We start from the raw sequence: 230,686 nt of genomic DNA, 5'->3' as shown, positions 1-230,686 counted from the left end.
TACAAGGATTCTGTATAGCTTGAAGACTCAATACTTGAAGTTTCGTTACTTGATGTTTCTGTAGTGGTCTCTTTCGATGTACTACAACCTACCCCTAATAACATGATTGGAAGTGCTAAATATATTAGTTTCTTTGCTTTCATTATATATACTCCTTTTTAAAAGTGTTGCAATTAATTAACATATGGAACCATAACATAAATTATATAAATAAGTTATCTCCTTTTTAAAAGTGTTACAATTAATTAAAATATAGAAGAAAAAAGACAAATTTATATTGTCGTCACCTTGTTGGCGTCAACCTCATGCGCCTAATGGCTACAAAAAACATCTACTTCGTCCCATTCGGTCAAGACGCACCAGAGAAAAAACCGAACTCAATGGTAGCTCGTATGGAGCTGCTGGAAGATACAGTATTAGAAGCACTGCAAGGGAAGCAATTGCAACCAGTTGTCGTAGAAAAATTCAGATATATGAATTAAAAAACGAAAAAAAACGGACAATTTTTGATGAAACCATCATTCTTACTGTAGAATATGATAAAATTAACGTTATTAAGATTAGAAGGGGTATTGTATACTCCTTCTGATTCTAAGTTATAGAAGGATTGGTATCTAGAAAGGGGCATAGTGATGGAAAAGCAAAAAACTTTTCATGTCGCTGTAGTTGGAGCAACCGGCGCAGTTGGTGAACAAATGTTAAACACTTTAGAGAAACGAGAATTTCCAATCGGAAAATTAACGTTACTTTCATCTAAACGATCTGCAGGTAAGAAACTTGTATTTAAAGGCGAAGAATTTACAGTTCAAGAGGCAACTCCTGAAAGTTTTGAAGGAGTAGATATCGCGCTATTTAGTGCTGGTGGATCTGTATCGAAACAATTAGCGCCAGAAGCAGCAAAACGCGGTGCGATTGTTGTTGATAATACAAGTGCATTCCGTATGACAGAAAACGTGCCACTTGTTGTACCTGAAGTAAATGAAAACGACTTAAAAGAACATAATGGAATTATTGCAAATCCAAACTGTTCTACAATTCAAATGGTAGTAGCTCTTGAGCCAGTTCGACAGCAATATGGTTTAAAACGAGTAATCGTTTCCACATACCAAGCTGTATCAGGTGCTGGTGCGGCAGCGATTGAAGAACTTCATGAACAATCACAAGCAATCTTAAATGGGGAAGAAGTTAAAGCGAATGTTTTACCTGTATCAGGTGACAAGAAGCATTTCCAAATCGCTTTTAATGCGATTCCGCAGATTGATAAATTCCAAGATAATGGATTTACATTTGAAGAAATGAAAATGATTAATGAAACGAAAAAAATTATGCATATGCCTGAACTAGAAGTAGCAGCAACATGTGTACGTTTACCAGTTGTATCAGGACACTCTGAGTCTGTTTACATCGAAGTAGAAAAAGAAGGCGTAACAGTAGAAGAATTAAAGAACTTACTTGCAAATGCGGAAGGTATTGTTCTGCAAGATAATCCAGAAGAGCAATTATATCCAATGCCGGCTACTGCAGTAGGTAAAAACGAAGTATTCGTTGGAAGAATCCGTAAAGATTTAAATAACGATAAAGGATTCCATCTTTGGGTCGTATCTGATAACTTATTAAAAGGCGCTGCATGGAATTCTGTTCAAATTGCAGAGCGCTTAGTAAAATTACAATTAGTGTAAACGGCTAAGAGAAGGTGCAAAATATGAAAATTATTGTTCAAAAATTTGGTGGCACATCCGTACGTGATGAAAATGGACGTAAGCATGCGCTTCATCATATAAAAAAATCGCTAGATGCGGGTTATAAAGTAGTTACTGTCGTATCTGCTATGGGCCGTAAAGGTGAACCATATGCTACTGATACTTTGTTAAGTCTTGTAAACCAAGAGGAATCTACTATTTCTAAACGTGAGCAAGATTTATTACTATCATGCGGAGAATTAATCTCAGCAATCGTTTTCTCTAACATGTTAAATGAGAACGGTATAAAAGCAGCAGCATTAAATGGTGCACAAGCTGGTTTTGTAACAAATGATGATTTTACGAATGCTAAGATTATTGAAATGAATTGTGATCGTATACATGAAGAGTTAGAAGATGTAGATGTAATCGTTGTGACAGGATTCCAAGGGCAAACGAAAAAAGGTGATACGACAACACTTGGACGCGGCGGTAGTGATACTTCAGCTTCAGCGTTAGGTGTTGCGCTTCATGCTGAATATATTGATATCTTCACAGATGTAGAAGGTGTTATGACTGCGGATCCTCGTATCGTAAAAGATGCACGTCACCTTCAAACTGTAACGTATAACGAAATTTGTAACATGGCATATCAAGGTGCAAAAGTCGTTCATCCACGTGCAGTTGAAATTGCGATGCATGCAAAAGTACCACTTCGTGTACGTTCTACGTATTCTGATAGTGAAGGTACGCTGATTTCAGCATCTGACGGTGCTACAAAAGGCCGTGATGTAGAAGAACGTCCTGTTACAGGTATCGCACATGTATCAAATGTAACGCAAATTAAAGTGCTTGCAAAAGAAACAGCATATGATTTGCAACAGCATGTGTTTAAAGAAATGGCAAACGAAGGAATCAGTGTCGATTTAATTAACATTTCACCTACTGGTGTAGCTTATACGGTGAGTGATAATGTATCGAATCGTGCAGTTGAATTATTAAAGAACCTTGGATACGAGCCAATTGTGACAGAGCATTGTGCAAAAGTATCTATTGTAGGAGCTGGAATGGCAGGATACCCAGGGGTTACTGCGAAAATCGTTACAGCTTTAGCGGAAAAAGGTATTCAAATCTTGCAATCAGCAGATAGTCATACGACAATTTGGGTTCTTGTAAAAGAAACTGATTTAGTGGAGGCTGTAAATGCATTACATAGTGCATTTGAGCTTTCAAAAGAAAAGCAACTGGAACAGTAAGGAGTGAGACCATGATAGATTTTGGGACAATTGCAACCGCGATGGTAACTCCGTTTGATATAAACGGGAATATCGATTTTGCAAAGACAACAAAATTGGTAAATTATTTAATTGATAACGGTACAACAGCAATCGTGGTAGGAGGAACGACAGGAGAATCTCCTACATTAACTTCAGAAGAAAAAGTAGCGTTATATCGCCATGTCGTATCTGTTGTCGATAAAAGGGTGCCCGTAATCGCTGGAACAGGTAGCAATAATACGCATGCTTCTATTGAATTAACTAAAAAGGCAACAGAAGTTGGTGTTGATGCAGTAATGCTAGTAGCGCCGTATTATAACAAGCCGAGTCAAGAAGGAATGTATCAGCATTTTAAAGCAATTGCTGAAAGCACGCCGCTTCCGGTTATGCTATATAACGTTCCAGGACGATCTATTGTACAAATCTCTGTTGATACAGTTGTTCGTTTATCAGAAATAGAAAACATTGTTGCGATTAAAGATGCAGGCGGCGATGTGTTGACAATGACAGCAATCATTGAAAAAACAGCGGACGACTTTGCAGTATACAGCGGTGATGACGGTTTAACTTTACCGGCTATGGCAGTTGGAGCGAAAGGTATCGTTTCTGTAGCATCTCATGTTATCGGAAATGAAATGCAAGAAATGATTGCAGCATTCCAAGCAGGAGAGTTCAAAAAGGCGCAAAAATTACATCAATTACTTGTCAGAGTAACAGATTCATTATTTATGGCGCCAAGCCCAACTCCAGTGAAAACAGCGTTACAAATGGTAGGATTAGATGTAGGTTCTGTACGTTTACCACTTCTTCCGTTAACAGAAGAAGAAAGAGTAACATTACAGTCTGTTATGCAATCTATTCCTCGTTAATAAAAAATGACCTAGTGTGAAGCTAGGTCATTTTTTATTGGCATGAAAATGTTTGCCTCTCCTTTCTCACGATTTCACTTGTGTTCTATTTCTTGTATCAGGTATAATATGGCTAAGTAGCTTAGTACGGGTATGCTTAGCAAAATTGGTAAAAATTATAATTTGGTTAAATTTTCATATCATATCGAATAAGATATTTGATTTATATAATGAAAGAGAGGTGAAACCTGGTTTAAAAAATAAACAAGGACATGATATCGCATAACGGTAAGGACATTCGTCTTGGACGGTGAATATATGGTGGTTGTAGAGTTTCCCCTGGTGTCTCTGCAATTTTAGTGAAATCAGTGTTTGCAAGATTTTTAAACCAGGCAACAACATGAAGAGAAAAGAGAATGAGTCTGTTAAAGTATTTGCTCTTGGTGGAGTAGGTGAAATCGGGAAAAACATGTACTGTGTTGAAATTGATTCTGAAATTTTTATTGTAGATGCAGGGTTAATGTTCCCAGGAGATGAAATGTTTGGAATTGATATCGTTATTCCTGATATTACATATTTAGTGGAAAATCAAGAGCGAGTAAAAGGTTTATTTATTACTCACGGTCATGAAGATCATATTGGTGGAATTGTTTACGTACTTCGTAAATTATCAATTCCAGTGTATGCAACGAAATTAACGGTAGGACTTATACAAGAAAAACTTGGCGAAGCGGGCATGTTAGGCCGTGTAGACTTAAAAACAATCGACGCCAATTCAACAGTAGAGTTTAATACTACAACAGTGTCATTCTTTGGAACGACACATAGTATTCCAGATTCTGTTGGTGTTTGTTTCCATACATCAAAAGGTGCTGTCGTATATACAGGAGACTTTAAATTTGATCAAACTCCAATTGGAAATAGTGGAGCAGACCTTGGGAAAATGGCGCAAATCGGAAATGAAGGCGTACTTTGCTTATTATCTGATAGTACAAATGCTGAGCGTCCAGGCTATACAGGTTCGGAAAAAGAAGTTGGCGTAGAGATTTCTAAAGTGTTCTACGGTGCAGAAGGTCGAATTATCGTTGCTTCATTTGCATCGAATGTACACCGTATTCAACAAGTGTTTGATGCGGCTGCTGAAACGGGCAGAAAAGTAGCAGTAGTGGGACGTAGTATGGTGAAAGTAGTAGATATTGCTAGACGTCTTGGTTATTTAGATGTTCCAGAGGGTATGGTTATTTCACTGCAAGAAGTAGATAACTTCCCAGAGAAAAAGGTAGCTATTTTGACAACAGGTAGTCAAGGTGAGCCGATGGCAGCCCTTTCTAGAATGGCGAAGCAAGCGCATAAACAAATTTCAATTCGTAAAGGTGATACTGTTATTATTGCGGCTTCTCCAATTCCAGGTAATGAAATTTCTGTATCGAAAATTATTGACTTATTATTTAGAGCTGGAGCGGAAGTTGTTTATTACGGTGAAAGAAAAGTTCACGTTTCAGGTCACGGTAGTCAAGAAGAATTAAAACTAATGTTAAATTTAATGAAACCGAAGTATTTTGTACCCGTACATGGTGAGTTCCGTATGCAAAAAGCACATGCATATTTAGCTGAAGATGTAGGTATTGCGAGAGAAAATATCTTTATCGTAGAAAAAGGCGATGTAATTGCTTTTGGTGACGATGAAGCAAACTTAGTTGGCAAAGTACAAGCTGGTAATGTATTAATTGATGGATTAGGTGTCGGTGACGTTGGTAATATCGTACTTCGAGATAGAAAGATGTTATCTCAAGATGGAATTTTAGTAGTTGTTGTAACACTTGGTAAAGATGAAAAGAAAATAATCTCTGGTCCAGAAATTATTTCACGTGGCTTTGTATATGTTCGTGAATCAGAAGCGTTAATTGACAGATCTACAGAGATTGTACGCATGATTGTTGAGCAGTCAATTAAAGAGTATTCGATTGAATGGTCTATGTTAAAACAAAATATTCGTGAATTATTAGGACAGTTCTTGTACGAAGAGACAAAGAGAAAACCTATGATTTTACCGATTATTATGGAAGTATAAAAAAGGTCACCTTTACGGGTGATCTTTTTTCTTTTTTAACTCCATCGAATGAAATTTATAACTTAAGAAATAATAGTGATATACGAGTGAAAGGGGATGCGATATGACAGAACGTGAGCGTAATACAAATGAAGAGAAAGAAGCTGAACCAAAAGAAACGGGGAAAGAAGCTTCGATAGTAGAGAAAATTCAACAACTTGGACAAACAAATGTACCACAAATGAATGAATCACGTATTCATTGTTTAACAATCGTTGGGCAAGTAGAAGGTCATGTTCAGTTGCCTCCGCAAAACAAAACAACAAAATATGAGCATATCATTCCTCAAATTGTCGCGATTGAACAAAATCCAAAAATTGAAGGGTTACTTTTAATATTGAACACAGTTGGAGGCGATGTTGAAGCTGGGCTAGCAATTTCTGAGATGGTAGCTTCCCTTTCAAAACCAACGGTATCTCTTGTTTTAGGCGGGGGGCATTCTATTGGTGTGCCAATCGCTGTCTCTACCGATTATTCATTTATTGCGGAAACTGCGACAATGACAATTCATCCAATTCGTTTAACAGGTCTTGTCATAGGTGTGCCACAAACATTTGAGTATTTGGATAAAATGCAAGAAAGGGTCATTCGATTTGTGACGAAGCATTCGAAAGTAACGGAAGATCGTTTTAAAGAGCTGATGTTTGCGAAGGGGAATTTAACGCGGGATATTGGAACGAACGTAATTGGTGGGGATGCAGTGAAATATGGTCTTATAGACGATGTTGGTGGTATTGGCAGTGCGCTACGAAAATTGAACGAATTAATAGATACACGTATGGATGGGCATGCAGAAGGGACAATGTTACAATGATTTTATATACAATTATGCCAGAGCAACTTGTGTATCCAGCCGATTATTCACAGTGTGAAAGCCAAAAAATTATAAATGTAAATGGTGTGGAATTAATGGTTTCTGAAGAGGAACATGGGTGTTATTCTGTTGTACGTGTATTAAGTACGAATCCGTTTGACTACTTAGATTATGAGCCTGGACAGAAAATAACCTTTTAGCAAAAAGAAGGATTTTGCTTAGAAGCTATGGTATAATATAAAAAACAAGACGGTTGAGCAGCCATGAGTAGGCTGCTTTCTTCTGTTTATTTAGCATTTTACAGGAAGTGTAAAAATAGAAGATATAAAGACCTGAAAAAATAGAGAAAACAGGTATATAAGTAGTGCTTTTTTAAAAGGAAGTTTTTCTTATATGCAGAACGTGAGGTGAAGAAATGGCAAAACAAAAGCAAAGAGGGACGAAGGCAAAAGCAAGACGTACGATAAAGCCAACTTTGTATTATGAAATCGTCGGTTTAACTCTTTTTGCACTTTCAATCATTACGATTTTACAGCTAGGTGTTGTAGGGAAATCGTTTGTGTTATTTTTTCGCTTCTTCTTTGGTGAGTGGTACATAATTGGTGTGTTAGGTGTAATAGCTTTATCGGTTTCATTTGTTATAAAACGTGGATGGCCGAACCTTTTAAATAAAAGGTTAATTGGATTTTATTTAATTGTATTGGCGATATTAATGTTTAGTCATATTACATTATTTAACCTACTTACGAAAGATGGAGCAGTGCAAAATACTTCTGTTATCGTGAGCACGAAAGATAACTTCTTTCTTGAAATGAAAAAGGGACCAGATAGTGTTCATTTAGGTGGTGGTATGTTTGGTGCGCTTATGTTCGCAACATGTTATTTCTTATTTGATGAAGTAGGAGCCTATATTATTGGAATTATATTAGTTATTCTTGGAATACTTTGTATAACCAATAAACATATTGGAGAAGTGTTAGCTCCGGTTGGTAGAATCCTTAGAAGTCAATTTGAAGTAATGCAAGGAGATTATAAAGATTGGAGATCCAAAAGAACCGCTGAACAAACAGAAAAGAAAAAAACAACAAGAAGCACAAGGCGTGAACGTGTTGTGGAGCGAGAAGAAGCTATTGAACCAGTAGAGGAGATAGAAATTGGACCGCCAATTATTTCAAACTTTACTGAGAATTATCCAGTAAGCGAAGAGATAGAAGAGCGCATAGAAGAAAATGATTTAATTACTTCACCGATTATTGAAGAGCCAGCTCCGTCTAAGCCAGTAGAGCAACCGCAAAAGAAACGTGGAGAAAAAATCGTTGAATCGTTAGAGGGTGAAACGCAAGCACCTCCTATGCAATTTTTAAATGTGGAAAATAAAGACTATAAGCTTCCTCCTCTTGATATATTGAAATTTCCGAAAAATAAACAAGTGACGAATGAAAATGCGGAGATTTATGAAAATGCTCGTAAATTAGAACGGACATTCCAAAGTTTTGGTGTGAAAGCGAAAGTAACCAAAGTACATAGAGGTCCGGCAGTTACGAAGTATGAAGTATATCCGGATATGGGAGTGAAGGTAAGTAAAATTGTTAGTTTAAGTGATGATTTAGCGCTTGCATTAGCGGCGAAAGATATTCGTATTGAAGCACCTATTCCCGGGAAATCAGCGGTAGGGATTGAGGTTCCGAATTCGGAAGTTTCTATGGTAACGCTTAGAGAAGTTCTAGATTCTAAGGCTAATAATCATCCGGAAGAAAAACTATTAATTGGTCTTGGACGAGACATTACAGGGGAAGCTGTATTGGCTCGTTTAAATAAAATGCCCCATTTACTAGTAGCTGGTGCGACTGGTAGTGGGAAAAGTGTATGTATTAACGGTATTATTGTTAGTATTTTAATGCGTGCAAAACCGCATGAAGTAAAATTAATGATGATTGATCCAAAAATGGTAGAGCTCAATGTATATAATGGTGTTCCGCACTTGTTAACACCAGTTGTAACTGATCCGAAAAAGGCGTCACAGGCTTTGAAAAAAGTTGTGAGTGAGATGGAGCGTCGTTACGAATTATTTGCTCATAGTGGCACGCGTAACATTGAAGGATATAATGATTATATTAAAGAGCACAACAGTCAATCAGAAGCAAAACAACCTGAATTACCTTATATTGTAGTAATTGTGGACGAGCTAGCAGACTTAATGATGGTCGCTTCTTCAGATGTAGAGGATGCAATTATGCGCTTAGCACAAATGGCACGTGCTGCTGGTATTCATTTAATTATCGCGACGCAACGTCCGTCAGTTGATGTTATTACCGGTGTTATTAAAGCAAATATTCCATCGCGTATTGCATTCGCTGTATCTTCTCAAACGGATTCGCGTACAATTCTTGACGGTGGTGGTGCAGAGAAGCTGCTAGGTCGAGGGGATATGCTGTTCATACCAATTGGTGCATCGAAGCCTGTGCGTGTACAAGGTGCATTTTTATCAGACGATGAAGTTGAAAGAGTTGTAGAATATGTTATTGGACAGCAAAAAGCACAATATCAAGAAGATATGATTCCGCAAGATGTTCCTGATGTAAAACAGGAAGTAGAAGATGAATTATATGATGAAGCAGTTCAACTTGTAGTGGAAATGCAAACGGCCTCTGTTTCTATGTTGCAACGTAGATTTAGAGTAGGTTATACGCGAGCTGCTCGTTTAATTGACGCAATGGAAATGAACGGTGTAGTAGGTCCTTATGAAGGTAGTAAACCGAGAGAAGTACTCATTAATGATGTGCAAGAAAAAAGTTCTTAAAAAAAGCCTAATTGTTTTTACAATTAGGCTTTTTTATATGCTATTTTTGTTATATACTATAGTCAGCACTAAAGAAAGGGCTTACATTTTGGTAGTATCTTTAGAATACGAATACTATGAGTATGATTTTTATAAATGTTCGATATTCGATGTAGAAAAATGTTAAATTTTGTTGACACGTATGGGAGCAAGTGGTAAGATTACTTCGAAAAGAATCACTGCCTCATATAATCTTGGAGATAAGGTCCATAAGTTTCTACCTAGCAACCATGAATTGCTGGACTATGAGGGGAAAAGTGTGTAACAAAGGATGTAAGAAATCTTTGTGCCGAACTTTTTCTCGATATGAGGAATGTTTATGGTACAAAGTTTTTTTTATGGAGTAAAGAGTGAAAATTTATTCTTGAAAAATTATTAATATTTATTCGACAATTGTACTTATTTGGAGTATTGAGTAATTTTCTATGTTGTAAGTTGAAAAAAGAGAAAAGAAGTCTTACATCAGAGGTCGAATAATTGAAATGCGGGGGAGTCTTATGTCAGTAAAATCCGATAGTCGTCATCTATATTTACGGGTGATAGATCACATTAAAGAAAAAATTAAAGATGGGGCTTACAAAGAAAGACAAAAGTTACCGTCAGAGTTTGATTTAGCGAAAGAACTTGGCGTAAGTAGAGCAACTTTAAGGGAAGCACTGCGTATTTTAGAGGAAGAAAATGTTGTTATTCGTAGACACGGTGTGGGGACATTTGTAAATGCGAAACCGTTGTTTTCTTCAGGAATTGAGCAACTTTCTAGTATTACAGATATGATTTCTAGTGTGGGGAAAACACCGGGAACAATCTTTTTATCATCATCTACAACAACTTTAACAGAAGAAGAAAAAGAGAAATTTAATTGTGAAGATGGATTTAATGCAGTAATGATTGAGCGTGTGCGTACAGCAGATGGAGAACCAGTTGTATATTGCGTTGATAAACTGGCAAAAGAGATTTTACCAGATTTAGCTGGATACAATGAGGAATCGTTGCTTACTGTTATACATAATAATACGCACAAACGTATTACGTACGCGGTTGCTCACATTGAGCCAATAGGTTATCATCCGAAAATTTCACCAATTTTAGAATGTGAACCTGAAACGGCGCTGCTAGTTTTAAAGCAAATGCATTATGATCAAAATGATGAACCAATCTTGTACTCTATCAATTACTTTAGAGCTGATAAGTTTAGCTTCCACGTATTAAGAAAGCGTATGTAGGCAAGTTCCATTTTAGGGAGGTGACAGCAAGAAGTTAGGGACGGCAGCGTAAGAATAAAGAGATATATTTATTATTTTAGGAGGGGTTTCTAGTATGAAGAAAAAAACAGGTCTATTATTATCGTTAACGTTAGCAGCAAGTACAGTTTTAGGTGCATGTGGTAATTCGGATAAAGCGGATAGCGACAAAAAAGGTGATAAAGAGTTTAAAGTTGGTATGGTTACAGACGTTGGGGGCGTTGATGATAAATCATTTAACCAATCAGCTTGGGAAGGTTTAACGAAATTTGGTAAAGAAAACGATTTAAAGAAAAATGAAGGATATCGTTACCTTCAATCAAGTAAAGATGCAGACTATATTCCAAACTTAACAAAATTTGCGAAAGATCACTATAACACAACATTTGGTATTGGATTTTTAATGCAAGACTCAATTGAAAAGGTTGCAAAACAATATCCGAAAGAGCAATTTGCAATTGTAGATACTGTTGTAAAAGAACCGAATGTAACAAGTATTACATTTAAAGATCATGAAGGTTCATTCTTAGTTGGTGCTGTAGCGGCAATGACAACAAAATCAAATAAAGTTGGTTTTATTGGTGGTGTGAAGAGCCCATTAATTACAAAGTTTGAATCAGGTTTTAAAGCGGGAGCGAAAGCAGTAAATCCAAATATCGAAATTGTAGCGCAATATGCAGATGCATTTGACAAACCAGAAAAAGGATCTGTATTAGCTTCAGCAATGTACGGTGGTGGAGTTGACGTAATTTATCATGCTTCAGGTGCGACTGGTAACGGTGTATTCACAGAAGCGAAAAACCGTAAGAAAAAAGGTGAAAATGTTTGGGTAATCGGTGTTGACCGTGACCAACATCAAGAAGGTATGCCTGAAAACGTAACATTAACTTCAATGGTAAAACGCGTTGATATTGCGGTAGAAAAAGTAGCACAAGAAGCGAAAGATGGTAAGTTAGAAGGCGGTAAAGTAGAAGAGTTTGGTTTAAAAGATGATGGTGTTGGTATCGCGAAATCAACTGACAATGTGAAAAAAGTAAACCCAGAAATCTTAACAAAAGTAGAAGAGTTTGAGAAGAAAATCACTGACGGTGAAATTAAAGTGCCTGCGACTGACGAAGAATATAAAGCATATGAAGCTTCTCTAAAGAAATAATAATAGAGAGATAGCAAAGGTTAGTTCTTAGAACTAACCTTTGTATATATAAAAATACCTTTAATAGACTGCAATTGGGGAGTGTTCCCTGCTAGAAGGAGGAACAAAATGGAATACGTAATTGAGATGAACAATATTACAAAAGTATTCCCAGGCATTGTAGCGAATGATGATATTACGCTGCAAGTAAAACAGGGAGAGATACACGCTTTACTTGGAGAAAATGGTGCAGGGAAATCAACGTTGATGAATGTACTGTTCGGTTTGTATCAACCAGAACAGGGCGAAATTAAAATTAAAGGAAACCCTGTGAAAATTACAAATCCGAATATAGCAAATGACCTTGGAATTGGGATGGTCCATCAACATTTTATGCTTGTTCATAATTTTACAGTTACAGAGAATATTATTCTTGGAAATGAGCCGAAGAAAAAAGGAAGAATTGCTGTTGAAGAGGCTGCGAAAGAAATTAAACAATTATCTGAACAGTACGGTTTAGCGGTTGATCCAAATGCAAAGATTGAAGATATTTCAGTTGGGATGCAGCAAAGGGTTGAAATATTAAAAACGCTTTATCGTGGCGCGGAGATTTTAATATTTGATGAACCAACTGCGGTGTTAACTCCTCAAGAAATTCATGAGTTGATTCAAATTATGAAAAAACTTGTACAAGAAGGAAAATCTATCATTCTTATTACACATAAGTTGAAAGAAATTATGGAAGTTTGCGACCGTTGCACAATTATTCGTAAAGGTAAAGGAATTGGTACAGTTGACGTTGCAGAAATGAATGAACATAAACTTGCAGAGTTAATGGTCGGACGTCAAGTGAATTTTAAAACAGAAAAAATAGAGGCTAAACCGAAAGAAGAGGTTCTATCTGTTTCGAATATTGTCGTTCGTGATGCACGCCAATTACCTGCTGTAAAAGGCCTTGACTTAACTGTTCGTGCAGGAGAAATCGTTGGTATTGCAGGGATTGATGGAAACGGACAAAGTGAATTAATAGAGGCAATTACTGGTTTACGAAAAGTTGAGTCAGGTTCTATTGCAATTAAAGGTAAAGAAATAACGAATTGGCCTGTTCGAAGAATTACAGAGGAAGGAATTGGTCATATTCCAGAAGATCGTCATAAACACGGCCTTGTGCTTGATTTCTCTGTTAGAGATAATATAGTTTTGCAAACGTACTATAAAAATCCGTTCTCAAAGAAAGGGATTTTAAACTTTAGTCAAATCACACAAAAAGCAAAAGCGCTTATTGAACAGTTTGATGTGCGTACACCCGGTGAACACACGTTAACTCGCGCACTATCTGGTGGAAACCAGCAAAAGGCAATTATCGCACGTGAAGTGGATCGTAATCCAGATTTATTAATTGCAGCACAGCCAACACGTGGTTTAGATGTAGGTGCGATTGAATTTATTCATAAAAAATTAATCGAGCAAAGAGATAAGGGGAAAGCAGTATTGCTTCTATCGCTAGAACTGGATGAAATTTTAAATGTAAGTGATCGAGTTGCAGTTATATATGAAGGGAAAATTGTAGCAATTGTTGATGCAAAAGAAACAAATGAACAACAGCTTGGTTTGTTGATGGCTGGCGGAACGGAGAAAGAGAAGGTGAATACAAATGGCTAAAAAATTTTTAACGGAGCGAACAATTAATATTTTAGTTCCTGTATTATCCGTTATTTTTGGTTTACTTGTTGGTGCCATTGTAATGTTGGTTAGTGGATATGATCCAATTGTTGGGTATGCAGCGCTTTGGGAAGGGATGGCTGGAAGTCCACAAGCAATTGGAGAAACATTACGTACGATGATTCCGCTTGTATTAGCAGGACTTTCTGTAGCATTTGCATTCCGTACAGGTCTTTTTAACATCGGAGTAGAAGGGCAGTTATTAGTCGGTTGGCTTGCTGCTGTTTGGTTTGGATATGCAGTATCATTACCGGCAATTTTACATATTCCGTTGTCAATTTTAGTAGCGGCAATAGCTGGTGGGCTATGGGGGTTTATCCCGGGATATTTGAAAGGAAAATTTAAAGTAAATGAAGTAATCGTAACGATTATGATGAATTATATTGCACTTTACGTGACGTATGATTTAATTAAGCGCTTTTTACATGAGGCGAATGAGAAGTCATATGATATAAAATCTAGTGCTTCTTTATCTTCTGAATGGTTATCTTCTTTAACAGATGGTTCTCGTTTGCACTGGGGAATTATCGTAGCGATATTAGTTGCAATTATTATGTGGTTCTTATTGGACAGAACGACATTAGGATACGAATTGAAATCTGTTGGATTCAATCAACATGCTTCTCAGTATGCGGGTATGAAAGTTTCTCGAAATGTTGTACTATCTATGACGATTGCAGGTGCATTTGCAGGGATTGGTGGTGCTATGGAAGGGCTTGGTACATTCCAAAACATGACGGCGATGTCTTCGTTTACTGGTATTGGATTTGATGGGATTGCGGTAGCGCTTCTAGGAGGAAATAATCCATTTGGCATATTATTATCAGCTTTACTGTTCGGTGGTTTGAAAAGTGCAGCCCCACAAATGAATTTTGAAGCAGATGTACCTTCTGAGTTAATTAACGTTATTATTGCATGTATTATTTTCTTTGTAGCGTGCAGTTATGTTTTACGTTGGGCACTTACACGTATGAGCAAGGAGGGGAAATAAATGAGCTTTTTAGATATTTTAGCCATTCTTGTGACGGGTACGTTATATACGGCAGCGCCACTTATTTTTACGGCGTTAGGTGGAGTGTTCAGTGAACGTTCTGGGGTTGTAAACATAGCGTTAGAAGGTTTGATGTTATTTGGTGCATTTACTGGTGTTGTTACAACGTTATTAATGGGGGATACGTGGGGAGCAATGACTCCTTGGATCGCGCTATTATTTGCAGCGATTGGTAGTGGGTTATTTGCACTTCTTCATGCAGTAGCATGCATTACATTCCGTGCGGATCAAGTAGTGAGCGGGGTAGCGATTAACTTCTTAGCTCTTGGTTTAACAGTGTTTGCGATTAAGAAAATCTTTGGCAAAGGACAAACTGATTTCATTCAATATCGTATTGAAAAAATCGATGTTCCGGGTCTTTCTGATATTCCGGTAATCGGAAAAATCTTTTTCTCAAATGTACCGTTAACATCATATATTGCCATTATTTTAGCGTTTGTCGTTTGGTATATTATTTATAAAACGCCATTCGGTCTTCGTTTACGTGCTGTTGGTGAACATCCAATGGCAGCGGATACGATGGGGATTAATGTATATAAAATGCGTTATATTGCAGTTTGTATATCTGGAATGTTTGCAGGGGTTGGTGGCGCGGTCTTCGCTATGTCGATCTCTGGTAACTTCTCAGGTGCTACAATTACGGGACAAGGTTTCTTAGCATTAGCAGCCATGATTTTTGGTAAATGGAATCCACTCGGTGCTCTTGGAGCGGCTCTGTTCTTCGGATTTGCCCAATCACTAGGAATAACAGGTGGTACAATTCCGGTACTAAAAGAAATTCCAAGTGTATTCTTAACGATATTACCATATGTATTCACAATATTAGCACTTGTTGGCTTTGTTGGTCGTTCGGAAGCGCCGAAAGCGTTAGGAACTCCTTATGAAAAAGGAAAACGATAAGAATTTTGTAAGCATAAAAAAGCTCGCACATTAGTGCGGGCTTTTTTACATAGAATATGTTTAATACGGGATTTTTCCATATTCCTTACATACTAAAGTTTTTAGAAAAGATTGTATGTAAGCATAATAAGGGAGAAAAGTTGATTTTATATTTCTAAAAACTGTATATTGAAGAGGAATATTCCTATATACGTAAAGGAGGGCTACAAATGAAACTAATGGAACAACAATTACATGAGTTAGGTGGTTTGCGCGTACATATTATTCCAACTGATAAATATAAAACGAATACGTTTGTATTTCGTTTTAAAGCACCTTTGAATGAGGAGACGGTGACAGAGCGTGCCCTATTGCCATATGTATTGCAAAGTGCGACAGAAAAACTACCTTCTGTAATTCGTCTTCGTCAATACTTAGAAGAATTATACGGATCTTCTTTGGGAGTAGATGTAAGCAAAAAAGGAGAAGATCACATCATCTCTATTTATGTAGACATTGCAAATGAAGTGTATTTACACGATGCGCCACCGTTATTTGAAAAAGCGCTTTCTATGTTATCGGATATTGTTTTACATCCAGCAACAGAGGGGAACAGCTTTCTACCTTCTATCGTAGAAAGTGAAAAGAGAGCGCTCTTGCAACGAATTGAAGCTACTTATGATGATAAAATGCGCTATGCAAACGAGCGATTAATCGAAGAAATGTGTAAAGTAGAACAATATCGTTTAAGTGCAAATGGAAAAAAAGAGAGTGTTTCTTCTATTACAAAGGAAAGTCTGTATCAATATTATCAAAAAGTATTAGCGGAAGATGAAATGGATCTTTATATTATTGGTGATATTTCAGAAAACGCAGTTGATCTTGTAAGTAAGTATTTTTCTGTTTCAGCGCGCCCTGTGAAAGAAAGAAATGTACTACTTCATAAGCGAAATAATGAAGAAAAAGAAGTTGTTGAAAAACAAGAATTAAAACAAAGTAAATTAAACATCGGCTATCGCACGTTTGTCACGTATAAAGATGAAGATTATTTTGCACTGCAATTGTTCAACGGCTTATTTGGAGGATTTTCTCACTCGAAATTATTTGTAAATGTCCGTGAAAAAAATAGTTTAGCGTACTATGCAGCATCGCGTTTTGAGAGTCATAAAGGCTTATTGTTTGTTATGTCAGGAATCGAAGCGAAAAATTATGAAAAAGCAGTTGAAATTATTAAAGAACAAATGCTGGCGATGCAAAACGGAGAGTTTTCTGAAGAAGAGATACATCAAACAAAAAGTGTCATTCAAAATCAAATATTAGAGGCGATTGATACGCCGCGCGGATTTGTGGAAATGCTGTATCATGGTATTATTTCAGATCGTACGCGTCCAGTTGAAGAATGGCTTACGGGTATTGAAAGTGTAACGAAAGAAGAGATTGTGAAAGTGGCAAAAAATATTGAGCTAGATACAATTTACTTTTTACATGGAACGGAGGGAGAATAAATGGAGAAGATTGTTTATGAGCAATTAAAAGAGACGCTCTATTATGAAAAACTTCCTAACGGATTAGATGTATATATTTTACCGAAGCAAGGATTTAATAAAACATTTGCAACGTTTACGACAAAATATGGTTCTATGGATAATACATTTGTACCATTAGGTAAAGAGGAAATGATTCGTGTACCTGATGGAATTGCTCATTTTCTTGAGCATAAATTATTTGAAAAAGAAGATCATGATGCTTTCCAATTGTTTAGTAAACAAGGAGCATCAGCGAACGCTTTCACATCTTTCACACGAACAGCTTACCTGTTTTCATGTACATCAAATGTAGAACGGAATTTAAATACATTGTTAAACTTCGTACAAGAGCCGTATTTCTCTGAAAAAACAGTTGAAAAAGAGAAGGGGATTATCGGGCAGGAAATTCAAATGTATCAAGATAATCCAGATTGGCGCTTATACTTTGGATTAATTGATAGCTTGTTTGTAAAGCATCCAATTAAAATTGATATTGCAGGAACAATCGAGTCTATTAGTAAGATTACGAAAGATCTATTATATGAATGCTACGAAACATTTTATCACCCGAGCAATATGTTATTATTTGTTGTTGGTGCAATTGATCCAGAGAAAACTATGGATTTAGTACGTGAAAATCAAGCAGAAAAAGATTATAAAAATCAGCCGGAAATTGTACGTTCATTTGAAGAAGAACCCAATGAAGTAAATGAAAAGAAGAAAATCATTTCGATGCCTGTCCAAACACCGAAATGTTTAGTGGGCATTAAAGCGACGAATTTAAAAGAAAAAGGAAAGGCTCTTTTAAAACAAGAGATCGCACTTACTTTACTTTTAGATTATTTATTTGGGAAAAGTTCTGTTCATTACGAAACATTATATAATGAAGGGCTTATTGATGATTCGTTCTCGTATGACTATACGGAAGAAAATAATTTTGGCTTTGCGATGGTTGGTGGCGATACGAAGCGTCCAGATGAATTGGCAGAGCGTTTGAAAGATATTTTATTAAAAACAAATTATGATCAATTAGATGAGTCGGCATTAGAGCGAGTGAAGAAAAAGAAAATTGGTGGTTTTTTACGCTCGTTGAATTCACCTGAATATATTGCAAATCAGTTTACGCGATATGCGTTTAATGAATCTAGCTTGTTTGATGCATTGACCGTATTAGAAGGGTTGACGATTCAAGACTTACAAGAAGTAGCGAAATTATTATTATCAGAAGAAACAATGAGCGTTTGTCAGGTGTTACCGAAAAAATAAAATTTAAAAGATACCCTCATCTTATTATTGAAAAATTGTAAGATGAGGGTATTATTTAGTTGTATGAAAATTGAACTTGTAGAGATAAGAGAGGGAATGTATGAAAAAGTATGCACTAGTAACTGGAGGGAGCGGAGGAATTGGCTCTGCTATTTCAAAACAATTAATTCAGGATGGATATACAGTATATGTTCATTATAATAACAGTGAAGAGAAGGTAACAGAGTTACAAAAGGAATGGGAGGAAGTAATCCCAGTAAAAGCGAATTTAGCCTCTAGTGATGGGGCAGAGCAATTGTGGGAACAAATTGAACATCCGATTGATGTTATCGTATACGCAGCTGGGAAGAGTATTTTTGGGCTTGTAACAGATATAACGAACGAGGAATTGGATTATATGGTTGAACTGCAAGTGAAGAGCGTCTATAAGCTACTATCAATGGCACTTCCACCTATGATTGGGCGAAGAAATGGTAATATTGTAATTGTTTCGTCTATATGGGGGCAAATAGGCGCTTCCTGTGAAGTACTATATTCAATGGTAAAGGGAGCCCAAAATTCATACGTAAAAGCTTTAGCGAAAGAGGTTTCGTTAAGTGGATTACGCGTAAATGCAGTAGCGCCAGGAGCAATTGAAACGGAAATGTTACGTGTCTTTTCTGAAGAAGATAAAATTGGAATCGCTGAAGAAATACCATTAGGTAGAATAGGTTTGCCAGAAGAGGTAGCAAAAACAGTGTCATTCCTCGTATCACCAGGATCATCTTACATAACAGGACAAATTATCGGAGTGAATGGCGGTTGGCATTGCTAAAAATTTCTTACATAAAAAATGAGAAATAGTACAAATTAAGCATGATTTGATTATTAAATAGTGAGGTGCTTAATTATGTCAGTATTAGATAATTTCGATCAGTGGAAGAGTTTCTTAGGAGACCGTTTAGAGCAAGCGCAAGGAAAAGGCTTAGATGGTGGTGCAGTAACAGATATGGCGTTTCGTGTTGGTGATTATCTTGCAAATGAAGTAGAAGGACGTAATGACCAAGAAAAATTATTAGCCGAGCTTTGGAAAGTTGCTGATGAACAGGAGCAACATACAATCGCAAATTTAATGGTTAAGTTTGTACAACATAAGTAAAAGTAGAGAGGAGATTCTCCTCTCTACTTTTTTTGTATAATAATTACGCGGGTTAGATTATACATTTAGCTTCCCTATTAAGGTGAAATCATATAATATAGTACGTAGGTGTAAAGTAAGCAAGGGGAGTGATCTTGGATGATTGAGTGGTATTTTGAATATGAAATACATAAAAACCGACCTGGCTTGCTTGGTGACGTTTCTTCGTTAATCGGTATGCTCGGCATTAATATTGTCACAATTAATGGTGTGGATAATGCACGACGTGGTCTACTCCTTATGTGTGATAATCAAGAGCAAATCTCTAGACTTGAATCAATTTTAAATACGATGGATAATATAACGGTAACGAAATATCGTCCGCCAAAGCTAAGAGATAAGCTAGCGGTTAGACATGGCAGGTATATACAACGGGATGCAGATGATAAGAAAACATTTCGATTTGTGCGTGATGAATTAGGATTACTTGTTGACTTTATGGCTGAGATAATGAAAAAAGAAGGTCATAAACTAATTGGGATACGAGGAATGCCTCGTGTTGGAAAAACAGAATCCATTGTTGCCGCAAGTGTTTGCGCAAATAAAAGATGGTTATTTGTATCATCTACTCTTATTAAGCAAACTGTTCGTAGTCAATTGATTGAAGATGAGTATAGCGATGACAATATTTTCATCCTAGATGGAATTGTGTCAACAAAGCGTGCAAATGAAAGACATTGGCAGCTTGTTCGTGAAATTATGAGATTGCCTGCAACAAAAGTTGTGGAGCATCCGGATGTATTTGTGAGTCAGTCAGAATACACATTGGATGATTTTGATTATATTATCGAGTTACGTAACGATTATGATGAAGAAATTCAATATAATTTAGTAGATGAAATTGAGCAAGGTACGCAAAATAATTTCTCTATGTTCGACTTTTAAAGAAATATTGAGGTGTTAGTAGTGACAGAATTAGGACAAAAGCTGAATGAAGCAAGAGAAGCGAAAGGCTTGTCTATTGATCAGCTGCATGAGATTACAAAAATTCAAAAACGCCATTTAATAGCGATTGAAGAAGGCAATTATGATGTATTGCCGGGAGCTTTTTATGCGCGTGCATTCATTAAACAATACGCAGATGCGGTTGGATTAAATGGAGAGGAACTGCTTGTAGAATATCAGAGTACGATTCCACAATCTGAAAAGCGTGAAGTCCCACAAGTATCAACTGGACAAAAAACACAAGAAACAATGCAAAAATCTTCATCATGGCCAATTGCAGATCATATGCCGAAAATTTTAGTGGCTCTGTTAGTAATCGCATGTGGAGTGGTAATTTGGTTTGTGTTTCAAGCGTTAACTGGAAAAGATGATGAGAAAGTTCCGAGTGCTCAAAGCGAGAAAATTGAAGTTAAAAAAGCGGAAAACTCTCCGTTAGATACGAAGAAAGAAGAAGCGAAAGCGGAAGAGCCGAAAAAAGAGGAACCAAAGAAAGAAGAGCCGAAAAAAGAAGAACCGAAAAAAGAAGAACCAAAGAAAGAGGAACAACCAGTACAACCAACTGGACAACAAGAGATAAAAGTAGTTGGGACAACTGGGAAGGAATCTACTTTGGAAATCCGTAATAATAAAACGTTAGAACTAGAAATTACAACAAAAGGCGCAAGTTACGTAGGTATTAAAAATGAGGCAGGAAATGATATCTTTAGTGGTACAATAGAGGAAGGCCAGACGCAAAAATATGATTTATCAACAGCGAAAGAGGTAAACCTTAATATAGGAAGTGCACCGAATGTTGAATTTAAATTGAATGGCCAAGTTGTTACATTCCCGTTGAATCCGGAAGAGAACTATCATCAAAAATTCTTGATTAAAAATCTAGGGATAGAACAACCTGCACAATAACAGTCATCGCTTCGATGACTTTTTTCAATGAACAAATGTTTTTGATATGATGGAGGAATAGCTGTGAATTTACCAAATAAAATTACAATATCTAGAATCTTCTTAATCCCAATTTTTATGGTAATTATGTTAGCACCCTTTAACTGGGGTTCATACACAATTGGTGATGTCGATTTACCAATTCAACATTTAGTAGGAGCACTTATCTTTATTGTTGCTTCAGCTACAGATTGGATTGATGGACATTACGCAAGAAAGTATAATCTTGTCACGAATTTAGGGAAATTTCTTGACCCGTTAGCGGATAAATTACTTGTTTCAGCGGCACTTATTACGTTAGTAGAGATGCAATATGTACCAGCTTGGATTGTTATCGTAATTATAAGCCGTGAGTTTGCAGTAACAGGTTTACGCCTTGTACTTGCGGGAACAGGAGAAGTAGTTGCGGCAAATCAGCTAGGGAAAATTAAGACTTGGACACAAATTATCGCGATTGCAGCATATTTATTACACGATGTCCCTTTAAATTTAATCCATATTCCAGTTGCTGATATCTTTATATGGATTGCATTATTCTTTACTGTTATTTCAGGATGGGATTATTTCTGGAAAAATAGAGCTGCTTTTGTAAACTCAAAATAGAAGTTTATGGGGGAATTGGGATGAATGCTGAGATTATTGCGGTTGGAACTGAATTGTTACTTGGACAAATTGCAAATACAAATGCCCAGTTTTTATCTGAAAAGTTAGCTTCAATTGGAATTAACGTGTACTACCATACTGTAGTTGGTGATAATAACAATCGATTACAAAAGGCAATTGAAGTTGCGGAAGAGCGTGCGGATATGCTCATTTTCACAGGTGGATTAGGGCCGACAAAAGATGATTTGACGAAAGAAACAATAGCGTCTAGCTTAGGGGAAAAGCTTGTATATGATGAAAAGGCATTAGCATCGATAAGTGATTATTTTAAGCGTACAGGTCGTGAGTTCACGGAGAATAATAAAAAACAGGCGCTCGTTTTGAATGGAGCAACTGTATTTGCGAACGATCACGGTATGGCGCCTGGTATGGGGTTAAATAAGAACGGAAAAGTTTATATTTTATTACCAGGACCACCAAAAGAAATGAAGCCGATGTATGTAAGTTATGTAGAGCCTTTTTTACGTACCTTTACAACAGGGGAAAACATTTATTCTCGTGTGCTTCGCTTCTTTGGGATCGGGGAGTCCCAATTAGAGGTGAAAGTCCAAGATTTAATTGATGGACAAACGAACCCGACAATTGCCCCACTCGCAAATGATGGGGAAGTGACACTACGTTTAACTGCCAAACATCAAAGTGCTGATGAAGCGGAGAAACTCATTCAGCATATGGAAGATTTGATTTTAGAAAGAGTAGGAGAATTTTTCTACGGATATGATCAAGAATTTCTGCATTATAAGGCAATAGAGTTATTGAAGAAAAAAGAATTAACTCTAGCTTGTGCTGAAAGTTTAACAGGTGGTCTCTTCGGTAATCAAGTAACAGAAAGTGCTGGTGTGTCTTCTGTGTTTAAAGGCGGTGTCATTTGTTATCATAATGATGTGAAGCAACATGTTTTACATGTGCCTGAAGAAGTGTTAAGTACTGATGGTGCAGTTAGTAAAGAGTGTGCTCGTTATCTTGCTGAAAATGTTAAAGGATTATTAAAAGCAGATATCGGAATTAGTTTCACTGGGGTAGCAGGACCGGACGCTTCAGAACATAAAGAGCCGGGAACGGTATTTGTTGGGTTGGCGATTAAGGATGAACGAACTATAGTCTTTCCTCTTAATTTAAGTGGAAGTCGTCAACAAATTAGGGAACGCTCAGTAAAATATGGATTTTATCATTTATATAAAAAGCTAGAAGAGATGTAAGTTTCTTCTAGCTTTTTTTAATGGTTAAATTTAGTTTTATTTAATGGAAAATAAAAAAATCGAATAAACGTTCGATTTTTGCTGGCAAATTGAATTGAAAATAGGTATAATAAGATTAGCAATTCAGTTAAGGAGGAATTTTGAATGAGTGATCGTCAAGCGGCGTTAGATATGGCGTTAAAACAAATAGAGAAGCAATTCGGTAAAGGTTCAATTATGAAATTAGGAGAACAAGCGGAACGTAGAATTTCTACAATTTCCAGCGGTTCTTTAGCACTTGATGTGGCACTAGGGGTAGGCGGATACCCACGCGGTCGTATTATTGAAATTTACGGACCTGAAAGTTCAGGTAAAACAACAGTTTCATTACACGCAATCGCAGAAGTACAGCGTCAAGGTGGACAAGCGGCGTTCATTGATGCGGAGCATGCAATGGATCCTGTATATGCACAAAAATTAGGTGTTAACATCGATGAGTTACTATTATCACAACCTGATACAGGGGAGCAAGGATTAGAAATTGCTGAAGCACTTGTACGCAGTGGTGCGGTTGATATTATCGTAATTGACTCTGTAGCAGCTCTTGTACCGAAAGCTGAGATCGAAGGAGACATGGGTGACTCACACGTAGGTTTACAAGCTCGTTTAATGTCACAAGCACTTCGTAAACTTTCAGGTGCAATCAACAAATCAAAAACAATCGCAATCTTTATTAACCAAATTCGTGAAAAAGTTGGGGTTATGTTCGGAAACCCAGAAACAACTCCAGGTGGTCGTGCGTTGAAATTCTATTCAACTGTTCGTCTTGAAGTACGTCGTGCGGAGCAATTAAAGCAAGGTAACGACATCGTTGGTAATAAAACGAAAGTAAAAGTAGTTAAGAATAAAGTAGCACCACCATTCCGTGTTGCTGAAGTTGATATTATGTACGGAGAAGGTATTTCAAGAGAAGGTGAAATCTTAGATATGGCGTCTGAACTTGATATCGTTCAAAAGAGTGGTGCTTGGTACTCTTATAATGAAGAGCGTTTAGGGCAAGGTCGTGAAAACTCGAAGCAATTCTTAAAAGAGAATACGGATTTAAGAGAGGAAATTGCCTTCTTTGTTCGTGATCATCACGGAATTGGTGAAGACTCTGGTGTGGAAGACACGGAAGATTTAAATCTTCAAGATTAAAAAATAAAAGACACGGGATCGTGTCTTTTATTTTTAATTATTATGAAAGCGTTGTATATCGTTGGAGAGAAAATATTTAATCTGCTTAAAAGGCTATGTGTAAAGAGGAATATATGCATGTTTTATATGAATAAACTGGAATTTACTAAGGTTTTCCAGGATAATATGCTGTCTGCTTTTTAAATTCATATATGAATTAGGGCTGAAGGTAAAGAAAGTAAAAGTAGACAACGCTTGACAATGAAAATTGCGATAGATACAATGAGAATGTATATTTTTTCTTATATACGAAACACTCTTCTCAAGAAGAGAAGTAATATTCGGAGTAAGACTTAAATCTTGCCGAAATAATAATATGACATTTTAATTGTGAAATGAAGAAAGTCCCTTAAAAAAGTGGGACGACGGTCTTTGCTGTATGTTGGTATTCAATGTACATGCCGACAGTCTTTTTTCATTCATAGCAAGGGGAGGTGAAATCATGAGTAGTACAGTTTGGATACTCATCTCCATTTTGCTTGCAACAGTCGGTGCAGTTGTTGGCTTTTTTGTTCGAAAGTCTATTGCTGAAGCGAAGATTAATGGTGCAGCTAATGAAGCGAAACGTATTCTAGACGAAGCGAATCGTGAGGCTGAAGCACTTAAGAAAGAAGCGCTTTTAGAAGCAAAGGATGAAATTCATACACTTCGTACAGAAGCTGAATTAGAAATTCGTGACCGTAGAAGCGAATTACAAAAACAAGAAAATCGTTTAATGCAAAAAGAAGAGAACCTTGATCGTAAAGACGAAACGCTCGATAAACGCGAGCTACAGTTAGAAAAGAAAGAGGATTCTCTTGTAGCGAGACAACAACAGATTGAAGAGTTGGAAAGCAAAGTGGGAGAGTTAGTTCAAAAGCAACAAACAGAATTAGAGCGCATTTCCAATCTGACACGCGAACAAGCGAAAGCAATTATTCTTGGTAAAGTAGAAAGTGAAGTTTCTCATGAAATTGCCGTAATGGTAAAAGAAAGTGAAGTTCGTGCGAAAGAAGAAGCGGATAAGAAAGCAAAAGAAATCTTATCTCTTGCAATGCAGAGATGTGCAGCTGATCATGTTGCTGAAACAACCGTTTCGGTTGTAAATCTTCCAAATGACGAAATGAAGGGACGTATTATCGGACGTGAAGGTCGTAATATTCGTACGTTAGAAACGTTAACAGGTATTGACCTTATTATTGATGATACACCAGAAGCGGTTATCCTTTCTGGATTCGACCCAATTCGTCGTGAAACAGCTCGTATCGCTCTTGATAAACTTGTACAGGACGGACGTATTCACCCAGCGCGTATTGAAGAGATGGTCGAAAAATCAAGACGTGAAGTGGACGAGTATATTCGCGAAGTCGGGGAGCAAACAACGTTTGAAGTGGGTGTTCACGGATTACATCCAGATTTAATTAAGATTTTAGGTCGTTTAAAATACCGTACAAGTTACGGTCAAAACGTCTTAAAACACTCTATGGAAGTTGCATATTTAACTGGACTTATGGCAGCGGAGCTTGGCGAGGATGAAAAACTAGCAAGACGTGCTGGTCTATTACATGATATCGGAAAAGCGATTGACCATGAAGTAGAAGGTAGCCACGTTGAAATTGGTGTCGAACTCGCAACGAAGTATAAAGAGCATCCGGTTGTAATAAACAGTATCGCATCTCACCATGGGGACACAGAACCAACTTCTATCATTGCAGTTTTAGTTGCAGCAGCAGATGCATTATCAGCTGCAAGACCAGGAGCTCGTAGTGAAACGCTTGAGAACTACATTCGTCGTCTTGAAAAGTTAGAAGAAATTTCAGAGTCTTATGAAGGCGTAGAAAAATCTTTCGCAATTCAAGCGGGACGTGAAGTTCGTATTCTGGTAAAACCAGATACAATCGATGACTTAGAAGCTCATCGTTTAGCTCGTGATATTCGAAAACGTATTGAAAATGAACTGGATTACCCAGGACATATTAAAGTAACTGTTATTCGTGAAACACGTGCAGTGGAATACGCAAAATAAAGTGGTGAAACACCACTTTATTTTTTTGTGTTGGAATTGGTTAAAATAAAGGAAATTAGCATACAAGTGAAACAAACTTATAATACATATATTGTAAGGGAATTACTTGAAGCTATAGTAATAAAAAATGTAGTACATAGGAAGGGTAAGACATATGAGAATATTATTCGTTGGGGATGTAGTAGGATCTCCTGGTAGAGGTATGATTCAACAATACGTACCGGCATTAAAGAAGAAATATACACCTACAGTAACCATTATTAATGGAGAAAATGCAGCAGGTGGACGTGGAATTACGGAAAAAATATATCGAAACTTTTTAGAATGCGGGGCACAAGCGGTTACACTTGGAAACCACGCTTGGGATAACCGTGAAGTATTTGAATTTATTGATGATGCAAAATATCTTGCAAGACCAGCTAACTTCCCAGAAGGAACTCCAGGAAAAGGGCTTATTTTTGTGAACTGTAATGGAACAGAAGTGGCAGTTATTAACTTACAAGGACGTACATTCCTTCCTCCAATTGATTGCCCATTCCGTAAAGTGGATGAATTAATTAACATTGCAAAAAAACGTACGAATATTATCTTTATTGATTTTCATGCGGAAACTACAAGTGAAAAACAAGCGTTAGGTTGGTATGTAGATGGTCGTGCTACAGCGGTAGTAGGTACACATACGCATGTTCCTACAGCAGATAATCGCATTTTACCAAGCGGAACGGCATACATTACAGATGTTGGTATGACAGGACCGTACGATGGAATTTTAGGTATGGACCGAGAAGCGGTATTGAAGAAGTTTTTAACAAACTTACCGGTACGATTTGAAGTGACAAATGGTAGAACACAATTAAGTGCGGTGCTAATTGATGTGGATCCTAATACAGGAAAAGCTAAAAAAATTGAGCGTATCTTAATTAATGATGATCAACCATTTTTTGAGTAATTTCTAGGTAAAAATTAGAAAAGTTATTATTTTTTAATTTTTTAGAAAAATTACAGAAATTTAGCAGGAATACGCGTCATTCCTCGTGAATATAAGTTAAAGTGAAATAATTGCTAATACTTTTTATAGAAACGAGGAGGAAACGCGGAATGGAAATATTAAAAGTTAAAGCAACGTCGGTCCCTAATTCTGTAGCTGGTGCACTTGCAGGTGTTATTCGCGAACGCGGAACAGCAGAAATTCAAGCCATTGGTGCAGGTGCATTGAACCAAGCGGTAAAGGCAGTAGCAATTGCAAGAGGATTTGTAGCGCCTAGTGGTTTGGACCTGATTTGTATCCCAGCGTTCACAGATATTATGATTGATGGGGAAGAGCGTACAGCAATAAAATTAATTGTAGAACCTCGTTAAGTTTAAACAACCTGTTTGCAGTATGCAAACAGGTTGTTTTTATAATGGAGGAATGGAAATGAAAATTTTTGATGCTCATTGTGATGTGCTCTTTCAGCTCTGGAGTGCAAAGGGAAAGAAAGACTTTCGAAATGATTCACAATTACATATTACTTTTGAACAATTAAAGAAAAGAAAAGGAAGTATACAATGTTTTGCTGTATATGTACCCGAAACAGTAGCATATGAAAAGCGTTTTGAAGCCGCATTACAAATGATAGATATTTTTTATAATGAAATTTTATCACTACCAGGTGTGAAGTTTATTCAAACGAAAGAAGATATAAACAGGTTAAAACAGGACGAGATTGGGGCGTTATTAACATTAGAAGGATGCGAAGCAATTGGAAAAGATACAATGAAATTACGGCTCTTTTATCGCCTAGGAGTGCGTTCCTTTGGACTGACATGGAACTATGCCAATTTATTAGCTGACGGTGCGCTAGAGACACGCGGGGCAGGTTTAACGACTTTTGGTCAACATGTTGTACAAGAACTGAATATGTTACATTTGTGGACCGACGTGTCTCATTTGAATGAAAGAAGCTTTTGGGATGTTATAGAAATTGCTACAAATCCAATTGCATCCCATTCAAACTGCTATAAACTTTGTCAGCATCCACGCAATTTAAATGATGAACAAATTAGAGCGCTCATAAAGAAAAATAGCATGATTGGTGTTACGTTTGTACCGCAATTTTTAACAAGTGAAAGACAGGCGCATATAACAGATATAGTAAGACATATCGAACATATCTGTTCATTAGGTGGAGAAGGAAATATAGGATTTGGTTCAGATTTCGATGGGATTTTGGAGACGGTTGTAGATGTATCAGTATATAGAGATTATGAAAATGTAATGAATGAGCTGTATAAGCACTATGCCGCATCTACTGTAGAGCGATTTTTATATGATAATTTTGTTGAATATATAAGTTTTTAATATTTGTTTTAAAAATTCAGAAAAATTAAAATAAATTCATTTGATATTATTGCTTTTTTTAAGACCTAATACTAGAATGAAAAACGAAATAGCTTTATACTAAAGATTCAGGGAAATCAGAAGAGGCATAATTTGCGTCCGTTGTAGTTTATTTGCATAAAAAATGCTAAACTATTACTGTAAAAAAATACACTACAATGAATGCAGCCAAAAGGGGTGTAGGAGATGATTAGTCAACTTTCATGGAAAGTTGGAGGCCAACAAGGTGAAGGAATTGAAAGTACAGGAGAAATTTTCTGTATTGCATTAAACCGATTAGGATATTACCTATACGGTTACCGCCACTTCTCATCACGTATTAAAGGCGGCCATACAAATAATAAAATTCGTGTAAGTACAACAGAAGTACGAGCGATCTCAGATGATTTAGATATTTTAATTGCTTTTGATCAAGAAACAATTGATTTTAATTTCCATGAACTACGTCCGGGTGGGATTGTAGTTGCGGATGCGAAATTTAATCCAACAATACCTGATAACACAGATGTAAATCTATATGTGATCCCGTTTACAGATATTGCCTCAGAATTAGGCACATCATTAATGAAAAACATGGTTGCAGTTGGGGCGTCAAGTGCGGTATTAGGATTAGATGAAACAGCTTATTTAGATGTTGTTGAAGAAATCTTTGGTCGTAAAGGAGAGCAAGTCGTTCAAAAGAATATGGACGCAATTAAACGCGGCTCTCAATATATGAAAGAATTGCTAGGTGAGAAGGTAAACATGATGCAGCTTGAAAAAGCTGATGGTCAGAAACGCATGTTTATGATTGGGAACGATGCAATCGCATTTGGTGCGGTAGCTGGTGGCGCTCGTTTTATGTCAGCATATCCAATCACACCTGCATCTGAAATTATGGAATACTTAATTAAAAAATTGCCGAAAGTTGGCGGAACAGTAATCCAAACTGAGGATGAAATCGCAGCTTGTACAATGGCAATCGGTGCAAACTATGCTGGTGTTCGTACATTAACAGCATCTGCTGGTCCTGGTCTTTCTTTAATGATGGAAGCGATTGGTTTAGCTGGTATTACAGAAACACCATTAGTAATTGTTGATACACAACGTGGTGGTCCGAGTACGGGATTACCAACGAAACAAGAGCAGTCTGATTTAATGGCGATGATTTACGGTACGCATGGTGAAATTCCAAAAATCGTAATGGCACCAAGTACAGTTGAAGAAGCTTTCTATGACATTGTAGAAGCATTTAACTTAGCTGAAGAATATCAAGTTCCTGTTATTTTCTTAACGGATTTACAACTTTCTTTAGGAAAACAAACTGTAGAACCACTTAAGTTAGATAAAGTGGAAATTCGCCGTGGTAAGCTTGATTTAGACATAGAATTACCAGAACGTGAAAATAAAGCATACTTCAAGCGTTATGAAGTAACAGAAGATGGCGTTTCACCACGTGTTTTACCTGGTATGAAAAATGGTATTCACCATGTTACAGGTGTAGAACATGATGAAACGGGTAAACCATCTGAATCAGCAATAAACCGTAAAGATCAAATGGACAAACGTTTCCGTAAAATGGAGAACTTGAAGTTTAATACCCCTGTTTATAAAAATGTTAAGCATGAAGAAGCAGACGTATTGCTTGTTGGATTTAACTCAACTCGTGGTGCGATCGAAGAAGCAATGGAACGTTTAGAACAAGAGGGTATGAAAGTAAATCATGCTCATGTGCGTTTAATTCATCCGTTCCCAACAGCTGAAATCGATCCACTTGTGAAAAATGCGAAGCGCGTTGTAGTTGTAGAAAACAATGCAACAGGTCAGCTTGCTAACATTATGAAAATGAATCTTGGTAACGGTGAGAAAATTTCTAGTCTTTTAAAATATGATGGAAACCCATTCTTGCCGAAAGAGATTTACAACGAATGCAAAAAAGGGGTTGTATTAAATGGCAACATTTAAGGACTTTCGTAACAGTGTAAAACCAAACTGGTGCCCAGGTTGCGGAGACTTCTCGGTGCAAGCTGCAATTCAACGTGCAGCAGCTAACGTTGGCTTAAACCCAGATGAACTTGCTGTTATTTCTGGTATTGGCTGTTCAGGCCGTATTTCAGGTTATATTAATTCATATGGTGTGCATAGTATTCATGGTCGTGCCCTTCCAATTGCACAAGGTGTGAAAATGGCAAATCGTGATTTAACAGTTATCGCATCAGGTGGTGACGGTGATGGATTTGCGATTGGTATGGGACATACAATCCATTCTATTCGTCGTAACATCGACATTACGTACATTGTAATGGATAACCAAATTTACGGATTAACAAAAGGGCAAACTTCACCACGTAGTGAAGCTGGATTTAAAACGAAAAGTACACCACAAGGTTCAATTGAACCGTCACTAAATGTTATGGAAATGGCTTTAACAGCTGGTGCAACATTTGTGGCGCAAAGCTTTTCAAGTGATTTAAAAGAATTAACACAAATTATTGAAGCTGGTATTAACCATAAAGGATTTTCATTAATTAATGTGTTCAGCCCATGTGTAACTTACAATAAAGTAAATACTTATGATTGGTTTAAAGAGAATTTAACAAAACTAAGTACAGTAGAGGGATATGATCCGTCTAATCGCATGATGGCTATGCAAACGTTAATGGAAAATAACGGATTAGTAACAGGTTTAATTTATCAAAATACAGCACAACCTTCATACCAAGAACTTGTAAAAGGCTACAGTGAGAAGCCTTTAGTACAATCTGATTTAAATATGGATCAGAAAATGTTTGATGAACTTGTTGCTGAATTTATGTAATATAAGAAGAGAAGGTTGCCATTTGGCAACCTTTTTTAATGAGTAAAAATATAAGGTAGTTATATTTACTTAGAAAATTCAGAATGGTAAAATAATATATAAATCGTTGTATGAAAATGGCAAGTTCATTGCTAATGAAATGCAAGATAAGACAGAGACTATTTTTTGTTAAAATTGGCGAAACGCTTCATACTATGGTAATGTTTATAGGGATAAAGCAATGTGCTTTTGAATAGGACAAAAAGAAATACGAAAAGGGAATGTCTATTTGTGTGGGGAAGACTTCATTCTTGTAGATGATTAGATTGATTACTCAAGTTTCAAAGGACAAGTTATCTCTCAAGCTATCTAACCATTTTTGAGGTGGGTCTAAGCGCATTTAGATGGACTATAGAGTGTGTATAGTTAAGGGTGAAAGGAGATTACCGATGAACGAGCAACAACGATTAGCAAGTCAACAAGCAAATTCCTCTACGAAAAAAGAAGAGAAAGATTATAGCAAATACTTTGAAAGTGTATATCAACCACCTTCCTTAAAGTTGGCGAAAAAGCGCGGGAAAGAAGAAGTTAAAATTGAACGGGATTTTGGCTTACCTGAAGAGTTTCGTAATTTTGGTGAGGGAAGAAAGTTTTATATTCGTACATACGGTTGTCAAATGAATGAGCATGATACTGAAGTAATGGCAGGTATTTTCACAGCACTTGGATATGAACCGACATTTTCAACTGAGGAAGCAGATGTCATTTTATTAAATACTTGTGCCATTCGTGAAAATGCCGAAAATAAAGTGTTTGGTGAACTAGGTCATTTAAAGTCACTAAAACGCAGAAATCCGGACCTTTTAATTGGTGTATGTGGTTGTATGTCTCAAGAGGAATCTGTTGTAAATAAAATTATGCAAAAAAATCAGCATGTAGATATGGTATTTGGCACGCATAATATTCATAGATTACCGTACATTCTGAAAGATGCAATGTTCTCGAAGGAGACGGTAGTTGAAGTGTGGTCAAAAGAAGGAGATGTAATTGAAAACCTTCCGAAAGTACGTCGTGGTGATATTAAAGCTTGGGTAAATATTATGTATGGCTGTGATAAGTTCTGTACGTATTGTATTGTACCGTATACACGCGGAAAAGAGCGAAGCAGACGTCCAGAAGATATTATCCAAGAGATTCGTCATTTAGCTGCGAGTGGTTATAAAGAAATTACGTTACTCGGACAGAACGTAAATGCATATGGTAAAGACTTTGAAGATTTTGAATACGGTCTCGGCGATTTAATGGACGAACTCCGTAAAGTTGATATTGCCCGTATTCGTTTCACAACGAGCCATCCACGTGATTTCGATGATCACTTAATTGAAGTGCTTGGAAAAGGTGGAAACCTAGTGGAACATATCCATTTGCCAGTTCAATCTGGAAGTACAGAGATGCTGAAAATTATGGCGCGTAAATATTCACGTGAGCATTATTTAGAGCTTGTAAAAAAAATTAAAGAAGCAATTCCAAACGCAGTATTAACAACTGATATTATCGTCGGTTTCCCAAATGAAACAGATGAACAATTTGAAGAAACGATGTCGTTATATCGTGAAGTAGGATTTGATACGGCCTTTACCTTTATTTATTCTCCGCGCGAAGGTACACCAGCTGCGAAAATGAAAGATAATGTACCAATGGAAGTGAAGAAAGAACGTCTTCAACGCCTAAATACACTAGTAAATACGTTGGCAATTGAAAAGAATAATCGTTATAAAGGTCAAATTGTAGAAGTGTTAGTTGATGGGGAAAGTAAAAATAACGCGGAAGTACTTGCCGGTTATACTCGTACGAATAAACTTGTAAACTTTGTTGCTCCAAAATCTTTGATTGGTCAGCTTGTGAAAGTAAAAGTAACGGATGCAAAAACTTGGTCTCTTAACGGAGAATTAGTTGAAGAGCCGATTGAGGTGGAATAATAGATGAAAGTATATACGAAAGATGAAATTGTTGAGCAAGCGAAAGAATTAGCAAAAATGATTTCTGAAACAGAAGAAGTTGATTTCTTTAAGCGAGCAGAGGCACAAATTCATAAAAATGAAAATGTAAAGCGCGCAATTGATGAAATTAAAGCACTTCAAAAACAAGCAGTAAACTTGCAACATTATGGGAAATGGGAAGCTTTGAAAAAAGTAGAAGCTGAAATTGATGCCTTGCAAGATAAGCTAGATAATATCCCAGTTGTCCAAGAATTTAAATCTTCACAAACATACGTAAACGACTTATTACAGTTAGTTGCTAGTACGATTTCTAACAACGTAACAGATGAAATATTAATTTCAACTGGTGGCGATGTATTGAAGGGTGAAACGGGAGCAGCAGTAGACAGTAAAAAAGGAAATTGTGGTTGTTAAAGAGATGTCATGTTGACATCTCTTTTTTTTAGTAGGTTAAACGTAAGTTCTTCTCAAAAAAAGAATGACACATTCCGCTATTGTCACGCATATGATTAAGTGAATAGTGATTGAGGAGGGTTACGAATGTCCGAATTTAGAGAGATTATTACAAAAGCAGTGGTTGGAAAAGGACGTAAGTATACAAAGTCAACGCATACATGTGAATCGAATAATGAGCCAACAAGTATTTTAGGGTGCTGGGTAATTAACCACTCGTACGAAGCAAGAAAGAATGGAAAGCATGTGGAAATTGAAGGTTTCTATGATGTGAACACTTGGTATTCATTTGATGGGAATACAAAGACTGAAGTTGTAACAGAACGTGTGAACTACACGGATGAAGTAAGTATTGGGTATCGTGATAAAAACTTTTCTGGTGACGATTTAGAAATTATTGCTCGTGTTATTCAGCCACCAAACTGTTTAGAAGCTCTTGTATCGCCAAATGGTAATAAAATTGTTGTAACTGTAGAACGTGAATTTGTAACGGAAGTAGTTGGCGAAACGAAAATTTGTGTAAGTGTAAATCCTGAAGGATGCGTGGAATCAGATGATGATTTCCAAATTGACGATGATGAGTTTGAAGAATTAGATCCGAACTTTATCGTTGATGCAGAAGAAGAGTAATAGAAAGCTAGGGAGAAGTTCTTCCTAGCTTTTTACTTTACATAAGTCACGCTTGAATAAACATGATTCCTTATGAAATGTGCTATAATGAGGACAGACTCCTGAAATAGGAGATATGGATGTCCGTGAAATGTGACATAAATGAATATAGATTATTCTGTAAGAATTATGGAGGAGAAGTATGACGCAATATACGCCTATGATACAGCAATATTTAAAGGTTAAGGCAGACTATCAAGATGCCTTTTTATTTTTTCGCTTAGGTGATTTTTATGAAATGTTCTTTGAAGATGCTGTTAAGGCAGCTCACGAACTTGAAATTACATTAACGAGCCGAGATGGTGGGAGTAGTGAGCGTATCCCGATGTGCGGTGTACCATACCATGCGGCTAAAAATTATATTGAACAACTTGTTGAAAAAGGATATAAAGTAGCTGTTTGTGAGCAAGTGGAAGATCCTAAAACGGCTAAAGGTGTAGTACGTCGTGAAGTAGTGCAATTAATTACGCCAGGAACGATGATGGAAGGGCGTACAATAGATGAGAAAGAGAATAATTTCTTAGCAGCATTAACACATTTTGAAGATGGATCGTATGCTTTAGCTTGTAATGATTTAACGACTGGACAAAATACAGTAACGTTATTGACAGGTTCAGTAGAAGATATTTTATTAGAAGTGTATGCAACTGGTTCAAAAGAAATTGTTGTAGATTCTACATTTTCAAAAGATGAATTAAATAAATTAACAGAAACATTAAAGATGACGATTTCGTATGAAGATACAACAACAATTCCTGAAGGATTAGAACACCTTGTGAAAAATGTTTCACAAGCAAAGTTAATTAAAGCAGTTGGGCGCTTATTTAACTATGTAATAAGAACGCAAAAACGTTCATTAGATCATTTACAACCAGTGGAAATTTATTATACGAATCAATTTATGAAAATTGATGTGCATTCAAAGCGCAATTTAGAACTGACAGAAACACTTCGAACGAAAGAAAAAACAGGATCCTTATTATGGCTATTAGATAAGACGAAAACAGCTATGGGTGGTCGTATGTTAAAACAGTGGATGGAACGTCCACTTATACAGAAAGAACGAATTGAAGAACGTTTAGAAATGGTTGAAACGTTTGTAAATGATTACTTCTTACGTGAAGATTTAAAAGAAAAGTTAAAAGAAGTATATGATTTAGAACGTTTAGCAGGGAAAGTTGCATTTGGTAATGTAAATGCACGAGACTTATTACAATTAAGACGTTCATTACTTCAAGTACCAGCTATTTTAGAAGCGATTAGTTTGTTAGATAATGCTTATGCATCAAGGTTAATTCAAGGTGCAGATCCATGTGAAAGCTTAACAGAGTTATTAGGAAGAAGTATTCAAGAAAACCCACCGCTTTCGATTAAAGATGGCGATATTATTAAAGACGGTTATAATGACAAGCTTGATCAATACCGCTACGTGAGCAAAAACGGAAAAACGTGGATTGCTGAGCTTGAAAAACGAGAACGTGATATTACAGGTATTAAATCGTTAAAAATTGGTTACAATCGTATTTTCGGTTATTACATTGAAGTAACGAAAGCCAATCTTGCGGCACTTCCAGAAGGACGCTATGAGCGTAAACAAACGCTTGCTAATGCTGAACGTTTCATTACAGATGAACTGAAAGAAAAAGAAACGTTAATTCTAGAAGCAGAAGAAAAAATTGTACAACTAGAATACGATTTATTTACAGCACTTCGTGAAGAAGTAAAAGTATTCATTCCGAAATTACAGCATTTAGCGAAAGTAATTAGTGAATTAGATGTACTGCAAAGTTTTGCGACGGTTAGTGAAGAAGAACAGTTTGTAAAACCGGTTTTAACAACGCAGCGCGAAATCTTTATTAAAGATGGTCGTCATCCGGTCGTTGAAAAAGTATTGAACGGGAAATTGTATGTACCAAATGATTGTATTATGCCAGAGAGTATGGATGTCTTTTTAATTACAGGACCGAACATGTCTGGTAAAAGTACGTATATGAGACAGTTAGCACTTGTAACGGTTATGTCACAAATCGGTTGTTTCGTACCAGCGACAGAGGCAGTATTGCCTGTATTTGACCAAATTTTTACGAGAATTGGTGCAGCAGATGATTTAATTTCAGGTCAAAGTACATTTATGGTCGAAATGTTAGAAGCGAAAAATGCCATTGCAAACGCATCAGAAAGAAGTTTAATTTTATTCGATGAAATTGGGCGCGGTACATCTACGTATGATGGTATGGCCCTTGCACAAGCAATCATTGAACATATTCATGACCAAATTGGTGCGAAAACATTATTCTCTACACATTATCATGAATTAACGGTGTTAGAAGAAAGTTTAGACCAACTGAAAAATGTACACGTTTCAGCAATTGAAGAGAACGGAAAAGTAGTATTCCTTCATAAAATTCAAGATGGTGCAGCAGATAAAAGTTACGGAATTCACGTTGCGCAACTCGCGGAGCTTCCAGATAGCTTAATCGCTCGCGCGAAAGAAGTGCTAGCGCAGCTAGAAGGACAAGAAGAAATCATTATTCCAAAGCGTGCAGAAGTGAAAGTACAAGAAGTTGCTCCTGAACCAGTAGTTATAAAAGAAGAACCGGTAGAAGTGCAAGAAGAGAAAGAAGTGACTGAAGAAGAATCACAACTATCTTTCTTTAGTGCAGAACAGTCTTCGAAAAAACAAGACAAGCCAGTGTTAGATGCAAAAGAAACGGCAGTACTTGCGCAAATTAAAAAAATTGATTTACTTGATATGACACCTTTAGAAGCGATGAACGAACTGTATCGCTTGCAGAAAAAGTTAAAGAAAGGATGAGTAAGTAGATGGGGAAAATTCGCAAACTCGATGACCAGCTCTCTAACTTAATTGCGGCAGGGGAAGTAGTAGAACGCCCTGCCTCAGTCGTAAAGGAACTTGTGGAAAATTCTATCGATGCGAATAGTACATCTATTGAAATCCACTTAGAAGAAGCTGGATTATCGAAAATTCGCATCATTGATAATGGAGATGGTATTGCCGAAGAAGATTGCGTCGTTGCATTTGAACGCCATGCGACGAGTAAAATTAAAGATGAAAACGATTTGTTCCGTATAAGAACGCTCGGATTCAGGGGCGAGGCATTGCCGAGTATCGCTTCAGTTAGTGAATTAGAATTAATCACGAGCACGGGTGATGCACCTGGTACACACCTTATTATTAAAGGTGGAGACATTATAAAACAAGAGAAAACAGCGAGCCGAAAAGGAACAGATATTACAGTACAAAACTTATTTTTTAATACACCAGCGCGTCTTAAATATATGAAAACCATTCATACAGAACTTGGGAATATTACAGATATCGTGTATCGTATTGCAATGTCACATCCAGAAGTATCGCTAAAACTGTTTCATAATGAAAAGAAATTGCTTCATACGTCAGGAAATGGTGATGTAAGACAAGTACTTGCAGCCATTTACAGCATTCAAGTTGCGAAGAAGCTTATTCCAATTGAAGCCGAGTCTTTAGACTTCACAATTAAAGGTTATGTAACATTACCAGAAGTAACGAGAGCATCTCGTAATTATATGTCAACGATTGTAAATGGCCGTTACGTTCGAAATTTCGTATTAATGAAAGCCATTCAGCAAGGATACCATACGTTACTGCCAGTTGGACGATATCCAATCGGCTTCTTATCGATTGAAATGGATCCAATGCTTGTTGATGTGAACGTACATCCAGCGAAATTAGAAGTTCGTTTTAGTAAAGAACAAGAATTGCTAAAGCTTATTGAAGAAACGTTGCAAGCAGCATTCAAAAAAATACAGCTCATTCCAGATGCAGGGGTAACAACGAAGAAAAAAGAAAAAGATGAAAGTGTGCAAGGACAGTTCCAGTTTGAGCATACGAAGCCGAAAGAACCACTGATGCCGGACATCATTTTACCGACTGGTATGGATGAAAAACAAGAAGAACCACTGGCTGTGAAACAGCCAACGCAACTGTGGCAACCACCGAAGCAAGAATGGCAACCACCACAGTCGCTCGTAAGAGAAGAACAAAGTTGGCAGCCATCTACTAAACCGGTAATGGAAGAACCGATTCGAGAAGAGAAATCGTGGGATAGTAATGAAGAGGATTTTGAACTAGAAGAATTGGAAGAAGAAGTTCAGGAAATAAAAGAGATTGAAATGAACGGTAATGACTTACCGCCGCTTTATCCAATTGGACAAATGCATGGAACATATATTTTCGCTCAAAATGATAAAGGTTTATATATGATTGACCAGCATGCCGCGCAGGAACGTATTAACTATGAATACTTCCGTGATAAAGTAGGACGGGTAGCGCAAGAAGTACAAGAACTACTTGTACCGTACCGTATTGACTTATCTCTTACTGAATTTTTACGTGTCGAAGAGCAGCTAGAAGAACTAAAAAAAGTCGGCCTATTTTTAGAACAATTCGGCCATCAATCCTTTATCGTCCGCTCGCATCCAGCCTGGTTTCCAAAAGGTCAAGAAACAGAAATTATCGACGAAATGATGGAGCAAGTTGTTAAACTAAAAAAAGTAGATATAAAAAAACTACGAGAAGAAGCAGCCATCATGATGAGCTGTAAAGCATCCATTAAAGCGAATCAATATTTAACGAACGATCAAATATTTGCTTTACTTGAAGAACTTCGTACAACAACAAATCCATATACATGCCCGCACGGAAGACCGATCCTTGTACATCATTCTACTTATGAGTTGGAGAAGATGTTTAAGAGGGTTATGTAGGGTACTGTCCAAAGGGAAAAAAGTCCGCTACTGAACATATAAAAGAGAGTGGACCATCTTGTACTATTGAGATTATAGTATATAAAAGGGGAAATATTGCGAAATTAATGCTTTAGTGCTTAATTATGTAAAAAAATAAAAGAGAAATCAAAGATGGTGTTTCTTTTAAGTTAACTGAATAATAAACCCTTCTTTGAAGAAGTTAGAACAATGTGTCGCTTTTATATAAAGCCATGGTGTTTATAAAAAAGACGCGATGTTTTGAATAAAGTCGCGACGTTTTGCCCCTTTGGATCTGTTTATCCAAAGGGGAGTTTTTATAGTGACAAGAAAATCTGAACTGAAAGGCGGATTAAGGAACCGTTGAGTAGCAATAAAGTTACTCAACAGGTATCATCTTACTGTTAACAAAATAATGTCAGGTTGACAGTGCTTCCATTTGAACAAATTTTCCTTTTCCTTACCAATCACGCCCTTTTTTAAAGTACTAGTATCAGTATGTCCAAGTTTACTAGATTTCCTGCACCAGAACCAAATAATTGACAATAAATTATCAAAGGGGCTATATTAGAATTAATTTCAAAAATTCAGTAATTTATTATAAGTAACAAGCCAAGAGGTGTTTTTTTATGGCAAGACTAAAAGATATTGCGGAATATGTAGGCGTTTCGATCGCTACTGTTTCGAGAGTCATTCAAAATGACAAAACACGAAATGTTAATCAGGAAACAAAGAATAAAATATGGAAGGCTGTGAAGGAGTTAGGATATGTCCCTAATCAGCATGCCCGAAATCTGGCGAATAATAGGCAGAAGAGAAGTCAAACAAGAACTATGAAAATTGGCTGGGTAGCCAGCCCAAGACAATCAGAAACAAACCCATATTTTGGTTGTATTTATACTGGTATTCGTGATATCTTGACGAAACATGATTACACGTTAATTACTATTACAAAGGATGAGATTGAAAACGAGGCGCTGCTGCTTAAGACAATCCATGACCTTGGTGTTGAAGGGCTTATTCTTATTGACAGGATTGAGGATAGCTTAATTGAGTATATTCAGCAAACGATTCCTCTTGTTGGATTAGACTTTTACTATACTGATAAGCACCTGACTATTGTCGATTACAATCGTGAGGTAGCAATTAAAACGGTCGTTCATCATTTAGTCGATCAAGGACATCGAGACATCGGATTTATCGGTGGAGGTGTTGGTGAAACCTTTGAAGATTTACATGCGGAACATCGATTCAAAGGGTATCAAGCTGCTATGGAAGAAGCAGGACTTGATATTTATCCGGATTGGGTCATCAATGCAAAGTGGGAAATGGAAAATAGTTACGAGGAAATGAAGCAGCTCATTAAAAGAGATCCGGCTTATTTGCCAACAGCCATGGTATGTGCTAGTGACGGGATGGCTATCCCTGCCATGAGGGCCGTGATTGAAAGTAATCTTAAAATTCCAGAAGACATCGCTTTCTTTGGTGTTGATAATATGGAAATGGGTAAATATTTTACGCCGCCGCTTTCAACAGTGGAAACTCCTAAGTACGAAATGGGAAAGATGGCAGCCAAAAACATCATGGAAATGGTGGAAGGGAAGATTACTCTTCCTATCAAGATGATTTTGCCATTTGAATTAGTCATTCGTGAATCATCATCAATAAAACGGAACTAATCGGTTCTTTTTATCAACACTCGGAAAACATTTGGATAAATACCGAAAAATTTCTAAGGAGACAACAAACGAATCATAATTAAGACTTCAGTGGGAGAAGAGCGTATTCACCATATGCTTTGCAATACCCCAATAAATTAATGATTGTTGGCGTACCAGAGCATTTTAAGCAATCTTGCTTATGCTCATCCTGCTTTTCAAAAGAGAATTAATATGAGGTTACGGAATACAAACCTTAACCTCAGTTTTTATTGTTTGTTAATTTCTCCACTCTATTACTTGGAGTATAAAACAAGTAATTAGATAATATGCTCAATAGACCCTAGGACTAACTGAAATTAGTTTAAGTTGATGGGTTGACAGAACGAAATACGAGTGTTATATTCTGATTAATCTAAAAATTCAATCTATAAATAAAATCCTTTATAACACTTTTGTACTAGCACCCGTTAACGACTCAAAGAAATGTGCTACTTCTACAAGACGAAAATTCCTCCCTCTTAGAAAACAAAAAAATCATAGAATATTTCTTAAATAGATTGAGATTGTGTCATTTGAATTAGACCTTCGTGAATGGTTGGATATAAAACGAACCAAAGCGGTTCTTTTTTAATCATCATTTGGAAAACGCTTTCCTTAAAAAGGGGGAATCAAAAAAATACTAGTATATTTTGGGAGGTGAATCCGAAATAGCACTCTTGTATCAGCGCCACGTTAACGACTTAAAGAAATGTACTACTTCTACAAAACGAAAATTCCTCCCTCTTAGAAAACAAAAAAATCGTAGAATATTTCTTAAATAGATCGAGATTGTGGCATTTGAATTAGACCTTCGTGAATGGTTGGATATAAAACGAACCAAAGCGGTTCTTTTTTAATCATCATTTGGAAAGCGTTTTCCTTAAAACGGGAAAAAATAAGTTTACCAGTATATTTGGGGAGGTGAATCTCAAGAGAGTTATTAATAAATTAAATTTTACTATAGGAGTGAACTACAAGTGGAAATGGTGAAAATTGGTATTATAGGTGCAGGACTTCGAAGTGGTATTGCAAAGTACTGGCATAATCCCAGTGGAAAAGTTTTAGAAGTCAGTCAAGCACTGAGTATAGATAGCTTTCAATTTGAAAAGGAGGAGATCCAATGCGAATGAAAACCCCTTTAATTATTACATCGATAGCATTAATGGCACTAACGGCATGTACAAACAATGTTGAAAACGTAGATAGTAAAGCAGATAAAAAGGCACTGACAAATCTTAATGAAAAATCAGCTATGCCTATTGTTAAAGAACCTATTACTCTTAAATTTTTTGCTGGAAGAACAGCTCAATCCGCAAAAGACTGGAATAATGTATTGATCTTTAATAAGTATGAAAAAATGACCAATGTCGATATTAAGTGGGAAATGGTGCCGGATACATCACTAGAAGAAAAGAGAAATCTTGCCTTAGTGGGTGGAAATTTACCTGATGCCTTTCACACCGCCTCATTTCCAGCGACAGAAATACTGAAATATGGAGAACAGGGTGTCTTTATTAAGCTCAATGATTTGATTGATAAATACGCACCGAATTTAAAGAAAATTATGAAAGAAAACCCAGAAGTGAAAAATGCCATCACTTTTCCAAATGGTAACATCTATTCGTTTCCAACCATTATTTCAGAGGACTTTACTTCCATGCTACTTGGACCACGTCCTTGGATAAATAAAGAATGGCTTGAGAAATTAGGAATGAAAATGCCTGAGACAATTGAAGAGTATTATGAATATCTCAAGGCGGTAAAGGAAAAAGATCCGAATGGTAATGGTAAAGCAGACGAGATTCCTTTTGGTAGTTACTCAATCGGTATGTTGACTAGATGGTTAAATGGTTCCTTTGGATTGGTAAATAGAGGCTATGCCTCACCGTTCGTAGATATGAATCCAAAAGAGAATAAATTACGTTTTATTCAGACTTCTAAGGAGTATAAAGAAATGCTCCAATATGTGCATAAATTATACAAAGAAGGGCTTATTGAGAAAAATATTTTCTCGAAGGATACGAGTCAATTCCTTGCCAATGCTACACAAGGTTTATACGGAAGTACTGTTTCACATAGTCCGAAAGAATTATTTGGTGCAGATAAATATACCGGCGGTTCGGCTTTGGAAGGTCCGTTTGGAGATAAATTAATTACAGGAAGAATTCCTTCAGTAGCAAGTATGGATGGATTTGTTATTACAAGTGCAAATAAAAATCCTGAAGCTACAGTCAAATGGATGGATTATTTCTATAGCGATGAAGGTTCAAAATTATTTTTAATGGGTGTTGAAGGGGAAACGTTCGAAAAAGCTCCAAACGGCGAACTTCGGTATTTGGATAAAATCACTCATAGTTCAGAAGGATTATCTTTTGAGCAAGAACTTGCAAAATATTTAACATGGCCTGGCGGCGGCTATCCAGGTATTGTAAAAGAAGAATTTTTTAAAGGACTTGAAAACGCACCTGACGCTAGAGAAGCGGCTAGGAAATTAGAACCTAATATAATAAAAGAAGTATGGCCACAATTTACTTATACTGTTGAAGAAAATAAGACGTTGACCACTGTTGGTGCTGATATTGAAAAGTATGTTACTGAAATGCGCGATAAATTTATTACAGGTGTTGTACCATTTTCAGAATGGGATAAATATGTAAAAACGATAGAAAAAATGGGCTTAAAAGATTATATGAAAGTAAAAGCAGAAGCTTTAAAGAGATATCAGAAAAATTAAACGACCCAATGAAAAAAACGTAACTAATTTTACAATGCTATTTATCTATTAAGTTCTTTAGGGAAACTATAAAATGGTTTCCCTAAAGAAACATTTACGAGGTAGGGGTGAGTCTGAAATGGATTTGAAAAGGAGTGAGGTTAGTACTTCTTTTACAACGAATAAAGGATTTAAATTAGTAAAAAAAGATATCTTAAAAAATTGGCAGCTTTATGTCTTTTTACTTCCAGCACTACTTTATTTTTTTATTTTCAATTATATTCCAATGTACGGAGTCCAAATTGCTTTTAAGGAATTTTATGCGAATCTAGGTATTTGGGGAAGTCCATGGGTGGGATTTGAACATTTCCAACGTTTCTTTGATTCTTATTATTTTTGGAGATTATTAAAAAATACTTTGATTCTTAGCTTCTATCAGCTCATCTTGTTCCCACTGCCAATCATTTTTGCTCTTGCTTTAAATGAAGTAAAGGATGGAGCCTTTAAAAAGTTTTCTCAGACGTTTACCTATGCTCCTCATTTTATTTCGGTTGTTGTACTTGTTGGGATGGTTTTTGCTTTTCTAGATCCAATAACTGGCTTGGTGAATATTGCTATAGAAAAGCTGGGAGGGGAACCAATATCATTTTTAACTAGTCCCGGATGGTTTCGTCATATTTATGTCTGGTCAGGCCAATGGCAGTCACTAGGATGGGGAACAATCATCTATTTAGCCGCATTAGCGGGAGTAAACCCAGAACTGCATGAAGCGGCTAAAGTAGACGGAGCTTCAAGATTTCAACGGATTATTCATATCAATATTCCGACCATTCTGCCTACTGTTGTTGTTTTATTTATATTAAATATTGGTAGTTTTATGGCCGTTGGATTTGAAAAAGTATTACTTCTACAAAATACATTAAATTCTGAAACATCAGATGTTATTCAAACATTTGTTTATAACACGGGGTTATTGCAAGGTCAATATAGTTTCGCATCAGCTATTGGCTTATTCGAATCAGTAATCAATATCATTCTTTTAGTTACGGTTAATCATATTGCAAGAAAAACTAGTGACAACAGTTTATGGTAAGGAGTGTCAGACTATGAAGAGGACTGGTTTATCTGATAGAGTCTTTAATATTATAAATAACATCTTTGTATCTATTATTGTTCTGATCATTTTATATCCCATCATTTTTGTGTTAAGTGCCTCTATAAGTGATCCATTAGCAGTTAGTTCGGGTAAAATGTGGCTTTGGCCAGTTGATATAACTTTTAAAGGGTTTAAAATGGTCTTTCAAAATGATGCGATTTGGCTGGGGTATCGTAATACCATCATATACACCGTGCTAGGAACATTACTTCATTTACTAGTTTTACTGCCTTGTTCCTATGCATTATCCAGGACAGAATTAAAAGGTAAAAAGATAATCTTGTGGTTTATTCTGTTCACGATGCTCTTTAACGGTGGTTTGGTTCCCACGTATTTAGTAGTTAAATCATTGGGGATGCTAAATACAGTGTGGGCAATGGTCATACCGGGTGTTGTTGGAGCGTGGTCTATTCTAGTGGCACGTACCTTTTTTCAACAAAATATACCAGTACAATTAGTTGAGGCATCAAAAATGGATGGAGCTTCTGATTTCACAATCTTTTGGCGAGTTGTACTTCCCCTATCCATACCAATCATTACTGTTATGGCGCTATTTCATGCTGTTGGATTATGGAATCAGTACTTTTCAGCATTAATTTATCTATCAGATGAAAAACTTTATCCATTACAATTGATCTTAAGAGAGATTCTTATTGTAAATGATGTTGGTAACGGTGGTGGAGAAGGGATGACTTCAGGACTCAGTGAAAACTTTATGGATCAAGTGAAAATTGCTGCGCAATTGAAATATGCAGTCATTATTGTTTCAGCTTTACCACTACTTATTATCTACCCATTTATTCAAAAGTATTTGATTAAAGGTATGTTAATAGGGTCTGTGAAGGAATAAACTAGTTTAACCAACTAACTACTACTATCTATATATGAATCTATCCTAGTAAGTGGAGGAATAGTTATGACGGGAATTACAAATGGAATCTATCGTGTATGTGAGTGGGTTTTTCGATTTGCCTATGTCAACTTATTATGGGCTGTGTTTACGTTAGTTGGATTGGGATTGTTTGGTTTCATGCCTGCCACAACCGCAATGTTTGCTGTTATAAGGAAATGGGTCCTGGGTGATAATGAAGTACCGATTTTTAGTACTTTTTGGGGATCCTATCGGAGGGAATTCGTTAAGGCAAATTTACTTGGAATAATATTATTTATTATTGGATATTTGATTACGATTGAATTTCAAATATTAATTAAAGCAACCGGCCCCTTTTATTATATTGCTAGATTTGGAGTAATTGCTCAATTCATTTTATATATCATGGTTTTAATGTACTTCTTTCCTGTTTTTGTCCATTTTAAAATTAAAATAGGATATTACTTTAATTTACCATTTATGATGTGCTTCTTATACCCGGTCTTAACAATGTTTTTACTCGTTACCATTTTTTTAATACATTATTTAACTTTTATAATAATGCCTGGATTAATCTTCTTTTTTGGAGGAAGTGTGACAGCCTTTTTGTTAATGTGGGGATCTTGTAAAGTATTTCCACATTTTCAAATTAAAAGTTCACAGGCAATTGAAATGTAAAGGGGGGGCTATTTTGCAAAGAGCTTATATTGACTTGATGATCCGAGAATGTAAAACAGTAATTGATGTGACGGATTTCGGGGCGGATCCTTCGGGTCAAACAGATAGTACCAAAGCCATTTGGGAGGCATTCGAATCAGCCAAGACGACCGAGGGGCAGGTAGTGATAGACTTTCCGATGGGGACCTATCAACTCCATAAAGGTACAGCACAAAAAAGAGTTTATCATACATCCAACACAAATAGTATCGAATACCCTGAAAAACATGTGGCTTTATTACTAGAAGCACAGAATCAAGTAATCGTAAATGGTAATGGTTCTCTATTTATGATACACGGTGATTGTATGGCCATTGCGGTCATACAATCGAAAGAAATCTATCTCCACAATTTTTCTTGGGACTTTGTAGATCCTACAACCATTGAGATGACAGTAGTTGACACTGGGGAATGGGAAGGTGGAGAATTTACCGATTTTTATATTCCCGCTTGCTTTCATTTTTCCATAAGTGAAAATGAAAATGATGTTATCTGGTACAGTGAAATTAATCCAATTAGTGGGGAACATTATTGGATCGATAAAAATCACAAGGATGCATGGACACTTGTCGCTTACCATCCAGATATAAACATCACAAGGCGATATTCACTTGACTTAGGGCCTTTCGCCTCGAATAGAGCGAAGGTTCTGCAAACTGGAAAATCAACGATTCGAGTTTTTTATGATAAAAAAAGACCATTTCTTCATAAAAAGGGCTTGGTATTTGAATTCTGTTCAACACCTAGAAGAGAAACAGCAGGCGCTTTTATTTGGGAAAGCGCAGATACAGTTGTTGATAAGGTAAATGTCCATTATATGCACGCATTTGGCTGGTTAACACAAATGTCGCATAATGTGTCCTATTACGATTGTACATTTAAAACAAGAGAAGAGAGTAACCGCTATACCTCTAGTTATGCCGATTTGATTCATGTGTCGGGTGCTAGTGGTCATATCCATATTGAAGGGTGTACGTTCAATCATGCTCACGATGACCCTATTAATGTTCACGGAACATTTACACAGGTCGAGAAAAAAATAGACAACTATACTTTATTACTTCGTTATATCCAAAGGCAGCAAGGTGGCTTTCCTCAATACTATTTAGGGGATGAAGTAGTATTTTATCTTAGAGAATCCTTAACTCACGGAAGGGATCAAGGAAGAAAGTATACAGTAGCAAATGTGGTGAATCCTGGTGAAAATAATACTGATCTAAGATCAATGATTGTTAAATTTGACCAACCTATTCCTTTTGAGCAATTAACAAATGATAGAGGAGAACCGCTATTTGTAGCTGAGAATGTTACCTATACACCATCGGTACATATTAAGAATAATCATTTTGAAACGATATCAACCAGAGGCATACTATGTACAACCAATAAAAAGATCATCATAGAACATAATACTTTCAAACATATGGCAATGGATTCTATCTATTTATCTAATGATTCCCAGTATTGGTATGAATCTGGCCCGATTTGTGACATGACTATCCGTTCGAATAAGTTCTATGTTATTAATCCGGGCAATGCTAACTGGCGAAATGCCGCAATACGCATAGATCCAATCACTCTAGGAGAAACGATGCCTCATTTTACAAATACTATTCACAGGAACATTAGAATTGAAGATAATGAATTTTTTATGGAACATGAGTCAGTATTAGCTGTAAATAGTGTGGATCAGCTTATCTTTACTAATAATAAAATTTTCAAGTACCAACCAAAAAGAGATAATACCCTTCATAGAACGGTAGTCGGGGAGAGAAAAAATTCAAATAGAATAACAAAAACATTTGAGTTTACTGCATGTAACAACGTCATCATTGAAAAAAATACCTTTGAAGAAGATTTTTATCCTGAACTATCATACTCTCAGATGCCTTTTACGAATATTCAAGTAACTGGAGTAGATAAATTAAACAAATATTAAATGAAAAGAACGGTTCTGGTACAAAAACTTAAGGACAATTTATAAAAATTCTTTTTTTATGGATATTTTAGTTTTAATGCAATCCTTCTGTGAATAAAAAAGGCACTGTATATCAGCACTTTTAAAAAGGAAAGTTTGATAGTAAACTCTCCTTTTTAAAGGGGATATGAGCTGAATAATAAGAATTAATACTTAAAACGTAACTATGCATGGTTAAAATGAAGAACTATAGGATTATTTATTTTTATTATTATTATTAATTTTTTCAGTATATAAAACTTGCTCTTTATAATGCTTTTTAATTGGAAAGTTATGTGTACCTGTGCCGTTCTTGAATTTTTTATCAATGGGGTTTGTTAGGGGAACTGTTGTAGTTTCAGTAAATTCATATGGATAATTTATTTTAGATTTATCTTCAAACATGAAAGTGCCTCCTTTTAGGATTTCCTGAATTCTTTACTATAACATGATATGCATATAGATTTTTTTTGGACTAGTTATTTATATAGGTTAGAACAATTTAATTGCATAACTACTGAAAAATTTTAAAGGAAAACAATTCGAGAAAGATATTGTATGAATAGCTGTTGATTACTATTGTTGTTTTTTAGTTGTTTTGATGTATGGGCATATAGTTTCATCTAACAACGAATATGTGAGTTTTTTGTTTGTCAGTGAAGGTAGAAACGCATATATATTCGTTATAAATTGTTTTTATAATATGATTTATATAGAGTTTTCCTGATAATATAATGTGGAATATTATAGTGTTATTAGGTTATTAGGAACATTTAATGCTGTTTCACAACTGAAAGGGAATTGAAAAAAAACTGAAACTTTTCTCATGAAAATTCAATCTTACTTGAAAAATGAAAGGAAAATGAAATTTTCCAAAAGATATTCTTTGTTAAGATAAAAAGCATACATAAAAAAAGTATTGACATATCTTAAAAGTGTGTTTTCAAGATATAGTGGGGGAAAAGATGAGATTAGAAAAACAATTAATAAAAAAGATGTATTATGAAACATTCCTAATGGAGAATGAGACACAACCACCTCTTCAAGTACTTGGAGAAGTTTACTTAAACGAAGAAAAAGATGAGGTTTCCGATGGATCTTATATTCGTTTTGCACAGGGTGAATATTATTACCATCATCAAGATTTTGAAGCAGCTATTTTTAAATGGGAGCAAGTTAGTAATGAACTAGCACCATGGGCACAAAAAAATATTGCGGATGCTTACTTTGAACTTAACCGACTATCAGTTGCTGAAAATGTATATACTTCCATTATTACTGATAACAAAATATTGATGACCGAAATTGGACTGCAATTACTTTCTCTTTACATCGAGCAAAACAATTTTGAAGCAGCTTTCGCTGTTATTAAAGAAGCAGTTTCTTTAAATCCCGATTATCCAAATGTCACAATAATTGCCCGTTCCTTCTATGAGGAACAGCAAGATTTTGATAGTGCAGTAGAGCTTGCTGTGAATGAGCTAATTCGAATAGAATCTTATCCGTGGTTCGAGGTTCTAAAAGGATATATTGATAAAGGATTTACTAAACATATTTCACCAGACTATTTTTATAAAGTATTAGTTACATTAAATAATGTAGATCAAGTGCAATTTACGCAAATGGTTTCATCACTTTGGAACAGTTATAAAAATGAACAAAATTACTTATTATGGCTTAACACAATAAACGAATTTTTCTTACATATCGAAATACATGCGTCCGATATATGGGACAAAATTTCTTCTCTTTATGAAGAAACGTACCTTGAATTAATTCAAGGTCAATATATGCTTAGACAATTGAATGATATCATTCCTAATCTGTTAACAAATTGGTTAAAGGTAGTTAATCCGTCTCAGGCTGTATTTCCATCTGCAGCTGTATTAGCATGGGATGAAATTTTCCCTTCCAAAATAGATTCAGTAAATATAGAACATGCGGAAAACTTACTGTTATATTCTATTAATCATGTGAATGGCTTAGAGGATAGTTTACATCTTTTTGAATCTATTACACAGTGGGCACAAAAGCATGATATAGAAATGGGTCACCGACTTAGATGGTTGGTGGGTGAGCTTGCAGATTTAAGAACAAATCGTATTTTAGTAACGGGAACTTCAGGAAACGGAAAAACTGCATTTATTAACTCTATATTAGGAGAGAATATATTAGAAAATTCAATCTCAAATGTAGTGGTTTTAAAAAATGATGCTCATACAGAAATTAATGCTATAACAGAATCGGCCATTACGACAACTGAAAATTTCTTTGAGTATCATGATATGATGTCTTTACACCGTCAAACATATAGAGATAGAGCATGTGTGGAGTTTAAATTACCATGTAGGTTTTTAAGTAAAAATAAACTTGCATTTGTAGTAACACCTGGCTTTAATAGGAATAACGACAAGAGAGATGAAATATTAGAATACTTAAATTCTGTAGATGAATTATTGTTCGTATTGAATGCGGATTCACCTTTTACTGACAAAGAACGTGACATTTTATTAAGTATTCAAGAACAAACACCAAATTTACAAATTCATTTCTTATTAAATAAAATCGATAACATTTATAGTGAAGCAGAAATAAAAAGGGTATTACATGATACGCAAGCGAGAATAAACGCATATTTCCCGTATGCGAGAATTTTCCCTTACTCTTCGTTATATACAAGTAGTCAACAACTAAATGATTTAACGGAGTTTATTCGTTTTAACTTTAACCATAAAAATATCGATGCAGAACGTACTGAAAAGCTATTATTTTTCATTCGAAAAACAATTACATATCTTTTGGATAAACGCGTTGAGAAGGAAAATAATTTAGTGGATTCTATTAATTGGAATGAAGATATGTTAGTTAAATTAAATGGTTGTATGAATAACCTTACTGCTTTTGAGAAAGAAAAAATTCATTTCATTACAGAATCATATCGTACAATGAAAGCTGAAATTACGAATGATCTTACTGAACATATTCCGAAGCTATTACAGAGCTGTTCGGATTTAATTAGTGAAGAAAGCGATTTCGGGCACATTGATGTTGAACTAAATAAAGCGATGAACGAAAGAGTGCACAAATATTTAGAGCAAACTGTATTACCTAATCTTGCGCGTTCTATGCAAAATTGGATTGCAACTTCTAATAATGAGCTCCTTCAAAGTCAATCCTACTTAGAGGAACTTAGTGAAGGACTTAATTCTTTATTTGGAGAAAATAGAATACAGTTAGAATGTGATTTTAAAGTGCTTGATGATTGGCGTAGAGATACTGATAGAATGACGACTGGAATACAAATGGAAGAGGTAAATATTTTACGCCGATTTACGCCAGCACAATTTTTACTGAAAAGTGCCGGGAAATTATTTGGGGTTCTTCCAAAGAATAGAGCTATGCTATATAACAAATATAAACAGTATTTAGAAAACGAAGATTATACTGAGGCGACGGCTTCTATTATGAAGAAATTTTTCTTGCAATTTGAGCTGTTTGAAAACACGCAAGAGCGGGATATTAATATGTTCTTTAGGAATCCATTTAGCTCCTTAAAACAAGCTGTAGAAAATACGCATTTAGAAATACAAGAAAAACAAGAGGTATTACATAAAATGAAATCAAATCCTGAAGTATATCAGGACTCAATAAAGCTCTTTGAATTGAGATTACGTCAATGCGAAGTAATCTTACATATAGGTGAGGATCATGCTTATACAGATTTAACTTTAGAAACAACTATAGAATAAACGTAAAACAACTCCAAAATGTACACTAAAAGTGGATTTTGGAGTTGTTTTTTGTTTACATTAATATAATATGTCATGTTTTTTATATAAATTATTTTTCAGTTTCTTTAATTTTAGTTTGTACTTCTCTGGTCTTAATTATATTAATTTCTGAGAAACGTAATAAATCGACTTCAATAATTTTGTCAGATAAGTATTTTCCAACATACAGGCCACTTGCCGCTGCTTGAGATAAGGAATGAGTGACGCCAGAACAATCTCCAACTAAAAATAGCCCACTTATACTTGTTTCAAAATGGTTATTGATTTTTATCGTAGGGGCATAGAACTTTCCATCAATTCCATATAACAAAGTATCTTGATCGATAGGTTCTTGTATAAATTGTTCTAAACGTAATAAAAATTGTTTGAGCCCTTCAATATATAATGGAGGGATTTCTTTATTCAAATCTCCATAATCTCCGTGCAGTGTAGGTTGTATACGATTATGCTTCATACTGTTTTCCGCTGTAGGTTGTTTCTTAATTAAGTCCTCTAAGCGCTGTATAACAATTCGATCGCGTCCTTGGTTAATGCCTTTAATAATTGAGCTTGCGTATACATTTGCTTCTTTGAGAGTTGGAAAATAGCATGGTATAAATAAAGTGAAATTTAAGTTGGAAGTGTCAGTTGCCCGCTCTCGAAAATTTTGACCGTCAGGCATAACTAAACCTTCTTCGTACTTTCGAATAATTCGTCCTTTTGGATTCATACAGTAAGTAGTTGCTGTAAAATTTTCGCCTTGATAAGAAAGTTTCGTTTCAAAAGTATCTTTTAATATCGAACGTAATTGATGTTCTTTCATTTCTACTCTAATACCTAAATCTACACGTGTTTGCTCTTGAGAAATATGTAGAGAAGTGCACATTTCTTTTAACCAATCTGCCCCAGAGCGCCCGGTTGCAAATACTAGTTGTTTAGAATGAACTGTTCCTTGATTTGTTTCTATTTTAAAATGATCTTTTTGTTTACTGATATATTGTACATCTATATGAAATTGGATATTTATTTTCGTAAGTAAAAATTCATAAAGCTGCTGAAAAATGTTACTAGAAAGTGCGGTGCCAAGATGTCTTACTTCCGTCGATAGCATTTGTAAACCACACGCTTCAGCTCTCTTAGTGAGATTCAGATTTTCTGTAGAATATTTTGAAACAGAACCTCCGCCAAACTGACATAGAATTTCATCTACTTCAGTCATGAGTTGCATAAAATGTTCTTTACCGACTTTTTGTTCAAGTTCGCCTCCAAATCCATTTGTATAATTAAATTTCCCCTCAGATTTTCCTAAACCACCAAAACCAAAATATTTATCACATGTGTAACAGTTACATGTTTGTCCTTGGTCTAAAGGACAATTTCGATGTTCTAGCGGTTTACCTTTATCAAGAATTAAAACCTTTTTGTTACTTTTAGCTAGTGAATAAGCCATAAAAATGCTACTTACTCCAGCACCGATAATTGTAACATCATACATATTCTTTCACCTGCTAACGAATAGTTTGTTTGTTATTTTCTTAGTGTATAACAAATTATGAAAGGGAGGAACTAGCTATATTGATAGAGAGGGAAAATGGGTTTGTTTTCGTAAAGTACGTAATATTCAAGGGAGTAGTCTTTAAGGAATTACTGACTCACATAATGAGCGAAGGTTTAGTTGCATGCATAAAGTGGATGAGCAAAAAAATACAAAAGTGGTTGGTCCGTTTTTGACAAACATCAATTATGATAAGAGAAGAAAGGTAGTATTTTATCGAAATTTTAAAAAGGAAGCTCTTTATGGAAATAGACTGGCCTTAGAGAGGTGAAAAGACAATGAGTTTTGCAATTTCACTAGTGGTTATTATTGTAATTGTATCGCTATTTGGGACCGTACTAGTTGCGCGAAATGTGGAGGAGAATTATGGTAAGTCTACAAAAAAGAATGTGAAAAATTTATCCGCTATTTATATTCTCCTTCTTTTTGTTCTACTGGTGGGGGTAACATGGTATGCGGTAGTGATTTGATAGTATTCAGTGGTTAGAAAGAGAACCGTTTTGGATACATCCATTTAAGGATAAGAAAATGTGACTGATTAATCCTGTTATTACAGTAAATACTGTTATAAGCGAAGGAAGAATCATTCGTTTTGAGAGGAGGGGACAGGGTGGAATGGAAACCAAATCGTGCAGATAAGACGCCAGTATATAAGCAAATCGCTGATTATATTGAAAGAGGTATTTCTTCGGGTGAATTTCCTTCTGATAGTAAGTTACCTTCTGAGCGCGTATTAGCAAAGGAATTACAAGTAAACCGGAGTACAATAGTAGCTGCGTATGAAGAATTAAAATCACTTGGAGTAGTAGAACGGCAAAAAGGAAGCGGGACAAGAGTGAACACAGATATATGGGGTGTTTCACATAAACGAATACCGAACTGGGGTAGGTACGTTGAGGATGGATCGTTCTTACCTAATGTCCCACTCGTTCAACAAATTCGAATAGAAACGCAAAAAGATGACTTAATTAATTTAGCGAGTGGTGAATTGTCACCTGAATTAATTCCAAGTGATAGGTTTCGAACGATTATGTCAGAGAAAACATTTATGGAAAATCTCGGTTATGACCATCCGCTTGGAAATGAAATGTTGAGAAAAACAATCGCAGAACATGTTAAGCAATATAAACAAATTGAAGCGGAGTCAAGCTCTATCCTTATTACATCAGGAGCACAGCAGGCACTTAATCTAATCGTGCAGTGCTTGTTAAAGCCTGGAGATGCAATTGCAATCGAGGATCCACCCTATTGTTTTTCACTTCCAATGTTTAAATCTGCCGGCTTAAAAATATTCCATTTACCTGTTGATCAGCACGGAATGAATCCAGATGACTTAATTGACTTGCATAAAAAACATCGCATACGCATGGTGTTTTTAAATCCAGATTATCAAAATCCGACTGGAACAGTGCTTTCATTAGCAAGGCGTAAAAGGATTTTAGAATTATCTTCTGAATATGGTATACCAATTGTAGAAGATGATCCGTATAGTTTAACGTCTTTTAATGGAGAAGTGAATCCGACATTAAAATCGATGGACCAAAATGGAAATGTTCTTTATATAAGTTCACTATCAAAAATTGTTGCATCAGGATTACGTATCGGCTGGGTAATTGGCCCTACGCGGGTAATAGAGCGTTTAGCAGATGCAAAGCAGCAAGTTGATTTTGGTCATAGCGTATTTACGCAGTGGGTAGCAAATCAATTTTTAGAATCAGAAGATTTCCATGCGCATATTACGATGCTTCGTGGACAATTGAAGCAAAGAAGAGATGTATTAATTGCAGAGCTTGAAGGCACATTGGGAGACCGAGTTGAATGTTTTGTTCCAGAGGGTGGAATACATGTATGGTGCAAGGTGCAAGGAACGTTTGATGAATACCACTTATTAGGTGAATCTATACGAAATGGTGTTGCATTTGTTCCGGGCAGTGTTTTAGGCTCTAAAAATGAATATATACGATTTACGTTTGGGAGAGCGAATATAGAACAAATCAAGCTTGGAATTACCCGGTTTGCTGACACGTTAAATGAGATTTCATAATATGGATGTGTGATAGTGAAATGAGGGAAAGAAATGAAGTACGTGACGCTTTTACTTCAAGTAGGCGTGCTATATGTATTTAGCTTAGTTGGTACGTGGATTCAGGGAATACTCCATCTATCAATGCCAGGAAGTTTAATAGGGATGTTAATACTGTTCTTGCTCCTTTCTACTCGGATTTTACCATTAAAATGGTTTGAGATGGGTGCGGAGAAGCTAATCGTATTTTTACCGTTATTTTTAATCCCTTCGACAACAGGGCTGATGGAATACGGGTCTTTCCTTTTAAGTAAGGGAAGTATGATATTCCTTTTAGTAGTTGCAAGTACGGTAGTAACTTTGATTGTTTCAGGGTATATAAGTCAATTAGTAGTAACATCGAAAAAATAAAATCGACAAGGTGCACGATTCAAATGTTCTTAATTATTATTACTGTAGTAATTTATTTATTGGCGACAAAGTTATATAAAAAATTTACACTTCCATTTACGTTACCGGTGTTAACAGTTACTGCAATTATGATTTGTTTATTTTTGATTTTTGGTATTTCTCATCATGAGTATAGGGTAAATGGGGGAGACATTCTTTCAAGCTTATTGAGCCCTGCAATCGTAGCGTTAGCGATACCTTTATTTAAAGAGCGCAAAATACTGATGAAAAACTTTTTATCGATACTAATCGGTGTATTGATAGGTATAGTAGCCTTAACGATTATGAATGTAGCACTCGGTAGAATTTTAAATATAGATAAGGAACTTATACTAACAACTCTCCCGCAATTAGCAACAATGCCAATTGCCATTTCATTAGCGGATCAAATTGGTGGTATTCCATCTATGACTTCTAGTTTCGTAGTTGTTGCAGGAATAACTGGTGCTATTATTGGACCGACAGTACTTAAGCTTTGCGGTATAACAAGTACGATTGGAAAAGGTGTTGGAATGGGCTGTGCATCACATATTATCGGTGTGAGTCGTCTAGTGAAAGAAGGCGAGAAAGAAGCCACTATTGGTTCAGTAACGATGATTGTAACAGGAATACTTATTAGTATATTAATACCTTATGGAATGAAATTTGTATTTTAAAATGTATGGAGATGATAAAAGTGACAACATGGTTTATAGTTACATTATTTATTTTTGGTGCTCTTAAAGTACTAGTTTCTAGTATGCCGACTTCTGTTGTAGAATCTATTATTAGTAGATTTGAATTACATCAAAAACTTGATGAAGAACATACGACTGTATCGCTAGATGGAAAGAATATAGAAGGGGAAAAGAAAACGCAAGTTATTAACGAATTTAACGAGGCTTTATTTTTAGATAAACATTATTTTCCACCACGCGGTGAGGGGATACCGATAATCATTGAAACGAAGAAAGGGAAAAGGACAATTACGTTATCAATATATAGCTATGAGGAACATGTTGATGTAATAAAGCAATACAAGAAGAACGTTGTTGCCTATCGTTTACGTTCTAAAAGTCTTCAAACTGTGGCACCATTAGCAATAACTGAAGATTATGCTTAAGGAGAGACCAATAATGGTCTCTTTATTTTTGTATCCATTTGTATACTATCCAGATGAAAGAAAGGAAAATCATATACCCAAACAAAGAATAAGTATGATACCAATCTGAACTATGAATAAATAAGCCTAGTTTCTCAGCGACTTGTTCAAACATACTAGCACAAATACCTATTGAGATAATCAATAGAGTTCTAGAAATTGCAGATAATGTTTTTGAAATTTGTATGAAAGTGGCTGTTAAAATTGGTAGTACAAGCAACGTGAAGCCTATGTTAACTGAAAATATGGATGGGAACGGTCTAACTGGAAAGGAATATATTTGTTTCGTGACAAAGAAAGCATCTAAGCACGTTCCGATAACAGTAGAGAGAAAGATTGTAACTGCTAATGCTAGAAAATCATTCTTCTTCTCTAAGGAGGACATTTTTCTTTGCGAGAATTGCCAATTCAATTTTTTCGAGTGTTTTGCAGTAGTCTTCTGTAATTTGCCCAAGTATATGTTCCTCCTTATCAGTTAAATAATGTATCACTTGCCAGTCATTAAACCAATCTTCATGTTTTGTTTCTTCGTTTTTTACATTTTTCCATGCGTACATAAGTGCAGGACTATATATACGATAGGAATCATTTCTTAATTGGCAATTTTTTATTCTTCGTTTATAAAACTCTCTTGAAAAAGATTCGTTTACACTTGAAAATAAATGTGGCCAGTAATCTTTTCTTGAGCCTGTATGAGGGGTATTGTCTGCCCAATGTTTAACTTGAGATAAAATATGTTCATTATGAAATAACAATGTGTATAATCTTTTTCCAAGTAAAATTCGTTCATGTAGTGAAGTGAAGTGCTTCATTGTATCACCAATGAGTAATGTTTTCGCATTCATTTTACTTTCGTAAAAAGGGAAGAGGATATGATTGAACTGAAAGAAATCAAATAGTTTAAATCCAATACTGTTCAGAACATTTTTTTTGAAGTGTTCATTTTGAATGACTCTTTTTTCTAAGTAATTTTGCTCATTAATAATAGTTGCGATTGCTAATGTTTTTTTGTCGCCAGTTTTCCAAAAGGAATTCCATATCGTTTCCATAAAGGTGGAAACATGGAGGTGAGAGAGAAGATGGAAAAGGTTTGTAGATTTTTTTACACTTTGTTCATATAGTAAAAATTGTGGATATACATCTTGAAAAATAAGCCAATTTCCGCGCTCTAAAAAAGAAAAGAAAGTAAATTGATCTTTTTCAGATAATAACTTTGTATATAAATCTCCTTTTAAATCAGTCATGTTCCAACCACCGTTACGTGACACCATATGTCCGAGCAGTGCCCACTGTATTTCAGGATACTTTTTGTGAAACTGAAAGTAAGCACGAGTCCTTGTTACATTATTTTGATTTAATAATTTTGTTTGTTCTTTAATTGTATGTATTAATATTTCTTCCTCTTTCGAAAGAGTGTAAAGGGGGCTATTTGTAGTGGTACATTTTTGTTTTAGCTCATTTTTTATAGAGAAGAGGGAAAGAGGGGTATTTTTGTAACGTTTATTATGTGGATTGTCGTGGTGCATATAAATCCCCCCTATTCAAGTCTGTTATCATAAATGTATTAGTAACTACTTAAATAAATGATATGTGAAGGAAATGAAAAGTTGCAACATATAGAAAAAGGAAAGAGGAGAATGATTCTTCTTTCCTTTTTTAAAATTATTACATAAACCTATAAAGAATGAGTCCCCTTTTCCAGCAGAGTAGAAAATGAATCGGCATGGATAGGTTTACTGTAATAGTAACCTTGAATAAACTGACATTTATTTTTTTGAAGGAAATTCACGTGTTCTTTCGTTTCGACACCTTCAGCAATAATAGACATCTCTAATGTATGTGCTAATGTGATGATTGTTTTAATGATTTCCTTTCCATCTTCACACGTTTCGGACATTGTAATAAATTCTCTCGGGATTTTTAAAGTATCGATTGGATATAAGGGTAAGTATGCTAATGAAGAATAGCCTGTACCGAAGTCATCGATTGATATGTGAATCCCTAAACCCTTGAGTGTTCGCAGCTTTAATAATGTTTCTTTCGCATCCATCATTGCAATGCGTTCCGTTAATTCTAGGTCAAGAGAACTTGCTGGTAAGCCAGTCGTTGCTAAAGTAGAGGAAACGGATTGTATAAAATCTTCTTGCTCAAATTCTTTAGCCGATAAATTGACGCCTATTTTTAAATGAGAGTATCCTAGTGTGTGCCAACGTTTCATTTGCTGACATGCTTGTTGTAAAGTCCATTTTCCAATTGAAATGATTTGCATTGTTTCCTCAGCGATTGATATAAATTCATTTGGAGAAATGATCCCTAGATCTGGATGATTCCAGCGAATTAAAGCTTCAGCTCCAACAATTTTATTACAATTGCTATCAACTTGAGGTTGATATAAAAGGAACAATTCTTCATTTTGAATTGCGTTCGGTAAATCTTTCTCTAATCGTAATCGTCTCTCAATCTTTCTAGCAATTATATCATCATAAATAGAGACAGAGTTAAGCTCTTTTTCCTTTGCGTCATACATTGCAACATTCGCGTTTTTCAATAGTGTAGTGATATCGATTCCATAATGTGGATAAATAGCAATCCCGATGCTAAGAGATAAAGTCAGCTTATGTTCGTGTATGACAAACGGTTTTTTCATGCTTTTAAATAATTGGTTACATAACGATAATAAGGAATCTTGGTCAGTATAGTTTTCAATTAAGATTGTAAACTCATCCCCACCAATTCTTGAAACATAAGTATGTGATGAAAGGCATGATTGAAAACGTTTTGCTACTTCTTCTAATATGTAATCACCTGTAGAGTGTCCAAGTGTATCGTTAATAACTTTAAAGCGGTCTAAATCTAAATATAACAGTGCAAATTCACTTTGTTTTGCTTGTGCATTTCTTATAACTGTTCTCAATTTTTTTTGGAAAAAGGCCCGATTCCCAATTTTTGTTACAGTATCATGGAATGCTAAATATTTTATTTCTTCTTGCTGTTTTTTAAAGGCGGTAATATCTTTCACCAAAATGTAGCTTCCTGAAATTTGTTCATCTACCATAATAGGAACGATAGTAACGTATAAAAAATAAGTAAAGCCGTTCTTATATTGAGAGCGTAGTTGTAAAGAAGTAGATTTTTGTTTTTTTGCTTTTTCTAATGCAGACATAAGTTTATGCTTATCTTCGTCTAAAATAACAGAAAGACAAGTCTCACCAAGTAATTCACTAGAGGCGGCTCCAAGTAGAATGTTTCCTGCTTTATTTACATTTAAGAACGTCCCGTTTAAATCAATCGTAAAAATAGGATCTGGATGATATTCATATAACGATTTGAATGTTTGCTGCTTTTGAGATAAAGCTATTGATTTTTTGACTAAATCAGTAGTCCGTAAAGTAACTTTTTCTTCTAATTGAGTATTAAATAGTTGTAAGCGTTGTGTTAATTTTTTATTTTGCATATGTACAATGGAATGACGAATCAATACGAATACAAAAGTAATACAATTTCCTGCAATAAGGGTTGATGATGATGTTTGCTCTTTGAGTGTAAATCCGATTAAGATTGCAACAGCAAGATAGGGAAATACGACTAAAACTTTTTCACCTAGAATAGGATTTATAATAAAATAGCTTGTAGCGCTATTTTGAGATTTTGGAATAGAACCAGCTATCGCAATAAGTAATATAGGTATTCTATATAAAAGACGTAATAATGTGATCGTCTCCGGTGATAAATGGCTGTTTAAGTAAAAATAAATATAATTAAAAGTTGCAGAACTTATTAATACAAAAATAAAAATATACATTTTCCGCTTGGAATTAAAAATTGTTGGGCGGAAAAAGATACTAACACCTAGTAGAAGAAATAATAAATCTGCAATTGGATATAGAAATGAAAGGAAAATTTCTCCCAGTGAAAGAGAGAATATATTTAAATCTGGCTCATTAAATAAATACCATTCTAATGTGAATATAGAAGTAAGTACGATGCATATATCACAAATAAAGAACAATTTTCCCCATTTATTGCACTCTTTTAAGATTTTATAGCAGAAAGCGATAAGGAAGAAAAGTAGAAAAAACATGTAAAACACATCAGAAATAGTAAAACGATGTATTGTAGGTTCAAAAAAGGTATTTTGATATGTATATACAACTTTTCCTAATAGAAAATTTCCAATGGCAATGGTGATACATATCCAAAACGGATTTGAACGGACTTTTTTTGAATATATAGAGTAAATGAGTGATACAAATGTTATGGCTTCAATGATGAGTGAAGCGAAGCGTACGCTGAAATTTGAAAAATGAGTAGGGAAAAGAAAGAAAAACATTGAATAGATGGAATAGCCTATTAATGTTGTGATTAATATACATATTTGCAAATTTTTATTTGGCTTCAATTAAATCACCTTCTTTAAGTATGTACTATATTCGTAATATCTAAACGTAATGATATTACTTAAGGATTGTATCAGATTTCCTTATAAAAATCATGTTTATAAGGAAAGAATTAAAGAGTGTAATACTTCTTAAAATTGAAAAAGTATTACACTTGATAGCTTGTACTGTATTAAAATTTTAGATGGGAATTGTATATTTAGTCATCCTTTGAATTTTAAAGTTTTTTTAGTGATTTGTAAGTAAATATGTAAGGTTGCATATAAAATGATGAGAACTTTCTTTCTAGATGAGTTTTTGGTCGTTATAGGTTACTTTAAGTAAGACGTTTGTATGTATCTATCCTCATACTAATGAGGGATTTCAAAAATGTTTTACGTATATACAATAATACGTAATCATGTATGAAATTTTTAGTATGGGAGGAAGAACATGAAAAACTGGGTGAAGTTTCGAATAGCACGTCCAACAGATAAGTTTGAAGAGGTTACATCTTTTTATGAAAAAGGGTTAGGCTTAAAACGTATAGGTGAGTTCTATGATCATGAAGGCTATGATGGAGTTATGCTTGGTCTACCTGATGAAGAATATCATCTGGAGTTTACAAGACATGAAAATGGAAGTCCCTGTCCAGCTCCAACGAAAGATAATTTATTAGTATTTTATATGCAAGAAGATAGTGAAATGAAAAAGGTGAGTAAGAGGCTGCATGCAATGGGATACGATGAAGTAGAACCAGAGAATCCATATTGGAAAGAAAAAGGAATAACGATAGAAGATCCAGATGGTTGGAGAATTGTATTGATGAAAATATAAGAACAAGGTTTCAAATTATGATAGGGTAAAAATAAATTAGCTTCCTTCTAGGAAATAAAAATAGAAGGAAGTTAATTTATTTTTAGTCTGAAAATTTAAATTTGACAATCAATTGTAGAGGGATGTAAATTGAGAACGTGTATTCTTATAAGTTTGATAGTGTTGCCATTCAAAAGGAATGTATAAATAGGGAGGGCTTTTTATGTTATTTCGAATTGAAGATGCAGAAATATACTATGAAATCGTTGGAGAAGGAAAACCAGTCATTATCATACATGGCTGCGCTCCTGATCATAGGTTAATGATGATATGTATGGAAGGAGTATTTCAGAAATATGAAGGGTATAAGCGAATATATATTGATTTACCTGGAATGGGAAAATCGAATGCTCCAGATGGGATAAATAGTTCAGATCGTATAGTAGAAGTGCTTATCACATTTATTGAGAAAATCATTTCTACTGAAGAATTTTTATTGGTAGGAGAGTCATACGGAGGCTATTTAGCCAGAGGAATACTCACAAAGCTGTTTGAAAGAGTTAACGGATTACTATTAGTATGTCCTGTTGTTGTAGCGGATCCAGAAAAAAGGACTCTTCCAGATAAACAGGTAATTTTACAAGATGATGAATTTTTAAATAAGCTCACTTCTACGGAAAGAGAGGGTTTTTGTGAGTTAGCGGTGGTAGCAAATGAATATACATATAAGCGATTTAATGAAGAAATTAAGCCAGGACTAGATATTGCTAATTATGAATTTATTGAAAGGTTGCAAAATAATTACTCTCTTACTATGGATTTTCATCATAAAAAATATGAGAAACCTGTTCTTTTATTAGCCGGAAGACAAGATATATCGGTAGGGTATCAAGATATTATAGAAATTATTGAAGATTATCCAAGAGCAACATTATCAGTTTTGGATATGGCAGGGCATAATTTACAAATTGAACAGCCTGAATTATTCGAGAGCTTAGTAGGAGAATGGATTAGACGAACAAATCAGCAAAGTTTATAAAAGACGAATGAACAATTTCAAGGAGGAAGTATGAATACATATATCTATATGGTTAGGCATGGTGAATCGCCAAAATTAGAAGGGAATGAAAGAACACGTGGATTAACTGAAAAGGGAAGTTTAGACGCTCATAGAGTAACGGACATATTAAAAACAGAGGAAATTGATACTTTCATTTCAAGTCCGTATAACAGGGCTGTGTTAACGATAGAAAAAACAGCGGATTTCTATGAAAAAGAAATATTAATATATGAAAATCTCAAAGAGTGTATGTTTTTAAGTGAGGATCAGATTATATCAGATAAAGAGGTGTATCCACTTGTAAAGAAGATGTTTTCTAATCCGGATTTTGCACTAACGGAAGGGGAGTCATATAAGGATTGTCAGAGAAGGGTAGTGAAAGTGTTAAAGGAAATATTAATGGATTTTCAAAATGTACAAATATTATGACTCCTGTTGATTTGTTTTAAATCTTTAAAAATGTAAATGGAATATATACTTTCACAGTCAAAAAAGTTAAAAAATTTTGTCTTAAGGATTATAATGAAGAAAGAAATATAAAAGGAGTGAACGAATTTGAAACAAGAACTTATTGAAAGATTTACGAGATATGTAAAAATTGATACACAATCAAATGAAGAAAGTCATACAGTACCAACAACACCTGGACAAATCGAATTTGGTAAGTTATTAGTGGAAGAGCTAAAAGAAATTGGGTTAACAGAAGTGACGATGGATGAGAATGGATATGTAATGGCAACACTTCCTGCTAATACGGATAAGGATGTTCCTGTAATTGGCTTTTTAGCACACTTAGATACAGCAACAGACTTTACGGGGAAAAACGTAAAGCCACAAATTCATGAAAACTTTGATGGTAATGCGATTACGTTAAATGAAGAGCTAAATGTTGTGTTAACGCCGGAACAGTTTCCAGAATTACCATCTTATAAAGGGCATACGATTATTACAACTGATGGTACAACACTGCTAGGAGCAGATGATAAAGCTGGTCTTACAGAAATTATGGTTGCAATGAATTATTTAATACATAATCCGCAAATTAAGCATGGGAAAATTAGAGTGGCATTTACGCCAGATGAAGAAATCGGCCGTGGACCATCGCATTTTGATGTAGAAGCGTTTGGTGCATCATTTGCTTATACGATGGATGGAGGCCCATTAGGTGGTTTGGAATATGAAAGCTTTAATGCTGCAGGTGCTAAGTTAACATTTAACGGAACAAATACACATCCTGGAACAGCGAAAAATAAAATGCGTAACGCAACTAAACTGGCTATGGAGTTTAACGGGCATTTACCAGTAGAAGAGGCACCGGAATATACAGAAGGATATGAAGGATTTTATCATTTACTTTCTTTAAATGGTGATGTTGAGCAAAGTAAAGCGTATTATATTATTCGAGATTTTGATCGTGAAAATTTTGAAGAGCGTAAACATAACGTTGAAAATATTGTGAAGCAAATGCAAGAGAAATATGGACAAGATGCAGTCGTTTTAGAAATGAATGATCAATACTATAACATGCTTGAAAAGATTGAACCAGTGAGGGAAATTGTTGATATTGCATATGAGGCAATGAAAAGTTTAAATATCGAACCGAATATCCATCCAATTCGCGGTGGAACAGATGGATCACAGTTATCATATATGGGATTACCGACGCCGAACATTTTCACTGGTGGTGAAAACTATCACGGAAAATTTGAGTATGTTTCGGTAGATACGATGGAAAAAGCTGTTCAAGTTATTGTAGAAATTGCAAGAAGATTTGAAGAGCAAGCTTAAAAAAGAACCAAGTAGTGATGTGCTACTTGGTTTTTTAGTATAGTACTCGCCATAAATAAAAAGTGGCGTAAGACTCCCAATTGATCCAATTTGCTGCAAAATCTTTTATTTCATGTTTAGTCGGTTTACTTTCGGAATCTGTTATACATTTAATTGCATTGTGCAAACCAACATCATCAATTGGAAAAGCGGAAGGAAATCGTAAACAGCGCATTAAAACATAGTTGGCAGTCCACGGTCCTATACCATGGATAGCAGTTAATTGTTTTTCAGCAAGCTTTACATCTTTTGTTTGTAATAACACTTCTTTTGATAGTTTTCCGTCTGTAATAAGCTTGGCAATACCGATTAAATATTCACATTTTCTCGTCGTCATTTTTAAGTCTTTAAGATCCTCTACATGTAAATTTGCAATTATTTCAGGTGAGGGGAATATCCAATGTTTTCTATCGTTCCATTCTACATAACTTCCAAATGTCTCAACTAATCTTCTTTTTAGCGTATAGGCATATGTGAGATTAATTTGCTGACCGATAATTCCCCAGGAAAGTGCTTCAAATAAATCTGGAATACCTAAAGTTCGAAGACCATAAAACTTTTGAATAGGACCTTGAAGGAGCGGATCCAGTTTAGCTAATTTATAAAAGGGAGCTAAATCAGTAGTTAAATCCAACCACTCTGTTACATAGTTAGCTACAGCATCGCATATCCATTTCTCAGAGATATATGATTCTCCTACAAAACGTATTTCCAAATTGCCATCAGTGTTCATACTAATTTCAACCAAAGGGTTTATATGTTGAACAGGGATAACTTTATAAATTTTGTTATCTTCAATGTGAAACATACATTCATTGTTAGAACGGGATAGATAGCGTAAGTTTTCTTTGAAACTAAATTCTGTTGGAACTATTAAAGTTAATGCGCTAGTATATTCTGCTGTCATATGCATTCTACCTGCGACTTTTCTAATATAAGCAATTCTTTCTTCATTTCTAATCCACCTCTAAAGCCGGTTAGTTTCCCATTCTTTCCAATAACACGATGGCAAGGAATTGTAATGAGAAGAGGGTTGGCAGCGATAGCAGAAGCAACGGCACGCACAGCCTTAGGTTTTTGTATTCTTTCTGCAATTTCTGAATAAGAATATGTCTTCCCATAAGGAATTTCACGTACCGTATTCCAAATAGATAATTGAAAGGCGGTACCGTAAGCATCGATAGGGAATGTAAAAGTTTCCCGCTTGTTTTCTAAATACTCGATAACTTCTTTCGTATATGTGTACAAGTAATCTGGATTGCGGGTCAATTTATATTGCGGCAGTTTTTTTCTAGCCCATATAGTTAGTTCTTCGAAGTTTTCGTCTTGTGATCCAATGAAACATAGTCCATTTTCAGTTGCGGCAATATGAAAGCGCCAATTTCCATGTGTAAGGAGCGTCCAATATATAGATTTATTTTTGTAGGAATTCATTATTGTATCCCTCTTTCATTTCATTCTTTTTTCGATATTCAGTCGGAGTAAAGCCGGTTTTCTTTTTAAATAAAGTTGCGAAATACTCTGGGTTTTCTATCCCGACAGCAGTACTAATTTCTTTAATAGATTGATTTGTATGTGAAAGATATTCTGCAGCTTTAACAATCCTGAATTGCTGTATATATTCTATTGGACTAATTCCTAGCAGTCTTTTGAAAGTACGTTGTAAATGAAATAGGCTACCATGGCACATTTCTGCGAGTATGTCGAGAGTTAATTCTTCGTCATAATGCTTTTCAATATAGTCTTTAATTTGTTCTACCCACTCTTCGTTAGGTAAAGTAATCCCATTTGGTTTACAACGTTTGCACGGACGAAAGTTTTCATGCAATGCTTGCTCTGCATCTAGAAAAATTCGTACGTTGTTTTTATTCGGTATTCTCGATTTGCACGATGGGCGGCAAAAGATCCCAGTCGATTTCACAGCATAAAAGAATTTTGTATCATAAGAAGAATCATTATGAATAATGGCTTGCCAATGCTCATTTGTTAACGTAACTCCTTCATTGTGCAAAGAACATCACCTCTGAAATTAGTATAACCTGAATCATGTGCATATGTACGTATTCACAAATGTAAGAGCAAGATTACAAAGATGAAAATATGATTGTTTTTCTATTTTGTGATAGCATGAACTTTGAAAATGAACAGCAAGAGGAGGACGAAATGTGAAGTTAATTTCATGGAATGTAAATGGTTTACGTGCAGTTATCGCAAAAGGTGGGTTTTTAGAATATCTTGAAGAATCCGATGCGGATATATTTTGTTTACAAGAAATTAAATTACAAGATGGGCAAATTGATTTAAATCTAGAGGGATATTATACATACTGGAATTATGCTGTAAAAAAAGGATATTCAGGGACGGCTATTTTTTCGAAAAAAGAACCGCTTTCTGTTACATACGGTTTAGGAATTGAAGAGCATGATCAAGAAGGACGAGTTGTTACTTTAGAGTTCGAAGATTTTTACATGATAACGTTATATACACCAAATTCAAAACGTGGATTAGAACGATTAGATTACAGAATGAAATGGGAAGATGATTTCAGAGCGTATATTAAACGATTAGATGAGAAGAAACCAGTTGTTTTTTGCGGAGATTTAAACGTTGCTCATAAAGAAATCGATTTAAAAAATCCAAAAAGTAATCGTAAAAACCCTGGATTCTCTGATGAGGAACGAGAGAAGTTTACATGTATTTTAGAAGAAGGATTTATAGATACGTATCGTTATCTATATCCTTATCAGGAAGGTGCATATTCGTGGTGGTCGTATCGTATGGGAGCGAGAGCGAAAAATATTGGATGGCGTTTAGATTATTTCGTTGTTTCTGAAAGAGTGAAAGGCCAAATAAAGGATGCAAAAATTAACAGTGAAGTAATGGGATCAGACCATTGCCCAGTTGAATTACATATAAATTTATAAAAAAGAAGTATCTTCCTGAGTATAGGGGATACTTCTTTTTTTAGTCAGTTTGTTAAAGTTTTTCAGATCATTCTTGAAATAATCTGACATTAACTATATACTTAATAACGATAATCATTATCAGTGAGAATGATTATTAATTGATGGGGTCATAAAAGAATTATAGTTTAGGGGAAGTGAACGAGCATGCGTTTTGGATAGAATTATTAATCTAATGAAATATATATAGAATAAGTTTCACATAGTTAATTTTTGTTGTGAATATAATTTTAAACAATTCGAGAGGAGAAATATAAAGATGAACAAGAAATTATTTACATTAGGGATGGTTACTGTTTTAAGTGTAGGTTTAGCAGCATGTAATAGTGCGGATAAGACTTCAGGGGAGCAAAAGCAACAGACAAAAGCTGCGGAAACGAAAAAAGATGAAAAACGAAAAATTACATATTTAGGTAAAGAATATACAGTGCCAACAAAAGTAGATAAAATTGCGACAGCTAGTTTAGAGTCAATGGAAGATGCGGCAGTACTTGGAATTAAACCAGTTGGTGCAATTACTGTAGGCGGTAAATTACCAAAGTATCTTGAAAAAGAGTTAGAGGGTGCAAAATCTGTAGGTGAAAAAATGCAACCAAATTTCGAAACATTACTTCAATTAAAACCAGATGTTATTACATCGAGTACGAAGTTCCCAGCAGAAACAGCTGAAAAGTTTACGAAAATAGCACCAACATTCCCTGTATCACACGTTTCAACAAATTGGGAAGATAACTTGAAATTGATGGGAGAACTAACTGATAAAAAAGATAAAGCAGAAAAAATTATTAAAGATTACAATACGGACGCTGAGAAAGCAAAAGCAAAACTAGGAGATAAGTTAAAAGACAAAAAAGTTCTTGTAATTAGACTAAGAGCAAACGAATTATTCCTATATCCAGAAGGAGTATACTTTAACCCTGTCATTTATAAAGATCTTGGATTAACAGCTCCAGAACAATTGAAAACTGTAAAAGCACAAGAGAAAATTTCATTTGAAAAACTTGCTGAACTTAACCCGGATTATATTTTCTTACAATATGAGGCAAGTGAAAATAAAAACCCGAAAGCACTAGAAGAAATTGAAAGCAATCCAATTTGGCAAAGTATGAATGCTGCGAAGGAAAAGAAAGTATTTGTAAACGTTGTAGATCCAATGGCACAAGGTGGTACAGCTTGGAGTAAAACAGCATTCTTAAAAGAAGCAGTGAAAAATTTATCTAAATAATACGATAAGTAAGGTGCGTTGAATGATATGCAGAAAACAAATGCAGTGCCAGTAACCATTTTATGTATAGCACCCATATTGATTTTATTTACAGTCATACTTTCTGTTTTATATGGTGCGAAAAACATTGATGCTGAAACAGTGTGGAATGCATTATTTCATTTTGATTCAAGCGATGTAAATCATAATATTATTATTACTTCACGTTTACCAAGGGTGGTTGCAGCTCTTTTAGTCGGAGCATTTCTAGCCATATCAGGAGCACTTATGCAGGGGATGACAAGAAACTATCTTGCATCCCCTTCTATTATGGGTGTGACGGATGGGGCAGCTTTTGTTATTACACTTTGTATGATTTTTCTTCCGGGAATGTCATCGATCGGTATGGTTTTATGTTCAATGATTGGTTCTGCGCTAGGAGCCAGTATCGTGTTTGGTTTTGGTTCACTCCTTCAAAATGGCTTATCCCCAGTTAGGTTAGCGATTATAGGAACAGTTATTGGAACATTTTTAAGTAGTGTATCGGCAGCGATGGCTTCGTATTTCCAAATCTCTCAAAATGTTAGTTTTTGGTTTAATGCAAAGTTAGATCAAGTGGATCCTAATATCATTAAAATCACGATACCCTTTGGGATAATTGGGATAATTTTAGCACTGTTCATATCAAAATCGATTACAATTCTTTCCTTAGGAGAAGAAGTTTCTATTAATCTAGGACAGCGTACAAAACTAGTTAAAGCGATGGCAATTTTATCAGTTATTTTTTTGACAGGAACAGCAGTTGCTTTAGTAGGTAAAGTAGGTTTTGTAGGTTTAATTATTCCACACATTACTCGCTTTTTAATTGGGGTAGATTATAAGTGGATCTTGCCATGTGCAGGTGTTATTGGTGGAGTTTTTTTAGCACTATGTGATGTTTTAAGTAGGTTTGTAAATTATCCATTTGAAACGCCAATTGGGGTCGTTACATCTTTAATTGGAATTCCTTTCTTCCTTTATTTAATCCGTACAAGAGGAGGAGAGAGACATGCTTAAAAGTTCAAGTCAACGTTTTGGAATGACGATGGGGATTATTATATTTCTAATACTATGTGCTATTTATATTAGTTTAACGAATGGTACGTTTGATATTACGATTACAGATGTATTTAAAACACTCTTTAGAATTGATCCAGTACCAGATCATGATTTAGTTATATTTGAATTTCGTCTTCCGCGCATTGTAATTGCTGGATTAGTAGGATTAGGTCTCGGCGTTGCGGGTGCTGTAATTCAAGGAATTACGAGAAATGGATTGGCGGACCCAGGTATTTTAGGAGTAAATGCAGGGGCAGGAACAGCAATTGTAATTTTTATGTTTTTCTTTCAAGGGCAATTAAAGAGCACAGATTGGGTTTCTATAATGATGATGCCGATGTTTGGTTTAGTCGGTGGACTAGGAGCGGCTATCATCATTTATCTGTTTTCTTGGAAAAACGGTAAGTTAGATTCGCAGCGACTTTTATTAACAGGGATTGCAATTGGATCAGGATTTGGGGCCTTTTCTATGTACTTATCACTCAAAATGAAGTCAACTGATTTTGAAATGGCTGCAGTTTGGGTATCTGGAAGTATATATAGTGCGAACTGGAAGTATATTGTGGCAATGTTACCGTGGCTGATTATATTAATTCCTCTTATACAAAAGAAAGCTTATTTATTAGATTTATTTCAATTGGAAGAAACAAGTATTACAAGTTTAGGTGTTTCGGTAGAAAGAGAGAAATCTATTTTACTATTAAGTAGTATCGGACTTGTAAGTGCGTGCGTGGCTGTTTCAGGAAGTATTGGTTTTATCGGATTAATGGCGCCGCACATAGCGAAAAGACTTGTCGGTATTCAGCATAAGCATATCATTCCTACTTGCGGAGTAATAGGAATGTTTCTTGTGATTACCTCAGACTTTATTGCAAAAACAGTTTTCACACCTGTAGAGTTACCAGTTGGAATCGTTATTTCTATTGTCGGTGTACCGTATTTCTTATATTTACTTTATAAGGCGAAAGCGTAAGAGGAGGAATAGAAATGAGTATTTTAAGTGCAAAAAATTTAGAAACAAGTTATGAAAAGCTTACAGTGTTTCGCGATTTAAATGTGGAGATACAAGAAGGGAAAGTAACGACAATTATAGGTCCGAATGGGTGCGGAAAATCAACGTTGTTAAAGACAATGGGACGAATGTTAAAACAAAAAAGCGGTAAAGTGTATTTGCAAGGACAAGATTTAAACACAATTCCAACGAAAGAAATTGCTAAGCAGTTAGCTTTACTTCCACAAACTCCGATTGCACCAGGAGAGCTGAAAGTAGAAGAATTAATTTCTTATGGACGCTATCCGCATCGAAATAACGTAAATAAGTTAACTTCAAAAGATAAAGAGATGATTGATTGGGCACTAGATATAACGAAAACATCTGCATTTCGAACGAGACAAATTGCAAACTTATCAGGTGGTCAAAGACAAAAGGTATGGCTAGCGATGGCTTTAGCACAAGAGACAGAAGTGTTGCTATTAGATGAACCGACTACATACCTTGATATGTCTCACCAATTAGATGTATTGCAAATTGTGGAGAAGTTAAATAAAGAACATAATTGTACAGTCGTAATGGTACTACATGATATTAACCATGCAGCGAGGTTTTCAGATGAAATTATTGCAATGAAGGAAGGGGAAATTGTAACAACGGGTAGCCCAGAAGAAATCATTACAAATGAAGTGTTAAAAGAAGTATTTCATATTGATGCGCGTGTCATGATTGATCCGTATAACGGGTCTCCTGTTTGTTTCGGTTATGATAGCGTTATATCGCAAGAAGAAAAAGTAGAAATGTATGTAACAAGTTAAAAAGGGGGGATTTACAATGAATGCTACTATTGAAAAACAGCAAATTATTACATCTAATACAGAACAGTGGAAAATTTATTCAAAATTAGAAGGTAAGGAATATCAAATTCATATTTCAAAGCCGAAGCAGCTAGCACCAGAGTCAGGATATCCAGTCATATACGTCTTAGATGGTAATGCCTTTTTTCAAACATTCCACGAAGCGATTAAAATACAATCGTTTAGAGCGGAAAAAACAGGTGTTTCACCAGCCATTATAGTTGGTATTGGTTATCCAATTGAAGGGGCATTTTCTGGTGAAGAAAGATGCTATGATTTTACGCCTAGCGTAATTTCAAAAGATGCGCCTTTAAAGCCAGACGGCAAACCGTGGTCTAAAACAGGTGGAGCACATAGCTTCTTTACTTTTATTGAAGAAGAATTGAAACCACAAATTGAAAATAAATTTGAAATTGATAAAGGAAAGCAAACGTTATTTGGACATTCTTTAGGTGGTCTGTTTGCTTTACATATATTATTCACAAACATAAAGGCCTTTCAAAATTATTTTATTAGTAGTCCATCTATTTGGTGGAATAACGAGTCCGTGCTTGAAAAAGAAGAGAATCTTATAAATGAATTAAACAATGCTCAGTTTGAAATAGGTGTATTTCTTACAGTGGGGTCATTAGAACGAGAGCATATGGTTGTAGGTGCAAATGAATTATCAGAACGCCTTCTCCAAGTCAACCACGCCAATTTTAAATTTAAGTTTTATGAAGCTGAAGGAGAAAATCATGCATCTGTTGTGCCGACTTCTTTAAGTAAGGGATTAAGATTTATTAGTCAAGTGTAGCGGGAGTCTAGAAAAAGGTAAGCAAATAGCTTACTTTTTTATTGTTTTTTCAATCAAGTACTAATAGAGAAAGAGTTCAATTTATTCCGTCTTGATGTTCGGCTTACTTACATAATTACTATTATTGGTAGTTGTATTTAAGAAGACAGGTTGTCCATTATGGGGATAAGACAGTAGACCCTCTTGTCACGTTAGTCTCATGGAAAACGAGCACGAATGCACTAACCTTCGTCAATGGAGACGTCACACGGACGAGGAGAGTCTTGTCTTCTAGAGATATGCTTACTAAACTGTGGGTTCTAATCTTTCAATTAACAATAGTGATACAAAAATTACATCTTCTACACCAGGTTCCTTAAACACAGCTACACCATCCCAGACGTCAATCACCTTTACCCGGGTTATCGATTGTAAGCCAACTGAATAAACATTTAATAATTGGTTATTTTCCTTGTGTAATTTTAAGCGTTTGCGTATGGATATTATACAGGAATCTACTATACAACGACAATTATTGCATGTTGGCGGAACACATGTTGACGGAACGCATGTTGAAGAATTTACTAATGGTCTATAGGAAAAAATAAAACATATTGCAAAATCTAATTGTCCACCATCATTAGGAAGATTTGCTGTAACACTTCCACAGGAAACGTTTGAAAAATTCAACACACTATTGCTTCTATTAATAAATTGAATGTTACCAGGTGAATTTCTAAAATTATATAAGACTTCCCTCATGTCCCTAATACTAATATTTTCTCTACACTCGCAATCTTGTTTTTTGTTCATGGCCTCACTCATCCTTTCGATTATCTTTAATATCATATGCATAAATACTAGATTGTGAAAGGGAAGATGACCTAAGCCATTAACCGAAATTCGAAAGCGGAATTTGCCTCACGCTTGTAATCTAATTATTTGTTTTATACTAATCTAAACACAAACAACTTTAACCAAATGGTATGATTTGAATAACCATCCTTTTTCATTTCAATTACTTTCCACTTTATTTCTTCAGGGTAATGAACTCTTGTTTTCAAACGAAAACCACCTCCTGAATTTTCATACTTAGTATGCGAATTCAGGAGGTGGTTTTTATGTATCATTATTCGGATTCATTTCAATTTCTCCATAGCCTTTTATTTTTGTAAGTAGAATTGTCCTTTTTGAAAGTTTTGTTTCAACTTTTCGTCTAAAGAGACAAAAAGTTGTCACAATTCAGTCACAATTAGCATAAACATAAAATAGACGAAATGAACTGATCCCTATAAAGATTCGATTGAATCAAGTATTAGTAGGGGAAAGAAACTTATTAAAAGTTCATATTATTATCAAGGAGGTATATCGTATGAAAGCAATTCTCGCTATCGCTGGGCTTATTTGGGTTTTATCACATGGTATTCCAATTTATGAAGGAGAACAAATTCGCAGTGCTCTGAATAAAAATTTTAACGAATATCATATCATTGATCGGCAAGATAATGTTGTGACAGTTCGAGTAAATGACTGTTTTCATACGGTAACCGTTGAAGGAACTTCAGTAGTGAATGATACAAAAGTATGTGATCAGCAATAATTATATATAGGAAGAAAAAAGTCTCGATTTACATATTTGAAAATTGAGACTTTTATATTTTGGGACGAACAATAAGTGGGGAAGGACAATCCCCACTTATTGATGTTTTTTTGAAAAAAGGAAAGGGTATAATGGAAATTGAGACCGAGAAACTAATAATTTGTTATGAATAATCATAGCGTGTAAATATACTCATATGGGGTATCATACATAGATATTTAATGCTATAATTGGTATACTCGTAAAAGTAATTGTTTTATTGGATGAAGAGAAACTTTGAGAAGGTGATAATATGGATCATAAAGAGCATGAAGCAACTACACATAGATCAGAAAAAGAAAAAGAACAAATTATAAATAGATTAAAGAGAATTGAAGGACAAGTCCGTGGTATTCAAAATATGATTGAAAATGATCGTTATTGCGTTGATATTTTAGTGCAAATTTCAGCGATTAATGCAGCGATGAAAAAAGTAGGAATGGGTGTCTTAAAAAATCATACGAGTCATTGTGTTTCAGGAGCTATTAAAGATGGAAATGGTGACGAAGCAATTGAGGAATTAATGACAGTATTTGAGCGTTTTTCAAAAGCGTAAAAACCAAGCTAGCTTTAGACTAGCTTGGTTTTTTGTTTATATAGGAAAGACATTACAAATTCATAATTGAGGCAAAGAAATAAAGATTTTAGAAAAAATTTAAAATCATGATATAAAACCATTGATTACCTTAGGGGGGTATGGTAAGATGTAGTTGTGATTAACAAACAATGAAGAAACAAGAGGAGGATTTTAAATGGAACAGTTAACATTAAAAGTTGAAGGTATGTCTTGTGGACATTGTGTAAATGCTATCGAAAGCAGTGTGAAAGAGCTAAACGGTATTGAACAAGTGAAAGTTCAATTAGCAGAAGGAACTGTTGAAGTTACTATTGATTCATCAGTCGTAACGTTAAAAGATATCGTTGCTGTAATCGAAGATCAAGGATACGATGTTCAATAATTATTTTTAAATACGGAAATAAATCGTACTTTAAATGAAGTACGATTTATTTTGCTAATAATTATACCTCATAAGGGTATATAGAGGTGAGAGACATGAATGAACAAAAAGAGGCCAATCTTCAAATATCAGGAATGACATGTGCAGCATGTGCAAATAGAATTGAAAAAGGTCTGAAAAAAGTAGAAGGTGTCCACGATGCAAATGTAAATTTTGCACTTGAAAAGACAAAAATAATGTACGATCCAGCGAAAACGAATCCACAACAATTTAAAGAAAAAGTTGAATCGTTAGGATATAGTATCGTAAGCGATAAAGCGGAGTTTACAGTTTCAGGAATGACATGTGCAGCATGTGCGAATAGAGTTGAAAAGCGTTTAAATAAGTTAGATGGTGTGAACAAAGCGACAGTTAACTTCGCTTTAGAGTCGGCAACAGTAGATTTTAATCCGGATCAAATTAATGTAAGTGAAATGAAGAATACAATTACAAAGTTAGGATATAAATTAGAAGTGAAATCAGAAGAGCAAGAGGGAGCCGCAGATCATCGCTTACAAGAAATTGAGCGACAAAAGAAGAAGTTTATTATTTCATTCATTTTATCATTCCCGTTACTATGGGCAATGGTGAGCCATTTCTCATTTACATCTTTTATTTATTTACCTGACATGCTAATGAACCCTTGGGTACAGCTAGCTCTTGCAACTCCAGTTCAATTTATCATTGGTGGACAGTTTTATATTGGAGCTTATAAAGCGTTACGTAATAAAAGTGCCAACATGGATGTTCTCGTAGCACTTGGAACGTCTGCAGCTTATTTCTATAGTGTATATTTAAGTATTCAATCTATTGGTTCTTCGGAACATATGACAGATTTATATTTTGAAACGAGTGCGGTCCTCATTACATTAATTATTTTAGGGAAATTATTTGAGGCAAAAGCAAAGGGACGTTCATCAGAAGCTATTAAAAAATTGATGGGGTTACAAGCGAAGACAGCTATAGTTGTGCGAGATGGAACAGAAATGAAAATTTTAATCGAAGAAGTAGTAGCTGGTGATATCGTTTATGTAAAGCCTGGTGAAAAAATACCAGTTGATGGAGAAATTGTAGAAGGAAAATCAGCAATAGATGAATCGATGTTGACGGGTGAAAGTATTCCAGTTGATAAAACAATTGGAGATGTGGTAATCGGTTCTACAATGAATAAAAATGGATTTTTAAAAGTTAAAGCAACTAAGGTAGGAAGAGATACTGCATTAGCTCAAATCATTAAAGTAGTAGAAGAGGCTCAAGGTTCAAAAGCTCCTATTCAAAGGGTTGCAGATCAAATTTCAGGTATTTTCGTACCGGTTGTAGTTGTGATTGCTATTATTACATTTGCGGTGTGGATGATATTTGTTACACCTGGTGATTTTGGCGGGGCACTTGAGAAAATGATAGCAGTACTTGTTATCGCATGTCCATGTGCATTAGGTCTTGCAACGCCTACATCTATTATGGCTGGATCAGGAAGATCGGCTGAGTATGGTATTTTATTTAAAGGCGGGGAGCATTTAGAAGCAACGCATCGATTAGATACAGTTATTTTAGATAAAACAGGTACTGTGACAAATGGGAAGCCGGTGTTAACAGATGTAATTGTAGCAGATGGATTCCACGAAGAAGAAATACTACGTTTAGTAGGTGCGGCAGAAAAAAATTCTGAACACCCACTTGCAGAAGCGATTGTAGAAGGAATTAAAGAAAAGGGAATTGAAATCCCAAGTTCAGAAACGTTTGAAGCAATTCCAGGATTCGGTATCGAATCAGTTGTAGAAGGGAAAACACTATTAATTGGTACACGTCGATTAATGAAGAAATTCGATATTGATATTGAAGAAGTTTCTAAATCGATGGAAGAGCTAGAACGAGAAGGAAAAACAGCAATGCTTATTGCGATCAATAAAGAATATGCTGGTATAGTAGCGGTTGCAGATACTGTAAAAGATACTTCAAAAGCGGCTATCGCAAGACTTAAGAAAATGGGTCTAGACGTTGTTATGATTACAGGAGATAATACACAAACTGCTCAGGCAATTGCTAAGCAAGTTGGTATTGATCATGTCATTGCAGAAGTATTACCAGAAGGAAAAGCAGAAGAAGTGAAAAAACTTCAAGCGCAAGGTAAGAAAGTAGCAATGGTTGGGGATGGAATAAATGATGCTCCGGCACTTGCTACGGCGGATATCGGTATGGCAATTGGAACAGGCACGGATGTAGCGATGGAAGCGGCAGATATTACGTTAATCCGTGGTGATTTAAATAGTATTGCTGATGCAATCTTTATGAGTAAAATGACGATAAGAAATATTAAGCAAAATTTATTCTGGGCATTAGCTTATAACGCCTTAGGAATACCAATTGCGGCATTTGGTTTCTTAGCACCTTGGGTAGCTGGAGCTGCGATGGCATTTAGTTCTGTTTCGGTTGTATTAAATGCATTACGATTACAAAGAGTGAAATTAAAGTAATAAAAATGTAAATCTATAGAGTAATTGCATATGCTTTTAAAACGAAAAACAATACTTTGAAATAAGTATTGTTTTTTTGTTCATATAGAAAGAAAAAGATACAATAAAGCAGAAATATTGAATCGTAGATGGTAGAAAAGTTAAATAATAGTTTAGTAAGGAGGCTCTAATATGTTAAAAGATACGATTATTAGAACATTTCATAAAGAGGATTTAGAACAAGTATTACAGCTGTTCTATGAGACAGTTCATACAATTAATGCAAAAGATTATAACGAATTACAACTACAGGCATGGGCGCCAGATCGAATAGATAGAGAAAGCTGGTTAAAGTCTTTAGAGAAGAATATTAGTTATGTAGCGGATCATAACGGTATGATAGTAGGATTTGGGGATTATAATGAGAATTATTACGTAGATCGTTTATTTACACATAAAGATTATCAAGGGAAAAAAATAGCTTCATACATACTACAGAAGTTAGAAAAAGAAGCAGTGAACCGAGGGCATAGGGATATATATACAGAGGCGAGTATTACAGCTAAACCTTTTTTTGAAAGTAAGGGTTATATTTGCATAAAGGAACAAAAGAAACAGCACAATGGTCAGGTATTTATTAATTATGTAATGAAAAAAATAGCCTTCTCATAAATGAGAAGGCTATTTTTCATTATTTTACAGCTTCTTTTAGTTCTTTACCAGCTTTGAAAGCAGGTACTTTAGAAGCAGCGATTTGCATTTCTTCACCAGTTTGTGGGTTACGGCCTGTACGAGCAGCTCTTTCGCGAACTTCGAATGTACCGAATCCGATAAGTTGTACTTTTTCACCAGCAGCTAAAGTGTTAGTGATTGATTCTACTACAGTTTGTACAACTACAGTAGCTTCTTTTTGAGAAATCTCAGCATTTTGTGCTACGTTTTTGATTAATTCTGTTTTATTCATGTTTTTCACCTCATATGTAAATAATGCTATTTAAGTTGTTATTATAACGTATAAAACATTCGAGAACAAGTGTACGTACATATATTCACGAAAAAAATGAAATTTGTAATATTTTTATAACCCCTCCGTACTATTGTGAATGAAGAATCTGTACAATAGTAATTTCATTTTTTGCGAAGAAAGTCAAATCCAATCATTACTAGAAAAGCTTCATATATAAGTAAAAGAAAGGATAATTACTATTGTCATAGTGGTTATAAACTTTTTTCTTGACTTTTTATATAAAGGCGAGCAAAATGGTAAAAAAGGAAGGGGGGGATGATGATGGAAGAGTACGTATTAGAGCTGTATAACCTGTTATATACGACAGAATGGCAAGATATTGTTTCGTTTCTAGGAATATTATTTTGCATGAAGATTGTAATCGTATATGTGGAAGAGCAAGGTATGTTCTATTCCTTCTCATCTCCGTTCGATTTGCAACGCGAGTCGTTGCTAAACTATGCCAATATAAATTACGAACAAATTCCTTTTGTTATCTTCTTTATGATTCGATTTATAACAGCGATTGTAAAGAGAAAAGAAAGCGATGATGAAGAGTGCCACTCAACTTGTAATATAGCAAATGCTTTTTAAGCTAAATACAAGGAGGAGATTTATATGTGGTTTCGATTTTTTATGATTGGTTTCTTTTCATTAACAGCAATTTCATTAATGGGATATCAAGTGTCTGAAATATTTCAAGCATATAGCAGTACGTTTTTTAACAAAAATTAAGTACATTGCTATTTGAATAATAAAGCGATAAAATCCTTCTTAAGAGATTTCGTTAAGAGGGATTTTTTCTTTGCCTTGTCTTACTGTGTCAAACTATTGTCACATTTACACCGTGAATAATATGTTAAAATAGTGAGGTTACGTATACATATTTGAAGGAAGAGGGAGTGACCATTTTGGTGGATCAATCAACAAATCAGAAAAGCTATGCTCCTATTGTGATAACGCTTTCTGTAGTTGTAAATGCGATTATTTTATTTTTGTTCTTTGGACCTGTTGGCTATGAAGGAGAATTACATTTTGATGTAACAATTTTACCAATGTTAAATGCAATCTTTAATAGCTTTACGTTCGTATTCTTATTAGCAGCATTATTCTCTATTATTAAAAAGAATGTAAAAATGCATCGTGGTTTCATCCTCGCAGCATTTACAACGACTTTGCTATTTTGTGTTTCTTATTTATCGTATCATTACTTGGCGCCAGCAACACATTATGGCGGAGAAGGATTCATTAAATATGTGTATTTCATCATTTTAATTACACATATTATCCTTGCAGCAATTATTGTACCACTTGCATTGTTTGCACTTGTATTTGGTTTTACGAATCAATTAACACGTCACCGTAAAATTGTACGTTGGACGATGCCAATTTGGTTATATGTAAGTTTATCTGGTGTTATTGTTTACTTAATGATCTCACCTTATTATCAATAAAAAGTCTCAGCCTTTAGGGCTGGGATTTTTTTGTTAAGCAAATATTTTTGTAAAATGAAAAAAATATGGTATACAAAAGTATAGTTGCTTTTTATATAGAAGGGATGGTAAAGGAATATGCAAAATTTTGTATTTCGTAATCCGACGAAACTTATTTTTGGTAAAGGCCAATTAGAACAGTTAAAAACTGAAATTCCACAGTTTGGTAAAAAAGTTCTTCTCGTATATGGAGGAGGCAGTATTAAAAGAAATGGTATTTATGATAATGTAATTTCTATGTTAAAGGACATAAATGCAGAAGTGTTTGAATTGACAGGTGTTGAACCGAATCCTCGTTTATCAACAGTAAAGAAAGGGATTCAAATTTGTAAAGACAATGGAGTCGAATTTATTTTAGCAGTGGGTGGAGGAAGTGTAATCGACTGTACGAAAGCGATTGCTGCTGGTAGTAAATATGATGGTGATGTATGGGATATTGTAACGAAAAAAGCATTTGCTAGTGAAGCATTACCATTTGGTACTGTACTCACTCTTGCAGCGACAGGTTCTGAAATGAATGCGGGATCTGTAATTACAAATTGGGAAACGAATGAAAAGTATGGATGGGGTAGTCCAGTTACTTTCCCGCAGTTTTCAATTCTAGATCCAGTTCATACTGCGTCTGTACCGAAAGATCAAACAATTTACGGTATGGTAGATATTATGTCACACGTATTAGAACAGTATTTCCATCATGGAACAAATACAGAACTACAAGATCGTTATTGTGAATCTGTTTTAAGAACGGTAATTGACACAGCTCCTAAGCTTTTAAATGATCTAGAAAATTATGCGCATAGAGAAACAATTTTGTATTGCGGCACGATGGCGTTAAATGGTATTTTAGCGATGGGAGTAAAAGGAGACTGGGCAACTCATAATATTGAGCATGCGGTTTCTGCTGTTCATGACATACCGCATGGAGGTGGCCTTGCGATATTATTCCCGAACTGGATGAATCATGTTGTTGATGAAAATGTAAGTCGTTTTAAACAGTTCGCTATTCGTGTGTTTGATGTAGAAACAAACGGCAAAACAGATAAAGAGGTGGCGTTAGAAGGGATTGAGTCATTACGTCAATTTTGGACTTCAATTGAAGCGCCAGTAACATTAGCTGATTATGCTATTGGTGAAAATGAGATTAACTTAATGGCTGATAAAGCGATGGCTTATGGTGAATTTGGCAACTTTAAAACATTAAATAAAGATGATGTTCTAAATATATATAAAGCTTCTTTATAAATGAACCGAGAGAAGAAACCTATTTGATTGTAGTATCAAATAGGTTTCTTTTTTGTAATTTTTAATCGTTTTTGATTGTTAATGACTATTTTTGGTTGTTTGTGATTGAATTTTGTGATCGTTTTCATTATACTGTAATCAAAGAAGAGGTGAAGAAAATGTTAACTCCTGAACGTCATCAAATGATATTGCAACTTGTAAAAGAACAGAAAGTTGTTAAATTACAGCAATTAGTTGAAAGAACAGAAAGCTCTGAATCAACAATTCGTCGTGATTTAGCACAATTGGAAAAACAAAGGTTATTAAAAAGAGTTCATGGTGGTGCCTCTGTTTTAACAGGAAAAGGGCAGGAGCCGACGATGATTGAAAAATCATCCAAAAACATTCAAATAAAACAACAAATTGCCAAGTATGCAGCTAGTATTGTTGAACAAGGTGATTGTATTTATTTAGATGCAGGGAGTACAACATTTGAAATGATTCCATTTTTAATAAATAAAGATGTTACTGTCGTTACGAATGGACTTATGCATATTGAAGCTTTAGTTGAAAGTAATATTCGTGCGTATTTACTAGGTGGGATGATGAAGAGTAGGACGAAAGCTTTAATTGGTGCGATGGCGCAGGAAAGTATGCAGAAATACCGCTTTGATAAATGTTTCTTAGGAGCGAATGGTGTACATGAACAGTTAGGGTATACAACACCAGATCCAGAGGAGGCACTTTTGAAACAAATGGCATTAACGTTAGCAAACGAAGGATATTTCTTAATCGATGAAAGTAAGTTTTCGGAAGTTGCGTTTGCGAAAATTGCAGATGTTGAAGATGCAAACATTATTACAAATTATCTAGAAATTGATTTAGAAAAATATAAAAAACAAACCAATGTAATTGAGGTTGATAAACAATGATTTATACAGTTACTTTAAACCCATCTATTGATTATGTAGTACAAGTTCATTCTTTCGATTTAGGAACAGTAAATCGTGCGGAGAAAGATATGAAGTTTCCTGGAGGAAAAGGCATTAATGTTTCTCGTGTTCTTCATCGTTTAGGTGTTGACAATATAGCGCTCGGATTTACTGGTGGATTTACCGGCCAATTTATTAAAGAGGTATTACACGATGAAGGTATGACAACAAACTTCGTACAAGTAGAAGGAGATTCACGAATTAATGTGAAAATAAAAGGGCAAGAAGAAACAGAGTTAAATGGACAAGGTCCTAGTGTGACAAATGAGCAATTTGAAAAATTAATGAAACAAATTGAAAGTATGCAACATGGGGATTGTGTTGTTCTAGCTGGAAGTGTACCAGCGTCTATACCAACTACCTTTTACGAAGAAATCGCAGCATTTGGAGCTGAAAAAGGAATTCGTGTAGTAGTAGATGCAAGTGGAAGTGCGCTGCAGCATGTAATTAAAAATAAGCCATTTTTAATAAAACCAAATCATCATGAACTTGGCGAATTGTTCGGAGTAGAACTTTCAACAGTAGAAGACATTTTACCATATGGAAGGAAATTAATCGAACAAGGTGTAGAGCACGTTATCGTATCAATGGCTGAAGATGGAGCTTTATTATTTACGGCAGAAGGAATATATGAAGCAACTGTTCCAAAAGGTGTTGTTATTAATTCGGTTGGGGCCGGAGATTCTCTTGTTGCAGGGTTTGTAGGTAAATATGAACAGACAAAAGATATTGAAAAGGCATTTCAATATGGCGTTGCAACAGGGAGTGCAACAGCATTTTCGGCAGATTTGTGTACAAAGGAAAATGTAGAAGAATTATTGTCGCAAGTAATTGTAGCTAAGCGATAGGGGGAAGTAACATATGAAAATTACAGAACTATTAAAAAGGGATACAGTCATTATGAATTTGACAGCTTCAAATAAAGAAGCTGTCATAGATGAATTAGTTGAGAAATTAAACAGGGCAAATCGTTTGAATAGTAAAGCTGAATTTAAAGAAGCTATTTTAAAGCGGGAGTCCCAAAGTACGACTGGAATTGGGGAAGGTATTGCAATACCTCATGCGAAGACGAAGGCTGTTAAACAACCATCGATTTGTTTTGGTAGAAGTGTAAGCGGTATCAACTATGAATCACTTGACGGGCAGCCTGCACATTTATTCTTTATGATTGCTGCAAGTGAAGGGGCGAATAATACACATCTAGAGACATTATCTCGTCTCTCTACGTTATTAATGGATGAAGGGTTTCGCAAGCAATTATTAGAAGCAAAGGATGAAGAAGAACTTCTTCGTTTATTTGATAAAAAAGAGAATGAAAAAGAAGAAGCTGAAATTGAAGTTGCCAAACCAGAAGGAAATGAACCGTACGTATTAGCAGTTACTGCTTGCCCAACTGGAATCGCTCACACGTATATGGCTGCAGATAGTTTGAAAGCAAAAGCAGCAGAGCTAGGAATAGCGATTAAAGTTGAAACGAACGGATCAACAGGTATAAAAAACGGTTTAACGAAAGAGGATATTGAACGTGCTACTGCTATTATCGTTGCGGCAGATAAACAAGTAGAAATGAACCGTTTTGCTGGTAAGCATGTTATTCAAGTGCCGGTTGCTGATGGGATTAGAAAAACTGAAAACCTTCTGAATCGGGCTTTAAAGCAAGGTGCACCAATCTTTAAAGGGGTAAAAGAGGATGGGAAGACAGAAAGTACAGAGAAAGAAAAAGGATTAGGAATTTATAAGCATTTAATGAGCGGTGTAAGTAATATGCTTCCATTCGTTGTTGGTGGAGGGATTTTAATTGCATTAGCATTTATTTTCGGTGGAATTAAGGCGGAAGGCCCTATTGCTGAAATGTTAATGACCATTGGTGGTGGAGAAAAAGGAGCCTTTTTATTCCTTGTACCAATTTTAGCTGGATTTATTGCAAGTTCTATTGCTGATCGACCTGGTTTTATGCCTGGTGTTGTTGGAGGATTTTTGGCGGCACAAGCAAATGCTGGCTTTTTAGGTGGATTAATTGCTGGTTTCTTAGCGGGGTATGTTGTTGTTGGGTTGAAAAAGTTATTTTCTAGTTTACCAGCGCAGTTAGAAGGGATTAAACCAGTCTTGCTTTACCCAGTATTGGGGTTATTAATTACAGGTGTTATCATGTTAAAAGTAGTTAATCCACCTGTAGTTGCGTTAAACGAAATGTTAACGAGTTGGTTAAATAGTTTAGGTGGTACAAATGCTATACTATTAGGTTTAATTTTAGGTGGTATGATGGCAATCGATATGGGGGGACCAATTAATAAAGCAGCATTTACATTTGGTATCGCTGCAATCTCAGCAGGGAACTTTGGTGTTCACTCAGCAGTTATGGCTGGTGGTATGGTACCACCATTAGCAATTGCATTCGCAACTACCTTCTTTAAATCGAAGTTTACTGAGGCAGAACGTAAATCTGGTTTCACAAATTATATTATGGGAGCGTCGTTTATTACAGAAGGTGCGATTCCATTTGCAGCTGCAGATCCGGTTCGAGTAATAGTAAGTTGCGTTGTTGGTTCAAGTATTGCGGGTGCATTATCTATGTTATTCCAAATTACATTACCAGCACCGCATGGTGGATTGTTTGTTATCGCATTAGTAAATAAACCATTACTATATATTTTCTCTATATTAATAGGGACAGTTGTTTCTGCCCTTATGATGGGGATTTGGAAAAAGAAAGTTAAATAACAAATGTAAAGGGAGTAGCTTTTATTAGCTGCTCCTTTTTATTACAAAAAAGGAGGTTAATAATTGAAGAATGATGAATTTTGGTAAAAGATGTAATGAAATATGAATTTTTTGTAACAAAAAAGTAATACTGTAATTTTTTTTGGAAAAAAATTCTGGAGCTTGTATGTGGAAAATATATGAAAACTATTGGGAATTCTATTGGAAATGGAATTCATTAATATGGAAATTTATGTTACAACTCATTAATCGTGTATTACGAATGGTTTGTAATTGTGTGATTTCTAAAAATCCTAAAAATCTGTTGCTATAATGAAAATACGAAAACAAAGCAAATGGAGGCTATTCATGAAAAAATTATTAGGTATAGCAACGGCGGCAGTTTTTGGTCTTGGGATTTTTGCAAGTTCTGCGAAAGCAGAAACGATTGTAACAACAGATGTATTAAATGTTAGAGAAAACCCAACTGTAGAGTCAAAGCTTGTAGGTAAAATGTTAAATGGGAATAAATTAGATGTTATAAATACAGAAAATGGATGGACAAAAATTAAATTAAATGGTAAAGAAGCGTTTGTAAGCGCTGAATTTACAAAAAGTACATATTATGTAACGGCGGGCGTGTTAAACGTTCGTGCTGGAGCGAATACCGACTCTGAAGTGCTTGGTAAACTTAATAAAGATGATGTAATTGAAACGACAAATCAAGTTCAAAATGAATGGTTACAATTCGACTATAATGGAAAAGTCGGATATGTTCACGTGCCATTTTTAACAGGAACGGCACCTGTGATTGAAAAGAAAGAAGTTGTAACGCAAGAAGAGACACCGGTAAGAGTAAATACGCCGGTTAAAAATAATACAGCAGTTAAGAGTAAGGAATCTGTTAAGAATGTAGAATCAAGTAAACCTGTAGGAAAAGCAAAGCCAGTTGCGAAACCAGTTGCGAAACCTACTGAAACTAGTGCGCCTGCCGGTGGTCGTGAAATAACTGTAGAAGCGACAGCATATACAGCAGATCCAAGTGAGAATGGTTCATATGGTGGTCGTGTACTAACTGCAATGGGGCATGATTTAACAGCAAACCCAAACATGAAAGTAATTGCTGTTGATCCGAAGGTAATTCCACTTGGGTCGAAAGTATGGGTAGAAGGATATGGGGAAGCGATTGCTGGAGATACTGGTGGTGCAATTAAAGGAAACCGTATCGATGTATTAGTTGGTTCAGATAGTAGTGCCAATAGCTGGGGGCGTAAATCTGTAAAAGTGAAAGTTATACAATAGTTTACCTTTATTAATGTAAAAAAGCGGTTGCTCGAAAATATGTAAGCAACCGCTTTTTATCTTTTTGTGATAGAACGCTTTTGTCTTAAAAATGATTATTGAAATGGATAAATGCTTTTACCTGTAATAATTTTATATGCGCTGCAAAATTGAGTTTGCATATACTCTGTATGTGTATTTTCCGAATGTAAGGTTGTTTCTTGAAGAGTAGAATAAAAGGAACGTAGTAAACAATTTAAGGCGAAGTATAATTCTTCTTGTGAACAATTTTGTTCTTTTGTAGCGGTAGCCAAAATGAGGTCATTTGTTAGTGCTGCAAAATTGATAGTGGATTGTTTCATAGTCAACGCATCCTTTCCGAGCGGTTTTTATCATGTATATGCAGATTTGGACAAACTATGTTCTTTTTTTTATGAAATTTCATGTACCGAATTGAAAGAACTTGCAATAATGCCGTTAAAATTGTTAAGATTGGGTATAATCAATAGATGGAGTACATTACATAAAGAGAGTTGAATGATATGGGAGAAATGCAACGTGAAAAAGTTGCTGTTATCATTGGGCCAACTGCTGTTGGGAAGACGAAGTTAAGCATCGATCTTGCAAAAGCGTTGAACGGTGAAGTTATTAGTGGTGATTCCATGCAAATCTATCGCACGATGGATATTGGAACTGCAAAGGTGACGAAAGAAGAGATGGATGGAATTCCACATTATATGGTCGATATAAAAGATCCGGAAGATTCATTTTCCGTCGCAGAATTTCAAGAACGTGTTCGTAAGCATATTCGAGAGATTACAGAGCGTGGTAAATTACCAATTATAGTTGGTGGAACCGGTCTTTATATACAATCTGTGTTATTCGATTATCAGTTTACAGATGATGCTGGTGATGTGATATACCGAGAACAAATGGAAAAGTTAGCTTTAGATCGTGGTGTGGAATATGTACATAAAAAATTGCAAGAAGTAGATCCAGAAAGTGCGGAGCGTATTCATGCAAATAATGTGCGACGTGTCATTCGGGCGTTAGAAATTTTCTACACGACGGGCGAAAAAATGAGTGATCAAATTGAGAAACAAGAAAAAGAGTTACTCTATGATGTGTCATTAATTGGCTTGACAATGGATCGAGAAATGCTATACGATCGCATTAACTTACGAGTTGATTTGATGATGGAACAAGGTCTGTTAGAGGAAGTAGAAGGGCTGTATAATAGAGGAATACGAGATTGTCAATCTATTCAAGCGATTGGGTATAAAGAAATCTATGATTATTTTGAGAATCGTGTCTCTTTAGAAGAAGCGGTATCACAATTAAAGACGAACTCACGCCGTTATGGAAAGCGCCAATTAACGTGGTTCCGTAATAAAATGGATGTCACTTGGTTTGATGTTACAGATGGTGAAAAAGCGTCAGAAATTTTACGATACATAGAAGGAAAGTTACAATTAAAGTCGAATAATAGTAAGTAGAGAAAAAGAGGAGGATTCGACATGAAGCAATCAATCAATATTCAAGATCAGTTTTTAAATCAACTCCGTAAAGAAAATACGTTTGTTACGCTGTACTTATTAAACGGTTTCCAGCTTCGTGGATTAATTAAAGGATTTGATAATTTTACAGTCCTACTGGAAACAGAAGGTAAGCAACAGCTTATTTATAAACATGCAATTTCTACCTTTGTACCTCAAAAAAATGTTTCAATTGAATTAGAGTAGTAATGAATTATTGTACATAACAAAAAAAGAGCGAATTTCTCGCTCTTTTTTTATTTGTCATAAACAATACATAGTGAATTTTAAGCGATTCTAAATACAGTAAGACGAATGTTAGTGTTTCCTGTTGCAGGGATCGTAATCTCGTTAAGAGTAGATTGGACAGAAATGCTTGCTCCAGCAGCTAATGTTTCTATTGTAGTAAATGAAAGTGAGTCGCCTATTAGATTTGAAGAGAAGTTGTCAGTAGCACCTGCTCCATTAATTGAAATTCCTACTCCAAATGGAGCGCATCCTGGCGCAGTTGTAGAAATAGATACGCTAATTACATAAATACCAGCGTTAATAACAGTAACTGTATTTGTGCCGTTAAAAATAATATTGTTTACGTTAATTGCGGTTTTAAAAATAAAGTTATTAAATTGTAGTACTGTTTGTTGGATGTTGTTTGTTACAACGATTGTCGCTACTGGGAAGCTAGGTCCAGTAGGTCCGGTAACTCCTATACCAGTAGCCCCCGTTGGCCCTTGAACACCTTGAGGCCCGGTAGCCCCCGTTGGCCCTTGAACACCTTGAGGCCCGGTAGCCCCCGTGTTGCCTTGAGTACCTTGAGGTCCAGTGGCACCAGTAGCGCCTGTATTACCTTGAGTACCTTGAGGTCCAGTGGAACCAGTAGCGCCTATGTTACCTTGAGTACCTTGAGGTCCAGTAGCACCTGTGTTGCCTTGAGTACCTTGAGGTCCAGTGGAACCAGTAGCGCCAGTAGGTCCAGGAGGCCCACCAGAAGGTCCAGTAGCCCCCGTGTTACCTTGAGCACCTTGAGGTCCAGTGGAACCAGTAGCGCCTATGTTACCTTGAGTACCTTGAGGTCCAGTGGCCCCAGTAGCGCCAGTGTTACCTTGAGTGCCTTGAGGTCCGGTAGCCCCCGTGTTACCTTGAGTACCTTGAGGTCCAGTAGCACCTGTGTTGCCTTGAGTACCTTGAGGTCCAGTGGCCCCAGTAGCGCCAGTGTTACCTTGAGTGCCTTGAGGTCCAGTGGAACCAGTAGCCCCTGTGTTGCCTTGAGTACCTTGAGGTCCAGTGGCCCCAGTAGCGCCAGTGTTACCTTGAACACCTTGAGGTCCAGTGGAACCAGTAGCACCAGTTGGTCCTTGAACACCTTGAGGCCCGATAGCACCCGTGTTACCTTGAGTACCTTGAGGTCCAGTAGCGCCGGTTGGCCCTTGAGCACCTTGAGGTCCGGTAGCCCCTGTGTTGCCTTGAGTACCTTGAGGTCCAGTGGCACCAGTAGCGCCAGTGTTACCTTGAGTACCTTGAGGTCCGGTAGCACCTGTGTTGCCTCGAGTACCTTGAGGTCCAGTGGCACCAGTAGCGCCAGTGTTACCTTGAACACCTTGAGGCCCGGTAGCGCCAGTGTTGCCTTGCGCACCTTGAGGTCCGGTAGCCCCCGTTGGTCCTTGAACACCTTGAGGCCCGGTAGCCCCCGTGTTACCTTGAGTACCTTGAGGTCCGGTAGCACCTGTGTTGCCTTGAGTACCTTGAGGTCCAGTGGCCCCAGTAGCGCCAGTGTTACCTTGAACACCTTGAGGTCCAGTAGCGCCAGTAGGTCCAGGAGGCCCACCAGAAGGTCCAGTAGGTCCGGTAACTCCTATACCTTGAGGTCCGGTAGCACCAGTTGGTCCTTGAACACCTTGAGGCCCGGTAGCCCCAGTGTTGCCTTGCGCACCTTGAGGTCCGGTAGCACCGGTTGGTCCTTGAACACCTTGAGGCCCGGTAGCACCCGTGTTACCTTGAGTACCTTGAGGTCCAGTAGCGCCGGTTGGCCCTTGAGCACCTTGAGGTCCAGTAGCGCCCGTGTTGCCTTGCGCACCTTGAAGTCCAGTAGCACCAGTGTTGCCCTGCGCACCTTGAGGTCCGGTAGCACCAGTTGGTCCTTGAACACCTTGAGGCCCGGTAGCGCCAGTGTTGCCTTGCGCACCTTGAGGTCCGGTAGCACCAGTTGGTCCTTGAACACCTTGAGGTCCAGTGGCACCAGTAGCCCCTGTTGGTCCTTGAACACCTTGAGGTCCAGTGGCCCCAGTAGCCCCTGTTGATCCTTGAACACCTTGAGGCCCGGTAGCCCCAGTGTTACCTCTAGGTCCGGTAGCCCCAGTAGCACCCGTGTTACCTCTAGGTCCGGTAGGTCCAGTAGCGCCCGTGTTACCTCTAGGTCCGGTAGCACCGGTAGGTCCAGTAGCGCCCGTGTTACCTCTAGGTCCAGTAGCGCCCGTGTTACCTCTAGGTCCGGTAGCCCCAGTAGCACCCGTGTTACCTCTAGGTCCGGTAGCCCCAGTAGCACCCGTGTTACCTCTAGGTCCGGTAGGTCCAGTAGCGCCCGTGTTACCTCTAGGTCCGGTAGGTCCAGTAGCGCCCGTGTTACCTCTAGGTCCGGTAGGTCCAGTAGCACCCGTGTTACCTCTAGGTCCGGTAGGTCCAGTAGCGCCCGTGTTACCTCTAGGTCCAGTAGCCCCAGTAGCGCCCGTGTTACCTTGAGGTCCAGTAGGTCCAGTAGGTCCTTTGCCGAACGAAGCGGAATTAACTAGAGTAGTTTGTAACTCTGCAATTAATTTAAGGAGTTTTTGGAGTGTGCAAGGATCAATTCGGAATAACTTTGTAATGTAAAGTAAATAATTAATTAAAATTTGAAGTTCAATAAATACAGCACTTGCTACGAAGTTTGGATTTTTTAATATGGTTATTAAATTTTTAATAACGGCCAATCCTTGTGCTTTCAGTGTGGAAGTAGCGTCTAGTGAACAGATGAATTTGCTTAGTAGTTGCAATGTATCTAATAGATCCTCTATGTTTTTGGGGGATGGATTAGCGAAAAGCCTAGGTATTATTTTTATTAAATCGTTAATAATTGCACGGAAAGTTCTAATTTGAATCTTAGTTATTGGGATTGTTGGGGTAGTTGGAAGTCGTCCGGCACTAGTTGGGAAACATGGTTTGGAGTATTTATTTTGATTGTCGTTACAATGAGACATTAAATCTCTCCTTTCTAATGAGAATGTGAACGAAACTCATCATAGTAGATGCAGAGAATAGATAAATGGTCATAGTAAAATGATTTGTTTAAAGAAAAAATAGAAAAAACGCCTTAAATTAAGGCGTTTTTTCTATTTTCCGCGAATTGATAATATCGTTTTAGTGAGATTTTTGATTTGAAGCCAGCTAATTTGATGATTTCCGATTCTGGAGTTTGTTTATTTATTAGACGTAAAATAAAGGTGTTTCGGAAATGTTGTCCGGAGATGCCTTTTCGCAAATCCGCTCTAGCAACTTCAAGTCGAATCATCTTTTGAATTGCGATTTCTGTTAACCCTTTTGGTGCATCATTTTCATATACCCACCTGTATGTTCCGCGGTTAAAATCGAATGCGACAAACAATGGATCATCGCTATGGTACTTAGGGCGAACTGGTTCAGGGATGCTTTTGTAATAAGTATATAGTTGTTTTTTGTCTTCTTTCGTCAGGGGAATTGTTCTTTCTACCCCTGCGTTTGCTGGAATAGTTAGTGTGTTAGTTTCAAAGTGAACGTGATGCATAGTTAACGCTGTAAGTTCCTGTAAGGATAAACCATAGTCGATTAATAGGTTTAAAATAGCGATATTACGATCCATTAATAAAGGGCGCACGGGGCGCTGTTTTTCTGAAAGTCCTTCCAATGAAGTAACTATGTGTTTTAATTTTTTTTCTTCATCAGATGAAATGAAATCTTCGTTACGTAGTGTACGATCTGGTTGAATAGAAATTTCCATATTCTTTAATGGATTAGGAATGTTTAGAAAGTGATGCATTCTATTTAGTACAATAAATACACGATGCATTGTTTTCTCAGAGTAATGTCGATTCTTTTTTAATTCGGAAAAGTAATCTTCATAGTCTTTTGTACAAAGTGTAGCCCATATATTACTGGAAGGGAGCTTTTTGTTTTTTTCTAACCAATGTCCGAAATCTTCAATGTCATAAACATAACGCTTAATAGTTGAAGGTTTTCGGCCTTTATTCAATAAAAAAATAGAAAAGGCTTGTATTGTATCATGGAATTCCGTTGTCTCCATAGTCCCACCACCTTAATTATTTCTTATATTATAGCAAACTTTTCTGAAAATAGGCATTTGCAAGAGGGCAAGAATAATAATATTTGGTGAGTGGATAAAGTGAAATTTTAATCAGTGGGATTTCGTTCATCGTCCGCTGAACTTCCTCGTATTTGCTGAATTTTGAGGTGGGAGTCGTACTTCCTGTTAATACGGGATAAAATGAGGTGATTGAATGGAACAATCGATGCGTAAAAAAAATAATAATCAAATTAATATTGTGTTAAATCATCGGAAAAAAATTTCTTTACCGGCATCGGAAAAGAAAACGGTAATTTCAAGTGAAACTACTACTAAACATGAAATGTTACAGAGAATTGAAGAAGAGATGGGAAAGCTTGTTGGGATGGATGATATAAAAAAGATAATAAAAGAAATATATGCTTGGATTTATGTGAATAAAAAAAGACAAGAGATGGGATTAAAGTCAGAGAAGCAAGTGCTTCATATGTTGTTTAAAGGAAATCCAGGTACGGGAAAGACAACTGTCGCTAGAATGATAGGGAAGTTGTTGTTTGAGATGAATATTTTATCAAAAGGGCACTTAGTCGAAGCGGAGCGTGCGGATTTAGTGGGTGAGTACATCGGACATACAGCTCAAAAAACAAGAGATTTAATAAAGAAAGCAATGGGGGGGATTTTGTTTATAGATGAGGCGTATTCTTTGGCGCGAGGGGGAGAGAAAGATTTTGGAAAGGAAGCCATTGATACACTTGTAAAGCATATGGAAGATAAACAACATGGTTTTGTATTGATTTTGGCAGGATATTCAAGAGAGATGAATCATTTTCTATCATTAAACCCGGGATTGCAATCTCGTTTTCCGTTTATTATTGAGTTTGCGGATTACTCAGTAAATCAGTTATTGGAAATTGGGAAAAGGATGTATGAAGAGCGTGAATACCAATTGTCGAAAGAAGCTGAATGGAAATTTAGAGATCATTTGCACGCTGTAAAGTATTCATCGCAAATTACATCGTTTAGTAATGGGCGATATGTACGGAATATTGTTGAAAAATCGATTCGTACACAAGCGATGCGTTTGTTACAAGAAGATTCGTATGATAAGCATGATTTAATTGGGATATCAAGTATGGATTTAATGTTGGAAGAGGAGACGCACAGTACATAAACTGTGCGTCTATTTTTGTATACAATCCTGTTTGTTATTTTTTTGTTTTTCCGCGATAAGATTTATGGAAACGTTCCATTTTGGCGCTTTTTTCGTGAGCGGAATTAGGATCGTGCCCAATTTGGTCTACTGAACTTTTTTGAGCACCTTTATTAACATGGTTTGTCATTTGTATTCACCTCGCTTTGAGGATTAGTATAAACATTATGTAAAGAAAAAATCGTTAGAAAAGAAAAACCTCTTTACGCTATGTAAAGAGGTTCGATTGCTATTTGTGCATGGAACGTTCGTTTGTGTCGATACGTCTATGCGGTAAATGCCATTTGTAATGAATAGAAATCATGCGGAAGCAAACAATTAAAATGAATAAGGTGTATAGAGCCCAGTCGCTAACGATAATTTGAGCGCCGATTAAGAAACCTGCTAGAATCGTCCAGAATGCATATACTTCAGCTCGAAGGACGAGTGGTTTTCTGCGGGCTAAAAGATCGCGGATGATACCACCGCCAATACCGGTTAAAACAGCTGCTACGATTGTAGCACTAATTGGTAAATTTAATTTTTGGGCATATAATGCTCCTTGTACGGCAAATGCTGATAAGCCGATAGCGTCCGTGATGTTTTCCCACTTCTTCCAATGTCTAATTAATTTATTTGGAAAAAGAAAAATAATAGTCATTGATAATAGTGCGATTTGGAATAACATGTCTTGTTGCCAAAACGCGACAATCGGATAACCGATTAGTAAATTACGAAGGGCACCTCCCCCAAATGCGGTTGCCATTCCTAAAATGTACACCCCGAAAATATCATAATCTTCTTCCATTGCAACAATGGCTCCGCTTAGTGCGAAAGCGATTGTGCCTATGATGCTAAAAATCTCCCATGCCATGAATTTTCTCCCCCGCTAACTAGATGAAATGTGCTTCCTCTGCTATTATATTAGAAGGTTTAAATTTCGAAAAGGATGAGTGAACATATTTGATGGAAGAAAAAGAAAAAGTCATATTGGTAGGGTGTCAATTGCCGCAAGATGACGATGAAAAATTTATGCATTCCATGAAAGAACTTGCATCGTTAGCAAAGACTGCTCGAGCAGAAGTATTAGTGTCAACAACACAAAAACGCCCGAAATTTCATCCGGCGACTTATATAGGAAAAGGTAAGTTAGAAGAACTGACGATGCTAACTCAAGAATTAGAACCAGATGTAATAATATTTAATAACGAGTTAACGCCGAGTCAAATTCGGAATGTATCCTCAGTACTAGAGGCAAGAGTAATTGATCGAACGCAGCTTATACTAGATATTTTTGCGCAACGAGCGAAATCGAGAGAGGGTAAACTTCAAGTAGAGTTGGCTCAGTTGCAATATACAATGCCGCGTCTTATGGGACAAGGTCTCTCATTATCACGTCTTGGTGGGGGTATTGGTACAAGAGGGCCAGGAGAGACGAAGCTTGAAACGGATCGTCGGCATATTCGATCACGAATTGATGAAATAAAGAAACAACTAGCTGTTGTTGTGGAACATCGGAAAAGATATCGTGAGAGAAGGAAAGATAATAAAGTATTTCAAGTTTCATTAATTGGGTATACAAATGCAGGGAAATCTACATTGTTTAATAGATTAACGGAAGCTGATACGTTTGAAGAAAACTTATTATTTGCGACGTTAGATCCGACAACAAGAAAGATGCCGTTACCTTCGGGTTATACCGTACTTTTGACTGATACGGTTGGTTTTATACAAGATTTACCGACATCGTTAATTGCTGCTTTTCGTTCGACGTTAGAAGAAGCTGGTGAAGCGGATGTCATTTTACATGTTGTTGATGCTGCGGACTCTAACTATGTAGGACATGAGAAAACAGTAAAGAAATTATTGATGGAACTGGAAATTAATCATATCCCTATTATTACGTTATATAATAAAAAAGATGAATTACATCAAAACTTTATTCCATTTCCGAAAAATGACTTTTTAATGACTAGTGCTTTTGAAGAAAATGATTTATTACATATAAAAGAAGCGATAGAAAAGAAAATGAAAGAAGAAATGGGCCGTTATCGAGTGGAAATTCCTCCGAGTGAAGGTAAGTTGTTAACGCTATTAAAAACGGAAACCTTATTAACGAAGATGGAGTTTTTGGAAGATAAGTTTGTATATGATTGTACAGGATATATATTTGCTCATTCGTCATTTAATGGGCAATTAAAGAGATTTTTAGTGGAAGAAGGAGAAAATAAAAATGTTTGATCGTTTGAAAAATGGAGAAAAAATTGCTTTAATCGTAAAAGAAGTAGAAAGTCAAATTACAGAAGTACATAAACGTGCGGATGAGGTAATTGAAAGTAATCAATTTCGTGTATTAGAAAGTTTTCGTAAACATAAAATTAGTGATTCGCATTTTATTCCAACGACAGGTTATGGGTATGATGATATTGGTCGTGATACGTTAGAAAAAGTGTATGCTGATGTATTTGGAGCTGAAGCTGGTCTTGTGCGTCCTCAAATTATTTCGGGTACGCACGCTATTTCTACGGCTTTATTTGGTATTTTACGCCCTGGTGATGAATTGTTGTACATTACGGGGAAACCGTATGATACGTTAGAAGAAATTGTTGGTGTACGCGGAAAAGGTGTAGGTTCATTTAAAGAATATAATATTGGTTATAATGCAGTTCCACTAACTGAAGAGGGGCTTGTTGATTTTGGAGCTGTTGCAGCTGCGATCCATAGTAACACGAAGATGATCGGTATTCAGCGTTCAAAAGGATATGCTACTCGTCCGTCGTTTACTGTTTCACAAATTAAAGAGATGATTGCGTTCGTTAAAGAAATTAAACCTGATGTTGTCGTATTTGTAGACAACTGTTATGGTGAGTTTATTGAAGAACAAGAGCCGTGTCATGTTGGTGCGGACTTAATGGCGGGTTCTCTTATTAAAAATCCAGGCGGTGGAATCGTTAAAACTGGTGGTTACATTGTCGGGAAAGAACAGTATGTTGAAGCGTGTGCGTATCGCTTAACATCTCCGGGAATTGGTGCGGAAGCAGGGGCATCTTTATACAGTCTGCAAGAAATGTATCAAGGTTTCTTCTTAGCACCGCATGTTGCGGGGCAAGCGCTGAAAGGTGCGATTTTTACAGCTGCATTTTTAGAAAAGCTAGGGATGAATACATCGCCCGCGTGGAATGCGCCAAGAACGGATTTAATTCAGTCTGTTCAATTTGATGATAAAGATCGTATGATTGCGTTCTGTCAAGCGATTCAATATGCATCTCCGATTAATTCTCATTTCACGCCGTATGCAAACTATATGCCGGGTTATGAAGATGATGTGATTATGGCTGCGGGAACGTTTATTCAAGGTGCAAGTATTGAATTATCTGCGGATGGCCCGATTCGACCGCCTTATGTTGCATATGTGCAAGGTGGATTAACGTATTCGCATGTTAAAATTGCGATTTGTTCTGCAATTGATGAATTAATTGAAAAGAATTTGTTAACAATTTCTTAAAGGGAAGCTGTCGATTTTGACGGCTTTTTTTGTATGAAAGTATTGATTTGTACCATTAGAAAAAAGAATGAAAAAACTTATAAAAAAATCATGTAAGAAAAGCTAACATCTATTGACACTAAACATAACATGGTATAAAATGAGAAGCAGTTAAGGCGAAGGAGGAACTGAAACGATGAAAGAAGATAGACGTTCTGCCCCGCTGTTTCCTATTGGTATTGTTATGGATTTAACACAATTGTCTGCACGTCAAATTCGCTACTATGAAGAGCATAATCTTGTTTCTCCAACCCGTACAAAGGGGAATCGTAGGTTATTTTCATTTAACGATGTAGATAAGTTGTTAGAGATTAAAGATTTATTAGATCAAGGCTTGAATATGGCTGGCATTAAACAAGTGTTACTAATGAAAGAAAATCAAACAGAAGCAGTGAAAGTAAAAGAAGAAACGAAAGAAATTTCAAAAACTGAGCTTCGCAAAATACTTCGAGATGAACTACAGCATACAGGTAGGTTTAATCGAACTTCATTGCGACAAGGTGACATTTCAAGGTTTTTTCACTAAAGATAACTGATTCTGAAGGTGTTTAGAGGGACTAAGGAGGAATTTATAATGGCTAGGTACACAAGAGAAGATATTTTCCGTTTGGCGAAAGAAGAGAATGTAAAGTATATCCGCTTACAATTTACGGATCTTTTAGGAGTAATTAAAAACGTAGAAATTCCAGTGAGCCAATTAACAAAAGCTCTTGATAACAAAATGATGTTTGATGGATCTTCTATTGAAGGTTTCGTACGTATTGAAGAATCTGATATGTACTTATATCCGGATTTAGATACTTGGGTAATTTTCCCTTGGACAGCTGAAAAAGGTAAAGTAGCTCGATTAATCTGTGATATTTACAATGCAGATGGCACTCCATTTGATGGTGATCCACGTAACAACTTAAAGCGTGTATTAAAAGAAATGGAAGCATTAGGATTCTCAGATTTCAATCTTGGACCAGAGCCAGAATTCTTCCTATTCAAAGTAGATGAAAAAGGAAATCCAACATTAGAATTAAACGATAACGGTGGATACTTCGACCTTGCGCCGATGGATCTAGGGGAAAACTGTCGTCGTGATATCGTTCTTGAGCTTGAAGAAATGGGCTTTGAAATTGAAGCGTCTCACCATGAGGTTGCTCCAGGGCAACACGAAATTGATTTCAAATATGCAAATGCAATTCGCTCATGTGATGACATTCAAACATTCAAACTTGTTGTAAAAACAATTGCACGTAAACACGGTTTACACGCAACATTTATGCCGAAACCATTATACGGTGTGAACGGTTCAGGTATGCACTGTAACTTATCACTATTCAAAAATGGTGAGAACGTATTCTTCGATCAAAACGGTGACTTACAATTAAGTGATGATGCTCGTCACTTCATCGCAGGTATTTTAAAACACGCACCAGCATTTACAGCGGTAGCGAACCCAACTGTAAACTCTTACAAGCGTTTAGTACCTGGATATGAAGCTCCTTGTTACGTAGCATGGTCTGCACAAAACCGTAGCCCATTAGTACGTATCCCTGCATCTCGTGGTATTAGTACACGCGTAGAAGTACGTAGTGTTGACCCGGCTGCAAACCCATATTTAGTAATGGCTACATTATTAGCGGCAGGTCTTGACGGAATTAAAAATAAATTAACTCCACCAGCTGCAGTAGACCGTAACATTTATGTAATGACAAAAGAAGAACGCGAAGAAGCAGGTATCGTTGACTTACCAGCAACATTAGCGCAAGCTTTAGTTACATTACAATCTAACGAAGTAATTAGTAATGCATTAGGAGATCACTTACTTGAGCACTTCATCGAAGCGAAAGAGATTGAGTGGGACATTTTCCGCACGCAAGTTCACCAATGGGAACGTGATCAATATATGTCTCTATACTAAGAGGCTTAAACCCTTGATACAAATGGTATCAAGGGTTTTTTTGTTTCTTTTTTGTTACAACGTTATATAGGAAAAACAGCCACAAAACAACCACAAAAAATACAAAAAGTTTCACTCTAAAACATTGTTTATGTACTTTTCAAATTTGAAAATATAACGTGTTGAGATTTTTATTTATCGGGCATTTTTATAGGAATAATATAAATGTGCTAATAAATTTACAAACGGATTTGCCAATACTTACGAGAAATGAATATCATTTGATCAAGCAATTTATTTAATATATACGACCTATTTCAATGGGGTGAAAATACCTTGCTGAAATACGTCTCAACACAAAGAAAAACGCCCTGATATTACGATATCAGGGTGTTTTCGTCATTTATCTACAATGAATTATGAAGAATATTGTCGTAATTTTTGAGGTGAAATTAAGAAGGTGTTAAACAAAAATAATTTATATTGACTCGTTCTATATAAAGAACTAAAATGGCATTAATTAGAAATGTTTGTATATTTGAAAAAGTCAAAATAGCGATTTGGTTTTTTGTGGAATTTTAAACTGAAATCTCATTGGTATTAAATGAGGAGGAGAAGTAATGAATAAGGAAATAAATTTGAAAAATTTATTTAATGTAATATGGAAAAGAGTATGGATACTACTATTGTTTACGACTCTCACAACGGTAGGAGGAGCCATGTATAGTATGTATATGAAAACACCTTTGTATGCCTCCTCAGCAAGGGTTATTGTTCAAGCTAACGCTGAAACGATGAATACATTGAAAGCGATGGTAAATGAGCCTGTAATATTAGAAAAAGTAGCTGCTGAATTGAATATTAATAGATCTGCAGGTGCGTTAAGTGGGCAAATAAGTGCAGAAAGTGTACAAGGCTCCCAGATTATGAAGATAAATGTAGTGGATACGGATCCGGTGCTTGCGCATAAAATTGCAAATACTACAGCTGCTGTTTATAAGCGAGAAGTAGCGAATATACTGAATTTTAATAATGTGAGTATATTACCAGAGGATCCAGTTCAAAAATATTCGATGCCTATAAATATAGATCACTTTAAGACGATATTAATTGCATTCACGTTAGGTATGGTGCTCAGTATCGGTTTTATTTTTTTATTGGATTCACTTGATGATCGAATCAAATCCGAACGAAGAATTGAACAATTGTTAGATATCCCTGTTTTGGGTGGGATTTCTAAAATGAATAAGAAAAATACGAAAGATAAATTTAGTGAAAAAAATAAAGTGTTATTGGGGGAGGGAACAGAGTGGCATACAAAAATAGACGAAAAACAAATGAAGTTAAAGGAGAAAGTATAATTTCGTATACTGCCCCAAGATCGAAAATTTCGGAGCAGTATCGTTCGCTTCGAACAAACATTCAATTATCTTCGTCTATTCACAAAAGCAGAACGATAGTTATTACTTCTCCGAGGTACGGTGAAGGAAAATCAACGATTACAGTAAATTTAGCAGTCTCAATAGCGCAAAAAGGTGAAAAAGTATTGGTAATAGATGCGAATTTACGAACACCAACGATTCATGAAATGTTTGGAGTAGAAAATACAATTGGATTAACGGATATATTGAACGGAACAACAAATTTGGAAGGTGCGGTGAAAAAAACAGGGATGGAAAGTCTGGATGTATTAACTAGCGGTCCAGTACCATTCAACCCGTCAGAAGTACTTAGTTCAAATTCAATGGATATGTTAATTCAAAAGGCAATGGGACGGTATGATATCGTATTATTTGATTCTTCACCTGTATTAGAAGTAACAGATACGAGCGTATTAGCTGATAAGTGTGAAGGAGTACTTTTGGTGATTCGATATAATCGCACTGTGAACGAAGATGCACTTGAAACGAAAAGAGCACTAAGTTTCACGAAAAGTAAAATATTGGGTGCGATTTTGAATGGGAAAGTATAAAGGCTATTTATAAATTTAAATTTCGTACATAAAAACGTTCGTTATAAAGAAATGTTAATAGAATTATGATGTGGTGATGTCTCCTAACCGTTATCAATGGAGGCACTCGGTTATGCTGTGGGGTGTGAAAACAACCTTAGATGCCAGTCATCAAAAGTGTAATGTGAGGGAGGGTTAGATGCCCATGTTTTATTAAAGTTTCTAACTATGTGCTTTTAATAAAGAGAATATAGTTAGAAACTTTAAATTTGAAAGGGTTAAGTAAGGAATTGATTAAAGGAGGAAGTTATATGACGTATCGTCGGAGGATATCGTTATTGCTTTTAATGGATTCACTGATTGTATTAAGTGCAATTTTTTTTAGTTATTTTTTTGTAAATGCTAGCTTCAGTGTTATCACCTTGTCATCAGTTGTTAGCTCTATCACTTTACTAGTTAGTCATCATCTGTTCGCTTTTATTTATAAACTGTATAAAAAAGCTTTGGAATACGCGAGTGTAGGAGAATTGTTAATTATATGCAAGGTCGTTACATTTTCTATACTTACCACCGCAGTTGTGCAACAACTAATTATGCAAAAAATGTATTTTCGATTGTTGGTTGTAACTTGGATGATTCATATGTTATTAATTGGTGGTTCTCGCTTTATTTGGAGAATGTACAGAGATATTTATTATGTAAAAAAGGGTGATAAGAAAAGAACGTTAATTGTTGGTGCTGGATCAGCAGGAACAATGGTTGCAAGACAGTTGTTGAAGAATAGTACCACAGAATTAATGCCAGTTGCGTTTATCGATGATAATGTCAAAAAACATAATCTTGATATATGGGGGATTCCAGTAATTGGTGGTATGAATCAAATTGATTATGTTATAAAAAAACTGAATATTGAAATGATAATTTTGGCAATTCCGTCGTTAAATAAGAGAGAGAGAAATGTTATTTTAAAAGATTGTTTAAAAACAAATGTGAAAACTCAAATTCTGCCAATGTTAGAAGACTTAGTAACAGGTAAAGTTTCAGTGAATGAATTTAGAGATGTTCAAGTAGAAGATTTATTAGGAAGGGATCCTGTAGAGCTAGATGTGGATATCATTTCAGATTATATAACTGATAAAGTCATTTTAGTTACTGGTGCAGGTGGATCAATTGGTTCAGAAATTTGTAGACAAGTTGCGAAATTTAAGCCGAAAAAATTGATTTTATTAGGACATGGAGAAAACAGTATTTATTCAATAGAAATGGAATTAAATGAAAAATACAATGATAGGAAAGGCGTATTTATTCCAGAAATCGCAGATATTCAAGATAAAAAGAAGATGCTTTTAATAATGAATAAACATCTTCCAGATGTTGTATATCATGCAGCTGCACATAAACATGTACCATTAATGGAAAACAATCCTGAAGAGGCTGTTAAAAATAATGTAATTGGGACTATGAATATAGCAGAGGCTGCGAGGACACATGGAGTAGGAACGTTTGTTATGATTTCGTCTGATAAAGCAGTGAACCCGACGAGTGTTATGGGGGCGACAAAGAAACTAGCTGAGATGGTAATACAGCATAAAGATAAAACGAGTCATACAAAGTTTGTTACTGTACGATTTGGAAATGTGTTAGGAAGTAGAGGGAGTGTTATTCCGTTATTTAAGAAGCAAATTCAAAAGGGTGGACCAGTTACAGTTACACATCCAGATATGGTCCGTTATTTTATGACAATTCCGGAGGCATCTAGACTTGTAGTACAAGCTGGTGCATTAGCTAAAGGTGGAGAAATTTTTGTACTGGATATGGGAGAACCAGTAAAAATAGTTGACCTTGCTAAAAACCTCATCCGATTATCAGGAAACTCTGTGGAGGAAATAGGAATAGAGTTTACTGGTATACGCCCAGGAGAGAAACTTTTTGAAGAATTACTAAAAGAAGATGAAATGAATGAGAAGCAAGTTCACCCAAGAATTTATGTAGGGCAAGAAATGAATGTTCGTATAGAAGAAATAGAAGAATTAATTTCAGGATATACAGAATTAAATGAATTTGAGTTAAGGAAGAGATTGTTAAATTTAGTGAACCAGCGTAAAACTTTAAAACTATTAATACCGGTATCAGGTTAATGACAAAAAATTATTATAAGACGGGTGCGTGGGATGGTGTCTAAAAAAGTTCTGTTTTGTGCAACTGTGGATTATCATTTTAAGGCTTTTCATTTACCGTATTTGAAATGGTTTGCAGACCAAGGCTGGGAAGTACATGTTGCAGCGAATGGGAATATACATCTTCCGTACGTAACTCAAAAATATAATATTCCTCTTCAAAGATCACCTCTTAGTATACAAAACCTTCATGCATATAAAGAACTAAAATCAATTATTCATCAAAACAAATATAAAATCATTCATTGTCATACGCCTATGGGAGGGGCAATTGCTCGGCTAGCTGCCCGGAAAGCACGGAGGGAAGGGACAAAGGTCATATATACGGCGCATGGATTTCACTTTTGTAAAGGAGCATCATTCATAAATTGGCTTCTATATTATCCAATTGAAAGAAGTTTAGCAATCAATACAGATTGTCTCATAACAATTAACCAAGAAGATTACAATTTAGCAGTTAAACATCGTTTTCAAGCGAAAGATATTAAACTCGTTCACGGTGTAGGGGTAGATATAGAACGATTTACTCCTGTAACTGAACCTAAGAAACGAGAATTAAAGCTACAATTCGGCTATAACCCACAAGATTTTTTAATGTTTTATGCTGCTGAATTTAATAAGAATAAAAACCAAAGTTTTTTAATTCGTGTAGTAGCACAATTGAAAAATGAAATTCCGCATGCGAAGCTTTTACTTGCTGGTGAAGGACCGTTAATGGAAGAATGCAAAAAACTAGCTACTCAACTTGGGATGAATAATATGGTGCACTTTCTTGGCTATAGAAATGATATAGCCTCTTTACTACAAATGTGTGACCTTGCAGTTGCATCCAGTAACCGCGAAGGCTTGCCTGTTAATATTATGGAAGCTATGGCTTGTGGACTTCCGGTTGTAGCTACTGATAACCGGGGGCATAGGGAGTTAATTATTAATAATAAAAATGGTTGGATTATAGATCGCGATAACATAAAGACGATGTCTGAAAGAATAGAGTCTATTTTTAAAGATATTAAATTACAAGCGCAATTTGGACAGTGTGGACGTACTATTATTACAAATGAATATTCAGTTAACGAAGTATTGAAAGAGAAACAAGAAATTTATACAACATATATGGATGAAATGGAGGATTTAAATTGGGCACTCCATTAAGGGTATTACATGTAGTCGTAAATATGAATAGAGGCGGAGCCGAAACTTTAATTATGAATTTGTATCGTAATATAGACCGCTCAAAAGTACAATTTGATTTTTTAACTTGTAAAGAAGGAGTATTTGATGAAGAGGTAGTAAAATTAGGCGGAAAAGTTCATCGAATTCCATACGTTACAGATGTTGGTCATAGAGGATATATAAAGGCGCTAGATACTTTCTTTAACTCTCATCCACAATATAAAATCGTTCATTCACATATGGATAAAATGAGTGGTTTTGTACTTCGTTCAGCTAAAAAAGCAAGGGTTCCAGTTAGGATTGCGCATAGTCATAGTACAAGCAGTGAGGGTGGGGCTATAGCAAAAATATATAAATGGTATGCAGGAGCATTTATTGCGCCGTGTGCTACACATTTTTTAGCATGTTCAAGAGCTGCAGCGCAATGGTTGTTTGCTAATAGAGAAAGTGCAACAAAAATATTAAAAAATGGAATAGAATGCGATGAATTTACATTTAATTCAGATATTAGAGAGCAGGTAAGAAAAGAACTGAAACTTCATGAGGGTGTTTTTGTGCTTGGACATGTAGGAAGATTTGCATATCCCAAAAATCATACTTTTTTAATTGATATTTTTGCTCAATTAATAGAATATAGGCCGAACTCTATTCTTCTATTAGTAGGAGATGGACCGCTTCGATTAGACATGGAGAAAAAAGTAGAGAAACTGAAACTAACAGATAAGGTTAAATTTTTAGGCATACGTAGTGATATTAATCGCTTATTACAAGCATTTGATACATTTGTATTTCCATCTATTTATGAAGGTTTGCCAGTCACTCTTATTGAAGCACAAGGGGCGGGTTTACCGTGTATTATATCGGACACTATTACGCAAGATGTGGATTTAGATTTGAATTTAGTTGAACAGTGTTCTTTGTTAGATGTAAGAAAATGGGTAGAGGAATTGCAAAATATAACGGATAAGCAGGTATCAAGAAACGTTACACAATATGTACTAGCTGAAAAGGGATATGATATAAAAAAAATTACAGGATTTGCCCAAAATTTGTATGTAGCAGTATCGAGGTGAGCATATTGAAAAAGCTAACGATTTTTACCCCTACATATAATAGAGCATATTGTCTTCAGGGGTGCTATGAAAGTTTGAAGCAGCAAACGTGTAAAGATTTTATATGGTTAATTATAGATGATGGGTCTGATGATTGTACAAAGGAACTAGTACAATCTTGGATTTCTGAAGATTATATAAGCATACGGTATTATTGGCAAGAGAATCAAGGGATGCATGGTGCTCATAATACAGCTTACGAGATGATTGATACAGAACTCAATGTTTGTATTGATTCAGATGATTCAATGCCTAGTGACGCCGTAGAGAAAATTATTTCGTTTTGGAATGAAAATGGAAGTGACCAAGTAAGTGGGATCATTGCGCTTGATTTATATAAAGATGGAACAGTCATTGGTTCAAAGTTACCATTGAATCTTAAACGTTCTACACTTTTTAATCTTTACAATAAACATGGTGTAACTGGAGATAAGAAATTAGTATATCGCACAGAACTAACTAGGAAGTATCCTTATCCGATTTTTCAAAATGAAAAGTATGTAGGTTTGGCATATAAATATTATATGTTGGATCAGAAATATGAGATGTTACTCATGAACGAAGCTCTTTGTTATGTTGAATATATGCCTGATGGTTCTTCTATGAATATGTTAAGCCAGTATCGTAATAATCCAAAAGGTTTTGCTTTTTATCGTAAGGAACTGATGAAGCTACCATTTGCAAATAGGTTATTTAAATATAGACAAGCTGTACATTATGTCTCAAGTAGCTTTATAGCGAAAAACAAAAGATTTATAAAAGAGTCACCATGCAAAGTGCTTACCCTTTGCGCAGTGCCATTTGGGGCTATTCTATATAGTTACATTACATTGAAAACAAGAATAAAAGTAAATATATAGGGATTTACTTAGTAATTGATAAGAGGGAAGAATAATGACTATACTTTGGATGAATTTCTTTATAGTGTTCATACTAGCGTTTTTCGCAAGGTATTTTGCTATGCCAGTAACTTCAGGAGTTGTGATGTTAAAGCCGAATCGACTATTGATTTTAATGGCGACGACTTCTCTTGTACTGGTATCTGGTTTTAGAAATAATATTGGTGATACGTATTTTTATATGCATGCTTTTACAGTTACTGATTTTAATTGGGATTATATTCAAAGTAGTAAAGATGTTGGGTTTAGTGTTTTGCAAATGATTTTAAAAGTATATACGAATGATCCGCAAGTTTTGATTTTTATCACAGCTCTAATAACAAATATATTAATAGTAGCAGTTCTATATAAATACTCAAGAATGATTGAGTTAAGTTTATATGTATATATAGCATCCGGTATGTATTTAGTTTCAATGAATGGAGTAAGACAGTATTTAACCGCAGCGATTATTTTTACTGCTACAAAATATATTTTAGATGGGAATTGGAAAAGATATTTTTTGATTGTTCTATTTGCTTCGACTTTTCATCAAAGTGCTCTTGTATTAATTCCTATTTATTTCGTAGTCCGAAGAAAAGCATGGTCGACAATAACATTTATACTACTCTTTATTGCAGTACTTATAGTAATAGGGTTTAATCAGTTTGCAGAAATTTTCTTTGCAACTATAGGGGATACACAATATGGCCACTATAAGGATTTTCAAGAAGGAGGAGCTAATATTCTTCGGGTTGCTGTGGATGCAATACCGCTCATTCTCGCTTATATTGGAAGGGATAAATTAAGGGATATTTTTCCGGAAAGTGATTATATCGTAAATATGGCATTACTAGGTCTAGTTTTTATGATTATTTCGACTCAAAATTGGATTTTTGCAAGGTTTTCTATATATTTTGGATTATACCATTTGATATTGATATCGTGGGTTATAAAGTTATTTACAGAAAAGGATCAAAAGTTAATTTATTATGCAATAATAGTATGTTACTTTATTTATTTTGTATATGAACATATTGTTACTTTAGGGATAGTTTATAAGAGTAGTTTCTGGGGATAAAATGTATACTTGAAAACCAGTCTAAGATGGGAGTAATTTTCAATGTTTAAACTAGAAAGACCAAAAAGAGTGTTACATATCGTTAGTGCGATGGATCGGGGTGGCGCTGAGGCATTGTTAATGAATGTATATAGGAATATAGATAGAGAAGTGGTGCAATTTGATTTTGTTTCCCATAAAAGTGAAGAAAGTGATTATGATAAGGAAATCATTGCGTTGGGTGGGAAAATATATCGAATATCTAGTTTAGGACAGCTAGGCCCTCTTTCATACATTAAAGAACTTGTTAAGGTAATGTCTAGTAATCAATATGTGGCGGCCCATGCACATACTGATTATCAAGGGGGATTTGTTGCTATTGCTGCTAAAATAGCTGGTATAAAAATAAGGATTTGTCATTCACATAGTAGTAATTGGCCGATGGGATCGGGGATAAAAGGGAAAGTTTTATTGAGTTTTTTACGGACAATTATTACTTATGCTGGAACAAATTATTGTGCATGCAGTGTGGAATCTGCACGTTTTTTATTTCAGAAAAACATTGATAATTCAAAGGTAAAGATAATGAAAAATGCGATAGATACTAATCAATTTGCTAATGCAAATATACAGGATAGTAATAAAACAAGGGATGAATTCAATATACCAGTTGAAAAGAAAGTGATTGGTCATATTGGGCGTTTTTCTGAATCTAAAAATCATATATTTATATTGAAAGTTTTTAATGAGGTATTAAAATATGATCCTAATTTTATGCTTGTTTTAGTAGGAGATGGTCCATTACAGAATTCTATTGAGCTAGAATCGAAAAGATTAGGTATCTATGAAAAAGTTAAGTTTTTGGGAGTAAGAAAAGATATTCCGAGAATTATAAGGATGTTTGATGTTTTTCTTTTTCCATCAATTTTTGAGGGGTTTGGAATTGTTGCATTAGAAGCACAGTGTGCAGGTGTTCCGTGTGTAGTGGCAAATACAATAACTAAAAATGTTGATATGGGATTAGGGATAGTATCATTTGTTAGCTTGGATGAAAACCTTAAAGTATGGTCTACAGAAATTCAAAGGGTGTTGGAAAAAGAAAAATTAAATACAGAAATAATAATTGATACAATCTCGAAGCTAGGTTTTGATATAAAGAGTAACGTTCCAGAGTGGTTATTCTTATACGGGTTAGAATATAGGGGATCATAGTTAATTGTAATTATTTTTATAAGAAGAAAACTTGTAAAATAAATTGGGTGAGGGAGTAAAAAATGAAAAAGAAAAAAATTCTCATTACATCATTTGATATGGCAATTGGTGGAGTAGAAAGAAGTTTAATCGGTTTATTGAATACAATCGACTATAGCAAATATGATGTAGATTTGATGTTATTTAAACATGAGGGAGAGTTTCTTTTTTTATTACCTAAACTGCCTAATTTGTTAAAGGAAGTAAAACAATATACTACTTTTAGAAAATCAATTAAGCAAATATTACAAGAAGGGCAAATTACAATTGGAGTAGCAAGGACTTTAGGGAAAATTTTAGGAGATGCACATGGGAGATATGTGAAAAGTGCAGAAGTGGGATATTTTGTTATTCAGTATGGCTGGAGAATAACTTTACCCTTTATACCGAAACTGGAAGAGGAGTATGATGTAGCGATTAGTTTTTTATGGCCCCATTATTTTGTTGGAGATAAAGTTCGCGCGAAACGAAAGATTGGCTGGATTCATACAGATTATTCAAATATAAATCTTAATGCAAACATGGAGTATAAAATGTGGAGCAAGATGGATAACATCGTAGCAGTTTCAGAAGGATGCAGAGATTCATTTCTTAGTATTTTACCAAATGTAAATAAAAATGTTGAAATTATAGAAAATATATTATCTCCTGAATTTGTACGTGAGCAAGCACAGAGGGAAGAGGTTATGCAAGAACTACAGATGAAATCAGGAAAAGTAAAGCTTGTTACTGTAGGACGGTTGTCCTATGCAAAAGGAATAGACTTTGCTATGTATGCATTAAGAAAGTTATTAGATGAGGGATACGATATTGAATGGTATATAGTTGGTTATGGATCGCAAGAAGCTGAACTTAAAAAATTATTAGCTGAACTTAATCTGGAAAAACATTTCTTTTTATTGGGCAAAAAGACAAATCCCTATCCATATATAAAAGCGTGTGATATATATGTGCAGCCATCCAGGTATGAGGGGAAAGCTGTAACAGTTCGTGAAGCACAAATTATCGGAAAGCCAGTACTTATTACCAATTTTTCAACTGCAAAAAGTCAAGTGCAGGATGGGATTGATGGAATAATAACTGAGTTGGGGGTAAATGGGATAGCAAATGGAATAAAGAAACTTATTGAAGATAAAGAGTTAAGAGAAAATCTGGTAGAAAATACTCTTAAAGGTGAATATGGAAATCGTAATGAAATTGATAAATTATATGCATTATTTTCGTAAAGTGAAATGAGTGAATGATTTTTAATGTTTTGAGTATAATAAAAACACTTTAGGGTAGTGATAGTTATGAAGAAAAAAATTTTATTTGTTATAGATTCGCTACAAAGTGGAGGAGCCGAAAAAAGTTTAGTTTCTTTACTTTCTTTATTTGATTATACGAAATATGAAGTAGATTTGTTAATGTTTTCTGCTAGTGGATTGTATTTACCATTACTTCCAAAACAGGTAAACGTCTTAGGTGTACCGACAATTATTAAAAGACAGGCAGAGAAATTTAATTATTTAATTAAGCATAAATACTTTAAAGAGTTATTTCTTAGAATTGGGGCTTCTATATCTCTTAGAAATCCATACATAAATAAAAACTTTCATGCAGCTCAAATCGTTTGGAAATGGTTGTCTAAAGGATTGGAGAGTTTAAAGGAGAAATATGATGTTGCCATAGCTTATAGTCAAGGAATGCCAACATATTTTGTGGCAAATAAGGTTTATGCGTACAAAAAAATAGCTTGGGTGAATACGGATTATAAGTTAGCTGCATATAATAAAGATTTTGACTTGAACTATTATGAGGAATTTAATGAAATAGTAGCTGTGTCCGATGTTTGTAAGGAAGTGTTGACTCAAGAAATTCCTAAAATAGAGTCAAAAATTCAGGTTGTATATGATATTATATCGCCGACGTTAATTAAATCGATGGCAAATGAGAATGAAGGATTTAGTGATCAGTTTGATGGATTACGAATATTAACGATTGGTAGGTTAGTATATGAAAAAGGATATGAATTGGCCGTAGAAGCTTGTTATAGATTAAAGCAAAAAGGATATAGATTTAAGTGGTATGTAATTGGTGAGGGAAATCTTCAAAGTGAACTTGAGGATATGGTAAGTAAATATAATTTACACGATACTTTTATGTTATTAGGTACTTTCAAAAATCCATATCCCTTTATAAAACAAAGTGATATATATGTACAACCTTCAAGATATGAAGGATATGGACTGGCAATAGCAGAGGCTAGAATATTTCAAAAGCCTATAGTAGTAACCGATTTTATAACAGTTCATAATCAGATCAAAAATAGAGAGAATGGTTTAATAGTGAAAATGGACTCGGAAGCGATATATGAAGGGGTGAAAGAAATTATAGAAAACGATTTGCTAAAAAAACATTTATGCGAAAATTTAAAGAAAGACAAGGTTGGAACGGAGGAGGAAATTAAGAAAATATATGCTTCTTTCAATTAAAGGGTTTTATAAAGGAAAAGGTTAACAAAAGTTTATTGATGAACAAGAGAAAGTAGTTGGGGGAACTATGAAAAAGAAAATACTCTTTATGGTTATAAATATGAATATAGGTGGTACGGAGAAGGCTCTATTAAATATGGTAGCAGAAATTCCAAAAGACAAATATGAAGTGACAATTTTAATGTTAGAGAAAAAAGGAGATTTTTTAAATTTTATTCCAAAAGGAGTTCGTATTGAGTATGTAAAGGGTTACGAGGAAATGCAAAATATATTAAATAAACCATCGCGATTAGTTATAGCGAACCTTATAAAACAAAGAGAAATTATAAAAGCGTTTCAACTAGCATTTTTGTACTTAGTCTCTAAGGTTATGAAAGAAAGGAGTGTGATTTTAAAATGTTGTTTGCAAAATTATGAAGATAAGTATAAAAATTATGATATTGCTATAGCTTATGCCGGACCGATGGATTTTATTAGTTACTTTGTAGCAAATAAAATAGAAGCAAGACGAAAGGTTCAATGGATACATTTTGACATTGAAAAGATATATTTTAACAAACACTTTGTAAATAAAGTATATAAAAAATTTCAGCATGTTTTTGTCGTTTCGGATTTAGGAAAGAAAAAACTTACTCAAACAGTACCGGAATTGATTAATAAGACAGAAACATTTTTAAATATTATTTCACCTGAAATGATAGCGAATATGGCGAGTGAAGGAGTTGGATTTGCGGATGACTTTAAAGGAGTAAGAATCCTTACTGTTGGTAGATTGAGTATAGAAAAAGGACAGGATTTAACAATATCGGTGTTAGCAAAGCTTAAAGAAGCTGGCCACAATGTTAGATGGTATTGTATAGGTGATGGAAAGGAACGAGGAATGTATGAAAAACTCGTGAAAGAATACGGTATTCAGGAAGATTATATATTTTTAGGAGCAGTTTCGAATCCGTATCCCTTTATGAAACAATGTGATATATATGTGCAACCGTCTCGATACGAGGGATACTGTATAACACTCGCAGAAGCTAGATGTTTTAATAACCCAATAATTAGTACAAATTTTACAGGGGCAAGTGAACAGATAATTCATAACCAAAATGGATTAATAGTTCAATTTGATGAGCAGCAAATGTATGATTCTATTGTACAAATATTAAGTGATAAATTGTTGGAAGGCCGGCTGAGAAAAAATATAGAAAAAGAAGTGGTAGATACGAGGGAAGAATTAAAAAAGTTATATAGAATAGCAAATTCTAATATGTAACTTGTTTTAGAAGGTATTATTATCGTATTACAGAAATATGGACGGTTTGTTATTATAAATTATGTTTTTTGTGAAAACATCTTTGAGAGGATGTTTTTTATTTTGCTATAAAACTTTTAGGTGGTAGAAGGAGATATTTATGAAGAGAGTGCTATTTATGGTAAGTAGTATGAATATAGGTGGTGTAGAAAAATCACTTCTTTCTTTGTTATCTGTAATACCAAAAGAAAAGTATGATGTCACAGTATTGATGTTGGAGAAGCGAGGGGGATTTTTAAAACAATTACCCAATTGGGTAAAGATAGAAGAAGTAACTTGGTTTGAAAATATAAAGCCTAAAATTATGCAACCACCAAAGAAAACGATTAAAGAGTATTTTGAAAATACAAGATATATTAAGGGGTTAAACTTTTTACTCACTTCTGTGGTATCAAAAAAATTAAAGGATAGATATGTTTTCTATAAAGAGATTTTTAAAGACGTTCCGCATAATAAGAATAAATATGATATTGCAATAGCATACCAAGGGCCCACTGACATAATTGATTATTATATAGTTAATAGAGTAGCTTCAGAAAAGAAAGTTTCTTGGATACATTTTGATGTTTTTCAACATCAAATTAATACAAAATTATATGAGAAATTATATGATCAGCTGGATAATATATATGTAGTTTCTAAAGAAGCACAAAAACATTTAATAGAGAAGTTTCCTAAAGTAAAAAATAAGACAAGTGTCTTTTTAAATATTGTACTTCCAGATTTAATAAATGAAATGGCGAAAGAAAAAGTAGAATTTGATAATGGATATAAAGGTATGAAGATAGTAACAGTAGGTAGACTTTCAAAAGAAAAAGGTCAAGACCTTGCAATTAAAGTTTTATCAATGTTACGTAAAGAGGGATATGAAGTACGATGGTACTGTATCGGAGAAGGGGAGAATAGAGCGTATTATGAGACACTAATAGGCAAATATAATCTGAAAAAAGATTTTGTACTATTGGGATCGACACAGAATCCATATCCTTATGTACATCAATCAGATATATATGTTCAAACTTCTAGGCATGAAGGATATTGTCTCACATTAGCTGAGGCAAAATGCTTAAAAAAGCCTATTGTAACGACTAATTTTACCGGAGCATATGAGCAAATAAAAGATGGCTACAATGGTTTTGTTGTTGAATGTAATGAGGAAAGTCTATATAACAAGATTAAATATCTTTTGGATCAACAAAGAGTGCGTGAAGAGGTAACGACTAATTTGTTAGAAGAGGAATTTAACAACTTAGAAAAGGTAAATAGTTTTCTAAGTTAATTGCAAATGAAAGGGTGCAATTATGAATCCTAAAATTAGTATTATTGTTCCAGTTTATAAAGTTGAGCAATATATCCATAAATGTATTGATTCTATATTAAAGCAAACGTTCAAAGAGTTCGAGTTAATACTTGTTGATGATGGATCTCCTGATAGTTGTGGTGAGATTTGTGATAGGTATGCGATTCAAGATAGCCGGATTAAAGTAATCCATAAGGAGAATGGTGGATTATCTTCTGCAAGAAACGTTGGATTAGACATAGCAGAGGGAGATTATATAGGATTTGTTGATAGTGATGATTGGATAGAAATGGATATGTATGAATTGTTATATGGTATGTGTGTAGAGCAAGGCTGTGATATAGCTATTTGTAGTAGTGAAATTCATTACAATGATAAAACGGTAATTTCAAGCAATCATCCGTTTGTTATTCATGATAGAAATAGTGCGATGAAGGCGATGCTAGAAGGAAATCTGTACGATGAAGTTGTTTGGACTAAACTTTTCAAAAGACAGTTATTGGAGGATATTAAATTTCCAGTAGGTATGTCATATGAAGATACAGCATTTACGTATAAAGTTATTCATAAGTGTAAGAAAGTATGTTTCATAGGAGAACCTAAATATCATTATATAAAGCGCGATAATAGTATGATGGATCAGGCTGTAAAAGAGATAAAAATTGACTCAGTCTTAATTTATGATGAAATGTGTAAATTTATGGAACGATATTATAAGGAGTTATATAACTTAGTTATATTAAAACTAGGGAATTGTTCGATGGTAGTTTTAAATTTAATATCATTGAGTGGGAGACTTAATGAGCATAAAATTAAATATTATAAGGTTATTGGTATATTGAATCGTTATTTTTATAAAACAATGCGTTTAAAAGAGTATGGGAAAAGTGTAAAATTTTTATTATTGGCGACCAAGATACATCCATTATTGTATAAACTTTTAATTAATAATTTTGCAAAAAGGGGATAGATATGAAGAAGTCTTTGTTGAAATTATATTATTTATATATTGGAGCAAAGAATAAAGTAACTATTCAATATAATAGGATTATTACTATGAAAAGGAAGCCTCCAATAGTGAAAAGTGTTGATGAAACACTTGACTATATTATAGAGAATAATTGTTCAGTAAGTAGATTTGGTGATGGTGAATTTGCGCTTATAAATGGAGAAAATTTAATTTTTCAGCCGTATTCAAAAGAATTAAAGGATAGACTGGATGAAGTTATTAAGAGTAATAAGATGGACCATTTAGTTTGCATTCCGAATATTTTTGGGAATTTAAATTGGTGCACGGACAAATCAAGAGGATATTGGGAAAAATATTTAGAGTTAAATCGTAGCAGAATTTATAAGAGTATACGTATGAATAAAGAGTATTACGATGCATTAGTTACAAGGTTATATATAGATCATCAAGATAAGAGTATGGTTGGAATTCGCTTTGATAAAATAAAAGATATTTGGAATGGTAGAGAAATAATCATTATTGAAGGGGAGCAAAGTAGACTAGGGGTAGGAAACGATCTTTTTAAAAATGTTAAAACAATTGATAGAATAATATGCCCATCGAAAAATGCTTTTGCGAAGTATAGTGAAATTTTAGAGTTAGCAAAGAGTCAAAAAAAATCGAAATTAATATTAATTGCACTAGGTCCAACAGCTACGGTATTAGCGTATGATTTATCTTCTGTTGGATATCAAACGTTAGATATTGGTCATATTGATATAGAGTATGAATGGTTTTTGAAGAAAGCGACAGAAAAACAACCTATAAAAAATAAGTATATCGGTGAAGTAGATGATGGAACTAATGTGAATGCAATTAGTGACTTGGATTATGATAGTGAGATTATTGCCAGGATAATATAACTTTATTGTTATGAGGATTCTTTCTACTTAGAAATGATCTAGTTAATGAAGGGGATTAATCATGCGAACAATGTATTCAATTAAGAACATAGCAATAAGTATATTTTCTCAAATAGTTATTGTTATTCTGGGATTTATATCTAGGAAAGTTTTTTTGGATAGTTTAGGAATAGAGTATTTAGGGATAGATGGTTTGTTAATTAATGTATTATCCATGTTAGCGTTAATTGAGGCTGGTATAGGAGCGAGTATAGTATACAATTTGTATAAACCATTGGCAGAAAATAATCAGTATAAAATTATAGCCCTTGTTCAATTGTATAAAAAAATTTATCAAATTTTAGCAATCATTATTCTAGTAATAAGTGCTATGATATATCCCTTTTTAAGTTATTTAATGAAAGATGGGGAGTCTATATCGAATATTACGATAATCTATTCGCTATTCGTAGTGAAAAATGTAGTTACCTATTTAAATGCTCATAAGAGGTCTTTAATACAAGCTGATCAAAGAGGATATATATTGGCTAGGGTGGATCTCTTATTCCAAGTGCTAACTACAATATTTAAAATATTTATACTAATGTACACAAAAAATTATATTTTGTATTTAACTATAGAGTTAACTATATATGTAATTCAAAATGTGGTAAACGGTAGGATTGTGAATAAGTACTATCCTTATATAAAGACAAAAAAGAAGTATTCCATAGATAATGATACGAAAGAAAGGTTAATTATAAATGTAAAGGCGATGTTTTTGCACAATATTGGAGGATATATTGTATTTGGAACGGATAATATACTGATTTCATCTTTTGTAGGTCTTGCTATGGTCGGGATATATTCGAACTATACAATGATAATAAATCAATTAGCAGCCGTAGTAAATCCTATATTAAATGGTATTGAAGCAAGTGTAGGGAATTTAATTGCAACTGAGAATAATGACAAAAATTATGCAATATTTAAAGTAACTTATCTAGTGAATTTTTGGGTCTTTTCTTTTTGTACCATATTTTTATTTAATTTGTTAGAGCCATTTATAGGGTGGTGGCTTGATAAGAAGTATTTATTAAATGACATGATTTTTGTAGTGATACTAATAAATTTTTATTTAACAGGTATGCGGACCGCGATAGCTATTTTTAAAAATAAAGCGGGATTATTTGTACAAGATAAGTATATTCCGTTAGTTGAAGCGATAATCAATTTAAGTTTATCCATTCTATTAGCTAAAATGTTTGGAGTGATAGGTATATTCATAGGCACGGCTATTAGTACAATTGCAACTGTACTTTGGATTCAGCCTTATATTGTATATAAAAATCTTTTTAAGAAATCGGTTTTGAAGTATTTCAAAACATATGTATTTTACATATTTTTAACTGTCGTTACAGGGTTCATTACTACAAGTATATGTAATCATTTTGTAGAAGGAAATACCTTTATTTCGTTAGTCGGAAAAGGTGTGATTTGCTTAATAGTACCAAATATAATATACGCTTTAATTTTTTATAAAAGCACAGAATTTCAATATATAAGGAATATCTTTAGTATGATGTTTTTACAAATTAAAAAAAAGCAAAACGTTATTTAGGTATAAAAAAGTATGGATAGTATGTTGATTTGGATTATTAAGGCAGTTTAATGTTTTTGAATCCTGTTAGTATGAAATGAAACTGGATTTTAATTAGAAAACGTGAACCATTAGCCCTAACATAGTATTTATATAATGCATAGTATTCTATTAAAGGGATACGTATTTAAGAAGAATATAAAATATTTATCCCCATGCACTGATATAAGTTGGAATTTTTCGATAAAATTCAACTTGCATCTTAGATGGAGGTTATATATAAATCATGGCAAAATTTCAGGTGACATGTGTTTTGAAAAGGAATCTTCCTGTGTTAAGCGAAGGGGAATTTTGTTTTTGTACAGATACTTGTGAATTGTTTATTGGGACGAGAAAAGGAAATGTTAAAGTATCAACAGAGAATAAATTTAAGAGTTTAATAAGTAAAATCAAAAGTAATACATTGGAGGGATTATATAACTTTAAGTCTAGTAAATCACTGATTGGAGAAACAGAATCTGCTAATGTGGTTTCGGGCACGTATTTTCTTGAGTTAGAGAGATGGGACGTTAAAAATGATGGAACGAACGCTGATAATACTTCTAAAGGGATTAATAATGCATTACTATGGGCATCTCAACAAGGGTTTATAGAAGTTGTTTTACCCAAGGGGATATATTTGATTGATGAAAATACACCAATTGAGCCACAAAGCTTTATGACTTTAAATTTAGGTGGATCAACTTTAAAAATAAGAAGTAATGGATTAGTTAAATATGCAATCGTACGATATCAAAGAAATCAAAAGTTTTCTCGAGTTACAAATGGAAGAATTGAAGGGGATAAAGATACACACGATTATACAACGATTCCTCATACTCATGAATGGGGATATGGAATTGAAGTAGGAAATACGACTCCTGCTGAGGGGAGTAATATGAATTATATTTCAATAGACAATATGGAAATTTTAAATTGTACTGGCGATGGCATAGCAATGGAAAGTACATGGGGACAAATTGGAGAATATGATTTTGCTGGTACATTTGAAGTGGGGGGGATTAGTGATGTCAATGGTGCCCTAATAGTAGATGATAATAAAATTAGATCGAATGTAAAAATAGATTTACATCATGATAGCATTATAAAGTGGGGATATTTTGGTTTATACGGGGATGGCTATGGTGGAGTTGGTTCAGGAATATACACAGAATTATATGATGTGTTGTTTTATAGGGCTGATAATACTTTTGTAACGGCTGCTAAGAGAGTAAGGTTTTTCGAAGAAGTGAATGTTCCAAAAGAAGCAGATTATGCGAAAATAGTTCTTCACCAAGGTACAATACCTACGGAAAACGGTTGTAAAATAACTGTTAGAATTCCGGAATTTTCTAAGAATGTCTTTGTTGAAAAATGTAAAGTACATGATTGTAGGAGACTTGGGGTAAGCGTATCTGGAGCGAAACAAATTTACATTAGAGATTGTGAAATTTACAAAATGAAAGGTACAGCACCTCAAGGAGCAATAGATATTGAAGATGGATATCGATTAAATCAATATATAAACATTGAGCGTAATAACATATATGATAATCAGGGATATAACATTGTTGTAGTTGGTGGTAGGTACATTAATATCATTCAAAATAAAATAGCTAATAACTCATTAGTAGTAGGCGAAAGTGTAGAGAAAGTAATTATAAACAATAATCACTTAAGGGAAGCAAGTTGTGTTTTAAGCGGAGAGGTAACTTTTACGAATAATCAAATGTATGCTACTCGAGTTACGATAGATCAAGGTGATAAGGAAGCGCTTATTGGTAACTGTACTTTCCATAATAGCGCATTGTCAATGGGAAGAGATAAAGCATATTGTATCCAAGTTAACCAATGTGAATTTTTTAGTGATCAAGATTTATTTCATTCATTTTCACAGTTAGGTTCAATAATTGGTTTCTCAGCAGAACCGCAAACTATATCAGATTGTGTTATTAAAGGAGGGGCTGTAGAGGGTACAAGTTTAACAGGCGTATCACCTGGTATGAAAAATGGATGGAGATTAAATAATATTTCTTTTATAGATACGAAACACCCGCAAGGAATCATCACGAATTTACCACCAGGAGTATATACGGGATGTAAATTTGAAAACAGCGGTACAATATCATTTGTTACAAAAACGCCTCAAGCAGAATATGAATTTAATGGATGTTCATTTAGCTGGGATGCGTATAATCTTTTTACTGTGGAGTCTTCTCAAAGGATAGCGATGCTAAAAGTGAAAAATAGCAATTTTAGAGGGGGAAGATGGGGCTCGGCATTTTTTTTATGGGACATTGGGGGAAGGATAGAATTTAATAATAATGCATTTGAATACCTTAATTCAGAATCGACAGATAGTATAATTAATTTTTGGAATGAAACATTTACGAGTGAGTTTATGTTAATAGAAAATAATATATTTAGATCAAATAAAAGTATGGTAGGCGTGAATGCAAATCAGATTTTACCCTCAATCACTTTGATTTTTAAAGATAATATTGTGGACACAGTGGTTATAAAGTTAAGGGATGAACATATAAAAAAAGATAATTATATTAATGGTGTCTTTGATTCGTCCGTATAAAGTTATAGGAAGTAATGGAGTAACCGACACTTCGTAAGTAGTGATATTGCAAGGAAATAGTTACATGAGTTAGTTATGTTTAAACGATTTGATGAGATAGAATGAATGATAGATAACGTAATTAAACAAAACAAGAGGCAACTAACTTTAGTTGCCTCTTGTTTTGTTTAATTGCATATAAAGTTTTAAAAAGTTAGGAGTATTAAACGTAAATAAGTAAGGGGGATAGTACATGAAAAGAATTTTTGATGTATGTATTTCTTTATTGTTATTATTTGTATGTTTGTTTCCTATTCTTGTTATAGCAATCTTAGTTAGGCTGAAATTAGGGTCTCCTGTACTGTTTAAACAACAGCGTCCAGGACTACATGGAAAACCGTTTAATCTTTATAAGTTTCGAACGATGCTAGATAAGAAGGGTAGTGATGGAGAATTACTTCCAGATCAAAATAGACTGACTGCTTTTGGGGCAATTCTTAGAAAATATAGTTTGGATGAGTTACCTCAACTTATAAATGTTGTAAGGGGGGATTTAAGTTTAGTAGGTCCACGACCATTATTGATGGAATACTTATCCCTATATTCTAGTAAACAGGCTAAAAGGCATAATGTAAAACCAGGAATTACGGGATGGGCACAAATAAATGGTAGGAATTTGATTACGTGGGAAGAAAAATTCGAATTGGATGTATGGTATGTGGAGAATCATTCTTTTTTATTAGACTTGAAAATAATTGTACTTACAATATTAAAAGTATTTAAAACAGAGGGAATAAATCATGTAGGGCATGTAACAATGGAGCGATTTACTGGAGGGGAAATAGAAATAAAGGGGGAGGGAAAATGAAAATTTTAATAATAGGATGTGGTGGGCATAGCAAGGTTGTGAGGGATATAATCTTATCAAATGAAGGATATGAAATAGTAGGTTATTTAGATGATTTGTATACAGGTATAAATATTGTAGATAATCTTTATTTTGGAGCAATTGCAGATGCAAGGGAAATTATCAATAATTTTAATGATGTAAAGCTCGTGATTGCTATAGGGAATAATAAAATAAGAAGGGAAATTGCAGACATATTAAATCAACAAAGTAGCATATATGCTACTTTAATTCATAAAACAGCTATTATAAGTTCAAATGCTAATATAGGAAACGGAACGGTAATTATGCCAAATGTGGTTGTTAATGCGGATACTTTCATCGGTAACCATACTATTATAAATACGGGCTCAATCATAGAACATGATAATATAATTGATGATTTTGTTCATATTTCACCACATGCTACACTTACAGGTTCTGTCACTATAGCAGAGGGGGCACATATAGGAGCATCAGCTACTATAATTCCAGGTGTTCAAATTGGTAAGTGGTCTATTGTTGGAGCTGGTTCTGTTGTCATAAATGATTTTCCATCTAATTGTACTGCGGCTGGTATTCCAGCCAAAGTTATTAATGTAGTAAATTGAGAGGAGATGAAGAATGATGATAAAAAATAAAGAGAAAATCTATCTTTCCTCTCCACACATGAGCGGAAATGAACAGAAATATATAAAAGATGCCTTTGACTCAAATTGGATTGCACCTCTTGGTCCAAATGTAGATGGGTTTGAAAGAGAACTTGCTTCTTTTGTAGGAGTTAAAGGTGGGGCTGCGGTGAGTTCAGGTACTGCTGCCATTCATTTAGCTTTACGATTATTAAACGTTCAAAAGGGGGATACTGTTTTTTGTTCAAGTCTCACTTTTATAGCGAGTGCAAATCCGATTGTTTATTTGGGAGCTGAACCGGTATTTATTGACTCAGAATCGGAAACATGGAACATGTCACCGCAAGCTCTAGCACTTGCGTTGCATGATGCTGATAAAGCAGGGAAATTACCTAAGGCTGTTATTCTTGTTCATTTATATGGTCAGAGTGCGAAATTAGATGAAATTCTTTCGCTTTGTAATCACTATGATGTTCCCATAATTGAGGATGCAGCAGAATCTTTAGGTTCTACATATAAAGGTAAAGCAAGTGGTACATTCGGAAAGTTTGGTGTGTATTCATTTAATGGAAATAAAATTATTACAACTTCGGGCGGTGGAATGCTTGTTTCTGATGATGTGGAAGCATTAGAAAGAGCGAGATTTTTAGCGACACAAGCAAAGGATCCAGCACCACATTATGAGCATAGTGAAGTAGGGTATAATTATCGAATGAGTAATATATTAGCTGGTATTGGAAGAGGACAATTAGAAGTGTTAGAAGATAGGGTGAGGGCTAGAAGGTCTATATATAAACGATATTATGAGGCGCTATCTTTCATACCAGGATTTTATTTTATGCCGGAATTAGAAAATACTCGTTCAAATCGTTGGCTCACTACATTGACAATTGATGAAAAGGAATCCGGGATCTCTATTGGAAAATTATTGAGGGATTTAGAGGTAGAGAATATTGAAGCGCGTTCTATGTGGAAGCCACTTCATACGCAGTCGCTCTTTAAAAAGAAGAAGTATTATCCGCATAGCAAAAATGAAGATGTGTCGCAGCATCTATTTCAAAGTGGGATTTGTTTGCCTTCAGGATCTAATATGTTAGTTGAAGATCAACAAAGGGTCATTCAAGGCGTTTTAAAAGCTATAGAATGAAAGTAATAAAAAGTAAGTAAAAGTGGAGAATTGTATACGTCCTACCCTTTGTTCTTTATAATGAATTTTTTGTGAAAGTCGTTTGGGAGTATCTAGTTTGAATTGACATGAAAAGGGTACAGTGTTAGGTTTTAAGTATCTAAAACTTAATTTAAAAATGAATTAAAGCATGTAGTTAAGAAGGTAATAAAATAAGTGTTTTTGTTCGTTAAAAAGAATGGAAAAGGGGTACGTTTAACGAATTTAATATATAAATAGTATTTGTAGTAACTTTTCCTATAATAGGAGGGGAAAAATGAGCGCTATAACTGGTATTATTCACTTTAATAATGAACCTGTAGCAATGGAACATGGCACACGATTAATGAGTGACTTACAAAAGTACCCTGCTGATGATATTCAAATATGGCATAAAGAAAACGCTTTTCTGGGATGTCACGCACAATGGATTACACCAGAGTCAGTTGGTGAGCAATTACCTTTCTATAATTATGAAAAACAACTGGCAATTACAGCAGATGCTATTATTGATAATCGTTATGAGTTGTTTGAAAAATTACAAGTAGATTATGCAGATAGAAAAAACATGACAGATAGCGAGTTAATTTTACTCTCTTATGAGAAATGGGGGGAAGCGGCTCCAAAATATTTGGTGGGCGATTTTGCCTTTATGATTTGGGATGAGAAAAAACAAATTCTGTTCGGAGCTAGAGATTTTTCTGGGAGCCGAACACTTTATTTTTATCGTAGTGAGAATAAATTTGCTTTTTGTACTATCATAAAGCCGTTATTTACTCTACCATATGTTGAAAAAACATTGAATGAGCAATGGATTGCTGAATTTTTAGCTATACCTGTAAATTTCGAGTCAGTAGATCCACAGCTAACAGTCTATAAATATATAGAACAGGTGCCTCCATCACACACTGTTTTGGTAAAGGATGGCAAAGTCAAATTTTCGCGATACTATATACCAACTGCTGGGAAAATGCTTAATTTAAAATCAAATGAAGAGTATGAAGAGGCGTTTCGAGAGGTGTATCAAAGTGCAGTGAAGGCACGTTTACGAACACATCACGAAGTAGGAGCTCATTTGAGCGGAGGGCTAGACTCAGGGTCTGTCGTTAGTTTTGCTGCAAAAGATTTACGCGCTGAAAATAAAAAATTACATACGTTTAGTTATGTTCCAGTAGAAGGATTTGAAGATTGGACACATAAAGGTAGGATAGCTGATGAAAGACCTTTTATTCAATCAACTGTAGGGCATGTAGGGAATATACGGGATTATTATTTAGAATTGCCGGAGAGAAGCCCACTATCGGAAATTGATGATTGGCTAGAAACAATGGAGATGCCATATAAATTTTTTGAGAATACTTTTTGGTTGAGTGGAGTTTATGAAAAAGCATCTCAGCGTGACATAGGAGTACTCCTTAGCGGCCAAAGAGGTAATTGGACAGTATCGTGGGGGCCTATGTTAGATTACCAGGCAATGCTGTTAAAAAAATTACATTGGATTCGTTTTTATCGTGAACTACATTTATATAGTAGAAATCTAGGAGTGAAAAAAGCACGTGTTTTTGAAGTGGTAAGAAGAAAAGCTTTTCCGTTTTTTCATCAGTTACTTTCTTCAGAGGAACAAGATGTTTTTCCTATCATAATCAATCCGGAATTTGCAAAAAAAATGAATGTTTTTGATAGGCTCAAAGAACAGGATGTTGATATAACAGGTACCTCTATCTCAACTGCATATGACATGAAAAGAGAACAATTTGAAAAACCATATTATTGGAGTATAAATGGAACGTATGAAACGAAATTATCGTTACGTTATGCTTTATGGGATCGTGATCCTACAAATGATTTGCGGGTTATTCAATTTTGTTTATCAGTCCCGGAAGAGCAGTATGTTCAAAATGGTTTAGATCGATCTCTTATCCGGAGAGCAACAAAAAACTTTCTTCCTGATAAAGTACGATTAAATCAACGCGTCCGAGGTGTTCAAGGTGCAGATGGTGTTTACCGTATGGCTCCTTTTTGGAATGAATTTATTGAGGAAGTTCAAGAACTTAGTGTAGATCCAATAATCTCTGAATTTCTAAATGTAGAGGTAATTAAGAAAGCTATCTCAAAAATATGTAAAGAACCTCGACCAGAGTATGCATTTGATTTAGATTTTAGAATTTTAATGCGTAGCTTAATCTTCTATCGATTTATAAAAAAAATTAATATGAAAGGAGGTGATACGTATGAAAAAGGAATGGAAACAACCTGTATTAGAAGTACTTAATATTAATATGACTATGGCGGGTCCAGGACATAAAGTTCCTGACGCAGTTCAACCTGATCCAGATGATCCAGTGAAGTATAGTTAAGTGATTGGAAAAATAAAGCTCTTATATAGTTTTATTATATAAGAGCTTTCAAAAAAATTGACAATGTGGGGTGAATAGGATGATTGATTCGATGGGAAATGTGTTATACAAAGCCTTCGGGTTAAAAATAGTAAGTGAAATCCCATTACCCGAATTGTCTCAGCTGAATGAAAAGAAAGAGATGGCAGATGTTCAAATCGAAATAACTGATTTATCTGAACGGTGGGATAGATATGACGAATCACAACAAAAAAACATTGTAGTGGAAGATGATGTAGTGATGTTTCATGTTCCTCAAACTGCAATATTTTCTATCCAAGCGGGCGAGAAAATTACTTTTTCACCTATGCCAGAGGCGAAAGAAGATAAAATTCGATTATACATTCTGGGAACTTGTATGGGGGCAATTTTAATGCAACGGAAAATACTTCCATTGCATGGAAGTGTAATCGCCATAGATGGGAAAGCGTATGCATTAATTGGTGATTCAGGAGCTGGAAAATCAACGTTAGCCTCGGCTTTTTTGAATGCAGGATATCAACTTTTAAGTGATGATGTAGTTGCTGTGTCTCTTTTGAATAAAAATAATGCAGTAGTTCATCCTTCTTATGCACAACAAAAATTATGGCAAGAGAGCATAAATGAGTTAGGAATGGAAGTAGCGCAATTTAGCCCTTTGTTTGAAAGAGAAACGAAGTATGCTGTTCCTGTGAATTCTCAATTTTTCCCCGATCCATTACCTCTTGCTGGTGTTATTGAATTAGTAAAAACACAGGGAGAAGATATTGAGATGATCCGTATAGAAGGTCTCACACGCTTGTACAAGTTATACCAACATACTTTTAGAAATTCTTTGATTTCTAAATTAGGATTGATGGAATGGCATTTTGAAACTTCATCTAATGTTGCAAGTGGAATGGAGATGTTTCAATTAAGACGCCCGGATTCGAAATTTACAGCTCATGAGCTTGTGCAAGTTATTCTAAATACTATACAGAAAGGGAGTATGGTTGATGGTTGTTCATTCGAGAAACATATCATTAGAACATAATGTTGTACAGAGTGAAGGTAATATAGTAAGTGATATGGATGGAGAAAAAGTTATGTTAAATGTCCAAAAAGGAAATTATTATAACTTAGGTGAAATAGGCGGAGAAATATGGGAGCGTATTGAAAAGCCGATAAAAATTAATCAGCTTGTTACTATGTTAGTATCTAACTATGAAATTGAACGAAAAGATTGTGAAGAGCAAGTTCTGTCCTTTTTAGAGTGTTTATTACAAGAAGGTTTAATTCAAATAAAAGATCAATCTAATAGATAGATTCATAATTTCAAGAGAACCGTTAGGAAGGGATTAATGAATATTGTGAAAAGGTTAAGGGTATTTTTATCGCTGAGCATGGAAACAAAGCTTTTATTTTTAGAGGCTTTTATTTTTTTAGGGTGGGCGCGTGTACTAAAAAGTATTACCTTTTCCAAAGTTGCACCTTCTTTAGGGGATTACATGAACGAAACATCAGTTTCACAAATTCAGCCACACGGGGATACACTAAAGAAGGTGTCTGAAGCTATCTCTATTATGAGTCGTTATACTTTTTGGGAAAGTCAGTGTCTTGTTAAAGCTATAGCTGGGATGAAAATGCTCGAAAAACGTCACATTGAGAGTACTCTTTATTTAGGAACTGCTAAGGATAGTCATGGGGAATTAATTGCGCATGCATGGCTACGGAGCGGTTCTTTTTATGTTACTGGATCAGAAGGAATGGAGAAATTTACTGTCGTTGGATCATTTGCAAAGAGGCTAAGTGAGGACACTATTAAAGGAGAATAAAATGGAGAAAGATTTTGGTCTGAATGTAGAGTTCATGTCTAAGGAATTGAAACTTCTTTTTGCAATTTTGAAGTTACAAGATGACGAAACAGTACAAACATACAGTAATGAATGGTTTTCGGGTATTGATTGGGAGGTATTTCTTGAGCAAGCTGTGCATCATCGCGTTTATCCGGTGATATATCAAAAACTTAAACAGGTGGATGAGGAACTAATTCCTTCACATATTGTACAAACCTTGAATAGAAAATATAAAAAAAATACATTTCACATGCTTTATTTAAGTGCTGAAATGGAACGAATAAATAAATTATGTAATGAAAATAAGATTCGTATGATTTTTCTAAAAGGACCTGTACTATCTCAGGACTTATATGGGGATATTTCTTTACGAACATCCTGTGATTTGGACGTTCTAATTCCGATGCAAAATTTAGAAAAATTAGAAATGCTACTTTTAGAGCAGGGGTATGTAAAAGATGATTATATTCAAACGATATTAAATGATTGGAAATGGAGGCATCATCATATAACATTTTTTCATCCAACAAAGCAGATTAAGCTTGAGATTCATTGGAGGTTAAATCCTGGACCGGGTAAGGAACCTGGGTTTGAAGAACTTTGGAAGCGAAAGAGAAAAAGTACCCTTACGAGTAATTCTGTATATATGTTAGGGGAGGAAGATTTATTTTTATTTCTTGTATCTCATGGTGCTAGACATGGTTGGTCCAGATTACGCTGGTTAGTAGATATAAAAAAAATTGTCGATCAAGAACTTAATTGGAGTGAGATTCATAAGTTAATGAGAAAATATCACATGCTTCATTTAGGAGGACAAGCATTAATTTTAGCAGCTCAATTGCTAGGTGTACGACTAGATGAAAGGATGATGGGATTAGTAGCGAAAAAACATTCAAAGCAGCTAGCTCAAGAGGCGCTGTTTTATTTCAAGCAAATGATAAATTTGCATACCGAACCTGTCCCAGAAGAAGTATTTATCTATCATAGTCGACATTTATTTTCACTAATGTCTAATCACCAAAAGATTTTATATATTATGAGCCAATTATATCCTTATCCAATTGATGCAAAAACATTACCGTTACCTAAATTTCTTCATTTTTTATATTTTCCTTTACGTCCGTTTTTATGTCTTTGGAGGAAAACAAAGAAGCTTGCTTTGTTATAGGGGGAACATCGATGAATCATATTATATATTTTATGAAGAAATTATATTCTTCAGCGGGAAACATACTGTATGTGAATTTATTTGGTATGGTTTTAATAAGTTTACTTGAAGGGATAGGTATTATTTTATTAATTCCTATGATAAGTATGACTGGAATAATTAATATAGGCGAAGAGACTACTTTTATTGCACCTGTCTCTAGATTTTTGCAGGATTTTCCTGAAATAACAAGTCTAGCTTCTATTTTAGGTATATATATACTAATAGTGTTAGGTCAAAATTTACTACAAAGAAATATAACGCTAAGGGATGCGAGAACGCAACAAGCTTTTGTACGAGAATTAAGAATAGAAACATATAGTATGATTTTAAAAGCAAAGTGGAGTTTTTTTCTAGAGAAAAGGAAAACAAATCTAATAAATATATTAACTACAGAATTAGCTCGTGTAAGTTATGGGGTTAATTTAATTTTACAATTGTTAGCTGCTATTCTGTTTACATTTATACAGGTGGGGATTGCGTTTTTATTATCTCCTCAAATAACTATATTTGTTTTGGTCTTTGGCTTATTATTCTTGGTAGCTTCTCGTGTTTTTATAAAAAAAGCACGAATACTAGGCGGTAAGACCTCAGAATTGGCAAAAGATTATCTTTCTGGTATAACAGATCATTTTAATGGAATTAAAGATATAAAGAGTAATACTTTGGAATCATCACGTTTAGATTGGTTACAATCTATAACAGAAAAGATGAGTAATGAGCAAATAGAGTATATGAGAATAAGATCGAACTCTCAATTGTTTTATAAAGTTTCAATGGCTATATTAATTGCATTTTTTTTATTATTATCAGTAAGTATGTTTCAAGCGCAATCTACCCAATTACTATTAATCATCCTCATCTTTTCCAGACTATGGCCGAGATTCATGACAATTCAATCAAATTTAGAACAACTGGCTGCAAGTATTCCTGCTTTTAAGTCATTATGGGAGTTGCAAGAGGAATGTAAGGAAGCGATTGAAATGCAGGATATACATCAGCAAAAACATATTGAGCCGATTTGTATAAAACAAGGTATTGAGTGTAAGGATGTTTACTTTCGTTATAATAAGCAAGAATCTTTATATGCACTTCAAAATATTAATGTGCAAATTCCTATAAATAGTATGACGGCCATTGTGGGGCATTCTGGTGCTGGAAAAAGTACATTAATTGATGTGTTAATGGGATTAATCCAACCAGAAAAAGGTCAAGTATTAATAGATGGTACTCTTCTTACAACTGATAATTTATTGTCATTAAGGCGAGCTATTAGCTATGTACCACAAGATCCGTTCTTATTTAATGCTAGTATAAGAGAAAATTTATTGATGATTGATTCGAATGCAAGTGAAGAACAAATTTGGTCTGCATTAGAATTTGCGGCAGCAACTGAATTTGTACGAATGCTACCAAAGGGGCTTGATACGTTGATTGGAGATCGTGGGGTGAGGCTTTCAGGTGGTGAACGTCAGCGACTTGTATTAGCTAGGGCCATTTTAAGAAAACCGTCGATTTTAGTATTAGATGAGGCTACGAGTGCGTTAGATACTGAAAATGAAGTGAAAATTCAATCAGCAATAGAAAGATTGAAAGGAACGATGACTATCGTTGTTATTGCACATCGCTTATCTACTATACGCAACGCAGATCAAGTTATTGTGTTAGGGAAAGGTGAAATTGTACAAAAAGGTGAATTTAATCAATTGGCTAAGGAGAGGAAAGGTGTGTTTCGAAATTTATTGGGCTCACAAATGGAAGTTGGTTCATAGAGGAGCAAGAGTGAATGAAGTTTTGTGTTCATACAGTTCGAATCGAATAAAAGCCCGAGTAAAGGTCAGTTATAACAAGATCTTATTCGGGCTTTTATTTGTGCGTTTTCTAAATTTAGGAAATAAATATAAATAGGTACCTTGCAATAGATAGTACCAAGTGGTATATTATGGATAAAAGGGCTACCGTGTATTGAACAGTACTAAGGTAAGAAAGGGGGATTGCAATTGAACGTTCAGTTTAAAAAAGGTGTGTTAGAACTATGTGTTTTGGCACTTGTGAAACGTAAAGATAGTTATGGTTATGAACTTGTTCAGCAAATCTCAAATAAATTTTTAATATCGGAAGGGTCTGTGTATCCATTATTGCGTCGTTTAACGAAAGAGGGATATTTTCAAACGTACTTAAAAGAGTCTACAGAGGGGCCACCTCGTAAATATTATCAGTTAACAGAGCAAGGGGAGATGCAACTTAAGCTATTGGTAACAGAGTGGCGAGATTTTGCGAAAGGTGTACAAGAAATTATTGAAGGGGTGAATTGGGATGAATAAAGAACAGTTTCTTAGAGAGTTATCGAATCAGCTTAGAAAGTTACCAGAAGAAGAGCGGCAGGATATTTTGTTTGATTATGAAGAGCATTTTCAATTCGGAATAGAAGAAGGGAAAAGTGAATCGGAAATAATAAAAGGGCTAGGTTCTCCGAAAGCAATTGCAAAAGAATTGCTAGCGATGTATCGATTTGATGAGATGAAAAAAGATCCGTCGACTTCAAATGTGACAAGAGCTGTCATGGCAGCGATTGGACTTAGTTTGTTTAATTTTATTATTGTGTTAGGCCCGTTAGTTGCAATTATCGCTTTTATATTTTCCTTTTGGGTTGGTGGTATTGCTAGTGTAGTGACACCGTTTTTCGTTATTGTAAAAGTATTTATGGGCACTTTTATATGGTTAGATCTTTTCGTTAGTATAACATTTGTTGGAGTAGGTTTGTTGTTATGTATTATTGCTTATTATAGTACGAAGTGGTTTAAGAAATTATGCGTACGATATGTCATATGGAACTTCAAAATGATAAAAGGGGAGTAGATGATGAAAAAAATACTGTTAGTAGCTATCGCTTGTATCATTGTTGGAGTAATAGGGATTTCGCAAACATATAAAAAAGCAGTAGCAAATGTCGAGGCGGGAAATAAGGAAGATGTTATTAAAAACGAAGCGTTAAAAAACGTAGAAGTTGATTTGGCTGCTGGAGATGTTGTTATCCAAAAATCTCCAGACTCCTCTTTTTATGTAAAGCAAACAGGGGATGTGCGAAAACAGGAGATTCGTATTGTTGAAGAGGGTGACGCATTAAAAATTATAGGAGGAAGAGAAAATGGTGATTCGTTTGATTTTTCATTTTACAATTTCAGATTTCAAACGCCTACAGTAACTATATTTGTACCTGAACGTTTTTACCAAGAGATAAAAGTAAAATCATCCGCTGGACAAATAGAAATTAGTGATGTGAAAAGTGACCGTGTAAGAGTGGAGACACTTGCTGGAGAAGTGGAGTTGAAACATGTAACAGCTAAGAATGTGGAGGGATCTACAAAAGCTGGTGAGGTGAATTTTGAAAAAGTAATAGGGAAAGTGACAGCGAAAACAGCTAGTGGAGATGTAGAGATTATTGACCATGATTCTAAATATGATTTAGAGGCAAGTTCAACCGCTGGAGACATAGATATTACTTTATTGGAAAAACCACAAAATGCAGTTATAAGTGGGCAAAGTGCTGCTGGAGATGTAACGATTTTTAATGAGGAAAATAGAAACGTAATAATTGGTAATGGGAGTACAAAGATTAACGGTAAAACAGCTGCTGGAGATGTTACTATAGAAACACGTTAATAAATAATATGTGCGTTTTTGAATGGAATTCTATCAAAATATAAAAAGAAGATAATTACCTATATAAATAAGGTAATTATCTTCTTTTATTATTTTTTAATGTAAATCACGATATACACCAATTACTTTTCCGATAACTGACACTTGTTTTAAAATGATAGGTTCTAATGAAGAGTTTTCCGGTTGTAGACGGAAGTGGTCTTTTTCTTTATAAAAGCGTTTAACAGTTGCTTCGTTGTCTTCTGTTAAAGCCACTACAATTTCACCGTTGTATGCAGACTGTTGTTGGCGAACAACAACTAAATCACCATCAAATATACCAGCGTCAATCATACTATCTCCAGAAATACGTAACATGAACACTTGATCTGCTCCAGCAACAATGCTAGCCGGAAGTGGGAAGTGATCTTCTACACTTTCAACCGCTGTAATTGGTAATCCAGCAGTAACTTTTCCGATGATTGGAACTTGAATAACAGATTGTGTTTCTGCATCCATTCGATCGTCACCTAAAATTTCAATTGCTCGTGGTTTTGTTGGATCGCGTCGAATATATCCCTTTTCTTCTAGTCGTGATAAATGTCCGTGCACTGTAGAACTAGAAGCGAGGCCGACTGCTTGACCGATTTCACGTACGGAAGGTGGATATCCTTTTTCTTGTACTTTTAGCTTAATAAAGTCGAGAATGTCTTGCTGGCGTTTTGTTAACTTTTCCATGTTTTCTAACACCTCGTTTTCTTTCATTTTTCTTATTAATAAGTATAACATGCGAAAAAACATTCTACAAACATAAGTTCGAACAAAAGGCGAATTTATGTTACACTAGAGGGAAAATATAGCGAGAAAGAGGGGTTCAAAATGAATGCAATTATTTATGCACGTGTGAGTACAACAAAAGAAGCACAGGAAACATCATTATTACGTCAAAAAGATGAATTATTGCATTTAGCTGAGCGCTATCAAATGAATGTTATAAAAGTAATTGAAGAGCAGGCTAGTGGTTATACCATTGAACGTGACGGTATATTAGAAGTGCTGGATACAATTCGAGATGAACAAATTGATGTGCTACTTATACAAGATGAAACGCGCCTTGGTAGAGGGAATGCGAAGATTGCATTAATGCACTGTTTACATAAAGAGGGAATAAAAGTGTATACACATACTCATAGTGGTGAATTACAGCTTTCGGATTCTGATTCGATGGTGTTAGATATAATCGGGATTGTTGAAGAGTATCAAAGAAAGATTCATAACTTGAAAATTAAACGTGGCATGCAGCGCGCAGTAGAAAAAGGCTATCGCCCAGAAAATAATTTAAAAAATCGTAATTTAAGCGTAGGCCGAGAGAAAAAAGAGGTGCCAATTGAAGAAATTGTACGTTTACGCAAAAGTGAACTGACTTTCGAAGAAATTGCGGCAACGCTTCGTGGATTTGGTCATAATGTTTCAAAAGCGACTGTACATCGTAGATATGTAGAGTATACAAAGCAATTGCTTGATAAAGAAGAGTAACTATTGTATGATAATAATCAGTTTTGATTAGAAGGGGGATTCGAGATGATTAATCACGAACTCGTTGAACGCATTAACTTCTTAGCGAAAAAAGCAAAAGCTGAAGGTTTAACTGAAGAAGAACAACGTGAGCGTCAATCGCTACGTGAACAATATTTAAAAGGATTTCGTCAAAATATGTTAAATGAACTTAAAGGGATTAAAGTTGTTAACGAAGAAGGTACAGATGTTACACCGACGAAATTAAAAGCTTTAAAAAAGCAAGATAATGAAAAATTAAACTAAAAGATGGGCGAATTCGCCCATCTTTTTTAATTGTTAAATTCGTTATTTAATAACTTTCCAGTTATTATTTTGCGTTGCTTCTATCCTTTTATGCTTCAAGATGTAGTTAGCGATAAGTTCAGACATATCTGTAGGTATGTCTTTTACTACTGGCTTATTTTGAAACATAAAGAAATTTCCACCACCACTTGCACGATAATTATTCATAACAACGTCATATTCTCCATCCATATGAAGAGGGGTGCCTTTATGCTGTAAAGATTCTACTCTTTCACCAATTGGTTTTGAAATGTTTAATACGTATGAAATCCCTTCCCACATATCATAATTATAGTGTGTAGGCTTTGGTTCTATATATGCAGGGTTAACGATTATATTTCCATCCTCATTTAAAATGAAATAGGTAGCGGAGAGTTCGAGAGCATCTTTTATATCTGCTCCAGTTACACGAATCACTTTTAATGTATTTGGATAAATGTAATTAGAAACGATGTCCCGCATTGTTACATATTCCGGGAAACCGGGAGATGCATTATGAAACAAACTTGTACAAGAAATGGAAACATTAGCTATATCCATTTGTATTTTATTTATAAATTCAATAAATGGATGGTCTTGTAAACGAGTTTGCATAGCATCTGAAATTTGCATGTCCCCCTTAATGATTCCAATAGGTTGATCAAGCCACTTTTGTGTATTCTCTTCATAATCAGATACTAAGGAAAGAACATCTGGATCTGCCTCAATTCCTTGTACCGTCAATAATTCTGAATAACTTTCTTTTTTTACCCACGTCTGACCCATTTTTTTAAAGGTTACGGTTATTTTTCCAACTGATTGCCCATTACATCCAGTCTGTAAAATAGTTACACCATTATCCAAAGTTTGAGAAAGTTCTCGATGTTGGTGGCCTGTTAATAAAATATCTATCCCTTCAATTTCATGACACATTGCATATCCTTGATTTTCACCTGTTAAAACTTCAGTAGGTTCTCCAGTTTGTAAATCACGTTCAAATCCTCCGTGATAGGCTACGACTACTAAATCTGGTTTTTCGTGTTCATGGATGTAAGAAACCCATTTTTTTGTAGTTTCAAGTGCGTCTTCAAAATGTAAGTCTTGAATATGAAGGGGTTGTTCCCAGTTTGGGATGTAATGTGTCGTTACTCCTAATATAGCAACCTTTATATTGGATTCGACATGTTGTATCATATAGGGTTTTCCAAAATAAGGTTCTTTTCTATTTTTATCCAAAATATTAGCTGATAGATACGGAAAGTTTGCGGTAGCCACAGCGTTATTTAATATATCCATTCCATAATTAAATTCATGATTTCCGATCACTGCAGCATCGTAACTTAAATGGTTGGCCAATAAGGACATTGGGTTTTTCCTATTTTTTTCGTATGTAGCGTAGTGATAAGTAAATGGTGTTCCTTGTATGAAATCACCGTTATCAATTAAAAGAACGTTTGTATTTTGGAAACGTTCTTTTTTTATAAGAGTAGAAATTTTAGCTAAACCAATTTCTGCTTGCGAGTTATTTTGGTAGTGAATTGGATAAACAGTACCATGTATATCACTCGTTAATAAGATGTTTAAAGTTACAATTTGATTTTGATTCAACATCATTCACCTTTTCTATTGTTATCTTTAAGTTAATCATATCAAAAATATGAAGAGAATTTTAATGTGAATGTATAGAGTGTGTAAAAATTATGTAAATAGGCAATTTTTTGTAAAAAAGTGTGATATATTTCTTCATGTTTATGGAAGGTTATTTTATAACAACAAAAAATGGAGGCATTAACATGTTGAAAAAAGTTTTTGCAATGAGCACAACAGTTGTACTAGCAGCGGGATTATTAAGTGGCTGTGGAACGAAGGAATCAAGTGCAAGTAAAAGTGAAGACACAAAAAAAGGGTATGTACCAAAGACGTTAAATGTTCAATTTGTTCCTTCTCAAAATGCAGATACGTTAGAAGCTAAGGCAAAACCATTAGAAAAGTTATTAAGTGATAAATTAAACATTCCGGTAAAAGTTAGTATTTCAACGAATTACAATACAATTGTAGAAGCGATGGCATCTAAGCAGGTAGATGTAGGTTTCTTACCTCCAACAGCATATGTGTTAGCACATGAGAAAAAGGCTGCAAATGTAATTTTACAGGCACAACGTTTTGGAGTAGAGGATGAAACAGGGGCTCCTACAAAAGATTTAGTAGATTTTTATAAATCTGAATTTGTTGTTAAGAAAGATTCTAATATCAATAGTGTAAAAGATTTGAAAGGTAAAAAAATTGGTTATCAAGATGTGACATCATCAGCAGGGTACGTATGGCCGGCAGCGGTGCTGTTAAAAGAAGGAATTGATCCGTTGAAAGATGTGAAACCTGTTACATTAAAAGGTCACGATCAGTCTCTTATTGCTCTTTTAAATGGTGATGTAGATGCGGCTGTTGTATTCCAAGATGCGCGTAACATTGTAAAAAAAGATTATCCGAATATATTTGATCAAACGAAAATAGTGAAATTTACAGAGAAAATTCCAAACGATACAATTTCTGTACGCTCAGATTTAGATGCAGAGTGGAGTAAGAAATTACAAGATGCTTTCATTGAAATTGGAAAGAGTGAGGAAGGTCACAAAATTATTAAAGAAGTATACTCACATGAAGGATATGTTAAATCTGATGATAGTAAATTTGATATCGTTCGTGAATATGGAAAGAAAGTAAAAACACAATAATACATATGGAAATGGCGACTAACTGGAAAGTGTGTGGTTCCAGTTAGTTTGCCGTTTTTAGGTTACTGATAATATATTGAAAGTAGGTAATAGGTGTGATAGAGTTTCGGAATGTCTCCAAAGTGTATCCGAATGGTACAAAAGGATTAAATAATATAAGTTTAAAAATTCAAAAAGGCGAGTTTGTTGTAATGGTAGGACTGTCTGGTGCTGGAAAATCTACACTCCTTAGATCAGTAAATCGCCTTCATGAGATTACAGAGGGAGAAATCATTATTGAAGGGGAGTCTATTACCGCTGCAAAAGGAAAAGGATTACGACGTATGCGCCGGGATATTGGTATGATTTTTCAAAGTTTTAACCTAGTAAAGCGATCAACGGTATTGAAAAACGTATTAGCTGGCCGTGTTGGATATCATTCGACACTGCGCACAACGTTAGGGTTGTTTCCAAAAGAAGATTTGGAACTTGCATTTCAGGCGTTAAAAAGAGTGAATATTTTGGAGAAGGCATATGCACGGGCTGATGAATTATCAGGAGGACAACAGCAACGTGTATCGATAGCTAGAGCATTGGCGCAAGAAGCGAAAATTATATTGGCGGATGAACCTGTTGCATCGTTAGACCCACTTACAACAAAGCAAGTGCTGGATGATTTGAAAAAAATTAACGAAGATTTTGGAATTACGACAATTGTAAACTTGCATTCTATTGATTTAGCTAGGCAATATGCTACTCGTATTATTGGATTACACGCGGGTGAAATTGTTTTTGATGGATTGGTAGATGAGGCAACGGACGAAAAATTTGCTGAAATATATGGGGAAGTAGCTCAGAAAAATGAATTATTAGAGGTGGCGGCTAAATGAGTGGCGTGACGATGTACTCGAAATCGATACCGAAGCCGCCGAGTAAATTGAAACATATGCTAACGGTTATTCTCGTTATTGTAATGTTGTGGGGAAGTAGTGTCCAGGTCGATGCATCATTTTCAAAACTAGTAATTGGTTTTCCTAATATGATCGATTTATTGAAGGAAATGGTGCCGCCAGATTGGAGTTATTTTCAAGTAATTACAACGGCAATGTTAGATACGATACGTATGGCGATTGTTGGGACGACTTTAGGAGCAATTTTAGCTATACCACTTGCACTATTTGCGGCAAGTAATGTATTTACTAATGTGTTTTTGTACAGTCCAGCTCGTTTGATTTTAAATTTTATACGAACGATACCAGACTTACTATTAGCTGCTATTTTTGTGGCGATTTTTGGAATAGGACCACTTCCAGGCATTTTAGCTCTTACTTGTTTTTCAGTTGGGCTCGTAGCGAAATTGTTGTATGAGTCCATTGAAGCAATTGACCCTGGACCGTTAGAAGCGATGACAGCTGTAGGAGCTAATAAGGTGCAGTGGATTGTTTATGGGGTAGTTCCGCAAGTGAAAGCGCATTTTGTCTCATATGTACTTTATACATTTGAGGTGAATGTCCGTGCAGCTGCTGTATTAGGGTTAGTAGGGGCAGGGGGCATTGGATTGTATTATGATCGTACACTTGGATTTTTACAATATCAACAAACTGCTTCTATTATTATTTATACTCTTGTTGTTGTATTGTTAATTGATTATATAAGTACATTGTTGCGGGAGAAATTATAATGAGTGAATCGACGATGATCATACCAAAACGAAAGAAACCAAGTGTGTATCGCTGGATTATTTTTATAGCACTTGCGGTTATATATGTATGGGCCTTTTCAGGAGTACCGCTAGAGGGAATAAAGAATACCGCGGGAGAAATTACAAAAGCAATTATGACAGGGGTATTGAATCCAGATTGGTCGTATGTATCCTTGCCAGATGGAGAAGATTTATTACATGGTTTAATTGATACGTTGGCTATTGCGATATTAGGTACATTTATTTCCGCCTTTTTATCAGTGCCATTTGCTTTTTGGGCAGCAACAAATATGAGTAGTGGAAAATTAACTTCAGGAACTGGGAAGTTTGTACTTAGTTTTGTCCGTACATTTCCTGAGTTAGTAATGGCACTTTTATTTATAAAAGCTGTCGGTCCAGGTTCTTTCGCTGGAGTACTAGCTTTAGGATTGCATTCTATCGGGATGTTAGGAAAGCTGTATTCGGAAGGAATCGAAAATATTGATAAGGGACCGACCGAAGCGCTAATTGCTACAGGAGCAAACCGTTTTCAAATTCTTTGGTACGCGGTATTCCCACAAGTGTTACCTGACTTCTTATCTTATACGTTATATAGGTTTGAAATTAATGTGCGATCCGCTACAATATTAGGCGTTATTGGAGCAGGGGGTATTGGTACACCGCTAATTTTTGCTTTAAGTTCACGGAATTGGTCCCGCGTAGGAATTATTTTATTAGGCATCATTTTAATGGTAATTATCATTGACTTTATTTCAAGTTCGATTCGGAAGAAACTCGTATAAATGATTTTAGAAGCACCTATAGAAGGTGCTTCTTTTGTATAATATAAAGTAATTAATTTGGAAATCATTGAATAACAGGGGGGATATTTTGGCTTTACAACATGAATTTGTATTTGTTTCATTTGAAAAAAAGGATTGGATCTTGAAGGTGTGAATTGGATTGAAGATTGTTTCTTGTATAAAGAAGAGGCGACGATAGAGGAATGTGTTGTATTAAGCGATGAGCTAATCGTGTATCTATTAGATGTTATCCATTGGATTCCGGTTTATTACCCTGCTAAAAGAGCAGAAGGATTTGGAATTCATTATTATGGTATTACAAAAATTGAACAGAAAGGGGCAGTGGTAGCAGAACAGTTATTTTCTTTACTGATTAGCATGTTTTCTTTAGCGCCAGAAACAATCGAACTGACAGGACAGTTTCAATGGGAAAATGAAAATGATACTGCTGGAAAATATGAAAAATATGTATTTAATCGAGATACATTATGCCTAGAAATAGAGTCTTTTATTCGTTTGCTTCGCAGAGTGAAAAATGCGGAAGGATATATTTTGCATTATGGAATTTGAAAATGATGAATAAATATACAGATAATTTCCTTTCTTTTTAAAATAAAAACAATAAAAAAGTATGTCATATTGAATGCCCATACATCCCTGGAATCATTGATTTTTTTATGGGAAATCAAAAAAACATCAACATATTTGTCGATACATGTTGTATAATCTTGCGTGGGAAGCTATCATATAAATGTATAAAACGTTTACTAATATAAGCGAAGGGAAGAATAGCATGTCACATTCAATCGAACAACTTTCTATCAACACGATTCGCACATTATCCATCGATGCGATTGAAAAAGCAAACTCTGGTCACCCAGGAATGCCAATGGGTGCAGCACCAATGGCTTATACATTATGGACTCAATTTATGAAACACAATCCAAATAACCCAACGTGGTTTAACCGTGATCGTTTCGTATTATCTGCAGGTCATGGTTCAATGTTATTATACAGCCTACTTCACCTATCTGGTTATGATGTAACAATGGATGACTTAAAGAACTTCCGTCAATGGGGAAGCAAAACTCCAGGACATCCTGAGTACGGTCATACAGCAGGTGTAGATGCAACTACTGGTCCACTTGGACAAGGTATTGCAACAGCTGTAGGTATGGCAATGGCTGAAAGACATTTAGCTGCTAAATATAATCGTGATGCGTATAATGTAGTAGATCATCATACATACGCTATTTGTGGTGATGGAGATTTAATGGAAGGCGTTTCTGCTGAAGCATCTTCATTAGCTGCACATTTACAATTAGGTCGCCTTGTTGTGCTTTACGATTCAAATGATATTTCATTAGATGGCGATTTAAATCGTTCATTCTCTGAAAGTGTAGAAGATCGTTACAAAGCATACGGATGGCAAGTAATCCGTGTTGAGGATGGAAACGATATTGGAGCTATCGCAAAAGCAATTGAAGAAGCGAAAGCTGACGAAAAACGCCCAACGCTAATTGAAGTAAGAACGACAATTGGTTTCGGTTCTCCAAACAAATCAGGAAAATCAGCTTCACATGGTTCTCCACTTGGTGCAGACGAAACAAAATTAACGAAAGAAGCATACGCTTGGACTGCTGAACAAGACTTCCATGTTGCAGAAGAAGTATATGACAACTTCCGCAAAACAGTACAAGATGTTGGTGAAAATGCGCAAGCAGCTTGGAACACAATGTTAGGCGAATATGCACAAGCATATCCAGAATTAGCAAACGAATTCCAAGCGGCAATGAACGGTCAACTTCCAGAAGGTTGGGAGCAAAGTTTACCTACTTATGAATTAGGATCAAAAGCAGCAACTCGTAATTCTTCAGGTACTGTAATTAATGCAATTGCAGAGTCTGTACCATCATTCTTCGGTGGATCTGCTGACCTTGCTGGCTCTAATAAAACATACATGAATAACGAAAAAGACTTTACAAGAGAAGATTACAGCGGTAAAAACATTTGGTACGGTGTACGTGAGTTCGCAATGGGTGCAGCAATGAACGGTATTGCGCTACATGGCGGTTTAAAAACTTACGGTGGTACGTTCTTCGTATTCTCTGACTACTTACGTCCAGCAATTCGTCTTGCAGCATTAATGCAATTGCCAGTAACGTATGTATTCACACACGACAGTATCGCTGTTGGTGAAGATGGTCCAACACATGAACCAGTTGAGCAATTAGCGGCGCTTCGTGCAATGCCAAATGTTTCTGTTATTCGTCCAGCTGACGGTAACGAATCTGTTGCAGCTTGGAGACTAGCTTTAGAATCTACAAACAAACCAACTGCTTTAGTATTAACTCGTCAAGATCTTCCAACATTAGAAGGTGCAAAAGACGATACGTATGAAAAAGTAGCAAAAGGTGCATATGTAGTTTCTGCAAGCAAGAAAGAAACAGCTGATGTTATCTTACTTGCAACTGGATCTGAAGTAAGTCTAGCTGTTGAAGCACAAAAAGCATTAGCAGTAGACGGTGTTGACGCATCTGTTGTCAGCATGCCATCTATGGATCGCTTTGAAGCTCAAACTGCTGAGTACAAAGAATCTGTATTACCAAAAGCAGTAACGAAGCGTTTCGCAATCGAAATGGGTGCTACATTCGGATGGCACCGTTACGTAGGTCTTGAAGGAGATGTGCTAGGTATCGATACATTCGGTGCTTCTGCTCCTGGTGAGAAGATTATGGAAGAGTATGGATTTACTGTAGAGAACGTTGTTCGTAAAGTAAAAGAAATGCTTTAATGATTTCAGAAAAATCTCTCCGGCATGGAGAGGTTTTTCTATGTAAATGAGTTTTTTCGACAGAAAAAGTTTTTTATCTCTCCGCAGTCAGACAATCATTGCAAATTTTCTTCTATATAATGAAGAGAAAAGGTTGTCCAGATTGGGAGGCTGAAGATGAAAACGTATGAATTGTATTTAATTCAAGAGGATATTGCGAAAGCTTATTTTGGTCGTGAATATTTATTTTTTGATTTATTTGCTCGATTTTCAGAATCTGGGTCCCTTTCGGAGAAAAAAGTGTTATACAAACAAATGATGTATATAACGATGCCATTACAAGTAATGAAAATTCATCATAAATTAGAGCAAGCTTTACGTGCTCTTGGTCGATATGATAGAACACATCATACACATACACTTTTTACAGGAGCCGAATATGGCGAAATAATGGTGAAACCACACTATATTCGTATGAATACCTCTGGAAATGTCTCTATGGAAACGACGTTTTTTGAGGTGCTTCGAAAGTGTGAATTAACATTTTTAGCTATGGATTATGAAAATACAAAGTACGGATGGCTGAATCCTCTAAAACAAGTACGAACATATGTGTAAAAAATGTCGAATTGTATCTTGTCTTATTGAAAAGGTTTTAGTACACTGTAAGGTAGACAACATGAAGGAGGAAAATATATGCCAATTTGGTTAGGTATTCTAGTGGGCGTAGTAGCACTAGTAGCAGGCGTGGCGTTAGGATTTTTCATTGCCCGCAAATACATGATGAATTACTTACAAAAAAATCCACCAATTAACGAACAAATGTTAAAAATGATGATGATGCAAATGGGACAAAAACCTTCCCAAAAGAAAATCAATCAAATGATGAGCGCGATGAACAAGCAACAAATGAAATAAGCGCTAAAAGACACTCGCTAAGAGTGTCTTTTCTTTTTATTGATTATAGAATTCAAAACTTTTAAAAATTCTGTATTTTTGGTAAACTGAAAACATCGCTCATTTTAAGGGAGGAGGAAAAAACATGAAGGTATTTATTAATTTAGCTTGGTTTTTTAAGCAAGAAAAACGAGCGTACATAATCGGAATTATTATGTTGTTTGGTGTCGCGCTTCTTGAACTTGTCGCGCCAAGAGTACTAGGAATCGTAGTGGATGAAATTAGTGATGGAACATTAACATCTGAAAAATTATTGAAATGGGTTATTCTATTAGTAGTTGTAGGAATTACGATGTACATATTACGTTACTTATGGCGTATTATGATTTTTGGATCTTCTTTAAAACTAGCCCGTCAACTCCGAAAGAATTTATATGAACATTTTACAAGGATGAGCCCATCTTTTTATCAATCACGTCGTACAGGCGATTTGATGGCACATGCGACTAATGATATTCAAGCAATTCAGCAAACGGCTGGATCGGGTGTTTTAACACTAGTTGATTCATTAGCTGTTGGAGGATGTGTACTCGTAGCGATGGGTTTTACAATTAGCTGGAAGTTGACGTTATTAAGTTTAATTCCGATGCCAATTGTAGCGATCTCTACGAATTATTATGGAACTTTATTACATAAAAGGTTTCATAAAGCACAGCAATCGTTTTCGGAAATCAATGACAAAGTGCAAGAGAGTATGAGTGGGATGAAGGTAATTCGATCACTAGGACAAGAGAAAGAAGATTTACAAGCGTTTCGAAAAAAGTCAGAAGATGTCGTACATAAAAATATGTTAGTCGCACGTATTGATTCATTGTTTGATCCAACAATCGCTCTTATCGTTGGGTTTTCTTTTTTAATTGCAGTATGTTACGGGTCAGTATTAGTTGTGAGAGGTGAATTGACAGTCGGTGAATTAGTTACATTTACAACATATTTAGGTACCCTTGTTTGGCCGATGTTAGCATTTGGATGGTTGTTCAATATTATGGAGCGTGGACGCGCTTCGTATGACCGTGTAGAGAAAATCCTTTCTCAAAAATCAGATGTAGTAAATAGAGAAAACGCTGTACATACAATAGCGAGCGGTGATGTTTCATTTGCGGTTGATTCATTTTCATATAAGAAAAATGAATTGTTACATTTAACAGATATTCATTTTGATTTGAAGAAGGGTGAAACGCTTGGAGTTGTAGGACGTACAGGTGCGGGGAAAACAACTTTATTAAAATGTTTAATCCGTGAGTATGACCATTTTAATGGTGAATTAAAAGTTGGGGAGCGAGATATTCGAGATGTAACACTTTACGGTGTCCGTTCTGCTATTTCATATGTACCGCAAGATCATTTTTTATTTTCAGCGAGTATTGGGGAGAATATCGCCTTCGGAAAGGCGGATGCTACGTATAATGAAATTACTCGTGCTGCAGAGATTGCTTGTATTCATAATGACATACTTCAATTTTCAGAAGGATATGAGACAGTAGTTGGTGAAAGAGGCGTTTCTTTATCTGGAGGCCAGAAACAGAGAATCTCAATTGCGCGTGCTTTATTAACAAATGCTGAAATTTTAATTTTGGACGACTGTCTATCTGCGGTAGATGCAAAAACAGAGGAAACGATTTTAAATGCATTAAAGAGGGAAAGAGCAGGGAAAACGACGATTATTACTGCTCATCGTTTAAGTGCAATTCAACATGCTAACCTTATTCTTGTTGTGGATGAAGGTCGAATTGTACAACGAGGTACACATGAGCAATTAATGCAAGAAAACGGTTGGTATAAAGAAATGTACGAAAGTCAGCAGTTAGAAGCATTAGTCGAGAAAGGAGGCGTATGATGGCTAAGAAAAAACAGAGTGATTTAAGAAGATTGCTTTCTTATATGAGACCATATAAAGGATTATTAGCATTAGCATTTTTATTTCTAGTTGGTGCAACTGTAACTGAAATGATGGGTCCTTTTTTAATTAAACAATTTCTTGATGAACACTTAGTACCACGTAACTTTGATCAATCGGCACTTGTTACTCTATTTGTAGTGTATATTATTGCTCACTTATTAAAAGTATTATTTACTTATTTAGACTTATTGTATTTTCAAAATATCGCTTTTAAAATTGTTCAAGATATGCGTGTTGAAGTATACGAGCATGTTCAAAAGTTATCATTAAGTTTCTTTGATCGTACGCCGATTGGGACGCTTGTATCACGCATAACGAATGATACGGAAGCAATTAAAGATTTTTATGTCAGTGTATTATCAACATTTGTGAAAAATGTAGTCTTTTTATTCGGTATTTTAGTAGCGATGTTTTTATTAGATGTAAAATTAGCGTTATTTTCTCTCGTATTAATTCCGATTATGTTTGCAATTATGGTGCTATATCGCCGGAAAAGTGCCGTTTTTTATTTAGAAGTACGTAACCAACTGAGTGTTTTAAACGCAAAGTTAAACGAGTCCATTCAAGGGATGAATATTATTCAAGTGTTCAGACAAGAAAAGCGTATGAGAAAAGAGTTTGAAGAAGTTAATACTAAACATTATAGCGCAGGACGACGGACGTTAAAGTTAGACGCATTACTTTTACGTCCAGCTACAGATTTAGTTCATATTATAGCAATTGCGTTAGTACTTGGCTTATTTGGAATTGATGCTTTAAAAAGTCCGGTTGAAGTAGGGGTTTTATATGCCTTTGTTAACTATATTCATCGTTTCTTCCAACCTGTAAATGAGATGATGATGAAATTGTCATTTTTCCAACAGGCACTTGTTTCATCGTCACGTGTATTTCATTTAATGGATGAGAAAGATTTAGCGCCCGTTCAAAAAGGGAATGGGAACCCTCAAGTAGTTGATGGGGATATTGAATTTAAAAATGTTACTTTTTCGTATGATGGAAAGCGTGATGTTTTAAAAAATGTCTCTTTTCACGTGAAACAAGGGCAAACGGTTGCTTTTGTTGGGCATACTGGTAGCGGGAAAAGTACGATTATGAATTTATTAATGCGATTTTATAATATTAAATCAGGAAATATTGTAATAGATGGTGTGGATTTAGAGAAATTTGAAGAACGAGAAATTAGAAAGAAAATAGGACTCGTATTGCAAGATGCTTTTTTATTCGCGGGAAATGTAAAGCAAAATATTCGTATGTACAATGAAGAAATTACGGATGAAGAAGTAAAGGAAGCTGCGCAATTTGTGCAAGCCAATACGTTTATTGAAAAATTACCAGAGCAGTATGAAACAGAAGTAGTAGAACGAGGGGCTGCGTTTTCTAGCGGGCAACGACAATTAATCGCTTTTGCTAGAACGATAGCAACTAATCCAAAAGTATTAGTACTAGATGAGGCAACTGCTAATATTGATACAGAAACAGAAGAGGCTATCCAAATAGCGTTGCAGCAAATGCGAAAAGGTAGAACGACAATAGCGATTGCGCACAGATTATCTACAATTCAAGATGCAGATCAAATTTTTGTTATGCATGATGGAGAGATAGTGGAAAGAGGAACACATCAAGAGTTACTGAGTGAACAAGGGTTGTATTATAATATGTATTTACTACAAAATAAAGGAAGTTTACAAAAGGCCTTGTAGAGCTACAAGGCCTTTTCATTGCACGTGAAATTTTTACAAAATATATATTGATAACATAGTATAATGTAGTAGAAATATGTATACAAAAGGAGTCGAACTATGGAGTATGTGCTAATAGGTATAATTTTATTATTATTAGCTGGAGTGTTCGTACTGTTTTATAAAAATAAACAGTTAGAATCAGAGAGTCAGCAAGTGGAATTTGAAAAGAAGCAAGCAATTGAAACGTATGAAAATGAAATTGCAGCTACGGTTATAGAACATAAAGAACAACAAAATACATTGAAAAATATGGAACAGAAGAAATACAATGATTTACAAGTAAGTGCAAATAGAGAACTTGAAAATATGCGTATGATGAAAAATCAGTTAGCTATGCAACATAGTAAAGAACGCAGTGAAATGCAAGATAAACATAGTAATGAAATACATATGTTTCAAAAGCTAATTGCAGATTTACGAGAGTATACTAAAAATGGCGCTGAAGTGAATACACATGAAACATTATATTATATGAAGCGAGGATTTGTAGAGCAAGGAATAATAGTAGATAATGAATTTCATATTATGCCGAACGTTTTCGTTAGAAATAAGCGTGGAGGAAATGATTTTCGAATTCATCATCTTGTCTTAAGTAAAACGGGCATATATCTACTTGAGACGAAAGAATGGACGGGGAAATTAATTCATGGTTTAACGAAAGAAAATGCTAGTATATATTCATTTATGATTGATGAAATTGGTAAGTATCAACTAGAAGTTGAGAAAGAAGAGACGTTTGAATGGATTACAGGTGAAGATGCATTAACGCTACAAGTGAAAAATGAAGGGAATCCAGTATGTAAAGCGAAGAAACTATCTCACATTTTATACAATAGTTTGAAAGAAATACAAGTTGATATTGTAAAAGAAAATGTAAAACCAGTTGTATATTTTTATAATGAAAGTGGTAAAGAATTGATAGATCTTTCTGAAGAAGAAACGCCGAGATTAAAAGATAGGGAGCAAATTGTAACGTTCTTTAGAAATGAAATCTTAACAGGGAAAGTAATATATACAGAACAAGAATTAGAAACGATTCGAGAAATGATTAGTAGAATGAATTAAAAAGGGGAGAGCTTTCTGAACGCTATATTACATGGCATTTTGTATGTTTATTTTTGTTTGTATATAATAATGTATCTTGCGTTTATTTTCGTTATTGATATGGTTCATATGTCCTTAAGTGTAAAGAGTATTTTTGTGGTAGTCATGCCATTTATTATATTAGTCATGATTCAAAGAGCTATATTATATGTTTCTAAGAATCGTAATAAAGAAAAAGAACAAATGTTAAAAGTAAGGATGGTAGGACTCATTCCATACAGTGGAGGTAGTTGACTTCAATCGATAGTGAACGTCTTGTTTTACAATTTGATAATGATGGGAAATTTATAGAATATAAGGTGCAACGAGATTAATATAGTGAGGAAAAGAAGTTATATATTGTATAACTTCTTTTTCTTTTTCAATACATTGTAGAAGGGGAATAGGAGGTTTGAATGGAATAAGGAATGAAAGCGGATGTGATGCATATATATAGATGCATTGGGTTCTTTTTTGTAGCACTGTATAAAATGAAAAGGAGGTAAGACGGTGAAGGCAATACCGACTGATGTCCTGAGTAAAGAATTGATGGAAAGAGAAGGAGTTATATCTATTACTGTGAAGGAATTTGAAAAGATAGAAGTAGCTGGAGTAGTGGTCGCTGGTCCTGCAGTTATTTTGATTAATCAAGACTAAGTACATATTATCAATATAGAAAAGTAGTGAAAGCATCCGTCTAGGATGCTTTTTATTTGTGTGAAAGAGAGCGTATAGTAGATAATTGGGGTACTGGGGGGAGAGTATGTGGCAATTATTATAACGATGTTAGTGATGGGGATTTTATTAGGGTTCGTTGGGGCTGGGGGAGCCGGTTTCATTATCGCGATACTCACTTTAGTATTCCATATTCCTATCCACGTTGCTCTTGCAACATCTTTAACAGCTATGGCATTTACGACATTATCTGGGGTTGTAAGTCATTATCGTGAAGGGAATGTTGTGCTTATTATAGGCGGGATTGTTGGTGGATTTGGAGCATTGGGTTCTTATATCGGTTCTAAGTTTGGTTCACTCATACCAGCACATCTTCTTCATTGGTTTACGGCAGGAATGTTGTTTTTATCAGCAATTTTTATGTTCATGAAATTGATTATGTTCCAAAACAGGGAACAGTCGTCTTTATATAAACATAAAGAGCTTTCAATAAACAACTTGATGAAATGTATATGCCTCGGATTAGTTACTGGAATGATGGCCGGTTCATTTGGGATTGGTTCTGCACCATTTATTCAACTCGGATTAATGGCTCTATTAGGATTAACGATTCAGCAATCTGTAGGAACGACTATGCTTGTTATATTGCCGATTGCAATTGGGGGCGGGCTTGGATATAGTTCGGAAGGGTATTTAGATTACATATTGTTATTGCAAGTATTGATCGGGACTATGCTAGGTGCATACGTTGGTGCAAAATTTACAAATTATGCACCACGCATGCTTTTGAGGTTTTCAATGATTATGACACCGATTTTGGCTGGATGTATGCTATTGATAGAATAAAACTAATGTAGAAAACTATTAATATCTTTTACGAATGAATTATGTAAGTAATTCATATTTCACATATATGAGGGTTTGCTTTAATATTATGAGTATAAAGTTCGAGTATTCGAAGTACTACTTGAATTATATCCCTATCCCTTTTCTAAAAATGCGAACAAGTTTTGCCCTATTCTATTCAATATTTAATTGTATAGAAATATATTGTTCGATGCCCATTATGGAACGTACATAATGGGAAAATCCCGATCCTTAAAGAGGATGCCCCTAATCTTCATGTGAAAATATGATCGGATATGAAAGCTGGCCAATTGATGGTCAGCTTTCTTTTTGTTCAAAAACTAGCTCTTCTTTAATCTCGGTTTGTAATAATAAAGTTTTTCCGAAGCGACGTTTACATTCCGCACGCACTTTTTCAATTGCCAGTAGCTGAGAAGTGGCGGGAACTGTAACAATAGCTTGGCGAGGATTACGATTTTCTTCACAAAAGACACATTCCACAACGTATTTAGAAATCATATTTTCATCCTTCCGGTTTTAATTTCTAAGAAGGGATTGTCTATGAAGTTGATGTAAGTTTTCGTCATTGTTTACCGATTTTCCTCTTTTTTTTTAGGGAGAAATTGATAAACAACGACGAATTTTAGTAGAAGAGGAACCAGGTTATAGTGTGAAAGTTATAAATAAAATATACGAAAAAGAAGGTATTACATATGGAATTCCCGTCTATGTTCATTATTACTTTGTAGAAAAAATAGGCGGTAATATGAAAATACAAGATCCTGATGAGTTAATACATGAAATTGCTTGGAAAGGAATACATGAAGTTGAAACATTATCGTTAGCTTTTCCGGTGGGTTACGAGTTAATATGCCAATACGCAAATAAAAAAGCAAGTACTTAAATACTTGCGTCTTTAATGTATCCATGACAAGAAAAGCGGAACGATAACTAAACTAGCTCCTGCTGTTAAAAGCATGGATAAACTGGCAATTGTTCCTTCAACAGGGCCGATTTCAAAAGCTTTTGATGTACCGGTTCCATTTGCACTTGTTCCTAACATAATGCCTTTTGCGAGCGCAGTTTTAATGCGGCATATACGTATAAGAGATGGGCCGAGCAATGCTCCTGTTAACGCAGTTAAAACAACAAATACTGCTGTTAATTGGGACATACCGCCAATCATTTCTGAAATTGCCATTGCAATCGGTGTCGTTACAATGTGTGGGGCTAAACTGTGCTCAAGTGTTGAATCAATTTGAAAATAATTAGCTAGTAGTGCGGAAGTAATAACTGATAAAAATGAACCGACAATGACATTAAGCAAGATGGCTATGCCGTGTTTTTTCAATAAATCAAAGTATTTATAGATTGGCCATGCAAAAGCTACTGTTGCAGGTTTTAATAAGTCTGTTAGCCATTGACCACCAGACTCGTATGTTTCATAAGGGGTATCCAATCCAAGCAATAAAGCAATTAAAATAATTGGACAGACAAGAAGAGGAGAAAGTAGGCTCCAATTCCAGCGTTGATACAATTTTTTTGATATCCAATATGTGAATAGTGTTAATAGTAAACAAAGAAAGCCGATCATTGCGTTGATCCTTTCCGCTTAAGTAGCAATTCTGTTAAAAGTCCTGTAGCGAGAGTGACACAAAGTGTACTAATCATGATAATCAAAATGATATCGATTCCATATTGTGATAATGTATCTTTGTAGCGTATGACAGCGACTGCAGAAGGGATGAAAAATAAAATAAGTTCTTTTAATAAAAAGTCTGCGCCATCTTGTACCCATTCTTTTTTCACTATGTTAAATTTTAACGAAATTAATAATAAAAAAATACCGATTATACTTCCTGGAACTGGGAGGTGTGCCTGCTTTGCAATCCATTCGCCTGTCCAAGCGAAACAAAATAATAATAAAATTTGGCCGCTTAATTTCCACCATTTCATACAGTAAACACCTCTTTCTTTTTTTATAAAAATTGTAAAAAAGAATTAACAATTTCTACTATACGTTCATTCGAAATGTTTGTCTAATATATAAATTTTGTGGTATTAATATATTAGGTGTATTAATCGAAAGTGAAAAGGGTGTCCAAAATGGAATTACGGCATTTGCAATATTTTGTTGTAGTGGCAGAAGAGTTGCACTTTGGACGAGCGGCTGCTCGTTTACAAATGACACAACCACCGCTTAGTCAACAAATTCAGCAATTAGAAAAAGAAATGGGAGTTATGTTATTTTCAAGAACAAAGAGAAGAGTTGAATTAACAGAAGCGGGAGAAATGTTTTTAAAAGAAGTAAAAAAAGCGTTTGAACAAATTGAAAAAGCAGTAGAAGTTGCACAAAGTGCACAAAGGGGAGAAGTAGGATCACTTTCAATTGGTTTTGTAGGAGCGGCGATATATGATATTTTACCATCTATCGTCAGGGAGTATAGAACGAAATTTCCGAGAGTATCTGTTGCATTACATGAATTGTCTACGCCAGATCAAGTGCATGCACTTCATGATAATCGTATTGATATTGGCTTTTTACGTCCACCAATTTCAACACAATTACTAGAATTAGAACCAATTCAAAGGCTTCCTTGTACGTTATGTTTACCGAAGGCGCATCCACTTGCTGAGAAAGAGGAAATACATATAGAAGATTTACGAGATGAACCGTTCGTATTTATTACGAGACCAGTATGGCCGGCGTTGTATGATACAATTTTATCTCTTTGCCGAGAAGTTGGGTTTAGTCCACGTATTGTACAAGAAGCAACGGAATATCAAACAGTTATGGGACTTGTAGCAGCAGGAATCGGAATTACGGTAATACCTGTATCGGCAAATAAATTGTATAAAACAGAAGTCGTATATAAAGAGTTATGTGATTCTAATTTTGTTGCAGAAATGTCAGTGGCTTACAAAAAAATGAATAGTAATCCAGAGCTTTTAGAGTTTTTAAAAATTGCAAGAGAGAAGAAAAGAATAGAAGTAGAAGATGCGTAATAACAGTAACGGTTTAATTCAGATATATAAAAGTACACCTTGTTAAACAATAAAGCGGAAATGCACTAAATTGCATTTCCGCTTTATTGTATTTTTTTTAGCTCAATACTAAATAGATAAACGTGCTCATTTTCTTTTAAGAGTGCGTCAATACCTGTTTCTTCATCAATTGCATTTACGCTTACAGTTTCTTTACTGGATTGGATTACAGCAGCTAAAATTGTTTTTTGATTGTATCTTAAACTTTTTGCAGATTGAATTGTAGTAGTTGCAGAACTATTTACGTTTGGTGGCTCATCTTCAGGAACAAGCGTGGAACCACCGTCAATATTAATATACCATTGACCTTTTCCATGTATATTGTTATTCAATTGGAGATTTGGTGCTATGAAAGAAAGTTTTATTTTCTTTTCTACAAAATATGATGCAGCTATGTTCGCGATTTCTTTTACTTTTTTACCATTTTGATAATATTCAATTTTAGCCTGAAGTTCATCTTTATTATTTTTGATTGTAACATCATAAAACATTCTATTTCCTTCACCTATAGGAGTCATTTGTAAAATGTCAGATTGCTCTTTTGTTAACTTATGTGGTTTAACAGTGGAACCTTCACTATTTTTTAATGGATTACAATTAGTGAAAAGTAATAAAGAAAGAAGAAACAGCAATTTCAAACGCATATAACCCCTCCTTTTTTACAATTATAGTATATTAATGGAATTTTAACTATTTTATTTTCTAGGACTAAAGGCTTAGAAAAGATTCAGATTGTAGTGCGATGTTTAAAATGTCATATTTTTATACACTAGTAGTATAGAATGCGTATGTTATAAGGTAGGGGAAGAAATTTATGTCTTTATGTCGGTTAGCGAGAAAAAATATAAGAACATTTGCTGCCAAAAGGATGAAGCAATTTATATGGATTGCTATGAGTACTATCATTTTATTTTTTATGGTATCGCTACAATTTAATGAAGTAGCCGTTGGGGAATTAGGGGATACACTTGTATTTCAAATGTGTTTTTCCATGCTGTTTATCGTAGTCATTTTCATATGTATGTTTATTACATATAAAATGACTTCTTCTCTTCTGCAAGTGAGGAAAGAAGAAGTTAAATCTTATGTAGCAGTGAATAGGAAGAGAACTGAAGTGCTATGTTTATTATGTCAGGAGCAATTATTTATTTATGGAACGGCGTTTATTTTTGGATTAGTTAATGGGATGTTATTTTTAAAATTATTTACGATTATCTTTATGAAAATAGCAGGAATACAAGGGATAAATAGTGCACCGATTACAATATATGCAATAGTAGTAGTTAGTATGATTATGATCGTTATCCTTCTATTATCGATGGTGCAATGTTTTCGATTTGTTCAAAGTTTACAAGATAAAAATTCGTTTCATTTCAAGAAAAAGGCATGAGAAATCATGCCTTTTTCTATTTTACACATAAAAATAATCATGTTACAGTGAAAAGACCTTACAAAGAATGGAAAGGGAAGGGTATATAGAATGACAAATGAACAATCAATTGTAAAAGTTGAGCGATTGACGAAGAAAATCGGTTCAAAGACACTTGTACAAAATATTAGTTTTGAAGTAAAAAAAGGCGAGGTTGTTGGTTTACTCGGACCAAACGGTGCTGGAAAAACGACTTTAATGAGAATGATGGTCGGTATGATCCGTATGACAGAAGGTGAAGTGTGGATTGATGGTCAATCTGTGAAACAGCAATTTGAAAAAACTGCTGCGAAAATTGGTGCTGTAATTGAGGCGCCAGAATTTTATCCTTTTTTGAGCGGCTATGAAAATTTAACATATTTTGGACGAATGAATGGTAATGTGTCAGAAGAACGTATCGATGAAGTAGTGAAATTGTTAGGGATGGGACAAGTAATTGACCGCAAAGTAAAAGCATATTCACTCGGTATGAGACAACGTTTAGGAATCGCACAGGCGCTTATTCACAATCCGGACGTATTAATACTAGATGAACCAACGAATGGATTAGACCCTAGCGGAATACATGAAATGCGTATGTACATAAAGAAAATTGCACACGAACAAGGAAAAGCTGTTCTTGTATCTAGTCACTTACTTTCAGAAGTTGAATTAATGTGTGATAGAGTTATCATTATTCAGCACGGGGAATATGTGGCGACGCAAAATATTCAGCATAGTCAAAGCGAAGAGATGGAGACAATCCGTATACGTGTAGATGATGCGAATAAAGCTGCAAAAATGTTAGAACAAGATGTTTTAATAAAAGGTAATGATCTACTTATTAATGTAAAAGATGAAGAAATCCCAAATGTTATTCGTACATTGCTTGAGAAAGATATTCAAGTGTATCGTGTATATGAAGAAAGAAAAACGTTAGAAGAGCAATTTTTAGAATTAACAGGGGGAAAAGATATTGTTTAATTTGGTGTATAACGAGCTGTATAAAATATTTAAACGTAAAAGAACGATTATTCCTTTTGCAGTTATTGCGGTATTAATTATTGGATTAGGATGGGTTACGGTAAAGTATTTAGAGCCAGATACAAAAGAGTGGAAAGCAGACTATACAGAACGAACTGTAGAAATTGAAAAAAAACTTGGCATGAAAAAAGAAGCTATTTTAGCAGAAAGGTCAGGGGACGAGCTTGTAAAGGAATATCAGCTTAAAATGAAGCATTTAGATACGGATACAGCACCGGCAAGCAGTTCTCCACTTTCTTTCATAAGAGATACAGGGTTTATCGTATTTCCAATTTTGCTTCCATTTATCCTTGTGTATGCAAGTACAATTTTTGCGAATGAATACAGCTGGGGAACATATAAATTTTTAACGATCCGTCCAGCGAGTCGATTTAAAATTTTAACAGCAAAATTTTTAGCAATCGTGATATTTGCAGCCTTATTGTTTATATTTAATATGATTTTCTCCGCCTTATGTGGACTTGTTATTTATAAATTCCAACAACCTGCATGGAGTGAGTTTATTTTCCAAGATGGAAATATTATAAAACAAAATATTTTTGTAGAAGCAAGCAAGTACTATATTTTATCGTGGTTGCCAACTATTGTGTACGCAGCGTTTGCGTTTATGATTTCTGTCTTAACAAGATCTAGCGGAGGCGCAATCGGTATTTCACTGTTTCTTGCTTTATCAGGAAATATCGCGTTACTTCCAGCATCTAGATATGAATGGGCAAAATATTTGTTACCAGCAAACACAAATTTATATGGTATTTCAAAGAGCGGAAGTTTTATTGATGGAATAACATTCCCGTTTGCTTCTTGTATGCTACTACTTTATTTATTTGTATTTTTAGGTGTTTCTTATACTGTATTTTTAAAACGTGATTTAACATAAAGAAAAGCCGTTAAGTATCTCTCTTAACGGCTTTTCTTTATGTTAATTGTTTAAGAGCTTTTTCAGCTAGCAAAGCGAAATAATTTGCGCTGATAGGTAATGCTTGTTCATCGATAGTGAAAGAGGGATGGTGCCATTCATGTGTACCACTTGTTCCCATAAAGACGAATGATCCTGGTATGTGTTGTTGATAAAAGGAGAAATCTTCTCCAGCCATGGAAGGGGTAGGTGTAATCACGTTTAGTGACATTTCCTCTGCAATTTGAGTACATAAATGAGTAAGACTTGCATCATTATGAACAGCAGGAGGACCTGGATAAAAACGGAATTCTGTTTTTACACCTAGTGCATCAGAAACGCCCTTAATAATACGTTCCATTAAGGCTGGAATTTTTTCGCGTGTTTCAGCTTGGAAAGTACGAACAGTACCTTCTAATGTTGCTTTTTCAGGGATAACGTTCCACGTATTTCCTGAATGGATGTTTGTAACGCTAACAACTGCATTATGAGATGAACTTATATTTCGGCTTACAATAGTTTGTAGTGCCATAACAATTTGAGAGGATGCGACAATTGGATCTACGCCCGCATCTGGTACAGCTGCATGTGTACCGACTCCATGAATTTCAATTTCAAATCGATCGACTCCGGCCATTAGTGGACCATCTTTAATACCAATTGTACCTACTGGCAAATCAGGTTTATTATGCATGCCGAAAATAGCTTGCACATTTTGTAAATGTCCTGCATCAATAACTTTACAAGCACCATTACTGCTCTCTTCAGCTGGCTGGAATATAAAGCGAACCGTTCCGTTTAGGGAAGATTCTCTTTCTTTTAATAAGAAGGCTGCACCTATAATAGCAGCTGTATGAAAATCATGCCCACAAGCATGCATTTTTCCGTGGGTTTTTGAAGCGTAGGGTAAATTTGTTTCTTCCTGAATAGGAAGGGCATCAATATCAGCACGGATTGCTATAATTGGTCCGCTATCATTCCCAGCGATTTCAGCAATAACGCCCGTTTCTAAACTAGAATTTACAATAGTAATGTTTTTCTCTTCTAACCAATTTTTTATAGCCTTCGTCGTTTTAAATTCTTCATATGATAATTCTGGTTGCTCATGTAAATTTCGACGAATAGAAATTAGTTTTTCAGTTAATTGCTCTAGATCTGATGCCACTTATAATGCCCTCTTTCTAAAATAAAGTATTTACTATAAGTATACAATAATAAAAGAGAGGATTCTCAAATGAAAACCCTCTCTCGCTTATCCTGTAAAAGCCTTCACTTTATGCGGCAACTTTTTTATGTGTAGGATGTTTTTGATAACGACCACGCATTGCATATGCAATTTGCGGGATTGCAATACCAATTAAAATAAGTGATACACCGAACCATTGTGAAGATAGTACAGCTTCTTTTAAAACGAATACAGACATGATTGTTGTAACTGGTAGTTCCGCTGCACCAAGAATAGTCGCTAAGCCAGAACCGATTTTTGGGATACCGATTGTAAAGGCGATAGACGGGATAACGATACTAAATATCCCTAATCCTAATCCATATTTCCAAAGGCCTTGAGAAATAGCGCCGCTAAAAATAAATGTTGGTGGAAATACGATCATGACTAATGTTAAAGCACCAGCCATTAGTAGGACACCACGTGGTAAGGAAGGAACTTCGACCGCTACTTTACCACTTACGAAAATATATGTTGCAAATGTAACAGCAGATAATAAACCTAAAATGATTCCAGTCATATCGAAATCACCTGCTGATTTTTCTAATAAACCACTTGATAAAAATGTACCTATAAGTAAGAAAATAACCGAAATAACTTTTTCTCTTGAAGGTAGCGTTTTTGTTGCAACTGCTTCAATGATAATTCCGACCCAAACGAATTGGAATAAAAGAATAATGGCAATAGATGCTGGCACTGTTTTTAATGAAGCATAATAAAAAATCCCAGTAAAACTTGCAGATGTTCCTGCTACGAATAAAAATAAAGCTTGTTTTAATGGAACACGGTGTCTAGAAAATAGAAGTGTAATAGCAAGCAAAATAATCCAACCGAACAAATATTGGCTGCCAATTACCTCTCCAAGTGAGAACCCCTCTGCATAGGCAAGTTTAACAAAAATAGCTAAAATTCCATAACTACACGCTCCTAATAAAACTAATAGAGAATAACGAAGCATGAAAAATTCCTCCCATCTATATGAAATAGTTCCGTATCGAAAATATATAACTAGAGGGAAGTATACAAAATTAAAAATGAAGGGTCAAATGAAAGAAAAGTGCGACATTTTATAGAATAATAATAAAAGTATGATATTTATGCATAATCTTGAAATTAATAATAATAGAAGTATTGTAAAAACAGCATTGTATTGTATAAAGATAGCATTTGAAAAAAATATTTTTTTATCAATATGTATGTAGATGTACTTGCGACGTGCTAATCATTTGAGAAACTACGTTACCTTTGTTATGTTAATAACAAATAGAGGAGTTTCATAATTTGGTTGAGATTTTTCTATATAATAGAAGGAAATGAAAACGTTTTATTAGAAGTTGTGTGAAAGAGTAGTTTTTCTTATTGCCACGTTGGAAAAGTGAATTCACGAATTGTTCATAGTATTTTTATGTGTTTTTGCTACAATATTTAGGGAGAGGAGTGGAACAATGCAAGATATTAGTATTTTTTTAGCGTTTGGCGCAGGATTCTTATCATTTATTTCCCCATGTTGCTTACCGCTTTATCCGGCATTTTTATCGTACATAACAGGTATGTCGGTTTCAGAGTTGAAAGAAGAAAATGCAATGCTTCGAAAAAGAAGTATGATACATACAGCGTTTTTCTTACTTGGATTTTCAATTATATTTATTGCAATTGGATTTGGTACAAGTTTTATCGGGGGCATTTTTACAGATTATAAAGATTTAATTAGACAGTTAGGTGGTATATTTATCATCGTGTTCGGTTTAATTATTGTCGGTGTGTTTAAGCCGAAGTTTTTAATGCAAGATCGTAAATTCACGTTTAAAAATCGTCCGAGTGGCTATTTTGGATCCGTTCTAATTGGATTGGCCTTTGCTGCAGGGTGGACGCCTTGTACAGGACCTATTTTAGTGTCTGTTATTGGATTAGCAGCAACAAATCCAGAATCAGCAATGATTTATATGATTGCATACATACTTGGATTTGCTATTCCGTTCTTCGTACTATCATTCTTTATTACGAAAATGTCTTGGATTAAAAGAAATAGTATGAAGTTCATGAAAATTGGAGGATACGTTATGATTGTCATGGGTATCTTCCTCTATTTTAACTGGATGACAAAGATTATCGTATATTTCTCAAGTTTATTTGGTGGTTTTACCGGTTTTTAGTATTATTCTGTGAAAATGTTGGAAATACTAACGGAAAAGCATATAATGAAAGTATATTTTGCATATAGCCACAAAAAAGGATGAGAAAATATGAACATAGTTGTTTTATCCAGTATGGTTGCTGTTTGTATGGCTGTCGGTGCGATGTTTATTCGTTTAAAAGCAGCTAAGAAACCTGCAACATTGAAAAAAATTATACTTCCACCATTTTTTATGAGTACGGGAGCATTGATGTATGTTTTTCCTGAATTTCGATTAACTCCAGCAGAAATGTTAGAAGCAATTGGTGTTGGTTTGTTTTTCTCTATTTTTCTTATTAAAACATCTAAATTTGAAATTAGAGGACAAGAGATTTATTTGAAGCGTTCAAAAGCATTTGTTTTTATATTAATTGGATTACTTGTAGTGCGGATTGTATTTAAAACATACTTAAGCCAATCTCTTGATTTAGGACAACTTAGCGGCATGTTCTTCTTGCTTGCGTTCGCGATGATTGTATCATGGAGAATTGCAATGTACCGTTCCTTTACGAAATTACAGAAGGAAATGGAAAAAGAAGATGATTTTTATAATGAAAAAGATATGAAATTAACTTAAAACTGTATATGCATCAAATAAAAAAGACAGCGTCAAAGGCGCTGTCTTTTTTATCAAAAATAATGTGAAGTTACTTTGCAAGTAAAGATTTATAGTTAGAATAATCAATCTCTTTCTCTTGCAGTTTTTTAACTAAAAATTTATGGTCACGCTTCGGTGTGGCAACGATATATCCTTTTATAATTAAATCTTGTGTAATTTGAGAGGCATTTTCTTGTAATGCAAGTTCTCCAATTTTTCCAGCAATTTTTGATTTGGCCACATCACGAAATAGTTCTGGAACGGGACTTACGAGCTCTTCTAACAATTGTTTTTGTTCATCAGCCCATAGATGTCTCGTTTTATTAATATAGTGCTCTTCCCAATCTAAAATGGACATACCATCTTCTTTTGGTAATCGTTTTAAAAATTTTCTGAACATAAAATATCCACCGATAGACATAAGTCCTAATAAAATAACCGTCCACAATACAATGAACCAACTAAACCATCCTTCGAGCAAGTATATCCCCCCTTAATGATTACGGTTTTCTTTTATTCATATTATAAACAGTGAGATTCATAGAAAGCAAGAACGCTTGGCTATTTTGACCAAGCGTTATCATTTAAACGAAGTATAGTTGTTCAACACATAAATTATTATTATCTTCTTCAATGTACTCAATAATAAGTGTGCCAACTTTACGATCTTTATCTTCAGTTGTGAAAATAGAGTAAGAAGTAAAACGTGCTGTTGATAAGCCGCTTATATGTGTAGGTAAAGAAATGTAGTCGTTATCGCGGAAGAATTCCATTAGTTCAATATCCTCAAATTCTTTTCGGTCAACTTGTTTGTTTGTATAGCGGCGTTGAAGTTGTTTTAAAGATTCATTCCAAGAAATTGCTTTTGTGTCGTATACCATTGTTATATCTCCTTACTGTATGTAATCGTTAAGAACATACGTTCTAATCTAGTATACTCTTTTTATTAGAAAAGAGAAAGCAAAAAATAATGTAAGCTTGGGTCTCCAAGCTTACATTATTGATGCGTCCGTCATGATCTCTATTTTTTATTATAAGTTACATAAGAATAAGAAACAAGATGATATATATAATGTTGATAGTTTTCAAAATTCTGTATATTATAAGTGTACTAAAGTGCAAGGGAATGAGAGGGATGACATATATAATTTCACTCCAAGGACCGATGGCAAGCGGAAAAACAACATTGGCTAAAAGATTAGAAGAGAGAGGATATTCGGTTGTATATGAAAATCCTTATCCAATTGTAGAAAAGCGAAAAAAATTACATTTAGATATAAGTTCAAAAGAAGGTTTTCTTACAAATCAAAAAATGTTTATGGAAGCAAAAATAAAAGAGCTTCAAAGTGCGAAAGGTTCAGTCGTGATTTTTGATCGTGGTCCAGAAGATATAGAGTTCTATTCGCTTTTCTATCCAAAACTTATAGGAAAAGAGTGGGATATAGAAACAGAATTACAAGATGATTTATGTAAATTAAGAGAGTATCGTTCGGATGCAATTTTTTATTTAGATGTTTCGGAAGAAAATGTATATGATAGAAAAAATAATGATAGAGCTAGAAAACGAAGTACATTTGAGGAGCAATTTAAATTAGTAGAAACTGAAAAAGAATGGTATAAACAATTTCCGGTAACTTATGTGGACACGAATAAATTAACAGTGGACGATTTAGAGGTATATTTTACGGACTGGTTAAAGGAGAGAGGGCTATGAAAAAAATACTTTTGTTTGTATACCCAACATTTGCGGAGTTTGAAATAACAGTAGCAACGGCATTGTTGAAAAATAAATTTGAAATCATTACAGTGGGTTTAACACAAGAATTGATTATAAGTGAAACAGGTTTGCAAGTGCAACCACATATAGAATTAAGGGAAGTGCGTGTAGAAGAATATGAGGGGATTATTATTCCGGGCGGAGATGCGATACACATGAAGGATGCAGAGGGACTATTTTCAGTCATCCGTCAATTTCACGAACAAGAAAAATTAGTAGCCGCTATTTGTGCTGGACCGTATGCGCTAGCAAGAGCAGGCTTATTCAAAGAAATCTCGTATACAGTGACCATAGATTATCAAAAGCTTGATTTTTTTCCAGTAGAAAATTTTGTGTATAAAGAAGTTGTGCAACACTCAAATATCATTACAGCACAAGGACATGCATTTGTACCATTCGGAATAGCCATTGCCTCTTACTTTGGAATAGCGAACGAACATAATACGAATTTTTATGGCGGTAAGGGCAATGTGATGATGGAGAAGCTTTTACCAGAAAACGTGTGAAAGCTAGCAAATGCTAGCTTTTTTCTTTTTGACATCGATAAATGGCTAACGTTTTTGGATCACGCCATATACCGTTATGAAGTGATAATTCATTTTCTACTTCTTCTTTTAGCCATTCCTTCATTTCTGCGTGAAGATATGTATTATCAGGTATATTTAACGACGGAAACATGCTAGAAATATAGTTTAAAATCGGAGTAGCATGATGAAAAACGAGAGCATTATGAATAACTTTTACTTCAACAGTTGGAAAAACAGACTGTAATATCTCTTTGCCATTTTCTAAACAAAATGGAGTGACTGATGATGTTGTTTTCGGCAAATCAAATGCGTCTAACATGCGGTTACACATTTCAACTATACGAGGTAATGTAACGTTAGAATTTGTTGTAGCTAAGAGTGAGCCACCAGGACGAATTACTTTATGGAATCCTTGAATTGCTTTTTTGACATTTTTCATGTGATATAACATATGTCTTGCGACGATCCAGTCATAGCAATTAGCTTTGAAAGGAAGTTTACCAGCATCACCTAGTCTCCATTCAATTATGCTATTCTTTATGGCTGCTTCAGAAAGCATCGTTTTCGATTGATCAAAACCGGTTAGTCTTCCTGTATGACCGTTAGTTTGTAATAGGGAAAGAAAATTTCCATTAGCGCACCCAACCTCTAATATTTTTTCGTCTCCTTGAAGTTGTAAATGTTCCATGACGACTTCATCTAAATTCACTTGTTTTTCTTCGTAATGTCTATGCGTATCGATACGTGTTTGTAAATGGTTACTTACGTTGTATTGGCGTTTTACATCATTCATTTTTTCGCATTCCACTTTTGTGCAAAATTGCTGAATCGCATGTGTTAATACGTCGGTTTTCTTTAAACCTTCGTAATGGAGTGCCGATTCAAACCTTTCAAGTAATGTTTCTTCAATTCGAAAATGAATATCTTTTCGCTTCGTCATTGAAATCTCGCCCCTTTGCATCTGTTAGTGAGACTATAGCACGCCTGAAAAATTTGTGTAAATCATTTGTGTACACAAATGGAGGAGATGAAAAAAATGTTTGAATATGAGTTTAAACTATTGACGATTTAACCGTTTTCATATATTCTTAAATTAAGTAATATTCAAATAATTCAAAAGAAATGAGAGAGTCACATGCTTCTTCAAGGAACACATCGAATTGGTCGTATGGCCATGCTGTTGGCACTTGCGGATGAGAATGAAAGCCCTGTATTATCTATTCCAAAAGGTTGGAAATATTGTACGGGGAAAGTGGGTTCGATGAATTCGCAAAAAGTTGTAGCAGCAATGGAAACAGCGGCTAAAAGCAACCAAGTTATTGAAACAGACGTTTACAGAGAAACACATGCACTTTATCATGCAATTATGGAAGCTTTGTACGGAGTGACGAGAGGTCAAATTCAGTTAGCAGACGTTCTTCGTACAGTAGGACTTCGTTTTGCGATTGTGCGCGGTACACCATACGACGGAAAAAAAGAAGGCGAATGGGTTGCTGTTGCATTATATGGAACGATTGGTGCACCTGTAAAAGGATCTGAGCATGAGGCGATTGGTTTAGGAATTAATCACATATGATTTGCCCATAGTCTATTAGTTAGAAGGGGGCCTTACTTTTTTAGGACAGAAGTCTGTCTTAAAAAGATAAGGTCCCCTTTTGCCTTTTTAAGGAGGAAAAAAGAATGATTACGTTAACAGGACATACATTGACAGTTGAAGAAATGAAGAGGTTGTTACTTGAAGGAGAAGGTGTAACAGCTTGTCCAAATAGTATGCAAAAGGTAGCGGAATGCCGTGAAGTAGTTGAGAAAATCGTAGAAGACGGAAAAGTCGTTTACGGTATTACAACTGGATTTGGAAAGTTTAGTGATGTGCTAATTCAAAAAGAAGATGTAAAGGCACTTCAGCACAATTTAATTCAGTCACATGCATGTGGGATAGGCGATCCATTCCCAGAAGAAGTATCACGCGGTATGTTAATTTTACGAGCGAACACGATGCTTAAAGGAGTATCTGGTGTTAGACCGCTTGTTGTAAATATGCTTCTTGAGTTTGTAAACCGTAAGATTCATCCAGTCGTTCCGCAACAAGGTTCACTAGGTGCGAGTGGAGATTTAGCACCTTTATCTCATCTTGCTCTCGTTTTATTAGGAGAAGGTGAAGTGTTCTATAAGGGAAAACGAGTTCACGCAATGGTTGCCCTTACTGAAGAAGGTCTTGAGCCAATTGAACTTGAAGCAAAAGAAGGTCTGGCGTTAATTAATGGTACGCAGGCGATGACAGCGCAAGGCGTACTGTCTTATATAGAAGCGGAAGCAACGGCTTATCAAGCTGAATTAATTGCATCTATGACAATTGAAGGATTACAAGGCATTATTGATGCATTTGATGAAAATGTTCATAAAGCACGCGGTTATAAAGAGCAAGTGGAAGTAGCGAGTAGAATCCGTGACATCCTTCATGATAGTAAGTTAACAACAAAACAAGGAGAACTTCGTGTACAGGATGCATATTCACTTCGTTGTATTCCGCAAGTACACGGTGCTTCTTGGCAAGTTTTAAATTATGTGAAAGAAAAATTAGAAATTGAAATGAATGCAGCGACAGATAACCCACTTATTTTCGATGGCGGAGAAAAAGTAATTTCAGGTGGTAACTTCCACGGTCAACCGATTGCATTTGCGATGGACTTCTTAAAAGTTGGAATGGCAGAACTTGCAAATATTTCAGAGCGCCGTATTGAACGCTTAGTAAATCCGCAGTTAAATGACTTACCACCATTTTTAAGTCCAGAACCAGGACTTCAGTCTGGTGCAATGATTATGCAATACGCTGCAGCGTCACTAGTTTCTGAAAATAAAACGTTAGCACATCCGGCGAGTGTTGATTCAATCCCGTCATCAGCTAACCAAGAAGATCACGTAAGTATGGGAACAATTGCTTCACGCCATGCACATCAAATTATTCAAAATGTAAGACGTGTTCTTTCAATTGAGATGATTTGTGCGATGCAAGCAGCAGAATATCGCGGTATTGAAAACATGAGTACAGTGACGAAGAGTTTCTACCATCAAGGTCGTCAGCAAGTACCTTCTATTACAAATGATCGCATCTTCTCAACGGATATTGAAAATATTACGCATTGGTTAAAAACGAATTATTCGATAAAAGAAAGATTAGATGTAAACGCAGCACTATAAAATGAGAAAAGGGAGAGATTGAAATGGAAAAAGTAAAACAAACAATTCGTGCGCCAAGAGGTACTGAGCTACAAACGAAAGGGTGGGTTCAAGAAGCTGCACTTCGTATGTTAATGAACAATTTAGACCCTGAAGTTGCTGAAAAACCAGAAGAATTAGTTGTATATGGTGGAATTGGCCGTGCAGCTCGTAACTGGGAAAGCTATCAGGCGATTGTAGATTCATTAAAAACGTTAGAAAGCGATGAAACGTTACTTGTTCAATCAGGAAAACCAGTTGCTATTTTTAAATCACATGAGGATGCACCTCGCGTACTGTTAGCGAACTCAAACTTAGTACCGAAGTGGGCGAACTGGGATCACTTCCGTGAACTAGAGAAAAAAGGTCTTATGATGTACGGACAAATGACAGCAGGTAGCTGGATTTACATTGGAACACAAGGGATTTTACAAGGAACATATGAAACATTTGGTGAAGCGGCACGTCAACATTTCGATGGTTCATTAAAAGGTACATTAACACTTACTGCTGGTTTAGGTGGTATGGGTGGTGCACAACCTCTTGCTGTAACGATGAATGGCGGTGTTGTCATTGCTATTGATGTTGATAAGCGCAGCATCGATCGTCGTATTGAAAAGAGATACTGTGATATGTATACAGAATCATTAGAAGAAGCGTTAACTGTTGCGAACGAGTATAAAGAGAAGAAAGAACCGATTTCTATTGGCTTATTAGGAAATGCGGCAGAAATTTTACCAGAGCTAGTGAAGCGCAATATTACGCCAGATTTAGTTACGGATCAAACATCTGCTCATGATCCATTAAACGGCTATATTCCAGTAGGTTACACATTAGAAGAAGCGGCAAAACTTCGTGAAGAAGATCCAGAACGTTACGTACAATTATCAAAAGAAAGCATGACAAAACATGTAGAAGCAATGCTTGCTATGCAAGAAAAAGGCGCAATTACATTTGATTATGGAAATAACATTCGCCAAGTTGCTTTCGATGAAGGTTTGAAAAATGCATTCGATTTCCCAGGATTCGTTCCAGCATTTATCCGTCCATTATTCTGCGAAGGAAAAGGGCCATTCCGCTGGGTAGCACTTTCTGGTGATCCAGAAGATATTTATAAAACAGACGAGGTAATTTTACGTGAATTCGCTGACAATGAGCATTTATGTAACTGGATTCGTATGGCACGTCAGCAAGTTGAATTCCAAGGTCTTCCATCACGTATTTGTTGGCTTGGTTACGGTGAACGCGCGAAATTCGGACGCATCATTAATGAGATGGTTGCAAATGGTGAATTATCAGCACCAATCGTTATCGGTCGTGACCATTTAGATTGTGGATCAGTAGCATCTCCAAACCGTGAAACAGAAGCGATGAAAGACGGTAGTGATGCAGTAGCTGACTGGCCGATTTTAAACGCATTAATTAATAGTGTAAACGGTGCGAGCTGGGTGTCTGTTCACCACGGTGGCGGCGTTGGTATGGGTTATTCACTTCACGCTGGAATGGTTATCGTTGCAGACGGAACAGAAGCGGCAGCAAAACGTATTGAGCGCGTATTAACTTCTGACCCTGGTATGGGTGTTGTTCGTCACGTGGATGCAGGATATGACTTAGCTGTGGAAACTGCGAAAGAAAAAGGCGTTAACATTCCGATGATGAAATAAGGAGGAGAAAACATGCTGGACACTTTACTAATAAATATCGGTCAATTACTAACAATGGATCAAGAAGATGGCTTGTTAAGACGGGAAGCGATGAACACGCTTCCTGTTATCGAAAACGGTGCGGTTGGAATTGAAAACGGCGTAATTACTTTCGTTGGAACAGCGGAAGAAGCGAAAGGATTACACGCGAAAGAAGTGATTGATTGCGGTGGGAAAATGGTTTCTCCTGGTCTTGTTGACCCGCATACTCATCTTGTATTTGGTGGATCTCGTGAAAATGAAATCGCACTAAAACTACAAGGAGTTCCGTACTTAGAAATTTTAGAACAAGGCGGAGGTATTCTTTCAACTGTAAATGCAACGAAACAAGCGTCGAAAGAAGAACTTGTTCAAAAAGCGAAATTCCATCTAGATCGTATGCTATCTTTCGGTGTGACAACTGTGGAAGCGAAGAGTGGTTACGGATTAGATGATGAGACAGAATGGAAACAATTAGAGGCAACTGCACAATTACAAAAAGAGCATCCAATCGATTTAGTTTCAACGTTTTTAGGTGCTCATGCAGTTCCGAAAGAGTATAAAGGTAGATCAAAAGAATTTTTACAATGGATGTTAGACTTACTACCAGAAATGAAAGAGAAGCAACTAGCTGAATTCGTTGATATTTTCTGTGAAACAGGTGTGTTCTCTGTAGAAGAATCAAAAGAGTTTTTATTAAAAGCGAAAGAGCTTGGCTTTGATGTTAAAATTCATGCAGATGAAATTGACCCTCTTGGTGGTGCGGAAGCAGCGGCTGAAATCGGTGCAGCATCAGCGGACCATTTAGTTGGCGCTTCTGATAAAGGAATTGAAATGCTTGCAAATTCGAATACAGTCGCAACATTATTACCAGGAACAACTTTCTATTTAAATAAAGAAAGCTTTGCTCGTGGTCGTAAAATGATTGATGAAGGTGTTGCAGTTGCGTTAGCTACAGACTTTAACCCAGGTAGCTGTCCAACGGAAAACATTCAGCTTATTATGAGCATTGCAATGCTAAAACTGAAAATGACACCAGAAGAAGTTTGGAATGCTGTAACAGTTAACTCATCATATGCCATTAATCGAGGCGATGTAGCTGGGAAAATTAGAGTGGGTCGTAAGGCAGATTTAGTTTTATGGGATGCTTACAATTATGCTTACGTACCGTATCATTACGGCGTAAGTCATGTAAACACAGTATGGAAGAATGGTAATATCGCATATACAAGAGGTGAACAATCGTGGAGCACGGCCACTATTTAAAGAAAAATGCAAAGTTTATCGATCGCGAAGTAACGAAATGGAGTGAGATGATTAAAGATTGGGAGGAAGGTGTAGAAATATTCGGTGCGGCCTTAATTGGAGCACCCCTTTCTAAGCCATCTATTAGTCATTCCGGAGCAAGTTTTGCGCCAAAAACAATTCGTGCGATGTTAGATGCATATAGCACATACGCAATTACAGAAGAACACGATATGAAAGAAAGTGTCTTATATGATTGCGGTGATATTACGATGCATGTGACGGATATAAAAGAAAGTCATAACCGAATTGCGAAAACAGTTGGTCACTTAACGAAAGTAAATCCGAAAATGATACCAATCATTCTTGGTGGTGACCATTCGATTAGTTTTCCTAGTGTAACAGGTTTTGCAAATAGTAAAGGAAAGGTCGGTATTATTCAATTTGATGCCCATCATGATTTACGTAATTTAGATGATGGTGGTCCATCAAATGGTACACCGTTCCGTAGTTTACTAGAAAATGATGTCATTACAGGAAAACAACTCGTTCAAATTGGAATTCGTAATTTTTCAAATGCACGAGCATACCATGAATATGCAAAAGAGCATGGTGTGACAGTGTATACAATGAAGGATGTAAGAGAAAGAGAAATAAAAGATATTATCGCGGAAAGTATTGAAGTATTAAGAAAACAAGGTGTGACGTCTATTTATATTTCTCTTGATATGGACGTACTAGACCAAGCGTTTGCGCCAGGTTGTCCAGCAATTGGCCCTGGAGGAATGGATAGCGCAACTTTACTTGATGCGATCGAATTCCTTGGCAAAGAACCGCTCGTTCAAGGGATGGATATAGTAGAAATTGATCCAACTCTTGATTTTAGGGATATGACGAGCAGAGTAGCAGCGCAAGTGATTATGAGTTTTCTTTTAGCACGAGAAACGATTAGTAAACAGGTTAGTATATAGATGAGGAATCGTGTGTGAAGTTTTGAAGTAAACGTTTTTGTCTTTCGTGTTGCGCATTATATAAAAGTACATCACTATTTATTTGTAGTGATGTATTTTTTATTTTATAACGTATATAAAATCGGAAGGGATGGGTGTGAAAAGGTAACAAAATCGCGGGTTTTTTAGTGTTTTTGTACAGATTGAATTTTTCTGTTTAAATAAATTGACATGGAAAATAATTTTATGATATTATAAAAATTTTGCTAAAAAAATGAATGTGTGTTAAGATTGAGAAGGTTACCATATATGGAGGTGGATTATTTGTTTCAAATTGGCGATAACATTGTTTATCCAATGCAGGGAGCAGGTATAATTAAAGCCATAGAAGAGAAAGAAATCGCAGGAAAAAAACAACAGTATTATGTTATAAAAATGTCGGGTAGTAATATGGAAATAATGATTCCTGAAGGGAAAATATTGAATTCAAATATACGACCAGTCACGGATATAAAGGCATTAACACACATAATAGATATTTTTCAGCATGGAGAATCAGATAGATTACTTACGTGGAAACAAAGATATAAAGTGAATACAGATAAAATAAAGACGGGTAAAATACAAGAAGGTGCTGAAGTTGTGCGTGATTTATTACGTATGCAGAAAGAAAAAGCACTTAATGCAAGCGAAAAGAAAATGTTAGATAACGCACATGAATTTTTGATTAGTGAACTGGGATTAATTGAAGGTATCACAGAAAATCAAATAAAAAGCTTTTGTTAAGATTCATTATGAATAATGTATTATATCCCAAAAAAGATCTTGAATTTTTTGGGAGTATAATTATAGAGAATCAATCATTTCAAAGACATTCAACTCTTTCAAACCACTTTTAGAGCATTAACCTCTTTTGTTATTACTACAATCAAATCCATTTTTATTTTTTAATTTCTTTTACGAATGTTCGAAGTTTAATTCAATACTTCGATAAAATAGTTACTTAATTTTTGCAATCCTGATTCACACTGGCACGGACGAGGAGCCGTAAGGATGAAAGAGAGGTAGGGCTTTCATTGTTTTAGGTATATAAGTTATTATTTTTAGAAGAATACTGAACCATTTTCACTTCTATTGATAAGGGATTTTATTATATGTGAATATATAATCATTGTATATATTCTTTCTATAAAAGAGATAAACGAATTGACAGCCATATATGGTCAACTAAAAAAGGTTTCCTACTTAGGGAACCTTTTTAATTTTATTTATAGCATTCTATTTTTTTGATATTCGAATGTTTTATGGTGAAGTCGTATAAATTGACGTTACTATCTAAAAGTAAGTATGATGCGATTATAGTTAGATTTTTTAGGGGGAAGAAAAATGACAAGTGCAAATAATAAAGCGGCAAGTATTTATGAAGGAACAAATATAAACGCTTGGGGGTCTTTTGAAAATATTGAAGAAACGAAGTTGTTTGATTCGATTCAAATTGGATCTTGGTCTCTTCGTAATCGCATAGCAATGGCACCGATGACGAGATGTTTTGCAGATAATGAGACTGGTGTAGTGGGTGCTGATGTAGTGGAGTACTATAGAAAACGTGCTGCTGACGGAGTTGGATTAATTATTACAGAAGGAATTGTTATTAGTTCAAGAGCGAAAGGGAATCCAGGAGTACCGGGAATTTATACACAAGAACAAATCGATTCTTGGAAACCTGTTACAGAGGCAGTACATAAAGAAGGTGGGACGATTATCGCTCAAATATGGCATGTTGGGCGTATGAGTCATCATGAAATAATTGGTGGTCAATTGCCGCAAGCACCGTCTGCAATCGCTGCAGAAGGAAATGTTCCGCGTTTTCGTAAACCGTTTGATACACCGGAAGCAATGACGTTAGAAGAAATAAAAGAAGTTATTGGCCAATACGCACAAGCTGCGAAAAACGCGATCGAAGCTGGATTTGATGGAGTAGAAATTCACGGTGCGCACGGATATTTAATTGATCAGTTCACGTATGAATTTGCGAATAAGCGTACGGATCAATACGGCGGTGATTTAAAGCAAAGGTTAACATTTATGAAAGAAGTAACAGAGGCTGTAATAGAAGAAGTTGGAGCTGATAAAACACTTCTTCGCTTCTCTGCTTTCAAAGGAGATAACCCTACTTATATGTGGGAAAATCCAGAACTTGCGATTGAAACGTTCGTAAATATGTTTAAAGAAGTTGGATTAATGATGATCCATCCTTCGACGATGAATTATACGCAAGTGATTGCTGACGGAAAGAATTTTCATCAATTAGTAAGAAAATATTGGGATGGTACGATTGTTGGTGTTGGTAATTTGAATCCGAAAGAGGCCGAAGAAGCACTGCAAGAAGGAACAATTGACGTAGCTGCATTCGGAAGACCGTTAATTGCAAATCCGGACTTTGTTCATCGAATTAAACATGCTGAAAGTTTAGTTGAATATGACGCGAAAGAGCATCTTGCAACATTAGTGTGAATAAAGATAAAGGAGAACACATCGAGTGTTCTCCTTTTATTATGGGATTTCATAGGGGGAAGCGGGATGAGTGAAGCGCTACTCGTTATTATTAGTATATTACTATTTTTAATGTTGATTTTAATCGTCTTTTTTATCATTACATTGTTTATAAAAAAACGGACGCATCATTCTATTTTGAAATTACATCCATACTTAGGAAGGATGCGCTACTTACTGGAAAAGATAGGGCCTGAATTTCGGCAATATTGGTTTGATCACGATACGGATGGAAAGCCGTTCTCGCGTTATGATTTTCAAAGTGTTATGTTTTTAGCGAAATATCGCTCTGAAATACTTGGCTTTGGATCGAAACGAGATTTTGAAGCTTCTGGCTATTATATTGCTAATACATTGTTTCCGATATTAACTGAGGAATTAAGTGTGAATCTATTGCAAGAGCGGGAAGGTAAAAAGTATGTGATTCATAAAGAAGGGTTATTTTCAAGAAGAGAAAAATTGACAGCGGATACAACAAATCTTTGGTTGTATGAAGAAGACGATGCAATTATAGTCGGTGAAAATCGTAAATATCCGTGGAAACTACATGGCATGTTCGGGGCATCTGCGACTTCTTACGGTGCGATTGGAGAAAATTATATTTTAGCGAGCGGTTTTGGAGCGAAAATGGCAGGCGGGTCGTGGATTAATACTGGCGAAGGGGGCGTTATTCCAGAACATTTACATACAGGTGCGAATATCGTCGCACAAATTGGTCCAGGGTTATTTGGATACCGTGATGAGGGCGGTAATTTTTCAATGGAGAAGTTTATGGAGAAGGCGAAAGAAAGTAATATTAAAGCATTCGAATTAAAATTTGGGCAAGGTGCTAAAATACGTGGTGGTCATTTAGAGGGGCAAAAAGTAAATGAGAAAATTGCTTCTGTTCGGAATGTACGAGAAGGAGAGACAATTAATTCACCGAATCGATTTTCATTTTTAAACAATGCAGCGGATACCCTTTATTTTATTCAACAGTTGCAAGAAAAAGGCGGTAAACCAGTCGGGATGAAAATTGTAATTGGTCAGCAGGAGCCTTTGGAAGACTTATTCAAAACAATGAAAGAAGTAAACGTGTATCCAGATTTTCTAACCATTGACGGTTCGGAAGGTGGATCAGGCGCAACTTACAAATCCATGGCAGATAGTATGGGATTACCGCTTATTCCAGCGCTACTTACATGCATTGATACAGCAAATCATTATGGTATACGTAATAAATTCAAAGTGTTTGCTTCCGGGAAGTTAATTACCCCTGATAAGGTAGCGATTGCTTTAGCAATTGGAGCAGATGCTGTAAATTCAGCGCGTGGTTTTATGATGGCGAGCGGTTGTATTATGGCGCTTCAATGTAATTCTGGACAGTGCCCATCTGGTGTTGCCACGACGAATCCTCATTATCAAAAAGCGTTAGATCCATATGAGAAGAAGTGGCGGGTCATGAATTACATTATTAGTATGAGATATAGTTTATTTTCGTTAGCAGCAGCAGCGGGAGTGAAGAGTCCGCGTCATTTAACGAGAGAGCATATCGTATTTAAGGATGAAAGGGGAAGAATTGTTCCGTTGTCGGAATTATTCCCTATTGTAAATAGGAGATAAAATATACGTGTTAAAGGTCATACATTTGTATGGCTTTTTTTAAATTTGAAATGAAATAAGTAACTTATTGACAAGGAAAAGTAAGTAACTTATAATAAATATTAAGTTCGAGATAAATAACATTTTAAATAAAGATTGATTATAGACAGAATGAATATTTTTCGGAGTTTTATCTCGAATTCGAGATAATTTTGAAAGGTTAGAAGTCAATGTGTAGCTTCATAACCAATATCTCGGATTCAAGATAAAATTATAATGATGGATTTTACTTTGTAGTATGGACAAAATGAATAATGAATCTTAATGTAAAACAATTTTTATAATGAAATAAAAAAGGAGCGGGCGAAATGGAAAAGAAAACAATGGGGATACATCATATTACAGCGATTGTAGGACACCCACAAGAAAATGTAGATTTTTATGCTGGTGTATTAGGCTTACGTTTAGTAAAACAAACCGTAAATTTTGATGATCCAGGTACGTACCATCTTTATTTTGGTAATGAGGGAGGAAAACCTGGAACAATTATTACGTTTTTCCCATGGGCAGGTGCTCGTCAAGGAATTATCGGTGACGGTCAAGTAGGCATCACTTCTTATGTTGTACCAAAAGGGGCAATGGAGTTTTGGGAAAATAGATTAGAGAAATTTGATGTTCCGTATACGAAGATGACTCGCTTCGGAGAACAGTATGTAGAATTTGATGATCCGCATGGTTTGCATATAGAATTAGTTGAAAGAGAAGAAGGCGAATTAAATGATTGGACTTTTGGAGAAGTTACGCCAGAAGTAGCAATTAAAGGATTTGGCGGTGCGGTTCTTTTATCGGCACAACCTCAAAAAACAGCTGAGTTGTTAGAGCATGTGATGGGTCTTGAGAAAGTTGGAGAAGAAGGTGAGTTTGTACGATTCCGTTCTTCTGCTGACATTGGAAATATAATCGATTTGAAATTAACAACAATCGGACGCGGCCAGATGGGTGTTGGTACAGTTCATCATATTGCTTGGAGGGCGAGTGACGATGCTGATCAACTAGATTGGAAAGAGCATGTATCTCGATTTGGATACGGCGTAACTCCTGTACAAGATCGAAATTATTTTAATGCGATTTATTTTAGAGAACACGGTGAAATCTTATTTGAAATTGCAACAGATCCTCCTGGTTTTGCTCATGACGAATCGTTAGAGACGATGGGCGAGGAATTAAAGTTACCGGAACAATATGAACAACATAGAAAACAGATTGAACAAACGCTTTTACCGTTTGAAGTAAGAAATTTAGATTAAAGTGATTGAAAGGGGAAAAGGATTATGATGAAACATGTTTTTCAAAAAGGAACAGATACGTCAAAACCAGTGTTGTTATTACTTCATGGTACTGGCGGTAATGAACTAGATTTATTGCCACTTGCAGAAAGAATTGACGCTGAAGCTTCAGCATTAAGTGTTAGGGGAAATGTATTAGAAAATGGTATGCCACGTTTCTTCCGTAGATTAGCAGAAGGTATTTTTGATGAAGAGGATTTGATTTTCCGTACGAAGGAATTAAATGGTTTTTTAGATGAAGCAGCAAAAACATATGAATTTGATAGAAACAACATTGTAGCTATTGGTTATTCAAATGGAGCGAATATTGCGGCAAGCTTATTGTTCCATTACGAAAATGCGTTAAAAGGTGCGATTCTTCATCACCCGATGGTGCCTAGAAGAGGGATGCAATTGCCTGATTTGGCAGAAAAAGCTGTATTTATTGCTGCTGGAACAAATGATCCGATTTGCTCACCTTCTGAATCAGAGGAATTGAAGACGTTATTAGAAAGTGCGAATGCAAGCGTAATGATGCATTGGGAAAATAGAGGGCATCAATTAACAATCGGTGAAGTGGAAAAAGCAAAAGAGTGGTATGATAAAATAATTCTATAAGCTGTAAATAATACTAAAAGCATCTGCTAACGATTAGCAGATGCTTTTAGTATTGTTAAGATTGAATTGTGAGATGGGATGAAGAAAGTGGTAATTGAATATCAACGATCGTACCTTTATGTAGTTCACTTGAAATGTGTAATTTACCATGGTGCTCTTCAATTATTTTGTAACACATCATTAATCCTAGTCCAGTACCTTTTTCTTTTAAACTATAAAATGGTTCGCCTAAACGGGAGATGCGGTCTTCAGGAATGCCACAGCCTTCGTCAATAATACGAATTACAATGAAATTATCGTCTAACGGTTTGATTTGAATAAAAATATTTCCGCCATTTGGCATCGCTTCTATTGCGTTTTTTAATACGTTAATAAAAACTTGTTTTAATTGATTACCGTCGCATTGAATGTCATGTTTATGGTTAAAATGATCCATAATGATGTGGACGCTATGCATGATGGCAGTCGGTAAAATGAATGTGACTACCTCTTCTATTAAAGTTTGTATGTTGTAAGTTTTGATAGATAAAACTTGCGGTTTAGACATCGCCATAAATTGACTCGTGATAGATTCCATTTGTGAAATCTCACTTAACATAACATCGACATACCATTTATTTTCCTCATTGATTTCAGGAAGTAGCAATGTTAAAAAACCTTTGAGAGAAGTGAGCGGATTTCGAATTTCATGGGCAATTCCAGCTGTTAGTTGTCCGACTACTGCGAGCTTTTCTGATTTTCGTAATAACTTTTCAGTTTCTTTTAGCTCCGTAACATCTCTTCCCATCACGATAAGACCTTTTCGAGAACCGTCGGGATGATAAAGTGGAACTTTTGATATACTTAAAATTAGGTCGAAATCCTCTCTATGTATAATGAATTCCTCTCCATGAATAATTTGTCTTTGTTGCCATGCCAGTTCATCTACTTCTTCACAGTGTAAAAAAGCGTCTCGGTACGCTTCATTGTATTGAATGAGTTCACTATCCCTTTTTCCATGATAAGGTACATGATGGAAATTGAAGCAAGAAAGTGCATAATCATTCGCTTCAAGCCAGCGACCTTCATGATCTTTAAATATAACAAACGCAGGCATTGAATTCATCAATGTACGCAATCGCTTCTCGCTATCTTTTAACACTTTCTCAATTCTTTCTGATTTTTCAAGGGGCTTCATAATCGCATATACACCTGTTAGACGATTACGAACAAAAGTGGGAACTAGTTTTGTTACAACATCTAATAAATAGCCGTCTTTATGGTAAATAGAGATGATATACTCTTTTTGATTATCAGCTGTAGTATTTTTTATATATTGTGGCACTTGATCAGAAATATGAGCTTCTAAAATAGAGGTAACGTTTATTCGCTCTAATTCTTCTGAAGAGTAACCTAGTATTCTTTCAGCAGAAGGATTAATATGCAAAATAACGCCTTCTAAGTTCAATGAAATAATACTATCAGGGTTGTGTTCAAAAAGAGAAGCATACATTTCTACTAAAGAACGATCTTGTATATGGTTTCGCAAACGACCAGATATGTTAGGCGGACGTTTTTTTTGCGTAGATGAATATTTTTTACGACTCATAATATTTCCTCCGTACAACTAGCATCTAAAAAGATTTGTCTATTACTAACTATAATATAGATGTAATGTGTATTTCTATAAAAAATGGAAGTTGCAGAAAAAATTTATTTTCTTTATTTTTAGTGAAAGAAATATAAGATGGTAATAAGAGGAGCTTATATTGTTTTATAAATCTTTTGTAAGTTACAGGGGGGGGGGTTCCTTATAACATTAGAATAGAAGAGGGGGAGAGAAAATGAAAAATTATATTCAAGGAATCGATCATGTGCAAGTTGTTGCACCTGCAGGATGTGAAGAAGAAGCGCGAGCATTTTATGGTAATACAATTGGCATGGAAGAAATCCCAAAGCCAGAGGAATTAAAGAAGCGTGGTGGATGTTGGTTTAAGTGTGGGAATCAAGAAATCCATATTGGTGTGGAGCAAAACTTTATCCCAGCTAAAAAGGCACATCCCGCCTTTTATGTGAATGAAATTAATGAATTTAAGCAAATGTTGATAGATCGAGGTGTCGAAGTGATTGATGATCATGCACGGCCAGATGTAATTAGATTTTACGTGTCTGATCCATTTGGAAATCGAGTTGAATTTATGCAAAATAAAGACTAGGTGGATTCCCGCCTAGTCTTTAACTTCTTCTGAAAAGTCCTAAAACTTCTACAGTTTCCGTAATATTAACGAACGCATTTGGGTCAATTTCAGAAATTGTTAATTTCATACTTGCTAATTCTTCACGAGAAACGACTGTCATAAGTACACGCTTTTTCTCGCTTGAGTAAGCACCTTCTCCGTCAAGTAATGTAATCCCGCGTACAACGGTTGAAAGAAGGTGTTGTTTCATTTTTTCTGCTTCATTTGTTACAATCATAAGTGTAACTTTACTATGTTTTGTATGAACAGCATCGATTACTTTACCAGTTACATAAATGGAAAGTAAGCTTGTAAGTGCAACATCCCAAGTGAAGAAGAATCCTGCAATAACAACAACGACTGCATTTAAAGCAATAAGGAATCCGCCAAGTTTAATGTCTCGCTTGCGGGATAATAACATACCGATAATATCAAATCCACCAGTTGATCCATTACAGTTAAAAACAAGACCGATACCAGCTCCGGCAATGACACCACCGAAGATAGATGATAAAAGTGGATCTGTTGCTACGACTTTTACTGGAACATAGTATAATGCAACAGATAATACAATTACAGAGATAACAGTGTTAAAAACTACTTTTTTTCCAAGACCTATGTATCCTAAAATAAGGATAGGTAAGTTTAATACGAAGTTAATAATCCCTGTATTCACAGGAGTTACAATCCCTAAAATAATAGCGATTCCGCCAATTCCACTACTTAAAATTTTGTGGGGGATAAGGAAAAGATTAAAGGCAATTGCAATAATAATAGAACCAATAATAACACCAAGAAATCTAATCATCTCTTTCCCTTCCTTCACTAAAAAATTCATATTATTTCAAGATTATATATGATATTGAAAGTTTTGGGTAAAAACAGTTTATTTTGTAGAATTAGATTAATCAAAACCGTTTGATTATTTCGCAATTTGAAAGGGGATGCAAATTTGAGAGTAAATACGTATCAGCAAAAAAGTCCATTGAAGCAAGAATGTGAGGATTCTTATTTTTGTAATGAAGATCAAATGATTTATGGTGTGTGTGATGGTGCAACACCACTCGTCCCGTTTCGTGATGAAAAGGGACATAATGGAGCGTACATCGCTTCACATTTATTTGCAAGTTATTTTACTGCATTACGAGAAAAGCATAGTTTACAAGTTGCAGTTGCGAAAGCAAATGAAGCATTGCAAAACAAAATGCTGGAATATAAAGTAGACACGAGAAAAAAAGAGCACTTGTGGTGCACATGTATTGCGGCAGTTCAAATAGATGGTGCGAAAATTGAATATGCGCAGCTGGGTGACTGTATGATCGTTGCAATTCTTCAAAATGGAACGATGCGAGTAGTATCGAAAGACACGGTTAAAGGAATTAGTGAACGTGCAAAAAAGAAGAGGGAAGAAGATCGTAAAAAAGGTTTATCTGTACTAGAAGAACATGTTTTTCAAGATGTTAGAGAACAGTTAAAATACAATCGTTATCTTGCAAATATGCAGGGTGGCTATTCTGTTGCAAACGGAATGAAAGAAGCAATGAATTACTTACAACATGGTGAATTACATATAGATGAAGTGAGTGGGATTTTTATTTGTTCAGACGGATTATTCCACCCAGATTGGCCACTCGAACAAACTGTTGCATATATAAGAAAGAATAGTATAAATGAATACGTAGCAATTATTGAAGAGTTAGAAGGAATAGATAGAATCAGACCAGACGATAAAACAATTGTAATGATTGATTTTTGAGAGGAGGCAGTTCAAATGGAAATTAAATGTGCAAATCTAACATTTAAAGATGAATTAGTTCCTTTAGAAAGAATAGATAAACTAATTATTCACCATACATCAGAAGATGGATGGGATGTGTATAAAACACACGAATTTCATCAAACTGTAAGAGGGTGGAGCGGAATTGGTTACAATTATTTTATTGAAGAAGATGGAACTGTAGTGGAAGGGCGAGGGTTACATATTGGAGCACATGCGAAAGATAATAATAGGGATACAATTGGAATATGTATGACGGGTAATTTCGATAAATATGATCCAACTACCCCGCAAATGAATGCATTATATTCTTTATGTAAAATGTTTATGAAGCAGTTTGCTATAAAGAAAGAAAATATACTCGGTCATAGGGAGCTAGAAGGCGTGACAAAAAGTTGTCCTGGGAATCGTTTTTCTATGGTAGAGTTAAGAAATGTACTATCTTAAATATAGAGGAGTAGCGAATAATGATGAATATAAAAATAACGAACGATAAAAAAGAAGAGCTTGTAGCACAAATTCAGCAATTTTTCATGGAAGAAGATTTAGATGAAATCGGACGATTTCAAGCAGAACGTTTAATAGAAGAAATGATTAAATTAATTGGACCATTTGCATACAATCAAGCAATTGGAGATGCAAGAAAGCTTGTAAGTGAGAAATTAACGAATATAGAAGAAGATTTATATGTGTTAGAGAAGAGTGAGGGAAAATAAAAAAGAGCCGACGGGCTCTTTTTTATTTCCCTTCTTTATATTCTTTTATATGCATGTGCTTTTTCTTTTAAACCATGATCATGCTTAGTCATACACTTCTCTTTCTTGTAGTTTGAATATTATTAATAGGATAGAAAAGAAGCTGTCATAAAATGTATAAGACTGTAATGGAAAGAGAAAGAATGTTAATTACATGTCTTTTGCAGTCCAAATTGATTTTGTATAAGCGATTTTCATATGGGCACGTTCCATATTATTTTGACTGCCGCTACCGAATCTTGCTTGTCCAACTATTAAATTACAATTGGATTCAATAGCTGTCTCAATTCGTTTTTGAATTAATGCAGTATGACAGCCTCTACGCTGAAATTCTGGCAAAGTAGCAGAAGCGGCTAATGAGGCAATCCCTTGATTTATATACAGAACACCAATGCCCGCAGGGATATTTTGAACTTCAGCTATGAAAAAATGCCATCCAGGTTTATTGTAAAGAATTTCGTTGTTTTGATGGACGCCATCTTTTGTAAAGGACGGCATATTAAATCCGCTTACATATATGTCTGCGAAAATATTAAACTCATTTTCTTTTAGTTGGCGTACTGAAATGTTAGACGGAAGAAGGGATGAATCTTCTCTCGGTATATTATATAAAGCAGTATGGAAGCTGGATTGGTAAAAACCTTTTTGAGATAAATATTGAAATAGTTCAGTTGTGCCTTGCGCTGGTGTGATTTCAAAGCGGCAAGGAATTTGTAGTGATTGATAATAAGAGATGATTTCATCTATCTGATCTGTATTTGTAAATGTAATGCCTTTTACTGTATTAAAAGTAGGACCAGCAATCACTTTTGATGAAAAGGCAGTGGCACTCCCGAATTTTTTCATTTGTACTTGCATTGGGTTTCCATTTATTTCTTGTAGTGCCTCTAATCTAGAAGAAAGCATATTTATTTCCGCGTTTTCAATTTCACTGGCTGCATCAAGTGTCATAATTGTACTCATAAGATTCCTCCGTCAATTAATATAGTTTATAGTACATATACGATTTTTGCTCAGAGATTCCTGTTGTAATGTAAGAGAATAAGAAGTTTTTTGGAAGGGAAATGGAAGTGAACTGTCGAAGGGAGTGGAAACAGATTAAAGGTGGTGCTCTCATGAAACAGAAAGACGTGCAGACATGCTCTCATTGTGGTTCTCAAAACATAGGGGAAGGAGAGTTTATCGGATATGCACAAATAAGGAAAAAGGAGACGATGTTCACATCTTCACCAGTGGATGCTTATATTTGTACAGATTGCGGGAATATCCTTTTATTAAAGGTACGGAACTATGAAAAATTTAAGCAGAAGCCGTTATGATCATTGAGAAGTGGTCGTATCCAACGTTATATACGAAACGACTTATATTAAGGAAAATTAATATGAGTGATAGTTTACATATATTTGAGTATGCTGCTGATAAAGAGATGACAACATATACTGTATGGGATGCTCATCAATCGTTGCATGAAACAGCTGAATATATAGAAGGAATTGTGAGTGGGTACGAGAAAGAACAAGTAGCTCCCCTTGGCATAGTGTTAAAAGGGGAGCAAAAACTTATAGGGACTTGTGGGTTTATAAAGTATGATTCAACTGCACATAAAGCAGAAATTGCATACGCTTTATCACGAAAATATTGGGGAAGAGGATTGGCTACCGAGGCTGCATTAGCTTTTTTTAACCATGGTTTTCATGAGTTACGTCTTAATCGTATTGAAGCGGGATGTAACTCGGAAAATGAAGCATCTGAAAGATTAATGAAACGTTTGAATATGGAGTATGAATGTACGCTTCAAAATGATTTGTTCGTTAAAGGTAAGTATCGTGATACGAAAAAGTATCATATATCTAGGGAAAGATATATGAACCAATGAAATAGTTTTTATTGAAAACTCCTTTAAATAAATAAGGGAGTTTTTCGTTTTTTTTATAACAATAATTACCTTTAATTGTTATAATTTGTTATTAGAAGAAAATGTTTTATTAACGTCATAATCATAGAAGAAACTAGCTAAATCGTATATAAAACCGCAATATAACACAATCGCAACCGTAAGTTGACAAAGCGCAACCGCAGGAAGATAGAGGTAAGCGCAATGTTTACGTACAATTTAGTTAAGAAAAACAAAGGGGGACACACATATGGAATTTGGTGAAAAATTATTTAAATTAAGAAAGGAAAAGGGACTTTCTCAAGAAGCGTTAGCTGAGAAATTAAACACGACAAGGCAAGCGGTTAGTAAATGGGAAAATGGTCAAGGTTTTCCTGAAACTGAAAAGTTAATAATGATTGGAAATGTATTCGAAGTATCTCTTGATTACTTATTAAAAGAAACTGCTGAACAAAGTAATGAAAAGGAAAATGGTTATTACGTAAGTAAGGAAATGGCAGAAGGGTATATAGTGTATGGACAAAAAATTTCTAAGTATATTGCATTAGGATTTAGTTTGCTCATTTTATCGACAATACCGTATTTACTATTTAAAGAAAATGCAACAATGTCTACGTTTCTTGTCATTATTATTGCAGTGCTGGGGATTGGAGCGATGATGGTACCTGTAACGATAGAAGAGAGTCGATACAATGTATTGAAAAAAGAAGAACTACTATTTGATCAAAACTTTCTAAAAGAATTGACAAAAAGATATGCGACTATTAAAAAGAAATATGCTGCAGTAGTGGTTGTTGGATTTTGTTTCATAGCAGCAGGAGCAATACCGTTTTTATTTGAAAAAAAACGAATCACTTCAGGAGAGCTAGTGCAGTATTATCCTTACTGTGTTGTACTTATTGCTATTGGATTTTATCTTTTTGTTCGTGTTTTAGGAGTGTTAGAGACGTACCGGATTTTAGTAGAAAATAAAGAATATAGTAATCGTTTTATTTTTAAATTGAAAAAGAAAGTCAGAAAAAAGGTGGATAGTTTATAAAAAATAAAAAACATGTTTCGGATCAGTGTATTCAAAACATGTTTTTTATTGATTTGAATTATTTCCAAAGAAATAATTCAGAAAATACTGAAAAATATCGTAAATATTTGTTGAAGTCTGTTATAATATATGAAAATGAAAACGCTTTAAAGGGAGGATGTAACCAATATGATGATGAATGTACCGCTAACAATTAGTTCTATGATGGAAAGGGCAGAAAAGTTATTCCCAAAGAAAGAAATCGTTTCTCGTACACATGATACCATTACGACATTAACGTATAAACAGCTAGGAGAAAGGACGAGAAGACTTTCTAGTGCGTTAAAAAAGCTTGGGATTAAGGAAGGCGAACGTGTAGGAACGTTAGCATGGAATCATCATCGACATGTGGAAGCATATTTTGCTATTCCGGGTATTGCTTCCATTTTGCACACAATTAATATTCGTTTATCTCCCCAACATATTTCATACATTATTCAGCACGCTGAAGATCGAATTTTACTTATTGATGAAGATCTCGTACCACTCGTTGAAAGTATTCAATCCGAATTATCAACTGTACAAGCCTACATTGTTATGACTGATAAAGATGAGCTCCCAAAAACTACACTTCAGCCTGTATATCATTATGAGAAACTTTTAGAAGAAGGCGATTCAAATTTCCAATTTGTAAAAGATATTGATGAAAATACACCAGCTGGTATGTGTTATACGTCAGCGACTACAGGAAACCCAAAAGGTGTTGTATATACGCATCGTAGTACTGTATTGCATTGTATGGCACTCGGTTTAGCTGATACAGCTGCTTTATCGGAAAGTGATGCAGCGATGGCGATTGTACCAATGTTTCATGTGAATGCTTGGGGACTTCCTTTTGCAGCTGCTTGGTTTGGTTCAAAACAAGTTCTCCCAGGACCGATGTTTAATCCGAAAATTTTATTAGAGATGATTCAATCTGAAAAAGTAACGATAGCTGCGGGTGTGCCGACAATTTGGCTTGGTGTATTACAAGAGTTAGAAAATAATAGTTACGATTTATCTAGTATAACGAGAATATTATGCGGAGGCGCAGCTGCACCGAAAAGCGTTATTAAAGCGTTTGAACAAAAATATAATGTTCCTTTTATACATGCATACGGCATGACTGAAACAAGCCCGCTCGTAACACTTGCGCGTTTGAAAAGTTATGAAACAGACTTGTCATATGAAGAGCAATTAGAAATCCGCTCTAAACAAGGATATCTTGTTCCGGGTGTTGAGATGAAAGTAGTCGGTACAAATGGTGAAGTGAAGTGGGACGGTACGGAGATGGGAGAATTATGTTTACGAGCGCCTTGGATCGCTGAAAGCTATTATAACGATGATCGTACTGTTGAAGGATTCCGTGACGGTTGGTTATATACTGGCGATGTTGTTACAGTTGATGAGGAAGGCTGCGTAAAAATTGTTGATCGTACGAAAGATGTTATTAAAAGCGGTGGAGAATGGATTTCTTCAGTCGATCTTGAGAACGCTTTAATGGCACATGACGCTATATTTGAAGCAGCTGTCGTTGCAATTCCACACCCACAGTGGCAAGAGCGACCAATTGCCTGCGTTGTTCAAAAGAAAAATAGTACTGTTACAAAAGAAGAGTTATATGAGTTTTTAAAACCACAGTTTGCGAAGTGGTGGTTACCGGATGATATTGTATTTATGGAAGAAATACCGAAAACATCTGTTGGGAAGTTTTTAAAACAGGCGCTTCGGAAAGAACTAGAGCATTTGCATAAAGGAAAATAATGGAATTCTTATTTGTAAACTATCGTTAAAATGAAGTTGACAAAAGCGGGGTTGAAAGCTAATATAATTCTTGTAATATGTTATCTGAATTTAACTTTAAGTTTACAAATAGGAGAAGCAAACATGAATACAAAAAACTTAGTTTTCGTCGCTTTATTTAGTTCTATTATGGGAGTGCTAGGGTTAATACCTCCAATTGCTCTTTCTCTTACACCAGTTCCGATTACTTTACAGTCACTCGGTGTTATGCTTGCGGGTGGACTGTTAGGATCACGTCTTGGAGCACTAAGTCAGCTCGTTTTCTTACTTATTGTAGGAGTTGGTGCACCATTACTTGCAGGTGGACGTGGTGGTCCAAGTGTATTTGTTGGTCCAAGTGCAGGATATTTACTAGGTTATATTGTAGGAGCATTTGTAATTGGTTATTTAATTGAGCGTTTACGTGAAGTTTCTATTATAAAAGTATTATGCATTAATATAATTGGTGGTATTTTCGTAGTTTATGTATTTGGTATCATTGTACAAGCTTTCGTAATGGATATTTCCGTATGGGAAACGATGAAAGTAAGTGTCGTATTTTTACCAGGTGATTGCATAAAAGCGATTATAGCAGCAATTCTCGTGACAAAATTACATCGTTCATTGAAACATATTATTACGCCTGCTTTGAAGAATAGAAAATATACAAATGCGGGATAAGAGAGAAGAAACACGCTAATGCGTGTTTCTTTTTATTATTTTGTAAAGAAAGGACGTCTCATATGGGGATTACAAAAGAATATAAAAAGCATGCTTCTTTGCAACCAAATAAAATAGCGATAAAGGAAAATGATAGAGTATTAACATATAAAGAGTGGTTCGAGTCAGTTTGTAAAGTAGCAAACTGGTTAAATGAAAAAGAATCGAAGAATAAAACGATAGCAATTGTATTAGAAAATAGTATCGAGTTTTTACAACTATTTGCGGGTGCCGCTATGGCCGGATGGATTTGTGTGCCATTAGATATAAAGTGGAAACAGGATGAGCTCAAAGAAAGAATTGCAATCAGTAATCCGAATATGATTGTGACAGAGCGATATAAGGTAAATGATCTATCGGGTGAAGAAGGAAGAGTAATTGAAATTGATAAATGGAAACAAATAATAGAGAACTATCTTCCTATAGAGCACATTGTAGAATGTGTACAACATGCTCCTTTTTATATGGGATTTACATCAGGGTCAACTGGGAAGGCGAAGGCATTTTTACGTGCACAACAATCGTGGGTTCATAGTTTTGATTGTAATGTACATGACTTTCATATGAAAAAGGAAGATTCTATTTTAATAGCTGGGACGTGTGTTCATTCTTTATTCTTATACGGAGCAATAAGTGCACTATATATGGGGCAAACCGTACATACTATGAGAAAGTTTATTCCAAATCAAGTGTTAGATAAGTTAGTAACTGAAAATATTTCGGTTATGTATACAGTACCAACAATGCTGGAGTCTTTATATAAAGAAAATAGAGTAATAGATAATGAAATGAAAATTATTTCGTCAGGAGCGAAATGGGAAGCTGAAGCGAAAGAAAAAATAAAGAGTATATTCCCTTATGCGAAAAAATATGAATTTTACGGTGCATCTGAACTTAGTTTTGTAACAACACTAGTCGATGAAGAGAGCGGTAAGCTAAATTCAGTAGGAAAACCTTGTCACAATGTGCAAGTTCGAATATGTAATGAAGTAGGAGAAATCGTACAGACAGGTGATGTAGGAACTATTTATGTAAAAAGTGATCAGTTTTTTATGGGATACATAATAGAAGGGGTTTTAGTTCCGGAGTTGACTGCAGATGGCTGGATGACAGTGCGAGATGTAGGCTATCAAGATGAAGAAGGTTTCATATATATTGTTGGTAGAGAGAAGAATATGATTTTATTTGGAGGAATCAATATTTATCCAGAAGAAATAGAAAGTGTGTTATATACTCATCCAGCTGTCGAAGAAATTGTTGTAGTTGGTATAAAGGATAATTATTGGGGTGAAAAGCCTGTCGCTATCGTAAAAGGAAGTGCTACGAAGCAACAATTAAAGAGTTTTTGCTTACAACGATTATCTTCTTTTAAAATACCGAAAGAATGGCATTTTGTTGATGAAATACCGTATACAAATAGTGGAAAGATTGCTCGTGTTACAGCAAAAAATATGATTGAAAACCGGGAGAAGATATATGAATAGAGCGGTTATTGTAGAGGCGAAAAGAACACCTATTGGTAAGAAGAATGGGATGTTGAAAGATTATGAAGTTCAGCATTTAGCGGCACCACTTCTTTCGTTTTTAAGTAAAGGAATTGAGAGAGAAATAGACGATGTTATATTAGGGAATGTTGTTGGGCCGGGAGGAAATATTGCAAGGCTGTCTACTTTAGAGGCGGGGCTCGGTTATCATATTCCTGGTGTAACGATTGACCGGCAATGTGGTGCGGGATTGGAGGCAGTACGTACGGCGTGTCATCTCATTCAAGGGGGAGCAGGTAATTGTTATATCGCCGGGGGAGTAGAGAGTACAAGTACATCACCTTTTCAAAAGAGAGCGCGTTTTTCACCTGAAACAATCGGTGATCCTGATATGGGAGTAGCGGCTGAATATGTTGCAGAGCGTTATAACATAACGAGAGAAATGCAAGACAAGTACGCTTGTCTTAGCTATAACCGGACATTACAAGCGTTAGAAAATGGATATATACAAGATGAAATATTGTCACTTAATGGATTATTAGATGAAGCTATAAAGCAAGAAATGAAGTATGAAAGAATTATTAAGAGAACAAAACCTGTATTTTGGCAAAATGGCACAGTAACGGCAGGTAATTCGTGTGGCGTAAATGATGGAGCATGTGCCGTTCTTGTAATGGAAGAGGGGCAAGCCCGAAAATTAGGATACAAGCCTGTCCTTCGTTTCGTTCGCAGTGTTGTAGTTGGAGTGGATCCAAATCTCCCTGGAACTGGTCCGATATTTGCAGTAAATAAATTATTAAATGGAATGAACTTAAAAGTAGAGGACATTGATTATTTTGAAATAAATGAAGCATTTGCTTCGAAAATTGTGGCTTGTGCAAAGGAGTTACAAATTCCGTATGAAAAGTTAAATGTAAATGGTGGTGCGATAGCACTCGGTCATCCGTACGGTGCGTCTGGAGCTATGCTTGTAACGCGCTTGTTTTATCAAGCGCAAAGGGAGCATATGAAATATGGAATTGCGACATTAGGGATTGGTGGTGGAATTGGGCTTGCTCTATTATTTGAGAAAGTAGAAGACTAGCAAGGTAACTAGTTCTCTACTTTTTGAGGAATATAGGCGTTGCTACCAGGTTTTGTTTTTATTTCGTTCCAAGCAGCAATTGCATCAGCTTTTAACCAATAATAGTTTTGGAAATCTTCAAGAGATATAGTTTTTGTTAAAGGTGGACGCATGAATATAGCAACTTCTTTCTTCCATAATTTTCTTTAATTATAAAACATATGTTCTTTTTATGGAAGGATTAATTTGTAAATATAATGGGAAGAGGAGATGACATATGGAAAATGTAATGCAAGTTCGTGTTACTGGAATTTTAATTGAAGATGAAAAAGTATTGCTAGTAAAGCAAAAAGTTGCTAATCGGAATTGGTCTTTACCTGGAGGAAGAGTAGAGAATGGGGAAATGTTAGAAGAAGCGATGATTCGAGAAATGAGAGAAGAAACAGGGTTAGAAGTTAAAATCAAGAAGCTACTCTATGTTTGTGATAAACCGGATGCTAGCCCATCTTTATTGCATATTACGTTTCTGCTTGAAAGGATTGAAGGTGAAATTACTTTACCATCAAATGAATTTGATAATAATCCAATTCATGATGTGCAAATGGCGCCGATTATAGAATTAGGTCATTATGGTTTTTCGGAAACTTTTATAACTCTTATAAGTGAAGGGTTTGCAAATGCAGGGAGTTATCAAGGGTTGAAACGAAATATTGGTCTTTAAATATAGAAGAAGGATAGCTGGTAAGCTATCCTTCCTAAAAATGTTTTACACCGCTGACTGTAAAGAAGAAACAAGCTGATTTAAAAATTCATCTCCGCTCATAATCGCTTTCCCGCCGCCACGCGCACTTTTTTTATTACCGCCACCTTTTCCTTCAATTGCAGGAAGGGCATCTTTTAAAAGGGCATTCATATCGAGCGTTACTGTTTTTCCGCAAGCGAGAATACATTGTAGTTTGTCTTCGTTTTCAATAACAAAATATGTAATGGTATGCTCTTGTTGTTCTGTAATAATAGCAGAAAGTTTTGCGATTTCTTGCATAGAACGAGTTGTAAATACTTTAGAAATAAGTGTTCCAGCATGTATTTCTGTAGGCTGTTGCAGCAATTCATTTGCCTCTGCGAATAATAGTTGTTCAGTCATTGTTTGTATTGCTTTTTCATTTTCTTTTTGAGAAGTAAGAAGTTGTGCTACTTTTGCTGGAATATCAGTTTCGCTACTGTTTAATTGTTTAGAAACATCTTTCATAATTTGTTGCTGTTGCCCCATTAATTTAAGTGTGCGCCAACCAGCGATAAATGTTAAGCGGATGCCACCTTTATTGCGCTCCCAGTTCAGTACTTGAATAGGACCTACTTCACCTGTATGTCTCGGGTGCGTTCCACCACAGCCGTTATAATCAAAGTTTTCGATCATAACAACGCGTATATTTTCTGTTAAAGTTGGTTCTTTGCGAAGAGGTAAAGTTTTCGCTTCTTCTAAGTTCATCCATTTAATGAGAATGGGATGATTTTCAAAAACAATTTTGTTCGCAATTTGCACTGCTTTTTCAACCGTTTCCGCATGAAGACTTTCTGTTTCTAAATCAATTGTTACTGTTTCTTTTCCAAGATGGAATCCGATAGTTGGAATGTTAAAATGATCCCAAAAAGAAGCAGATAAAATGTGCTGAGCTGTATGTTGCTGCATATGATCAAAACGGCGTTCCCAATTAATTTTACCTTCTACTTCTTCTGTATGTAATTGTTCTGAAATGAAGTGGCGGATCTCTTCGTCGACTTCCTCAACACCAAATACTGCAATACCATTTAAAGTTCCAGTATCGTGCGGTTGTCCGCCACCTGTCGGATAAAATGCCGTTTCGTTTAAAACAACGTATAAGTTACCGTCTTTATCATAATCTTGCTTTATAACTTTAGTAGTAAAGTCTTTTTTATAAGCGTCAGTGTAATATAGTTTTTGCTCCAATTTTTTTTCCCCTTTCGTGTTCACTAGTTTCATTGTAAAACAATTAAAATTAGTTTCCTAATATTTCAGAAGAAAGAAACTATTTTTAGAATTTTCTTGCTATAATAAGAAAAAGAAAATGCGGGGGTGGAATGAGCATGTTATATGAAAATGGCGTAGATAAATTGCTTAGTTTAAGCAGAAATATTTCCGAATTATATCGAGAATTAAATGAAATGACCCGGATTTTAACGGATTGTAACCGTGAAAGTGTAAAGTTTGATCGGTTATATGTAAAAGAGTTACTTTGGAAGAAAGAAGATGTAATAGAGAAATATGACCAACTACTTGTACAACTTTGCATCAATGAATGTTTTGATTTAAAAAGTGTCATTACAGGAGAATATAGGTATACATACGAAGAAGTAGAAAACATCGTTTTACAATTTAATGAAAAGTATAATGTTGCAATTTTAATTAAAGATGTTTGTAAAGAATTACAGTTTACATATGGAATTGATATGGACATAACGAGAACGGCTCGGGTATCAACAACTCAAGTATAGAAAAAGGAAAAGAAAGCAGATCCTTTGCTTTCTTTTTTTATGTAAGAAAAGGGAGAGTAGGTTTAAAGATGAAGGGGAAGTTACAAAATATTCATCCGTTAGGAATGACAATCATAGTAGGGACTTTATTTGCGAGGTTCGCCACGTCAATGAGTATTCCTTTTTTAGCAATTTATTTAACGACTGTTAAAGGTGTATCAGCTGGAATGACGGGTGCTATTATCGGAACGAGTGCACTTGTTGGAGTGTTTGCTAGTTTTATCGGGGGGAATTTATCGGATCGATTCGGCCGAAACATGATTATACTATGGTCCATGATCGTTTGGGTGTTTGTATTCTTAGGTTTTTCACTTGCAGATCATGTTTTAAGTTTCTTTTTACTAAATGCTTTGAATGGATTATGTAGGTCCTTTTTTGAACCGACGTCAAGAGCATTATTATCGGATTTAACGAAACCAGAGTATCGTTTACTCGTATATAATTTGCGTTACGGTGCAATCAATGTTGGGGTAGCGATCGGTCCACTTGTTGGATTACAGATTGGAAGCGCAAAATCAACAATTCCTTTTTTAGTAGCAGCTGGGGTATACATTTTATATACAGCTATATTAGCGTTCCAATTTAAGAAGTATCCACTGGAACGCAAGAAAATAAATGCAGAAAAGCCTGTGACAATGTTAAATGCAATTCGTATATTGCGAAAGGATGTCGTATTTTTAGTTGCATTAGTCGGTATTATTTTGAGTAATTGTGGTTTTTCTCACTTAACGACAACGGTATCTCAATATTTTGCGAATGCGCATATATTTCAGGATGGAGTAAAGTTGTTCTCATATATGCTAGCTTTAAATGCAATTGTTGTAGTGATTATTCAATACCCTGTTATTCAAACGTGTAAAAGATATACACCATTAGCATCAATTATGGTTGGCACTTTATTTGTGAGCGCAGGGTTATTTGGATTTGGAATAGTAGAATCTACGTTAGGGGCCGCTGTATGTACATTTATTTTTACAGTGGGAGAAGTTTTAATGTTTTCAATGACAGATGTATTTATTGATGATATAGCTGTCTCAAATCTAAAGGGAACTTATTTTGGAGCGATGGGCTTTTCCGGAATTGGAGGAGTAATTGGTCCTTGGTTTGGGGGCGTACTTCTTGATTATTACGGGTATCAAAATGGGTTTGTAGTATTTTCAGCACTATCTATATTTTCAATTGTAGCCTTTCCGGTTCTTTTAGTTACAAAAGGGTTATTGAAAAAAAGATATGATAGAAATTCTAATATAGAAATGCATGCGAAATAACATAAGCCCCAGTAACCAACTGGGGCTTATGTTTGTATTTATTTTAACTCTTAATTTGAAAAAAGAACTTTCTTTTCATGCTTATTAGCAATTTCATTTTTGGAAATATGAATGGCTAAAAATCCATTCTCTGAGCAGGCTAGCATCTTCTTATAAATGATATTTGCAGGTAAAGGAATGGTCCGCTGCAAAGAAGTGTTTTTATGAAGTATGCAAATGTGTAGGCCTGTCTCCATCTTTTTAATGACTACATTTCGTTCAGATACATTTGGTACATCTGTTTCCAAAATGTACTCTTGTTCAGTTTCGCAAAGGTCAATATGAATTTGATTTGGGAAACTAAAGTTACTACAAGAATCAGAACAAAATTGATCCATCCATTCTTCAAAACCATCAACATGAAAAAGACAAATCTTCTTTTTCTTGCCCATGTAAGACACCCTCCGTAAAATCTCAATTCATACTATGTTATGCATGAATGAAGTAGGGGTGAAGAATAAATGGAAAAATATAAACAGTGTATGTGACAAAAGTAGTTAGTGTGAGCCCTTTGTTTTACATATCATGATGTGCATGGTTTTTTTGGCGTGAATGGTTGCGATTTTTTACTTTATGAGATCCGCTTAATGGTTCAGGTTGTCCTTTTTTTTCTTTAGATTCACGATTGTTTTTTCCCATTGTATGTGACACCTCCTCTTTCTCTTTAGAATGAGAGAAGTTTACGAATTTATACGAGAATGTTTTTAGAAAAAAGGGTAAAGATAAATGGGACTAACTATTACAGAAAGGGGAAAGTATAATGCCATATCATAAAGATAAACAACAAGCTTTTCAAGCAGCGCAGCAAGGGGTTACACAAGCAGAAAATTCATTCAACAATATTGTGAAAAATGATCCAAACTACGGTCATGATTTAAAAGAGTTACGTCAAGAGGTTCAACAAGCGTATGAACAAATTCAAAATGCACTTGAAGTAGCTTCGGAAACACAACGTCCACAACTTGAGCAATACGAAAATAATCTCCAAAATATTATGCGAAATGTGGATCAATTAGAAAAGTAAATGAGGTTGTTGTGTATCCAACAACCTCATTACTTTTAGTGTTACTATGCGGAAACGAAAAATCATTCTATTAATTTTTTCTTTAATTTGTGCAGTACATATATTTCAAGTGGACAAAGTGGAAGCTAAAATGTTGTTAAGAAAAGAGTTAGAGCCAACTGGTTATGTAACGTGGGAAGTACCTAATAATGAGAAGGTTATCGCGATTACGTTTGATGACGGACCAGATGCAACGTATACACCGCAAATATTAGATTTATTACGTCAATACAAAGCAGAAGCGACTTTTTTTATGATTGGATTTCGAGTTCAGCGTAATCCATATTTAGTAAAGCGGGTATTAAAAGAAGGACATGAAATTGGAAATCATACGATGGATCATTTGTACGCAAGTAACTCATCAGATGAGAAATTAAAAAATGATATTTTAAATGGAAAGAAGTATTTTGAAAAATGGGTGAAAGAACCTTTATTATTCCGTCCACCAGGCGGATATATTAATGATGCCGTATTTACAACAGCTAAAGAAGCTGGGTATCAAATTGTTCTATGGTCATGGCACCAAGACCCTCGTGATTGGGCAAACCCAGGAGTTGAATCCATTGTAAATCATGTCCTGAAAAATGCTAAAAGTGGAGATATTGTGCTGTTACACGATGGAGGAAGTAATCGTAGTCAAACCGTTGAGGCATTAGCAAAAATTTTGCCAGAGCTTAAAAAGCAAGGATATCGATTTGTTAAGGTTTCGGAATTGCTGCGCTATAAACATTAGAAAAAATCCCAAAAGGCAGGCGTACCTTTTGGGATTTTTCATTACTGATTCTTTTTACGTTTCTTATTATTTTGTCGCTCTGCAGGAGTTAAAGGTTCGTTTGCAAATTCTTCGCTAAAACCCGCACCTTGTCCTTGTGCAGAAGCAGAATTCATTCCTGAAATAACATGATTTGCTTTTCGTTTACCCATTTGATTTCACCTCTATAATAATTTTTGTAGGTTGAATGATGAACAGTTCATAGCATATATGAACGTAAAATGAAGCACTGAAAGAGTACTTTACTTTACGGTAATAGTATTCATAAGGAGCATGAACACTATTCAAATTTAGAAAGATAAAGAAAACTTATGATAATCTATAAGTTTCTTATTATTTACTTATTTAGAAAGTTGTAATAAGATATTATCGTAAGGTATTGAAAAGTTTGTCTACATTTTATATTCAGACAACTTAGTCACGTTTAACAGGGGGGAAACATAATGGTCAAACATAATCCATTTCAATCACGTGCAACTTTCGAAGTAGATGGAAAAACGTATCATTATTATCAATTAAAAGCGCTTGAAAACGCAGGGGTTGGCAACGTATCTCAATTACCATATTCCGTGAAAGTTTTACTTGAATCTGTACTTCGTCAAGTAGATGGACGCGTAATTACAGAAGAACATGTTACAAATTTAGCGAAGTGGGGAACGAAAGATGTTCAAGATATCGATGTTCCATTTAAACCATCTCGTGTAATTTTACAAGATTTCACTGGTGTTCCAGCTGTTGTTGATTTGGCTTCGCTTCGTAAAGCAATGGCAGACATGGGCGGGGATCCTGATAAAATTAATCCTGAAATTACTGTAGACCTTGTAATTGACCACTCTGTACAGGTTGATAGAGCGGGTACAGCAGACTCGCTTGCATTCAACATGGACTTAGAGTTTAAACGTAATGAAGAACGTTATAAATTTTTAAGCTGGGCACAAAAATCATTTGATAACTACCGTGCAGTTCCACCAGCTACAGGTATTGTACACCAAGTAAACCTTGAATATTTAGCACCAGTTGTTCACGCAGTGAAAAATGCTGAAGGTGACTTAGTTGCATACCCAGATTCATTAGTTGGAACAGACTCACATACAACAATGATTAACGGTATCGGCGTTCTTGGATGGGGCGTTGGTGGTATTGAAGCAGAAGCAGGAATGCTTGGACAGCCTTCATACTTCCCAGTACCTGAAGTAATCGGTGTGAAATTAACAGGTACACTTCCAAGTGGTACTACAGCAACTGACGTTGCATTAAAAGTAACACAAGTATTACGTCAAAAAGGTGTAGTTGGTAAATTCGTTGAGTTCTTCGGTAATGGACTAAAGAGCATGCCTTTAGCTGACCGTGCAACAATTTCAAATATGGCACCAGAATACGGCGCAACTTGTGGATTCTTCCCAATCGACGACATTTCATTAGAATATTTACGTTTAACAGGTAGAGATGAAGAGCAAATTCGCGTTGTTGAAGAATACTGTAAAGCGAACGGTTTATTCTATACAGTAGACAGCAAAGATCCAATTTACACTGATCTTGTTGAAATTGATTTAAATACAATCGAATCTAACCTTTCTGGACCGAAACGCCCACAAGATTTAATTCCACTTTCAGATATGAAAGATGCGTTCCACAAAGCTGTTTTAGCGCCAGTTGGAACACAAGGACTTGGATTTAATGAGCAAGAGTTCGATAAAGAAGTGAAGGTTACATTAGAAGATAAAGAAGTAACGATGAAAACAGGTGCAATTGCAATCGCTGCAATTACAAGCTGTACAAATACATCAAACCCATACGTATTAATTGGAGCAGGTCTAGTTGCGAAGAAAGCAATTGAAAAAGGACTTGTAGTACCTGAGTACGTAAAAACATCATTAGCACCAGGATCTAAAGTTGTTACTGAATACTTAGATAAATCAGGTTTGACAACATATTTAGATCAATTAGGTTTCCAAACAGTTGGTTATGGCTGTACAACTTGTATTGGTAACTCTGGTCCATTAGCAGACGAACTTGAAGAAACAATCGCAGCAAACGACTTACTAGTAACATCTGTTTTATCTGGTAACCGTAACTTTGAAGGACGTATTCACCCGCTTGTAAAAGCGAACTACTTAGCATCACCACCACTTGTTGTGGCATATGCACTTGCAGGTACTGTGGATATTGACCTGAAAAATGATGAAATCGGTAAAGATGCAAATGGCAATGCTGTTTACTTCAACGATATTTGGCCATCAGCTAAAGAAATTGAAGATGTAGTTCAAAGCGTTGTTACATCTGAACTGTTCAAGAAAGAATATGCACAAGTATTTAACAGCAATGAGCGTTGGAATGAAATCCAAACTTCAAATGAAGCTTTATATACTTGGGATAATGATTCAACATACATTCAAAACCCACCGTTCTTTGAAGGATTATCTAAAGAGCCAGGTGAAGTTGAAACATTATCAGGTTTACGCGTAGTTGGTAAATTTGGTGACTCTGTAACGACAGACCATATTTCACCAGCAGGTTCAATCGGTAAGCACACACCAGCTGGACGCTACTTATTAGAGAACGGCGTACAACCAGTTGACTTCAACTCTTACGGTTCTCGTCGTGGTAACCATGAAGTTATGATGCGTGGTACATTCGCGAACATCCGTATTAAAAACCAAATCGCACCAGGAACAGAAGGCGGATATACAACATATTGGCCAACTGGTGAAGTAACATCAATCTATGATGCTGCTATGAAATATAAAGAAGATGGCACAGGCCTTCTAGTTGTTGCTGGTAAAGACTACGGTATGGGAAGTTCTCGTGACTGGGCTGCGAAAGGTACAAACTTATTAGGTATTAAAGCAGTAATCGCGGAAAGCTTCGAGCGTATTCACCGCAGTAACTTAGTATTAATGGGCGTATTACCACTTCAATTTAAAGATGGTGAAAGCGCTGAAACATTAGGTCTTGTTGGTAACGAGTCATTTGAAATTCAAATTGACAAAACAGTTAGACCACGTGATCTTGTAAAAGTAGTTGCAACTGATGCAGATGGCAACGAAAAACAATTTGAAGTAGTAGCTCGTTTCGATAGTGAAGTTGAAATTGACTACTACCGTCACGGTGGTATCCTGCAAATGGTTCTTCGTGAGAAAATCGAAGAGTCTAAAGTGTCAAACTAAATAATTGAAATGAATGATAAGGAAGCTGACATATGTTAGCTTCCTTATTTTATGCAAAGGGATGAAACCAATTGGTTTCATCCCTTTCTTTTTACTAAAAAATGGAGGGAATAGAATGAAAGAATATAAAAGAATATTGTTACCGTTACGACAAGAGAAAATATTAGTAGTGTCAGCCATATGTAGTGGGATTATAGCTGCTATTTTAAACTTATCGCGCCCAATTTTCATGGGATTAATTGTAGATAACCTTATTCAACGGGAGTTTAAAGGTGCCTATTTGTATATTGCATTGTTTGCTGGTAGCCGCTTTATGATGTGGATAAACAATCTTTTATTTGATTATATAAGTTCAAAAGCGAGTCAGCGAATATTACGAATGAAGCGTATAGATGTATTGCGTCATTTTTTTCTATTACCATTTGAAGAGAGTGAGAAAATCAAGCAGGGAGAGTTAGAAACTTTAGTCGTATCCGATATCCCGAATTGGATTAGATTATATGGATCTATATTAATAGAATATATACATGCAATCGCACAATTTATTGGTGCAATTATAGCACTGCAACATATAGATACACAGTTTATCTTGTGGGTAACTCCGTTTTTATTTTTAAGTGCAATTGTTCCGATGTTCATGGGGGAAAAGGTAAGAAATATTGCAAGCATTGCTCAAAAGAATCAATCAAGTGTTGTAGAGATGATGTCACAGTTTGTAAAAGGTATACAAGATTTACGTAGTTTGCAAAAAGAAAAATGGGCCATTCGCTTATTTAAAGGAGTAACGGCACAATCTTATGAAACAGAAGTAAAGAAGACGATGATACAACACTGCATTGGAGTAATTGGAACAATGATTGAAACGGGTGCATATATCGTTGTTCTCGTTATAGGAGCGCAAAAAATAATGAAAGGGGAAATGGAAGTTGGTTCACTTGTTGCAGTGTTAGCTACAATAGAGATGCTCTTTTTCCCAGTCCGTTACGTGGGTGATTTATTAATGATGACACAAGTGGCAGTCGCTTCGGCAAGTAGAGTTTTTTCCTTTTTAGATAAACGAGTGGCAGAATGTAATCGAGAAAGAGCGATGGGGATGACGGTAACAAATGTTTCATTTCAGGAGAGTGATGAAGAGAAATGTAGGATAAAAAACATTGATTTGCAAGTTAATCCAGGTGAACTCATTATGATTGTAGGAGAAAGTGGTGCAGGAAAAACAACGCTTTTAAAATTAATGACAGGTTTGTATAAACCATCTAACGGTAGCGTTGTTTATTACGGTAAAGAGGCTCGAATGACTACAGTAGGGCAGGAACCTCGTTTTTTTCGGACGACAGTAAAAGAGAATATATATTTCGGGGATGAGTATTTAGAAAACGAGTTAGAAAAAAATATTGAACTTATAAATATGAAGTCGATAATTAGAGATTTACCTAAGGGGATTCAAACTGTACTACATAAAAGTGGAGAAGAGTTTTCGGGAGGAGAAAGAAAACGCCTTGCATTATTACGAGCAATTGGTTCAAATCCGAATCTTATTATTTTAGATGAACCGACTGCGGGGTTAGATCCGAGTAATCAAGAAAACGTTTGGAATATGATTGAAGGACTAGGAAGAGATGTAACGAGAATTATTGCAACACATGATGTAGAGAAAGTGATACTAGCGGATCGTGTTGTCATAATGAGAGAAGGAAGTATTGTTGCATGTGGAAGTCCTGAAAAATTAATAAATAGTCATTCATTTTGAAAGAGATGTGAATAAAGATAAGAGCGGTGCCCTTATCTTTATTCAACGTCATTTATTTGATATTCGATAGATTCTGAATGATTTAGATCTACGTTAAAAGTAGCAGTCATAAGGAAAGTTGCAATTCCAAGGATTAAGAAAAGGACAAATGAGACTAGAGAGATGTAAAGACAAATACGTCCTACTTTCTTTTTTTCAAGGTCTTTACTAAAGAGTGAAATGATCCATGTAATAATACCGATGGGGTATAAAAGAAAACTAAGAATATATAATGTTATTTTTTCGAATGAATTCATACACAATCCCCCTTTTGTTGAAGTTTATATAACTATGAAAGTAAAAAGGTGAATAGGTCCAGAAGAAAATGAGTAACACTTCATTTGTTTTTTCTAATTATATGGTCAATTCCCCCCACTGAGACGAAGCGTTTCAGTGGAGGCTTGAGTTAGAACACTAGGTCTTTTCGGTCTATCGCTAGACAGTTTGACGCTCTAGCCTTCATGCCACCTTATGGTAACACCCCAAGTGTGTTTTTGGTTGGTACTGGCAACGAACGATCGTTTTCCCACTTGCACCACCCTTTCGAAAAAGAGCAGTTCTTCCTTGTGGAAGAAGCCACCACTCAGATGAATCCGGCGTGTGCTACAAGCCCCGACAAGTCGAGTACACATGGATGGTTGACACACCCACTAAGCTATGCGCGAAGCAACAGCCTTACGTTTTTGCACTTCTAATAGAATCGGCGTTTTCACTTTGAGATTGTCATCCAATTGTACAACTCTTGATTTTTGCAATGTATTCAATGCACCGTTAATATCAGCGTGAATACATTTCCCTGATTTACTTTGGTACAGTCCACGCGTGATTCGTTTGCCACTAAAGCGATACTGAGTCCTATCACCCTTAGACCAAACTGGAACCGGATCTTTATCAAGAAAACTAGCTTTTGAAGTATAACTTTCTTCTTGTTTCAAAAATCGGATGCCTTCTTTTACACATTTATTCTCAATTGCTGCTATCAGTTTATGGAACGGGATTTGCACAAATGTTTGATTATTCTTTTTCCCCATATGAGATTTTTGTTTCCAACCAGCGTTATACCCTACAACAATCGTACCTATATCGAATTCTTTTACTTTTTTGAACAATAGGCCTACCGTTTGTGCAATGTAACCGTTTATTTGTCGTTCTCGTTTATGCCAAAGTGCAGCGATTTTGTTCGTTACAATTCGTTTTGAAAGTCCATTTCCCACATTTTTCTGCTGGAGGTTACATATCATTTTGTTAAAGTATCGATTTATGGATTTCGATTTTTTTCCATCGATTAAGAAGGCATCACCTGTATTGGTCACGCAACTTACTAATCTATCTACACCTAAATCGCAACCTAAAGCGTTACTCGTAGTCGTGGGTTGTTTCTTCATTTGAGAAACGTGCATTTCATATGTGTAATGCACTTCAAAGAACCGACCTTTTTGCTTCGGTACAATCTCAATGTAGGAGATTTTTTTATTTCTTAAGTTTTTAGGCATACGTATTCTAATAGAACCAAATTTTTTTCTGAATGCCACATTCATCGGAATGATCCAATACCCGTTCTCATCCACTTTTGGAACTTGATAGATTTCAATAATTCGTTTGTCAGTGGAACGAGAGTAATTTGGAAACTTAGGACGTCCTGTGAAGGTTTCAGGTTTTTTCTTCCACTGATCCAACGCTTTAAAAAAGCTCTTCACTTCTGTAAATAGGGCTCTACGAATCGCTTGAACAGAGTTTGATTGAATACCCCAGTAGTTCATATCGGCTTGCATGGCAGTATCTACTTCCTTTACAGTAGCCATTTTATTATCGTTCAAATAACTTTGTTTAATGGTGTACAATCCAACATTTCGCAATGCTTTTGAACTATGTGACATGCACTTAAGTAAACGAAATTCTTTAGCTGTGAGGCAAGCTCGTCCGATATTCTGTTTCTGCGTGAATTGTTGTATGGTTTCTCTTTTCTTTTGTTTACGTAATACTTTTACCGCTTTCTTTCTAGCCATTGTTTTCACCACCTTTCTTAGAGCATTCATTAAAATTATTTTTGACAAATCAATATTGGGAACGAAATGGAACAAAATGCGAACATGTTCTTCATCGTAATTCTTTTGGCTCAAGTAGCCGAATGATGATCATTATTCAATTTCGTTGTCTTACAATCCATTCCCTCCTTATATAGGGCAGATTATATCGTAAGACAAAAGAAACAAAATTTTTTCGTCTACCTGCTGACGGCGATTCATCTCCACCTGAATTGTTGGGCTTCACCCGTAACACAAATCAGATGGAGTCTTCTTGCCGAAAAGGATAAAAAGGAAGGAATTGCACTTCAAATAAGAATATTCCGATTTTTTAGACTGTGAATATTTCCAAGCTCGTCCGTATAAGCTAAAATAAGGTATATAGTATTTTCATGAATATGTTAAAAGAAGATAAATACGTTAGGGTGATATAAAATGTGGCGGAAGCTTACGATTATTGTCGTATTACTTTGTTTAGCTGGATATGCAGCTTATGAACAGTTTGGAAAAAAAGAGCAGGCGGTACAAGAAAAGCAAGAAAAAAGTGAAGCTGTTATGAAAGAGATGATTGCAAGGAACGGTATTGAAATAGGGAAGGTTGCACCAGATTTTGAATTGACTAAGTTAGATGGAACGAATGTAAAGTTATCAGATTTAAAAGGAAAGAAAGTGATTTTAAACTTTTGGGCAACGTGGTGTGGGCCTTGTCAGCAAGAAATGCCTGATATGGAGGCTTTCTATAAAGAACATAAAGAAAACGTAGAAATTCTAGCAATAAACTATACGCCTTCAGAAAAAGGTGGGGGCGAAGAAAAGGTAAGCAATTTTGCGAAGGAAAAAGGAATTACTTTTCCTATTTTATTGGACAAGAACATTGATGTGACAACAGCGTATAAAGTAATTACGATTCCAACTTCGTATTTTATAGATACGAAAGGTGTCATTCAAGATAAGTTCATTGGACCGATGACGCAAAAAGAGATGGAAAAACGAATTGCGAGATTAAAGTAACGGTGAAAAGGTAGAAGTGGAAAGTAGCCATTTCTGCCTTTTCTTTTTTAAGTGGTGATAACTTCATGATATGATGTAAGAAATATATCCGTTAATAGATAAAGGAGTGGTATGGAGTGGGGAATGTATCCTTACCGTTAGATTATGTTGTAATTGACTTTGAAACAACAGGATTTAACCCTTATAATGATAAAATTATTCAAGTAGCAGCAGTGAAATATCGTAATCATGAATTAGTAGATCAATTTGTTTCTTATGTGAATCCAGAGCGTCCAATTCCGGACCGAATAACGAGTTTAACAGGTATTACAAATTATCGTGTTTCAGATGCACCGACGATTGAAGAAGTGTTACCTTTATTTTTAGCATTTTTACATACAGATGTTATTGTGGCCCATAACGCTTCTTTTGATATGCGCTTTTTGAAAAGTAATGTAAATATGCTTGGATTACCTGAGCCTGAAAATAAAGTGATTGATACGGTATTCTTAGCGAAGAAATATATGAAGCATGCGCCTAATCATAAACTTGAAACGTTAAAACGAATGCTTGGAATTCGTCTAAGTTCTCATAATGCATTTGATGACTGTATTACGTGTGCAGCTGTTTATCAAAAATGTGCATCTATTGAAGAAGAAACAAACAGGAAATCGGATACGGAAGTACTTGATGAAACAGCAGTATATGAAGCAGTAAAAAAGATGCTTGTACGAAATAAACGTGATATCGAATGGGTTCGTTGCATGAATGTAGGAAGTTATTTAGATATAAAAGCTTTTTATCCAGTTATGAGAGTAAAAGTAAAAGGGCGAAAGAAATACATATTAACAGAGATATTAGAAGATGATGTGAAAGAAATATGTGCGAGTTTAGCATGTGAACCGGCGTTAAAAAGTGAAGTTGGTAATACGAGAATTATGCTTAATAGCTTAGAGGATGTCCTGAAATTAGAAAGTTATATTTTAGAACAGTATGATTTCGTACTGCAATCGCTGCGTGATTATAAAGAAAGTGAAGTGAATGCAGAAGAGAAATTAAAAGAGTATTTAAACGTTATGGTATAAAAACTCAGTGTGCTATTTTGAAGAGCAGAGTACATTACTGAGAAGAAGTATTGTGATTGGTTTGATATTGAAAGCCCCCATCGTTTTAGTCATATCTAAAATGATGGGGGCTAATTTGTTTTCTAGTTAGTCACTTATTAAAAGAAAATTTGTTTATTTATCTTACAAATTTTCTTTGAAAAGTTCTGGTAAAAAATTACTGAACTCACTCATTTCTTCTACGTTGTGTTTATATAAACCACTTAGATTAATAAATGGTGGTAATCCTTTCGGGAAAATGAATGTAGAAGTCATTACTGTACCGTTATCGGATTTTTCATATTGGTGTATTACTTGTGAAATTACATTGTCATTATCATCTAAACATGAACCCATTAAAACGTGGCTGTAATGTGTATTTATAGGACAATCTTTAGGATCTTCCCATCTAATTCTTAGCGGAAATTCTAGTCCATCCCCAGCAGATTCAATTGAAGCTGATATGGCTCCCACATGCCCATGTACTTTAGGATCAACTAACCATTTAAAATCAACATGTTCTTCTGGGTGCCATAGTTTATATCGTTCAGAGTTATCAATATTATCCCACCACCAGTCAATCATTTCTGGTGTTACGTTATTCAATTCATGTTCAACTACTATTGATACTTGGTTTTTCATTTTAGTGCCTCCTATTTTTTAATCAACATAGTGTTGGTTATTTATATTTGTTATTATAGTTTGTATATTTCATGTGTTCAATAAACAGAAATAGCCGATCTGTTGTATTTTGAACACTTTATAAAAATATGTCTAAAAAATTTATGAGGTAAAAATTAGGAAAAGAATACACTAATTTACGTATAGCTCGTATTAACGAAGCAATACGTAATGCACGAACTAACTTAATATATGAAAAAGGAATGGATTGCATACGGTAAAGGATATTACAATTAGAGCCAATAGTAATCGAGGGACATTTGCTCGGAAGTCAAAATATTTTTCGAATTAAGATATGGACGAAATGGTAACGGATCGATTAAATTTATCTTTTTAACAATGTATATGAAAAATATACTTTGAAAATATGTCAAAAGTACTAAGTGAATTGCAGCGGATGGTTTAGGTGTTTTGGTATGTGTCCAGATTTTGTGAGTGTTGCAATTTATTGTACATGGAGTTTTTTTAGGAGTATTAAAACATAAAATTTTCTTGCAAATCTGATTAAAGAGTTTTTCCTTTGCTCATACTATGTAATAAGAAAGCGAAGGAGAGAGGGTGAGCAGCATGAGAAGAAGTCGCCGTAAATCGTTTGAAGAACTTGTAAATGAAAATAAACAACAATTATTAAGCGATCGCGATGCAATCGATCGCATTGAAGAACGTATTGAAAAACGTTATGAAATGAAACTTTTTAAGCAAGCTGAATAATTCTTAACACTGGTACGATACTAGTGTTAAGGAGGCGATAGTAATGGGTAATCCGAAAAAGAATTCAAAAGACTTTGCACCAAATCAAATTGGAACACAATCGAAAAAAGCTGGCGGCAATAAAGGGAAGCAAATGCAAGACCAAACTGGCAAACAACCGATTGTAGATAACGGTTAAAGAAAAGGAGAATGTTGCATTCTCCTTTTTTGTATAAATTTGAAGGAACATAGGCAATTTAAGATGGTATGTATAAAGAATTAGGAGGGAAGTACATGCCGAATCCAGATAATCGAAATGACAACGCTGAAAAATTACAAGAAATGGTACAAAATACGATTGATAATTTTAATGAAGCAAAAGAAACAGCGGAACTTTCTAATGAAAAAGATCGTGCTGCCATTGAAGCGAAAAATCAAAGACGTTTAGAAAGTATTGATTCATTAAAAAGTGAAATAAAAGATGAATCTTAATAGAATGTACAAAAAAGGGCTGACAAAAGTCAGCCCTTTTTTGTAATCGTAAAGTTTTCGACGAGTAAGCGCCAATTTTGTGGGAATGGTAGACCAATCTTCCAGTAGCTAATGCCGCCTATACCTTGTTCTTTCATTAAATTAAATTTACTTTGCACGGACCGTGAATCTTCAAACCAAACTTCGTGTTGTACGCCGTTTTCGTCAAAGTAATTAAAATGAGGAGCTTGAGCTGTAAAATCATAACGGATAGGAACATTGTACTTACGTGCTAATGCGACGGCTGCGACAGAACTAACAGCTTTTGCTGGCGGATTACCTTGTTTAAATGGAAGTTTCCAATCGAACCCATATAAATTTTGCCCCATCATAATTTTTTGTGGTGGCATTTGAGATTTTGCATATTGAAGTACTTCTTTCACTGGGCCTATAGGAGAAATAGCCATCGGTGGTCCGCCTTGCCAACCCCAGTCATATGTCATAATGACAACGAAATCAACAATTTGACCTTGGGCTTTATAGTCATGAGCTTCAAAGAATTTTCCTTTTTGATTGGAACTCGTTTTTGGTACAAGTGTTGTACTGAGTGTGTATCCGTTAGGTAAACGTGTTTTCACATTTCGTAAAAAGCGATTATACGCCTCGCGGTCTTCAGGTGCCACATTTTCGAAATCGAAATGAATGTCGCGCATCCCGTACTTTTCAGCTGTTTGCAAAATGTTAGTGATAAATTTATTTTGAATCGTTGCGTCGCGTAAAAGAACCGATGTTAGATCGGTACTGAAATTTCCATTTTCAATATTTGTAATTACAAGCATAGGGATGGTATTGCCTTGCGTTGCAATATTGGCGATTTTAGCTGTTTCAGTTGGTTCTTTTAATGTACCATCTCTCTTTGCCTCAAAACTGAAGTAGGCTAAGTATGTTAAAAATGGATTAATGGCACGTGTAGAATTAACTAAACTTTCTTTTATGGGTATAGTTGAAGGTTGTAAATAAGCAATGGATTCTACTGCTCGTTTTGTTCCTTTTGGCACATATAATTGTTGTCCGACATGGAGAATGGATTTTAAAGATAGATTATTAACTTTAGCTAAACTAGCGAGGGGAACATTATATGTTTGAGAAATTCGATATAGGCTATCGCCAGGCTGTACATAATAATTATTCCCTTTCGTATTCACGATAAGTGCCTGACCAACAACAAGTGTTTCAGCTGGATTTAGTCCATTGTCTTTTACTATTTCGTCAGGTGTTGAGCCATATTTTGATGCCAAGCTATATACACTATCACCACTACGGACAGTTACAATTTGAATCATATGCTTGCTCCTTTCAGGAAAAGATTCACTGTTTCTATTTTATTTTTGATGTCACTGTATTATGATTAAATGTATGCAAAGTAGCAGAAGTGAAAGAAGGCGAATACATATGTTTGTAGCAGAACATGAAGTGGAAATCCGTTATGCGGAAACAGATCAAATGGGTGTTGTTTACCATTCAAATTATTTGGTGTGGCTAGAACTAGGTCGCACGAAACTTATACAAGACTTAGGATTTTCATATGTTGAAATGGAGAAAGGGGGAATTATTTCTCCTGTGTTAGATTTGCAAATTTCATACCGTAAAGCGATGCGTTATGGAGAAAAAGCAATCGTAAAAACGTGGGTCGATAGCGTGAGCCCGCTCCGCGTTGTATACGGATATGAAATTTATAACGGTGATGGTGAACTTTGTATTACTGCAAGTACAACGAATATTTGTGCGAAAAAAGAAGGCTTCCGTCCTGTATCGTTTAAAAAGTTATATCCTGAGTGGTATGCGAAATATGAGGAAATTAAGAAAAAATAAAAAAGCGTGGCAGCAGCCACGTTTTTTTATTTTTCATAATTAAATTGCGGGAAATCATCGCCGTCGTTAAGTGTAACAGATAAATTATGTCCATCGAAGAACCACTCATCATCACCTTCAATAAAGAAGTTAATATCTTCTTCTTGAATTTGAACAGCAGGGTGAGCAGGATCATCTTTACGAATACCTAAAGAAAGTCCTTTTTGCACAGTACTGCAACCACCGTATTGTACGAAAAAGCGTAGTGTTTCACCTGATTGTAAGTTTAATTCGTTTTTATACCATTGTGCTGCTTCTTTTGTTACGGAAAGATTCATGTGTAGTTCCTCCAAATTATGTTGCTTTTTCTTTAGTATAAAAAATAACGCAAAAAGACGCTATTAATATGCTTCACGTTTTCTTTTTGCGTTATGTGGGTTACGATCTTATTTTTGCTTTTTTGAAAAGTTTGCTTTTGGTTCAGTTTTATTTATAATTCGTCCGATATTTGCACGGTGTTTATAAATAACCATACCTGCTAATAAACACATCGCAATAATGAAGATTTTATCCCCGCTAACAATGGATGCGATAACAGCAACGACAGCTGTTACCATAGAAGAAAGTGATACGTATCTCGTTGTAAATAAAAGGGTGAAAAATACAACAGCTAATATTGCGAAAACAACTGGTGAGTAGCATAATAGCACCCCAGCAGAAGTTGCAACTGCTTTACCACCGCGGAATTTCGCGAAAATCGGATATACATGTCCAAGAACAGCTGCTAATCCGAACCATAGTGGGTGAATATCTAATCCGAAAATCATCGGTAGGGCTGTTGCTAATGTACCTTTTAAAATGTCAGCAATTGTAACGGTAAAACCTGCTTTTTTCCCTAATGTGCGGAATGTATTTGTTCCGCCCAAATTACCGCTTCCGTGCTCACGAATGTCGATTCCATAGCCAATTTTTCCAACGACTAGTGCAAATGGAATCGATCCAAGTAAGTAGGCAACGATAAATAAAAGATATGTAGTAATCATAAGTTCAGTCTCCTTTATTCAAATGTGTTGATAAAGGGTAAAAAGAGTTTTTCCCGTATATTGTACCATACATTTGTAAAGAGCACATTTCTTTTTTATAAATGAAAAATTCATTAATTCGTGAAAAAAATTTCACAGGAATGTTACATTTCTCACAGAAACAGTAAGACTATATGTAGTAACATTTTAATCAAAAGACAACAACATATTGGTGGAGGGTTATAAATGTTACAACAAAATGTACGTGGAGAAGAATTAATGAAAGTATTTGAGACGATTGTCCACGGTAATGAGCAAGACTTAATGCAAGAAAATGCAAATGTAGATGGCCGCTCTCCAATGGGAGTAATGGGAACGTTCGCATCTGAGAGTGCAAAATATTATGCAGTTAAAAATTTATTGTCAGATCAAGTAAAAAAAGCGATAAATCAAAATATATTATATCCACATGATTTAGATTTCTATGCGACAGGAACGACGACTTGTTCGCAAATTCCGCTAGCGCATATGCTTGCTAACGGCTTTCATACTGGACATGGACATATGAGACAACCGCAAGACATTAAAAGTGCATTGGCTCTTTCTTCTATTATTTTTCAAGCGAATCAAAATATGCAACACGGTGGTCAATCGTTTGCACTCTTTGATATTGATTTAGCTCCGTATGTAAGAAAAACAGTAGAGAGACATAAAAATCGATTACAGTCATATCCGCTTACGAAAGAACAAATAGAGGAATTTGCATGGAAAGAAACAGAGAATGATACGTATCAGGCGTGTGAGGCTTTTGTTCATAATTCAAATAGTATGCATAGTAGGGGCGGGGGGCAAGTACCGTTTATTTCTATTAATTACGGAACAGACACATCGAAAGAGGGACGACTTTTAATTAAGCAACTTTTAAAAGCAACACAAGCTGGCCTCGGTAAAGGAGAAACACCGATTTTTCCAATTCAAATTTTTAAGATGAAAAAAGGTGTGAATTTTGAAGAGTGTGATCCAAACTATGATTTGTTTGAATTAGCATTAGAGACAACTGCAGAGCGGTTATTCCCTAACTTTTCATTTTTAGATGCTCCGTTTAATGCAGTGCATTATGACGGGCGACCTGAAAGTGAAGTATGTTACATGGGATGTCGTACCCGTGTTATGTCTAACATACATGGAGAAGAAACAGCGATTGGAAGAGGGAATTTATCATTTACGTCTATTAATTTAGTGAAATTAGCGTTAATTAGTGGTTCAAAAGAAGCGTTTTTTGAAGCGTTAAATTATTACTTAGATTTAGGAATTAAGCAACTATTAGAGAGATTCGCGTATCAATGTACGAAGCGAGCGAGAGATTTTCGATTTTTATATTCACAAGGCGTATGGCGTGGTGGAGAAACGTTACAGCCCGAAGATTCGGTAGCACCGATTTTGAAGCAAGGGACGTTAAGTATTGGTTTTATTGGTCTTGCAGAATGTTTAGTAGCTTTAACAGGAAAGCATCATGGAGAAGATGAAGAGTCATGGAAACTTGGGTATGAAATCATTTCCTTTATGAGGGAGAGAATGGATAAGGCGACAGAAGAACACGAGCTGAATTTCTCAGTAATTGCAACTCCTGCTGAAGGGTTATCAGGTAAGTTTGTGAAAAAGGATAGAGAAGAATTTGGGGTAATTGGCGGTATAACAAATCATAATTATTATACGAATTCATTCCATATTCCAGTATATTATAACATTCAAGCGATAAATAAAATTCGTTTAGAAGGACCTTTCCATGCTCTATGCAATGGAGGACATATTACGTATATTGAACTAGACGGGGCAGCTATGCATAACAAAAAGGCGTTAAAGCAAATTGTGCAAGCAATGGCCGAGAATGGCGTCGGATACGGCTCAATTAATCATCCAGTTGATCGTTGTAAGTGCTGCAAGTATCACGGAGTCATTGGAAATGAATGTCCAAGCTGCGGAAATGAAGATGAGGCCAATATAGAAAGAATTCGCCGAATAACTGGCTATCTTGTAGGAGATATGTCGAAGTGGAATAGTGCGAAACGTAGTGAAGAGATGGATCGGGTGAAGCATAAATGAAAGTTATGAACATTATTCATGATAGTGTAGTAGATGGAGAAGGGTTGCGGACAGTCGTGTTTTTTGCGGGCTGTCCGCATCGTTGTTTCGGATGCCATAATCCGAAATCGTGGAATATTTGTAATGGAACTGAAATGACAGTAGAAGAAATTGTGAAAGAGATTGAAAGTAATCCATTAACTGATGTAACATTTTCAGGTGGAGATCCATTTTTTCAAGCTGCTGAAGTGAAAAAAGTAGCACAAGCCGTGAAAAATTTGAAGAAAAATTTATGGATGTATACAGGTTATACGTTAGAAGAGATACAGAGTTCTCAAAATAATGATATGATAGAGTTGTTACATTATGGGGATGTTTTGGTCGATGGAAGATTTGAAATCGAGAAAAGAGATTTAGCACTTCCATTTCGCGGAAGCTCCAATCAACGTATTATTCGATTGAAAGAGTAAAAAGGCGGGATTTATATGAATAAAACAGTATTGCTAGTTGAAGATGAAAGAAGATTACGTGAAATTGTTAGTGATTATTTTCGTAATGAAGGTTTTGAAGTAATCGAAGCAGAAGACGGGAAAAAAGCGTTAGAATTATTTGCAGAGCATGAAATTGATTTAATTATGTTAGATATTATGTTACCAGAAATAGATGGATGGTCTGTTTGTAGACGAATTAGAAAAGAGTCAGCGGTACCAATTATTATGTTGACAGCACGTTCGGATGAAGACGATACATTGCTAGGTTTTGAATTAGGCGCAGATGAGTATGTGACAAAGCCTTTTAGTCCGAAAGTGTTAGTAGCTCGCGCGAAGACGTTATTGAAACGTGCAGATGGCGTGGTAGGAGTAGCAGAAGAAAATGCTATGTCTTTAGCTGGAATAGAAGTGAATCGACTATCTAGAACTGTTTTAGTAGATGGAGAAGAAATAATATTGACACATAAAGAATTTGAACTTCTTGTTTATTTAATGGAGAACAAAGGAATTGTATTGTCACGTCAACATTTATTAGATCAGTTATGGGGATATGACTACTATGGCGATGATAGAACGGTTGATACACATATTAAAAAACTACGAAATAAGCTGGGAGATAAAGCGAAGCATATCGGTACTGTTATTCGAGTGGGTTACAAGTTCGAAGAATGATCATAAAGGTTACTATGTACTTTAGCTTGAAAATATAGCAAATTTATATTCTCCTTTGTAGGTAGAATGTACAAAAATACTTTTATTGTCTACTATGGTAGATAGGAGTATTTTTTTAATTGGATTTCACGATGAGTTCACAAGAAGGACACAAAACGTGGCTATACTGAAAATACGAATTCACCAGAGAGGGGAAATAAAACATGGGATATTACGACGGACCAAATTTGAATGAAGAGCATAGTGAAACGAGAGAATTGAAAAAATCAGGCAGTAAAAAAGGATATTTTTTCACAGGTTTAGTGGGAGCTGTAGTCGGGGCGGTATCGATTAGTTTTGCAGCACCTTACATGCCGTGGATGCAAAATAATGGAGCGGCAGTTTCGTCATTCAATTCTAATCAACAAGTGGAGGGTACTGTAGCTCCTGTTGTTAATAAAGTTAAGGGTGAAACTGATTTACCAGGTATGGTTGAAGGTGCAAAGGATGTTGTAGTTGGTGTAATTAATATGCAAAAGGTTGTTGATCCATTTGCAATGCAACCGACAGAACAAGAGCAAACAGCTGGTACAGGATCAGGTGTTATTTATAAAAAAGAAGGAAATAAAGCATATATTGTAACGAATAACCACGTAGTGGATGGGGCGAATAAACTTGCGGTAAAAATGAGCGACGGCAAGCAAGTTGATGCAAAATTAGTTGGTAAGGATCCTTGGTTAGACTTAGCAGTTGTAGAGATTGATGGATCTGCAGTTAATAAAGTTGCAACTTTAGGTGATTCCAGTAAACTTCGTGCTGGTGAAAAAGCAATTGCAATTGGTAACCCGTTAGGATTTGATGGTAGTGTAACGGAAGGTATCATCAGTAGTAAAGAACGTGAAATTCCAGTAGACATTGATGGAGACCAACGTCCAGACTGGCAAGCTCAAGTTATTCAAACAGATGCAGCAATTAACCCTGGTAATAGTGGTGGTGCATTGTTTAACCAAAACGGTGAATTAATTGGAATTAACTCAAGTAAGATTGCTCAACAAGAAGTTGAGGGAATTGGATTTGCCATTCCAATTAACGTTGCAAAACCAGTTATTGAATCGCTTGAAAAAGATGGTGTAGTGAAACGCCCAGCTCTTGGTGTAGGTGTTGTTTCATTAGAAGATGTGCAAGCTTATGCATTAAACCAATTAAAAGTACCAAAAGAAGTAACAAATGGTGTTGTATTAGGTAAAGTTTATCCAGTATCACCGGCAGAAAAAGCTGGTTTAGAGCAATATGATATTGTAGTGGCATTAGATGATCAAAAAGTAGAAAATTCACTTCAGTTCCGTAAATATTTATATGAAAAGAAAAAAGTAGGCGAGAAAGTAGATGTGACATTCTACCGTAACGGTCAAAAAATGACGAAATCGGCTACATTAGCAGATAATTCAGCTACAAAGAATCAATAAGATAAAACCTTAATTAGTAAGGTTGTCCGTAAATAGCGGATAAAAGAAAGTCTCTTTCATGTTGAAAGAGACTTTCTTTATCGGCTATACTAAAGGAATAGGAGGGATTAATTATGACAATTGAAAACCCAACTCGTACGGAAATTGGTGAAGTATTAAAGAAAAGCAAAACAATTGCGGTTGTTGGATTATCAGATAAGCCAGAACGTACATCGTACATGGTTTCAAAAGCAATGCAAGATGCTGGATACCGCATTATTCCAGTGAATCCAACAGTAGATGAGGTGCTTGGAGAAAAGGCGGTTTCTTCACTAAAAGATATTAAAGAACACGTTGACATTGTAAATGTATTTCGTCGCTCAGAGTTTTTAATGGACGTTGCAAAAGAGTTTGTAGAGATTGATGCAGATGTTTTTTGGGCACAATTAGGAGTACAAGATGAAGATACATATAAACTTTTAAAAGAAAAAGATTATACTGTAATAATGGATCGTTGTATTAAAGTAGAACATGCGATGACAAAATAGTGTGGATTTTAAAGATAGAAAGATTGATTCAGCCCCCGTTATAGATAAGGAGGGCCGATGGACGAGGTGTTCATCATGAGATTTTTTAAAGGCTGTTTTTGGGGATTGTTACTTGTTATCCCATTTTGGATATTGATCATTTGGATCATAATAAAGGTTTGGAATGTGTAATCTTGGAATACATATCCAATTCTCGTTGACAAACGATTATTTTTCTGAAATAGTAGCCTAGAGGAATCCTTGTGAAAAAAACAAGGATTTTTCTATTGAAAATGGTATATAAAAGAGATAAGATAACTTGCCAAAACTATAGTCGAGGCGTTATTCTATAATAGAAACATATGTTCTGATTTGATTAGGAAAGGGGCAAGGAGTTTGGCGAAGCATCAGTTCCAATATAATGAAGATGCAATTCAAGTGTTAGAAGGACTTGAAGCCGTTCGAAAACGCCCGGGTATGTATATCGGGAGTACGGATAGCCGTGGATTGCATCATTTAGTATATGAAATAGTAGATAACTCCGTTGACGAGGCGTTAGCGGGATTTGGCGACGAAATTTCTGTCGTAATACATAAAGATAATAGTATTAGTGTTATTGATAAAGGGCGAGGAATGCCTACGGGAATGCATAAACTTGGGAAACCTACACCTGAAGTTATATTAACTGTACTTCATGCTGGTGGTAAGTTTGGTCAAGGCGGCTATAAAACGAGTGGTGGTTTACACGGTGTTGGGGCATCAGTTGTAAACGCTTTGTCAGAATGGTTAGTCGTAACGATTAAGCGTGATGGAAATGTTTATGAACAACGCTTTGAAAATGGTGGTATCCCTGCAACGACGTTAGAGAAAATCGGAAAAACGAAAGAATCTGGTACAACGATGCATTTTAAACCAGATACAACGATTTTCAGTACAACGAATTACAATTATGAAACATTATGTGAAAGATTACGCGAATCAGCATTCTTATTAAAAGGAATGAAGATTTCAATAAAAGACGAACGAAATGATCTAGAAGATGTATTTCATTATGAAACAGGAATTGAAGCTTTCGTTTCATATTTAAACGAAGAAAAAGATTCCATTCATCCAGTTGTATACTTCACTGGTGAACAAAATGGGATTGAAGCAGAACTAGCATTTCAATTTAACGATGGTTACTCAGAAAACATTCTGTCGTTTGTAAATAACGTACGTACAAAAGATGGTGGAACACACGAAGCTGGATTTAAGACAGCGATGACACGTGTGTTTAATGAGTATGCTCGTAAAGTTTCGCTATTAAAAGAAAAAGATAAAAACTTAGAAGGTACAGATATTCGTGAAGGTGTAGCGGCTATCGTTTCCGTACGTGTACCAGAAGAAGTACTTCAGTTTGAAGGGCAAACGAAAGGGAAGCTAGGTACAAGTGAAGCGCGTTCTTCAATTGATGCGATTGTATCTGAGCATTTAGCATACTTTTTAGAAGAAAATCCGGATGTAGCTACTCTTCTTGTGAGAAAGGCGATTAAAGCAGCGCAAGCGCGTGAAGCTGCTCGTAAAGCAAGAGAAGAAGCACGTACTGGCAAAAAGAAAAAGAAATCAGAAGGTACGTTAAGTGGGAAATTAACACCTGCACAATCACGTAATCCACAAAAAAATGAACTGTACCTAGTAGAGGGTGACTCTGCCGGTGGTTCTGCAAAGCAAGGACGAGATCGTCGTTTCCAAGCGGTATTACCATTACGCGGTAAGGTAATTAATACAGAAAAAGCAAAACTTGCTGATATCTTTAAAAATGAAGAAATTAATACAATCATTTATGCGATTGGTGGCGGCGTAGGGAATGAATTCGATGTTGAAGATATTAACTACGATAAAGTGGTAATTATGACCGATGCCGATACAGATGGAGCTCACATTCAAGTATTGTTACTAACTTTCTTCTACAGATATATGAAACCACTTATCGAAGCTGGCAAAGTATTTATCGCACTTCCACCTTTATATAAAGTAAGTAAAGGTAAAGGGAAGAGTGAAGTAATTGAATACGCATGGTCAGATGAGGAATTAGATGGTGTAACGAAAAAGGTTGGAAAAGGCTATATGTTACAGCGCTACAAAGGGCTTGGTGAAATGAATGCGGATCAATTATGGGAAACGACAATGAATCCTGAAACGCGTACGTTAATTCGCGTGAAAATTGATGATGCAGCAAGAGCAGAGCGCCGCGTTACAACGTTAATGGGAGATAAAGTAGAACCTCGTCGTAAATGGATTGAACGCAACGTACAATTTGGTATGCAAGAAGAAGGAAATATTTTAGAAAATGAAATGATAATGGAAACGGAGGTGGAATAACATGCAAGCAGAGAAGTTTCATGACCTCCCGCTTGAAGACGTGTTAGGTGACCGCTTTGCACGTTATAGTAAATATATAATTCAAGACCGAGCACTTCCAGATGCACGTGACGGTTTAAAACCAGTACAAAGACGTATTTTATATTCTATGTATGTAGAAGGGAACGTCCATGATAAAGCGTTTCGTAAATCAGCTAAAACAGTAGGTAATGTTATCGGTAACTATCATCCGCATGGTGATTCCTCTGTATATGAGGCGATGGTACGTTTAAGCCAAACTTGGAAAGTACGTAATGTTTTAGTTGAAATGCATGGTAATAACGGTAGTGTTGATGGCGATCCAGCAGCAGCAATGCGTTATACAGAAGCCCGTTTATCACCGATCGCATCAGAGTTATTACGTGATCTTGATAAAGAAACGGTAGAATTTGTTTCAAACTTTGATGATACGAGTGAAGAACCGGTTGTATTACCAGCAATGTTCCCGAACTTATTGGTGAACGGATCAACAGGGATTTCCGCTGGTTATGCAACAGAAATTCCTCCGCATCATCTTGGAGAAGTAATTGATGCTACCATGATGCGTATTGATAAGCCGAATAGTACTGTTGATGATTTATTAACAGTTATGAAAGGGCCAGATTTCCCGACAGGTGGAATTATTCAAGGGCTTGATGGTATTAAAAAGGCGTATGAAACAGGTAAAGGTAAAATTATTATTCGCGGAAAAGCAGAAGTTGAAACGGTTCGTGGTGGGAAACAGCAAATCGTAATTACTGAGATTCCTTACGAAGTGAATAAAGCAAACCTTGTTAAGAAAATGGATGAATTACGTCTAGATAAAAAATTAGATGGAATTGCTGAAGTTCGTGACGAGACAGATCGTACAGGTCTTCGTATTGTTGTAGAATTAAAAAAAGAAGCAAATGCTGAAGGAATTTTAAATTATTTATATAAAAATACAGATTTACAAATTCCATATAACTTTAATATGGTAGCGATTAATAATCGTCGTCCAACACTTATGACGTTACCAAAAATTTTGGATGCGTATATTGGACATCAAAAAGAAGTCGTTACGAGACGTTCACAATATGAATTACGAAAAGCGGAAAATCGTCAACATATTGTAGAAGGGTTAAAGAAAGCATTATCGATTTTAGACCAAGTAATTGAGACGATTCGTGCTTCTAAAGATAAGCGCAATGCGAAAGATAATTTAAGTGCGAAATTTGGTTTTACAGAAGCGCAAGCAGAGGCAATTGTATCCTTGCAATTATATCGTTTAACGAATACAGACATTACAGCGCTAGAACAAGAGGCAGATGAGCTTAGTAAGAAAATTATAGAGCTACAGTCGATTTTACAAAGTGAGAAAAGACTACTTCAAGTAATTAAAACGGATTTAAAGAGAGTTAAGAAAACATATAGTGATGATCGCCGCGCTATTATTGAAGAACAAATTGAGGAAATTAAAATAGATGTGGAAGTGATGATTCCACAAGAAGATGTCATCGTTACTGTAACGAAAGAAGGATATGTGAAACGTACTGGATGGCGCTCGCATAATGCCTCAAATGGCAAAGACTTCGGTATGAAAGAGGGTGACATCTTACTTGAACGATTCGATACGAATACGACAGAGACAGTCCTCCTATTTACGAATAAAGGAAACTATATATATCTGCCAGTATACGAAATGCCAGATATTCGTTGGAAAGATTTAGGCCAGCACGTTGCGAATATCGTTTCACTCGACCGGGATGAAACAATTATTTGGGCAACTGTCGTACCGAATTTTGAGGAAGAAAAACGATTTATCGTATTTGTTACACGGAACGGTATGATTAAGAAGACGGAATTAAACCAATATAAAGTACAGCGCTATTCAAGAGCGTTCGTTGCTGTAAACTTGAAAAAAGAAGATGAAGTTGTAGATATATTTGCGACAGATGGAACGAGTGATATCGTTCTTGCAACGCATGGTGCATATGCACTGATTTTCCATGAAGATGAAGTAAGTCCAGTCGGTGTTAGGGCTGCTGGTGTGAAAGCAATAAATTTAAAAGAAGATGACTATGTCGCTTCTGGTAAACCGTTAAATGGTGAAAAAGATCAACTTATTCTCGTAACGCAGCGTGGTGCGGTGAAACGCCTAAAAGCATCAGAAATTGAGAAATCAACGAGGGCAAAGCGAGGACTTGTTATTTTCAAAGAGTTGAAACGTAACCCGTACCGTATTGTCGGTATTGAAATCGTTCGAGAAGATGAACTAGTTTACATGAAGACAGAGAAACACATCGTAGAAGAAATTGATCCGAAAGCGTATCGAAATAAAGACCGGTACAGTAACGGTAGTTTAGTGTTAGATGTTAATGATACTGGTGAAGTAGTAGAAACGTGGACGAAGAAAAGACCGGAATAAAGCAGAATTTTAATTAGTGTGGGGGCCTCACACTAATCGGGATAAAGGAAGCGTCTTGCTATGAATAGTAGCGAGATGCTTTTTTCTAGGCAAATTATTATGTGTATGAAAATAATCTTGTTATAATATTGAAATGAAATCGTTCTCATAAAGTTCAGCTTTAATCAGTGGAGGGCTTTGTTTCCACTAATTATTAGTTGAACCAATCGCGCTTTTACGAGCAGTTGATTCCTGATCTAATTTCTTAGCTTCCGCTGAATTTCGAGTTAGGAATCTTACTGCCCGTTAAAGCGGGACAGATGGAGGGGCAAAATATGAAAAAAATAGGTGTAGGGATTGTTGGATTTGGTTTTTCTAGTACAACGTTTCATATCCCATTATTACAAACGATAAAAGAATATGATATTCGTGCTGTATTATCCTCAAAAGAAGAAGTAGTAAAAGAAACGTTACCAAGCGTCAATGTCGTCAGTACAATTGATGAATTAGTAAAGCAAGAGGATGTTGATTTAGTCGTCATTACTTCACCGAACACAACTCATTTTCCATATGTAAAAGAAGCGATTTTACATGGTAAGCATGTTGTTGTGGAGAAACCATTTGTTGTTTCAATCGAAGAAGGGGAAGAACTTATCGCATTAGCAAAGCAGCATAGTGTCGTATTGAGTGTATATCATAATCGCCGTTTTGATAATGATTTCTTAACGATAAAGAAATTATTAGAAGAAAATAGAGTAGGAAATGTATACGCATATGAAGCGCATTTTGATCGTTTCCGCCCTAATGTACGTGATCGCTGGAGAGAAAAGAATTTACCAGGTTCAGGTATATTGTATGATTTAGGTTCGCATTTAATTGACCAGGCATTATCGTTATTTGGGAAACCAGATGCGATAAGTGCAGATGTAATCAAACAACGACCAGGTGCAGAGGTTGATGATTATTTCCACGTTGTACTTCATTATGGAGTGAAGCGTGTTATTTTACATAGTAGCAGTTACGTGAAACAAGCAGGACCGCATTTTACATTACATGGAGACAAAGGTTCTATTGTGAAATATGGTATGGATTCACAAGAAGAGCAGTTGAAAAGTGGAATGAAGCCGGGCGATAACGGTTATGGAGCAGACGCTGAAGAGAATTTTGCTACTTTAGATACGGAAGAAAAGCTAGAGCGTATTCCGACAGAAGTAGGCTGTTATGACATGTATTATAAAGGTGTAAGAGATAGTATTGTAAGTGGTGAGAAATTACCTGTGACAGCACAAGAAGGTTTAGATGTTATTAAACTGATTCAATTAGCGATTGAAAGTAGTGAAACGGGTAGAGTCATTTCGGTAAAATAAAAAAGACACGAATTTCGTGTCTTTTTTATTAGGAATGTGCGACTATGACTAATTATTTAATTTAATCGTTTGTCATACATTAACTGGATTTGTATGCCGTAAGGATCTTCAATAATCCCATACGCTTCACTAAATATATTTTTTTCTAGCGGAGAGATTATTTTCACATGCGTATCGGAAATTAAATTATTATAAAACCTTTGTATTTCTTCTAAATTAGCACTTTGAATGCAAAGTGACATGTTATTTCCAACGTTATAACGTTCAGTAGGCTTCATTGTATCTTCTGCTATCATTAGCTTTGTATTCCCAATTTGTAAAACAGAGTGAGCAATATGTTCTTTATTTTCACTTGTAATTTTAAAAGAACTATCTCTTTTGGCCAGTTCTTCATACGTAACAATCATTAACTTCTTGGCTTCTAAATTACGTGTATAAAAATTAATTGCCTCCTTTGCTTGCCCATTCATTGAAAGAAAAATAGCTATTTCTAATGTCATAAATATAACTCCTTTATTAGTTAATAATTATAATATAGACTAAAAAGGTTTCAATACATGACACCTTTTTGGGAGGGAAATATGAAAAAAACGGAACGAATAAATGATATGCTTATTTTCTTAAATAATAAAAGATATTTTAATTTAAAAGACTTAATGGCTAGATATACTATTTCTAAAAGTACTGCTTTGCGCGATATTCAATCATTGGAAGAAATAGGGGTACCAATATATTCTGAACTAGGCAGAAATGGAAGTTATAAAATTATAGAAAATAGTGTATTATCACCAATTTATTTTAGTGTGGATGAAATGTATGCATTGTACTTCTCGATTCTTACATTAAATGGATACAAGACAAAACCATTCAATATAGAAAGTATTGCGCTTGAAAATAAATTTAAAAATGTATTACCTGATGATGTGCGTAAAAACATTTCAATTATGGAACGAACGCTTTCTTTTGAAGTAACAAATCATAGTAATTTTAGTCCGTTCTTAAAAGAAATTTTACAGGGGATTTTTGCTGAGCGAGTGTATCATTTAACATATTTAAAAAAAGATGAGGAGAAAGCACTGGTCGCACAATTTATTCGAATCGAATCTAAATTTGGCCAGTGGTATGCTAAAATTTTTAATTTTGGGACAAATAGTGTTCAAATAATTAGATGCGATAAAATTCTTTCTATTGTGGAAACAAGCAATGTTAATCCAAAAAAGCTTGAAGAATTATTAAGTTATCTTACTACTTTTCACAGAAAGCCTGATGCAATTGATTTTAGTGTCATTGTTAATCAAAAAGGAAAAGACATTTTCGATAAAGAAAATTATCCTTCCATGAAGATACAAAAAGAAAATGAAAATTACATTATAACAGGCTATTTTAATAAACAAGAAGTCGATTTTATTTCGAACTATTTTCTGAATTTAGGTGAAACGATTATCTCAATTCAGCCTGTTATGCTAAAAGAGTTAATCTATAATAAGGTATTATCTATAAAGCAACATTTAACTTCTTTAAGATAAAGTTAGTTTTAGTCATCTTTTCATATGAAAAAGCCCTTGAGATTTAAATATCCAAAGGGCTTTTTGGTGATTTTATTTGTTTTTTAGAAAAAATTATTTTTCTGGGACGGACAGTCCATAAAAGAACATCGTTACAATATCTTGTATATGTTTTTCGCGATTTTCTTCAAGAAGTTTTGCTCCAAAATCATCACCTAATTTTGTAAACATTTGAATGTAAAGTAACATCATTTCTTTTGAAAGGTTTGGATTAATTTCATTTTTACGTTGTGCGCGTTCTAAAATTTCTAAATACCACGGTAAGATTTTTTCGTTTTGATAACGATAAATAAATTCTCGGAGTGCTTCGTCTTTTTGCATCATTTGTAGCAACATATCGGGTTGAAATAAACCGCCAGTATTCATTTTTCTAATGATCATCTTTTGCATCATTTCATGAAAAGGCTGATCTTCATCTGCTAACGCTTTATAGTATTGGAATTCATTTTCTACAAATTCTTGTATAAGCTCTCTAAATAAAGCATCTTTACTTCCGAAATGATTATAAATTGTAACTTGAGAAACGTTTGCTTTTTTTGCAATATGTTCTATTTTCACTTCATTAAATCCACGTTCTGAAAATAATATGAAGGCTGCTTCTTTAATGGCACGTTTTTTCTTTTCTTTCACTTTTTCAAAGCCGTTCAATACAATCACCTCAATTAAAATATACAAGAAAATGTAGGTGAAAACAATATTTTTGAAATATGGACATATAAATATTTCAAAAAGTTGTTGCGAATATGAAAGATGAGGAGTACAATGATTTTGAAATATCATATATTAAATATTTCAAAAAATGAGGTGGACTTATGATTTCAGTTCAAAATGTCACAAAACAGTTTTCGAATGGGAAAGGTTTGTTTCATATTACATTTGATGTAAAAGAAGGAGAAGTATTCGGTTACTTAGGACCGAATGGTGCTGGGAAATCTACAACGATTCGTAATTTAATGGGATTTATAAAACCGACAGCTGGGAAATCATCAATTTTCGGATTAGATTGCTGGGATGATGCAGCGAAAATTCAAAGAGAAGTTGGCTATCTACCAGGTGAAATTTCTTTTATTGAAGGAATGAATGGATTAGAGTTTCTAAATTTAATGCAAGGAATGCGCGGGTTAAAGGATAAGAAAAGACGAGATGAACTAATAGAACGTCTGCAATTCGATGTGAAAACACCGATTCGAAAAATGTCTAAAGGAATGAAGCAAAAAGTAGGGATCGTCGCTGCTTTTATGCACGATCCAGAGGTTTTAATATTAGATGAACCAACATCAGGACTTGACCCACTAATGCAGCAAGTATTTATAGATTTAATATTAGAGGAAAAGCAAAAAGGAAAAACAATCCTTATGTCGTCGCATATTTTCACTGAAATTGAGCGTACGTGTGATCGAGTAGCGATTATTAAAGATGGTCGCCTTGTAACGGTTGAAAATATTCATGATCTACAAGGAATGAGACGACAAGTGATAGATGTAACCGTATCATCTGAGGAAGAGATTGAATCTCTTACACAATGTGATTTGCAATTTGAAGCGGTGAAAGGTAGAGAGGCGTCGATAATTGTACAAGGAAACTATCAAACTGTTTTACAAATACTATCAAACTATAATGTAACGGCACTTCAAACGAGAGCAACGGATTTAGAACATTTATTTATGCATTATTACGATAAGAAAGAAGGGGTAAAGCATGAATAAGCAATTGTTTTTAGCTAGTTTGAAAGAAACGCAAAAAAGTATTTTTAGTTATGCAGCTGGTGCAGCTCTTTATTTATGGTTGTTAATTTGGATATTCCCTTCAATGGTATCAGCGAAAGGATTAAATGAATTAATAAGTGCTATGCCTGATAGTGTGAAAAAAATTGTTGGCATGGAAAGTCCGATTCAAAACGTAATGGATTTTTTAGCTGGTGAATACTATAGCCTATTGTTTATTATCATTTTAACGATTTTTTGCGTAACAGTTGCAACGCATTTAATTGCTCGTCATGTAGATAAAGGAGCGATGGCATACTTGTTAGCGACGCCTATATCTAGAGTGAGAATTGCCATTACGCAAGCTGCTGTTCTCATATTAGGACTGCTAATTATTGTATTTGTTACGTATGTAGCGGGTATAGTAGGTGCAGAATGGTTTTTAAAAGATAATAACTTAAATAAAGAATTATTTTTAAAAATAAACGCAGTCGGTGGGCTCATATTTTTAGTAGTTAGTGCATATTCATTTTTCTTTTCTTGTATATGTAATGATGAAAGAAAGGCACTAAGTTATTCAGCAAGTTTAACAATTTTATTTTTCGTATTAGATATGGTAGGCAAATTAAGCGATAAGTTAGAGTGGATGAGAAGTCTGTCATTATTTACGCTGTTTCGTCCGAAAGAAATTGCTGATGGAACGTATAATATATGGCCAGTAAGTATAGGTTTAACTGTTGGAGCACTCTGTATCTTTATACTAGCAATTGTGGTATTTAGGAAGAGAGATTTACCGTTATAAAGTAGAAAGTCCACCGAAAAGGTGGACTTTTTTGTTTAATAGTATATCTTTTATGATTAATTGTTATATACTATTTTAAAATTATGTATAATAGTGTAACATAATAAAGGGGATTCAACTTAATTAGCAAGGGGGCTATTATATAAAATAAATGATTGTCATTGATTGAAATAGTATGAGAGAAATGAAAGAAACAGGGGAGTATTGAAAATGAAAATTGTAAAGAATTTAACATTCCAAGTTATTGTGGCAATCATTTGTGGTATTGCAGTAGGAGCGATTTGGCCTAGTGTCGGACAACAAATGAAACCAATTGGTGAGACGTTTATTAATATGATTAAAATGGTCATTGCACCAATTATCTTTTTAACAATTGTGCTTGGTATTGCAAGTATGGGAAGTATGAAAAAGGTAGGACGTGTTGGTGGGAAAGCATTATTGTATTTTGAGATTGTTACAACTTTTGCTCTTATCATTGGTATTATCGTAGCGAATGTCGTACGTCCTGGAGATGGATTAGATCCTTCAAAATTAAAGGGTGGAGATGTTTCGCAATATGTCCAAAGTGGGCAAGAAATGCAATGGATGGACTTCTTTTTACATATTGTGCCTTCCAACATGTTCGAGGCATTTGCAAAAGGTGATATATTACAAGTATTATTCTTCTCCATTTTATTTGGCGCAGGTTTAACGATGCTTGGAAAAAACGGACAACCTGTTATCGATTTTTTTGATAGATTGTCGAAAGTGTTCTTCAACATATTATCAATTGTTATGAAATTGGCACCAGTTGGGGCTTTTGGGGGAATGGCTTTTACAATTGGGAAATATGGTATAAGTACTTTAATACCACTAGGTAAATTAATGATTTGTGTATATGCAACAATGGCATTATTTGTTTTTATCGTCTTAAATTTTATTTGTAAACTTTATAAATTTAGCTTGTGGAAATATTTAGTGCATATTAAAGAAGAATTACTCATTGTTCTTGGTACATCATCATCGGAATCTGTACTGCCGCGTATGATGACAAAGATGGAAGACTTCGGGTGTTCAAAGCCAGTAGTGGGCTTAGTTATTCCAACGGGTTACTCTTTTAACTTAGATGGAACGTCAATTTATTTATCGATGGCAACTATATTTTTAGCGCAAGTTTTTCATATTGATCTTTCACTAGGTCAACAATTAACTATAATAGCTATTTTACTAGTTACATCGAAAGGAGCAGCAGCGGTAACAGGTGGAGGGTTTATCGTATTAGCATCTACTTTATCTGCACTTAATGTTATCCCGTTAGAAGGGTTAGCACTTTTACTTGGTGTTGATCGTTTCATGTCAGAGGCAAGAGCAATCGTTAATTTAATTGGTAACGGTGTTGCAACTGTAGTTGTTGCAAAAAGTGAAAATGAATTCAATGATGAGAAGTATACGAGAGTAGTAGAGGAAATGAAAAGAGAGAAAATGGCCGGATAAAAAGTCAGCATTGCTGACTTTTTTATTTTTGTAGAAAAGGAGTTTCTAAAAATATACATTATTTATTAACAATACCTTATAGAGGTTTAATCTATAAATATAATAAATACTATTAAAATGGTACATTTGTATGGATGGGAAATAGAATGTGAATATTCTATGGAATTTTTATGAATATTACTGTAAGAAAATAATTTTTTAAAAATTTTTAATAATAATACTTTACAAAATTCAAAAAATTAGTAGAATAAGAATTAGTAAGAATCGTCTGATAAATATATAAAGAAAAACAGAATTATCAGAAAATTCTTGAATAGATATCGTTTAGAATTAGGGAGGGTACAGAAAATGAAAAAGAAACAAATGAAAAAACTAACAGCAGTTGTAGCACCGGTTTTAGCAATGAGCATGGCGTTAACAGCATGTTCTACATCAGGTGGAGATAAGAAGACAAGCACAAATTCTAGCTCTAGTGGAGATAGTAATTCAGGAGAAAAATTAGCAGCGAAACAAGTATTGAATCGAACAGTAACACAAGAGATTCCAACGATGGATTCTTCTAAATCAACGGATACAGTATCTTCACAAATGCTTGGGAATACGATGGAAGGTTTATATCGTCTAGATAAAGACAATAAGCCAATTCCAGCGGCTGCAGAATCTAGCACGAAAAGTGAAGATGGTAAAAAATATACGTTCAAACTACGTAAAGATGCAAAGTGGTCAAATGGAGATCCAGTAACTGCGAAAGATTTCGTATATGCTTGGCAACGTCTATTAGATCCAAAAACGGCTGCTGAGTATGCATTTATCGCATTCCCGATTAAAAACGCAGAAGTTGTTAATAAAGGAGAAAAACCTGTAACTGAATTAGGCGTGAAGGCAGTAGATGATCTTACGCTTGAAGTTGAGTTAGAGCAAGCGGTACCGTACTTCTTAAACTTAGTAGCATTCCCATCATACTATCCATTAAATGAAAAGTTCGTAAAAGAAAAGGGCGAGAAGTTCGGTTTAGAGTCTGATACAACAGTTTATAATGGACCATTCGTTCTTAAAGATTGGAAGCATGAACAAGGATGGCAATTAAAGAAAAATGATCAATATTGGGATAAAAAGACTGTAAAACTTGAAGAAGTAAACTTTAGTGTTGTTAAAGAGGCTGCGACTTTAGTCAATCTATATGATAGCGGTCAAGTTGACTTTGCTTTATTAAATGGAGAGTTCGTTGATAAATACAGAAGTAAAAAAGATGAATTTGGAACATATTCACAAGTGAGTACGTATTTCATTCGTATGAACCAAAAACGTGATGGACAAGATACGCCATTAAAGAGCAAAAAATTACGTGAAGCAATTGCACTATCAATTGATAAAAAGAATTTAGCAAACGTAATTTTAAATGATGGATCAAAAGAAATTGACTCTTTAGTACCAAAAGGCTTAGCAACTGGACCGGACGGTAAAGACTTCCAAGAAACATTTAAAAATGGTTTGAAACCAAATGAGAAAAAAGCTGCTGCAGCTTGGGAAGAAGCGAAAAAAGAGCTTGGGAAAGATGAAATTACAATTGAATTCTTAAACTACGATACTGGTAATGCGAAAAAAGTTGGAGAATATATTAAGGACCAGATTGAGAAAAACTTAAAAGGTGTAACAGTTAACATTAAACTTCAACCATTTAAGCAAAAACTAAAATTAGAGTCTGAGCAACAGTATGATATTTCGTATGGTGGTTGGAACCCAGATTATGCAGATCCAATGACGTTCTTAGATATGTTTGAGTCTAAGCATTCTCACAACCAAATGAGCTTCTCTGATCCTAAATATGATGAAATGGTGAAGAAGGCTGGAACTGAATTAATGAATGATTCGAAAAAACGTTGGGAAGAGTTAGGGAAAGCTGAAAAAACATTACTTGAAGAGGATGTAGCGATTGTACCTTTATATCAACGTGGAGATTCTTATGTTTTACAACCAAATGTAAAAGGTGTAGTAAAACATAATATCAGTCCAGAATTTAGCTTTAAATGGGCATATGTAACTGAAAAATAATAGAGATTCAAAAGCATTTCAAAGTGGCTAAGCTACTTTGAAATGCTTTTTTTAGTGAGCTTAAAATATTAATTTTTAGTGCAGTTAAATAGAGAAGAATAAGGCATATAGTATGTACATATAGTAGATGGGGGATAAATCATACTAAATTACGAATAAAGAAATCAGAATATTTAAAATAAAACTATTTACAAACGCGAAAAAAAGAGTAGAATAACATTAGTTCTAATTTTCTGAAAAATAAAAGTTAGCTAGGGTCTCTCAAGGGTTGGTAATGTACATATAATTAGGGAGGATACAAAAATGAAGAGAAAAAAGATGAAAAAATTAACAGCAGTTGTAGTACCAGTTTTAGCGATGAGTATGGCATTGACAGCATGCTCTGGATCAGGTGGGGAAAAGAAAACGAATACTACATCTAATAGTGGGGAAGAAAAACAATCTGATATTAAATATGCAGCGAAACAAGTATTAAATCGTACAGAAAATCAAGAAATTCCGACGATGGACACTTCTAAATCTACTGATACGTTAGGTGCACAAATTTTAGGAAACACGATGGAAGGATTATATCGTCTTGATAAAGATAATAAGCCAATTCCTGCTGCGGCAGAATCTAGTACGAAAAGCGAAGATGGCAAAAAATATACATTTAAACTACGGAAAGATGCGAAATGGTCGAATGGTGATCCTGTAACAGCAAAAGATTTCGTATATGGATGGCAGCGCTTACTTGATAAGAATACAGCTGCAGAATATGCGTTTATTGCCTATTATATTAAAAATGCAGAGGCGATTAATAAAGGTGAAAAACCTGTAACGGAATTAGGAGCAAAAGCGGTAGATGATTATACATTAGAAGTAGAATTAGAAAAGCCAGTGCCATATTTCTTAAACTTATTAGCATTCCCGTCATACTATCCGTTAAATGAAAAGTTCGTAAAAGAAAAAGGAGATAAGTTCGGTTTAGAAGCAGATACAACGGTGTATAATGGACCATTCGTTATGTCTTCATGGAAACATGAGCAAGGATGGCAGCTTAAGAAAAATGATAAGTATTGGGATAAGAAGACTGTGAAATTAGAAGAAATTAATTATAGCGTTGTAAAAGAAGTTGCTACGAAAGTGAATTTATATGATACAGGATCGATCGACTTTACATTACTATCAGGAGAATTTGTAGATAAATATAAATCGAACAAAGATGAATACGGTGAGTATGCAGAATCAAGCACATTCTTCTTACGTTTAAATCAAAAACGTAACGGACAAGATACACCATTAAAGAGCAAAAAGCTTCGTGAAGCAATTGCATTATCAGTTGATAAAAAAGGATTGGCAAACGTTATATTAAATAATGGATCAAAAGCAACGGATCAATTGGTTCCGAAAGGGCTTGCGACGGGACCTGACGGTAAAGATTACCAAGATACGTTTAAAAATGGTCTGAAACAAGATACGAAAAAAGCAGCAGCTGCATGGGAAGAAGCGAAAAAGGAACTTGGAAAAGATCAAGTTACAATTGAATTACTAAGCTATGATGATGGAACTGCGAAAAAGATTGCTGATTATGTTAAAGATCAAATTGAGAAAAATTTAAAAGGTGTAACGATTAATACGAAAATTCAGCCGTTCAAACAAAAGTTAAAATTAGAGTCAGCGCAAGATTATGAAATCTCTTATGCAGGTTGGAGCCCAGACTATGCGGATCCAATGACATTTATTGATATGTTTGAATCGAAGAGCCCATATAACCAAATGAGTTATTCAAACCCGAAATACGATGAGATGGTACAGAAAGCAGGTAATGAATTACTGTCTGATCCGAAGAAACGTTGGGAAACGTTAGGAAAAGCAGAAAAATTATTCCTTGAAGAAGATGCTGGATTAGTTCCTTTATATCAAACGGGAAGATCATATGTAATGAAACCGAATGTAAAAGGAATTGTGAAACACAACATCAGTCCAGAATATAGCTTTAAGTGGGCGTATGTAACTGAGGATGGCGGGAAAAAATAATGTGAAAGCATTTCAAAAGTGGCTGAGCTGCTTTTGAAATGCTTTTTTAGTATGTATAAGAGGAATGCGCATCATTGTAGAAAGCGCTGTTAAAATGCCGCTATAGTATATTAGAAGGAATTTAGAAATCGATTAGATGAGTGGTAAGCAGAGGTTAAACATTAATAAGACAAATATAGAAGAATAAGAGTAGATAGGTGTACATATAGTAGATGGGGAATAATTCGTACAGTAATAATAGTAAAATAACAAGTTTCTATTATTGAAAAAGTTAAAAAATTTAGAAATTTTACAAAACTACTTTACAAAATGCGAAAAAATAGTAGAATATTAATTAATAAGAATTTTCTGATAACGAAAGTTACTAGAGAACTTCTAAATGTTAATATCGTACATATAATTGGGGAGGGTACAAGAAAATGAAGAGAAAAAAGATGAAAAAATTTACAGCGGTCGTAGCACCAGTTTTAGTAATGAGTATGGCATTAACAGCTTGCTCTGGATCAGGGGAAAAAGAAAAGGCAAGCACAACACCGAAAAGCGGTGAAAAAGAAGGCGGAAAATTAGCAGCGAAGCAAGTACTGAATTTAACAGAAAGCCAAGAGATTCCATCTATGGATTCTTCAAAAGCGACAGACCAAGTATCGTTTCTTGCTTTAAACAACGTAATGGAAGGTTTATATCGACTTGATAAAGATAATAAAGCAACACCAGGGGTTGCTGAATCATATAAAAAGAGTGACGATGGTAAAAAGTATACATTTACATTAAATAAAAATGCGAAATGGTCAAATGGAGAACCTGTAACAGCGAAGGATTTCGTATTCTCTTGGAAACGTGCGGTAGATAAAAATACAGCAGCGGAATATGCATACATTATGTTTGATATAAAGAATGCAAAAGCAATTAATGATGGAAAAGCACCACTGGATACGTTAGGTGTAAAAGCTGTAGATGACTACACACTAGAGGTAGAATTAGAAAATCCAGTTCCTTACTTTGTAGAATTAACTTCATTCGGAACATTCTATCCGTTAAATGAAAAATTCGTAAAAGAAAAAGGAGAAAAATACGGTTTAGAATCAGATACAACGTTATACAACGGACCATTTACATTAACAGACTGGAAACATGAAGAAGGTTGGAAATTAAAGAAAAATGCACAATACTGGGATAATAAAACAGTTAAGTTAGAAGAAATCAACTTTAACGTAGTAAAAGATAGCGGTACACGAGTTAACTTATATGAAAGTGGGCAAATCGATCGTACTGGACTTACGTCTGAAATGGTTGATAAATATAAATCAAATCCAGACTTCTTTACACAAAAAACACCATCAACGTACTTCTTACGTTTAAACCAAAAACGTGGTGGTCATGACACAGCGTTAAAGAGTAAAGATTTACGTTTAGCGATTGCGATGGCGTACGATAAAAAAGGCTTAACGAATGTTATTTTAAATGACGGATCTACACCAGCTGATTACTTAGTGCCAAAAGAATTTGCGAAGAGTCCAGATGGAAAAGACTTCCGTAAAGATAACGGTGATATTTTAAAAACAGATGTGAAAAAGGCAAAAGAACATTGGGAAAAAGCGAAAAAAGAGCTTGGAAAAGAGCAAGTAACGATTGAGCTATTAAACTATGATAGCGATAATGCGAAAAAAGTAGGAGAGTTCTTAAAAGGTGAGCTTGAGAAAAACTTACCGGGCTTAACAGTGAATTTGAAAAATCAGCCGTTTAAACAAAAATTAAAATTAGAATCAGAACAAGATTATGATTTATCTTACGCTGGTTGGGGACCTGACTACTTAGATCCAATGACATTCATTGATATGTTCGTTACAAATGGTCCTCATAACCAAACTGGATACTCAAATCCGAAATATGATGAAATTGTAGAAAAAGGTAAAGGCGAGCTATTAACGAAAACGAAAGAGCGTTGGGATAGCTTACTGAAAGCTGAGAAAATGCTACTTGAAGATGCTGCAATTGCACCATTATACCAACGTGGTGATGCTCTCGTTCAAAGACCGAAAGTAAAAGGTATTGTTCACCATCCAGTTGGTGGAGATTACAGCTACAAATGGGCATATATCGGTGATGAAAAATAAGATGAAGGGCGCACATGATGCGCCCTTTTTTTATGCACTTTTCTTCTTTCCACGAATATATAAAATAAAAAAGGGTAATTAACTGTTATGATTTATTTAACCAATTATAACCAAAGTTAATTAAATATATCAGTAAGCCCTGCTAGTCAAGTGATTGGCTAGTAGTGAGGGTTAACTGCGGGCAATCCCTAAAGCTGATTGAACTAC

The 230,686-nt window shown here is 35.2% G+C and carries 213 protein-coding genes, 10 pseudogenes and 1 riboswitch (1 of these 224 cut by a window edge); of the genes and pseudogenes, 179 read left to right on the top strand and 44 right to left on the bottom strand.

What is annotated here, in order from left to right:
* Window positions 1-143, bottom strand: the start of a protein-coding gene (locus ACQKNI_RS08925; RefSeq protein ID WP_088230091.1) for a DUF6376 family protein. It extends 328 nt beyond the left edge of the window; only the first 143 of its 471 coding nucleotides appear in the window; its start codon is at window positions 141-143; the stop codon falls past the left edge of the window.
* Window positions 144-287: 144 nt separating this feature from the next.
* On the opposite strand from ACQKNI_RS08925, the pseudogene spoVFB reads away from it, so the two are divergent.
* The 33 genes and pseudogenes from spoVFB to mutL form a co-directional block, all read left to right on the top strand.
* A pseudogene (gene spoVFB / locus ACQKNI_RS08920) lies at window positions 288-482 on the top strand (dipicolinate synthase subunit B); the annotation flags it as partial.
* A gap of 150 nt (window positions 483-632) precedes the next feature.
* Window positions 633-1,679, top strand: coding sequence for an aspartate-semialdehyde dehydrogenase (gene asd / locus ACQKNI_RS08915; protein WP_000414855.1), 1,047 nt, complete (start codon window positions 633-635; stop codon window positions 1,677-1,679).
* Window positions 1,680-1,702: 23 nt separating this feature from the next.
* Complete coding sequence (gene dapG, locus ACQKNI_RS08910) at window positions 1,703-2,935, top strand: aspartate kinase (RefSeq protein WP_088230090.1); 1,233 nt, start codon at window positions 1,703-1,705, stop codon at window positions 2,933-2,935.
* 11 nt (window positions 2,936-2,946) lie between these two features.
* A complete protein-coding gene (gene dapA / locus ACQKNI_RS08905) occupies window positions 2,947-3,825 on the top strand; it encodes a 4-hydroxy-tetrahydrodipicolinate synthase (protein WP_088230089.1) in 879 nt (292 codons plus the stop codon).
* Window positions 3,826-4,204: 379 nt separating this feature from the next.
* Window positions 4,205-5,875, top strand: a complete 1,671-nt coding sequence (locus tag ACQKNI_RS08900) for a ribonuclease J (protein WP_088230088.1) — start codon at window positions 4,205-4,207, stop codon at window positions 5,873-5,875.
* Between the two features lie 103 nt (window positions 5,876-5,978).
* On the top strand, window positions 5,979-6,728 hold the full coding sequence (gene tepA / locus ACQKNI_RS08895) for a translocation-enhancing protein TepA (RefSeq protein WP_088230087.1): 750 nt from the start codon (window positions 5,979-5,981) through the stop codon (window positions 6,726-6,728).
* Window positions 6,725-6,928 carry a YlzJ-like family protein gene (locus ACQKNI_RS08890; protein ID WP_088230086.1) on the top strand — a complete coding sequence of 68 codons (204 nt, stop codon included), beginning with the start codon at window positions 6,725-6,727 and terminating at the stop codon, window positions 6,926-6,928. The genes tepA and ACQKNI_RS08890 overlap by 4 nt, the downstream gene beginning before the upstream one ends.
* Window positions 6,929-7,143: 215 nt before the next feature.
* Window positions 7,144-9,528 (top strand): DNA translocase FtsK, encoded by a 2,385-nt coding sequence (locus tag ACQKNI_RS08885; protein ID WP_088230085.1) that lies wholly within the window; start codon window positions 7,144-7,146, stop codon window positions 9,526-9,528.
* Window positions 9,529-9,731: 203 nt separating this feature from the next.
* Window positions 9,732-9,833: riboswitch (purine riboswitch) on the top strand.
* Window positions 9,834-10,064: 231 nt separating this feature from the next.
* Window positions 10,065-10,790, top strand: coding sequence for a GntR family transcriptional regulator (locus tag ACQKNI_RS08880; protein WP_088230083.1), 726 nt, complete (start codon window positions 10,065-10,067; stop codon window positions 10,788-10,790).
* 94 nt (window positions 10,791-10,884) lie between these two features.
* Window positions 10,885-11,961, top strand: coding sequence for a BMP family lipoprotein (locus tag ACQKNI_RS08875; RefSeq protein WP_088230082.1), 1,077 nt, complete (start codon window positions 10,885-10,887; stop codon window positions 11,959-11,961).
* Between the two features lie 108 nt (window positions 11,962-12,069).
* Window positions 12,070-13,602, top strand: coding sequence for an ABC transporter ATP-binding protein (locus ACQKNI_RS08870; protein WP_088230081.1), 1,533 nt, complete (start codon window positions 12,070-12,072; stop codon window positions 13,600-13,602).
* Complete coding sequence (locus ACQKNI_RS08865) at window positions 13,595-14,653, top strand: ABC transporter permease (RefSeq protein WP_088230080.1); 1,059 nt, start codon at window positions 13,595-13,597, stop codon at window positions 14,651-14,653. Before ACQKNI_RS08870 ends, ACQKNI_RS08865 begins: the two co-directional genes overlap by 8 nt.
* The gene (locus ACQKNI_RS08860) at window positions 14,654-15,613 is read left to right on the top strand and encodes an ABC transporter permease (protein ID WP_088230079.1); all 960 of its coding nucleotides are present in this window, start codon (window positions 14,654-14,656) and stop codon (window positions 15,611-15,613) included.
* A 209-nt stretch (window positions 15,614-15,822) separates the two neighbouring features.
* A complete protein-coding gene (gene yfmF, locus ACQKNI_RS08855; protein ID WP_088230078.1) occupies window positions 15,823-17,097 on the top strand; it encodes an EF-P 5-aminopentanol modification-associated protein YfmF in 1,275 nt (424 codons plus the stop codon).
* Complete coding sequence (yfmH, locus tag ACQKNI_RS08850) at window positions 17,098-18,384, top strand: EF-P 5-aminopentanol modification-associated protein YfmH (protein WP_088230077.1); 1,287 nt, start codon at window positions 17,098-17,100, stop codon at window positions 18,382-18,384. It begins immediately after the preceding gene.
* A 100-nt stretch (window positions 18,385-18,484) separates the two neighbouring features.
* Window positions 18,485-19,198, top strand: coding sequence for an elongation factor P 5-aminopentanone reductase (gene ymfI, locus ACQKNI_RS08845; protein ID WP_088230076.1), 714 nt, complete (start codon window positions 18,485-18,487; stop codon window positions 19,196-19,198).
* A gap of 75 nt (window positions 19,199-19,273) precedes the next feature.
* Window positions 19,274-19,522, top strand: coding sequence for a DUF3243 domain-containing protein (locus ACQKNI_RS08840; RefSeq protein WP_088230075.1), 249 nt, complete (start codon window positions 19,274-19,276; stop codon window positions 19,520-19,522).
* A gap of 138 nt (window positions 19,523-19,660) precedes the next feature.
* On the top strand, window positions 19,661-20,446 hold the full coding sequence (locus ACQKNI_RS08835; RefSeq protein WP_000574107.1) for a DUF3388 domain-containing protein: 786 nt from the start codon (window positions 19,661-19,663) through the stop codon (window positions 20,444-20,446).
* A 21-nt stretch (window positions 20,447-20,467) separates the two neighbouring features.
* A complete protein-coding gene (locus ACQKNI_RS08830) occupies window positions 20,468-21,409 on the top strand; it encodes a helix-turn-helix domain-containing protein (protein WP_088230074.1) in 942 nt (313 codons plus the stop codon).
* 63 nt (window positions 21,410-21,472) lie between these two features.
* The gene (pgsA, locus tag ACQKNI_RS08825) at window positions 21,473-22,051 is read left to right on the top strand and encodes a CDP-diacylglycerol--glycerol-3-phosphate 3-phosphatidyltransferase (RefSeq protein ID WP_088230073.1); all 579 of its coding nucleotides are present in this window, start codon (window positions 21,473-21,475) and stop codon (window positions 22,049-22,051) included.
* Window positions 22,052-22,071: 20 nt separating this feature from the next.
* Window positions 22,072-23,310, top strand: coding sequence for a competence/damage-inducible protein CinA (gene cinA, locus ACQKNI_RS08820; RefSeq protein ID WP_088230072.1), 1,239 nt, complete (start codon window positions 22,072-22,074; stop codon window positions 23,308-23,310).
* 144 nt (window positions 23,311-23,454) lie between these two features.
* Window positions 23,455-24,486, top strand: coding sequence for a recombinase RecA (gene recA, locus ACQKNI_RS08815; RefSeq protein WP_088230071.1), 1,032 nt, complete (start codon window positions 23,455-23,457; stop codon window positions 24,484-24,486).
* A gap of 481 nt (window positions 24,487-24,967) precedes the next feature.
* A complete protein-coding gene (gene rny, locus ACQKNI_RS08810; RefSeq protein ID WP_000099773.1) occupies window positions 24,968-26,530 on the top strand; it encodes a ribonuclease Y in 1,563 nt (520 codons plus the stop codon).
* Between the two features lie 154 nt (window positions 26,531-26,684).
* Window positions 26,685-27,479 carry a TIGR00282 family metallophosphoesterase gene (locus tag ACQKNI_RS08805; RefSeq protein WP_003199419.1) on the top strand — a complete coding sequence of 265 codons (795 nt, stop codon included), beginning with the start codon at window positions 26,685-26,687 and terminating at the stop codon, window positions 27,477-27,479.
* A gap of 149 nt (window positions 27,480-27,628) precedes the next feature.
* Window positions 27,629-27,889: a stage V sporulation protein SpoVS gene (gene spoVS / locus ACQKNI_RS08800; protein WP_000404341.1), complete on the top strand. Its 261-nt coding sequence runs from the start codon at window positions 27,629-27,631 to the stop codon at window positions 27,887-27,889.
* Between the two features lie 22 nt (window positions 27,890-27,911).
* The gene (locus ACQKNI_RS08795; protein WP_098841218.1) at window positions 27,912-28,871 is read left to right on the top strand and encodes a dipeptidase; all 960 of its coding nucleotides are present in this window, start codon (window positions 27,912-27,914) and stop codon (window positions 28,869-28,871) included.
* A gap of 225 nt (window positions 28,872-29,096) precedes the next feature.
* Window positions 29,097-30,854, top strand: coding sequence for a 2-oxoacid:acceptor oxidoreductase subunit alpha (locus tag ACQKNI_RS08790; protein WP_088230069.1), 1,758 nt, complete (start codon window positions 29,097-29,099; stop codon window positions 30,852-30,854).
* Entirely contained in the window at window positions 30,841-31,707 is an 867-nt protein-coding gene (locus ACQKNI_RS08785; protein ID WP_000190154.1) for a 2-oxoacid:ferredoxin oxidoreductase subunit beta, read from the top strand. Before ACQKNI_RS08790 ends, ACQKNI_RS08785 begins: the two co-directional genes overlap by 14 nt.
* A 428-nt stretch (window positions 31,708-32,135) precedes the next feature.
* Window positions 32,136-33,665, top strand: coding sequence for a tRNA (N6-isopentenyl adenosine(37)-C2)-methylthiotransferase MiaB (gene miaB, locus ACQKNI_RS08780; protein WP_088230068.1), 1,530 nt, complete (start codon window positions 32,136-32,138; stop codon window positions 33,663-33,665).
* A 3-nt stretch (window positions 33,666-33,668) separates the two neighbouring features.
* On the top strand, window positions 33,669-34,100 hold the full coding sequence (locus tag ACQKNI_RS08775) for a RicAFT regulatory complex protein RicA family protein (protein WP_088230067.1): 432 nt from the start codon (window positions 33,669-33,671) through the stop codon (window positions 34,098-34,100).
* Between the two features lie 126 nt (window positions 34,101-34,226).
* The gene (gene cotE, locus ACQKNI_RS08770; protein WP_088230066.1) at window positions 34,227-34,769 is read left to right on the top strand and encodes an outer spore coat protein CotE; all 543 of its coding nucleotides are present in this window, start codon (window positions 34,227-34,229) and stop codon (window positions 34,767-34,769) included.
* A 181-nt stretch (window positions 34,770-34,950) separates the two neighbouring features.
* Entirely contained in the window at window positions 34,951-37,623 is a 2,673-nt protein-coding gene (gene mutS, locus ACQKNI_RS08765) for a DNA mismatch repair protein MutS (protein ID WP_088230065.1), read from the top strand.
* 8 nt (window positions 37,624-37,631) lie between these two features.
* Window positions 37,632-39,575, top strand: coding sequence for a DNA mismatch repair endonuclease MutL (gene mutL / locus ACQKNI_RS08760; protein ID WP_088230064.1), 1,944 nt, complete (start codon window positions 37,632-37,634; stop codon window positions 39,573-39,575).
* Between the two features lie 396 nt (window positions 39,576-39,971).
* On the opposite strand, the pseudogene ACQKNI_RS08755 reads toward mutL, so the two are convergent.
* Window positions 39,972-40,046 (bottom strand): annotated as a pseudogene (locus ACQKNI_RS08755) (IS6 family transposase); the annotation flags it as partial.
* Between the two features lie 158 nt (window positions 40,047-40,204).
* On the opposite strand from ACQKNI_RS08755, the gene ACQKNI_RS08750 reads away from it, so the two are divergent.
* From ACQKNI_RS08750 to ACQKNI_RS08720, 7 genes are all read left to right on the top strand, one after another.
* Window positions 40,205-41,254 (top strand): LacI family DNA-binding transcriptional regulator, encoded by a 1,050-nt coding sequence (locus tag ACQKNI_RS08750; RefSeq protein WP_088230063.1) that lies wholly within the window; start codon window positions 40,205-40,207, stop codon window positions 41,252-41,254.
* 998 nt (window positions 41,255-42,252) lie between these two features.
* Window positions 42,253-42,405 (top strand): hypothetical protein, encoded by a 153-nt coding sequence (locus ACQKNI_RS08745; protein ID WP_170933749.1) that lies wholly within the window; start codon window positions 42,253-42,255, stop codon window positions 42,403-42,405.
* A complete protein-coding gene (locus ACQKNI_RS08740; protein ID WP_427282327.1) occupies window positions 42,402-44,009 on the top strand; it encodes an extracellular solute-binding protein in 1,608 nt (535 codons plus the stop codon). The genes ACQKNI_RS08745 and ACQKNI_RS08740 overlap by 4 nt, the downstream gene beginning before the upstream one ends.
* A 118-nt stretch (window positions 44,010-44,127) precedes the next feature.
* Window positions 44,128-45,081, top strand: a complete 954-nt coding sequence (locus tag ACQKNI_RS08735; RefSeq protein WP_088230296.1) for an ABC transporter permease — start codon at window positions 44,128-44,130, stop codon at window positions 45,079-45,081.
* A gap of 13 nt (window positions 45,082-45,094) precedes the next feature.
* A complete protein-coding gene (locus ACQKNI_RS08730) occupies window positions 45,095-45,994 on the top strand; it encodes a carbohydrate ABC transporter permease (protein ID WP_088230061.1) in 900 nt (299 codons plus the stop codon).
* Between the two features lie 66 nt (window positions 45,995-46,060).
* A complete protein-coding gene (locus ACQKNI_RS08725; protein WP_088230060.1) occupies window positions 46,061-46,693 on the top strand; it encodes a YesL family protein in 633 nt (210 codons plus the stop codon).
* A 13-nt stretch (window positions 46,694-46,706) separates the two neighbouring features.
* Window positions 46,707-48,671, top strand: coding sequence for a glycosyl hydrolase family 28-related protein (locus ACQKNI_RS08720; protein WP_088230059.1), 1,965 nt, complete (start codon window positions 46,707-46,709; stop codon window positions 48,669-48,671).
* Window positions 48,672-48,905: 234 nt separating this feature from the next.
* On the opposite strand, the gene ACQKNI_RS08715 is transcribed toward ACQKNI_RS08720, so the two are convergent.
* Window positions 48,906-49,094, bottom strand: a complete 189-nt coding sequence (locus ACQKNI_RS08715) for a hypothetical protein (RefSeq protein ID WP_000461143.1) — start codon at window positions 49,092-49,094, stop codon at window positions 48,906-48,908.
* A 560-nt stretch (window positions 49,095-49,654) separates the two neighbouring features.
* Here ACQKNI_RS08715 and ACQKNI_RS08710 point away from each other — a divergent pair.
* Entirely contained in the window at window positions 49,655-52,438 is a 2,784-nt protein-coding gene (locus tag ACQKNI_RS08710; protein WP_427282326.1) for a dynamin family protein, read from the top strand.
* A 184-nt stretch (window positions 52,439-52,622) separates the two neighbouring features.
* On the opposite strand, the pseudogene ACQKNI_RS08705 reads toward ACQKNI_RS08710, so the two are convergent.
* Window positions 52,623-53,954, bottom strand: a pseudogene (locus tag ACQKNI_RS08705) (NAD(P)-binding protein); the annotation flags it as partial.
* Window positions 53,955-54,292: 338 nt separating this feature from the next.
* Between ACQKNI_RS08705 and ACQKNI_RS08700 the strand changes: the two are divergent.
* The 5 genes from ACQKNI_RS08700 (at window position 54,293) to ACQKNI_RS08680 (ending at window position 57,589) form a co-directional block, all read left to right on the top strand.
* Entirely contained in the window at window positions 54,293-54,484 is a 192-nt protein-coding gene (locus tag ACQKNI_RS08700; RefSeq protein WP_088230056.1) for a hypothetical protein, read from the top strand.
* Between the two features lie 140 nt (window positions 54,485-54,624).
* On the top strand, window positions 54,625-56,058 hold the full coding sequence (locus tag ACQKNI_RS08695) for a PLP-dependent aminotransferase family protein (RefSeq protein ID WP_427282325.1): 1,434 nt from the start codon (window positions 54,625-54,627) through the stop codon (window positions 56,056-56,058).
* Between the two features lie 33 nt (window positions 56,059-56,091).
* A complete protein-coding gene (locus ACQKNI_RS08690) occupies window positions 56,092-56,448 on the top strand; it encodes a CidA/LrgA family holin-like protein (protein WP_088230054.1) in 357 nt (118 codons plus the stop codon).
* 23 nt (window positions 56,449-56,471) lie between these two features.
* A complete protein-coding gene (locus tag ACQKNI_RS08685; RefSeq protein ID WP_098882409.1) occupies window positions 56,472-57,143 on the top strand; it encodes an LrgB family protein in 672 nt (223 codons plus the stop codon).
* A 20-nt stretch (window positions 57,144-57,163) separates the two neighbouring features.
* Window positions 57,164-57,589, top strand: a complete 426-nt coding sequence (locus ACQKNI_RS08680) for a YfmQ family protein (RefSeq protein WP_088230052.1) — start codon at window positions 57,164-57,166, stop codon at window positions 57,587-57,589.
* 22 nt (window positions 57,590-57,611) lie between these two features.
* Here the strand turns inward: ACQKNI_RS08680 and ACQKNI_RS08675 are convergent, their stop codons facing one another.
* The 3 genes from ACQKNI_RS08675 to ACQKNI_RS08665 form a co-directional block, all read right to left on the bottom strand.
* A complete protein-coding gene (locus tag ACQKNI_RS08675; protein WP_088230051.1) occupies window positions 57,612-58,013 on the bottom strand; it encodes a CBO0543 family protein in 402 nt (133 codons plus the stop codon).
* Complete coding sequence (locus ACQKNI_RS08670; protein ID WP_088230050.1) at window positions 57,988-59,154, bottom strand: DUF2515 domain-containing protein; 1,167 nt, start codon at window positions 59,152-59,154, stop codon at window positions 57,988-57,990. Before ACQKNI_RS08670 ends, ACQKNI_RS08675 begins: the two co-directional genes overlap by 26 nt.
* A 149-nt stretch (window positions 59,155-59,303) precedes the next feature.
* Window positions 59,304-62,027: a bifunctional diguanylate cyclase/phosphodiesterase gene (locus tag ACQKNI_RS08665; protein WP_088230049.1), complete on the bottom strand. Its 2,724-nt coding sequence runs from the start codon at window positions 62,025-62,027 to the stop codon at window positions 59,304-59,306.
* A 430-nt stretch (window positions 62,028-62,457) separates the two neighbouring features.
* On the opposite strand from ACQKNI_RS08665, the gene ACQKNI_RS08660 reads away from it, so the two are divergent.
* The 4 genes and pseudogenes from ACQKNI_RS08660 (at window position 62,458) to pepT (ending at window position 65,668) form a co-directional block, all read left to right on the top strand.
* Window positions 62,458-62,841: a VOC family protein gene (locus ACQKNI_RS08660; RefSeq protein ID WP_088230048.1), complete on the top strand. Its 384-nt coding sequence runs from the start codon at window positions 62,458-62,460 to the stop codon at window positions 62,839-62,841.
* Window positions 62,842-63,043: 202 nt separating this feature from the next.
* The gene (locus ACQKNI_RS08655; RefSeq protein WP_088230047.1) at window positions 63,044-63,859 is read left to right on the top strand and encodes an alpha/beta fold hydrolase; all 816 of its coding nucleotides are present in this window, start codon (window positions 63,044-63,046) and stop codon (window positions 63,857-63,859) included.
* A gap of 30 nt (window positions 63,860-63,889) precedes the next feature.
* Window positions 63,890-64,306, top strand: a pseudogene (locus ACQKNI_RS08650) (histidine phosphatase family protein); the annotation flags it as partial.
* A 129-nt stretch (window positions 64,307-64,435) separates the two neighbouring features.
* On the top strand, window positions 64,436-65,668 hold the full coding sequence (pepT, locus tag ACQKNI_RS08645; RefSeq protein ID WP_088230046.1) for a peptidase T: 1,233 nt from the start codon (window positions 64,436-64,438) through the stop codon (window positions 65,666-65,668).
* A gap of 34 nt (window positions 65,669-65,702) precedes the next feature.
* Here pepT and ACQKNI_RS08640 read toward each other — a convergent pair whose 3' ends face one another.
* Genes ACQKNI_RS08640 through ACQKNI_RS08630 form a run of 3 tightly spaced genes read right to left on the bottom strand, consistent with a single transcriptional unit; the run spans window position 65,703 to window position 67,718 of the window.
* Entirely contained in the window at window positions 65,703-66,614 is a 912-nt protein-coding gene (locus tag ACQKNI_RS08640) for a DNA-3-methyladenine glycosylase 2 (RefSeq protein WP_088230045.1), read from the bottom strand.
* Window positions 66,611-67,141 (bottom strand): methylated-DNA--[protein]-cysteine S-methyltransferase, encoded by a 531-nt coding sequence (locus ACQKNI_RS08635; protein WP_088230044.1) that lies wholly within the window; start codon window positions 67,139-67,141, stop codon window positions 66,611-66,613. Before ACQKNI_RS08635 ends, ACQKNI_RS08640 begins: the two co-directional genes overlap by 4 nt.
* Complete coding sequence (locus tag ACQKNI_RS08630; protein ID WP_088230043.1) at window positions 67,122-67,718, bottom strand: bifunctional transcriptional activator/DNA repair enzyme AdaA; 597 nt, start codon at window positions 67,716-67,718, stop codon at window positions 67,122-67,124. Before ACQKNI_RS08630 ends, ACQKNI_RS08635 begins: the two co-directional genes overlap by 20 nt.
* 154 nt (window positions 67,719-67,872) lie before the next feature.
* Between ACQKNI_RS08630 and ACQKNI_RS08625 the strand changes: the two genes are divergently transcribed.
* From ACQKNI_RS08625 to ACQKNI_RS08600, 6 genes are all read left to right on the top strand, one after another.
* On the top strand, window positions 67,873-68,631 hold the full coding sequence (locus ACQKNI_RS08625; protein WP_088230042.1) for an exodeoxyribonuclease III: 759 nt from the start codon (window positions 67,873-67,875) through the stop codon (window positions 68,629-68,631).
* 298 nt (window positions 68,632-68,929) lie between these two features.
* A complete protein-coding gene (locus tag ACQKNI_RS08620) occupies window positions 68,930-69,895 on the top strand; it encodes an iron-hydroxamate ABC transporter substrate-binding protein (protein WP_088230041.1) in 966 nt (321 codons plus the stop codon).
* A gap of 27 nt (window positions 69,896-69,922) precedes the next feature.
* Window positions 69,923-70,930, top strand: a complete 1,008-nt coding sequence (locus ACQKNI_RS08615) for a FecCD family ABC transporter permease (RefSeq protein WP_088230040.1) — start codon at window positions 69,923-69,925, stop codon at window positions 70,928-70,930.
* Window positions 70,923-71,945 carry a FecCD family ABC transporter permease gene (locus ACQKNI_RS08610; protein ID WP_088230039.1) on the top strand — a complete coding sequence of 341 codons (1,023 nt, stop codon included), beginning with the start codon at window positions 70,923-70,925 and terminating at the stop codon, window positions 71,943-71,945. The genes ACQKNI_RS08615 and ACQKNI_RS08610 overlap by 8 nt, the downstream gene beginning before the upstream one ends.
* Window positions 71,946-71,959: 14 nt before the next feature.
* On the top strand, window positions 71,960-72,781 hold the full coding sequence (locus ACQKNI_RS08605) for an ABC transporter ATP-binding protein (RefSeq protein ID WP_088230038.1): 822 nt from the start codon (window positions 71,960-71,962) through the stop codon (window positions 72,779-72,781).
* 16 nt (window positions 72,782-72,797) lie between these two features.
* Complete coding sequence (locus tag ACQKNI_RS08600) at window positions 72,798-73,616, top strand: alpha/beta hydrolase (protein WP_427282324.1); 819 nt, start codon at window positions 72,798-72,800, stop codon at window positions 73,614-73,616.
* Between the two features lie 285 nt (window positions 73,617-73,901).
* Here the strand turns inward: ACQKNI_RS08600 and ACQKNI_RS08595 are convergent, their stop codons facing one another.
* Complete coding sequence (locus ACQKNI_RS08595) at window positions 73,902-74,408, bottom strand: hypothetical protein (RefSeq protein WP_088230036.1); 507 nt, start codon at window positions 74,406-74,408, stop codon at window positions 73,902-73,904.
* A 559-nt stretch (window positions 74,409-74,967) separates the two neighbouring features.
* Here ACQKNI_RS08595 and ACQKNI_RS08590 point away from each other — a divergent pair.
* The 5 genes from ACQKNI_RS08590 (at window position 74,968) to ACQKNI_RS08570 (ending at window position 79,357) form a co-directional block, all read left to right on the top strand.
* Entirely contained in the window at window positions 74,968-75,195 is a 228-nt protein-coding gene (locus tag ACQKNI_RS08590) for a hypothetical protein (RefSeq protein WP_000644301.1), read from the top strand.
* 292 nt (window positions 75,196-75,487) lie between these two features.
* Window positions 75,488-75,790 (top strand): metal-sensing transcriptional repressor, encoded by a 303-nt coding sequence (locus ACQKNI_RS08585; RefSeq protein WP_070144516.1) that lies wholly within the window; start codon window positions 75,488-75,490, stop codon window positions 75,788-75,790.
* Between the two features lie 196 nt (window positions 75,791-75,986).
* Window positions 75,987-76,193, top strand: a complete 207-nt coding sequence (gene copZ / locus ACQKNI_RS08580; RefSeq protein WP_088230035.1) for a copper chaperone CopZ — start codon at window positions 75,987-75,989, stop codon at window positions 76,191-76,193.
* A 95-nt stretch (window positions 76,194-76,288) separates the two neighbouring features.
* Complete coding sequence (locus ACQKNI_RS08575) at window positions 76,289-78,706, top strand: heavy metal translocating P-type ATPase (RefSeq protein ID WP_427282323.1); 2,418 nt, start codon at window positions 76,289-76,291, stop codon at window positions 78,704-78,706.
* A 171-nt stretch (window positions 78,707-78,877) separates the two neighbouring features.
* The gene (locus ACQKNI_RS08570) at window positions 78,878-79,357 is read left to right on the top strand and encodes a GNAT family N-acetyltransferase (protein WP_427282322.1); all 480 of its coding nucleotides are present in this window, start codon (window positions 78,878-78,880) and stop codon (window positions 79,355-79,357) included.
* Window positions 79,358-79,376: 19 nt separating this feature from the next.
* Here the strand turns inward: ACQKNI_RS08570 and ACQKNI_RS08565 are convergent, their stop codons facing one another.
* Window positions 79,377-79,649 carry an HU family DNA-binding protein gene (locus ACQKNI_RS08565; RefSeq protein WP_001043904.1) on the bottom strand — a complete coding sequence of 91 codons (273 nt, stop codon included), beginning with the start codon at window positions 79,647-79,649 and terminating at the stop codon, window positions 79,377-79,379.
* Between the two features lie 318 nt (window positions 79,650-79,967).
* Between ACQKNI_RS08565 and ACQKNI_RS08560 the strand changes: the two genes are divergently transcribed.
* The 7 genes from ACQKNI_RS08560 to entD all read left to right on the top strand — a co-directional run bounded on the left by ACQKNI_RS08560 (window position 79,968) and on the right by entD (window position 87,399).
* Window positions 79,968-80,285, top strand: coding sequence for a hypothetical protein (locus tag ACQKNI_RS08560; protein WP_141524785.1), 318 nt, complete (start codon window positions 79,968-79,970; stop codon window positions 80,283-80,285).
* Window positions 80,286-80,602: 317 nt separating this feature from the next.
* The gene (locus ACQKNI_RS08555) at window positions 80,603-81,145 is read left to right on the top strand and encodes a DUF420 domain-containing protein (RefSeq protein ID WP_088230030.1); all 543 of its coding nucleotides are present in this window, start codon (window positions 80,603-80,605) and stop codon (window positions 81,143-81,145) included.
* A 117-nt stretch (window positions 81,146-81,262) separates the two neighbouring features.
* Window positions 81,263-82,426, top strand: a complete 1,164-nt coding sequence (locus tag ACQKNI_RS08550; protein ID WP_280147041.1) for an iron-containing alcohol dehydrogenase — start codon at window positions 81,263-81,265, stop codon at window positions 82,424-82,426.
* A gap of 158 nt (window positions 82,427-82,584) precedes the next feature.
* Entirely contained in the window at window positions 82,585-83,337 is a 753-nt protein-coding gene (locus ACQKNI_RS08545) for a DeoR/GlpR family DNA-binding transcription regulator (RefSeq protein ID WP_088230028.1), read from the top strand.
* Window positions 83,334-84,245: a 1-phosphofructokinase gene (gene pfkB / locus ACQKNI_RS08540; protein WP_427282321.1), complete on the top strand. Its 912-nt coding sequence runs from the start codon at window positions 83,334-83,336 to the stop codon at window positions 84,243-84,245. Before ACQKNI_RS08545 ends, pfkB begins: the two co-directional genes overlap by 4 nt.
* A 13-nt stretch (window positions 84,246-84,258) precedes the next feature.
* Window positions 84,259-86,118 (top strand): PTS fructose transporter subunit IIABC, encoded by a 1,860-nt coding sequence (locus ACQKNI_RS08535; protein ID WP_088230026.1) that lies wholly within the window; start codon window positions 84,259-84,261, stop codon window positions 86,116-86,118.
* Window positions 86,119-86,466: 348 nt separating this feature from the next.
* On the top strand, window positions 86,467-87,399 hold the full coding sequence (entD, locus tag ACQKNI_RS08530) for a cell wall-binding protein EntD (RefSeq protein ID WP_427282320.1): 933 nt from the start codon (window positions 86,467-86,469) through the stop codon (window positions 87,397-87,399).
* A gap of 95 nt (window positions 87,400-87,494) precedes the next feature.
* On the opposite strand, the gene ACQKNI_RS08525 is transcribed toward entD, so the two are convergent.
* Window positions 87,495-87,740 carry a hypothetical protein gene (locus tag ACQKNI_RS08525; RefSeq protein ID WP_088230024.1) on the bottom strand — a complete coding sequence of 82 codons (246 nt, stop codon included), beginning with the start codon at window positions 87,738-87,740 and terminating at the stop codon, window positions 87,495-87,497.
* A 180-nt stretch (window positions 87,741-87,920) separates the two neighbouring features.
* Between ACQKNI_RS08525 and miaA the strand changes: the two genes are divergently transcribed.
* Window positions 87,921-88,874 carry a tRNA (adenosine(37)-N6)-dimethylallyltransferase MiaA gene (miaA, locus tag ACQKNI_RS08520; protein ID WP_427282319.1) on the top strand — a complete coding sequence of 318 codons (954 nt, stop codon included), beginning with the start codon at window positions 87,921-87,923 and terminating at the stop codon, window positions 88,872-88,874.
* A gap of 21 nt (window positions 88,875-88,895) precedes the next feature.
* Window positions 88,896-89,120, top strand: coding sequence for an RNA chaperone Hfq (gene hfq / locus ACQKNI_RS08515; protein WP_000813896.1), 225 nt, complete (start codon window positions 88,896-88,898; stop codon window positions 89,118-89,120).
* An 80-nt stretch (window positions 89,121-89,200) separates the two neighbouring features.
* On the opposite strand, the gene ACQKNI_RS08510 is transcribed toward hfq, so the two are convergent.
* On the bottom strand, window positions 89,201-92,143 hold the full coding sequence (locus ACQKNI_RS08510; protein ID WP_427282318.1) for a Gly-Xaa-Xaa repeat protein: 2,943 nt from the start codon (window positions 92,141-92,143) through the stop codon (window positions 89,201-89,203).
* Between the two features lie 113 nt (window positions 92,144-92,256).
* A complete protein-coding gene (locus ACQKNI_RS08505; RefSeq protein WP_088230021.1) occupies window positions 92,257-93,222 on the bottom strand; it encodes a tyrosine-type recombinase/integrase in 966 nt (321 codons plus the stop codon).
* Window positions 93,223-93,436: 214 nt separating this feature from the next.
* On the opposite strand from ACQKNI_RS08505, the gene spoVK reads away from it, so the two are divergent.
* Window positions 93,437-94,393, top strand: coding sequence for a stage V sporulation protein K (gene spoVK, locus ACQKNI_RS08500; RefSeq protein ID WP_088230020.1), 957 nt, complete (start codon window positions 93,437-93,439; stop codon window positions 94,391-94,393).
* Window positions 94,394-94,427: 34 nt separating this feature from the next.
* Here spoVK and ACQKNI_RS08495 read toward each other — a convergent pair whose 3' ends face one another.
* The gene (locus tag ACQKNI_RS08495) at window positions 94,428-94,562 is read right to left on the bottom strand and encodes a hypothetical protein (RefSeq protein WP_000181490.1); all 135 of its coding nucleotides are present in this window, start codon (window positions 94,560-94,562) and stop codon (window positions 94,428-94,430) included.
* Between the two features lie 99 nt (window positions 94,563-94,661).
* Window positions 94,662-95,285 (bottom strand): trimeric intracellular cation channel family protein, encoded by a 624-nt coding sequence (locus ACQKNI_RS08490; RefSeq protein WP_088230019.1) that lies wholly within the window; start codon window positions 95,283-95,285, stop codon window positions 94,662-94,664.
* 92 nt (window positions 95,286-95,377) lie between these two features.
* On the opposite strand from ACQKNI_RS08490, the gene hflX reads away from it, so the two are divergent.
* From hflX to ACQKNI_RS08325, 33 genes and pseudogenes are all read left to right on the top strand, one after another.
* Window positions 95,378-96,652, top strand: a complete 1,275-nt coding sequence (gene hflX, locus ACQKNI_RS08485; RefSeq protein WP_140417325.1) for a GTPase HflX — start codon at window positions 95,378-95,380, stop codon at window positions 96,650-96,652.
* The gene (locus tag ACQKNI_RS08480) at window positions 96,645-97,916 is read left to right on the top strand and encodes an aminotransferase class I/II-fold pyridoxal phosphate-dependent enzyme (protein ID WP_427282317.1); all 1,272 of its coding nucleotides are present in this window, start codon (window positions 96,645-96,647) and stop codon (window positions 97,914-97,916) included. The genes hflX and ACQKNI_RS08480 overlap by 8 nt, the downstream gene beginning before the upstream one ends.
* 175 nt (window positions 97,917-98,091) lie before the next feature.
* On the top strand, window positions 98,092-98,481 hold the full coding sequence (gene glnR, locus ACQKNI_RS08475; RefSeq protein WP_000656783.1) for a transcriptional repressor GlnR: 390 nt from the start codon (window positions 98,092-98,094) through the stop codon (window positions 98,479-98,481).
* Window positions 98,482-98,529: 48 nt separating this feature from the next.
* A complete protein-coding gene (gene glnA / locus ACQKNI_RS08470; RefSeq protein WP_000135337.1) occupies window positions 98,530-99,864 on the top strand; it encodes a type I glutamate--ammonia ligase in 1,335 nt (444 codons plus the stop codon).
* Window positions 99,865-100,463: 599 nt separating this feature from the next.
* Window positions 100,464-101,204, top strand: a complete 741-nt coding sequence (locus tag ACQKNI_RS08465; protein WP_088230016.1) for a YveK family protein — start codon at window positions 100,464-100,466, stop codon at window positions 101,202-101,204.
* On the top strand, window positions 101,153-101,815 hold the full coding sequence (locus ACQKNI_RS08460; RefSeq protein ID WP_088230015.1) for a CpsD/CapB family tyrosine-protein kinase: 663 nt from the start codon (window positions 101,153-101,155) through the stop codon (window positions 101,813-101,815). The genes ACQKNI_RS08465 and ACQKNI_RS08460 overlap by 52 nt, the downstream gene beginning before the upstream one ends.
* 290 nt (window positions 101,816-102,105) lie before the next feature.
* Window positions 102,106-103,932: a polysaccharide biosynthesis protein gene (locus ACQKNI_RS08455; protein WP_427282313.1), complete on the top strand. Its 1,827-nt coding sequence runs from the start codon at window positions 102,106-102,108 to the stop codon at window positions 103,930-103,932.
* Window positions 103,933-103,965: 33 nt separating this feature from the next.
* Window positions 103,966-105,123, top strand: coding sequence for a glycosyltransferase family 4 protein (locus tag ACQKNI_RS08450; RefSeq protein ID WP_427282312.1), 1,158 nt, complete (start codon window positions 103,966-103,968; stop codon window positions 105,121-105,123).
* Entirely contained in the window at window positions 105,108-106,217 is a 1,110-nt protein-coding gene (locus tag ACQKNI_RS08445; RefSeq protein ID WP_098252557.1) for a glycosyltransferase family 1 protein, read from the top strand. The genes ACQKNI_RS08450 and ACQKNI_RS08445 overlap by 16 nt, the downstream gene beginning before the upstream one ends.
* A 5-nt stretch (window positions 106,218-106,222) precedes the next feature.
* Window positions 106,223-107,116, top strand: coding sequence for a glycosyltransferase family 2 protein (locus ACQKNI_RS08440; RefSeq protein WP_088230011.1), 894 nt, complete (start codon window positions 106,223-106,225; stop codon window positions 107,114-107,116).
* Window positions 107,117-107,150: 34 nt separating this feature from the next.
* Complete coding sequence (locus ACQKNI_RS08435; protein WP_098252558.1) at window positions 107,151-108,215, top strand: EpsG family protein; 1,065 nt, start codon at window positions 107,151-107,153, stop codon at window positions 108,213-108,215.
* 42 nt (window positions 108,216-108,257) lie between these two features.
* A complete protein-coding gene (locus ACQKNI_RS08430; protein WP_098252559.1) occupies window positions 108,258-109,406 on the top strand; it encodes a glycosyltransferase family 1 protein in 1,149 nt (382 codons plus the stop codon).
* Between the two features lie 62 nt (window positions 109,407-109,468).
* Window positions 109,469-110,671, top strand: a complete 1,203-nt coding sequence (locus tag ACQKNI_RS08425; protein ID WP_098252560.1) for a glycosyltransferase — start codon at window positions 109,469-109,471, stop codon at window positions 110,669-110,671.
* 66 nt (window positions 110,672-110,737) lie between these two features.
* Complete coding sequence (locus ACQKNI_RS08420; RefSeq protein WP_098252561.1) at window positions 110,738-111,919, top strand: glycosyltransferase; 1,182 nt, start codon at window positions 110,738-110,740, stop codon at window positions 111,917-111,919.
* 67 nt (window positions 111,920-111,986) lie between these two features.
* Complete coding sequence (locus tag ACQKNI_RS08415) at window positions 111,987-113,186, top strand: glycosyltransferase (RefSeq protein ID WP_098252562.1); 1,200 nt, start codon at window positions 111,987-111,989, stop codon at window positions 113,184-113,186.
* A gap of 139 nt (window positions 113,187-113,325) precedes the next feature.
* The gene (locus ACQKNI_RS08410; RefSeq protein ID WP_098252563.1) at window positions 113,326-114,504 is read left to right on the top strand and encodes a glycosyltransferase; all 1,179 of its coding nucleotides are present in this window, start codon (window positions 113,326-113,328) and stop codon (window positions 114,502-114,504) included.
* Window positions 114,505-114,526: 22 nt separating this feature from the next.
* Window positions 114,527-115,495 (top strand): glycosyltransferase family 2 protein, encoded by a 969-nt coding sequence (locus tag ACQKNI_RS08405; protein WP_098252564.1) that lies wholly within the window; start codon window positions 114,527-114,529, stop codon window positions 115,493-115,495.
* A 2-nt stretch (window positions 115,496-115,497) separates the two neighbouring features.
* On the top strand, window positions 115,498-116,397 hold the full coding sequence (locus ACQKNI_RS08400; protein ID WP_098252565.1) for an SP_1767 family glycosyltransferase: 900 nt from the start codon (window positions 115,498-115,500) through the stop codon (window positions 116,395-116,397).
* Between the two features lie 61 nt (window positions 116,398-116,458).
* Window positions 116,459-117,997 carry a lipopolysaccharide biosynthesis protein gene (locus ACQKNI_RS08395; protein WP_098252566.1) on the top strand — a complete coding sequence of 513 codons (1,539 nt, stop codon included), beginning with the start codon at window positions 116,459-116,461 and terminating at the stop codon, window positions 117,995-117,997.
* 265 nt (window positions 117,998-118,262) lie between these two features.
* Entirely contained in the window at window positions 118,263-120,602 is a 2,340-nt protein-coding gene (locus ACQKNI_RS08390; RefSeq protein ID WP_427282311.1) for a right-handed parallel beta-helix repeat-containing protein, read from the top strand.
* A 232-nt stretch (window positions 120,603-120,834) separates the two neighbouring features.
* Complete coding sequence (locus tag ACQKNI_RS08385; RefSeq protein WP_098252568.1) at window positions 120,835-121,449, top strand: sugar transferase; 615 nt, start codon at window positions 120,835-120,837, stop codon at window positions 121,447-121,449.
* Complete coding sequence (locus ACQKNI_RS08380; protein ID WP_098252569.1) at window positions 121,446-122,078, top strand: acetyltransferase; 633 nt, start codon at window positions 121,446-121,448, stop codon at window positions 122,076-122,078. Before ACQKNI_RS08385 ends, ACQKNI_RS08380 begins: the two co-directional genes overlap by 4 nt.
* Before the next feature lie 16 nt (window positions 122,079-122,094).
* A complete protein-coding gene (locus ACQKNI_RS08375; RefSeq protein WP_427282361.1) occupies window positions 122,095-123,243 on the top strand; it encodes an aminotransferase class I/II-fold pyridoxal phosphate-dependent enzyme in 1,149 nt (382 codons plus the stop codon).
* Between the two features lie 295 nt (window positions 123,244-123,538).
* A pseudogene (locus ACQKNI_RS08370) lies at window positions 123,539-125,467 on the top strand (asparagine synthase-related protein); the annotation flags it as partial.
* Window positions 125,468-125,492: 25 nt separating this feature from the next.
* Window positions 125,493-125,618 (top strand): paeninodin family lasso peptide, encoded by a 126-nt coding sequence (locus tag ACQKNI_RS08365; RefSeq protein WP_427282310.1) that lies wholly within the window; start codon window positions 125,493-125,495, stop codon window positions 125,616-125,618.
* 79 nt (window positions 125,619-125,697) lie between these two features.
* Window positions 125,698-126,669: an aldolase gene (locus ACQKNI_RS08360; protein ID WP_098883113.1), complete on the top strand. Its 972-nt coding sequence runs from the start codon at window positions 125,698-125,700 to the stop codon at window positions 126,667-126,669.
* Window positions 126,632-126,940: a lasso peptide biosynthesis PqqD family chaperone gene (locus ACQKNI_RS08355; RefSeq protein ID WP_088229994.1), complete on the top strand. Its 309-nt coding sequence runs from the start codon at window positions 126,632-126,634 to the stop codon at window positions 126,938-126,940. Before ACQKNI_RS08360 ends, ACQKNI_RS08355 begins: the two co-directional genes overlap by 38 nt.
* A 36-nt stretch (window positions 126,941-126,976) precedes the next feature.
* Window positions 126,977-127,450: a lasso peptide biosynthesis B2 protein gene (locus tag ACQKNI_RS08350; RefSeq protein WP_088229993.1), complete on the top strand. Its 474-nt coding sequence runs from the start codon at window positions 126,977-126,979 to the stop codon at window positions 127,448-127,450.
* Between the two features lies 1 nt (window position 127,451).
* Window positions 127,452-128,639 carry a nucleotidyltransferase domain-containing protein gene (locus ACQKNI_RS08345; RefSeq protein ID WP_098883114.1) on the top strand — a complete coding sequence of 396 codons (1,188 nt, stop codon included), beginning with the start codon at window positions 127,452-127,454 and terminating at the stop codon, window positions 128,637-128,639.
* 11 nt (window positions 128,640-128,650) lie between these two features.
* Complete coding sequence (locus ACQKNI_RS08340) at window positions 128,651-130,450, top strand: ABC transporter ATP-binding protein (RefSeq protein ID WP_098883115.1); 1,800 nt, start codon at window positions 128,651-128,653, stop codon at window positions 130,448-130,450.
* Between the two features lie 228 nt (window positions 130,451-130,678).
* A complete protein-coding gene (locus ACQKNI_RS08335; protein WP_140417307.1) occupies window positions 130,679-131,002 on the top strand; it encodes a PadR family transcriptional regulator in 324 nt (107 codons plus the stop codon).
* The gene (locus ACQKNI_RS08330) at window positions 130,995-131,537 is read left to right on the top strand and encodes a DUF1700 domain-containing protein (RefSeq protein WP_098883116.1); all 543 of its coding nucleotides are present in this window, start codon (window positions 130,995-130,997) and stop codon (window positions 131,535-131,537) included. The genes ACQKNI_RS08335 and ACQKNI_RS08330 overlap by 8 nt, the downstream gene beginning before the upstream one ends.
* On the top strand, window positions 131,538-132,341 hold the full coding sequence (locus tag ACQKNI_RS08325; RefSeq protein WP_427282309.1) for a DUF4097 family beta strand repeat-containing protein: 804 nt from the start codon (window positions 131,538-131,540) through the stop codon (window positions 132,339-132,341). It abuts the gene before it with no gap.
* 96 nt (window positions 132,342-132,437) lie between these two features.
* On the opposite strand, the gene lexA is transcribed toward ACQKNI_RS08325, so the two are convergent.
* Window positions 132,438-133,058 (bottom strand): transcriptional repressor LexA, encoded by a 621-nt coding sequence (gene lexA, locus ACQKNI_RS08320; protein ID WP_000413735.1) that lies wholly within the window; start codon window positions 133,056-133,058, stop codon window positions 132,438-132,440.
* Window positions 133,059-133,199: 141 nt separating this feature from the next.
* On the opposite strand from lexA, the gene ACQKNI_RS08315 reads away from it, so the two are divergent.
* Window positions 133,200-133,856, top strand: a complete 657-nt coding sequence (locus ACQKNI_RS08315; protein ID WP_088229987.1) for a YneB family resolvase-like protein — start codon at window positions 133,200-133,202, stop codon at window positions 133,854-133,856.
* Window positions 133,857-133,901: 45 nt separating this feature from the next.
* Entirely contained in the window at window positions 133,902-134,141 is a 240-nt protein-coding gene (locus tag ACQKNI_RS08310; RefSeq protein WP_088229986.1) for a DUF896 domain-containing protein, read from the top strand.
* Between the two features lie 42 nt (window positions 134,142-134,183).
* Here ACQKNI_RS08310 and ACQKNI_RS08305 read toward each other — a convergent pair whose 3' ends face one another.
* Entirely contained in the window at window positions 134,184-135,773 is a 1,590-nt protein-coding gene (locus ACQKNI_RS08305) for a bifunctional metallophosphatase/5'-nucleotidase (RefSeq protein ID WP_427282308.1), read from the bottom strand.
* 179 nt (window positions 135,774-135,952) lie between these two features.
* On the opposite strand from ACQKNI_RS08305, the gene ACQKNI_RS08300 reads away from it, so the two are divergent.
* From ACQKNI_RS08300 to ACQKNI_RS08235, 14 genes and pseudogenes are all read left to right on the top strand, one after another.
* A complete protein-coding gene (locus ACQKNI_RS08300) occupies window positions 135,953-136,891 on the top strand; it encodes a phosphate/phosphite/phosphonate ABC transporter substrate-binding protein (RefSeq protein WP_088229984.1) in 939 nt (312 codons plus the stop codon).
* A 95-nt stretch (window positions 136,892-136,986) separates the two neighbouring features.
* Window positions 136,987-137,760 (top strand): phosphonate ABC transporter ATP-binding protein, encoded by a 774-nt coding sequence (gene phnC, locus ACQKNI_RS08295; protein WP_088229983.1) that lies wholly within the window; start codon window positions 136,987-136,989, stop codon window positions 137,758-137,760.
* Entirely contained in the window at window positions 137,757-138,551 is a 795-nt protein-coding gene (gene phnE, locus ACQKNI_RS08290) for a phosphonate ABC transporter, permease protein PhnE (RefSeq protein ID WP_088229982.1), read from the top strand. Before phnC ends, phnE (ACQKNI_RS08290) begins: the two co-directional genes overlap by 4 nt.
* Complete coding sequence (gene phnE, locus ACQKNI_RS08285; RefSeq protein ID WP_088229981.1) at window positions 138,551-139,354, top strand: phosphonate ABC transporter, permease protein PhnE; 804 nt, start codon at window positions 138,551-138,553, stop codon at window positions 139,352-139,354. The genes phnE (ACQKNI_RS08290) and phnE (ACQKNI_RS08285) overlap by 1 nt, the downstream gene beginning before the upstream one ends.
* A gap of 88 nt (window positions 139,355-139,442) precedes the next feature.
* Window positions 139,443-139,924: pseudogene (locus ACQKNI_RS08280) on the top strand (coproporphyrinogen III oxidase).
* Between the two features lie 223 nt (window positions 139,925-140,147).
* Window positions 140,148-142,148 carry a transketolase gene (gene tkt, locus ACQKNI_RS08275; RefSeq protein ID WP_098252584.1) on the top strand — a complete coding sequence of 667 codons (2,001 nt, stop codon included), beginning with the start codon at window positions 140,148-140,150 and terminating at the stop codon, window positions 142,146-142,148.
* Between the two features lie 156 nt (window positions 142,149-142,304).
* Window positions 142,305-142,745: a sporulation inhibitor of replication protein SirA gene (sirA, locus tag ACQKNI_RS08270; RefSeq protein WP_088229978.1), complete on the top strand. Its 441-nt coding sequence runs from the start codon at window positions 142,305-142,307 to the stop codon at window positions 142,743-142,745.
* Between the two features lie 78 nt (window positions 142,746-142,823).
* Entirely contained in the window at window positions 142,824-143,045 is a 222-nt protein-coding gene (locus ACQKNI_RS08265) for a YneF family protein (RefSeq protein ID WP_001123317.1), read from the top strand.
* Between the two features lie 124 nt (window positions 143,046-143,169).
* Window positions 143,170-144,921, top strand: a complete 1,752-nt coding sequence (locus tag ACQKNI_RS08260; protein ID WP_088229977.1) for an ABC transporter ATP-binding protein — start codon at window positions 143,170-143,172, stop codon at window positions 144,919-144,921.
* Entirely contained in the window at window positions 144,921-146,684 is a 1,764-nt protein-coding gene (locus ACQKNI_RS08255; protein ID WP_098840740.1) for an ABC transporter ATP-binding protein, read from the top strand. Before ACQKNI_RS08260 ends, ACQKNI_RS08255 begins: the two co-directional genes overlap by 1 nt.
* A 99-nt stretch (window positions 146,685-146,783) precedes the next feature.
* On the top strand, window positions 146,784-147,791 hold the full coding sequence (locus ACQKNI_RS08250; protein WP_098840741.1) for a nuclease-related domain-containing protein: 1,008 nt from the start codon (window positions 146,784-146,786) through the stop codon (window positions 147,789-147,791).
* Between the two features lie 69 nt (window positions 147,792-147,860).
* Window positions 147,861-148,046 (top strand): annotated as a pseudogene (locus ACQKNI_RS08245) (hypothetical protein); the annotation flags it as partial.
* 273 nt (window positions 148,047-148,319) lie between these two features.
* Window positions 148,320-148,466 carry a BC1881 family protein gene (locus ACQKNI_RS08240; RefSeq protein WP_000644411.1) on the top strand — a complete coding sequence of 49 codons (147 nt, stop codon included), beginning with the start codon at window positions 148,320-148,322 and terminating at the stop codon, window positions 148,464-148,466.
* A 108-nt stretch (window positions 148,467-148,574) separates the two neighbouring features.
* Window positions 148,575-149,330: a sulfite exporter TauE/SafE family protein gene (locus tag ACQKNI_RS08235; protein WP_088229974.1), complete on the top strand. Its 756-nt coding sequence runs from the start codon at window positions 148,575-148,577 to the stop codon at window positions 149,328-149,330.
* Window positions 149,331-149,648: 318 nt separating this feature from the next.
* On the opposite strand, the gene ACQKNI_RS08230 is transcribed toward ACQKNI_RS08235, so the two are convergent.
* Window positions 149,649-149,849, bottom strand: coding sequence for a DUF3903 domain-containing protein (locus ACQKNI_RS08230; protein WP_088229973.1), 201 nt, complete (start codon window positions 149,847-149,849; stop codon window positions 149,649-149,651).
* Window positions 149,850-149,976: 127 nt separating this feature from the next.
* Here ACQKNI_RS08230 and ACQKNI_RS08225 point away from each other — a divergent pair.
* Window positions 149,977-150,234, top strand: a pseudogene (locus ACQKNI_RS08225) (NUDIX hydrolase); the annotation flags it as partial.
* Between the two features lie 12 nt (window positions 150,235-150,246).
* Here ACQKNI_RS08225 and ACQKNI_RS08220 read toward each other — a convergent pair.
* Together ACQKNI_RS08220 and ACQKNI_RS08215 are read right to left on the bottom strand one after the other, a co-directional pair.
* A complete protein-coding gene (locus ACQKNI_RS08220) occupies window positions 150,247-150,924 on the bottom strand; it encodes an LrgB family protein (RefSeq protein ID WP_098840742.1) in 678 nt (225 codons plus the stop codon).
* Window positions 150,921-151,286, bottom strand: a complete 366-nt coding sequence (locus ACQKNI_RS08215; protein WP_088229971.1) for a CidA/LrgA family holin-like protein — start codon at window positions 151,284-151,286, stop codon at window positions 150,921-150,923. The genes ACQKNI_RS08220 and ACQKNI_RS08215 overlap by 4 nt, the downstream gene beginning before the upstream one ends.
* 150 nt (window positions 151,287-151,436) lie before the next feature.
* Between ACQKNI_RS08215 and alsR the strand changes: the two genes are divergently transcribed.
* Entirely contained in the window at window positions 151,437-152,336 is a 900-nt protein-coding gene (gene alsR / locus ACQKNI_RS08210) for an acetoin biosynthesis transcriptional regulator AlsR (RefSeq protein WP_088229970.1), read from the top strand.
* A gap of 83 nt (window positions 152,337-152,419) precedes the next feature.
* Here alsR and ACQKNI_RS08205 read toward each other — a convergent pair whose 3' ends face one another.
* Window positions 152,420-153,019, bottom strand: a complete 600-nt coding sequence (locus ACQKNI_RS08205) for a histidine kinase (protein WP_427282307.1) — start codon at window positions 153,017-153,019, stop codon at window positions 152,420-152,422.
* A gap of 170 nt (window positions 153,020-153,189) precedes the next feature.
* Here ACQKNI_RS08205 and ACQKNI_RS08200 point away from each other — a divergent pair, with 170 nt between their 5' ends.
* From ACQKNI_RS08200 to ACQKNI_RS08190, 3 genes are all read left to right on the top strand, one after another.
* Window positions 153,190-153,765, top strand: coding sequence for an FtsX-like permease family protein (locus ACQKNI_RS08200; protein WP_098252590.1), 576 nt, complete (start codon window positions 153,190-153,192; stop codon window positions 153,763-153,765).
* Window positions 153,766-153,855: 90 nt separating this feature from the next.
* The gene (locus ACQKNI_RS08195; protein ID WP_088229967.1) at window positions 153,856-154,767 is read left to right on the top strand and encodes an ABC transporter ATP-binding protein; all 912 of its coding nucleotides are present in this window, start codon (window positions 153,856-153,858) and stop codon (window positions 154,765-154,767) included.
* Window positions 154,760-155,704, top strand: a complete 945-nt coding sequence (locus ACQKNI_RS08190) for an ABC transporter permease (RefSeq protein WP_088229966.1) — start codon at window positions 154,760-154,762, stop codon at window positions 155,702-155,704. The genes ACQKNI_RS08195 and ACQKNI_RS08190 overlap by 8 nt, the downstream gene beginning before the upstream one ends.
* 37 nt (window positions 155,705-155,741) lie before the next feature.
* Here ACQKNI_RS08190 and ACQKNI_RS08185 read toward each other — a convergent pair whose 3' ends face one another.
* A complete protein-coding gene (locus tag ACQKNI_RS08185; RefSeq protein ID WP_098883121.1) occupies window positions 155,742-156,887 on the bottom strand; it encodes a M20 peptidase aminoacylase family protein in 1,146 nt (381 codons plus the stop codon).
* A 109-nt stretch (window positions 156,888-156,996) separates the two neighbouring features.
* Window positions 156,997-157,905: an EamA family transporter gene (locus ACQKNI_RS08180; protein WP_088229964.1), complete on the bottom strand. Its 909-nt coding sequence runs from the start codon at window positions 157,903-157,905 to the stop codon at window positions 156,997-156,999.
* A gap of 321 nt (window positions 157,906-158,226) precedes the next feature.
* Here ACQKNI_RS08180 and ACQKNI_RS08175 point away from each other — a divergent pair.
* The 3 genes and pseudogenes from ACQKNI_RS08175 to ACQKNI_RS08165 all read left to right on the top strand — a co-directional run bounded on the left by ACQKNI_RS08175 (window position 158,227) and on the right by ACQKNI_RS08165 (window position 159,697).
* A pseudogene (locus ACQKNI_RS08175) lies at window positions 158,227-158,376 on the top strand (peptidase T).
* A 16-nt stretch (window positions 158,377-158,392) separates the two neighbouring features.
* The gene (gene ccdA / locus ACQKNI_RS08170) at window positions 158,393-159,100 is read left to right on the top strand and encodes a cytochrome c-type biogenesis protein CcdA (RefSeq protein ID WP_087958716.1); all 708 of its coding nucleotides are present in this window, start codon (window positions 158,393-158,395) and stop codon (window positions 159,098-159,100) included.
* A gap of 90 nt (window positions 159,101-159,190) precedes the next feature.
* Entirely contained in the window at window positions 159,191-159,697 is a 507-nt protein-coding gene (locus tag ACQKNI_RS08165) for a CcdC family protein (RefSeq protein ID WP_088229963.1), read from the top strand.
* A 70-nt stretch (window positions 159,698-159,767) separates the two neighbouring features.
* On the opposite strand, the gene ACQKNI_RS08160 is transcribed toward ACQKNI_RS08165, so the two are convergent.
* The gene (locus tag ACQKNI_RS08160; RefSeq protein WP_088229962.1) at window positions 159,768-160,199 is read right to left on the bottom strand and encodes a DUF2621 domain-containing protein; all 432 of its coding nucleotides are present in this window, start codon (window positions 160,197-160,199) and stop codon (window positions 159,768-159,770) included.
* A 103-nt stretch (window positions 160,200-160,302) separates the two neighbouring features.
* Window positions 160,303-160,599 carry a hypothetical protein gene (locus ACQKNI_RS08155; RefSeq protein WP_088229961.1) on the bottom strand — a complete coding sequence of 99 codons (297 nt, stop codon included), beginning with the start codon at window positions 160,597-160,599 and terminating at the stop codon, window positions 160,303-160,305.
* A 245-nt stretch (window positions 160,600-160,844) separates the two neighbouring features.
* On the opposite strand from ACQKNI_RS08155, the gene ACQKNI_RS08150 reads away from it, so the two are divergent.
* Together ACQKNI_RS08150 and ACQKNI_RS08145 are read left to right on the top strand one after the other, a co-directional pair.
* Entirely contained in the window at window positions 160,845-161,432 is a 588-nt protein-coding gene (locus tag ACQKNI_RS08150; RefSeq protein WP_170933752.1) for an ATP/GTP-binding protein, read from the top strand.
* Window positions 161,429-162,001 (top strand): DJ-1/PfpI family protein, encoded by a 573-nt coding sequence (locus ACQKNI_RS08145; RefSeq protein WP_427282306.1) that lies wholly within the window; start codon window positions 161,429-161,431, stop codon window positions 161,999-162,001. Before ACQKNI_RS08150 ends, ACQKNI_RS08145 begins: the two co-directional genes overlap by 4 nt.
* A gap of 13 nt (window positions 162,002-162,014) precedes the next feature.
* On the opposite strand, the gene ACQKNI_RS08140 is transcribed toward ACQKNI_RS08145, so the two are convergent.
* On the bottom strand, window positions 162,015-162,962 hold the full coding sequence (locus ACQKNI_RS08140) for a class I SAM-dependent methyltransferase (protein WP_140417304.1): 948 nt from the start codon (window positions 162,960-162,962) through the stop codon (window positions 162,015-162,017).
* Window positions 162,963-163,157: 195 nt separating this feature from the next.
* Here ACQKNI_RS08140 and hutP point away from each other — a divergent pair, with 195 nt between their 5' ends.
* The 10 genes from hutP to ACQKNI_RS08090 all read left to right on the top strand — a co-directional run bounded on the left by hutP (window position 163,158) and on the right by ACQKNI_RS08090 (window position 175,192).
* Window positions 163,158-163,598, top strand: coding sequence for a hut operon transcriptional regulator HutP (gene hutP / locus ACQKNI_RS08135; protein ID WP_000926516.1), 441 nt, complete (start codon window positions 163,158-163,160; stop codon window positions 163,596-163,598).
* A 104-nt stretch (window positions 163,599-163,702) separates the two neighbouring features.
* Window positions 163,703-165,220 carry a histidine ammonia-lyase gene (hutH, locus tag ACQKNI_RS08130; RefSeq protein WP_088229956.1) on the top strand — a complete coding sequence of 506 codons (1,518 nt, stop codon included), beginning with the start codon at window positions 163,703-163,705 and terminating at the stop codon, window positions 165,218-165,220.
* 23 nt (window positions 165,221-165,243) lie between these two features.
* Entirely contained in the window at window positions 165,244-166,902 is a 1,659-nt protein-coding gene (gene hutU, locus ACQKNI_RS08125) for a urocanate hydratase (protein WP_017674198.1), read from the top strand.
* A 12-nt stretch (window positions 166,903-166,914) separates the two neighbouring features.
* A complete protein-coding gene (hutI, locus tag ACQKNI_RS08120; protein ID WP_088229955.1) occupies window positions 166,915-168,186 on the top strand; it encodes an imidazolonepropionase in 1,272 nt (423 codons plus the stop codon).
* The gene (gene hutG / locus ACQKNI_RS08115; RefSeq protein WP_098252594.1) at window positions 168,165-169,136 is read left to right on the top strand and encodes a formimidoylglutamase; all 972 of its coding nucleotides are present in this window, start codon (window positions 168,165-168,167) and stop codon (window positions 169,134-169,136) included. The genes hutI and hutG overlap by 22 nt, the downstream gene beginning before the upstream one ends.
* A gap of 303 nt (window positions 169,137-169,439) precedes the next feature.
* Window positions 169,440-169,901 carry a CarD family transcriptional regulator gene (locus ACQKNI_RS08110; RefSeq protein ID WP_170933751.1) on the top strand — a complete coding sequence of 154 codons (462 nt, stop codon included), beginning with the start codon at window positions 169,440-169,442 and terminating at the stop codon, window positions 169,899-169,901.
* A gap of 600 nt (window positions 169,902-170,501) precedes the next feature.
* Window positions 170,502-171,629, top strand: a complete 1,128-nt coding sequence (locus ACQKNI_RS08105) for an alkene reductase (protein WP_098252595.1) — start codon at window positions 170,502-170,504, stop codon at window positions 171,627-171,629.
* Between the two features lie 66 nt (window positions 171,630-171,695).
* A complete protein-coding gene (locus ACQKNI_RS08100; protein WP_088229951.1) occupies window positions 171,696-173,270 on the top strand; it encodes an FMN-binding glutamate synthase family protein in 1,575 nt (524 codons plus the stop codon).
* A 347-nt stretch (window positions 173,271-173,617) separates the two neighbouring features.
* Window positions 173,618-174,556 carry a ring-cleaving dioxygenase gene (locus tag ACQKNI_RS08095; RefSeq protein WP_098252596.1) on the top strand — a complete coding sequence of 313 codons (939 nt, stop codon included), beginning with the start codon at window positions 173,618-173,620 and terminating at the stop codon, window positions 174,554-174,556.
* A 24-nt stretch (window positions 174,557-174,580) separates the two neighbouring features.
* Entirely contained in the window at window positions 174,581-175,192 is a 612-nt protein-coding gene (locus ACQKNI_RS08090) for an alpha/beta hydrolase (protein ID WP_098840746.1), read from the top strand.
* 55 nt (window positions 175,193-175,247) lie between these two features.
* Here the strand turns inward: ACQKNI_RS08090 and ACQKNI_RS08085 are convergent, their stop codons facing one another.
* Window positions 175,248-176,780, bottom strand: a complete 1,533-nt coding sequence (locus ACQKNI_RS08085) for a BA3702 family sensor histidine kinase (protein WP_088229948.1) — start codon at window positions 176,778-176,780, stop codon at window positions 175,248-175,250.
* Window positions 176,781-177,015: 235 nt separating this feature from the next.
* Between ACQKNI_RS08085 and ACQKNI_RS08080 the strand changes: the two genes are divergently transcribed.
* A complete protein-coding gene (locus ACQKNI_RS08080; RefSeq protein WP_088229947.1) occupies window positions 177,016-177,387 on the top strand; it encodes a VOC family protein in 372 nt (123 codons plus the stop codon).
* Window positions 177,388-177,406: 19 nt separating this feature from the next.
* Here ACQKNI_RS08080 and ACQKNI_RS08075 read toward each other — a convergent pair whose 3' ends face one another.
* Complete coding sequence (locus tag ACQKNI_RS08075) at window positions 177,407-178,216, bottom strand: YitT family protein (protein WP_088229946.1); 810 nt, start codon at window positions 178,214-178,216, stop codon at window positions 177,407-177,409.
* 144 nt (window positions 178,217-178,360) lie between these two features.
* Between ACQKNI_RS08075 and ACQKNI_RS08070 the strand changes: the two genes are divergently transcribed.
* From ACQKNI_RS08070 to ACQKNI_RS08060, 3 genes are read left to right on the top strand one after another with little or no spacing between them, the layout of a single operon-like run.
* Window positions 178,361-179,164 (top strand): protein phosphatase 2C domain-containing protein, encoded by an 804-nt coding sequence (locus ACQKNI_RS08070; RefSeq protein WP_098357351.1) that lies wholly within the window; start codon window positions 178,361-178,363, stop codon window positions 179,162-179,164.
* Window positions 179,165-179,179: 15 nt separating this feature from the next.
* Window positions 179,180-179,632, top strand: a complete 453-nt coding sequence (locus ACQKNI_RS08065) for a peptidoglycan recognition protein family protein (RefSeq protein WP_088229944.1) — start codon at window positions 179,180-179,182, stop codon at window positions 179,630-179,632.
* A 20-nt stretch (window positions 179,633-179,652) separates the two neighbouring features.
* A complete protein-coding gene (locus ACQKNI_RS08060) occupies window positions 179,653-179,901 on the top strand; it encodes a DUF2164 domain-containing protein (RefSeq protein ID WP_088229943.1) in 249 nt (82 codons plus the stop codon).
* Window positions 179,902-180,090: 189 nt separating this feature from the next.
* Here the strand turns inward: ACQKNI_RS08060 and ACQKNI_RS08055 are convergent, their stop codons facing one another.
* Window positions 180,091-180,903 carry a GNAT family N-acetyltransferase gene (locus tag ACQKNI_RS08055; RefSeq protein WP_088233227.1) on the bottom strand — a complete coding sequence of 271 codons (813 nt, stop codon included), beginning with the start codon at window positions 180,901-180,903 and terminating at the stop codon, window positions 180,091-180,093.
* Window positions 180,904-181,055: 152 nt separating this feature from the next.
* Between ACQKNI_RS08055 and ACQKNI_RS08050 the strand changes: the two genes are divergently transcribed.
* The 7 genes from ACQKNI_RS08050 (at window position 181,056) to ACQKNI_RS08020 (ending at window position 187,961) form a co-directional block, all read left to right on the top strand.
* The gene (locus ACQKNI_RS08050; protein WP_088233228.1) at window positions 181,056-181,259 is read left to right on the top strand and encodes a hypothetical protein; all 204 of its coding nucleotides are present in this window, start codon (window positions 181,056-181,058) and stop codon (window positions 181,257-181,259) included.
* Window positions 181,256-181,816 carry a GNAT family N-acetyltransferase gene (locus ACQKNI_RS08045; RefSeq protein ID WP_088233229.1) on the top strand — a complete coding sequence of 187 codons (561 nt, stop codon included), beginning with the start codon at window positions 181,256-181,258 and terminating at the stop codon, window positions 181,814-181,816. The genes ACQKNI_RS08050 and ACQKNI_RS08045 overlap by 4 nt, the downstream gene beginning before the upstream one ends.
* 268 nt (window positions 181,817-182,084) lie before the next feature.
* On the top strand, window positions 182,085-182,873 hold the full coding sequence (locus ACQKNI_RS08040) for a helix-turn-helix domain-containing protein (protein ID WP_098252599.1): 789 nt from the start codon (window positions 182,085-182,087) through the stop codon (window positions 182,871-182,873).
* A 168-nt stretch (window positions 182,874-183,041) separates the two neighbouring features.
* A complete protein-coding gene (locus ACQKNI_RS08035; protein WP_088233231.1) occupies window positions 183,042-184,655 on the top strand; it encodes a long-chain fatty acid--CoA ligase in 1,614 nt (537 codons plus the stop codon).
* Window positions 184,656-184,778: 123 nt separating this feature from the next.
* Window positions 184,779-185,354 carry a biotin transporter BioY gene (locus tag ACQKNI_RS08030; RefSeq protein WP_098252600.1) on the top strand — a complete coding sequence of 192 codons (576 nt, stop codon included), beginning with the start codon at window positions 184,779-184,781 and terminating at the stop codon, window positions 185,352-185,354.
* Between the two features lie 62 nt (window positions 185,355-185,416).
* Window positions 185,417-186,877, top strand: coding sequence for an acyl-CoA synthetase (locus ACQKNI_RS08025; RefSeq protein WP_088233233.1), 1,461 nt, complete (start codon window positions 185,417-185,419; stop codon window positions 186,875-186,877).
* On the top strand, window positions 186,870-187,961 hold the full coding sequence (locus ACQKNI_RS08020) for an acetyl-CoA C-acyltransferase (protein WP_088233234.1): 1,092 nt from the start codon (window positions 186,870-186,872) through the stop codon (window positions 187,959-187,961). Before ACQKNI_RS08025 ends, ACQKNI_RS08020 begins: the two co-directional genes overlap by 8 nt.
* An 8-nt stretch (window positions 187,962-187,969) precedes the next feature.
* Here ACQKNI_RS08020 and ACQKNI_RS08015 read toward each other — a convergent pair.
* Window positions 187,970-188,059, bottom strand: a pseudogene (locus tag ACQKNI_RS08015) (DUF6434 domain-containing protein); the annotation flags it as partial.
* 158 nt (window positions 188,060-188,217) lie between these two features.
* Between ACQKNI_RS08015 and ACQKNI_RS08010 the strand changes: the two are divergent.
* Window positions 188,218-188,661 (top strand): NUDIX domain-containing protein, encoded by a 444-nt coding sequence (locus tag ACQKNI_RS08010; RefSeq protein ID WP_088233235.1) that lies wholly within the window; start codon window positions 188,218-188,220, stop codon window positions 188,659-188,661.
* 45 nt (window positions 188,662-188,706) lie between these two features.
* Here ACQKNI_RS08010 and ACQKNI_RS08005 read toward each other — a convergent pair whose 3' ends face one another.
* Window positions 188,707-189,909, bottom strand: a complete 1,203-nt coding sequence (locus ACQKNI_RS08005; RefSeq protein ID WP_170933806.1) for an alanyl-tRNA editing protein — start codon at window positions 189,907-189,909, stop codon at window positions 188,707-188,709.
* Window positions 189,910-190,046: 137 nt separating this feature from the next.
* Here ACQKNI_RS08005 and ACQKNI_RS08000 point away from each other — a divergent pair, with 137 nt between their 5' ends.
* Both ACQKNI_RS08000 and ACQKNI_RS07995 read left to right on the top strand, forming a co-directional pair.
* Window positions 190,047-190,454 carry a hypothetical protein gene (locus ACQKNI_RS08000; protein ID WP_140417538.1) on the top strand — a complete coding sequence of 136 codons (408 nt, stop codon included), beginning with the start codon at window positions 190,047-190,049 and terminating at the stop codon, window positions 190,452-190,454.
* 68 nt (window positions 190,455-190,522) lie between these two features.
* Window positions 190,523-191,761: an MDR family MFS transporter gene (locus tag ACQKNI_RS07995; RefSeq protein WP_098357634.1), complete on the top strand. Its 1,239-nt coding sequence runs from the start codon at window positions 190,523-190,525 to the stop codon at window positions 191,759-191,761.
* A gap of 50 nt (window positions 191,762-191,811) precedes the next feature.
* On the opposite strand, the gene ACQKNI_RS07990 is transcribed toward ACQKNI_RS07995, so the two are convergent.
* Both ACQKNI_RS07990 and ACQKNI_RS07985 read right to left on the bottom strand, forming a co-directional pair.
* Window positions 191,812-192,192, bottom strand: a complete 381-nt coding sequence (locus tag ACQKNI_RS07990; protein WP_140417539.1) for an Hsp20/alpha crystallin family protein — start codon at window positions 192,190-192,192, stop codon at window positions 191,812-191,814.
* A gap of 124 nt (window positions 192,193-192,316) precedes the next feature.
* Window positions 192,317-192,439: a small acid-soluble spore protein P gene (locus ACQKNI_RS07985; protein WP_000517651.1), complete on the bottom strand. Its 123-nt coding sequence runs from the start codon at window positions 192,437-192,439 to the stop codon at window positions 192,317-192,319.
* Between the two features lie 121 nt (window positions 192,440-192,560).
* On the opposite strand from ACQKNI_RS07985, the gene ACQKNI_RS07980 reads away from it, so the two are divergent.
* On the top strand, window positions 192,561-192,824 hold the full coding sequence (locus tag ACQKNI_RS07980) for a hypothetical protein (protein ID WP_088233240.1): 264 nt from the start codon (window positions 192,561-192,563) through the stop codon (window positions 192,822-192,824).
* A 46-nt stretch (window positions 192,825-192,870) separates the two neighbouring features.
* Window positions 192,871-193,596 (top strand): polysaccharide deacetylase family sporulation protein PdaB, encoded by a 726-nt coding sequence (pdaB, locus tag ACQKNI_RS07975; protein ID WP_098252601.1) that lies wholly within the window; start codon window positions 192,871-192,873, stop codon window positions 193,594-193,596.
* 41 nt (window positions 193,597-193,637) lie between these two features.
* On the opposite strand, the gene sspO is transcribed toward pdaB, so the two are convergent.
* Window positions 193,638-193,787 (bottom strand): small acid-soluble spore protein O, encoded by a 150-nt coding sequence (gene sspO, locus ACQKNI_RS07970; protein ID WP_088233242.1) that lies wholly within the window; start codon window positions 193,785-193,787, stop codon window positions 193,638-193,640.
* Window positions 193,788-194,078: 291 nt separating this feature from the next.
* On the opposite strand from sspO, the gene acnA reads away from it, so the two are divergent.
* Window positions 194,079-196,802: an aconitate hydratase AcnA gene (gene acnA, locus ACQKNI_RS07965; protein WP_427282305.1), complete on the top strand. Its 2,724-nt coding sequence runs from the start codon at window positions 194,079-194,081 to the stop codon at window positions 196,800-196,802.
* 115 nt (window positions 196,803-196,917) lie between these two features.
* Window positions 196,918-198,552, top strand: coding sequence for an ABC transporter ATP-binding protein (locus ACQKNI_RS07960; protein WP_088233244.1), 1,635 nt, complete (start codon window positions 196,918-196,920; stop codon window positions 198,550-198,552).
* A gap of 38 nt (window positions 198,553-198,590) precedes the next feature.
* Here the strand turns inward: ACQKNI_RS07960 and ACQKNI_RS07955 are convergent, their stop codons facing one another.
* On the bottom strand, window positions 198,591-198,848 hold the full coding sequence (locus ACQKNI_RS07955; protein WP_088233245.1) for a hypothetical protein: 258 nt from the start codon (window positions 198,846-198,848) through the stop codon (window positions 198,591-198,593).
* A gap of 393 nt (window positions 198,849-199,241) precedes the next feature.
* Window positions 199,242-200,597: an RNA-guided endonuclease TnpB family protein gene (locus tag ACQKNI_RS07950; RefSeq protein ID WP_088233246.1), complete on the bottom strand. Its 1,356-nt coding sequence runs from the start codon at window positions 200,595-200,597 to the stop codon at window positions 199,242-199,244.
* A 453-nt stretch (window positions 200,598-201,050) separates the two neighbouring features.
* Between ACQKNI_RS07950 and ACQKNI_RS07945 the strand changes: the two genes are divergently transcribed.
* Together ACQKNI_RS07945 and ACQKNI_RS07940 are read left to right on the top strand one after the other, a co-directional pair.
* Window positions 201,051-201,626, top strand: coding sequence for a redoxin domain-containing protein (locus ACQKNI_RS07945; protein WP_098357671.1), 576 nt, complete (start codon window positions 201,051-201,053; stop codon window positions 201,624-201,626).
* 116 nt (window positions 201,627-201,742) lie between these two features.
* Window positions 201,743-202,690: a 3'-5' exonuclease gene (locus tag ACQKNI_RS07940; protein WP_088233248.1), complete on the top strand. Its 948-nt coding sequence runs from the start codon at window positions 201,743-201,745 to the stop codon at window positions 202,688-202,690.
* A 162-nt stretch (window positions 202,691-202,852) separates the two neighbouring features.
* On the opposite strand, the gene ACQKNI_RS07935 is transcribed toward ACQKNI_RS07940, so the two are convergent.
* Complete coding sequence (locus ACQKNI_RS07935; protein WP_098841446.1) at window positions 202,853-203,350, bottom strand: DAPG hydrolase family protein; 498 nt, start codon at window positions 203,348-203,350, stop codon at window positions 202,853-202,855.
* Between the two features lie 606 nt (window positions 203,351-203,956).
* Here ACQKNI_RS07935 and ACQKNI_RS07930 point away from each other — a divergent pair.
* The 3 genes from ACQKNI_RS07930 (at window position 203,957) to tlp (ending at window position 204,571) form a co-directional block, all read left to right on the top strand.
* On the top strand, window positions 203,957-204,100 hold the full coding sequence (locus tag ACQKNI_RS07930) for an FbpB family small basic protein (protein WP_001254699.1): 144 nt from the start codon (window positions 203,957-203,959) through the stop codon (window positions 204,098-204,100).
* A 43-nt stretch (window positions 204,101-204,143) separates the two neighbouring features.
* Complete coding sequence (sspN, locus tag ACQKNI_RS07925; protein ID WP_000527988.1) at window positions 204,144-204,278, top strand: acid-soluble spore protein SspN; 135 nt, start codon at window positions 204,144-204,146, stop codon at window positions 204,276-204,278.
* Window positions 204,279-204,373: 95 nt separating this feature from the next.
* Window positions 204,374-204,571, top strand: a complete 198-nt coding sequence (gene tlp / locus ACQKNI_RS07920) for a small acid-soluble spore protein Tlp (RefSeq protein ID WP_001133508.1) — start codon at window positions 204,374-204,376, stop codon at window positions 204,569-204,571.
* A gap of 29 nt (window positions 204,572-204,600) precedes the next feature.
* On the opposite strand, the gene ACQKNI_RS07915 is transcribed toward tlp, so the two are convergent.
* On the bottom strand, window positions 204,601-205,893 hold the full coding sequence (locus tag ACQKNI_RS07915) for a glycosyl hydrolase family 18 protein (RefSeq protein WP_427282304.1): 1,293 nt from the start codon (window positions 205,891-205,893) through the stop codon (window positions 204,601-204,603).
* Window positions 205,894-206,002: 109 nt separating this feature from the next.
* Here ACQKNI_RS07915 and ACQKNI_RS07910 point away from each other — a divergent pair, with 109 nt between their 5' ends.
* On the top strand, window positions 206,003-206,422 hold the full coding sequence (locus ACQKNI_RS07910) for an acyl-CoA thioesterase (protein ID WP_427282303.1): 420 nt from the start codon (window positions 206,003-206,005) through the stop codon (window positions 206,420-206,422).
* 26 nt (window positions 206,423-206,448) lie between these two features.
* On the opposite strand, the gene ACQKNI_RS07905 is transcribed toward ACQKNI_RS07910, so the two are convergent.
* Window positions 206,449-206,739 carry a HesB/YadR/YfhF family protein gene (locus ACQKNI_RS07905; protein ID WP_427282302.1) on the bottom strand — a complete coding sequence of 97 codons (291 nt, stop codon included), beginning with the start codon at window positions 206,737-206,739 and terminating at the stop codon, window positions 206,449-206,451.
* Window positions 206,740-206,847: 108 nt separating this feature from the next.
* Entirely contained in the window at window positions 206,848-207,444 is a 597-nt protein-coding gene (gene plsY, locus ACQKNI_RS07900) for a glycerol-3-phosphate 1-O-acyltransferase PlsY (RefSeq protein WP_088233198.1), read from the bottom strand.
* 225 nt (window positions 207,445-207,669) lie between these two features.
* On the opposite strand from plsY, the gene ACQKNI_RS07895 reads away from it, so the two are divergent.
* From ACQKNI_RS07895 to ACQKNI_RS07860, 8 genes are all read left to right on the top strand, one after another.
* A complete protein-coding gene (locus ACQKNI_RS07895; protein WP_088233199.1) occupies window positions 207,670-209,526 on the top strand; it encodes an anaerobic ribonucleoside triphosphate reductase in 1,857 nt (618 codons plus the stop codon).
* Window positions 209,523-209,975, top strand: coding sequence for an anaerobic ribonucleoside-triphosphate reductase activating protein (nrdG, locus tag ACQKNI_RS07890; protein WP_088233200.1), 453 nt, complete (start codon window positions 209,523-209,525; stop codon window positions 209,973-209,975). The genes ACQKNI_RS07895 and nrdG overlap by 4 nt, the downstream gene beginning before the upstream one ends.
* A 15-nt stretch (window positions 209,976-209,990) precedes the next feature.
* Window positions 209,991-210,668: a response regulator transcription factor gene (locus ACQKNI_RS07885; RefSeq protein WP_001044683.1), complete on the top strand. Its 678-nt coding sequence runs from the start codon at window positions 209,991-209,993 to the stop codon at window positions 210,666-210,668.
* 203 nt (window positions 210,669-210,871) lie between these two features.
* On the top strand, window positions 210,872-212,113 hold the full coding sequence (locus tag ACQKNI_RS07880; protein WP_088233201.1) for a S1C family serine protease: 1,242 nt from the start codon (window positions 210,872-210,874) through the stop codon (window positions 212,111-212,113).
* A 113-nt stretch (window positions 212,114-212,226) separates the two neighbouring features.
* Entirely contained in the window at window positions 212,227-212,640 is a 414-nt protein-coding gene (locus ACQKNI_RS07875) for a CoA-binding protein (protein WP_000151390.1), read from the top strand.
* A gap of 375 nt (window positions 212,641-213,015) precedes the next feature.
* Window positions 213,016-214,980, top strand: a complete 1,965-nt coding sequence (parE, locus tag ACQKNI_RS07870) for a DNA topoisomerase IV subunit B (RefSeq protein WP_088233203.1) — start codon at window positions 213,016-213,018, stop codon at window positions 214,978-214,980.
* 1 nt (window position 214,981) lies between these two features.
* Complete coding sequence (parC, locus tag ACQKNI_RS07865) at window positions 214,982-217,405, top strand: DNA topoisomerase IV subunit A (protein ID WP_088233204.1); 2,424 nt, start codon at window positions 214,982-214,984, stop codon at window positions 217,403-217,405.
* Between the two features lie 314 nt (window positions 217,406-217,719).
* Entirely contained in the window at window positions 217,720-218,751 is a 1,032-nt protein-coding gene (locus tag ACQKNI_RS07860) for an oxidoreductase (protein WP_098945715.1), read from the top strand.
* Window positions 218,752-218,807: 56 nt separating this feature from the next.
* Here the strand turns inward: ACQKNI_RS07860 and ACQKNI_RS07855 are convergent, their stop codons facing one another.
* The gene (locus tag ACQKNI_RS07855) at window positions 218,808-219,251 is read right to left on the bottom strand and encodes a VOC family protein (RefSeq protein ID WP_098252611.1); all 444 of its coding nucleotides are present in this window, start codon (window positions 219,249-219,251) and stop codon (window positions 218,808-218,810) included.
* 57 nt (window positions 219,252-219,308) lie between these two features.
* Here ACQKNI_RS07855 and ACQKNI_RS07850 point away from each other — a divergent pair, with 57 nt between their 5' ends.
* Window positions 219,309-220,277 carry a helix-turn-helix transcriptional regulator gene (locus tag ACQKNI_RS07850; RefSeq protein WP_098945714.1) on the top strand — a complete coding sequence of 323 codons (969 nt, stop codon included), beginning with the start codon at window positions 219,309-219,311 and terminating at the stop codon, window positions 220,275-220,277.
* A 93-nt stretch (window positions 220,278-220,370) separates the two neighbouring features.
* Here the strand turns inward: ACQKNI_RS07850 and ACQKNI_RS07845 are convergent, their stop codons facing one another.
* Window positions 220,371-220,964 carry a TetR/AcrR family transcriptional regulator gene (locus ACQKNI_RS07845; protein ID WP_088233208.1) on the bottom strand — a complete coding sequence of 198 codons (594 nt, stop codon included), beginning with the start codon at window positions 220,962-220,964 and terminating at the stop codon, window positions 220,371-220,373.
* Window positions 220,965-221,128: 164 nt separating this feature from the next.
* On the opposite strand from ACQKNI_RS07845, the gene ACQKNI_RS07840 reads away from it, so the two are divergent.
* The 6 genes from ACQKNI_RS07840 (at window position 221,129) to ACQKNI_RS07815 (ending at window position 230,479) form a co-directional block, all read left to right on the top strand.
* A complete protein-coding gene (locus tag ACQKNI_RS07840) occupies window positions 221,129-222,022 on the top strand; it encodes an ABC transporter ATP-binding protein (RefSeq protein WP_088233209.1) in 894 nt (297 codons plus the stop codon).
* Window positions 222,015-222,821 (top strand): ABC transporter permease subunit, encoded by an 807-nt coding sequence (locus ACQKNI_RS07835; protein ID WP_098252614.1) that lies wholly within the window; start codon window positions 222,015-222,017, stop codon window positions 222,819-222,821. The genes ACQKNI_RS07840 and ACQKNI_RS07835 overlap by 8 nt, the downstream gene beginning before the upstream one ends.
* A 210-nt stretch (window positions 222,822-223,031) precedes the next feature.
* Complete coding sequence (locus ACQKNI_RS07830; protein ID WP_088233211.1) at window positions 223,032-224,294, top strand: dicarboxylate/amino acid:cation symporter; 1,263 nt, start codon at window positions 223,032-223,034, stop codon at window positions 224,292-224,294.
* A 348-nt stretch (window positions 224,295-224,642) separates the two neighbouring features.
* The gene (locus ACQKNI_RS07825; protein ID WP_088233212.1) at window positions 224,643-226,346 is read left to right on the top strand and encodes a peptide ABC transporter substrate-binding protein; all 1,704 of its coding nucleotides are present in this window, start codon (window positions 224,643-224,645) and stop codon (window positions 226,344-226,346) included.
* 303 nt (window positions 226,347-226,649) lie between these two features.
* Window positions 226,650-228,365: a peptide ABC transporter substrate-binding protein gene (locus ACQKNI_RS07820; protein ID WP_140417536.1), complete on the top strand. Its 1,716-nt coding sequence runs from the start codon at window positions 226,650-226,652 to the stop codon at window positions 228,363-228,365.
* Between the two features lie 419 nt (window positions 228,366-228,784).
* Window positions 228,785-230,479, top strand: a complete 1,695-nt coding sequence (locus ACQKNI_RS07815; RefSeq protein WP_427282301.1) for a peptide ABC transporter substrate-binding protein — start codon at window positions 228,785-228,787, stop codon at window positions 230,477-230,479.
* The last annotated feature ends 207 nt before the right edge of the window (window positions 230,480-230,686 follow it).

The organism is Bacillus sp. NPDC094064, assembly GCF_050279585.1.
In the GTDB taxonomy this organism is placed as follows: Bacteria; Bacillota; Bacilli; order Bacillales; family Bacillaceae_G; genus Bacillus_A.
This window is presented reverse-complemented; position numbering and strand designations above follow the sequence as displayed.

What these genes read in the sequence shown, in the direction of transcription:
- asd (WP_000414855.1), top strand. Translation starts at nt 633, where the DNA reads ATGGAAAAGCAAAAAACTTTTCATGTCGCTGTAGTTGGAGCAACCGGC.
- dapG (WP_088230090.1), top strand. Translation starts at nt 1,703, where the DNA reads ATGAAAATTATTGTTCAAAAATTTGGTGGCACATCCGTACGTGATGAA.
- dapA (WP_088230089.1), top strand. Translation starts at nt 2,947, where the DNA reads ATGATAGATTTTGGGACAATTGCAACCGCGATGGTAACTCCGTTTGAT.
- ACQKNI_RS08900 (WP_088230088.1), top strand. Translation starts at nt 4,205, where the DNA reads ATGAAGAGAAAAGAGAATGAGTCTGTTAAAGTATTTGCTCTTGGTGGA.
- tepA (WP_088230087.1), top strand. Translation starts at nt 5,979, where the DNA reads ATGACAGAACGTGAGCGTAATACAAATGAAGAGAAAGAAGCTGAACCA.
- ACQKNI_RS08890 (WP_088230086.1), top strand. Translation starts at nt 6,725, where the DNA reads ATGATTTTATATACAATTATGCCAGAGCAACTTGTGTATCCAGCCGAT.
- ACQKNI_RS08885 (WP_088230085.1), top strand. Translation starts at nt 7,144, where the DNA reads ATGGCAAAACAAAAGCAAAGAGGGACGAAGGCAAAAGCAAGACGTACG.
- ACQKNI_RS08880 (WP_088230083.1), top strand. Translation starts at nt 10,065, where the DNA reads ATGTCAGTAAAATCCGATAGTCGTCATCTATATTTACGGGTGATAGAT.
- ACQKNI_RS08875 (WP_088230082.1), top strand. Translation starts at nt 10,885, where the DNA reads ATGAAGAAAAAAACAGGTCTATTATTATCGTTAACGTTAGCAGCAAGT.
- ACQKNI_RS08870 (WP_088230081.1), top strand. Translation starts at nt 12,070, where the DNA reads ATGGAATACGTAATTGAGATGAACAATATTACAAAAGTATTCCCAGGC.
- ACQKNI_RS08865 (WP_088230080.1), top strand. Translation starts at nt 13,595, where the DNA reads ATGGCTAAAAAATTTTTAACGGAGCGAACAATTAATATTTTAGTTCCT.
- ACQKNI_RS08860 (WP_088230079.1), top strand. Translation starts at nt 14,654, where the DNA reads ATGAGCTTTTTAGATATTTTAGCCATTCTTGTGACGGGTACGTTATAT.
- yfmF (WP_088230078.1), top strand. Translation starts at nt 15,823, where the DNA reads ATGAAACTAATGGAACAACAATTACATGAGTTAGGTGGTTTGCGCGTA.
- yfmH (WP_088230077.1), top strand. Translation starts at nt 17,098, where the DNA reads ATGGAGAAGATTGTTTATGAGCAATTAAAAGAGACGCTCTATTATGAA.
- ymfI (WP_088230076.1), top strand. Translation starts at nt 18,485, where the DNA reads ATGAAAAAGTATGCACTAGTAACTGGAGGGAGCGGAGGAATTGGCTCT.
- ACQKNI_RS08840 (WP_088230075.1), top strand. Translation starts at nt 19,274, where the DNA reads ATGTCAGTATTAGATAATTTCGATCAGTGGAAGAGTTTCTTAGGAGAC.
- ACQKNI_RS08835 (WP_000574107.1), top strand. Translation starts at nt 19,661, where the DNA reads ATGATTGAGTGGTATTTTGAATATGAAATACATAAAAACCGACCTGGC.
- cinA (WP_088230072.1), top strand. Translation starts at nt 22,072, where the DNA reads ATGAATGCTGAGATTATTGCGGTTGGAACTGAATTGTTACTTGGACAA.
- recA (WP_088230071.1), top strand. Translation starts at nt 23,455, where the DNA reads ATGAGTGATCGTCAAGCGGCGTTAGATATGGCGTTAAAACAAATAGAG.
- rny (WP_000099773.1), top strand. Translation starts at nt 24,968, where the DNA reads ATGAGTAGTACAGTTTGGATACTCATCTCCATTTTGCTTGCAACAGTC.
- ACQKNI_RS08805 (WP_003199419.1), top strand. Translation starts at nt 26,685, where the DNA reads ATGAGAATATTATTCGTTGGGGATGTAGTAGGATCTCCTGGTAGAGGT.
- spoVS (WP_000404341.1), top strand. Translation starts at nt 27,629, where the DNA reads ATGGAAATATTAAAAGTTAAAGCAACGTCGGTCCCTAATTCTGTAGCT.
- ACQKNI_RS08795 (WP_098841218.1), top strand. Translation starts at nt 27,912, where the DNA reads ATGCAAACAGGTTGTTTTTATAATGGAGGAATGGAAATGAAAATTTTT.
- ACQKNI_RS08790 (WP_088230069.1), top strand. Translation starts at nt 29,097, where the DNA reads ATGATTAGTCAACTTTCATGGAAAGTTGGAGGCCAACAAGGTGAAGGA.
- ACQKNI_RS08785 (WP_000190154.1), top strand. Translation starts at nt 30,841, where the DNA reads ATGGCAACATTTAAGGACTTTCGTAACAGTGTAAAACCAAACTGGTGC.
- miaB (WP_088230068.1), top strand. Translation starts at nt 32,136, where the DNA reads ATGAACGAGCAACAACGATTAGCAAGTCAACAAGCAAATTCCTCTACG.
- ACQKNI_RS08775 (WP_088230067.1), top strand. Translation starts at nt 33,669, where the DNA reads ATGAAAGTATATACGAAAGATGAAATTGTTGAGCAAGCGAAAGAATTA.
- cotE (WP_088230066.1), top strand. Translation starts at nt 34,227, where the DNA reads ATGTCCGAATTTAGAGAGATTATTACAAAAGCAGTGGTTGGAAAAGGA.
- mutS (WP_088230065.1), top strand. Translation starts at nt 34,951, where the DNA reads ATGACGCAATATACGCCTATGATACAGCAATATTTAAAGGTTAAGGCA.
- mutL (WP_088230064.1), top strand. Translation starts at nt 37,632, where the DNA reads ATGGGGAAAATTCGCAAACTCGATGACCAGCTCTCTAACTTAATTGCG.
- ACQKNI_RS08750 (WP_088230063.1), top strand. Translation starts at nt 40,205, where the DNA reads ATGGCAAGACTAAAAGATATTGCGGAATATGTAGGCGTTTCGATCGCT.
- ACQKNI_RS08740 (WP_427282327.1), top strand. Translation starts at nt 42,402, where the DNA reads ATGAAAACCCCTTTAATTATTACATCGATAGCATTAATGGCACTAACG.
- ACQKNI_RS08735 (WP_088230296.1), top strand. Translation starts at nt 44,128, where the DNA reads ATGGATTTGAAAAGGAGTGAGGTTAGTACTTCTTTTACAACGAATAAA.
- ACQKNI_RS08730 (WP_088230061.1), top strand. Translation starts at nt 45,095, where the DNA reads ATGAAGAGGACTGGTTTATCTGATAGAGTCTTTAATATTATAAATAAC.
- ACQKNI_RS08725 (WP_088230060.1), top strand. Translation starts at nt 46,061, where the DNA reads ATGACGGGAATTACAAATGGAATCTATCGTGTATGTGAGTGGGTTTTT.
- ACQKNI_RS08715 (WP_000461143.1), bottom strand. Translation starts at nt 49,094, where the DNA reads ATGTTTGAAGATAAATCTAAAATAAATTATCCATATGAATTTACTGAA.
- ACQKNI_RS08710 (WP_427282326.1), top strand. Translation starts at nt 49,655, where the DNA reads ATGAGATTAGAAAAACAATTAATAAAAAAGATGTATTATGAAACATTC.
- ACQKNI_RS08700 (WP_088230056.1), top strand. Translation starts at nt 54,293, where the DNA reads ATGAGTTTTGCAATTTCACTAGTGGTTATTATTGTAATTGTATCGCTA.
- ACQKNI_RS08690 (WP_088230054.1), top strand. Translation starts at nt 56,092, where the DNA reads ATGAAGTACGTGACGCTTTTACTTCAAGTAGGCGTGCTATATGTATTT.
- ACQKNI_RS08685 (WP_098882409.1), top strand. Translation starts at nt 56,472, where the DNA reads ATGTTCTTAATTATTATTACTGTAGTAATTTATTTATTGGCGACAAAG.
- ACQKNI_RS08675 (WP_088230051.1), bottom strand. Translation starts at nt 58,013, where the DNA reads ATGTCCTCCTTAGAGAAGAAGAATGATTTTCTAGCATTAGCAGTTACA.
- ACQKNI_RS08670 (WP_088230050.1), bottom strand. Translation starts at nt 59,154, where the DNA reads ATGCACCACGACAATCCACATAATAAACGTTACAAAAATACCCCTCTT.
- ACQKNI_RS08660 (WP_088230048.1), top strand. Translation starts at nt 62,458, where the DNA reads ATGAAAAACTGGGTGAAGTTTCGAATAGCACGTCCAACAGATAAGTTT.
- ACQKNI_RS08655 (WP_088230047.1), top strand. Translation starts at nt 63,044, where the DNA reads ATGTTATTTCGAATTGAAGATGCAGAAATATACTATGAAATCGTTGGA.
- ACQKNI_RS08640 (WP_088230045.1), bottom strand. Translation starts at nt 66,614, where the DNA reads ATGACAGCAGAATATACTAGCGCATTAACTTTAATAGTTCCAACAGAA.
- ACQKNI_RS08635 (WP_088230044.1), bottom strand. Translation starts at nt 67,141, where the DNA reads ATGAATTCCTACAAAAATAAATCTATATATTGGACGCTCCTTACACAT.
- ACQKNI_RS08620 (WP_088230041.1), top strand. Translation starts at nt 68,930, where the DNA reads ATGAACAAGAAATTATTTACATTAGGGATGGTTACTGTTTTAAGTGTA.
- ACQKNI_RS08615 (WP_088230040.1), top strand. Translation starts at nt 69,923, where the DNA reads ATGCAGAAAACAAATGCAGTGCCAGTAACCATTTTATGTATAGCACCC.
- ACQKNI_RS08610 (WP_088230039.1), top strand. Translation starts at nt 70,923, where the DNA reads ATGCTTAAAAGTTCAAGTCAACGTTTTGGAATGACGATGGGGATTATT.
- ACQKNI_RS08605 (WP_088230038.1), top strand. Translation starts at nt 71,960, where the DNA reads ATGAGTATTTTAAGTGCAAAAAATTTAGAAACAAGTTATGAAAAGCTT.
- ACQKNI_RS08600 (WP_427282324.1), top strand. Translation starts at nt 72,798, where the DNA reads ATGAATGCTACTATTGAAAAACAGCAAATTATTACATCTAATACAGAA.
- ACQKNI_RS08595 (WP_088230036.1), bottom strand. Translation starts at nt 74,408, where the DNA reads ATGAACAAAAAACAAGATTGCGAGTGTAGAGAAAATATTAGTATTAGG.
- ACQKNI_RS08590 (WP_000644301.1), top strand. Translation starts at nt 74,968, where the DNA reads ATGAAAGCAATTCTCGCTATCGCTGGGCTTATTTGGGTTTTATCACAT.
- ACQKNI_RS08585 (WP_070144516.1), top strand. Translation starts at nt 75,488, where the DNA reads ATGGATCATAAAGAGCATGAAGCAACTACACATAGATCAGAAAAAGAA.
- copZ (WP_088230035.1), top strand. Translation starts at nt 75,987, where the DNA reads ATGGAACAGTTAACATTAAAAGTTGAAGGTATGTCTTGTGGACATTGT.
- ACQKNI_RS08575 (WP_427282323.1), top strand. Translation starts at nt 76,289, where the DNA reads ATGAATGAACAAAAAGAGGCCAATCTTCAAATATCAGGAATGACATGT.
- ACQKNI_RS08570 (WP_427282322.1), top strand. Translation starts at nt 78,878, where the DNA reads ATGTTAAAAGATACGATTATTAGAACATTTCATAAAGAGGATTTAGAA.
- ACQKNI_RS08565 (WP_001043904.1), bottom strand. Translation starts at nt 79,649, where the DNA reads ATGAATAAAACAGAATTAATCAAAAACGTAGCACAAAATGCTGAGATT.
- ACQKNI_RS08560 (WP_141524785.1), top strand. Translation starts at nt 79,968, where the DNA reads ATGATGATGGAAGAGTACGTATTAGAGCTGTATAACCTGTTATATACG.
- ACQKNI_RS08550 (WP_280147041.1), top strand. Translation starts at nt 81,263, where the DNA reads ATGCAAAATTTTGTATTTCGTAATCCGACGAAACTTATTTTTGGTAAA.
- ACQKNI_RS08545 (WP_088230028.1), top strand. Translation starts at nt 82,585, where the DNA reads ATGTTAACTCCTGAACGTCATCAAATGATATTGCAACTTGTAAAAGAA.
- pfkB (WP_427282321.1), top strand. Translation starts at nt 83,334, where the DNA reads ATGATTTATACAGTTACTTTAAACCCATCTATTGATTATGTAGTACAA.
- ACQKNI_RS08535 (WP_088230026.1), top strand. Translation starts at nt 84,259, where the DNA reads ATGAAAATTACAGAACTATTAAAAAGGGATACAGTCATTATGAATTTG.
- entD (WP_427282320.1), top strand. Translation starts at nt 86,467, where the DNA reads ATGAAAAAATTATTAGGTATAGCAACGGCGGCAGTTTTTGGTCTTGGG.
- ACQKNI_RS08525 (WP_088230024.1), bottom strand. Translation starts at nt 87,740, where the DNA reads ATGAAACAATCCACTATCAATTTTGCAGCACTAACAAATGACCTCATT.
- miaA (WP_427282319.1), top strand. Translation starts at nt 87,921, where the DNA reads ATGGGAGAAATGCAACGTGAAAAAGTTGCTGTTATCATTGGGCCAACT.
- hfq (WP_000813896.1), top strand. Translation starts at nt 88,896, where the DNA reads ATGAAGCAATCAATCAATATTCAAGATCAGTTTTTAAATCAACTCCGT.
- ACQKNI_RS08510 (WP_427282318.1), bottom strand. Translation starts at nt 92,143, where the DNA reads ATGTCTCATTGTAACGACAATCAAAATAAATACTCCAAACCATGTTTC.
- ACQKNI_RS08505 (WP_088230021.1), bottom strand. Translation starts at nt 93,222, where the DNA reads ATGGAGACAACGGAATTCCATGATACAATACAAGCCTTTTCTATTTTT.
- spoVK (WP_088230020.1), top strand. Translation starts at nt 93,437, where the DNA reads ATGGAACAATCGATGCGTAAAAAAAATAATAATCAAATTAATATTGTG.
- ACQKNI_RS08495 (WP_000181490.1), bottom strand. Translation starts at nt 94,562, where the DNA reads ATGACAAACCATGTTAATAAAGGTGCTCAAAAAAGTTCAGTAGACCAA.
- ACQKNI_RS08490 (WP_088230019.1), bottom strand. Translation starts at nt 95,285, where the DNA reads ATGGCATGGGAGATTTTTAGCATCATAGGCACAATCGCTTTCGCACTA.
- hflX (WP_140417325.1), top strand. Translation starts at nt 95,378, where the DNA reads ATGGAAGAAAAAGAAAAAGTCATATTGGTAGGGTGTCAATTGCCGCAA.
- ACQKNI_RS08480 (WP_427282317.1), top strand. Translation starts at nt 96,645, where the DNA reads ATGTTTGATCGTTTGAAAAATGGAGAAAAAATTGCTTTAATCGTAAAA.
- glnR (WP_000656783.1), top strand. Translation starts at nt 98,092, where the DNA reads ATGAAAGAAGATAGACGTTCTGCCCCGCTGTTTCCTATTGGTATTGTT.
- glnA (WP_000135337.1), top strand. Translation starts at nt 98,530, where the DNA reads ATGGCTAGGTACACAAGAGAAGATATTTTCCGTTTGGCGAAAGAAGAG.
- ACQKNI_RS08465 (WP_088230016.1), top strand. Translation starts at nt 100,464, where the DNA reads ATGAATAAGGAAATAAATTTGAAAAATTTATTTAATGTAATATGGAAA.
- ACQKNI_RS08455 (WP_427282313.1), top strand. Translation starts at nt 102,106, where the DNA reads ATGACGTATCGTCGGAGGATATCGTTATTGCTTTTAATGGATTCACTG.
- ACQKNI_RS08450 (WP_427282312.1), top strand. Translation starts at nt 103,966, where the DNA reads ATGGTGTCTAAAAAAGTTCTGTTTTGTGCAACTGTGGATTATCATTTT.
- ACQKNI_RS08435 (WP_098252558.1), top strand. Translation starts at nt 107,151, where the DNA reads ATGACTATACTTTGGATGAATTTCTTTATAGTGTTCATACTAGCGTTT.
- ACQKNI_RS08430 (WP_098252559.1), top strand. Translation starts at nt 108,258, where the DNA reads ATGTTTAAACTAGAAAGACCAAAAAGAGTGTTACATATCGTTAGTGCG.
- ACQKNI_RS08425 (WP_098252560.1), top strand. Translation starts at nt 109,469, where the DNA reads ATGAAAAAGAAAAAAATTCTCATTACATCATTTGATATGGCAATTGGT.
- ACQKNI_RS08420 (WP_098252561.1), top strand. Translation starts at nt 110,738, where the DNA reads ATGAAGAAAAAAATTTTATTTGTTATAGATTCGCTACAAAGTGGAGGA.
- ACQKNI_RS08415 (WP_098252562.1), top strand. Translation starts at nt 111,987, where the DNA reads ATGAAAAAGAAAATACTCTTTATGGTTATAAATATGAATATAGGTGGT.
- ACQKNI_RS08410 (WP_098252563.1), top strand. Translation starts at nt 113,326, where the DNA reads ATGAAGAGAGTGCTATTTATGGTAAGTAGTATGAATATAGGTGGTGTA.
- ACQKNI_RS08405 (WP_098252564.1), top strand. Translation starts at nt 114,527, where the DNA reads ATGAATCCTAAAATTAGTATTATTGTTCCAGTTTATAAAGTTGAGCAA.
- ACQKNI_RS08400 (WP_098252565.1), top strand. Translation starts at nt 115,498, where the DNA reads ATGAAGAAGTCTTTGTTGAAATTATATTATTTATATATTGGAGCAAAG.
- ACQKNI_RS08395 (WP_098252566.1), top strand. Translation starts at nt 116,459, where the DNA reads ATGCGAACAATGTATTCAATTAAGAACATAGCAATAAGTATATTTTCT.
- ACQKNI_RS08390 (WP_427282311.1), top strand. Translation starts at nt 118,263, where the DNA reads ATGGCAAAATTTCAGGTGACATGTGTTTTGAAAAGGAATCTTCCTGTG.
- ACQKNI_RS08385 (WP_098252568.1), top strand. Translation starts at nt 120,835, where the DNA reads ATGAAAAGAATTTTTGATGTATGTATTTCTTTATTGTTATTATTTGTA.
- ACQKNI_RS08380 (WP_098252569.1), top strand. Translation starts at nt 121,446, where the DNA reads ATGAAAATTTTAATAATAGGATGTGGTGGGCATAGCAAGGTTGTGAGG.
- ACQKNI_RS08375 (WP_427282361.1), top strand. Translation starts at nt 122,095, where the DNA reads ATGATAAAAAATAAAGAGAAAATCTATCTTTCCTCTCCACACATGAGC.
- ACQKNI_RS08365 (WP_427282310.1), top strand. Translation starts at nt 125,493, where the DNA reads ATGAAAAAGGAATGGAAACAACCTGTATTAGAAGTACTTAATATTAAT.
- ACQKNI_RS08360 (WP_098883113.1), top strand. Translation starts at nt 125,698, where the DNA reads ATGATTGATTCGATGGGAAATGTGTTATACAAAGCCTTCGGGTTAAAA.
- ACQKNI_RS08355 (WP_088229994.1), top strand. Translation starts at nt 126,632, where the DNA reads ATGGTTGTTCATTCGAGAAACATATCATTAGAACATAATGTTGTACAG.
- ACQKNI_RS08350 (WP_088229993.1), top strand. Translation starts at nt 126,977, where the DNA reads ATGAATATTGTGAAAAGGTTAAGGGTATTTTTATCGCTGAGCATGGAA.
- ACQKNI_RS08345 (WP_098883114.1), top strand. Translation starts at nt 127,452, where the DNA reads ATGGAGAAAGATTTTGGTCTGAATGTAGAGTTCATGTCTAAGGAATTG.
- ACQKNI_RS08340 (WP_098883115.1), top strand. Translation starts at nt 128,651, where the DNA reads ATGAATCATATTATATATTTTATGAAGAAATTATATTCTTCAGCGGGA.
- ACQKNI_RS08330 (WP_098883116.1), top strand. Translation starts at nt 130,995, where the DNA reads ATGAATAAAGAACAGTTTCTTAGAGAGTTATCGAATCAGCTTAGAAAG.
- ACQKNI_RS08325 (WP_427282309.1), top strand. Translation starts at nt 131,538, where the DNA reads ATGATGAAAAAAATACTGTTAGTAGCTATCGCTTGTATCATTGTTGGA.
- lexA (WP_000413735.1), bottom strand. Translation starts at nt 133,058, where the DNA reads ATGGAAAAGTTAACAAAACGCCAGCAAGACATTCTCGACTTTATTAAG.
- ACQKNI_RS08315 (WP_088229987.1), top strand. Translation starts at nt 133,200, where the DNA reads ATGAATGCAATTATTTATGCACGTGTGAGTACAACAAAAGAAGCACAG.
- ACQKNI_RS08310 (WP_088229986.1), top strand. Translation starts at nt 133,902, where the DNA reads ATGATTAATCACGAACTCGTTGAACGCATTAACTTCTTAGCGAAAAAA.
- ACQKNI_RS08305 (WP_427282308.1), bottom strand. Translation starts at nt 135,773, where the DNA reads ATGATGTTGAATCAAAATCAAATTGTAACTTTAAACATCTTATTAACG.
- ACQKNI_RS08300 (WP_088229984.1), top strand. Translation starts at nt 135,953, where the DNA reads ATGTTGAAAAAAGTTTTTGCAATGAGCACAACAGTTGTACTAGCAGCG.
- phnE (WP_088229982.1), top strand. Translation starts at nt 137,757, where the DNA reads ATGAGTGGCGTGACGATGTACTCGAAATCGATACCGAAGCCGCCGAGT.
- phnE (WP_088229981.1), top strand. Translation starts at nt 138,551, where the DNA reads ATGAGTGAATCGACGATGATCATACCAAAACGAAAGAAACCAAGTGTG.
- tkt (WP_098252584.1), top strand. Translation starts at nt 140,148, where the DNA reads ATGTCACATTCAATCGAACAACTTTCTATCAACACGATTCGCACATTA.
- sirA (WP_088229978.1), top strand. Translation starts at nt 142,305, where the DNA reads ATGAAAACGTATGAATTGTATTTAATTCAAGAGGATATTGCGAAAGCT.
- ACQKNI_RS08265 (WP_001123317.1), top strand. Translation starts at nt 142,824, where the DNA reads ATGCCAATTTGGTTAGGTATTCTAGTGGGCGTAGTAGCACTAGTAGCA.
- ACQKNI_RS08260 (WP_088229977.1), top strand. Translation starts at nt 143,170, where the DNA reads ATGAAGGTATTTATTAATTTAGCTTGGTTTTTTAAGCAAGAAAAACGA.
- ACQKNI_RS08255 (WP_098840740.1), top strand. Translation starts at nt 144,921, where the DNA reads ATGGCTAAGAAAAAACAGAGTGATTTAAGAAGATTGCTTTCTTATATG.
- ACQKNI_RS08250 (WP_098840741.1), top strand. Translation starts at nt 146,784, where the DNA reads ATGGAGTATGTGCTAATAGGTATAATTTTATTATTATTAGCTGGAGTG.
- ACQKNI_RS08230 (WP_088229973.1), bottom strand. Translation starts at nt 149,849, where the DNA reads ATGATTTCTAAATACGTTGTGGAATGTGTCTTTTGTGAAGAAAATCGT.
- ACQKNI_RS08220 (WP_098840742.1), bottom strand. Translation starts at nt 150,924, where the DNA reads ATGATCGGCTTTCTTTGTTTACTATTAACACTATTCACATATTGGATA.
- ACQKNI_RS08215 (WP_088229971.1), bottom strand. Translation starts at nt 151,286, where the DNA reads ATGAAATGGTGGAAATTAAGCGGCCAAATTTTATTATTATTTTGTTTC.
- alsR (WP_088229970.1), top strand. Translation starts at nt 151,437, where the DNA reads ATGGAATTACGGCATTTGCAATATTTTGTTGTAGTGGCAGAAGAGTTG.
- ACQKNI_RS08205 (WP_427282307.1), bottom strand. Translation starts at nt 153,019, where the DNA reads ATGCGTTTGAAATTGCTGTTTCTTCTTTCTTTATTACTTTTCACTAAT.
- ACQKNI_RS08200 (WP_098252590.1), top strand. Translation starts at nt 153,190, where the DNA reads ATGTCTTTATGTCGGTTAGCGAGAAAAAATATAAGAACATTTGCTGCC.
- ACQKNI_RS08195 (WP_088229967.1), top strand. Translation starts at nt 153,856, where the DNA reads ATGACAAATGAACAATCAATTGTAAAAGTTGAGCGATTGACGAAGAAA.
- ACQKNI_RS08180 (WP_088229964.1), bottom strand. Translation starts at nt 157,905, where the DNA reads ATGCTTCGTTATTCTCTATTAGTTTTATTAGGAGCGTGTAGTTATGGA.
- ccdA (WP_087958716.1), top strand. Translation starts at nt 158,393, where the DNA reads ATGCAAGATATTAGTATTTTTTTAGCGTTTGGCGCAGGATTCTTATCA.
- ACQKNI_RS08165 (WP_088229963.1), top strand. Translation starts at nt 159,191, where the DNA reads ATGAACATAGTTGTTTTATCCAGTATGGTTGCTGTTTGTATGGCTGTC.
- ACQKNI_RS08155 (WP_088229961.1), bottom strand. Translation starts at nt 160,599, where the DNA reads ATGGTATACGACACAAAAGCAATTTCTTGGAATGAATCTTTAAAACAA.
- ACQKNI_RS08150 (WP_170933752.1), top strand. Translation starts at nt 160,845, where the DNA reads ATGAGAGGGATGACATATATAATTTCACTCCAAGGACCGATGGCAAGC.
- ACQKNI_RS08145 (WP_427282306.1), top strand. Translation starts at nt 161,429, where the DNA reads ATGAAAAAAATACTTTTGTTTGTATACCCAACATTTGCGGAGTTTGAA.
- ACQKNI_RS08140 (WP_140417304.1), bottom strand. Translation starts at nt 162,962, where the DNA reads ATGACGAAGCGAAAAGATATTCATTTTCGAATTGAAGAAACATTACTT.
- hutP (WP_000926516.1), top strand. Translation starts at nt 163,158, where the DNA reads ATGCTTCTTCAAGGAACACATCGAATTGGTCGTATGGCCATGCTGTTG.
- hutH (WP_088229956.1), top strand. Translation starts at nt 163,703, where the DNA reads ATGATTACGTTAACAGGACATACATTGACAGTTGAAGAAATGAAGAGG.
- hutU (WP_017674198.1), top strand. Translation starts at nt 165,244, where the DNA reads ATGGAAAAAGTAAAACAAACAATTCGTGCGCCAAGAGGTACTGAGCTA.
- hutI (WP_088229955.1), top strand. Translation starts at nt 166,915, where the DNA reads ATGCTGGACACTTTACTAATAAATATCGGTCAATTACTAACAATGGAT.
- ACQKNI_RS08105 (WP_098252595.1), top strand. Translation starts at nt 170,502, where the DNA reads ATGACAAGTGCAAATAATAAAGCGGCAAGTATTTATGAAGGAACAAAT.
- ACQKNI_RS08100 (WP_088229951.1), top strand. Translation starts at nt 171,696, where the DNA reads ATGAGTGAAGCGCTACTCGTTATTATTAGTATATTACTATTTTTAATG.
- ACQKNI_RS08095 (WP_098252596.1), top strand. Translation starts at nt 173,618, where the DNA reads ATGGAAAAGAAAACAATGGGGATACATCATATTACAGCGATTGTAGGA.
- ACQKNI_RS08090 (WP_098840746.1), top strand. Translation starts at nt 174,581, where the DNA reads ATGATGAAACATGTTTTTCAAAAAGGAACAGATACGTCAAAACCAGTG.
- ACQKNI_RS08085 (WP_088229948.1), bottom strand. Translation starts at nt 176,780, where the DNA reads ATGAGTCGTAAAAAATATTCATCTACGCAAAAAAAACGTCCGCCTAAC.
- ACQKNI_RS08080 (WP_088229947.1), top strand. Translation starts at nt 177,016, where the DNA reads ATGAAAAATTATATTCAAGGAATCGATCATGTGCAAGTTGTTGCACCT.
- ACQKNI_RS08075 (WP_088229946.1), bottom strand. Translation starts at nt 178,216, where the DNA reads ATGATTAGATTTCTTGGTGTTATTATTGGTTCTATTATTATTGCAATT.
- ACQKNI_RS08065 (WP_088229944.1), top strand. Translation starts at nt 179,180, where the DNA reads ATGGAAATTAAATGTGCAAATCTAACATTTAAAGATGAATTAGTTCCT.
- ACQKNI_RS08060 (WP_088229943.1), top strand. Translation starts at nt 179,653, where the DNA reads ATGATGAATATAAAAATAACGAACGATAAAAAAGAAGAGCTTGTAGCA.
- ACQKNI_RS08055 (WP_088233227.1), bottom strand. Translation starts at nt 180,903, where the DNA reads ATGAGTACAATTATGACACTTGATGCAGCCAGTGAAATTGAAAACGCG.
- ACQKNI_RS08050 (WP_088233228.1), top strand. Translation starts at nt 181,056, where the DNA reads ATGAAACAGAAAGACGTGCAGACATGCTCTCATTGTGGTTCTCAAAAC.
- ACQKNI_RS08045 (WP_088233229.1), top strand. Translation starts at nt 181,256, where the DNA reads ATGATCATTGAGAAGTGGTCGTATCCAACGTTATATACGAAACGACTT.
- ACQKNI_RS08040 (WP_098252599.1), top strand. Translation starts at nt 182,085, where the DNA reads ATGGAATTTGGTGAAAAATTATTTAAATTAAGAAAGGAAAAGGGACTT.
- ACQKNI_RS08035 (WP_088233231.1), top strand. Translation starts at nt 183,042, where the DNA reads ATGATGATGAATGTACCGCTAACAATTAGTTCTATGATGGAAAGGGCA.
- ACQKNI_RS08030 (WP_098252600.1), top strand. Translation starts at nt 184,779, where the DNA reads ATGAATACAAAAAACTTAGTTTTCGTCGCTTTATTTAGTTCTATTATG.
- ACQKNI_RS08025 (WP_088233233.1), top strand. Translation starts at nt 185,417, where the DNA reads ATGGGGATTACAAAAGAATATAAAAAGCATGCTTCTTTGCAACCAAAT.
- ACQKNI_RS08020 (WP_088233234.1), top strand. Translation starts at nt 186,870, where the DNA reads ATGAATAGAGCGGTTATTGTAGAGGCGAAAAGAACACCTATTGGTAAG.
- ACQKNI_RS08010 (WP_088233235.1), top strand. Translation starts at nt 188,218, where the DNA reads ATGGAAAATGTAATGCAAGTTCGTGTTACTGGAATTTTAATTGAAGAT.
- ACQKNI_RS08000 (WP_140417538.1), top strand. Translation starts at nt 190,047, where the DNA reads ATGTTATATGAAAATGGCGTAGATAAATTGCTTAGTTTAAGCAGAAAT.
- ACQKNI_RS07995 (WP_098357634.1), top strand. Translation starts at nt 190,523, where the DNA reads ATGAAGGGGAAGTTACAAAATATTCATCCGTTAGGAATGACAATCATA.
- ACQKNI_RS07990 (WP_140417539.1), bottom strand. Translation starts at nt 192,192, where the DNA reads ATGGGCAAGAAAAAGAAGATTTGTCTTTTTCATGTTGATGGTTTTGAA.
- ACQKNI_RS07985 (WP_000517651.1), bottom strand. Translation starts at nt 192,439, where the DNA reads ATGGGAAAAAACAATCGTGAATCTAAAGAAAAAAAAGGACAACCTGAA.
- ACQKNI_RS07980 (WP_088233240.1), top strand. Translation starts at nt 192,561, where the DNA reads ATGCCATATCATAAAGATAAACAACAAGCTTTTCAAGCAGCGCAGCAA.
- pdaB (WP_098252601.1), top strand. Translation starts at nt 192,871, where the DNA reads ATGCGGAAACGAAAAATCATTCTATTAATTTTTTCTTTAATTTGTGCA.
- sspO (WP_088233242.1), bottom strand. Translation starts at nt 193,787, where the DNA reads ATGGGTAAACGAAAAGCAAATCATGTTATTTCAGGAATGAATTCTGCT.
- acnA (WP_427282305.1), top strand. Translation starts at nt 194,079, where the DNA reads ATGGTCAAACATAATCCATTTCAATCACGTGCAACTTTCGAAGTAGAT.
- ACQKNI_RS07960 (WP_088233244.1), top strand. Translation starts at nt 196,918, where the DNA reads ATGAAAGAATATAAAAGAATATTGTTACCGTTACGACAAGAGAAAATA.
- ACQKNI_RS07955 (WP_088233245.1), bottom strand. Translation starts at nt 198,848, where the DNA reads ATGAATTCATTCGAAAAAATAACATTATATATTCTTAGTTTTCTTTTA.
- ACQKNI_RS07950 (WP_088233246.1), bottom strand. Translation starts at nt 200,597, where the DNA reads ATGGCTAGAAAGAAAGCGGTAAAAGTATTACGTAAACAAAAGAAAAGA.
- ACQKNI_RS07945 (WP_098357671.1), top strand. Translation starts at nt 201,051, where the DNA reads ATGTGGCGGAAGCTTACGATTATTGTCGTATTACTTTGTTTAGCTGGA.
- ACQKNI_RS07935 (WP_098841446.1), bottom strand. Translation starts at nt 203,350, where the DNA reads ATGAAAAACCAAGTATCAATAGTAGTTGAACATGAATTGAATAACGTA.
- ACQKNI_RS07930 (WP_001254699.1), top strand. Translation starts at nt 203,957, where the DNA reads ATGAGAAGAAGTCGCCGTAAATCGTTTGAAGAACTTGTAAATGAAAAT.
- sspN (WP_000527988.1), top strand. Translation starts at nt 204,144, where the DNA reads ATGGGTAATCCGAAAAAGAATTCAAAAGACTTTGCACCAAATCAAATT.
- tlp (WP_001133508.1), top strand. Translation starts at nt 204,374, where the DNA reads ATGCCGAATCCAGATAATCGAAATGACAACGCTGAAAAATTACAAGAA.
- ACQKNI_RS07915 (WP_427282304.1), bottom strand. Translation starts at nt 205,893, where the DNA reads ATGATTCAAATTGTAACTGTCCGTAGTGGTGATAGTGTATATAGCTTG.
- ACQKNI_RS07910 (WP_427282303.1), top strand. Translation starts at nt 206,003, where the DNA reads ATGTTTGTAGCAGAACATGAAGTGGAAATCCGTTATGCGGAAACAGAT.
- ACQKNI_RS07905 (WP_427282302.1), bottom strand. Translation starts at nt 206,739, where the DNA reads ATGAATCTTTCCGTAACAAAAGAAGCAGCACAATGGTATAAAAACGAA.
- plsY (WP_088233198.1), bottom strand. Translation starts at nt 207,444, where the DNA reads ATGATTACTACATATCTTTTATTTATCGTTGCCTACTTACTTGGATCG.
- ACQKNI_RS07895 (WP_088233199.1), top strand. Translation starts at nt 207,670, where the DNA reads ATGTTACAACAAAATGTACGTGGAGAAGAATTAATGAAAGTATTTGAG.
- nrdG (WP_088233200.1), top strand. Translation starts at nt 209,523, where the DNA reads ATGAAAGTTATGAACATTATTCATGATAGTGTAGTAGATGGAGAAGGG.
- ACQKNI_RS07885 (WP_001044683.1), top strand. Translation starts at nt 209,991, where the DNA reads ATGAATAAAACAGTATTGCTAGTTGAAGATGAAAGAAGATTACGTGAA.
- ACQKNI_RS07880 (WP_088233201.1), top strand. Translation starts at nt 210,872, where the DNA reads ATGGGATATTACGACGGACCAAATTTGAATGAAGAGCATAGTGAAACG.
- ACQKNI_RS07875 (WP_000151390.1), top strand. Translation starts at nt 212,227, where the DNA reads ATGACAATTGAAAACCCAACTCGTACGGAAATTGGTGAAGTATTAAAG.
- parC (WP_088233204.1), top strand. Translation starts at nt 214,982, where the DNA reads ATGCAAGCAGAGAAGTTTCATGACCTCCCGCTTGAAGACGTGTTAGGT.
- ACQKNI_RS07860 (WP_098945715.1), top strand. Translation starts at nt 217,720, where the DNA reads ATGAAAAAAATAGGTGTAGGGATTGTTGGATTTGGTTTTTCTAGTACA.
- ACQKNI_RS07855 (WP_098252611.1), bottom strand. Translation starts at nt 219,251, where the DNA reads ATGACATTAGAAATAGCTATTTTTCTTTCAATGAATGGGCAAGCAAAG.
- ACQKNI_RS07850 (WP_098945714.1), top strand. Translation starts at nt 219,309, where the DNA reads ATGACACCTTTTTGGGAGGGAAATATGAAAAAAACGGAACGAATAAAT.
- ACQKNI_RS07840 (WP_088233209.1), top strand. Translation starts at nt 221,129, where the DNA reads ATGATTTCAGTTCAAAATGTCACAAAACAGTTTTCGAATGGGAAAGGT.
- ACQKNI_RS07835 (WP_098252614.1), top strand. Translation starts at nt 222,015, where the DNA reads ATGAATAAGCAATTGTTTTTAGCTAGTTTGAAAGAAACGCAAAAAAGT.
- ACQKNI_RS07830 (WP_088233211.1), top strand. Translation starts at nt 223,032, where the DNA reads ATGAAAATTGTAAAGAATTTAACATTCCAAGTTATTGTGGCAATCATT.
- ACQKNI_RS07825 (WP_088233212.1), top strand. Translation starts at nt 224,643, where the DNA reads ATGAAAAAGAAACAAATGAAAAAACTAACAGCAGTTGTAGCACCGGTT.
- ACQKNI_RS07820 (WP_140417536.1), top strand. Translation starts at nt 226,650, where the DNA reads ATGAAGAGAAAAAAGATGAAAAAATTAACAGCAGTTGTAGTACCAGTT.
- ACQKNI_RS07815 (WP_427282301.1), top strand. Translation starts at nt 228,785, where the DNA reads ATGAAGAGAAAAAAGATGAAAAAATTTACAGCGGTCGTAGCACCAGTT.